Annotated in this window: 316 protein-coding genes, 3 tRNA genes and 2 pseudogenes (2 of these 321 running past the window's edge); 163 read left to right on the plus strand and 158 right to left on the minus strand. The window is 32.6% G+C overall.

The genetic code is table 11. The features are described from left to right. Positions 1-72, minus strand: partial view of a photosystem II biogenesis protein Psp29 gene (psb29, locus tag O5633_RS01545; RefSeq protein ID WP_269611290.1) — the 5' end (the start) only. Its footprint begins 528 nt before the window's first position; only the first 72 of its 600 coding nucleotides appear in the window; its start codon is at positions 70-72; its stop codon lies off the left edge, out of view. A gap of 58 nt (positions 73-130) precedes the next feature. On the opposite strand from psb29, the gene clpP reads away from it, so the two are divergent. After that, positions 131-748 carry an ATP-dependent Clp endopeptidase proteolytic subunit ClpP gene (gene clpP / locus O5633_RS01550; RefSeq protein ID WP_269610271.1) on the plus strand — a complete coding sequence of 206 codons (618 nt, stop codon included), beginning with the start codon at positions 131-133 and terminating at the stop codon, positions 746-748. Positions 749-757: 9 nt separating this feature from the next. On the opposite strand, the gene ftsH (O5633_RS01555) is transcribed toward clpP, so the two are convergent. The 3 genes and pseudogenes from ftsH (O5633_RS01555) to pyk all read right to left on the minus strand — a co-directional run. After that, entirely contained in the window at positions 758-2,680 is a 1,923-nt protein-coding gene (gene ftsH, locus O5633_RS01555; protein WP_269610273.1) for an ATP-dependent zinc metalloprotease FtsH, read from the minus strand. 140 nt (positions 2,681-2,820) lie between these two features. Further along, on the minus strand, positions 2,821-4,050 hold the full coding sequence (locus O5633_RS01560; RefSeq protein ID WP_269610274.1) for an ABC transporter permease: 1,230 nt from the start codon (positions 4,048-4,050) through the stop codon (positions 2,821-2,823). A gap of 36 nt (positions 4,051-4,086) precedes the next feature. Next, positions 4,087-5,514 (minus strand): annotated as a pseudogene (pyk, locus tag O5633_RS01565) (pyruvate kinase); the annotation flags it as partial. Between the two features lie 78 nt (positions 5,515-5,592). On the opposite strand from pyk, the gene O5633_RS01570 reads away from it, so the two are divergent. Then, the gene (locus tag O5633_RS01570; protein WP_269610278.1) at positions 5,593-5,922 is read left to right on the plus strand and encodes a nucleoside triphosphate pyrophosphohydrolase family protein; all 330 of its coding nucleotides are present in this window, start codon (positions 5,593-5,595) and stop codon (positions 5,920-5,922) included. 7 nt (positions 5,923-5,929) lie between these two features. Here O5633_RS01570 and O5633_RS01575 read toward each other — a convergent pair whose 3' ends face one another. From O5633_RS01575 to ilvA, 3 genes are read right to left on the minus strand one after another with little or no spacing between them, the layout of a single operon-like run. Further along, positions 5,930-6,232: a YggT family protein gene (locus O5633_RS01575; protein WP_269610280.1), complete on the minus strand. Its 303-nt coding sequence runs from the start codon at positions 6,230-6,232 to the stop codon at positions 5,930-5,932. Positions 6,233-6,257: 25 nt separating this feature from the next. Continuing rightward, positions 6,258-6,764 (minus strand): SMC-Scp complex subunit ScpB, encoded by a 507-nt coding sequence (gene scpB, locus O5633_RS01580; protein WP_269610281.1) that lies wholly within the window; start codon positions 6,762-6,764, stop codon positions 6,258-6,260. A gap of 57 nt (positions 6,765-6,821) precedes the next feature. Continuing rightward, a complete protein-coding gene (ilvA, locus tag O5633_RS01585; protein ID WP_269610282.1) occupies positions 6,822-8,357 on the minus strand; it encodes a threonine ammonia-lyase, biosynthetic in 1,536 nt (511 codons plus the stop codon). A 119-nt stretch (positions 8,358-8,476) separates the two neighbouring features. On the opposite strand from ilvA, the gene dxs reads away from it, so the two are divergent. Continuing rightward, positions 8,477-10,363, plus strand: coding sequence for a 1-deoxy-D-xylulose-5-phosphate synthase (dxs, locus tag O5633_RS01590; protein WP_269610284.1), 1,887 nt, complete (start codon positions 8,477-8,479; stop codon positions 10,361-10,363). 71 nt (positions 10,364-10,434) lie between these two features. Here the strand turns inward: dxs and psaK are convergent, their stop codons facing one another. From psaK to O5633_RS01630, 8 genes are all read right to left on the minus strand, one after another. Beyond that, complete coding sequence (psaK, locus tag O5633_RS01595) at positions 10,435-10,695, minus strand: photosystem I reaction center subunit PsaK (RefSeq protein WP_269605532.1); 261 nt, start codon at positions 10,693-10,695, stop codon at positions 10,435-10,437. Positions 10,696-10,765: 70 nt separating this feature from the next. Further along, entirely contained in the window at positions 10,766-11,104 is a 339-nt protein-coding gene (locus O5633_RS01600) for a DUF3593 domain-containing protein (RefSeq protein ID WP_420063619.1), read from the minus strand. A gap of 2 nt (positions 11,105-11,106) precedes the next feature. After that, on the minus strand, positions 11,107-11,415 hold the full coding sequence (locus O5633_RS01605) for a DUF2499 domain-containing protein (protein ID WP_269610287.1): 309 nt from the start codon (positions 11,413-11,415) through the stop codon (positions 11,107-11,109). Next, positions 11,408-11,962, minus strand: a complete 555-nt coding sequence (locus O5633_RS01610) for a peroxiredoxin (RefSeq protein ID WP_269610288.1) — start codon at positions 11,960-11,962, stop codon at positions 11,408-11,410. The genes O5633_RS01605 and O5633_RS01610 overlap by 8 nt, the downstream gene beginning before the upstream one ends. Before the next feature lie 18 nt (positions 11,963-11,980). Further along, positions 11,981-12,217, minus strand: a complete 237-nt coding sequence (gene rpmB, locus O5633_RS01615) for a 50S ribosomal protein L28 (RefSeq protein ID WP_011293839.1) — start codon at positions 12,215-12,217, stop codon at positions 11,981-11,983. 44 nt (positions 12,218-12,261) lie between these two features. Next, positions 12,262-14,166, minus strand: a complete 1,905-nt coding sequence (gene htpG / locus O5633_RS01620; protein ID WP_269610290.1) for a molecular chaperone HtpG — start codon at positions 14,164-14,166, stop codon at positions 12,262-12,264. Between the two features lie 130 nt (positions 14,167-14,296). Then, on the minus strand, positions 14,297-15,472 hold the full coding sequence (locus O5633_RS01625; RefSeq protein WP_269610291.1) for an ATP phosphoribosyltransferase regulatory subunit: 1,176 nt from the start codon (positions 15,470-15,472) through the stop codon (positions 14,297-14,299). Between the two features lie 42 nt (positions 15,473-15,514). Continuing rightward, entirely contained in the window at positions 15,515-16,381 is an 867-nt protein-coding gene (locus O5633_RS01630; protein ID WP_269610293.1) for an inositol monophosphatase family protein, read from the minus strand. A gap of 215 nt (positions 16,382-16,596) precedes the next feature. Between O5633_RS01630 and O5633_RS01635 the strand changes: the two genes are divergently transcribed. Beyond that, positions 16,597-16,683, plus strand: a tRNA-Ser gene (locus O5633_RS01635). Positions 16,684-16,720: 37 nt separating this feature from the next. On the opposite strand, the gene pstB is transcribed toward O5633_RS01635, so the two are convergent. From pstB to pstC, 3 genes are read right to left on the minus strand one after another with little or no spacing between them, the layout of a single operon-like run. Then, complete coding sequence (gene pstB / locus O5633_RS01640; protein ID WP_269610294.1) at positions 16,721-17,524, minus strand: phosphate ABC transporter ATP-binding protein PstB; 804 nt, start codon at positions 17,522-17,524, stop codon at positions 16,721-16,723. A 31-nt stretch (positions 17,525-17,555) separates the two neighbouring features. Next, positions 17,556-18,470, minus strand: coding sequence for a phosphate ABC transporter permease PstA (pstA, locus tag O5633_RS01645; protein ID WP_269610296.1), 915 nt, complete (start codon positions 18,468-18,470; stop codon positions 17,556-17,558). Continuing rightward, entirely contained in the window at positions 18,471-19,424 is a 954-nt protein-coding gene (pstC, locus tag O5633_RS01650; RefSeq protein WP_420063620.1) for a phosphate ABC transporter permease subunit PstC, read from the minus strand. It abuts the gene before it with no gap. Positions 19,425-19,574: 150 nt separating this feature from the next. Between pstC and dnaK the strand changes: the two genes are divergently transcribed. The 5 genes from dnaK (at position 19,575) to O5633_RS01675 (ending at position 24,392) form a co-directional block, all read left to right on the plus strand. Further along, the gene (dnaK, locus tag O5633_RS01655) at positions 19,575-21,575 is read left to right on the plus strand and encodes a molecular chaperone DnaK (protein ID WP_269610300.1); all 2,001 of its coding nucleotides are present in this window, start codon (positions 19,575-19,577) and stop codon (positions 21,573-21,575) included. Further along, positions 21,559-22,485 (plus strand): DnaJ domain-containing protein, encoded by a 927-nt coding sequence (locus O5633_RS01660; protein WP_269610301.1) that lies wholly within the window; start codon positions 21,559-21,561, stop codon positions 22,483-22,485. The genes dnaK and O5633_RS01660 overlap by 17 nt, the downstream gene beginning before the upstream one ends. Before the next feature lie 56 nt (positions 22,486-22,541). Continuing rightward, positions 22,542-22,934 carry a DUF3110 domain-containing protein gene (locus O5633_RS01665; protein ID WP_269610303.1) on the plus strand — a complete coding sequence of 131 codons (393 nt, stop codon included), beginning with the start codon at positions 22,542-22,544 and terminating at the stop codon, positions 22,932-22,934. Beyond that, complete coding sequence (gene murQ, locus O5633_RS01670; RefSeq protein ID WP_269610304.1) at positions 22,931-23,863, plus strand: N-acetylmuramic acid 6-phosphate etherase; 933 nt, start codon at positions 22,931-22,933, stop codon at positions 23,861-23,863. The genes O5633_RS01665 and murQ overlap by 4 nt, the downstream gene beginning before the upstream one ends. An 88-nt stretch (positions 23,864-23,951) precedes the next feature. Beyond that, a complete protein-coding gene (locus O5633_RS01675; protein ID WP_269610305.1) occupies positions 23,952-24,392 on the plus strand; it encodes a peptidylprolyl isomerase in 441 nt (146 codons plus the stop codon). Between the two features lie 16 nt (positions 24,393-24,408). On the opposite strand, the gene ribBA is transcribed toward O5633_RS01675, so the two are convergent. Beyond that, a complete protein-coding gene (gene ribBA, locus O5633_RS01680; protein ID WP_269610306.1) occupies positions 24,409-26,094 on the minus strand; it encodes a bifunctional 3,4-dihydroxy-2-butanone-4-phosphate synthase/GTP cyclohydrolase II in 1,686 nt (561 codons plus the stop codon). Between the two features lie 87 nt (positions 26,095-26,181). On the opposite strand from ribBA, the gene argC reads away from it, so the two are divergent. Continuing rightward, positions 26,182-27,261: an N-acetyl-gamma-glutamyl-phosphate reductase gene (argC, locus tag O5633_RS01685; RefSeq protein ID WP_269610307.1), complete on the plus strand. Its 1,080-nt coding sequence runs from the start codon at positions 26,182-26,184 to the stop codon at positions 27,259-27,261. On the opposite strand, the gene purN is transcribed toward argC, so the two are convergent. After that, positions 27,245-27,943, minus strand: a complete 699-nt coding sequence (gene purN, locus O5633_RS01690) for a phosphoribosylglycinamide formyltransferase (RefSeq protein ID WP_269610308.1) — start codon at positions 27,941-27,943, stop codon at positions 27,245-27,247. The genes argC and purN overlap by 17 nt on opposite strands. Before the next feature lie 284 nt (positions 27,944-28,227). Here purN and O5633_RS01695 point away from each other — a divergent pair, with 284 nt between their 5' ends. Beyond that, positions 28,228-29,826, plus strand: coding sequence for a glucose-6-phosphate isomerase (locus O5633_RS01695; protein WP_269610309.1), 1,599 nt, complete (start codon positions 28,228-28,230; stop codon positions 29,824-29,826). A gap of 3 nt (positions 29,827-29,829) precedes the next feature. Here the strand turns inward: O5633_RS01695 and leuS are convergent, their stop codons facing one another. Next, positions 29,830-32,418 (minus strand): leucine--tRNA ligase, encoded by a 2,589-nt coding sequence (gene leuS, locus O5633_RS01700; protein ID WP_269610310.1) that lies wholly within the window; start codon positions 32,416-32,418, stop codon positions 29,830-29,832. Positions 32,419-32,553: 135 nt separating this feature from the next. Here leuS and dapF point away from each other — a divergent pair, with 135 nt between their 5' ends. Genes dapF through O5633_RS01720 form a run of 4 tightly spaced genes read left to right on the plus strand, consistent with a single transcriptional unit; the run spans position 32,554 to position 36,473 of the window. Then, on the plus strand, positions 32,554-33,408 hold the full coding sequence (gene dapF / locus O5633_RS01705; RefSeq protein ID WP_269610311.1) for a diaminopimelate epimerase: 855 nt from the start codon (positions 32,554-32,556) through the stop codon (positions 33,406-33,408). A 12-nt stretch (positions 33,409-33,420) separates the two neighbouring features. Beyond that, positions 33,421-34,602, plus strand: a complete 1,182-nt coding sequence (locus tag O5633_RS01710) for a cysteine desulfurase family protein (RefSeq protein ID WP_269610312.1) — start codon at positions 33,421-33,423, stop codon at positions 34,600-34,602. A 7-nt stretch (positions 34,603-34,609) separates the two neighbouring features. Beyond that, complete coding sequence (locus O5633_RS01715; RefSeq protein WP_269610313.1) at positions 34,610-35,233, plus strand: DUF1995 family protein; 624 nt, start codon at positions 34,610-34,612, stop codon at positions 35,231-35,233. A 4-nt stretch (positions 35,234-35,237) separates the two neighbouring features. Then, positions 35,238-36,473 carry a D-alanyl-D-alanine carboxypeptidase gene (locus O5633_RS01720; protein WP_269610314.1) on the plus strand — a complete coding sequence of 412 codons (1,236 nt, stop codon included), beginning with the start codon at positions 35,238-35,240 and terminating at the stop codon, positions 36,471-36,473. On the opposite strand, the gene coaD is transcribed toward O5633_RS01720, so the two are convergent. Next, entirely contained in the window at positions 36,470-36,946 is a 477-nt protein-coding gene (gene coaD, locus O5633_RS01725) for a pantetheine-phosphate adenylyltransferase (RefSeq protein ID WP_269610315.1), read from the minus strand. The two genes, O5633_RS01720 and coaD, sit on opposite strands and share 4 nt — an antisense overlap. A 67-nt stretch (positions 36,947-37,013) precedes the next feature. On the opposite strand from coaD, the gene O5633_RS01730 reads away from it, so the two are divergent. From O5633_RS01730 to O5633_RS01745, 4 genes are all read left to right on the plus strand, one after another. After that, positions 37,014-37,496 (plus strand): flavin reductase family protein, encoded by a 483-nt coding sequence (locus O5633_RS01730; RefSeq protein WP_011293861.1) that lies wholly within the window; start codon positions 37,014-37,016, stop codon positions 37,494-37,496. 18 nt (positions 37,497-37,514) lie between these two features. Beyond that, positions 37,515-39,437 (plus strand): excinuclease ABC subunit UvrC, encoded by a 1,923-nt coding sequence (gene uvrC, locus O5633_RS01735; protein WP_269610316.1) that lies wholly within the window; start codon positions 37,515-37,517, stop codon positions 39,435-39,437. Between the two features lie 92 nt (positions 39,438-39,529). Beyond that, complete coding sequence (gene hemJ / locus O5633_RS01740; RefSeq protein ID WP_269610318.1) at positions 39,530-40,093, plus strand: protoporphyrinogen oxidase HemJ; 564 nt, start codon at positions 39,530-39,532, stop codon at positions 40,091-40,093. Positions 40,094-40,098: 5 nt separating this feature from the next. Further along, positions 40,099-40,758, plus strand: coding sequence for a PHP domain-containing protein (locus O5633_RS01745; protein WP_269610319.1), 660 nt, complete (start codon positions 40,099-40,101; stop codon positions 40,756-40,758). A gap of 5 nt (positions 40,759-40,763) precedes the next feature. Here the strand turns inward: O5633_RS01745 and cobN are convergent, their stop codons facing one another. After that, on the minus strand, positions 40,764-44,537 hold the full coding sequence (gene cobN, locus O5633_RS01750) for a cobaltochelatase subunit CobN (protein WP_269610320.1): 3,774 nt from the start codon (positions 44,535-44,537) through the stop codon (positions 40,764-40,766). 71 nt (positions 44,538-44,608) lie between these two features. Here cobN and O5633_RS01755 point away from each other — a divergent pair, with 71 nt between their 5' ends. Together O5633_RS01755 and metH are read left to right on the plus strand one after the other, a co-directional pair. Continuing rightward, the gene (locus O5633_RS01755; RefSeq protein WP_269610321.1) at positions 44,609-45,523 is read left to right on the plus strand and encodes a branched-chain amino acid transaminase; all 915 of its coding nucleotides are present in this window, start codon (positions 44,609-44,611) and stop codon (positions 45,521-45,523) included. Between the two features lie 63 nt (positions 45,524-45,586). Continuing rightward, positions 45,587-49,135 (plus strand): methionine synthase, encoded by a 3,549-nt coding sequence (gene metH, locus O5633_RS01760; RefSeq protein ID WP_269610322.1) that lies wholly within the window; start codon positions 45,587-45,589, stop codon positions 49,133-49,135. A 33-nt stretch (positions 49,136-49,168) separates the two neighbouring features. Here metH and O5633_RS01765 read toward each other — a convergent pair whose 3' ends face one another. Continuing rightward, positions 49,169-49,396 carry a hypothetical protein gene (locus O5633_RS01765; RefSeq protein ID WP_269611291.1) on the minus strand — a complete coding sequence of 76 codons (228 nt, stop codon included), beginning with the start codon at positions 49,394-49,396 and terminating at the stop codon, positions 49,169-49,171. Positions 49,397-49,911: 515 nt separating this feature from the next. On the opposite strand from O5633_RS01765, the gene O5633_RS01770 reads away from it, so the two are divergent. Next, the gene (locus tag O5633_RS01770; protein WP_269610323.1) at positions 49,912-50,748 is read left to right on the plus strand and encodes an ATP adenylyltransferase; all 837 of its coding nucleotides are present in this window, start codon (positions 49,912-49,914) and stop codon (positions 50,746-50,748) included. A gap of 19 nt (positions 50,749-50,767) precedes the next feature. Here the strand turns inward: O5633_RS01770 and O5633_RS01775 are convergent, their stop codons facing one another. Next, the gene (locus O5633_RS01775) at positions 50,768-50,947 is read right to left on the minus strand and encodes a hypothetical protein (RefSeq protein WP_269610324.1); all 180 of its coding nucleotides are present in this window, start codon (positions 50,945-50,947) and stop codon (positions 50,768-50,770) included. Between the two features lie 171 nt (positions 50,948-51,118). Here O5633_RS01775 and O5633_RS01780 point away from each other — a divergent pair, with 171 nt between their 5' ends. Next, on the plus strand, positions 51,119-52,177 hold the full coding sequence (locus O5633_RS01780) for a molecular chaperone DnaJ (protein ID WP_269610325.1): 1,059 nt from the start codon (positions 51,119-51,121) through the stop codon (positions 52,175-52,177). 712 nt (positions 52,178-52,889) lie between these two features. On the opposite strand, the gene pheT is transcribed toward O5633_RS01780, so the two are convergent. Then, positions 52,890-55,364 (minus strand): phenylalanine--tRNA ligase subunit beta, encoded by a 2,475-nt coding sequence (gene pheT, locus O5633_RS01785; RefSeq protein ID WP_269610326.1) that lies wholly within the window; start codon positions 55,362-55,364, stop codon positions 52,890-52,892. 116 nt (positions 55,365-55,480) lie between these two features. Between pheT and rpmG the strand changes: the two genes are divergently transcribed. Genes rpmG through lptC form a run of 5 tightly spaced genes read left to right on the plus strand, consistent with a single transcriptional unit; the run spans position 55,481 to position 59,499 of the window. Next, positions 55,481-55,678 carry a 50S ribosomal protein L33 gene (gene rpmG / locus O5633_RS01790; protein WP_269610327.1) on the plus strand — a complete coding sequence of 66 codons (198 nt, stop codon included), beginning with the start codon at positions 55,481-55,483 and terminating at the stop codon, positions 55,676-55,678. A 27-nt stretch (positions 55,679-55,705) separates the two neighbouring features. Beyond that, a complete protein-coding gene (rpsR, locus tag O5633_RS01795) occupies positions 55,706-55,927 on the plus strand; it encodes a 30S ribosomal protein S18 (protein WP_269610328.1) in 222 nt (73 codons plus the stop codon). Positions 55,928-55,950: 23 nt separating this feature from the next. Beyond that, the gene (locus O5633_RS01800; protein WP_269610329.1) at positions 55,951-57,231 is read left to right on the plus strand and encodes a ribonuclease catalytic domain-containing protein; all 1,281 of its coding nucleotides are present in this window, start codon (positions 55,951-55,953) and stop codon (positions 57,229-57,231) included. A gap of 58 nt (positions 57,232-57,289) precedes the next feature. Beyond that, positions 57,290-58,840 (plus strand): methionine--tRNA ligase, encoded by a 1,551-nt coding sequence (gene metG / locus O5633_RS01805; protein WP_269610330.1) that lies wholly within the window; start codon positions 57,290-57,292, stop codon positions 58,838-58,840. Then, positions 58,840-59,499, plus strand: coding sequence for an LPS export ABC transporter periplasmic protein LptC (lptC, locus tag O5633_RS01810; RefSeq protein ID WP_269610331.1), 660 nt, complete (start codon positions 58,840-58,842; stop codon positions 59,497-59,499). Before metG ends, lptC begins: the two co-directional genes overlap by 1 nt. On the opposite strand, the gene O5633_RS01815 is transcribed toward lptC, so the two are convergent. After that, positions 59,485-60,102: a cofactor assembly of complex C subunit B gene (locus O5633_RS01815; RefSeq protein WP_269610332.1), complete on the minus strand. Its 618-nt coding sequence runs from the start codon at positions 60,100-60,102 to the stop codon at positions 59,485-59,487. The two genes, lptC and O5633_RS01815, sit on opposite strands and share 15 nt — an antisense overlap. Positions 60,103-60,237: 135 nt before the next feature. Here O5633_RS01815 and cobU point away from each other — a divergent pair, with 135 nt between their 5' ends. Both cobU and O5633_RS01825 read left to right on the plus strand, forming a co-directional pair. Beyond that, positions 60,238-60,795: a bifunctional adenosylcobinamide kinase/adenosylcobinamide-phosphate guanylyltransferase gene (gene cobU, locus O5633_RS01820; protein ID WP_269610334.1), complete on the plus strand. Its 558-nt coding sequence runs from the start codon at positions 60,238-60,240 to the stop codon at positions 60,793-60,795. Continuing rightward, positions 60,792-61,292, plus strand: a complete 501-nt coding sequence (locus O5633_RS01825; protein WP_269610336.1) for a tRNA (cytidine(34)-2'-O)-methyltransferase — start codon at positions 60,792-60,794, stop codon at positions 61,290-61,292. The genes cobU and O5633_RS01825 overlap by 4 nt, the downstream gene beginning before the upstream one ends. An 11-nt stretch (positions 61,293-61,303) precedes the next feature. On the opposite strand, the gene O5633_RS01830 is transcribed toward O5633_RS01825, so the two are convergent. After that, positions 61,304-61,489, minus strand: a complete 186-nt coding sequence (locus tag O5633_RS01830) for a hypothetical protein (protein ID WP_269610337.1) — start codon at positions 61,487-61,489, stop codon at positions 61,304-61,306. Positions 61,490-61,731: 242 nt separating this feature from the next. Between O5633_RS01830 and O5633_RS01835 the strand changes: the two genes are divergently transcribed. Beyond that, complete coding sequence (locus tag O5633_RS01835) at positions 61,732-61,911, plus strand: hypothetical protein (RefSeq protein ID WP_269610338.1); 180 nt, start codon at positions 61,732-61,734, stop codon at positions 61,909-61,911. 8 nt (positions 61,912-61,919) lie between these two features. Here the strand turns inward: O5633_RS01835 and O5633_RS01840 are convergent, their stop codons facing one another. After that, positions 61,920-62,126: a hypothetical protein gene (locus O5633_RS01840; RefSeq protein ID WP_269610339.1), complete on the minus strand. Its 207-nt coding sequence runs from the start codon at positions 62,124-62,126 to the stop codon at positions 61,920-61,922. Positions 62,127-62,455: 329 nt separating this feature from the next. Between O5633_RS01840 and O5633_RS01845 the strand changes: the two genes are divergently transcribed. Both O5633_RS01845 and O5633_RS01850 read left to right on the plus strand, forming a co-directional pair. Beyond that, positions 62,456-62,671 (plus strand): hypothetical protein, encoded by a 216-nt coding sequence (locus O5633_RS01845; RefSeq protein WP_269610340.1) that lies wholly within the window; start codon positions 62,456-62,458, stop codon positions 62,669-62,671. A gap of 747 nt (positions 62,672-63,418) precedes the next feature. Further along, positions 63,419-63,610, plus strand: a complete 192-nt coding sequence (locus tag O5633_RS01850; RefSeq protein WP_269610341.1) for a hypothetical protein — start codon at positions 63,419-63,421, stop codon at positions 63,608-63,610. 77 nt (positions 63,611-63,687) lie between these two features. On the opposite strand, the gene O5633_RS01855 is transcribed toward O5633_RS01850, so the two are convergent. Together O5633_RS01855 and O5633_RS01860 are read right to left on the minus strand one after the other, a co-directional pair. Then, on the minus strand, positions 63,688-63,843 hold the full coding sequence (locus O5633_RS01855) for a hypothetical protein (RefSeq protein ID WP_269610342.1): 156 nt from the start codon (positions 63,841-63,843) through the stop codon (positions 63,688-63,690). Between the two features lie 441 nt (positions 63,844-64,284). After that, complete coding sequence (locus tag O5633_RS01860; RefSeq protein WP_269610343.1) at positions 64,285-64,440, minus strand: hypothetical protein; 156 nt, start codon at positions 64,438-64,440, stop codon at positions 64,285-64,287. A gap of 137 nt (positions 64,441-64,577) precedes the next feature. On the opposite strand from O5633_RS01860, the gene O5633_RS01865 reads away from it, so the two are divergent. The 4 genes from O5633_RS01865 to O5633_RS01880 all read left to right on the plus strand — a co-directional run bounded on the left by O5633_RS01865 (position 64,578) and on the right by O5633_RS01880 (position 66,529). After that, on the plus strand, positions 64,578-64,784 hold the full coding sequence (locus tag O5633_RS01865) for a hypothetical protein (RefSeq protein ID WP_269610344.1): 207 nt from the start codon (positions 64,578-64,580) through the stop codon (positions 64,782-64,784). Then, positions 64,785-64,940: a hypothetical protein gene (locus O5633_RS01870; RefSeq protein WP_269610345.1), complete on the plus strand. Its 156-nt coding sequence runs from the start codon at positions 64,785-64,787 to the stop codon at positions 64,938-64,940. A 153-nt stretch (positions 64,941-65,093) separates the two neighbouring features. Beyond that, positions 65,094-65,636, plus strand: coding sequence for a pyridoxamine 5'-phosphate oxidase family protein (locus tag O5633_RS01875; RefSeq protein ID WP_269610346.1), 543 nt, complete (start codon positions 65,094-65,096; stop codon positions 65,634-65,636). 819 nt (positions 65,637-66,455) lie between these two features. Next, positions 66,456-66,529 (plus strand) — tRNA-Met (locus O5633_RS01880). Between the two features lie 149 nt (positions 66,530-66,678). On the opposite strand, the gene O5633_RS01885 is transcribed toward O5633_RS01880, so the two are convergent. Beyond that, a complete protein-coding gene (locus O5633_RS01885; RefSeq protein WP_269610347.1) occupies positions 66,679-67,077 on the minus strand; it encodes a hypothetical protein in 399 nt (132 codons plus the stop codon). A 124-nt stretch (positions 67,078-67,201) separates the two neighbouring features. On the opposite strand from O5633_RS01885, the gene O5633_RS01890 reads away from it, so the two are divergent. Then, the gene (locus O5633_RS01890; protein ID WP_269610349.1) at positions 67,202-67,798 is read left to right on the plus strand and encodes a peroxiredoxin; all 597 of its coding nucleotides are present in this window, start codon (positions 67,202-67,204) and stop codon (positions 67,796-67,798) included. A 17-nt stretch (positions 67,799-67,815) separates the two neighbouring features. On the opposite strand, the gene ftsH (O5633_RS01895) is transcribed toward O5633_RS01890, so the two are convergent. After that, entirely contained in the window at positions 67,816-69,543 is a 1,728-nt protein-coding gene (gene ftsH, locus O5633_RS01895) for an ATP-dependent zinc metalloprotease FtsH (RefSeq protein WP_269610350.1), read from the minus strand. A 172-nt stretch (positions 69,544-69,715) separates the two neighbouring features. Here ftsH (O5633_RS01895) and rpmF point away from each other — a divergent pair, with 172 nt between their 5' ends. Beyond that, positions 69,716-69,895, plus strand: a complete 180-nt coding sequence (gene rpmF / locus O5633_RS01900; protein WP_269610351.1) for a 50S ribosomal protein L32 — start codon at positions 69,716-69,718, stop codon at positions 69,893-69,895. A gap of 6 nt (positions 69,896-69,901) precedes the next feature. Here the strand turns inward: rpmF and O5633_RS01905 are convergent, their stop codons facing one another. After that, positions 69,902-70,231, minus strand: a complete 330-nt coding sequence (locus O5633_RS01905) for a DUF565 domain-containing protein (protein ID WP_269610352.1) — start codon at positions 70,229-70,231, stop codon at positions 69,902-69,904. A gap of 3 nt (positions 70,232-70,234) precedes the next feature. Next, positions 70,235-70,981 (minus strand): HAD-IA family hydrolase, encoded by a 747-nt coding sequence (locus O5633_RS01910; RefSeq protein WP_269610353.1) that lies wholly within the window; start codon positions 70,979-70,981, stop codon positions 70,235-70,237. 61 nt (positions 70,982-71,042) lie between these two features. Between O5633_RS01910 and recJ the strand changes: the two genes are divergently transcribed. Continuing rightward, positions 71,043-72,929 carry a single-stranded-DNA-specific exonuclease RecJ gene (recJ, locus tag O5633_RS01915; RefSeq protein ID WP_269610355.1) on the plus strand — a complete coding sequence of 629 codons (1,887 nt, stop codon included), beginning with the start codon at positions 71,043-71,045 and terminating at the stop codon, positions 72,927-72,929. A 3-nt stretch (positions 72,930-72,932) separates the two neighbouring features. Here recJ and psb30 read toward each other — a convergent pair whose 3' ends face one another. Further along, a complete protein-coding gene (gene psb30, locus O5633_RS01920; RefSeq protein ID WP_269610356.1) occupies positions 72,933-73,037 on the minus strand; it encodes a photosystem II reaction center protein Ycf12/Psb30 in 105 nt (34 codons plus the stop codon). A 280-nt stretch (positions 73,038-73,317) separates the two neighbouring features. Here psb30 and O5633_RS01925 point away from each other — a divergent pair, with 280 nt between their 5' ends. From O5633_RS01925 to fmt, 9 genes are all read left to right on the plus strand, one after another. Next, a complete protein-coding gene (locus O5633_RS01925; RefSeq protein ID WP_269610357.1) occupies positions 73,318-73,665 on the plus strand; it encodes a TMEM165/GDT1 family protein in 348 nt (115 codons plus the stop codon). Between the two features lie 16 nt (positions 73,666-73,681). Beyond that, complete coding sequence (locus O5633_RS01930; protein ID WP_269610358.1) at positions 73,682-73,975, plus strand: TMEM165/GDT1 family protein; 294 nt, start codon at positions 73,682-73,684, stop codon at positions 73,973-73,975. A gap of 84 nt (positions 73,976-74,059) precedes the next feature. Continuing rightward, on the plus strand, positions 74,060-76,363 hold the full coding sequence (locus tag O5633_RS01935) for an RNB domain-containing ribonuclease (RefSeq protein WP_269610359.1): 2,304 nt from the start codon (positions 74,060-74,062) through the stop codon (positions 76,361-76,363). A gap of 6 nt (positions 76,364-76,369) precedes the next feature. Next, positions 76,370-76,978, plus strand: coding sequence for a flavin prenyltransferase UbiX (locus O5633_RS01940; protein ID WP_269610360.1), 609 nt, complete (start codon positions 76,370-76,372; stop codon positions 76,976-76,978). Further along, entirely contained in the window at positions 76,975-77,532 is a 558-nt protein-coding gene (locus O5633_RS01945) for a hypothetical protein (RefSeq protein ID WP_269610361.1), read from the plus strand. Before O5633_RS01940 ends, O5633_RS01945 begins: the two co-directional genes overlap by 4 nt. Positions 77,533-77,606: 74 nt before the next feature. Next, positions 77,607-78,086, plus strand: coding sequence for a DUF2996 domain-containing protein (locus O5633_RS01950; protein ID WP_269610362.1), 480 nt, complete (start codon positions 77,607-77,609; stop codon positions 78,084-78,086). A gap of 167 nt (positions 78,087-78,253) precedes the next feature. Beyond that, a complete protein-coding gene (locus O5633_RS01955; protein ID WP_269611293.1) occupies positions 78,254-79,663 on the plus strand; it encodes a TldD/PmbA family protein in 1,410 nt (469 codons plus the stop codon). 1 nt (position 79,664) lies between these two features. Then, positions 79,665-81,053, plus strand: a complete 1,389-nt coding sequence (locus O5633_RS01960; protein ID WP_269610363.1) for a TldD/PmbA family protein — start codon at positions 79,665-79,667, stop codon at positions 81,051-81,053. Beyond that, the gene (gene fmt / locus O5633_RS01965) at positions 81,050-82,060 is read left to right on the plus strand and encodes a methionyl-tRNA formyltransferase (RefSeq protein ID WP_269610364.1); all 1,011 of its coding nucleotides are present in this window, start codon (positions 81,050-81,052) and stop codon (positions 82,058-82,060) included. The genes O5633_RS01960 and fmt overlap by 4 nt, the downstream gene beginning before the upstream one ends. Here fmt and O5633_RS01970 read toward each other — a convergent pair. After that, on the minus strand, positions 82,057-82,779 hold the full coding sequence (locus O5633_RS01970; protein WP_269610365.1) for a TerC family protein: 723 nt from the start codon (positions 82,777-82,779) through the stop codon (positions 82,057-82,059). The two genes, fmt and O5633_RS01970, sit on opposite strands and share 4 nt — an antisense overlap. Before the next feature lie 85 nt (positions 82,780-82,864). Between O5633_RS01970 and O5633_RS01975 the strand changes: the two genes are divergently transcribed. The 3 genes from O5633_RS01975 to O5633_RS01985 all read left to right on the plus strand — a co-directional run bounded on the left by O5633_RS01975 (position 82,865) and on the right by O5633_RS01985 (position 87,370). Beyond that, positions 82,865-83,524 (plus strand): hypothetical protein, encoded by a 660-nt coding sequence (locus tag O5633_RS01975; RefSeq protein ID WP_269610366.1) that lies wholly within the window; start codon positions 82,865-82,867, stop codon positions 83,522-83,524. Between the two features lie 62 nt (positions 83,525-83,586). Next, positions 83,587-87,093: a transcription-repair coupling factor gene (gene mfd / locus O5633_RS01980; RefSeq protein ID WP_269610367.1), complete on the plus strand. Its 3,507-nt coding sequence runs from the start codon at positions 83,587-83,589 to the stop codon at positions 87,091-87,093. Between the two features lie 28 nt (positions 87,094-87,121). Continuing rightward, positions 87,122-87,370, plus strand: a complete 249-nt coding sequence (locus tag O5633_RS01985; RefSeq protein ID WP_269610368.1) for a hypothetical protein — start codon at positions 87,122-87,124, stop codon at positions 87,368-87,370. An 8-nt stretch (positions 87,371-87,378) separates the two neighbouring features. On the opposite strand, the gene O5633_RS01990 is transcribed toward O5633_RS01985, so the two are convergent. The 4 genes from O5633_RS01990 to O5633_RS02005 form a co-directional block, all read right to left on the minus strand. Then, positions 87,379-87,687, minus strand: coding sequence for a TlpA family protein disulfide reductase (locus O5633_RS01990; RefSeq protein WP_269610369.1), 309 nt, complete (start codon positions 87,685-87,687; stop codon positions 87,379-87,381). A gap of 52 nt (positions 87,688-87,739) precedes the next feature. After that, a complete protein-coding gene (locus tag O5633_RS01995; RefSeq protein ID WP_269610370.1) occupies positions 87,740-88,390 on the minus strand; it encodes an SAM-dependent methyltransferase in 651 nt (216 codons plus the stop codon). A 172-nt stretch (positions 88,391-88,562) separates the two neighbouring features. Beyond that, positions 88,563-89,171 (minus strand): DUF4335 domain-containing protein, encoded by a 609-nt coding sequence (locus O5633_RS02000; RefSeq protein ID WP_269610372.1) that lies wholly within the window; start codon positions 89,169-89,171, stop codon positions 88,563-88,565. Between the two features lie 8 nt (positions 89,172-89,179). Continuing rightward, positions 89,180-89,776: a DUF3038 domain-containing protein gene (locus O5633_RS02005; protein WP_269610374.1), complete on the minus strand. Its 597-nt coding sequence runs from the start codon at positions 89,774-89,776 to the stop codon at positions 89,180-89,182. An 81-nt stretch (positions 89,777-89,857) separates the two neighbouring features. On the opposite strand from O5633_RS02005, the gene O5633_RS02010 reads away from it, so the two are divergent. Further along, on the plus strand, positions 89,858-90,376 hold the full coding sequence (locus O5633_RS02010) for an adenine phosphoribosyltransferase (protein WP_269610375.1): 519 nt from the start codon (positions 89,858-89,860) through the stop codon (positions 90,374-90,376). On the opposite strand, the gene O5633_RS02015 is transcribed toward O5633_RS02010, so the two are convergent. The 4 genes from O5633_RS02015 to dapB are packed head-to-tail and all read right to left on the minus strand — an operon-like array spanning position 90,373 to position 93,253. Next, the gene (locus O5633_RS02015; RefSeq protein ID WP_269610376.1) at positions 90,373-90,582 is read right to left on the minus strand and encodes a DUF2949 domain-containing protein; all 210 of its coding nucleotides are present in this window, start codon (positions 90,580-90,582) and stop codon (positions 90,373-90,375) included. The two genes, O5633_RS02010 and O5633_RS02015, sit on opposite strands and share 4 nt — an antisense overlap. 16 nt (positions 90,583-90,598) lie before the next feature. Continuing rightward, complete coding sequence (locus O5633_RS02020; RefSeq protein WP_269610377.1) at positions 90,599-91,711, minus strand: FAD-dependent monooxygenase; 1,113 nt, start codon at positions 91,709-91,711, stop codon at positions 90,599-90,601. A gap of 33 nt (positions 91,712-91,744) precedes the next feature. After that, positions 91,745-92,392 carry a hypothetical protein gene (locus O5633_RS02025; RefSeq protein WP_269610379.1) on the minus strand — a complete coding sequence of 216 codons (648 nt, stop codon included), beginning with the start codon at positions 92,390-92,392 and terminating at the stop codon, positions 91,745-91,747. A 12-nt stretch (positions 92,393-92,404) separates the two neighbouring features. After that, on the minus strand, positions 92,405-93,253 hold the full coding sequence (gene dapB / locus O5633_RS02030) for a 4-hydroxy-tetrahydrodipicolinate reductase (RefSeq protein WP_269610380.1): 849 nt from the start codon (positions 93,251-93,253) through the stop codon (positions 92,405-92,407). Between the two features lie 113 nt (positions 93,254-93,366). Between dapB and O5633_RS02035 the strand changes: the two genes are divergently transcribed. Further along, positions 93,367-97,380: a magnesium chelatase subunit H gene (locus O5633_RS02035; protein WP_269610381.1), complete on the plus strand. Its 4,014-nt coding sequence runs from the start codon at positions 93,367-93,369 to the stop codon at positions 97,378-97,380. Positions 97,381-97,387: 7 nt separating this feature from the next. Here O5633_RS02035 and folP read toward each other — a convergent pair whose 3' ends face one another. Genes folP through O5633_RS02050 form a run of 3 tightly spaced genes read right to left on the minus strand, consistent with a single transcriptional unit; the run spans position 97,388 to position 99,176 of the window. Then, positions 97,388-98,167 carry a dihydropteroate synthase gene (gene folP, locus O5633_RS02040; protein ID WP_269610382.1) on the minus strand — a complete coding sequence of 260 codons (780 nt, stop codon included), beginning with the start codon at positions 98,165-98,167 and terminating at the stop codon, positions 97,388-97,390. Positions 98,168-98,207: 40 nt separating this feature from the next. Then, positions 98,208-98,948, minus strand: a complete 741-nt coding sequence (tpiA, locus tag O5633_RS02045) for a triose-phosphate isomerase (RefSeq protein ID WP_269610383.1) — start codon at positions 98,946-98,948, stop codon at positions 98,208-98,210. A 9-nt stretch (positions 98,949-98,957) separates the two neighbouring features. Continuing rightward, entirely contained in the window at positions 98,958-99,176 is a 219-nt protein-coding gene (locus tag O5633_RS02050; protein ID WP_269610385.1) for an RNA-binding S4 domain-containing protein, read from the minus strand. Between the two features lie 38 nt (positions 99,177-99,214). On the opposite strand from O5633_RS02050, the gene O5633_RS02055 reads away from it, so the two are divergent. From O5633_RS02055 to O5633_RS02080, 6 genes are all read left to right on the plus strand, one after another. Next, positions 99,215-100,951, plus strand: coding sequence for an ABC transporter ATP-binding protein (locus O5633_RS02055; protein WP_269610386.1), 1,737 nt, complete (start codon positions 99,215-99,217; stop codon positions 100,949-100,951). A gap of 44 nt (positions 100,952-100,995) precedes the next feature. Then, positions 100,996-101,223, plus strand: a complete 228-nt coding sequence (locus O5633_RS02060; protein ID WP_269610387.1) for a DUF6447 family protein — start codon at positions 100,996-100,998, stop codon at positions 101,221-101,223. Positions 101,224-101,425: 202 nt separating this feature from the next. Beyond that, positions 101,426-101,716, plus strand: a complete 291-nt coding sequence (locus O5633_RS02065; RefSeq protein ID WP_269605681.1) for a DUF1330 domain-containing protein — start codon at positions 101,426-101,428, stop codon at positions 101,714-101,716. Between the two features lie 40 nt (positions 101,717-101,756). Next, positions 101,757-101,984 (plus strand): DUF2862 domain-containing protein, encoded by a 228-nt coding sequence (locus tag O5633_RS02070; protein ID WP_269610388.1) that lies wholly within the window; start codon positions 101,757-101,759, stop codon positions 101,982-101,984. A gap of 99 nt (positions 101,985-102,083) precedes the next feature. Beyond that, entirely contained in the window at positions 102,084-102,224 is a 141-nt protein-coding gene (locus O5633_RS02075) for a hypothetical protein (RefSeq protein WP_269610389.1), read from the plus strand. Positions 102,225-102,285: 61 nt separating this feature from the next. Next, a complete protein-coding gene (locus tag O5633_RS02080; protein ID WP_269610391.1) occupies positions 102,286-102,894 on the plus strand; it encodes a uridine kinase family protein in 609 nt (202 codons plus the stop codon). 62 nt (positions 102,895-102,956) lie between these two features. Here O5633_RS02080 and O5633_RS02085 read toward each other — a convergent pair whose 3' ends face one another. Both O5633_RS02085 and O5633_RS02090 read right to left on the minus strand, forming a co-directional pair. After that, on the minus strand, positions 102,957-103,106 hold the full coding sequence (locus O5633_RS02085) for a hypothetical protein (RefSeq protein WP_011823748.1): 150 nt from the start codon (positions 103,104-103,106) through the stop codon (positions 102,957-102,959). A gap of 305 nt (positions 103,107-103,411) precedes the next feature. After that, positions 103,412-103,633 carry a hypothetical protein gene (locus tag O5633_RS02090; RefSeq protein ID WP_269610393.1) on the minus strand — a complete coding sequence of 74 codons (222 nt, stop codon included), beginning with the start codon at positions 103,631-103,633 and terminating at the stop codon, positions 103,412-103,414. 242 nt (positions 103,634-103,875) lie between these two features. Between O5633_RS02090 and O5633_RS02095 the strand changes: the two genes are divergently transcribed. Next, on the plus strand, positions 103,876-104,277 hold the full coding sequence (locus O5633_RS02095) for a hypothetical protein (protein WP_269610395.1): 402 nt from the start codon (positions 103,876-103,878) through the stop codon (positions 104,275-104,277). 19 nt (positions 104,278-104,296) lie between these two features. Here O5633_RS02095 and O5633_RS02100 read toward each other — a convergent pair whose 3' ends face one another. After that, positions 104,297-104,581, minus strand: coding sequence for a hypothetical protein (locus tag O5633_RS02100; protein WP_269610396.1), 285 nt, complete (start codon positions 104,579-104,581; stop codon positions 104,297-104,299). A 137-nt stretch (positions 104,582-104,718) separates the two neighbouring features. On the opposite strand from O5633_RS02100, the gene O5633_RS02105 reads away from it, so the two are divergent. Next, positions 104,719-105,756 (plus strand): NmrA/HSCARG family protein, encoded by a 1,038-nt coding sequence (locus O5633_RS02105; RefSeq protein WP_269610398.1) that lies wholly within the window; start codon positions 104,719-104,721, stop codon positions 105,754-105,756. A 27-nt stretch (positions 105,757-105,783) separates the two neighbouring features. Here O5633_RS02105 and O5633_RS02110 read toward each other — a convergent pair whose 3' ends face one another. Next, a complete protein-coding gene (locus O5633_RS02110) occupies positions 105,784-105,954 on the minus strand; it encodes a hypothetical protein (RefSeq protein WP_269610399.1) in 171 nt (56 codons plus the stop codon). Positions 105,955-106,508: 554 nt separating this feature from the next. Between O5633_RS02110 and O5633_RS02115 the strand changes: the two genes are divergently transcribed. Both O5633_RS02115 and O5633_RS02120 read left to right on the plus strand, forming a co-directional pair. Next, positions 106,509-106,676 carry a hypothetical protein gene (locus tag O5633_RS02115; RefSeq protein ID WP_269610400.1) on the plus strand — a complete coding sequence of 56 codons (168 nt, stop codon included), beginning with the start codon at positions 106,509-106,511 and terminating at the stop codon, positions 106,674-106,676. Between the two features lie 409 nt (positions 106,677-107,085). After that, positions 107,086-107,337 carry a hypothetical protein gene (locus tag O5633_RS02120; RefSeq protein ID WP_269610401.1) on the plus strand — a complete coding sequence of 84 codons (252 nt, stop codon included), beginning with the start codon at positions 107,086-107,088 and terminating at the stop codon, positions 107,335-107,337. A gap of 20 nt (positions 107,338-107,357) precedes the next feature. Here O5633_RS02120 and O5633_RS02125 read toward each other — a convergent pair whose 3' ends face one another. From O5633_RS02125 to O5633_RS02145, 5 genes are all read right to left on the minus strand, one after another. Beyond that, positions 107,358-107,540: a Nif11 family protein gene (locus tag O5633_RS02125; RefSeq protein WP_269610402.1), complete on the minus strand. Its 183-nt coding sequence runs from the start codon at positions 107,538-107,540 to the stop codon at positions 107,358-107,360. Positions 107,541-107,662: 122 nt separating this feature from the next. Beyond that, the gene (locus O5633_RS02130; RefSeq protein WP_269610403.1) at positions 107,663-108,868 is read right to left on the minus strand and encodes a fatty acid desaturase; all 1,206 of its coding nucleotides are present in this window, start codon (positions 108,866-108,868) and stop codon (positions 107,663-107,665) included. A 205-nt stretch (positions 108,869-109,073) separates the two neighbouring features. Further along, positions 109,074-109,250 carry a hypothetical protein gene (locus O5633_RS02135; protein ID WP_269610404.1) on the minus strand — a complete coding sequence of 59 codons (177 nt, stop codon included), beginning with the start codon at positions 109,248-109,250 and terminating at the stop codon, positions 109,074-109,076. Between the two features lie 116 nt (positions 109,251-109,366). After that, positions 109,367-110,059 (minus strand): peptidase E, encoded by a 693-nt coding sequence (locus O5633_RS02140; protein WP_269610405.1) that lies wholly within the window; start codon positions 110,057-110,059, stop codon positions 109,367-109,369. A 103-nt stretch (positions 110,060-110,162) separates the two neighbouring features. After that, positions 110,163-110,882 carry a short-chain dehydrogenase gene (locus O5633_RS02145; RefSeq protein WP_269610406.1) on the minus strand — a complete coding sequence of 240 codons (720 nt, stop codon included), beginning with the start codon at positions 110,880-110,882 and terminating at the stop codon, positions 110,163-110,165. Between the two features lie 307 nt (positions 110,883-111,189). Here O5633_RS02145 and O5633_RS02150 point away from each other — a divergent pair, with 307 nt between their 5' ends. Next, the gene (locus tag O5633_RS02150; RefSeq protein ID WP_269610407.1) at positions 111,190-111,942 is read left to right on the plus strand and encodes an MBL fold metallo-hydrolase; all 753 of its coding nucleotides are present in this window, start codon (positions 111,190-111,192) and stop codon (positions 111,940-111,942) included. Between the two features lie 4 nt (positions 111,943-111,946). On the opposite strand, the gene O5633_RS02155 is transcribed toward O5633_RS02150, so the two are convergent. From O5633_RS02155 to O5633_RS02165, 3 genes are all read right to left on the minus strand, one after another. Then, on the minus strand, positions 111,947-112,099 hold the full coding sequence (locus O5633_RS02155) for a hypothetical protein (RefSeq protein ID WP_269610408.1): 153 nt from the start codon (positions 112,097-112,099) through the stop codon (positions 111,947-111,949). Between the two features lie 90 nt (positions 112,100-112,189). Beyond that, on the minus strand, positions 112,190-112,522 hold the full coding sequence (locus O5633_RS02160) for a hypothetical protein (RefSeq protein ID WP_269610409.1): 333 nt from the start codon (positions 112,520-112,522) through the stop codon (positions 112,190-112,192). A gap of 323 nt (positions 112,523-112,845) precedes the next feature. After that, positions 112,846-113,061 (minus strand): Nif11-like leader peptide family natural product precursor, encoded by a 216-nt coding sequence (locus tag O5633_RS02165; RefSeq protein ID WP_269610410.1) that lies wholly within the window; start codon positions 113,059-113,061, stop codon positions 112,846-112,848. Positions 113,062-113,219: 158 nt separating this feature from the next. On the opposite strand from O5633_RS02165, the gene O5633_RS02170 reads away from it, so the two are divergent. After that, positions 113,220-113,456: a hypothetical protein gene (locus tag O5633_RS02170; protein WP_269610412.1), complete on the plus strand. Its 237-nt coding sequence runs from the start codon at positions 113,220-113,222 to the stop codon at positions 113,454-113,456. A 50-nt stretch (positions 113,457-113,506) separates the two neighbouring features. Here the strand turns inward: O5633_RS02170 and O5633_RS02175 are convergent, their stop codons facing one another. Continuing rightward, positions 113,507-113,704: a hypothetical protein gene (locus O5633_RS02175; protein WP_269610413.1), complete on the minus strand. Its 198-nt coding sequence runs from the start codon at positions 113,702-113,704 to the stop codon at positions 113,507-113,509. 86 nt (positions 113,705-113,790) lie between these two features. Here O5633_RS02175 and O5633_RS02180 point away from each other — a divergent pair, with 86 nt between their 5' ends. After that, on the plus strand, positions 113,791-113,991 hold the full coding sequence (locus tag O5633_RS02180) for a translation initiation factor IF-2 N-terminal domain-containing protein (protein WP_269610415.1): 201 nt from the start codon (positions 113,791-113,793) through the stop codon (positions 113,989-113,991). Between the two features lie 122 nt (positions 113,992-114,113). On the opposite strand, the gene O5633_RS02185 is transcribed toward O5633_RS02180, so the two are convergent. Then, entirely contained in the window at positions 114,114-114,335 is a 222-nt protein-coding gene (locus O5633_RS02185; protein ID WP_269611294.1) for a hypothetical protein, read from the minus strand. Between the two features lie 160 nt (positions 114,336-114,495). On the opposite strand from O5633_RS02185, the gene O5633_RS02190 reads away from it, so the two are divergent. From O5633_RS02190 to O5633_RS02205, 4 genes are all read left to right on the plus strand, one after another. Next, positions 114,496-115,536 (plus strand): potassium channel family protein, encoded by a 1,041-nt coding sequence (locus O5633_RS02190; protein ID WP_269610416.1) that lies wholly within the window; start codon positions 114,496-114,498, stop codon positions 115,534-115,536. A 100-nt stretch (positions 115,537-115,636) separates the two neighbouring features. Beyond that, positions 115,637-115,888, plus strand: a complete 252-nt coding sequence (locus tag O5633_RS02195) for a hypothetical protein (RefSeq protein WP_269610417.1) — start codon at positions 115,637-115,639, stop codon at positions 115,886-115,888. A 79-nt stretch (positions 115,889-115,967) separates the two neighbouring features. Then, the gene (locus O5633_RS02200) at positions 115,968-116,096 is read left to right on the plus strand and encodes a hypothetical protein (RefSeq protein ID WP_269610418.1); all 129 of its coding nucleotides are present in this window, start codon (positions 115,968-115,970) and stop codon (positions 116,094-116,096) included. Between the two features lie 560 nt (positions 116,097-116,656). Continuing rightward, a complete protein-coding gene (locus tag O5633_RS02205; protein WP_269610419.1) occupies positions 116,657-117,010 on the plus strand; it encodes a DUF7326 family protein in 354 nt (117 codons plus the stop codon). 61 nt (positions 117,011-117,071) lie between these two features. On the opposite strand, the gene O5633_RS02210 is transcribed toward O5633_RS02205, so the two are convergent. The 3 genes from O5633_RS02210 to O5633_RS02220 form a co-directional block, all read right to left on the minus strand. Continuing rightward, positions 117,072-117,611, minus strand: coding sequence for a GIY-YIG nuclease family protein (locus O5633_RS02210; RefSeq protein ID WP_269610420.1), 540 nt, complete (start codon positions 117,609-117,611; stop codon positions 117,072-117,074). A gap of 40 nt (positions 117,612-117,651) precedes the next feature. Next, positions 117,652-118,944: a DUF2130 domain-containing protein gene (locus O5633_RS02215; RefSeq protein ID WP_269610421.1), complete on the minus strand. Its 1,293-nt coding sequence runs from the start codon at positions 118,942-118,944 to the stop codon at positions 117,652-117,654. 147 nt (positions 118,945-119,091) lie between these two features. Next, positions 119,092-119,325 carry a hypothetical protein gene (locus O5633_RS02220; protein ID WP_269610423.1) on the minus strand — a complete coding sequence of 78 codons (234 nt, stop codon included), beginning with the start codon at positions 119,323-119,325 and terminating at the stop codon, positions 119,092-119,094. Between the two features lie 232 nt (positions 119,326-119,557). Here O5633_RS02220 and O5633_RS02225 point away from each other — a divergent pair, with 232 nt between their 5' ends. Next, positions 119,558-119,725, plus strand: coding sequence for a hypothetical protein (locus O5633_RS02225; RefSeq protein WP_269610424.1), 168 nt, complete (start codon positions 119,558-119,560; stop codon positions 119,723-119,725). A gap of 302 nt (positions 119,726-120,027) precedes the next feature. Beyond that, entirely contained in the window at positions 120,028-120,429 is a 402-nt protein-coding gene (locus O5633_RS02230; protein ID WP_269610425.1) for a DCC1-like thiol-disulfide oxidoreductase family protein, read from the plus strand. 529 nt (positions 120,430-120,958) lie between these two features. On the opposite strand, the gene O5633_RS02235 is transcribed toward O5633_RS02230, so the two are convergent. The 5 genes from O5633_RS02235 to O5633_RS02255 form a co-directional block, all read right to left on the minus strand. Beyond that, positions 120,959-121,174, minus strand: a complete 216-nt coding sequence (locus O5633_RS02235; RefSeq protein WP_269610426.1) for a hypothetical protein — start codon at positions 121,172-121,174, stop codon at positions 120,959-120,961. Positions 121,175-121,715: 541 nt separating this feature from the next. Next, positions 121,716-122,072: an AbrB family transcriptional regulator gene (locus tag O5633_RS02240; protein WP_011293945.1), complete on the minus strand. Its 357-nt coding sequence runs from the start codon at positions 122,070-122,072 to the stop codon at positions 121,716-121,718. 640 nt (positions 122,073-122,712) lie between these two features. Next, positions 122,713-122,958 carry a hypothetical protein gene (locus O5633_RS02245; RefSeq protein ID WP_269610427.1) on the minus strand — a complete coding sequence of 82 codons (246 nt, stop codon included), beginning with the start codon at positions 122,956-122,958 and terminating at the stop codon, positions 122,713-122,715. 177 nt (positions 122,959-123,135) lie between these two features. Then, positions 123,136-123,306, minus strand: a complete 171-nt coding sequence (locus O5633_RS02250) for a hypothetical protein (RefSeq protein WP_269610429.1) — start codon at positions 123,304-123,306, stop codon at positions 123,136-123,138. Between the two features lie 136 nt (positions 123,307-123,442). Then, entirely contained in the window at positions 123,443-124,045 is a 603-nt protein-coding gene (locus O5633_RS02255) for an NAD-dependent DNA ligase (protein WP_269610430.1), read from the minus strand. 359 nt (positions 124,046-124,404) lie between these two features. Here O5633_RS02255 and O5633_RS02260 point away from each other — a divergent pair, with 359 nt between their 5' ends. From O5633_RS02260 to O5633_RS02270, 3 genes are all read left to right on the plus strand, one after another. Further along, complete coding sequence (locus O5633_RS02260) at positions 124,405-124,656, plus strand: hypothetical protein (protein ID WP_269610431.1); 252 nt, start codon at positions 124,405-124,407, stop codon at positions 124,654-124,656. Positions 124,657-124,723: 67 nt separating this feature from the next. Beyond that, a complete protein-coding gene (locus O5633_RS02265) occupies positions 124,724-124,978 on the plus strand; it encodes a hypothetical protein (RefSeq protein ID WP_269610433.1) in 255 nt (84 codons plus the stop codon). A gap of 21 nt (positions 124,979-124,999) precedes the next feature. Beyond that, entirely contained in the window at positions 125,000-125,200 is a 201-nt protein-coding gene (locus O5633_RS02270) for a hypothetical protein (RefSeq protein WP_269610435.1), read from the plus strand. 719 nt (positions 125,201-125,919) lie between these two features. Here O5633_RS02270 and O5633_RS02275 read toward each other — a convergent pair. From O5633_RS02275 to O5633_RS02310, 8 genes are all read right to left on the minus strand, one after another. Beyond that, complete coding sequence (locus tag O5633_RS02275; RefSeq protein ID WP_269610436.1) at positions 125,920-126,045, minus strand: chlorophyll a/b-binding protein; 126 nt, start codon at positions 126,043-126,045, stop codon at positions 125,920-125,922. Continuing rightward, a complete protein-coding gene (locus O5633_RS02280) occupies positions 126,045-126,194 on the minus strand; it encodes a high light inducible protein (protein ID WP_011823187.1) in 150 nt (49 codons plus the stop codon). The genes O5633_RS02275 and O5633_RS02280 overlap by 1 nt, the downstream gene beginning before the upstream one ends. Further along, complete coding sequence (locus tag O5633_RS02285; protein WP_011294648.1) at positions 126,194-126,340, minus strand: high light inducible protein; 147 nt, start codon at positions 126,338-126,340, stop codon at positions 126,194-126,196. The genes O5633_RS02280 and O5633_RS02285 overlap by 1 nt, the downstream gene beginning before the upstream one ends. After that, on the minus strand, positions 126,340-126,459 hold the full coding sequence (locus O5633_RS02290; protein WP_011294968.1) for a high light inducible protein: 120 nt from the start codon (positions 126,457-126,459) through the stop codon (positions 126,340-126,342). The genes O5633_RS02285 and O5633_RS02290 overlap by 1 nt, the downstream gene beginning before the upstream one ends. 20 nt (positions 126,460-126,479) lie before the next feature. Beyond that, positions 126,480-126,587: a high light inducible protein gene (locus O5633_RS02295; RefSeq protein ID WP_011125327.1), complete on the minus strand. Its 108-nt coding sequence runs from the start codon at positions 126,585-126,587 to the stop codon at positions 126,480-126,482. A gap of 253 nt (positions 126,588-126,840) precedes the next feature. Continuing rightward, positions 126,841-127,113: a DUF4090 family protein gene (locus tag O5633_RS02300; RefSeq protein ID WP_011293955.1), complete on the minus strand. Its 273-nt coding sequence runs from the start codon at positions 127,111-127,113 to the stop codon at positions 126,841-126,843. Between the two features lie 87 nt (positions 127,114-127,200). Continuing rightward, entirely contained in the window at positions 127,201-127,833 is a 633-nt protein-coding gene (locus O5633_RS02305) for a DUF938 domain-containing protein (protein ID WP_269610437.1), read from the minus strand. Continuing rightward, on the minus strand, positions 127,821-128,096 hold the full coding sequence (locus tag O5633_RS02310; RefSeq protein ID WP_269610438.1) for a hypothetical protein: 276 nt from the start codon (positions 128,094-128,096) through the stop codon (positions 127,821-127,823). The genes O5633_RS02305 and O5633_RS02310 overlap by 13 nt, the downstream gene beginning before the upstream one ends. Positions 128,097-128,187: 91 nt before the next feature. Between O5633_RS02310 and O5633_RS02315 the strand changes: the two genes are divergently transcribed. The 3 genes from O5633_RS02315 to O5633_RS02325 all read left to right on the plus strand — a co-directional run bounded on the left by O5633_RS02315 (position 128,188) and on the right by O5633_RS02325 (position 129,572). Beyond that, positions 128,188-128,874 carry a hypothetical protein gene (locus tag O5633_RS02315; protein WP_269610440.1) on the plus strand — a complete coding sequence of 229 codons (687 nt, stop codon included), beginning with the start codon at positions 128,188-128,190 and terminating at the stop codon, positions 128,872-128,874. Further along, the gene (locus tag O5633_RS02320; RefSeq protein ID WP_269610441.1) at positions 128,874-129,020 is read left to right on the plus strand and encodes a hypothetical protein; all 147 of its coding nucleotides are present in this window, start codon (positions 128,874-128,876) and stop codon (positions 129,018-129,020) included. The genes O5633_RS02315 and O5633_RS02320 overlap by 1 nt, the downstream gene beginning before the upstream one ends. Before the next feature lie 114 nt (positions 129,021-129,134). After that, a complete protein-coding gene (locus tag O5633_RS02325; protein ID WP_269610442.1) occupies positions 129,135-129,572 on the plus strand; it encodes a hypothetical protein in 438 nt (145 codons plus the stop codon). A 50-nt stretch (positions 129,573-129,622) separates the two neighbouring features. Here the strand turns inward: O5633_RS02325 and O5633_RS02330 are convergent, their stop codons facing one another. Then, positions 129,623-129,763: a hypothetical protein gene (locus O5633_RS02330; RefSeq protein WP_269610444.1), complete on the minus strand. Its 141-nt coding sequence runs from the start codon at positions 129,761-129,763 to the stop codon at positions 129,623-129,625. 324 nt (positions 129,764-130,087) lie between these two features. Between O5633_RS02330 and O5633_RS02335 the strand changes: the two genes are divergently transcribed. From O5633_RS02335 to O5633_RS02340, 3 genes are all read left to right on the plus strand, one after another. Further along, on the plus strand, positions 130,088-130,381 hold the full coding sequence (locus O5633_RS02335; RefSeq protein WP_011823791.1) for an MTH1187 family thiamine-binding protein: 294 nt from the start codon (positions 130,088-130,090) through the stop codon (positions 130,379-130,381). Positions 130,382-130,502: 121 nt separating this feature from the next. Next, positions 130,503-130,604 carry a chlorophyll a/b-binding protein gene (locus O5633_RS11675; protein ID WP_110860922.1) on the plus strand — a complete coding sequence of 34 codons (102 nt, stop codon included), beginning with the start codon at positions 130,503-130,505 and terminating at the stop codon, positions 130,602-130,604. Between the two features lie 2 nt (positions 130,605-130,606). Further along, positions 130,607-130,738: a hypothetical protein gene (locus O5633_RS02340; RefSeq protein ID WP_269610446.1), complete on the plus strand. Its 132-nt coding sequence runs from the start codon at positions 130,607-130,609 to the stop codon at positions 130,736-130,738. Positions 130,739-130,774: 36 nt separating this feature from the next. Here the strand turns inward: O5633_RS02340 and O5633_RS02345 are convergent, their stop codons facing one another. Further along, positions 130,775-130,945 (minus strand): hypothetical protein, encoded by a 171-nt coding sequence (locus O5633_RS02345; protein ID WP_011294973.1) that lies wholly within the window; start codon positions 130,943-130,945, stop codon positions 130,775-130,777. A gap of 31 nt (positions 130,946-130,976) precedes the next feature. After that, positions 130,977-131,129 carry a hypothetical protein gene (locus O5633_RS02350; RefSeq protein ID WP_269610448.1) on the minus strand — a complete coding sequence of 51 codons (153 nt, stop codon included), beginning with the start codon at positions 131,127-131,129 and terminating at the stop codon, positions 130,977-130,979. Between the two features lie 1,097 nt (positions 131,130-132,226). Between O5633_RS02350 and O5633_RS02355 the strand changes: the two genes are divergently transcribed. From O5633_RS02355 to O5633_RS02365, 3 genes are all read left to right on the plus strand, one after another. Then, entirely contained in the window at positions 132,227-132,571 is a 345-nt protein-coding gene (locus tag O5633_RS02355; RefSeq protein ID WP_269610449.1) for a hypothetical protein, read from the plus strand. Positions 132,572-132,770: 199 nt separating this feature from the next. Then, entirely contained in the window at positions 132,771-133,037 is a 267-nt protein-coding gene (locus O5633_RS02360; protein WP_269610450.1) for a DUF3764 family protein, read from the plus strand. Positions 133,038-133,104: 67 nt separating this feature from the next. Further along, on the plus strand, positions 133,105-133,374 hold the full coding sequence (locus O5633_RS02365; RefSeq protein WP_011294527.1) for a hypothetical protein: 270 nt from the start codon (positions 133,105-133,107) through the stop codon (positions 133,372-133,374). A 54-nt stretch (positions 133,375-133,428) separates the two neighbouring features. On the opposite strand, the gene O5633_RS02370 is transcribed toward O5633_RS02365, so the two are convergent. Both O5633_RS02370 and O5633_RS02375 read right to left on the minus strand, forming a co-directional pair. After that, complete coding sequence (locus O5633_RS02370) at positions 133,429-133,932, minus strand: alternative oxidase (RefSeq protein WP_269610451.1); 504 nt, start codon at positions 133,930-133,932, stop codon at positions 133,429-133,431. A gap of 118 nt (positions 133,933-134,050) precedes the next feature. Further along, the gene (locus tag O5633_RS02375; RefSeq protein WP_269605792.1) at positions 134,051-134,227 is read right to left on the minus strand and encodes a hypothetical protein; all 177 of its coding nucleotides are present in this window, start codon (positions 134,225-134,227) and stop codon (positions 134,051-134,053) included. Between the two features lie 516 nt (positions 134,228-134,743). Between O5633_RS02375 and O5633_RS02380 the strand changes: the two genes are divergently transcribed. Both O5633_RS02380 and O5633_RS02385 read left to right on the plus strand, forming a co-directional pair. Next, complete coding sequence (locus O5633_RS02380) at positions 134,744-134,956, plus strand: hypothetical protein (protein ID WP_011294530.1); 213 nt, start codon at positions 134,744-134,746, stop codon at positions 134,954-134,956. Between the two features lie 290 nt (positions 134,957-135,246). After that, complete coding sequence (locus O5633_RS02385; RefSeq protein ID WP_269610452.1) at positions 135,247-135,507, plus strand: hypothetical protein; 261 nt, start codon at positions 135,247-135,249, stop codon at positions 135,505-135,507. A 397-nt stretch (positions 135,508-135,904) separates the two neighbouring features. Here the strand turns inward: O5633_RS02385 and O5633_RS02390 are convergent, their stop codons facing one another. Continuing rightward, positions 135,905-136,060, minus strand: coding sequence for a high light inducible protein (locus O5633_RS02390; protein ID WP_187152595.1), 156 nt, complete (start codon positions 136,058-136,060; stop codon positions 135,905-135,907). A 149-nt stretch (positions 136,061-136,209) separates the two neighbouring features. Next, complete coding sequence (locus O5633_RS02395) at positions 136,210-136,317, minus strand: high light inducible protein (RefSeq protein WP_011294533.1); 108 nt, start codon at positions 136,315-136,317, stop codon at positions 136,210-136,212. A 165-nt stretch (positions 136,318-136,482) separates the two neighbouring features. Between O5633_RS02395 and O5633_RS02400 the strand changes: the two genes are divergently transcribed. The 3 genes from O5633_RS02400 (at position 136,483) to O5633_RS02410 (ending at position 137,083) form a co-directional block, all read left to right on the plus strand. Next, positions 136,483-136,659, plus strand: a complete 177-nt coding sequence (locus O5633_RS02400) for a hypothetical protein (RefSeq protein WP_011295188.1) — start codon at positions 136,483-136,485, stop codon at positions 136,657-136,659. Positions 136,660-136,661: 2 nt separating this feature from the next. After that, on the plus strand, positions 136,662-136,838 hold the full coding sequence (locus tag O5633_RS02405) for a hypothetical protein (protein ID WP_269610453.1): 177 nt from the start codon (positions 136,662-136,664) through the stop codon (positions 136,836-136,838). A gap of 107 nt (positions 136,839-136,945) precedes the next feature. Further along, entirely contained in the window at positions 136,946-137,083 is a 138-nt protein-coding gene (locus O5633_RS02410; RefSeq protein WP_011294966.1) for a hypothetical protein, read from the plus strand. Positions 137,084-137,308: 225 nt separating this feature from the next. Here O5633_RS02410 and O5633_RS02415 read toward each other — a convergent pair whose 3' ends face one another. Both O5633_RS02415 and O5633_RS02420 read right to left on the minus strand, forming a co-directional pair. Next, positions 137,309-137,467 carry a hypothetical protein gene (locus O5633_RS02415; protein WP_269610455.1) on the minus strand — a complete coding sequence of 53 codons (159 nt, stop codon included), beginning with the start codon at positions 137,465-137,467 and terminating at the stop codon, positions 137,309-137,311. 149 nt (positions 137,468-137,616) lie between these two features. Further along, entirely contained in the window at positions 137,617-137,946 is a 330-nt protein-coding gene (locus tag O5633_RS02420) for an ArsR/SmtB family transcription factor (protein ID WP_269610456.1), read from the minus strand. A 138-nt stretch (positions 137,947-138,084) separates the two neighbouring features. Between O5633_RS02420 and O5633_RS02425 the strand changes: the two genes are divergently transcribed. Beyond that, positions 138,085-139,110: an ArsJ-associated glyceraldehyde-3-phosphate dehydrogenase gene (locus tag O5633_RS02425; RefSeq protein ID WP_269610457.1), complete on the plus strand. Its 1,026-nt coding sequence runs from the start codon at positions 138,085-138,087 to the stop codon at positions 139,108-139,110. Between the two features lie 10 nt (positions 139,111-139,120). Then, entirely contained in the window at positions 139,121-140,383 is a 1,263-nt protein-coding gene (gene arsJ, locus O5633_RS02430; RefSeq protein ID WP_269610459.1) for an organoarsenical effux MFS transporter ArsJ, read from the plus strand. Between the two features lie 41 nt (positions 140,384-140,424). Here arsJ and O5633_RS02435 read toward each other — a convergent pair whose 3' ends face one another. Together O5633_RS02435 and pstS are read right to left on the minus strand one after the other, a co-directional pair. Beyond that, positions 140,425-140,622 (minus strand): hypothetical protein, encoded by a 198-nt coding sequence (locus tag O5633_RS02435; protein WP_158466684.1) that lies wholly within the window; start codon positions 140,620-140,622, stop codon positions 140,425-140,427. A 105-nt stretch (positions 140,623-140,727) separates the two neighbouring features. Continuing rightward, positions 140,728-141,699, minus strand: a complete 972-nt coding sequence (pstS, locus tag O5633_RS02440) for a phosphate ABC transporter substrate-binding protein PstS (RefSeq protein WP_269610460.1) — start codon at positions 141,697-141,699, stop codon at positions 140,728-140,730. 360 nt (positions 141,700-142,059) lie between these two features. On the opposite strand from pstS, the gene O5633_RS02445 reads away from it, so the two are divergent. The 9 genes from O5633_RS02445 to O5633_RS02485 all read left to right on the plus strand — a co-directional run bounded on the left by O5633_RS02445 (position 142,060) and on the right by O5633_RS02485 (position 146,067). Beyond that, a complete protein-coding gene (locus tag O5633_RS02445) occupies positions 142,060-142,290 on the plus strand; it encodes a TIGR02450 family Trp-rich protein (RefSeq protein WP_011823827.1) in 231 nt (76 codons plus the stop codon). Between the two features lie 717 nt (positions 142,291-143,007). After that, on the plus strand, positions 143,008-143,202 hold the full coding sequence (locus O5633_RS02450; protein WP_011823828.1) for a hypothetical protein: 195 nt from the start codon (positions 143,008-143,010) through the stop codon (positions 143,200-143,202). Next, positions 143,203-143,379, plus strand: coding sequence for a hypothetical protein (locus tag O5633_RS02455; RefSeq protein WP_011294556.1), 177 nt, complete (start codon positions 143,203-143,205; stop codon positions 143,377-143,379). Positions 143,380-143,412: 33 nt separating this feature from the next. Then, the gene (locus O5633_RS02460; protein ID WP_011294994.1) at positions 143,413-143,547 is read left to right on the plus strand and encodes a hypothetical protein; all 135 of its coding nucleotides are present in this window, start codon (positions 143,413-143,415) and stop codon (positions 143,545-143,547) included. Positions 143,548-143,676: 129 nt separating this feature from the next. Beyond that, positions 143,677-143,922: a hypothetical protein gene (locus O5633_RS02465; RefSeq protein WP_269610462.1), complete on the plus strand. Its 246-nt coding sequence runs from the start codon at positions 143,677-143,679 to the stop codon at positions 143,920-143,922. Positions 143,923-143,991: 69 nt separating this feature from the next. Further along, the gene (locus O5633_RS02470; RefSeq protein WP_269610465.1) at positions 143,992-144,402 is read left to right on the plus strand and encodes a DUP family protein; all 411 of its coding nucleotides are present in this window, start codon (positions 143,992-143,994) and stop codon (positions 144,400-144,402) included. 87 nt (positions 144,403-144,489) lie between these two features. Next, positions 144,490-144,831 (plus strand): DUF1330 domain-containing protein, encoded by a 342-nt coding sequence (locus O5633_RS02475; RefSeq protein WP_269610466.1) that lies wholly within the window; start codon positions 144,490-144,492, stop codon positions 144,829-144,831. A gap of 90 nt (positions 144,832-144,921) precedes the next feature. Further along, complete coding sequence (locus tag O5633_RS02480) at positions 144,922-145,770, plus strand: LOG family protein (RefSeq protein WP_269610469.1); 849 nt, start codon at positions 144,922-144,924, stop codon at positions 145,768-145,770. Between the two features lie 15 nt (positions 145,771-145,785). Next, positions 145,786-146,067, plus strand: a complete 282-nt coding sequence (locus tag O5633_RS02485) for a hypothetical protein (protein WP_269610470.1) — start codon at positions 145,786-145,788, stop codon at positions 146,065-146,067. Here O5633_RS02485 and O5633_RS02490 read toward each other — a convergent pair. Further along, positions 146,044-146,454, minus strand: a complete 411-nt coding sequence (locus O5633_RS02490; RefSeq protein ID WP_269610471.1) for an MAPEG family protein — start codon at positions 146,452-146,454, stop codon at positions 146,044-146,046. The two genes, O5633_RS02485 and O5633_RS02490, sit on opposite strands and share 24 nt — an antisense overlap. Before the next feature lie 210 nt (positions 146,455-146,664). Here O5633_RS02490 and O5633_RS02495 point away from each other — a divergent pair, with 210 nt between their 5' ends. Both O5633_RS02495 and O5633_RS02500 read left to right on the plus strand, forming a co-directional pair. Beyond that, positions 146,665-146,829: a hypothetical protein gene (locus O5633_RS02495; protein WP_269605828.1), complete on the plus strand. Its 165-nt coding sequence runs from the start codon at positions 146,665-146,667 to the stop codon at positions 146,827-146,829. Further along, positions 146,829-147,035, plus strand: coding sequence for a hypothetical protein (locus tag O5633_RS02500; protein ID WP_269610473.1), 207 nt, complete (start codon positions 146,829-146,831; stop codon positions 147,033-147,035). Before O5633_RS02495 ends, O5633_RS02500 begins: the two co-directional genes overlap by 1 nt. Positions 147,036-147,047: 12 nt before the next feature. Here the strand turns inward: O5633_RS02500 and O5633_RS02505 are convergent, their stop codons facing one another. Together O5633_RS02505 and O5633_RS02510 are read right to left on the minus strand one after the other, a co-directional pair. Further along, positions 147,048-147,308: a hypothetical protein gene (locus O5633_RS02505; RefSeq protein ID WP_269610476.1), complete on the minus strand. Its 261-nt coding sequence runs from the start codon at positions 147,306-147,308 to the stop codon at positions 147,048-147,050. Between the two features lie 62 nt (positions 147,309-147,370). Next, positions 147,371-147,532, minus strand: coding sequence for a hypothetical protein (locus tag O5633_RS02510; RefSeq protein ID WP_269610477.1), 162 nt, complete (start codon positions 147,530-147,532; stop codon positions 147,371-147,373). 196 nt (positions 147,533-147,728) lie between these two features. On the opposite strand from O5633_RS02510, the gene O5633_RS02515 reads away from it, so the two are divergent. After that, a complete protein-coding gene (locus O5633_RS02515) occupies positions 147,729-147,863 on the plus strand; it encodes a hypothetical protein (protein WP_269610480.1) in 135 nt (44 codons plus the stop codon). 125 nt (positions 147,864-147,988) lie between these two features. On the opposite strand, the gene O5633_RS02520 is transcribed toward O5633_RS02515, so the two are convergent. After that, positions 147,989-148,255, minus strand: coding sequence for a hypothetical protein (locus O5633_RS02520; RefSeq protein WP_269610481.1), 267 nt, complete (start codon positions 148,253-148,255; stop codon positions 147,989-147,991). 177 nt (positions 148,256-148,432) lie between these two features. On the opposite strand from O5633_RS02520, the gene O5633_RS02525 reads away from it, so the two are divergent. After that, the gene (locus O5633_RS02525; RefSeq protein ID WP_269610482.1) at positions 148,433-148,591 is read left to right on the plus strand and encodes a hypothetical protein; all 159 of its coding nucleotides are present in this window, start codon (positions 148,433-148,435) and stop codon (positions 148,589-148,591) included. Between the two features lie 21 nt (positions 148,592-148,612). Here O5633_RS02525 and O5633_RS02530 read toward each other — a convergent pair whose 3' ends face one another. Beyond that, complete coding sequence (locus O5633_RS02530; RefSeq protein ID WP_269610483.1) at positions 148,613-148,768, minus strand: hypothetical protein; 156 nt, start codon at positions 148,766-148,768, stop codon at positions 148,613-148,615. Positions 148,769-148,895: 127 nt separating this feature from the next. Between O5633_RS02530 and O5633_RS02535 the strand changes: the two genes are divergently transcribed. Together O5633_RS02535 and O5633_RS02540 are read left to right on the plus strand one after the other, a co-directional pair. Continuing rightward, entirely contained in the window at positions 148,896-149,063 is a 168-nt protein-coding gene (locus tag O5633_RS02535; protein ID WP_257473357.1) for a hypothetical protein, read from the plus strand. A gap of 70 nt (positions 149,064-149,133) precedes the next feature. Beyond that, complete coding sequence (locus O5633_RS02540; protein ID WP_269610485.1) at positions 149,134-149,430, plus strand: hypothetical protein; 297 nt, start codon at positions 149,134-149,136, stop codon at positions 149,428-149,430. A gap of 113 nt (positions 149,431-149,543) precedes the next feature. Here O5633_RS02540 and O5633_RS02545 read toward each other — a convergent pair whose 3' ends face one another. Together O5633_RS02545 and O5633_RS02550 are read right to left on the minus strand one after the other, a co-directional pair. Then, positions 149,544-150,062 carry a hypothetical protein gene (locus O5633_RS02545; RefSeq protein WP_269610486.1) on the minus strand — a complete coding sequence of 173 codons (519 nt, stop codon included), beginning with the start codon at positions 150,060-150,062 and terminating at the stop codon, positions 149,544-149,546. Between the two features lie 441 nt (positions 150,063-150,503). Then, on the minus strand, positions 150,504-150,704 hold the full coding sequence (locus tag O5633_RS02550) for a hypothetical protein (protein ID WP_269610488.1): 201 nt from the start codon (positions 150,702-150,704) through the stop codon (positions 150,504-150,506). A 716-nt stretch (positions 150,705-151,420) separates the two neighbouring features. Here O5633_RS02550 and O5633_RS02555 point away from each other — a divergent pair. Both O5633_RS02555 and O5633_RS02560 read left to right on the plus strand, forming a co-directional pair. Further along, the gene (locus O5633_RS02555; RefSeq protein WP_269610489.1) at positions 151,421-152,281 is read left to right on the plus strand and encodes a PD-(D/E)XK nuclease family protein; all 861 of its coding nucleotides are present in this window, start codon (positions 151,421-151,423) and stop codon (positions 152,279-152,281) included. A 57-nt stretch (positions 152,282-152,338) separates the two neighbouring features. Then, positions 152,339-152,977 (plus strand): SOS response-associated peptidase, encoded by a 639-nt coding sequence (locus O5633_RS02560; RefSeq protein WP_269610491.1) that lies wholly within the window; start codon positions 152,339-152,341, stop codon positions 152,975-152,977. Between the two features lie 58 nt (positions 152,978-153,035). On the opposite strand, the gene O5633_RS02565 is transcribed toward O5633_RS02560, so the two are convergent. After that, positions 153,036-153,209, minus strand: a complete 174-nt coding sequence (locus O5633_RS02565) for a hypothetical protein (protein WP_187152579.1) — start codon at positions 153,207-153,209, stop codon at positions 153,036-153,038. Positions 153,210-153,591: 382 nt separating this feature from the next. Between O5633_RS02565 and O5633_RS02570 the strand changes: the two genes are divergently transcribed. Beyond that, complete coding sequence (locus O5633_RS02570; RefSeq protein ID WP_269610493.1) at positions 153,592-154,095, plus strand: hypothetical protein; 504 nt, start codon at positions 153,592-153,594, stop codon at positions 154,093-154,095. 119 nt (positions 154,096-154,214) lie between these two features. On the opposite strand, the gene O5633_RS02575 is transcribed toward O5633_RS02570, so the two are convergent. After that, the gene (locus tag O5633_RS02575; RefSeq protein WP_269610494.1) at positions 154,215-154,412 is read right to left on the minus strand and encodes a hypothetical protein; all 198 of its coding nucleotides are present in this window, start codon (positions 154,410-154,412) and stop codon (positions 154,215-154,217) included. Positions 154,413-155,151: 739 nt separating this feature from the next. Further along, positions 155,152-155,463 (minus strand): DUF3764 family protein, encoded by a 312-nt coding sequence (locus tag O5633_RS02580; protein WP_158466703.1) that lies wholly within the window; start codon positions 155,461-155,463, stop codon positions 155,152-155,154. Between the two features lie 104 nt (positions 155,464-155,567). On the opposite strand from O5633_RS02580, the gene O5633_RS02585 reads away from it, so the two are divergent. From O5633_RS02585 to O5633_RS02625, 9 genes are all read left to right on the plus strand, one after another. Continuing rightward, on the plus strand, positions 155,568-155,789 hold the full coding sequence (locus O5633_RS02585; protein WP_269610495.1) for a hypothetical protein: 222 nt from the start codon (positions 155,568-155,570) through the stop codon (positions 155,787-155,789). Between the two features lie 157 nt (positions 155,790-155,946). Beyond that, positions 155,947-156,864 (plus strand): AEC family transporter, encoded by a 918-nt coding sequence (locus tag O5633_RS02590; protein WP_269610496.1) that lies wholly within the window; start codon positions 155,947-155,949, stop codon positions 156,862-156,864. 63 nt (positions 156,865-156,927) lie between these two features. Beyond that, positions 156,928-157,128, plus strand: coding sequence for a hypothetical protein (locus O5633_RS02595; RefSeq protein WP_269610497.1), 201 nt, complete (start codon positions 156,928-156,930; stop codon positions 157,126-157,128). 267 nt (positions 157,129-157,395) lie between these two features. After that, entirely contained in the window at positions 157,396-157,587 is a 192-nt protein-coding gene (locus O5633_RS02600) for a hypothetical protein (protein WP_158466707.1), read from the plus strand. Positions 157,588-157,768: 181 nt separating this feature from the next. Then, positions 157,769-157,960, plus strand: a complete 192-nt coding sequence (locus tag O5633_RS02605) for a hypothetical protein (RefSeq protein ID WP_269610498.1) — start codon at positions 157,769-157,771, stop codon at positions 157,958-157,960. Between the two features lie 29 nt (positions 157,961-157,989). Beyond that, the gene (locus tag O5633_RS02610; RefSeq protein WP_269610499.1) at positions 157,990-158,292 is read left to right on the plus strand and encodes a hypothetical protein; all 303 of its coding nucleotides are present in this window, start codon (positions 157,990-157,992) and stop codon (positions 158,290-158,292) included. A gap of 59 nt (positions 158,293-158,351) precedes the next feature. Further along, on the plus strand, positions 158,352-158,564 hold the full coding sequence (locus O5633_RS02615) for a hypothetical protein (RefSeq protein WP_269610501.1): 213 nt from the start codon (positions 158,352-158,354) through the stop codon (positions 158,562-158,564). 51 nt (positions 158,565-158,615) lie between these two features. Further along, the gene (locus O5633_RS02620; RefSeq protein ID WP_269610503.1) at positions 158,616-158,819 is read left to right on the plus strand and encodes a hypothetical protein; all 204 of its coding nucleotides are present in this window, start codon (positions 158,616-158,618) and stop codon (positions 158,817-158,819) included. 137 nt (positions 158,820-158,956) lie between these two features. Then, the gene (locus O5633_RS02625) at positions 158,957-159,217 is read left to right on the plus strand and encodes a hypothetical protein (protein WP_269610504.1); all 261 of its coding nucleotides are present in this window, start codon (positions 158,957-158,959) and stop codon (positions 159,215-159,217) included. 91 nt (positions 159,218-159,308) lie between these two features. On the opposite strand, the gene O5633_RS02630 is transcribed toward O5633_RS02625, so the two are convergent. After that, entirely contained in the window at positions 159,309-159,896 is a 588-nt protein-coding gene (locus O5633_RS02630; protein WP_269610505.1) for a rhomboid family intramembrane serine protease, read from the minus strand. A gap of 173 nt (positions 159,897-160,069) precedes the next feature. On the opposite strand from O5633_RS02630, the gene O5633_RS02635 reads away from it, so the two are divergent. After that, the gene (locus O5633_RS02635; RefSeq protein WP_269610506.1) at positions 160,070-160,396 is read left to right on the plus strand and encodes a hypothetical protein; all 327 of its coding nucleotides are present in this window, start codon (positions 160,070-160,072) and stop codon (positions 160,394-160,396) included. A gap of 73 nt (positions 160,397-160,469) precedes the next feature. Here the strand turns inward: O5633_RS02635 and O5633_RS02640 are convergent, their stop codons facing one another. Continuing rightward, a complete protein-coding gene (locus O5633_RS02640) occupies positions 160,470-161,087 on the minus strand; it encodes a hypothetical protein (RefSeq protein ID WP_269610507.1) in 618 nt (205 codons plus the stop codon). A gap of 582 nt (positions 161,088-161,669) precedes the next feature. On the opposite strand from O5633_RS02640, the gene O5633_RS02645 reads away from it, so the two are divergent. After that, on the plus strand, positions 161,670-162,431 hold the full coding sequence (locus O5633_RS02645; RefSeq protein ID WP_269610510.1) for a PAP/fibrillin family protein: 762 nt from the start codon (positions 161,670-161,672) through the stop codon (positions 162,429-162,431). A 95-nt stretch (positions 162,432-162,526) separates the two neighbouring features. After that, complete coding sequence (locus O5633_RS02650) at positions 162,527-164,056, plus strand: phytoene desaturase family protein (protein ID WP_269610511.1); 1,530 nt, start codon at positions 162,527-162,529, stop codon at positions 164,054-164,056. A 23-nt stretch (positions 164,057-164,079) separates the two neighbouring features. On the opposite strand, the gene O5633_RS02655 is transcribed toward O5633_RS02650, so the two are convergent. Together O5633_RS02655 and O5633_RS02660 are read right to left on the minus strand one after the other, a co-directional pair. Continuing rightward, on the minus strand, positions 164,080-164,310 hold the full coding sequence (locus O5633_RS02655) for a hypothetical protein (RefSeq protein ID WP_269610512.1): 231 nt from the start codon (positions 164,308-164,310) through the stop codon (positions 164,080-164,082). Next, positions 164,294-164,518 carry a hypothetical protein gene (locus O5633_RS02660; RefSeq protein WP_269610513.1) on the minus strand — a complete coding sequence of 75 codons (225 nt, stop codon included), beginning with the start codon at positions 164,516-164,518 and terminating at the stop codon, positions 164,294-164,296. Before O5633_RS02660 ends, O5633_RS02655 begins: the two co-directional genes overlap by 17 nt. Before the next feature lie 225 nt (positions 164,519-164,743). Here O5633_RS02660 and O5633_RS02665 point away from each other — a divergent pair, with 225 nt between their 5' ends. The 8 genes from O5633_RS02665 to O5633_RS02700 all read left to right on the plus strand — a co-directional run bounded on the left by O5633_RS02665 (position 164,744) and on the right by O5633_RS02700 (position 168,992). Then, on the plus strand, positions 164,744-165,037 hold the full coding sequence (locus O5633_RS02665) for a hypothetical protein (protein ID WP_269610514.1): 294 nt from the start codon (positions 164,744-164,746) through the stop codon (positions 165,035-165,037). 142 nt (positions 165,038-165,179) lie between these two features. Beyond that, complete coding sequence (locus tag O5633_RS02670; RefSeq protein WP_269610515.1) at positions 165,180-165,320, plus strand: hypothetical protein; 141 nt, start codon at positions 165,180-165,182, stop codon at positions 165,318-165,320. Positions 165,321-165,504: 184 nt separating this feature from the next. Continuing rightward, complete coding sequence (locus tag O5633_RS02675) at positions 165,505-165,768, plus strand: hypothetical protein (RefSeq protein ID WP_269610516.1); 264 nt, start codon at positions 165,505-165,507, stop codon at positions 165,766-165,768. Positions 165,769-165,902: 134 nt separating this feature from the next. Continuing rightward, positions 165,903-166,076, plus strand: a complete 174-nt coding sequence (locus tag O5633_RS02680; protein ID WP_269610517.1) for a hypothetical protein — start codon at positions 165,903-165,905, stop codon at positions 166,074-166,076. A gap of 214 nt (positions 166,077-166,290) precedes the next feature. Then, positions 166,291-166,851 (plus strand): CIA30 family protein, encoded by a 561-nt coding sequence (locus O5633_RS02685; protein WP_269610519.1) that lies wholly within the window; start codon positions 166,291-166,293, stop codon positions 166,849-166,851. Positions 166,852-167,051: 200 nt separating this feature from the next. Then, positions 167,052-168,527, plus strand: coding sequence for a glycosyl hydrolase family 57 (locus O5633_RS02690; protein ID WP_269610521.1), 1,476 nt, complete (start codon positions 167,052-167,054; stop codon positions 168,525-168,527). A gap of 90 nt (positions 168,528-168,617) precedes the next feature. After that, positions 168,618-168,809, plus strand: coding sequence for a hypothetical protein (locus O5633_RS02695; RefSeq protein WP_269610522.1), 192 nt, complete (start codon positions 168,618-168,620; stop codon positions 168,807-168,809). A gap of 48 nt (positions 168,810-168,857) precedes the next feature. Beyond that, positions 168,858-168,992: a hypothetical protein gene (locus O5633_RS02700; RefSeq protein ID WP_269610523.1), complete on the plus strand. Its 135-nt coding sequence runs from the start codon at positions 168,858-168,860 to the stop codon at positions 168,990-168,992. A 598-nt stretch (positions 168,993-169,590) separates the two neighbouring features. Here the strand turns inward: O5633_RS02700 and O5633_RS02705 are convergent. The 13 genes from O5633_RS02705 to purT form a co-directional block, all read right to left on the minus strand. After that, entirely contained in the window at positions 169,591-169,749 is a 159-nt protein-coding gene (locus O5633_RS02705; protein WP_269610524.1) for a hypothetical protein, read from the minus strand. Positions 169,750-169,989: 240 nt separating this feature from the next. Then, on the minus strand, positions 169,990-170,169 hold the full coding sequence (locus O5633_RS02710; protein ID WP_269610525.1) for a hypothetical protein: 180 nt from the start codon (positions 170,167-170,169) through the stop codon (positions 169,990-169,992). Position 170,170: 1 nt separating this feature from the next. Further along, on the minus strand, positions 170,171-170,434 hold the full coding sequence (locus tag O5633_RS02715) for a hypothetical protein (protein ID WP_269610526.1): 264 nt from the start codon (positions 170,432-170,434) through the stop codon (positions 170,171-170,173). A gap of 5 nt (positions 170,435-170,439) precedes the next feature. Beyond that, complete coding sequence (locus O5633_RS02720; RefSeq protein WP_269610527.1) at positions 170,440-170,643, minus strand: hypothetical protein; 204 nt, start codon at positions 170,641-170,643, stop codon at positions 170,440-170,442. Between the two features lie 169 nt (positions 170,644-170,812). Beyond that, positions 170,813-170,965: a hypothetical protein gene (locus O5633_RS02725; RefSeq protein ID WP_269610529.1), complete on the minus strand. Its 153-nt coding sequence runs from the start codon at positions 170,963-170,965 to the stop codon at positions 170,813-170,815. A 521-nt stretch (positions 170,966-171,486) separates the two neighbouring features. Further along, positions 171,487-171,654: a hypothetical protein gene (locus tag O5633_RS02730; RefSeq protein ID WP_269610530.1), complete on the minus strand. Its 168-nt coding sequence runs from the start codon at positions 171,652-171,654 to the stop codon at positions 171,487-171,489. 80 nt (positions 171,655-171,734) lie between these two features. Beyond that, entirely contained in the window at positions 171,735-172,067 is a 333-nt protein-coding gene (locus tag O5633_RS02735; protein WP_269610531.1) for a DUF1499 domain-containing protein, read from the minus strand. A gap of 259 nt (positions 172,068-172,326) precedes the next feature. Next, positions 172,327-172,878, minus strand: a complete 552-nt coding sequence (locus tag O5633_RS02740) for a nitroreductase family protein (RefSeq protein WP_269610532.1) — start codon at positions 172,876-172,878, stop codon at positions 172,327-172,329. 150 nt (positions 172,879-173,028) lie between these two features. Continuing rightward, positions 173,029-173,298 carry a hypothetical protein gene (locus tag O5633_RS02745; RefSeq protein ID WP_269610533.1) on the minus strand — a complete coding sequence of 90 codons (270 nt, stop codon included), beginning with the start codon at positions 173,296-173,298 and terminating at the stop codon, positions 173,029-173,031. A gap of 169 nt (positions 173,299-173,467) precedes the next feature. Then, on the minus strand, positions 173,468-173,599 hold the full coding sequence (locus tag O5633_RS02750) for a hypothetical protein (protein WP_269610534.1): 132 nt from the start codon (positions 173,597-173,599) through the stop codon (positions 173,468-173,470). 421 nt (positions 173,600-174,020) lie between these two features. Continuing rightward, positions 174,021-174,191 (minus strand): DUF4278 domain-containing protein, encoded by a 171-nt coding sequence (locus tag O5633_RS02755; RefSeq protein ID WP_158466730.1) that lies wholly within the window; start codon positions 174,189-174,191, stop codon positions 174,021-174,023. A gap of 632 nt (positions 174,192-174,823) precedes the next feature. Beyond that, positions 174,824-175,006, minus strand: coding sequence for a hypothetical protein (locus O5633_RS02760; protein WP_269610535.1), 183 nt, complete (start codon positions 175,004-175,006; stop codon positions 174,824-174,826). Between the two features lie 58 nt (positions 175,007-175,064). Continuing rightward, complete coding sequence (purT, locus tag O5633_RS02765) at positions 175,065-176,228, minus strand: formate-dependent phosphoribosylglycinamide formyltransferase (RefSeq protein WP_269610536.1); 1,164 nt, start codon at positions 176,226-176,228, stop codon at positions 175,065-175,067. A gap of 437 nt (positions 176,229-176,665) precedes the next feature. Between purT and O5633_RS02770 the strand changes: the two genes are divergently transcribed. From O5633_RS02770 to O5633_RS02780, 3 genes are all read left to right on the plus strand, one after another. Continuing rightward, positions 176,666-176,881, plus strand: coding sequence for a hypothetical protein (locus tag O5633_RS02770; RefSeq protein ID WP_269610537.1), 216 nt, complete (start codon positions 176,666-176,668; stop codon positions 176,879-176,881). Between the two features lie 143 nt (positions 176,882-177,024). Continuing rightward, positions 177,025-177,417, plus strand: a complete 393-nt coding sequence (locus O5633_RS02775; protein ID WP_269610538.1) for a DUF3804 family protein — start codon at positions 177,025-177,027, stop codon at positions 177,415-177,417. Between the two features lie 114 nt (positions 177,418-177,531). After that, positions 177,532-177,708: a hypothetical protein gene (locus tag O5633_RS02780; RefSeq protein ID WP_269610539.1), complete on the plus strand. Its 177-nt coding sequence runs from the start codon at positions 177,532-177,534 to the stop codon at positions 177,706-177,708. Positions 177,709-177,843: 135 nt separating this feature from the next. Here the strand turns inward: O5633_RS02780 and O5633_RS02785 are convergent, their stop codons facing one another. The 8 genes from O5633_RS02785 to O5633_RS02820 all read right to left on the minus strand — a co-directional run bounded on the left by O5633_RS02785 (position 177,844) and on the right by O5633_RS02820 (position 180,779). Further along, positions 177,844-177,969, minus strand: coding sequence for a chlorophyll a/b-binding protein (locus tag O5633_RS02785; protein ID WP_011294351.1), 126 nt, complete (start codon positions 177,967-177,969; stop codon positions 177,844-177,846). Further along, a complete protein-coding gene (locus tag O5633_RS02790; protein ID WP_269610540.1) occupies positions 177,969-178,115 on the minus strand; it encodes a high light inducible protein in 147 nt (48 codons plus the stop codon). Before O5633_RS02790 ends, O5633_RS02785 begins: the two co-directional genes overlap by 1 nt. After that, a complete protein-coding gene (locus O5633_RS02795) occupies positions 178,115-178,234 on the minus strand; it encodes a high light inducible protein (RefSeq protein ID WP_011294968.1) in 120 nt (39 codons plus the stop codon). Before O5633_RS02795 ends, O5633_RS02790 begins: the two co-directional genes overlap by 1 nt. Positions 178,235-178,254: 20 nt before the next feature. Then, positions 178,255-178,461: a high light inducible protein gene (locus tag O5633_RS02800; RefSeq protein WP_269610541.1), complete on the minus strand. Its 207-nt coding sequence runs from the start codon at positions 178,459-178,461 to the stop codon at positions 178,255-178,257. A 133-nt stretch (positions 178,462-178,594) separates the two neighbouring features. Continuing rightward, positions 178,595-178,795, minus strand: a complete 201-nt coding sequence (locus O5633_RS02805; protein WP_269610542.1) for a hypothetical protein — start codon at positions 178,793-178,795, stop codon at positions 178,595-178,597. Positions 178,796-178,829: 34 nt separating this feature from the next. Then, positions 178,830-179,561: a type 1 glutamine amidotransferase gene (locus O5633_RS02810; protein ID WP_269610543.1), complete on the minus strand. Its 732-nt coding sequence runs from the start codon at positions 179,559-179,561 to the stop codon at positions 178,830-178,832. A 7-nt stretch (positions 179,562-179,568) separates the two neighbouring features. Next, positions 179,569-179,808 (minus strand): non-structural protein (NS2)-like protein, encoded by a 240-nt coding sequence (locus O5633_RS02815; RefSeq protein WP_269610544.1) that lies wholly within the window; start codon positions 179,806-179,808, stop codon positions 179,569-179,571. A 602-nt stretch (positions 179,809-180,410) separates the two neighbouring features. Then, entirely contained in the window at positions 180,411-180,779 is a 369-nt protein-coding gene (locus tag O5633_RS02820; RefSeq protein WP_269610546.1) for a hypothetical protein, read from the minus strand. Positions 180,780-180,971: 192 nt separating this feature from the next. On the opposite strand from O5633_RS02820, the gene O5633_RS02825 reads away from it, so the two are divergent. Next, the gene (locus O5633_RS02825; RefSeq protein ID WP_269610547.1) at positions 180,972-181,253 is read left to right on the plus strand and encodes an inward rectifier potassium channel; all 282 of its coding nucleotides are present in this window, start codon (positions 180,972-180,974) and stop codon (positions 181,251-181,253) included. Between the two features lie 63 nt (positions 181,254-181,316). On the opposite strand, the gene O5633_RS02830 is transcribed toward O5633_RS02825, so the two are convergent. The 3 genes from O5633_RS02830 to O5633_RS02840 form a co-directional block, all read right to left on the minus strand. Further along, positions 181,317-181,793 (minus strand): hypothetical protein, encoded by a 477-nt coding sequence (locus O5633_RS02830; RefSeq protein WP_269610548.1) that lies wholly within the window; start codon positions 181,791-181,793, stop codon positions 181,317-181,319. A 345-nt stretch (positions 181,794-182,138) separates the two neighbouring features. Beyond that, on the minus strand, positions 182,139-182,345 hold the full coding sequence (locus O5633_RS02835; protein ID WP_269610549.1) for a hypothetical protein: 207 nt from the start codon (positions 182,343-182,345) through the stop codon (positions 182,139-182,141). Between the two features lie 6 nt (positions 182,346-182,351). Next, the gene (locus tag O5633_RS02840; RefSeq protein WP_269610551.1) at positions 182,352-182,555 is read right to left on the minus strand and encodes a hypothetical protein; all 204 of its coding nucleotides are present in this window, start codon (positions 182,553-182,555) and stop codon (positions 182,352-182,354) included. Between the two features lie 285 nt (positions 182,556-182,840). Here O5633_RS02840 and O5633_RS02845 point away from each other — a divergent pair, with 285 nt between their 5' ends. From O5633_RS02845 to O5633_RS02870, 6 genes are all read left to right on the plus strand, one after another. Further along, positions 182,841-183,011, plus strand: coding sequence for a hypothetical protein (locus tag O5633_RS02845; RefSeq protein ID WP_269605936.1), 171 nt, complete (start codon positions 182,841-182,843; stop codon positions 183,009-183,011). A gap of 190 nt (positions 183,012-183,201) precedes the next feature. Further along, the gene (locus O5633_RS02850) at positions 183,202-183,600 is read left to right on the plus strand and encodes a DUF1499 domain-containing protein (protein ID WP_269610552.1); all 399 of its coding nucleotides are present in this window, start codon (positions 183,202-183,204) and stop codon (positions 183,598-183,600) included. A 154-nt stretch (positions 183,601-183,754) separates the two neighbouring features. After that, complete coding sequence (locus tag O5633_RS02855; RefSeq protein ID WP_269610553.1) at positions 183,755-184,135, plus strand: hypothetical protein; 381 nt, start codon at positions 183,755-183,757, stop codon at positions 184,133-184,135. Positions 184,136-184,715: 580 nt separating this feature from the next. Then, positions 184,716-185,045, plus strand: coding sequence for a hypothetical protein (locus O5633_RS02860; RefSeq protein ID WP_269610554.1), 330 nt, complete (start codon positions 184,716-184,718; stop codon positions 185,043-185,045). A gap of 21 nt (positions 185,046-185,066) precedes the next feature. Beyond that, on the plus strand, positions 185,067-185,315 hold the full coding sequence (locus O5633_RS02865; protein ID WP_269610556.1) for a hypothetical protein: 249 nt from the start codon (positions 185,067-185,069) through the stop codon (positions 185,313-185,315). After that, positions 185,315-185,455 (plus strand): hypothetical protein, encoded by a 141-nt coding sequence (locus O5633_RS02870; RefSeq protein WP_269610557.1) that lies wholly within the window; start codon positions 185,315-185,317, stop codon positions 185,453-185,455. Before O5633_RS02865 ends, O5633_RS02870 begins: the two co-directional genes overlap by 1 nt. 189 nt (positions 185,456-185,644) lie before the next feature. Here the strand turns inward: O5633_RS02870 and O5633_RS02875 are convergent, their stop codons facing one another. Together O5633_RS02875 and O5633_RS02880 are read right to left on the minus strand one after the other, a co-directional pair. Continuing rightward, the gene (locus tag O5633_RS02875; protein WP_269610558.1) at positions 185,645-185,932 is read right to left on the minus strand and encodes a hypothetical protein; all 288 of its coding nucleotides are present in this window, start codon (positions 185,930-185,932) and stop codon (positions 185,645-185,647) included. A gap of 187 nt (positions 185,933-186,119) precedes the next feature. Further along, positions 186,120-186,353, minus strand: a pseudogene (locus O5633_RS02880) (DUF1651 domain-containing protein). A gap of 271 nt (positions 186,354-186,624) precedes the next feature. Between O5633_RS02880 and O5633_RS02885 the strand changes: the two are divergent. Next, complete coding sequence (locus O5633_RS02885; RefSeq protein WP_269610559.1) at positions 186,625-186,747, plus strand: hypothetical protein; 123 nt, start codon at positions 186,625-186,627, stop codon at positions 186,745-186,747. 45 nt (positions 186,748-186,792) lie between these two features. Here O5633_RS02885 and O5633_RS02890 read toward each other — a convergent pair whose 3' ends face one another. After that, a complete protein-coding gene (locus tag O5633_RS02890) occupies positions 186,793-186,969 on the minus strand; it encodes a hypothetical protein (protein WP_269610560.1) in 177 nt (58 codons plus the stop codon). A 799-nt stretch (positions 186,970-187,768) separates the two neighbouring features. Here O5633_RS02890 and O5633_RS02895 point away from each other — a divergent pair. Then, positions 187,769-187,993 (plus strand): hypothetical protein, encoded by a 225-nt coding sequence (locus O5633_RS02895; protein WP_269610561.1) that lies wholly within the window; start codon positions 187,769-187,771, stop codon positions 187,991-187,993. 92 nt (positions 187,994-188,085) lie between these two features. Here the strand turns inward: O5633_RS02895 and pip are convergent, their stop codons facing one another. After that, positions 188,086-189,036: a prolyl aminopeptidase gene (pip, locus tag O5633_RS02900; RefSeq protein WP_269610563.1), complete on the minus strand. Its 951-nt coding sequence runs from the start codon at positions 189,034-189,036 to the stop codon at positions 188,086-188,088. Between the two features lie 101 nt (positions 189,037-189,137). On the opposite strand from pip, the gene O5633_RS02905 reads away from it, so the two are divergent. The 3 genes from O5633_RS02905 to O5633_RS02915 all read left to right on the plus strand — a co-directional run bounded on the left by O5633_RS02905 (position 189,138) and on the right by O5633_RS02915 (position 190,468). Beyond that, on the plus strand, positions 189,138-189,359 hold the full coding sequence (locus tag O5633_RS02905; RefSeq protein WP_269610564.1) for a hypothetical protein: 222 nt from the start codon (positions 189,138-189,140) through the stop codon (positions 189,357-189,359). A 118-nt stretch (positions 189,360-189,477) separates the two neighbouring features. After that, on the plus strand, positions 189,478-189,804 hold the full coding sequence (locus O5633_RS02910) for a hypothetical protein (protein ID WP_269610565.1): 327 nt from the start codon (positions 189,478-189,480) through the stop codon (positions 189,802-189,804). A gap of 499 nt (positions 189,805-190,303) precedes the next feature. After that, a complete protein-coding gene (locus tag O5633_RS02915; protein ID WP_269610566.1) occupies positions 190,304-190,468 on the plus strand; it encodes a hypothetical protein in 165 nt (54 codons plus the stop codon). Between the two features lie 106 nt (positions 190,469-190,574). Here the strand turns inward: O5633_RS02915 and O5633_RS02920 are convergent, their stop codons facing one another. The 3 genes from O5633_RS02920 to O5633_RS02930 form a co-directional block, all read right to left on the minus strand. Next, positions 190,575-190,751 carry a DUF4278 domain-containing protein gene (locus O5633_RS02920; RefSeq protein ID WP_420063621.1) on the minus strand — a complete coding sequence of 59 codons (177 nt, stop codon included), beginning with the start codon at positions 190,749-190,751 and terminating at the stop codon, positions 190,575-190,577. Between the two features lie 233 nt (positions 190,752-190,984). Further along, entirely contained in the window at positions 190,985-191,248 is a 264-nt protein-coding gene (locus O5633_RS02925; RefSeq protein ID WP_269610568.1) for a DUF1651 domain-containing protein, read from the minus strand. A gap of 2 nt (positions 191,249-191,250) precedes the next feature. Next, entirely contained in the window at positions 191,251-191,466 is a 216-nt protein-coding gene (locus O5633_RS02930; RefSeq protein ID WP_269610569.1) for a hypothetical protein, read from the minus strand. A gap of 287 nt (positions 191,467-191,753) precedes the next feature. On the opposite strand from O5633_RS02930, the gene O5633_RS02935 reads away from it, so the two are divergent. Next, positions 191,754-191,981, plus strand: coding sequence for a hypothetical protein (locus O5633_RS02935; RefSeq protein ID WP_269610570.1), 228 nt, complete (start codon positions 191,754-191,756; stop codon positions 191,979-191,981). An 83-nt stretch (positions 191,982-192,064) separates the two neighbouring features. Here the strand turns inward: O5633_RS02935 and O5633_RS02940 are convergent, their stop codons facing one another. Continuing rightward, positions 192,065-192,277 carry a hypothetical protein gene (locus O5633_RS02940; RefSeq protein WP_269610572.1) on the minus strand — a complete coding sequence of 71 codons (213 nt, stop codon included), beginning with the start codon at positions 192,275-192,277 and terminating at the stop codon, positions 192,065-192,067. Positions 192,278-192,955: 678 nt separating this feature from the next. Between O5633_RS02940 and O5633_RS02945 the strand changes: the two genes are divergently transcribed. Both O5633_RS02945 and O5633_RS02950 read left to right on the plus strand, forming a co-directional pair. Next, positions 192,956-193,108, plus strand: coding sequence for a hypothetical protein (locus O5633_RS02945; protein ID WP_269610573.1), 153 nt, complete (start codon positions 192,956-192,958; stop codon positions 193,106-193,108). Positions 193,109-193,137: 29 nt separating this feature from the next. After that, positions 193,138-193,935 (plus strand): TIGR01548 family HAD-type hydrolase, encoded by a 798-nt coding sequence (locus O5633_RS02950; protein ID WP_269610574.1) that lies wholly within the window; start codon positions 193,138-193,140, stop codon positions 193,933-193,935. Positions 193,936-194,083: 148 nt separating this feature from the next. Here the strand turns inward: O5633_RS02950 and O5633_RS02955 are convergent, their stop codons facing one another. The 3 genes from O5633_RS02955 to O5633_RS02965 all read right to left on the minus strand — a co-directional run bounded on the left by O5633_RS02955 (position 194,084) and on the right by O5633_RS02965 (position 195,016). After that, positions 194,084-194,368, minus strand: a complete 285-nt coding sequence (locus O5633_RS02955) for a hypothetical protein (RefSeq protein ID WP_269610575.1) — start codon at positions 194,366-194,368, stop codon at positions 194,084-194,086. A 55-nt stretch (positions 194,369-194,423) separates the two neighbouring features. After that, on the minus strand, positions 194,424-194,606 hold the full coding sequence (locus O5633_RS02960; RefSeq protein WP_269610576.1) for a hypothetical protein: 183 nt from the start codon (positions 194,604-194,606) through the stop codon (positions 194,424-194,426). 200 nt (positions 194,607-194,806) lie between these two features. Beyond that, positions 194,807-195,016 (minus strand): hypothetical protein, encoded by a 210-nt coding sequence (locus O5633_RS02965; RefSeq protein WP_269610578.1) that lies wholly within the window; start codon positions 195,014-195,016, stop codon positions 194,807-194,809. A gap of 391 nt (positions 195,017-195,407) precedes the next feature. Here O5633_RS02965 and O5633_RS02970 point away from each other — a divergent pair, with 391 nt between their 5' ends. The 7 genes from O5633_RS02970 (at position 195,408) to O5633_RS03000 (ending at position 199,307) form a co-directional block, all read left to right on the plus strand. Beyond that, positions 195,408-195,857 carry a hypothetical protein gene (locus O5633_RS02970; RefSeq protein WP_269610579.1) on the plus strand — a complete coding sequence of 150 codons (450 nt, stop codon included), beginning with the start codon at positions 195,408-195,410 and terminating at the stop codon, positions 195,855-195,857. 110 nt (positions 195,858-195,967) lie between these two features. Next, positions 195,968-196,132: a hypothetical protein gene (locus tag O5633_RS02975; RefSeq protein ID WP_269610580.1), complete on the plus strand. Its 165-nt coding sequence runs from the start codon at positions 195,968-195,970 to the stop codon at positions 196,130-196,132. Positions 196,133-196,195: 63 nt separating this feature from the next. Next, positions 196,196-196,267 (plus strand) — tRNA-Gly (locus tag O5633_RS02980). A 105-nt stretch (positions 196,268-196,372) separates the two neighbouring features. Next, the gene (locus tag O5633_RS02985) at positions 196,373-196,717 is read left to right on the plus strand and encodes a hypothetical protein (protein ID WP_269610581.1); all 345 of its coding nucleotides are present in this window, start codon (positions 196,373-196,375) and stop codon (positions 196,715-196,717) included. A 140-nt stretch (positions 196,718-196,857) separates the two neighbouring features. Next, positions 196,858-197,142 carry a DUF3764 family protein gene (locus O5633_RS02990; RefSeq protein ID WP_269610582.1) on the plus strand — a complete coding sequence of 95 codons (285 nt, stop codon included), beginning with the start codon at positions 196,858-196,860 and terminating at the stop codon, positions 197,140-197,142. A 7-nt stretch (positions 197,143-197,149) separates the two neighbouring features. Further along, a complete protein-coding gene (locus tag O5633_RS02995; protein WP_269610583.1) occupies positions 197,150-197,401 on the plus strand; it encodes a hypothetical protein in 252 nt (83 codons plus the stop codon). Positions 197,402-197,612: 211 nt separating this feature from the next. Then, a complete protein-coding gene (locus O5633_RS03000; protein WP_269610584.1) occupies positions 197,613-199,307 on the plus strand; it encodes a protein adenylyltransferase SelO in 1,695 nt (564 codons plus the stop codon). 171 nt (positions 199,308-199,478) lie between these two features. Here the strand turns inward: O5633_RS03000 and O5633_RS03005 are convergent, their stop codons facing one another. Further along, positions 199,479-199,613 (minus strand): hypothetical protein, encoded by a 135-nt coding sequence (locus O5633_RS03005; RefSeq protein WP_269610585.1) that lies wholly within the window; start codon positions 199,611-199,613, stop codon positions 199,479-199,481. Positions 199,614-199,627: 14 nt separating this feature from the next. On the opposite strand from O5633_RS03005, the gene O5633_RS03010 reads away from it, so the two are divergent. Beyond that, on the plus strand, positions 199,628-199,762 hold the full coding sequence (locus O5633_RS03010; protein WP_269610586.1) for a hypothetical protein: 135 nt from the start codon (positions 199,628-199,630) through the stop codon (positions 199,760-199,762). Next, on the plus strand, positions 199,762-199,929 hold the full coding sequence (locus O5633_RS03015) for a hypothetical protein (protein WP_269610588.1): 168 nt from the start codon (positions 199,762-199,764) through the stop codon (positions 199,927-199,929). Before O5633_RS03010 ends, O5633_RS03015 begins: the two co-directional genes overlap by 1 nt. 107 nt (positions 199,930-200,036) lie before the next feature. Here O5633_RS03015 and O5633_RS03020 read toward each other — a convergent pair whose 3' ends face one another. Then, on the minus strand, positions 200,037-200,282 hold the full coding sequence (locus tag O5633_RS03020; protein ID WP_269610590.1) for a hypothetical protein: 246 nt from the start codon (positions 200,280-200,282) through the stop codon (positions 200,037-200,039). Between the two features lie 55 nt (positions 200,283-200,337). Continuing rightward, complete coding sequence (locus O5633_RS03025; RefSeq protein ID WP_269610592.1) at positions 200,338-200,511, minus strand: hypothetical protein; 174 nt, start codon at positions 200,509-200,511, stop codon at positions 200,338-200,340. A 192-nt stretch (positions 200,512-200,703) separates the two neighbouring features. On the opposite strand from O5633_RS03025, the gene O5633_RS03030 reads away from it, so the two are divergent. After that, positions 200,704-200,916: a hypothetical protein gene (locus O5633_RS03030; protein ID WP_269610594.1), complete on the plus strand. Its 213-nt coding sequence runs from the start codon at positions 200,704-200,706 to the stop codon at positions 200,914-200,916. A gap of 396 nt (positions 200,917-201,312) precedes the next feature. Here the strand turns inward: O5633_RS03030 and O5633_RS03035 are convergent, their stop codons facing one another. Genes O5633_RS03035 through O5633_RS03045 form a run of 3 tightly spaced genes read right to left on the minus strand, consistent with a single transcriptional unit; the run spans position 201,313 to position 202,250 of the window. Then, complete coding sequence (locus tag O5633_RS03035; protein WP_269610595.1) at positions 201,313-201,564, minus strand: hypothetical protein; 252 nt, start codon at positions 201,562-201,564, stop codon at positions 201,313-201,315. A 10-nt stretch (positions 201,565-201,574) separates the two neighbouring features. Next, a complete protein-coding gene (locus O5633_RS03040; protein WP_269610596.1) occupies positions 201,575-201,727 on the minus strand; it encodes a hypothetical protein in 153 nt (50 codons plus the stop codon). Between the two features lie 58 nt (positions 201,728-201,785). Further along, positions 201,786-202,250: a hypothetical protein gene (locus O5633_RS03045; protein WP_269610597.1), complete on the minus strand. Its 465-nt coding sequence runs from the start codon at positions 202,248-202,250 to the stop codon at positions 201,786-201,788. 158 nt (positions 202,251-202,408) lie between these two features. On the opposite strand from O5633_RS03045, the gene O5633_RS03050 reads away from it, so the two are divergent. Beyond that, positions 202,409-202,576: a hypothetical protein gene (locus O5633_RS03050; protein ID WP_269610598.1), complete on the plus strand. Its 168-nt coding sequence runs from the start codon at positions 202,409-202,411 to the stop codon at positions 202,574-202,576. A 14-nt stretch (positions 202,577-202,590) separates the two neighbouring features. Here O5633_RS03050 and O5633_RS03055 read toward each other — a convergent pair whose 3' ends face one another. Next, entirely contained in the window at positions 202,591-202,731 is a 141-nt protein-coding gene (locus tag O5633_RS03055) for a hypothetical protein (protein ID WP_269610599.1), read from the minus strand. Between the two features lie 234 nt (positions 202,732-202,965). Here O5633_RS03055 and O5633_RS03060 point away from each other — a divergent pair, with 234 nt between their 5' ends. After that, positions 202,966-203,172, plus strand: a complete 207-nt coding sequence (locus O5633_RS03060) for a hypothetical protein (RefSeq protein WP_269610600.1) — start codon at positions 202,966-202,968, stop codon at positions 203,170-203,172. Between the two features lie 148 nt (positions 203,173-203,320). On the opposite strand, the gene O5633_RS03065 is transcribed toward O5633_RS03060, so the two are convergent. The 3 genes from O5633_RS03065 to O5633_RS03080 all read right to left on the minus strand — a co-directional run bounded on the left by O5633_RS03065 (position 203,321) and on the right by O5633_RS03080 (position 205,236). After that, positions 203,321-203,653, minus strand: coding sequence for a hypothetical protein (locus O5633_RS03065; protein WP_269610601.1), 333 nt, complete (start codon positions 203,651-203,653; stop codon positions 203,321-203,323). Between the two features lie 946 nt (positions 203,654-204,599). Beyond that, the gene (locus tag O5633_RS03075) at positions 204,600-204,773 is read right to left on the minus strand and encodes a hypothetical protein (RefSeq protein ID WP_269610602.1); all 174 of its coding nucleotides are present in this window, start codon (positions 204,771-204,773) and stop codon (positions 204,600-204,602) included. 154 nt (positions 204,774-204,927) lie between these two features. Then, entirely contained in the window at positions 204,928-205,236 is a 309-nt protein-coding gene (locus tag O5633_RS03080; protein WP_269610603.1) for a hypothetical protein, read from the minus strand. A 784-nt stretch (positions 205,237-206,020) separates the two neighbouring features. On the opposite strand from O5633_RS03080, the gene O5633_RS03085 reads away from it, so the two are divergent. After that, entirely contained in the window at positions 206,021-206,191 is a 171-nt protein-coding gene (locus tag O5633_RS03085; protein WP_269610604.1) for a hypothetical protein, read from the plus strand. Between the two features lie 45 nt (positions 206,192-206,236). On the opposite strand, the gene O5633_RS03090 is transcribed toward O5633_RS03085, so the two are convergent. After that, positions 206,237-206,398 carry a hypothetical protein gene (locus tag O5633_RS03090; protein ID WP_269610606.1) on the minus strand — a complete coding sequence of 54 codons (162 nt, stop codon included), beginning with the start codon at positions 206,396-206,398 and terminating at the stop codon, positions 206,237-206,239. 632 nt (positions 206,399-207,030) lie between these two features. Between O5633_RS03090 and O5633_RS03095 the strand changes: the two genes are divergently transcribed. Continuing rightward, on the plus strand, positions 207,031-207,195 hold the full coding sequence (locus tag O5633_RS03095) for a hypothetical protein (protein WP_269610607.1): 165 nt from the start codon (positions 207,031-207,033) through the stop codon (positions 207,193-207,195). A 22-nt stretch (positions 207,196-207,217) separates the two neighbouring features. Here the strand turns inward: O5633_RS03095 and O5633_RS03100 are convergent, their stop codons facing one another. From O5633_RS03100 to O5633_RS03140, 9 genes are all read right to left on the minus strand, one after another. Continuing rightward, positions 207,218-207,535 carry a hypothetical protein gene (locus O5633_RS03100; RefSeq protein ID WP_269610609.1) on the minus strand — a complete coding sequence of 106 codons (318 nt, stop codon included), beginning with the start codon at positions 207,533-207,535 and terminating at the stop codon, positions 207,218-207,220. Between the two features lie 319 nt (positions 207,536-207,854). Further along, positions 207,855-208,052 (minus strand): hypothetical protein, encoded by a 198-nt coding sequence (locus tag O5633_RS03105; protein WP_269610610.1) that lies wholly within the window; start codon positions 208,050-208,052, stop codon positions 207,855-207,857. A 174-nt stretch (positions 208,053-208,226) separates the two neighbouring features. Further along, positions 208,227-208,523: a DUF3303 domain-containing protein gene (locus O5633_RS03110; RefSeq protein ID WP_269610611.1), complete on the minus strand. Its 297-nt coding sequence runs from the start codon at positions 208,521-208,523 to the stop codon at positions 208,227-208,229. Between the two features lie 142 nt (positions 208,524-208,665). Next, a complete protein-coding gene (locus tag O5633_RS03115; protein ID WP_269610612.1) occupies positions 208,666-208,998 on the minus strand; it encodes a hypothetical protein in 333 nt (110 codons plus the stop codon). Positions 208,999-209,293: 295 nt separating this feature from the next. Next, positions 209,294-209,497, minus strand: a complete 204-nt coding sequence (locus O5633_RS03120; RefSeq protein ID WP_269610613.1) for a hypothetical protein — start codon at positions 209,495-209,497, stop codon at positions 209,294-209,296. A gap of 171 nt (positions 209,498-209,668) precedes the next feature. Next, complete coding sequence (locus O5633_RS03125; RefSeq protein ID WP_269610614.1) at positions 209,669-209,821, minus strand: hypothetical protein; 153 nt, start codon at positions 209,819-209,821, stop codon at positions 209,669-209,671. Between the two features lie 166 nt (positions 209,822-209,987). Further along, positions 209,988-210,161 (minus strand): hypothetical protein, encoded by a 174-nt coding sequence (locus O5633_RS03130; protein ID WP_269610615.1) that lies wholly within the window; start codon positions 210,159-210,161, stop codon positions 209,988-209,990. A gap of 162 nt (positions 210,162-210,323) precedes the next feature. Continuing rightward, positions 210,324-210,614, minus strand: a complete 291-nt coding sequence (locus O5633_RS03135; protein WP_269610616.1) for a cytochrome oxidase — start codon at positions 210,612-210,614, stop codon at positions 210,324-210,326. Positions 210,615-210,749: 135 nt separating this feature from the next. Beyond that, positions 210,750-210,917: a hypothetical protein gene (locus tag O5633_RS03140; protein ID WP_269610617.1), complete on the minus strand. Its 168-nt coding sequence runs from the start codon at positions 210,915-210,917 to the stop codon at positions 210,750-210,752. 744 nt (positions 210,918-211,661) lie between these two features. Here O5633_RS03140 and O5633_RS03150 point away from each other — a divergent pair. Next, positions 211,662-211,762 carry the beginning of a hypothetical protein gene (locus O5633_RS03150; protein WP_269610618.1) on the plus strand. The gene runs 109 nt beyond the window's last position, so only the first 101 of its 210 coding nucleotides appear in the window; its start codon is at positions 211,662-211,664; the stop codon falls past the right edge of the window.

The following is a 211,762-nucleotide window of genomic DNA, read 5'->3' on the forward strand; positions in this document are numbered from 1 at the left end:
TGGAGGAATCACATAAGGGAATTCCTTGTGAAAATCAGATTTGCTGTCTGAAATTGTTGCTCTAACGCTCAATGCCAAACCTAGATAATTCTTAAGAGACCCTAGCTTACCCCGTGACTTAGCTAGGATCATGAAAACCGACCATCACCATCATTTAATGATTCCAATAGTTATTGAAGAATCTGGAAGAGGAGAAAGAGCCTTTGATATTTATTCAAGGCTTTTAAGAGAGAGAATAGTTTTTTTGGGTGAACCAGTTACGAGTGATTCAGCAAACCGTATTGTTGCTCAACTTCTTTTTCTAGAGGCTGATGATCCAGATAAGGATATTTTTCTCTATATAAATTCACCAGGTGGGTCAGTTTATGACGGCCTTGGTATCTTTGACACTATGCAGCATGTAAAGCCGGATATTCATACCGTTTGCGTTGGCCTTGCAGCAAGTATGGGCGCTTTTTTACTTTGTGCTGGGGCAAAAGGTAAGAGGAGCAGCTTACTTCATTCAAGAATAATGATTCACCAACCCTTAGGAGGTGCAAGAGGTCAAGCAAGTGATATAAGAATTCAAGCAGATGAAATACTTTTTATTAAGGACAAATTAAATAAAGAATTATCTGATAGAACTGGTCAACCTATTGAAAGGATAAAAGAAGATACTGATAGAGATTTTTATATGTCCCCCTCTGAAGCCGTCGAGTATGGAATTATTGATAATGTATTTAATAAAAGACCAATAAATTCAGTTTGATAGAAATCCTTATTTTGGATCTTGAAGTACTGGTATAAATCTTTCCTTTTTAGGAATAACTGTGAATTCAGATAATATTTTGCAAAATTCTTCACCATCCATAGTCTCTTTTTCGATAAGTATTTCAACCAGCTTATCCATAGCAGATCTGTTTTTGGCTACTAGTTCAAGTGTTTCTTCGTAGCACTTTTTAACTATTTTTCTAACCTGCTCATCAATTTGTTTCGAAATTTCATCTGAAATATCAGATGTATTCATTAGGCTTCTTCCAACAAAAACTTCTTGACTATCGCCTTCTAAAGAAACTGGACCAAGGCTACTCATTCCAAAACGTGTGACCATTTGTCTAGCCATTGATGCCACTTGCTGTACATCACCTCCAGCTCCAGTGGTTACTTCTTCTCGTCCAAAAATAATATCTTCAGCTGCTCTTCCTCCTAATGCTCCCATTATTCTTGCTTTCAATTGTGCTCTACTAATTAAACTTTGGTCATCATCTGGTGAAAACCAAGTCAAGCCTTTTGCTTGGCCTCTCGGTATAACAGTAACCTTTTGGACTGGATCATGATCCTTTACTAAAGAACCTATGAGGGCATGACCAACTTCATGATAAGCAATTAGTCTTTTACTTCTCCCATCAACGAGAGGTTGACCTTCCATTCCTGCAATGATGCGATCGACTGCATCATCAATTTCAGAAAGGCCTATTTGATCTTTTCTTCTTCTCGCGGTAAGAATGGCTGCTTCATTTAGCAAATTAGCTAGATCTGCTCCAGTAAAACCAGGAGTTCTTCTTGCAATACTTTCTAAAGTCAGATCCTTTTCTAATTTTTTATTTCTAGAGTGAACTTTAAGTATTGATAGTCGGCCTGAAATGTCAGGTGCATCGACAGTTACCTGTCTGTCGAATCTTCCTGGTCTCATTAATGCGGAGTCAAGAACATCTGGCCTATTTGTTGCCGCAATAATAATAATTCCACTATTGCCCTCGAATCCATCCATCTCGGTTAGAAGTTGATTGAGTGTTTGCTCCCTCTCATCATTACCGCCTCCAATTCCAGCACCCCTCTGTCTACCGACTGCATCAATTTCATCAATAAATATGAGGCAAGGACTATTTTCTTTAGCTCTTTTGAACAAATCTCTTACTCGACTTGCACCTACACCTACAAACATTTCTACAAATTCAGATCCAGAAAGTGAAAAGAAAGGTACACCTGCTTCTCCAGCAATTGCTTTTGCTAAAAGAGTTTTTCCTGTTCCTGGAGGCCCTACTAGCAAAACACCTCTAGGTATTTGGGCCCCAACAGATGTAAATCTTTCGGGTTGTTTTAAGAAAGTAACCACTTCTTCTAGATCTTGTTTTGCTTCATTTACTCCAGCCACATCATCGAATTTGACACCTGTTTCTGCTTCCATAGCAAATCGAGCCTTTGTTTTACCAAATTGCATAGCCTGACCTGGTCCACCTGGCATAGAATTTGATCTTCTTGAAAGTAAAATCAAACCTCCAATTAAAATGATAGGGAATAATAGATTTCCAAGTATTCCAATTCCAGCTGGAGCTGTTTTAGGTGGATGAATGTCAAAGCTGATACCTTCTTCTTTTAATGAATTAACTAATTCAGGGGCTAATCCTGGAAGATCAACTTTTAGTCTTTGAACTCTATTATCAATTTCGGGATCAACTGATTCGACGATTGCATTTCTTCCCCCATCAAATATGTCAACAGAAGTCACTCTTCCTGCTTTTATATAATCGAGAAATCTTCCGTAGCTAATTTTGGCAACTGGTGCACTTCTTGATGTCGCAGAAGAGTTGGCTTGAGTAGCTGGAGTATTGGTTGCTGACCCAATGATTTGCCAACTAATTAAAACTACTATTGTTATTGGGAGAACCCAAAGAGCTATAACTTTCCATTTTTTATCCATAATCATTAAAACTTTTGAGTAATTCTAATAGGGTAATGCCCCTTTCTGTTGAATAATTTCAACTGTTGCTCAGAAATACTAAAGAAAAATATATTTTTAGATTTAAATCTATTTATAACATTGATATTAAAAAATAAAAATTACAAACTTCTTAGTGCAGTAATTGGATCAAGTTTTGCAGCTCTTTTTGCAGGTAAAACGCCAAAGGTTAAACCTATTGTACTAGAAATTATGACTGTTATTAATACAGTACCTATACCAATAGTTGCTGGTAGAGGTGTTAATAATGCTACTACTTTTACAGTCGTGATTCCTAATCCGGTACCAGCTAATCCACCCATGCTAGAAAGAATTAATGATTCAATTAGAAATTGGGTTGAAATATCTAGTCTTCTTGCACCTAAAGCTTTTCTAAGTCCTATTTCTTCTGTCCTTTCACTTACAGATACCAACATAATATTCATAATACCTATACCGCCAACTAGTAATGATATTCCACCGATTGCAGCTAGCATTAGTGTTAACCCTCCCGTAATGGTTGATACTATTTGCAATGCATCTTTTTGAGATCGTACAGCGAAGTCATCATCTCTGATTATTTTATGCCTTTGTCTCAATAAATTTGTTATCTGAAACTTTGCCGCTTTTGTTGATTTTTCATTTATTGCTTCAACACTTATGAAGCTTAGACTTACTCCATAGGTTGGATCTTTACCAGTTATTCTGCTGACCATTGTGGATAGAGGAATGTATGCGTTTTCGTCTTGATTATTTCCAAATACAGCACCTTTAGGCTTCATCACTCCCACAATTTCAAAAGATTGATCTTTTATTCTTATCTTCTCTCCCAAACCTTCTCTTCCGTTAAAGAGTTTCTCTTCGAGATCGGGTCCAATAACTACTACATTCTTAGCCCCTTTCGTATCTTGATCATTGATAAAACGTCCTTTGGCAATTTCAAAGCTTCTTACAATTAGGAAATCACTTGTAACACCAGAAATAGAACTACTCGTACTTTTAGAACCAGTTTGAATGACTTCACTTGATGAGATTTGTGGAGCTACTCTTTTTACAGTAGGAACTTGTTCTTCTATCGCTTTTGCATCTTTAAGAACAAGGTTCTTTGGAAATGCAACTCCTCTTCTTCTTGTGTCATTATTCCCAGGAACAACAAATAAAACATTTGCACCTAGATTACTCAATTGGTTTTCAGCAAGATTTTGTGCTCCTCTACCTACACCTACAAGTGTTATGACAGAAGCATTCCCAATAACTATTCCTAGCATTGTTAATAAGCTTCGAAATTTATTTGATTTAAGATTCTTTATTGCCATTCCCGAGGTTTCAGCAAGCGGGAGTTTTCTTTTCATATGTTTTTAGATAAATAGAGATTCATTTTCATCTTCTGAACTAACTATGCCAACTTTTACTAAGTCTGTTGAGCCACTTACGCCTGATAAGGTTCCTGCTGTTTCAACTACCAGATCACCTTGCTTGAGAATGTTCATTTTTTTTGCCATAGCCATAGCATCATCAAATGTCTTTGACGTGCTCGTTTGATTTTCTATCAGAAGAGGTGTAACTCCCCATACAAGCTGAAGTGTGCTTGCAACACTCTTTTCATTCGTTACTGCTAATACCGGAGTAGCAGGTCTAAATTTACTTACATTTTTCGCTGTAGCACCACTCTTTGTTAAAGGAATTATCGCTGCTGCGTTTATCTGTCTAGCAATACTACTTACTGCTGCGCTAATTGCATTTGGAATTGTACTTGGAAGATGACTTTCTAATGCTTTCTGTGGATAATCTCTTTCGATTCTTTTCGCAATAGTAGCCATAGTTGCCACTGCTTCAATTGGATAATCGCCTACGGCGGTTTCATTTGAAAGCATTACAGCATCAGTACCATCAAGTATTGCATTCGCTACATCACTTACCTCGGCTCTTGTAGGCCTTGGGCTTGAGGCCATTGAATCAAGCATTTGTGTGGCTGTAATAATCGGTATGCCAAGGCTGTTGGCTTTTTTTATTAGTTGTTTTTGTAGTAATGGAACTTCCTCTGCTGGCATCTCTACACCAAGATCACCCCTAGCCACCATGACTCCATCACAAAGTTTTAAAACAGCGTCAATTTGATCAATTGCTTCAAACTTTTCTATTTTGGCAACTACTGGAGTATCAAACCCATGATTTCTAATTAGATCTTTTATTTCTGTTAGATCTGATGGGTTTCTTACAAAACTAAGTGCTACCCAATCAACACCTTGTTTTAAGCCAAATGATAAATCTTCCTTATCTTTTTCTGTTAAGGCCCTTATGGATAATTGAACATCAGGAAAATTAACACCTTTATTGTTAGAAAGAACTCCACCTACAGTTATTGAACAGATTAATTTTTGTTCTTTTAGATCAACTTCTTCAACTCTCATTTCTACCCTTCCGTCGTCCAACAGAATCCGATTTCCAACAGTTACCTCTTCAGCAAGTTTGTCATAAGTGACATTTGCCTGATCCTTATTACAGTCAATATTTTTTGATGTAAGAATAAATTTATCTCCATTTTTAACATTGACAGGACCGTTTTTAAATCTACCAAGTCTTATTTTAGGTCCCTGAAGATCTTGAAGTATTCCTATGTGAATACCTAAATTATCTGAAACTTGTCTAATTGTTTTTATTCTTTGAGCATGTTCATCATGGTCTCCATGACTAAAATTTAGACGAAAGGTAGTTGCACCAGCTTCTACTAACTTAGTTATTTGACTCGCACTCTCAGTGGCGGGTCCTATTGTCGCAACGATTTTGGTTCTTCTAGCCAGGTCGAGTATTGTCATTTATTTGGCTTGTGATTACAAAAAACTAACATCTGATTGTGTTTTATTTGTCAACTTTGCTTTTTTTAGAAAATAAACATGGAATTAAATGATTATCAAAGAGAATCTCGTAAGACAGCACTTTATCCTGATGTTGGACGCAATGCTATTTATCCAACATTAGGTCTTGTAGGTGAAGCAGGGGAGGTGGCTGACAAAGTAAAGAAAATTCTTAGAGATAAAAGGGGTCTATTTGATAAAGAAAGTAAGGATGCAATTAAATTTGAACTAGGCGATGTTCTTTGGTACATATCACAACTTTCCAGTGAACTGGGATATGAATTGGAAGAGGTCGCTCATGCAAACTTACAAAAGCTCAACAGCCGAAAATCTCGAGGAAAAATTCAAGGCAGTGGCGATAATCGCTGAGCTTCAATTAGCCATACATTTGAAATCCTCCCATAGCTAATGCAGCCGCATTTCCAAGAATTCCTTGAACAACTCTTATTACTACAAAAGCTAAAATAGGAGATAAGTCTAAGCCTCCTAATGGAGGAATAATCCCTCTAAAAAAATTTAAGTAAGGGTCAGTGATGGCACATAAATTTACAAGAATTGGATTACTCATATCAAGATTTGGGAACCAGGTCAGCAGGACCCTAATGATCAATATTGTTGAATAAATTCCAAGGGTTTTTAAAAGTACAAGAAGAATTGTTGGAATAATTTCGTAACCCATTAGCATTTAATTTTTTGGTATTATATTACGCCGCTTTTTTGTCTTCTGCTTGATCTGGTTCAGGTAATACAGAAAATGTTTGATGAAATTTTTCTGAGAGAGTTAACCAGTAAGAGCGACCATCCTTTTGCCGCCTTCTTTCAACGAAGTTTTTATCTACAAGCTCTTTAATGTGATCGTATGCGCCAGAACCTCTGAGATCAACCAATTCTGATTGGAGTATTTTTTTCTTAAGTGCAACAGTTGCCAATGTTCTTAGTGTGGCAATTGATAAATCTGCTGGTAGGAGATCCTGAACCAATTCACCTAGTCCTTGCCTTAACTCTAAGCTGTAATAATTTTTGTTTTCGTTTATTTCTAAAGAAGTGTCACGCTGAGCATATCCAGCCTTAAGTTCCCAGAGTGCTTTTTCTATTTCAGCAATATCTTTTTCAAGTAATTCAGCCATCTCTTTTGATGATGTTGGTCTTCCTTTGAGATAAAGGATTGCCTCAATCTTCGCTGGTAATGAAATTTGTATGATCTCACTCATAACTTTGAAATTAAAAATTCTTTTTCTTGATACCCAAAATTACCGCGTCTAATTAAACTATGCACCTAAAAACAATTTATATGCTGGATTATCGGTCTCTTTCCAATTTTTATAACCTATTTTTTGGACAAATTCATTCCAATCTGGAATATCAGAATCGTTTACTAGCACACCTATTACAATTCTGCCAGTATCAGCGCCATGGTTTCGATAATGAAAAATGCTTATTGTCCACTCTGGTCTCATAGAGTTAACAAATCTCATTAAGGCTCCAGGCCTTTCAGGAAATTCAAATCTATATAGTAATTCTCTGTATTCTCCTTTAGATATTTTTTTTATTGATCTTGGGAGCCTGCCACCAACCATATGTCTGAGATGAACTTTTGATAATTCATCATTACTTAAATCATGACAATCAAAGCCCTTTCTCTTTATTTCTCCGATTAATAATTCTCTATCAGTAATATTTGATACCTCTACACCCATAAATATTTGAGCTGTTTTACCTTCTGACATTCTGTAACTAAATTCAGTTAAACTTCGTGATCCAAGTGTTTCACATAAAAGTTTTAAACTACCTGCTTTTTCTGGGATTCCTACTGCAATCATTGCTTCTTTTTCTTCTCCTAATTCAGCTCTTTCTGCTACAAATCTTAGGCGTTCAAAATTCATATTTGCACCACAAGCAATTGCTACTAGGTTGTTATTTTTTAAATGATTATTAACTACATGTTTCTTTAGACCAGCAATGGATAATGCACCTGCTGGTTCAAGAATTGATCGTGTATCTTCGAAAACATCTTTTATTGCGGCACAGATTTCGTCAGTATTTACCGTAATCATTTCATCAACATTTTTTTTACAAATCGAAAACGTCTTTTCTCCTACCTTTCTTACCGCGACACCGTCTGCAAAAAGGCCAACACTCTCAAGCTCAACTGGCTTGTTGGCCTTTATTGAATCTGTCATTGCGCAGGCATCTTCAGGTTCAACACCAATAATCTTTGTATCTGGCCATATTGCTTTTACGTATGCACTTACTCCAGCAATAAGTCCTCCTCCCCCTACAGCGATATAAATAGCGTCAGGTGGAGTATGACTCTGTCTAAGTATTTCTAGACCTATTGTTCCTTGTCCCGCTATGACTTCAGGATCATCAAATGGATGGATAAAAGTTAGATTGTCTGTTTTAGATATTTCTAGTGCTTTTTCGTAACATTCATCATATGTTTCACCGAAAAGAATAACTTCTGCTTTATGTGATTCAACTGCCTTTACTTTCATTAAGGGAGTTGTCAGAGGCATTACAATCACTGCTCTGCATTTAAGAAAGGATGCACTTAAAGCAACTCCCTGTGCATGGTTACCAGCGCTTGATGCAATTACTCCTTTATTAAGCTCTTCTTTGGTTAGCTGAGACATGCGATTAAATGCACCTCTTAACTTGAATGAAAAGACAGGTTGAAGGTCTTCTCTCTTAAGCCAGATGTCATTTTTGAATCTTTTGCTTAAGTTTTTTGCCCTTTCTAGTGGGGTTTCTTCAGCAACGTCATAAACACGAGCTCTTAGTATTTTTTGTAAATAGTCCTCCATATCTAGTTTTTCAGCGATTTTGGGTTTATGTATTCTCTACATTCCATTTGTTCTTGTGCAAGTTTTATCAAAATGTAGGGTAGACCTCGTAGATTGGAGAGATTAAATCTCAGAGTTACATGCGTCTGAGCCAGTTAAGTCATCCGAATGAGCTTCATGGCTTACCCATTAGTGAATTGGAAGATGTCGCTTGCCAAATTAGAGAAAGGCATCTTCAAGTAGTTTCTACTAGTGGTGGGCACTTAGGTCCAGGTCTTGGTGTTGTTGAGTTAACAATTGCTCTCTATCAGACTTTAGATTTAGATGTCGATAAAGTTATTTGGGATGTTGGACATCAAGCATATCCACATAAGTTACTAACGGGTAGATATGACCGATTTGATTCACTTAGACAGCAGAATGGCGTAGCTGGTTACCTAAAAAGAACAGAAAGTAAATTTGATCATTTTGGAGCTGGTCATGCGAGCACATCAATTTCAGCTGCACTTGGTATGGCTATTGCTAGGGACAGAAAAGGAGAAGATTATAAATGTGTTGCAGTAATTGGAGATGGTGCTCTGACAGGTGGAATGGCTTTAGAGGCTATTAATCATGCAGGACATCTTCCTAAAACTCCTCTTTTGGTTGTTTTAAATGATAATGATATGTCGATTTCTCCTCCTGTAGGAGCATTGTCGACTTATTTAAATCGAATGCGTCATAGCCCACCTGTTCAATTTATATCGGACAGTGTTCAAGAAAGTGTCAAAAATCTTCCTTTCATGGGAGATGCTATCCAAGAGGAATTTAAATCTCTTACTGGCAGCGTTAGACGTTTAGCAGTTCCTAGTGTTGGTGCTGTTTTTGAGGAATTGGGTTTTACTTATATGGGACCTGTAGATGGGCATGATATTTCTGGATTGACTAAGACATTTAATGCTGCACATAAAGTTGGTGGACCTGTCATGGTCCATGTCGCTACTACAAAGGGGAAAGGTTATCCATATGCTGAGGCTGACCAGGTTGGTTACCATGCTCAGTCTTCCTTTGATTTAACAACAGGAAAATCTATTCCTTCTAAAACACCTAAACCTCCAAGTTTTAGTAAGGTTTTTGGTCAAACTTTAGTAAAGCTTTGCGAGCAAGATAGCAAGATTGTTGGTATTACTGCTGCAATGGCTGAAGGTACTGCTTTAAATCTTTTACAGAAAGCTATCCCTGAACAATATGTAGATGTTGGTATAGCTGAACAACATGCTGTAACTCTTGCTGGTGGAATGGCTTGCGAAGGTATTAAACCAGTTGTGGCTATTTACAGTACTTTCTTACAACGAGCATATGATCAGTTGATTCATGATATTGGAATACAGAATTTACCTGTAACTTTTGTATTAGATAGAGCTGGAATTGTTGGGGCTGATGGCCCAACCCATCAAGGACAATATGACATTAGTTATTTAAGATGTGTTCCTAATTTTACTGTTATGGCTCCTAAAGATGAGTCTGAATTGCAACAAATGCTGGTCACATGTATTAATCACAATGGTCCCTCTGCACTAAGAATACCTAGAGGCTCTGGAGAAGGAGCAGCTTTAATGGAAGAAGGATGGGAGTCTCTTGAAATTGGTAAGGCAGAGATAATAGAAGAGGGAGATAATTTATTAATAATTGGCTATGGATCTATGGTTTCCCCGGCGATTAAAACAGCTGCAATACTTAAAGAATCTGGAGTTAATTGCACTGTTATAAACGCTCGCTTTATAAGACCATTAGATGAGGAAACTATTCATAACGCTGCAAAAAGGATTGGTAAAGTAGTAACAATGGAAGAAGGAACATTATTGGGCGGTTTTGGGTCAGCAGTTGTTGAATCTTTTAATGATAATGATATTTTTGTTCCTACATTAAGAATAGGAATACCAGATAAACTAGTAGATCATGCAACTCCCCAGCAAAGCAAAGAATCACTTGGCTTGACTCCAGAAATGATGGTTGATCAAATTAAAAATAAATTTAATTTTAATTAATTATCAAACAAAAAAAAAGGATTATTTTAATAATAATCCTTTTTTTATTCTATTGAATTTATAAACTTAATTTATAACACTCCTCTAGCAGCAAGACCCAATATTGAACCTATTCCCAAAACATGTCCTAAGCAGTTTGCAGCCACAAAAGAGCCATGACTTAGTCCTCCATAAAACTGAGCATTAGGCATAGGAAAACCTTCGTTTGGCTTTTCAATATTTGATCTTGCTATTGCATATGCAAGTAAATTGCAAATAATCATCACAACGGCACATTTTGGAGACCATTGAAATGTCACTGGATCAGCTGCCGCTAATAATGTTGTGAACATCTTTTATCCCTATTGATTAATTGTATTATCGACCATAAAGAATGCTTTTGCGTCAAATGTTACTCACCTCTTAAGAGTTTTTTACTTCCGTGTTGGTTTTGATTGACTGCAGCATCAAAACAAAACCGTAAACAACAAATGCATCGCTAATCGTTAAAAACGATTCTGCTAGTCCATGCAGTACATCCACGTTTGTTAGTTCATCCCCAAAATAAATTTGTGCGATTATTGCAAAAACTATCGTCATAAAGACAAACAAGAGAGTTAACTTAAAACCTAAAAATGATATTTTTGGTATCGCTTTTGTTTTGCCCGCGTAACGCAGGAATACTATATAAGGGATGAGTGAAACGATAAAAAATGGACTAGGATCAATTCTTGCAATTGAATCAAGACTAAGAATTGACATGTTCATTGGTTTGGTTGTGATGACTCAGTTCTAAACAAATTCCAAGCAGCAAATGCAAGGCATGTATTTCCTAAAGTTGTAAGAGCTGCCTGTAGAACAACTAATCCTTTCAATTCAATACTGTTGTCGAATATATGCCATGTGATTGCTGCCATAGCACTAGCTAAATTTGGCAACATTGCTAGAGCAAAATAACCCAAAGCTTTGTTCTTGGATATTGATGAAATATAGTCAATTATTATTATTGCAATCCCCCACTCAAATAGAGTTGCAATGTGGATAAACCAGGTGCCTAAGGAAAGTTCATGCATATATTTTCTTTTGTTTGATAAGCTCTTCTAAAACTTCTTGTGCATGTCCTATGGGTCTTACTCCTATCCATTTATATACAACTATACCCTTTGGATTGATCATAAAGGTATTTCTTTTTGAATAGGGATCCAACCATGAATCATATGATTTACTTATTTCTCCTTCTGTATCTGAAAGTAGGGTGTATCCGAGTTTTGCAGATGTACAAAATGATTCATGTTTTTCTTCATTATCAGCAGAGATTCCAACTATGGAGGAATTAAGTTTTTTAAACTTAGAAAGATTATCTTGAAATGCTTTGGCTTGTAATGTACAACCACTTGAGAAATCCTTAGGATAAAAATATAAAATCAACCATTCACCTGAAAAATCATCTAGAGACCATTCTTTTTGCTTAGGATTGTTTTTGTTGAAACCATTTAATAAGAAATCTGGTGCTTTTTGGCCAAGACTAATTGAATTGATACTTGCAAATAAGCTTGAAGGCTTAACAAATAAAATACTAAAAAATAATACAAAGGATTTTATTAATTGTCTTCTTTTCATTTGATTAGCAAATCAAATTTAAAGTTTGTTTAAATCTACCCCTAATGACTTGGCATACTTTCCTAATCCCTTCTTCTGAATAGTTTTTAGTGCTCTTGTCGTTACTCTTATATTGATCCATTTGTTTTCTTCTTCCCACCATAATCTTCGCTGCTGCAGATTTGCCTGCTGCAATTTTTTGGTTCTAATATGAGAATGGCTGACTGACATTCCGTTGTTAGCTCTTGTGCCTGTAAGTTGGCAAACCCTAGACATTTTTAATCTTAATCCTTTTTATATTCTATCAAATGAGGTTGAGATTAAACGAATTTTTGCATTAATTTCCCTAACACCTCAGCATTCCTAGTTTGAAAAGCTGCGATATCTTTATTTTCGAGACCTCCAATTGACAGTTTTGCCATCTCATAAACATGAATAGCGATGTCACTGGCTAATTGGCCATCTCCTGATTTGCTTGATCCTTCAATAACTATTGGGTTGGAATTTAACTTTAGTAATCCTTGAATAAGTGGATGGTTTGAATTGACGATTAAATTATGATATTCAGGTAGACCAGGAAGTTTCTGTTCCATTAATGCTGTTATATCATTAATTCTTCTCATTTGTTCTGGTAATAATATTAATGAAGGTGGAGAATTCTCACCTTTAAGGCTCTGCACTTGTACGGTCACTTTTTCATTGTTTAGAGCTGAACTAATCATCTTTTTAAGTGTTTCTGACTTTGTATTCCCATCTTTATCTGCGATTTCAGGCGAATCATCTTTAATACTTTCATCAAGCTCGGAGTCAACTCTGACAAAATTTATTTCTTTATTTTTTTCTTCTAACCATGGAATAAATTGGGTATCAATAACAGTATCAAGTTTTAAAACTTCTTTGCCTTGCGAAGTCCACATATTGAGTGCTGTTGATTGAGAGACTTCATCAGTGGAATATAAAACTTTTTTGTTCTCATCAGTTAGTCTGTTTTTATAACTATCAAGTGTTGTAAAAGTCTTTGAACCAGATTTAATTAATTCATTAGTATTTTCATCATCTTCTGAAGTGGTTTTTGTTGTTGAATATAAAATTATATCTTTTACTTGCTCGGCAAATTTCTCATCTTCCATAGCTCCTATTTTTATAAAAGGTGATATGGAGTCCCAAATATCAGCATAAAATTGGGTTTCATCTTTCTTTAATGTTTTAAGCTTATCGGCTAATTTCTTTGCAATAAAATTACCGATAGATTTAACTCTTCTGTCTGTTTGTAATGCGCTTCTGCTGACATTTAAGGGAATATCTGGTGAATCTATTACTCCCCTCAAAGGTAATAAGTATCTAGGAACAATTTCCTTAATTGAGTCGCTAACAAAGACCTGATTACAGAAAAGTTTGATTTCACCACTTTCCCAATCCGCTCTTCCGCTTATCTTTGGAAAATATAATATCCCTTGCAAATTATATGGATAGTCAGTATTTAGGTGAACCCATAAAAGAGGATCGCCTTGAAAGGGATAAAGATATTTATAGAGTTCAATATAATCTTCGTCTTTAAGATTTTGTTTGCTTTCTCGCCATGGTGGATTCATTTTATTGATAACTTCTTCTTCAAGCGAAATTTCAATAGGCATGAAATCACAATATTTCTTTATTAATGTTTTAATCCTGCTTGGTTCAATGTATTCAATTTCTTCTTCCATTAAATGTAAAATTATATCGGTACCAATTTCTTCTTTATCTGATTGATCAAGCGAATATTGAGGAGAACCATTACATTTCCATTTAATTGCTTGTGAATCATTCTTTGCTGATTTAGTTATTATTTCAACTTCATCTGCAACCATAAAACTTGAATAAAAACCAAGTCCAAAATGACCTATAAATCCATCATCAGGTTGTTTATATTTTTCAAGAAATTCTTCTGCGCTTGAGAAAGCTACTTGATTAATATATTTCTTAATTTCGTCAGTAGTCATTCCTATTCCGTTGTCACTAATGGTTAATGTCTTATGTTCTCTGTCAATTGAGATATTTATTTTTTCATCTTCAGCAGCGACACAATCTCCTGCAAAAGCGGCCATTTTCCTTTTCTTAATTGCATCTACGGAGTTACTTATAAGCTCTCTAATAAATATTTCATGATCAGAGTAGACTGCTTTTTTTATTATTGGAAATATATTTTCCGTGTGAATAAGAATAGTTCCTTCTTCTTTAACAGACATGACTTATCTAAATTTCTATTATCATAGCGATACAAATTTCTATTTAGGCCTTAAAAGCAAAAGTGTTATTGATTACAGCTTAATAGTTTTCGATCCCTGACAATCATTAAAAAGATATAGGTGATTTATATCAATCTATCCATTCAATTTTAGTACATCTGTTGGATTTTAAAAGTTGATTTGTTGCCTCATTGGTCTTTAAAGGTTCATGTGAAATCAAGGAAACAATCCCTTGAACATGAAATTCTTTTTGGCGTTTTAATGCTTTATACAAACTAGCACTTTGCTTATATGCTATTAATATTTTTTCATTATTACTTTTCATTTCCTCTTTTGAGGAGACTAATTCCCTGACTTTATCAATGCTAATACTAAATCCAATTCCAAAGCAATTATGATCAATTAAACTAAACTTCTTTACTAAATCATCATATCTACCACCTTTAGCAAGGATGACGGGAGAACTTGATGATGATGAAACAAGAGAAAATGTTAATCCACTATATAATTTATATTTGGTTCCTAATGTAGGGTCTAGTTGTACTTCTATCCCTTTCTCTTTAGCTAATGGTTCAATAATAGTAAATAATTCCTTTAGGTTATCAATGTAAGAATTCGAACCATATATTCTTTTTAGATTAGTTAATACTTTTTCTGGTGTGCCTCTCATATTCATTATATTTTTTATAAACATTCTTTGTTCATCTTTTACATCAAGTGTATTCAATGCTATGTAATCAAGATCGCAGAGAATATTTTTTATTTGGTCTATTCTGGTTGAATTAAATGAGCTTAAAATAAGTTCTAATAGATATGTATTCCCAATAAGCAATGTCATTTTATATTTCTGATCAATTTCAATTACTTCTAATGATTCAATCAGCAGAGATAGAAGTTCTATCTCTGCATTAATAGCTTTAGTTCCTATTAATTCAACTCCGCTTTGAAATGACTCTTCAATATCAATACCACCATCAATGCTTTGATTGCATTTGAATGAAGTTCCTGTTGACCAAAAACGAAGTGGCCTTTCATATTCATTAAATCTAGTTGAAGCAGCACGAACAATTGACGCTGTTATTTCTGGTCTTAATCCAAGAGGTTCATCAGAAACGATTTTTAGTATTTCATTGTTCGAAATACCACCAGCTGCCATAAGCGTGTCTAGACGTTCAATATGAGGGGGCGATATTCGCTCATATCCCCATAGTTGATATAAAGATGAAAGTTTTGATGCAATGAGATGGTTCTTTCTTACTTGCTGAGGATTTAAGTCGCGCGCACCCGAGGCAGGTTGCAATGTCATTATTTGAATCTTTTTATTTCTTAAGGATCACATAAATTAGGACTATTTTCCACCATAAGAGTTAGCAGTTAATGGTCTAATTTTTTCAAGTTCTTTTATTAGCTCATTTTGTATCTCTCTAGTACAAGCTAGAATTCTGCCGGTATTCAGATCAAAATCTCCGGAAGGATAATTGGAAACTATTCCACCGGCCATTTCAACGAGTGGTACTCCTGCTGCCATATCCCATTTTGCAAGTCCACGTTCCCAATAACCATCCACTTTGCCTGAGGCTACAAATGCTAGATCTACTGCGGCAGCTCCTCCTCTTCTGACTCCATGGGTACGATGTGTTAGCCAACAAAATTCTGAATAATTATTATCTAATACTTCTCGTCTGTCATATGCGAAACCAGTAACTAAGAGTGAATCAGATAAGGAATTTGTGTCCGTGACATTTATTTTTTCGCCATTACAAAATGATCCATGTTCTGGAGAAGCATAATAAATTTCATTCAAAGAAGGTACTGATATTGCTCCTAAAATTGGATTACTATTCCAAATTAAACCTATTGAAGTTGCAAAAAATGGATATCCATGAGCATAGTTTGTTGTTCCATCAAGAGGATCTATACACCATTTTAATTCTCCATCCTTTATCTTATATCCACTTTCTTCAGCAAGAATAGAAATGTTAGGAGTCTCTTTTTCTAAATAATCTATTATTATCTTCTCGCATTCTATATCTGCATTAGTAACTAGATCTCCAGCAATTCCCTTACATTTTATTGTTTTAATCCTTCCATAATTATGCATTAGAGATGCACCGCCTATTTCTGCGGCCTGCCTGGCGATATCTAATAATTTATTAATTTCATCTTTAGCAAGACCTGCATTCAAGGCTGCGGTTTTACATGAAGGTATTAACATAAGTTATTTTTTTTTAATTATAATAATCATCTACTATTGGAAGATTCTATTTATCTGTAAATCAATTTATTTTCGTTAATAATTAATGATTACTAGGTTCTTGTTGTACTAACAATATTTAATAAATAATTCCGACATTTAATTTTTTAACATGAGCTCTCTTGTGGTATATATTTAAATCTAGCAATTGAAAAAGATTTCATTGCTGAATTTAAGGAGAGGTGGCCGAGTGGTTGAAGGCGCAGCACTGGAAATGCTGTATAGGGGCAACCCTATCGAGGGTTCGAATCCCTCTCTCTCCGTCCCGCAAGGTAACTTTTAATAAAATAAGCTTTGTGGTTATCCAAATTTTCCAGAGATGTAGTCTTGAGTTGATTTTTGCTTTGGTGAATTGAACATGTTTTTTGTTTTATCAAACTCAACTAAAAATCCAATTTTTCCACCTAAATCCTTATCTTTTTTCTCTGTGTTGAAAAAAGCTGTGTAATCACTGACTCTATTTGCTTGTTGCATATTGTGCGTAACAATAATGATTGTAAAATTCTTCTTTAATTCATGAATTGTTTCTTCAATTTTTAATGTAGATAATGGATCAAGTGCTGAGCATGGCTCATCCATTAAGATCACATCAGGTTCAATAGCAATTGTCCTTGCTATGCATAATCTTTGTTGTTGACCACCAGATAAGGAATAACCACTTTCATTTAATTTATCCTTGCACTCATCCCAAACTGCTGCCTTTGTAAGAGATTCTTCTACTAATTGATCCATATTTCCTTTATATCCATTAACTCTTGCACCAAAGGCAATATTTTCGTAAATACTTTTAGGAAAAGGATTGGGTTGTTGAAAAACCATTCCAATTCTCCTTCTAACTTCAACTGGATCTATATCCTCCGCATATATATCTATCCCTTCAAAAATAACACTGCCTGATAATTTGCAACTTTCTATTAAATCGTTCATTCGGTTGATTGCTCTGATGACGGTTGATTTACCGCATCCTGATGGACCAATAAAAGATGTAACTTGATTCTTTTCAATATCACAAAACACATTTTTAACTGCAACTGAATTGCCATATTTAATTGATACATTATCTAGTGAGACTGAAGATTTAGATTTTATATTTTTTTTATTCATTAGCTTATTTTATTATTAGTTTTGCTCATAATTATACTTTATTTTTTGAAAAAGAACCAAGTGTGCCTATCCATCTTGAAAGGATATTAAGACTTAAAAGTACAACAACTAATATGAATGATGCTGCCCATGCTAGTTGGTTTTGAGCTTCATATGGTTCAAGAGCAAAATTGTAAATCAACACTGACAATGAACCCATTTCATAGAAAAGATCATCAAAACTTGTAATGTAGTAACGGGAGAAAAGAGCTGTAAATATTAATGGAGCTGTTTCTCCTGCTGCCCTAGCGAGTGCTAATAATACGCCTGTAGAAATTGAACTAAATGCAGCTGGTAATGTGATATTTGTTATCATTGTAAATTTTGAGGCACCAACTCCAAATGCAGCTCTTCTCATCTCATTTGGAACTAATTTAAGTGCTTCGTCAGTAGTTTTAATTATTGTTGGAAGCATTAAAATTGAAAGTGATATTCCGCCTGCAATACCGCTGAACATTGATCCAAATAATATTTTGGTGGAGACAATAATTGCATATATAAATACACCAGCAATTATAGAAGGAACCCCTGCAAGTACATTTGATCCAAACCTTATGAATTTTGCAAACTTTCCTGATTTTGAATATTCAGCAAGATATATTCCACCTCCTACTCCAATAGGTATTGATATTATTGAAGCAATAATTGTCATTATAAAAGTTCCAGTTATTGCTGGCCCTATTCCTCCAGCAGAGAGAAGATCATCTCCGGGTGGCTCGGGTTCAAGTATTAAGGTGTCTAAGTTTATATAACTTCCACCTTTAATTAATACATAGCTTATGACTAAGATTAAAGGAAGTACAGAAATGATGGCAAAAAGAGCAGAAATAATAGTTAAGACTTTGTTCCCAATATTTCTTGTTAGAGAGGGATTATAAGTTAGAGATTTTTGTGAAGTGTAATTCATTTATTGATATTTTAAGCTTAATTTTTTTACAATCCACTGGGCAAATACATTAACCAATAAGGTTAGTATCATTAGGATTAAAGCTGCATACATTAGAGAAGAGACTTGGCTTCCATCTGCTTCACCAAATTGATTGGCAAGCATGGATGAAATTGTATATGAAGGAGAAAATATTGACCAACTAAAGTTATTTGAATTGCCAATAATCATAGTAACTGCCATTGTCTCACCCATAGCTCTTCCAAGAGCAAGTAAAACTCCTCCTGTTATCCCAGAAATTGCGGCTGGAATAATGACTTTAAAAATAGTAGTCCATCTTGAAGCTCCAATTCCATAAGCGGCTTGCCTAAGTTTAGATGGAACTTGTTTTAGGGAATCTTTTGAAATCGATGTAATTATAGGTAATATCATTACCACAAGTATTAATATTGCTGGCATCATTCCAGCTCCCAAAGGTTGGGTGCTGAAAAATGGTATAAATCCAAATAGTTCGTAGAGTATGTTCAAAAATGGCCTAATAAAAGGTTCCATAATAAATACTGCCCATAGTCCTAAAACTACTGATGGAATAGCAGCTAAAAGCTCAACCATTATTCCAATTACATTTCTTATATATTCGGGAATTATATTTTCAGTTATAAATATTGCAGTGCCGACGCCCAATGGAATAGCAATTAATAATGAAGAAATCGATGTAAAAAGGGTTCCATAAATAGCGGTGAATGCACCGTACTCATCTGTAACTGGATTCCATGCAGAGCTAAAAAGAAACCTCAGCCCATATCTTGAAATCGATTCAGTAGATTCATAGTAAACGACTGCAAATATGGAAAAAAGCACCACGGCTACCATTGAAGCCGTGGCAGTAACAAAATTTTTAAAGCCTATATCCACCAACTTCTCTGAAGTTGATCTTCTTCTTAGTGAAAATTTCGATGTAGTTGCTTTGTCCACGTGCAAAAGCATTTACTTTATGAATCTATATCTAATCTCAAATTTTTCACTAAGGTAGGGTTAATGATTGGCTTTAAGTGTTGAAGGGTACATAATAAGTATTGAATACCCTTAAATGCTAGTTACTGTGGGGCTTAAATAAGTATTGCCATGGGTAGAATAGTTGGCATTGACTTGGGAACGACAAATTCCGTTGTAGCGGTGTTGGAGGCTGGTAGGCCTGTTGTTATTTCTAGTGCTGAAGGGGCAAGAACTACTCCATCAGTAGTTGGCTTTACTAAGGAATCTGAATTATTGGTGGGGCAATTAGCTAGAAGACAATTAGTTCTAAACCCAAAAAATACTTTTTCAAATTTAAAGAGATTTGTTGGTAGATCATGGGACGAGCTTGAAGAAACTAGTCTTTCAGTTCCTTATAACGTTCGCTCAAATGATGAAGGAAATGTTCGCATAACCTCTCCTCTCACAAAGAGGGAATATGCCCCAGAAGAATTGATTGGGAATATTATTAGGAAGTTAATAGATGATGCTGAAACCTATTTAGGGGAAAATGTTGATTCGGCTGTGATCACTGTTCCCGCTTACTTCAACGATTCTCAAAGGCAAGCAACTCGTGATGCTGCGATTTTGGCTGGTATATCTGTTGAAAGAATTTTAAATGAGCCAACTTCAGCAGCTCTTGCTTATGGATTTGATAAGAGTTCTTCTCGAAAGGTATTAGTCTTTGACTTAGGTGGAGGTACATTTGATGTTTCTTTGATGTCAATTTCCAATGGTGTCTTTGATGTAAAGGCAACTTCTGGAGATACCCAATTGGGTGGCAATGATTTTGATCAAAAAATTGTTGATTGGCTAGCTGTAGATTTTTTAAAAAAAAATAAAATAGACTTAAGAAGGGATAGGCAATCTTTACAAAGACTTTCTGAGGCTGCCGAGAAAGCTAAACAAGAACTTTCCGGCGTTCAAACTACTCCAATTTCACTTCCTTTTATTTCCACAGGTAATGATGGACCATTACACATTGAGACAAATCTTAGTAGGAAAATGTACGAGAGTCTTTGTAATGATCTTTTAGATAAATTATTTGATCCCGTTAATACTGTTATTGATGATTCAGGATGGAATCCTGAGGATATTGATGAGGTGGTCCTTGTGGGAGGCAGTACAAGAATGCCAATGGTAAAGCAATTAGTTAAAACATTAGTTCCAAATCCACCCTGTCAATCTGTTAACCCTGATGAAGTAGTTGCCATTGGTGCTGCAATTCAAGGCGGGATTCTTTCAGGGGAGCTGAGAGACCTTTTATTAAATGATGTCACTCCTCTTTCTCTAGGCCTTGAAACTGTTGGAGGTTTGATGAAAGTTCTAATTCCTCGTAATACCTCCATACCAGTTAGACAATCAGATGTTTTTAGTACATCGGCCTCGAATCAATCATCAGTAGAAATTCACATATGGCAAGGAGAGAGGCAAATGGCTTCTGACAATAAATCGTTGGGTAAATTCAGATTATCTGGTATTCCCCCAGCTCCAAGAGGTGTTCCTCAAGTTCAGGTAGCTTTTGATATCGATGCTAATGGTTTATTAGAGGTAAGTGCAACAGACAGAACCACTGGTAGGAAACAGTCTGTAAGTGTTACTGGTGGTTCAAACTTGAATCAAAATGAAGTAAATAAATTGATTGAAGAGTCCAAACTAAAAGCATCTGAGGATAGAAAAAAGCGTGCGTCTATCGATCAAAGAAATAATGCTTTAACCCTTGTTGCACAAGCTGAAAGACGACTAAGAGATGCTTCCCTGGAACTTGGTCCTTATGGGGCTGAAAGACAACAAAGGGCTGTCGAAATTGCGATGAGGGACGTTGAGGATTTGCTCCAAGATAATGATTTGCAAGAACTTGAATATGCAGTTGGCTCTCTTCAAGAAGCATTATTTGGCTTGAATCGCCGATTATCTGCGGAAAGAAAAACAGAATCTAATCCCATTCAGGGAATAAAAAATACTTTTGGATCTTTAAAGGATGAATTATTTTCTGATGATTACTGGGATGATGATCCTTGGGATTATTCACAACAAGGCAAAAATAGAAATGGTGAAAATAATTATAGAAAAAGGGACATAGATCCTTGGGATAATGACTACTACCGTTGAACATAATTATTGGTCACTACTTGGTGTCTCGCCAGAATGTGATCCTATTGAACTTAAATCAGCCTTTAGAAAAGAGGCTAGAAAATGGCATCCTGATTTAAATAAAAATGATATCAATGCCGAAGAAAGATTCAAATTAATTAATGAAGCCTATGCAATTTTAAGTGATCCAAAAAAGAGAAAAGAATGGGAGAAAAAAACTAATAAAGATCAGGATATATTTGAAAATAGATTCCCATCTTATGAGGAATATTTAGATGTTGTATTAGGAATTAAAATTAATTTTATAAACGATACGGATCAGGTTGATTATCAATATTCAGATTTTCCTGAAAGCGAAGATGAAAACTTTGATAGAAGTAATTTTAATGAATATATTCCTACAACAAGTGAGCCAACACCACCACCAACATTAATTTATGAAGACCAGGAGTCCATTGTTGAAATCTCTCCAGATCAAGCTCTTTATGGTACATCAGTTGATATTCAGTTACAAGATGGCACTCTCGTTGAACTTATAACTCCGCCCTTTGCTGGCGATGGATGGAGATTAAGAATAGAAGGTGCTGCAATTGGTTGTCGTGATCATTTTGTTCAATTAAAAGTACAAACAGACGATGGATTAAGAATTGATGGATTAAGAGTTCTGTATCGTCTAGAATTATTCCCACATGATGCTTTGCTAGGATGTGCAGTTGATATTCCAACTCTAAATGGATCTGTAACATTACAAGTACCTCCTAATTCATCAACTGGAAGGTTGTTAAGACTTAGAGGACGTGGATTGGAGTACGAAGAATATCGCGGTGATCAAATTGTTGAAATAATTATTGTCTTGCCTGAGAATTTAAGTGATTCTGAAATAGCATTATATCAACGTCTAAATGAAATATCTATGGAGAATTATTAGAAACATATTGTTTATTGATTTTATCGATTTATAATTAAATTGATTATTTAATTTCTATGTTAGTCCATGTCCTTTTGTATGAAGCGGGGACTGAAAGTGAGGGTATACATTCCCTTGAACTTAAGGGCACCACAGTCATCCTTATGTTTGAGGATAAGGATGACGCTGAAAGATATTGTGGCCTTTTAGAGGCTCAAGACTTCCCAACTCCATCCGTTGAGGAGTTGACGAGGATAGATATTGAAGCTTTTTGTGTTGAAGCTGGTTACGAGGCTCGTTATGTCGAAAAAGGGTTTATTCCAAGTACTGATGAAGAGCGGCTTATGATTTCTCCACCCCTTTCAAATTTAGAAGTAGGGAATTGGCATAATAAAGATAATTTAAATGAACAAACATCCTCTAATGAACAACTTGAAGATATAAAAAAACGTTTAGAAAATCTTTTATGATTAATTTCAATATTAACTCAAAAGATTATAATTACCAAATTCTAACTGAACAGATTAATATTATATCAAACGAATTAGATACTAAATCTACGAATGAAATAGTCAATATTTTTTCTGAAGCTGATAAAGAACCTCAAAAGGCTGTTGAAAAAGCTATTCCAGAAATAATTAATGCTATTGATCAAATCACAACAAGACTTAAATCAAATGGTAGATTATTTTATATTGGTACTGGTACTTCAGGAAGATTAGGGGTCCTTGATGCCTCAGAATGTCCTCCAACCTTTTGCACTGATCCAGATTTGGTTCAAGGAATAATTGCTGGTGGTGTACCATCTCTAACAAGAAGTTCTGAATCTCTAGAGGATGTAGCTGAGGCTTCTGTTGCTGATCTTAAAGATAGACATTTTTCAAATAGAGACGTTTTAATTGGTATAACAGCTAGTGGCAGAACTCCATATGTTGTTGGGGCATTAAACTATTCAAAAAGTATAAATGCACTAACTATTTCTATTTCATCAGTTCCAGAAAGTGATTCAACTTTAGATAATGATATCGATATTAGGCTTATTACTGGACCAGAGATTCTTGCAGGCTCAACAAGATTAAAAGCTGGAACTGCTACAAAGATGGCATTAAATATAATTTCTACATCTGTGATGATTAAATTAGATAAGGTTTATGGAAATAGAATGATTGATTTATCAGTAAGCAACGATAAATTAATGAATAGAGCAATTGGTATTATATCTGATATTGGCTCAGTTGATAATGAAACTGCTGTTCAACTTTTAAAGAAGACAAATGGATCAGTAAAATTATCTTTATTAATTGCTATGTCTGGGATGGATGTTATTGAGGCTAAGCAATTACTTAGTGATTCAAATGGAAATTTAAGAACAGCACTAATTAAGGTTAAAAGTGATTGACCTATATTTGATTTATAATTTTTATTAACAATATACTTTCTGCATTAAATTTTAAAACCAGTTATTATAAAACAAATTAATTTGAGCTATGTCTAAAGTATTGATGAACACAGATAAAGGCCAATTGTCTATTGACCTATTTGATAATGATGCACCCAAAACAGTAGAAAACTTTTTGAAACTTGTTAAAGAGGGGTTTTATGACGGCCTTTCTTTCCACAGAGTAATTAATGGCTTTATGGCTCAAGGTGGATGTCCGAATACAAGAGAGGGATCAAGAGGAACTCCTGGAACTGGGGGTCCTGGATATTCCATTAATTGTGAAATTAATTCAAACAAACATGTTGCTGGTTCTCTTTCAATGGCGCATGCAGGAAAGGATACTGGTGGCAGCCAATTCTTTTTAGTTCATGCTCCACAGCCACATTTGGATGGAGTACATACTGTTTTTGGTAAAACTGATGATATGAAAATCCTTCTATCTATTACTAATGGAACTAAAATTAATAGTGTAAGTCTTATAAAATAGAATTTTTTCTTTATTATTAACTCCATTCAATAGTAGTGGTTTTATCTTTTAAATCCCAACCAAATAAAGGCGAATTTTCAAATTTTGAAAGTTCGCTGATTTCTTTCTTTTCAATTAATATATTTTGTGATGGATGCAAAAGTCTTTCATAATTAACTGTCTTAATTATTCCGATTCTTTTTGTGTTTTTCCAATTACATAGTTCTTTAAGAAGTGACTCCAGTAACCTTTTATCTATCAAGTTTCCTTCTAAATGAGTCTTAATATCTCTATGTCTAACATTCCATATGAATAATGGGTTTTCACATAGAGCGATCAACCTTGGAGTGTTTTGAATAGAAATATTTAAAAAATGATTTTCTGACCATTTATTTGCTTTGTCTTCAAAATGTTTTAATTCATTATTGTCAACTTTACCATCCCAATAAACAACAATGTTTTGTCTTTCATTGTTTAAATTTGCCTGAATATTATTATCAAATAAATGTCCAAGCTTTTCTCTTTTTACTTCCAGATATGCTGCATTGTGATCTCCAGGACATATCACTAGAGGTACTCTTGATTCAACTTGAAGTCCGTATCCTCCAAGTCCAGCTATTTTTCTTGGATTATTTGTTAATAACTTAAGTCTGTTTATTCCTAAATCTGTCAATATTTGTGCACCTACTCCATAATTTCTTAAGTCTGCAGGAAAACCCAATTTCTCATTAGCTTCAACCGTATCTAATCCTCCATCTTGCAAATTATAGGCTTTTAATTTGTTAACTAAACCTATTCCTCTACCTTCCTGCCTTAGATATACAACAACTCCTTCTCCTTCTTCAGATATTCTTGATAAGGCCGCTTCTAATTGGGGTCTGCAATCGCACCTTAACGATCCAAATGCATCTCCAGTTAGACACTCCGAATGCATTCGAACTAATACTGGCTCTTTTAAATTCTCTGGATCCCCTTTTATTATTGCTACGTGTTCAGATCCATCCAATTCGTTCTTATAACCTATTGCCTTAAAATCTCCAAAGAGGCTTGGTAACTTTGCAATTGCTTGTCTGTATACAAAGCGCTCATTTTCAAGCCTATAATGAATTAAATCTGCAATACTTATCAACTTTAATTTTTTTTCCTTCGCATATTTTTTCAACTCTGGAAGTCTTGCCATTGAGCCATCCAGGTTTTGGATTTCACAGATAACGCCTGCAGGAGATAGACCCGCTAACAAAGATAAATCTACTGCTGCTTCCGTATGCCCAGCTCTTTTTAATACCCCACCAATTTTTGCTCTTAAGGGAAAAATATGGCCCGGTCTTCTTAAATCTATTGGTTTTGTTTGACTATTAAGAGCAACTTGAATTGTTTTAGCTCTATCTTCTGCTGATATACCAGTTGATACACCAAATTCAGGACCTGCGTCGATACTTACAGTGAATGCTGTTTGATTGGAATCGGTATTCCTGTCGACCATTAAAGGTAGATCTAACTGGTCTAATCTTTCCCCTTGCATTGCTAGACATATCAAACCTCTAGCTTCAGTTGCCATAAAATTTATTTGCTGAGGAGTCGCAAATTGAGCAGCACAGATCAAATCTCCTTCGTTTTCTCTCTTTTCATCATCAACTACTACAACACATTCACCGTTTCTTATAGCAGCAAGAGCATCCGCTATATCATCAAATTCAACTTCATAACAATCTTCTGATTTCAACTTATTCCTCGTGTTTGTGGTGAAAAGGTTCTTTGCTAATTATTCTCAAATGAATATCTCTTCATTCTACGAAATAACCTTGATGTTATGGCAATAAGTACATCGAAAGCTGGGAGGATCGCAATTATTGGAGCATCTGGATATGGAGGACTTCAACTGGTTAAGTTGATTAATGAACATCCAAGCTTTGAGATTTCAACTTTAAATGGAGAGCGATCAGCAGGTAAGAGCTGGAATGAAATAAATCCTTTTATGAAACTTGTGGGGGATAAAGATATAACTAAAAGCAATATTGATGAAATCGCTCAAGATTCTGATTATGCGATATTGAGTCTGCCAAACGGCTTATCATCGCAATTAACCCCTTTATTATTAGAAAAAGGTATTAAAGTAATAGATTTATCAGCTGATTATAGATTTAAATCATTGAAAAAATGGAAGGAAGTATATTCCAAAGAAGCTGCAAAATATCAAAGATATGACTATGAATTATGTCAAGAGGCTATTTATGGCTTTTCAGAGGAATTTAAAAATGAAATATCAAAATCTAGATTAATTGCTTGCCCAGGTTGTTACCCAACCTCATCTCTTAGTGTCCTTATTCCATTCTTAAAACAAGGATTAATAGAAAGTGAAGGAATTATTATTGATGCAAAATCTGGTACATCCGGCGGAGGTAGAAATCCAAGTGAACAACTCTTACTCTCTGAATGCTCTGAATCAATTAAGCCCTATGGAGTCATTGGGCATAGGCATAGGGCAGAGATAGAAAGAATCGCTAGTCACTTTGCTGGTCATGAAGTCAACTTGCAATTTACGCCTCATTTGGTGCCAATGGTTAGAGGTATTTTATCGACAGTTTATGCTCGTTTAAGAGATCCTGGATTAACAGCAGAAGACTGCAAAATTGTAATTGAAGCTTTTTATAAAAATCAACCATTTATTGATATTTTGCCTGTGGGTATTTATCCAGCTACTAAATGGGTTAAAAATACTAATAAAATTATGATTTCAGTTGAAGTTGATAAACGTAATGGAAGAATAGTACTGATGAGTGTTATTGATAATCTTCTAAAAGGTCAAGCAGGGCAGGCTATACAAAATTTAAATATTATGCACGGACTTGAATCAGATATTGGTCTTCCTAAGATTACTTATTACCCCTGAAGCCAGTTCTTATATTCATGGCTACTTTTGCTATCGCTAAAGGTAATATTATATGTTCCATTTGTTGAATTCTTTTTGTTAAAGTCTCTTTATTATCATGTTCTTGAATAGGGACTGCAGCTTGAATAATTATTGAGCCAGAATCAACTTCCTTTTTTACATAGTGAACCGTACAACCCGTAATAGTAACCCTCTCGTCTATTGCCTGCTGTATTGCATTAATGCCTTTAAAAGAAGGTAATAGTGATGGATGTATATTAATTAGTCGGTTTATATATCTATTAATTAATTCTTCTCCAGCAATTCTCATCCATCCAGCCATAACAATTAGTTCTACGGATAAATCCTCCAGTTTTTTTAATACCAGCATGTCATGTTCTAATCTTGTTTGACAATCTCTATGGTTAATAATTACATAGGGTATTTTGTATTTGATAGCCTTTTTTATTGCTAAGCAATCAGGATTATTGACAATTAATATAGAAATTTCTGCATTAAGTTGGTTATTTTGAATTGATTTAATAATGTACTCAAAATTAGAGCCATTACCGGAAGCAAGGACACCTAATCTTATTTTAGGCTCAAATAAAGGGCTTTCTGAATCTAGTGGGCTAATCAGGCAATGTTCATTTAAATCATAAGATATATTCTTCTCCATATATTTTTTATTATCTTTTTTCATTAAAAAATGATTATCTATAACTAAATATATGCCCTTTGGATGAAATTACAATATCTAAATATAAAGACATATTTAATAGTAATGAAAGTTAATTCAACATTTAGATTTCCCAAAGGTTAGATAAAAATAACTATCAAGCTTATTTACATTCCTATTTGTCAATTACTAAACATTCGCCAATTGAAAACCATTCTTGACTAATATAAATCAAATCAATTTGTTTAACGGTTCTCTTTTGAGAGTACCTGTAACAGAACTCATTAAGGAGTATTCTCATATCAATAATGGAAATAACTGACATCTTCCAGATGAATAACAACGATAAATGGTTAAGGTACTGCGATCTTTTATTTAGCGATGATTCATTAGGCTTTTGGCTAGATATAAGCAGAATGAATGTGGAGAAGAGTGATTTTGAAAAATTTAAGGACATTTATTCAAAAGCTTTTGATTCTTTAGAAAGTCTTGAGAATGGATCGATTGCCAATATTGATGAAAGCAGGCAAGTTGGTCATTACTGGCTTCGAAATCCGAAGATTGCTCCAAGTAAGGAAATTTCAGACTCCATCACCAAAGAAATTCAAGACATAACAAAGTTTGGAGCATCAATATTAAATGGTGAAATAACTAACAGCGATGGAAAAAAATATACAGATGTTTTTTGGATAGGTATAGGTGGTAGTGGTTTAGGTCCGTTACTTATTAACGAGTCATTTAAGAGAGAGTCAATTGGAATGAATCTACATTTTCTAGACAATGTAGACCCCGAGGGGATTTCTCATAAATTAAATTCCATTCTTCCTAATATTGAATCAACTTTGTTTGTAGTTGTTAGTAAATCAGGTGGCACTCCTGAACCTTTGATAGGAATGGAGCAAGCCATGAAGTTTGTTCACGATAACAACCAGAACTGGTCATCTCGAGCGATAGCAATTACTACAAAAGGTAGTAAGTTAGATGCCTTAGCTGCTAGCGAAAATTGGTTAAATATCTTTGATTTACCTGATTGGGTTGGTGGAAGGACAAGTATTACTGGTGCTGTTGGATTATTACCTGCCTCCCTAATTGGCGCTGACATTAACAAGTTTTTAGATGGAGCATCTCAAATGGATTCTCTAACAAGAGAAAAAGATATTAAAAATAATCCAGCGGCACTTTTATCCTTAGCTTGGTACAAATCTGGAAATGGAAAAGGGTTAAGAGATATGGTTGTACTTCCCTATAGAGACAGATTACAAGTTTTCAGTAGATATCTTCAACAACTTGTGATGGAATCCTTAGGTAAGAAGTTAGATAGAGATGGAAATCAAGTTAATCAAGGTATCGCAGTTTATGGAAATAAAGGTTCTACTGATCAGCATGCATATGTGCAGCAATTAAGAGATGGTATTGATAATTTCTTTGTTAATTTCATTGAGATTCTCCACGATCCAGCAGAGATAGTTGAAGTAAAAAATAAACGACCTGGGGATTACTTGTCTGGATTTCTTCAAGGAACAAGAGCAGCATTAACTGAAGGTGGGAGACAGAATTTGACAATCACATTTAAATCATTTGACGAGTCAAGTCTTGGAGCTTTAATTGCATTATTTGAACGAGCAGTAAGTTTATATGCTGAATTGATTAATGTTAATGCTTACAATCAACCAGGAGTTGAAGCTGGGAAAAAAGCCGCTACAAACATAATTAATCTACAAAAAGAAATTGAAGAACTTTTGGAAGATGGAAAAGAAAGAACTTTAAGACAAATTAATGATGCATTGTTTACTGACTCAACTGAGTCGATATATTTGATTCTGAGAAAACTTTCTGAAAATTCAGATCATTATTCAGTGAATGGTAATCAATCAAATCCAGATCAATTAATTATTTCGAAAAACTGATTTCTAAATAACTATATTCACTAATTTATTTGGAACCACAATTATCCGTTTTGGTTCTTTTCCATCTATCCATTTCTGAGCCGCATCACTTTTGATAGCTATATCCCCTAATTCATCTTTAGATAGATTTTTACTGGCATCGATTGATCCCCTAACTTTTCCGTTAATTTGGATCATAAGTTTAAAGCTATCTTGTTCAAGCGCACTTGCATCGAATTTTGGCCATGACTGAAGATGAATACTTTGAGTATTTCCGATTGTCTTCCAAAGCTCCTCTGCAATATGAGGAGAAAATGGAGAAGTTATTTTAACTAATATTGAAACAACATTAGTTAGACTTTCATTACTACAGTTATTAACTATTGAACTTAGGCCATTCACAGCTTTCATAAGTTCAGATATTGCTGTATTAAATTGAAGATTGTTCAAATCATCAGTAATTTCTTTAATAGCAATATTAATTAGACGTAAAGCTTCATCATCTTTAGACTGTTCTTTTTCTATATTTAATCTTGATTTACTCTTTGTTAGTTCTAAAGTATTAATAACAAATTTCCAGAGTCTCTGTATAAATCGATATTGTCCTTCAACATCTGAATCATCCCATTCTAAATCTTTTTCAGGAGGAGCTTTAAAAAGAATAAACATTCTGGCTGTGTCTGCACCATATTTATCTATGACTAATGATGGGTCTACACCATTATATTTAGACTTTGACATCTTTTCGTAGATAATATCAATATTTTCTCCAGTTATTGGATCTTTAGGATCATTAATATCTTTAATTTGATATTTTGAAAAATATTTATTATTATTTGGATTTTTAAAAGTAATAGCTTGAACCATTCCCTGAGTTAATAGCTTCTTAAAGGGTTCATCAATATTTAATAATCCACAGCTTTTCAGAGCTTTGGTTAAAAATCTTGAATAAAGTAAATGAAGGATTGCGTGCTCAATACCACCTACGTATTGTTTAACAGGAAGCCATTTATCTATTTCGCTTTTTATAAATGGATTTTGTTTATTTTCAGGGTTTATATATCTTAAAAAGTACCATGATGAACACATAAAAGTGTCCATTGTGTCAGTTTCTCTTTTTGCTTCATTTCCACATTTAGGACAACAAGTGTTTATCCATTCTGTTTTAGTGGTTAAAGGTGACTTTCCTTTACCAGTTAATTTAATATCAATAGGCAGAGAAACAGGTAGATCATCGTCTGGAACTCTTACTTGACCACACTTCTTACAATTAATTATCGGAATCGGACAACCCCAATATCTTTGTCTAGATATAAGCCAATCCCTTAACTTATACGTAGTTTTTGGTTTTGCCCAATTAGCATTTGAACCTAATTCAAGTATTTTTGTTTTTGCAATATGAGAATCAATTCCATTGAATGTATCTGAATTGATCATGATTCCCTTATCTACGTACTCAGCATTTAAATAACTATCATCTTCATCATTATTGGGTCTTATGACATAATTAATTGGTAAATCATATGATTTAGCAAACTTATAATCTCTACTATCATGAGCAGGAACACCCATAACAGCTCCTGTTCCATATTCCATAATCACATAATCGCCAATCCAAATAGGTATCTCTTTATTATCTGCTGGATTAATTGCATTTACTCCTAAATACATTCCAAGTTTTTTTCTACTATCTGAATTACGTTCTAGATCACTTAACTTTTCTTGTGTTTTCCTAAACTCTATTAATTGATTAATATCTTTATCATTTATTAATTGATCAATTAATGGATGATTTGAAGCTAAGACCAGATAACTTACTCCATAGATTGTATCTATTCTTGTAGTGAAAGCTGTTATTTTTTGGTTATGATTTTTGATATCAAATGTTATTTCTGCTCCGATTGACTTACCAATCCAATTTTTTTGCATAACCCTGACTCTCTCTGGCCAGTCATTAAGCTGAGCTAAGTCATTATTTAGATCTTCGGCAAAACTAGTAATTCGTAGAAACCACTGGTTTAATTCCTTTTTCTCAACTTTAGCTCCAGATCTCCACGATTTACCTTCAGCATCTACTTGTTCATTTGCAAGAACAGTTTGATCAATCGGATCCCAATTTACCGTTGCTTTTTTTTGATAGGCAAGATTATTTTTATGTAATTGATTAAATATATATTGAGTCCATTTATAATAATCTTCTTTGCAAGTAGTAACTTCTTTAGACCAATCTATTGATAATCCAAGTCGATCTAATTGATTTTTCATTTGTGAAATATTTTTATCTGTCCAGGTTGATGGACTCGTGTCTCTTTCTATTGCTGCATTTTCAGCCGGTAAACCGAAGGAATCCCATCCCATTGGATGAAGAACGTTATAACCTTGCATCCTTTTATATCTAGCCAGTACATCTGTAATGACATAATTCCTCACGTGCCCCATATGTAAGGAACCCGATGGGTATGGGAACATTGACAAGGCGTAAAAAGTATTGTCTTTGTTTACATCAGTATTTGTTCTATAGAGCCCTTGATTAGCCCACTCTTTTTGCCAATAAGCTTCTATCTCACGAGGCTCGTAACGCTGGTCACTAATCTCTGAAGTAGTATTATTCAAGGAAGATCTCCTTCAGTAGTTGATTTGCCAATCAGATAATGTTCTCATAAATTGATGCCCAATATGCGAATAGTTCTGAAATTACTACCAGGAACGCTTTATTTTCTTAGATCATAGTTAAACAAACTTTAAATCATGAAATATAATTTCTCAAAATATCAAGGACTTGGTAACGATTTTATTATCTTTGATGCACGTGGTAATAACTTAGATAATTTATTTACTGAAAATAAAGATAACTTTATTGAACATCTATGTCATAGAAATTTTGGCATAGGAGCTGATGGAATTATTCTTGTATTAGATTCCAAAAATAAATGTTTTGTGAAAATGAGGATATTTAATTCTGATGGTTCTGAACCAGAAATGTGTGGCAATGGTATAAGATGCTTGATTGCTTTTTTAAACGATAATAATGAAATTAATGATAAGTCTGAGATTCGAATAGAAACTAAAGCTGGTCTGATTCTCACCTCTATTGCTGGTAATGAAAATATTAAAGTAAATATGGGAGAACCTATTCTTTCTCCTGAAGATATACCTACTAAATTGTTAATGAATAATTTACCAGTTCCTAATGGAAAGATTACAATAAATGATGAAATTTTAAATGTTTATGCTGCTAGTATGGGCAATCCTCATATGATCGTATTTGTTGATAAAATTGACAATATACCATTCGAAGAATGGGGAAGATTCCTTGAAAAACACAATACATTTCCTAATGATACCAATGTTCACTTTGTTGAATTAATTGATAAATCAAATATTAAAGTTAAGGTATGGGAAAGGGGTTGCGGGCCAACACTAGCTTGTGGCACAGGGGCTTGCGCGTGTCTGGTCGTAACATCCAAGTTAGGTAAAACTTTAAACAACGCTAACATTTATTTACCAGGTGGCAAATTAGAAATTGAATGGCCCAACCAAGCAGGTCCAGTTTTAATGCAGGGGCCTGCCTTAAAAGTATTTCATGGCGAGATAGATATTTAATCATACTTGAAAATGAATAATATTTATCTCGATGCATCAGCGACTACTCCGCCACATATAGATGTTATTAATAAACTAAAGGATATTCAATCTGAATGCTGGGGGAATCCATCAAGTATCCATAAAGTTGGGGTTTTTGCAAGAGAGATTTTGGAAAGATCTAGATTATCAATAGCTAATAAATTAAAAGCTTCATCTGACGAAATTTTTTTCACATCTGGAGCAACTGAGTCAAATTATCTTTCTCTTAAAGTTGTATCTAATAATCTTGATAAAGGAAGACTTGTTATAAGTAGCGTTGAACACCCTTCTATTAACTTAATAGCCAATCAATTACATAATGATGGTTGGGATATTAAATACTGGCCTGTAGATCGTTATGGAATTATCAACCTTGATTTGTTGGAGGAGATGTTATCTCCTCCAACAAAAATGGTTTCGATAATCTGGGGCCAAAGTGAGATTGGGGCCATTCAGCCCATAAATCTCATAGGTAATGAATGTAAAAAACGAAATATACTTTTTCATACTGATGCTACACAGGTCCTCCCTAGCGGTCTTATTGATTGGAGTAAATTAAATGTTGATATGCTTAGTGCCTCTGCGCATAAACTTCAAGGCCCAAAAGGTATTGGATTATTAATGTTGCGTAGAGGCGTTCGAGAGTTATTACTTAATGATCCTTCATATGGATTTAAGAATGGCTCTATAAGATCTGGTACAGAGTCAGTTCCCCTTATTGCAGGTTTTTCAACAGCAATTGACCTTCTTAATGAATATATAGAGGTTACTGATAATCAAACATTATTCCCCAAGAATAATGTCTCCAAAATGACTTCTCTTTTAAAACAAAATCTAGCTAAGAATAAACAACTTACTTTTATTGGTCCTCATAGAGAACGTCTACCGAATAATCTTTCATATCTCTGTCATACAAAATCAATGTTTCCAATTAAAGGTAGAGAAATTGTTCGATTATTATCAAAATATGGCGTTTATATAAGTAGTGGTAGTGCATGCTCATCATCTAGTCAAGGACCAAATCCCATACTGGTAGCAATTAATGTTGATAAACCACTACAAGAATCTGGATTAAGAATAACTATTGGTCCATGGATTTCAAATGATGATATTAACTCAGTTTCAAATATAATAGATGAATCATTGCAATCTTTAGAACTCAAAAAACAATGATCATCAAATGAATAATAAGCTACCCTCAGATCTTAGAGAAGCAGAATCAAATGTTTATGAATCAATCCAAAGCTATTTTTCAAGTAATTCTCAACAATCTTTTCTTTCTATCAACCTAAGATTTGAAGGATTAAGAATTAATCCAATAATATTTCGTTTATCTAACAAACTAACTGAAATTAAATTCGATAATATTTTATTATGGGCCGATGCTGGAGGAGCTGCTCTTGCTAAAAGAGACAACCCTGAATTGGCTAATAAGATTTTTACATTTAAGGAGTTTATTAATTCAACAGATTTGTTGAATTCATTCTTATTAGTCTGTTCTCCTCAACCATATGATATTGAGATGTTTGAGCAAGTATGTTCACATACTAATTCAACCGTAATTATGATTAATGGTAAGTTGGAAGATCCAATAGTAGGTATTGGAAGTGTCGGTAGGGAAATGAGGAAAAGATTTGCTGAAAAATGGGAAGTACTTTATTATGTTCAACCATTATCTATGGGCGCATTATTAAAAAGATTTCCTAATGATTGGGAGCTTTTTAAATTAAACACTAATGGATATTCTTTTGCTAAATCATTTGATAAGCGACCTGATGATGAAACTATAATGCTAAACTTATAACTGTATGATTAAAAAATTATATTTATATATTGGTTTTATCTTATTATCAGTAAATATAGTTAATGGTAATTTATTTTCATTATTCTCATACATAAGACAAAGGGATAATATTAATAAGATAAGTCCTGAAAAATTTAATATTTGTAAACCTTTGCAAAAAAAATTAGAGGATTATACTTATAACTTCAATGCTAATATTAGCGTAAGTATTTTAGATAAATCAGGTGATTTCATTGTAGATATTAATGGCTATATACCTAGGATTCCTGCTTCTAACCAGAAGATTCTGTCTAGCGCTTTCTCTTTAGATACTTTAGGGCCTTATTATACTCTTAAGACATCTTTAAAAGAGATAAATGATGGAAGCTTATATATTGAAGCATCAGGTGATCCCGATTTCGATAAAAGTCATTTAGAAGAGTTAATTAATGATCTTAATAGTACCAATCATAATCCCACTTTAAAATTACCAATAATAATTAAAACTAGTAATACTAAAAATTGGTGGCCTGCTAGCTGGTCATATGCAGATAGAAAAGAAGAATATGGGGCACCTATTACTAAATATTCAATAGCAAGTAATTCAAGTATTAATGCTTTATATAATCCAATTGATAATTTTATTTATGAGTTAGAGAATACTCTTAGAAAAAATAATTTATCTAAAAAATATTTTGTAAAAGCCGTTAATAAAGAATATCCTATTGATTATATCTCAACAATTAAAGTTATTAATTCTGCCCCTTTATATATCTTGCTAAACCTTGTTAACTCTGAGAGTCACAATTTTACTTCTGAAGTGATTTTCAGAAATTCATTAAATGACTGGTCTCATGATTTTCCTAATCTAAAATATAGTAATTGGATAAATAAACAAAACTTTAATTCTGAAAATTTTATCTTTGCAGATGCCAGTGGGTTATCAAGAAAGAATAGAGTAACCACATATGGCTTATCCCAGTTCTTGAGAAGAATGAAACTTAATAGATTTTCTGACTACTATTTCTCATCTTTTTCAATTTTAGGTGTTAGAGGCTCGTTAGCAAATGTAAATGCTCCAGTAAACCTTAAGGGTAGAATTCTGGCTAAATCTGGAAGACTTAATGATGTTAGATCCCTCTCTGGTTTTATATTAGGAGAGGAAAAAATTTTTAGTATTATTGTGAACAATATGGAGAATTCGACAAGACATATTGTGAAAATATTATCAATAGTAGATAATACTGATAATTGTAATTAATTTGTATTTAGTGCCAAAAGATCTTTGGCTATAAACTCAGGAACCATATGACGAATTTCACCACCAAATCTTGCGACTTCTTTAACTACAGAACTACTTAAAAAACTATGATGCGTTTCTGTTGCGAGAAATATTGTTTCGTATTGATTATTTAAAGATCGATTAGTATGAGCAACCTGTAGTTCATATTCAAAATCACTCATAGCTCTTAAGCCTCTTAAAATAAGATCCGCATTATGTTCACGTGCACAATCCACCGTTAGACCTTTAAAAGCTATTGTTCTACAACCTGGTATATCTCTGGTAGCATTTTTAATCTGTTCTATTCTTCTCTCGCACGGAAAAGTTGCCTTTTTTGACGGATTTTCTAATACTGCAATGAGAACTTCTCCAAACAAATCACTTCCCCTTTGAATTAGATCAAGGTGACCAAACGTTAATGGGTCAAAACTACCGGGATAAAGCGCCTTCATGGTTTTTTAACTTTAAAAAAGTCCATTTCTTTCATAGAATCTAATATCTACAAACGTATCAAAGCGCATGACTCTTAATCAGGATGCCAAAAAAGTTCTTTTGCGCAAAATCCCTCACGGATTATTTATTTGTGCTGTTAGAGAAGGAGATGAAATAAATGGTTTTACTGCTAGCTGGGTAACACAAGGTTCATTTACACCTCCATTAGTTGTAATGGCTGTTCGTGCTGATGGATCTAGTCATGGAATTATTCAAAGAACTAAGATGTTTTCTCTAAATGTTCTGAGAGAAGATCAAAAGGATCTAGCTGCTGTTTTCTTTAAGCCACAAAAAGGATTAGGTGGAAGATTTGAAGCTTGTAAATTCACTTATGGAGAGCTTGGTATGCCCTTAATCGAAGATGTTATAGGTGGCGTTGAATGCGAAGTCATTTCAGGCGTAGAACATGGAGATCACACAGTCTTCGTTGCTGAAGTGAAGAGTGCCGTATTGAATAAAGATGGATCTGCCTTAAATTTAGCAAGCACAGGTTGGAACTATGGTGGTTAATTTAACGAGACAAGATCGGTGGAATTAACACCGTTAATAAAAGACAAGTCAAGACTATCGAAATTTTTGAAGGATATACCAAATGATCCTGGATGTTATTTGATGAAAGATAGTGATGATAGATTGTTATATGTTGGAAAGTCTAAAAAGTTAAGAAATAGAGTTAGAAGTTATTTTCGAGGAAGTGATGAATTAAGTCCAAGAATTTCCTTAATGGTAAGGCAAGTTGTAGATATCGAATTGATAGTTACTGATAACGAAAGTGAAGCATTAACCCTAGAATCTAATTTAATAAAATCTCGTCAACCCTATTTCAATGTTCTATTAAAAGATGATAAGAAATATCCTTATATTTGTATAACATGGGGTGATAAATACCCTAGAATCTTTTTAACTAGAAAAAGACGCCAAAGACAATTAAAGGACAAGTATTATGGTCCATATGTTGATGTTTATTTGCTTAGGCAGACGCTGTTTAGTATAAAAAAACTTTTTCCTCTTAGACAACGAAGAATACCGCTTTACAGGGATAGAACATGTCTTAACTATTCAATTGGTAGATGTCCAGGTGTTTGCCAAGAGGAGATTAGTTCTGAGGACTATAAAAATACACTAAAAAGAGTTGAAATGATTTTTCAAGGTAGAACGGATGAATTAAGAACATTATTAGAAAAACAAATGCTCTCTTTTTCAGAGTCATTAAAGTTTGAGGAAGCTGGATCAGTTAGGGACCAGCTTAAAGGTATAGATAGATTATATGAATCTCAAAAGATGATTATTCCTGATTCATCTGTATGCAGGGATATAATTGCATTGGCATCAGAAGAAAATATATCATCTATTCAAATTTTTCAAATGCGATCAGGTAAGTTAATTGGAAGATTAGGATATTTCTCTGATAATAATAATCTAAGTAATTCTCAAATACTTCAAAAAGTTGTTGAAAATCATTACTCCAATGTAGATCCTGTTGAAATACCAGCAGAAATATTAGTTCAACATAAATTAATTAATACAGAGTTAATATCTGATTGGCTTAGTGAAATAAAAAAGCAAAAAGTTCATATTAAAGTCCCAAAAAGATCAAAGAAAGCGGAAATTATTAAATTAGTAGAAAAGAATGCAAATTTAGAGTTGCAAAGGATAAAACAATCACATGATAAAAACTTACTGGAGCTAGACGATTTAACCAATATCCTTGAGCTGGCAAAAATTCCAAAAAGAATTGAATGTTACGATATTAGTCATATACAAGGTAGTGATGCTGTCGCTTCTCAAGTTGTTTTTATTGATGGTATCGCAGCTAGACAACACTATAGAAAATATAAAATCAAAAGTTCTAATATAAAACTTGGGCATAGCGATGATTTCGAATCTATGGCTGAAGTTCTTACTAGGAGATTTAGAAGATGGGCCCGTTTTAAAGAAGAGGGTGGTGATTTAAATGAATTATCAAATAATGAATCTAGTGTCTTAGACAAGGATAATTTGAATGACTGGCCCGATTTGGTTGTAATAGATGGTGGTAAAGGTCAATTAAGCTCAGTATTAGCCGCTTTACAGGAGTTAAATCTTGATCAAAATATAAATCTTATATCTTTAGCCAAAAAGAAAGAGGAGATTTTTATTCCAAATTATAAACAGCCATTAGACACTGAGCCAAATCAACCAGGAATGCTTTTATTGCGAAGGATTAGAGATGAAGCTCATAGGTTTGCAATTACCTTTCACAGGCAAAAGAGAAGTCAGCGTATGAAACGTTCTCAATTAAATGAGATTCCTGGTTTGGGACCACAAAGAATTAAATTATTATTGGAGCATTTTAGGTCTATAGAAGCTATCCAAATGGCATCTCTCTCTGAACTTTCAACAACACCTGGCTTGGGAACATCTACTGCTGTTGTTATTAGAAATTATTTTCATCCTGATGAAAATAAATAATCTATTTATAAAATATTAACGAATTAGGGACAGCTAATCTTTATTATAGTAATGTATAGAGTGATATGAATGCACGAAACATTTAATAGAATATGATTTTTTCGCCGGAGACATATTTATGGTTTAAATCCTTTCATATTATCGGTGTTGTAGTTTGGTTCGCAGGCTTATTTTATTTAGTCAGATTATTTATTTATCATGTAGAAGTACAAAGTGAGAAGGAAGAAATTAGGGATTTATTTAACAAGCAATATACATTAATGGAGAAAAGATTAGCTAATATTATAACAACGCCTGGAATGATTTTAGCTGTCATCATGGCATCTGGATTGTTATATATGCAGCCTTCATATCTTTCTCAGGCATGGATGCAGATTAAACTATTGTTTGTTGCTTTTTTACTTGTCTATCATTTTTATTGCTATAAAATCATGAATGAATTAACAAACAATCAGTATAATTATAGTGGCCAGCAACTACGAGCTTTGAATGAGTTGCCAACACTATTATTGGTAGTTGTTGTAATGCTTGTTGTATTTAAAAACCAGTTCCCTACAAGTGCAGCTAGCTGGTTAATATTTGGATTGATTCTCTTTATGGCAGCAAGTATACAATTTTATGCTAAATGGAGAAGGAATAGGAAACAACTTACTTAATTTATATGTCTAATATTGATTCTATTAAATTAAAAAAAATAATTAAATCAATTACAAAAGAAAGTTGTCCAAACTCTATTAATTTCCATATGCATTCAACATATAGTGATGGAAGTTTGACTGCTAAAGAAATTTATAACCAAGCAATTGATCTCAATATTGATCATTATGCAATCACAGATCATCATTCAGTTGATGCTTATATTGAATTAAGTAAATTGGAAGACGCTACACTCAACTTCAAATTAAGTTTTCCTAAACTTTGGACTGGAATAGAAATTACTTGTTTATTGAAAGGGTGCTTGGTTCATGTTTTAGGTCTTGGTTTTGATCATAAATCAAAATACTTATCACCTTATATTGAGAATAAGTCTGCTATTGGTAATGAATTATTAGCTTCGACTGTGGTTGATTCGATTCATAAAGCTAATGGTATTGCTGTGTTGGCTCATCCCGCAAGATATAAGCTTCCATTTGATATCTTGATTGACGAAGCATCTAAACTAAATTTTGATGCTGTTGAAACATGGTATAACTACGAACGAGCAAATAATTGGATCCCTTCAAAATTTGTCTGCGATAAAATATTTGATTGTGCAAACTCTTATTCTTTATTATCAACATGTGGTACAGATAGCCACGGATTATCTCTTCTTAGACGTTGAATGATTTATAAATTATTTTTAGAAGAATAGGTTTCAATTTTACTATCTACATCTGATAATAATGTTTTTATAGATGATATTTCTTCATTAGTTGGATTTGTCCAAAGTTTTCTATTAGATGCTTCTAGTAATCTTTCAGCGATATCTCTTAAAGCCCAAGGATTGTTATCACTAATAAAATTTTTCGTATCATTATTCTTTAACCAATTATTCAAAATAGATTGATAACACCAATTAGGAACTAAGTTTGTAGTCGCATCAAAAGAGAACAAATAGTCAAGGCTAGCTGACATTTCGAAAGCACCTTTATATCCATGTTTTTTCATCCCCTCTATCCATTTTGGGTTTAATAATCTGCTTCGAACTACTTTATCAATTTCTTTTGAGAGTTTATGAATTCTTGGACGTTGATACCTTGAATTATCGGCAAAATAGGCTTGAGGATCTGTCCCACTAGTTTTTTTAATCGCGGATATCAATCCACCTTGAAATTGATAGTAATCATCTGAATCAAGGATATCGTGTTCTCTATTGTCCTGACTATGAAGTACTACTTTTACCTTTGACAAATTATTTTCTAATCCATTTTTGTCTTTTATGATTTTATTTGAACCTTCATATCTCCATTTACTCCATTCGATAAAAGCATCAGCGAGTTCTGATTGATTCTCCCAAGAGCCACTATTAATTATTTCTTGTAATCCTGCTCCGTATGATCCAGGTGCTGAGCCATATATTCTTGATTTTGTATTTCCATTTCTATATGACTCAGCAAGTGGATTAATAGAACAGGATTCTTTTAAATTACCAATAAGGTTTTGACCTCTTCGAATCAATTCAATTATCTGAGGAAATGCATCCCTGAATAAACCAGAAATTCTTAAAGTTACGTCTACTCTTGGCCTGTTCAATACACTGATGGGAATGACTTCTACGTCAACTACTCTTCTTAAAGTCCCGTCCCATATTGGCCTTAAACCCATGAGAGCAAAAAGCTGACAAATATCTTCTCCACCATTTCTCATTGTTGATGTTCCCCAAATTGAAATAGCAAGATGTGAAAGGTGTTCTCCATTTTCTTGTAGGTAAAGTTCCATTATTTGTTCAGCGCTTCTTTTTCCTAAGTCCCAAGCTGTTTCAGTTGGTATTGCTCTTATATCAACGGAAAAGAAATTCTTACCTGTTGGTAAAACCTCTAATTTCCCTCTTGTAGGCGCCCCAGAAGGACCGCTAGAAATTCTTTTTCCTTCTAAAGCACTGAGGAAATTAGTTTTTTCGTTGACTGAACTGTTTAATAGTTTGGGTAAGATATTATTTAATAAATGATTTATAAAAATATTTGGTTTTTCATGATCTATGTAATTTAAGATTTTACTATCAAGTCTTATTTCCTTTTTTGATTTTATTTTGTAATTAAGAAATTTAAAACAATGAAACTCTATTATATATTTTCCAATGTCATTCAACCAGTCAACTACTTTACCGACTTTCCTTGCCTTGATTGCTGTATAAGCGTTAAATAAATCAATGTCTACTTGCTTTAAGTTTTCACTCTCTTCGTCACTCCAAGGGTCAAACGTAAAACCTAAATCTTCTGCTAAGCATTGAGTAAGACCGAGATTATTTCCTGTCGGGACATTAGAAATTGTGAGTGTTAACTCTATTAATTTATCCATACTCTGATTGACTCCAAAAACATGAAGACCAGTTCTTATCTGGGAATTCTTAATTTCACATAAATAACTCTCTGCGTTATCTATTAGATCTTGTATAATTAAATTTTCTTTTTCTGCTTTTAATTTATTTGATTCAATACCTGGCCATGAATTTTTAATTAAAATATCTACTATCTTTTTTTCTAATAATTGACTTCTATTATCATTAATTAGTTTAGATTCATAATATTCATCTATAAGGTTCTCAATAATTAGTAGGTCATTAAAACTACCCGAATGAGACAATGGAGGAGTCAAATGATCTATAATAATTGCATGTGTTCTTCTTTTTGCTTGAGAGCCTTCACCAGGATCATTTACAATAAATGGATATATATTTGGAATCGGAGGACAAAGAATAAATGGGAAACAATTATGACTTAATCCAATTCCTTTTCCTGGTAACCATTCCAAGCTTCCATGTTTACCTAGATGTACAATTGCATTAGCTTTAAATGAATTATTTAACCAAAAATATTGTGCAATATATTTATGTGTAGGAGGTAAGTCGGGAGAATGTAAATCAGATAAATTATCGCTCTCATAACCTCTATTTGACTGAATTAAAATTGTTATATTTCCAAAGGAAATGCCATTAATTGGAAATCCATTCTTTTCTAATTGAATAGAATTAATTGGATCTCCCCATCGATTTGAAATTGTATCTTTAACCTTAGATCCAAGTTTTTCCCAATAAAGTAAATAATCTTGAATATTTAAATATGATTGAGGTTTATTTGATATTGTCTCTTCAGAATTTGTTCTATGACTTACTAATAAGTTGATTAAATCTTTACTATTACTTGGAATATCTTTATTTCCTAGATAGTATCCCTCCTCTTTAAGCCATATCAAGATATTTAATAGGCTTTCGGGTGTATCTAATCCTACTCCATTCGCAATTCTTGAGTCTTTTACTGGATAGTTTGCTATCACGAGAGCTATCTTTTTATTTGAATTCTTCGATTGTTGTAGATAAATTAGATTTTTTATATATTTTATGCACCATTCAATATGTATTTCATATGGCTCCGTTTTATGAACAGCAATTGATAATTCATTATCTGTATAAGTAAGGTTTTTAAATGCAACTGGAATTGTACAGATTCGACCATCCACTTCTGGTAAAACAACTTGAATTGATAAGTCAATTGGGTTAAGACCTATTGTAGATTCATTCCACTCAGTTACAGATGAGCTAGATATTAGTAGTTGATATACAGGTATATCTAATCTATCCCACAAGTTATTCTTCACATCATCATGTTTAAATTCAACTGATGAGAATGATGTTGTTGTTATTATTGCTTTTATGTTCTCTTTTTCTAATAAACTTATAATTTGATTCTCTATATTTTTAGATTTAAAACTTGTAATCCATATTATTTTGGCATTTAAGTTGTATTTATTAGATATATCTTTTATTTTATCAGCTAACTCTGAATTACCCGATTGTAAAAGTGATTTATAGAGAAATACGGCTATAGATGGCCTATCATTATTATTCCATTTCCATTTTATTAAGTCATCATGATATTCAATTAAATCTGAATTTAAATAAATTTCTTCAACATCAATTATTTTCTCTAAGGTTTGAAGCATATAATTATAGTTTTTTATACCTCCTTGATTTAAAAGTGTTTGAATTAAATCAACTTTCTCTTGATTTAAGCTACTAATTTCTTGAACATCATTTGCTGTACTTTCAATTCCAGAGACTACTATAAGATGTCTATTTGGTTTCTCTAATTGCCATAAACCTAATTGTTCAAATCCATAAGACCAGTAAGATCTTGACCCTAAAAACCTAACAAGAATAATTTCAGCTGTATTACATGTATTAGATATATAATGATCAATTGATGCATTTGAAGATAAATAAGCTATAGGTAATGCTCTTATTTTATTTTTCCAATTATTATTGTCAGGGAGCTTTAATACTGTAGATAGACAGGTTATATCAGATGTAGCGCTAGTTAGGAAGATAACTGGAGCTGATGGCTGTTCGACAAATGTATTTTCTTCTTGAGGTTCATTCCCCGGAAGGGTGGAAATTCTATGCATTCATTTATTATGTGTAATAAGAGCAGTAAAAACTGAAATGCTGATTGTTTTCATCTTAGCTGGAACTAATAATGCATAATTTTCTTCCATTCGCTTGGTTTGAAGGGCAATGTATCCCATTTAATGAAGCGAAGCTATCTATAGCTACTCATGCACTTCATTATGGAACTGCAGCTTTTGGAGGAATGCGGGCTATTCCTGATCCAAATAATAGTAAATCATTTTTATTATTTAGAGCAGACAAACACGCAAAAAGATTATGTCAAAGTGCTAGATTTTTGATGTCTGAATTAGATGAGGATTTTGTCTTAAAGTCTCTTGAAACATTTCTTGTTAAAAACAAACCGACTCAACCTGTATACATCAGACCATTTGTATATACTAGTGACTTAGGAATTGCACCAAGGTTACATAATATAGAAACTAATTTCTTTATTTATGGAATAGAACTAGGTGACTATCTATCACCTGATGGGGTTACTTGTCGCGTTAGTAGCTGGACTCGTCAGCAAGACAACTCACTTCCATTAAGAGGTAAAATTAGTGGAGCTTATATCACTAGCTCGTTAGCCAAAACTGAAGCAGTAAAAAGTGGATTTGATGAAGCACTATTATTAAATAGTCAAGGAAAAATCAGTGAAGCTAGTGGTATGAATATTTTTATAGTCCGTAATGGTGAATTAATTACACCTGGTGTTGATCAAGATATTCTTGAAGGTATAACTCGTTCAAGTGTTATAGAACTGGCAAAAAGAGATGGAATAAATGTTATTGAAAGAGCAGTAGATAAAACAGAATTGTTTATATCTGATGAAGTATTCCTTACAGGAACGGCGGCAAAAATTACCCCTATAAAAATGATTGAAACTACATCAATGAGCAAAGATATGCCAATAATGAATTCATTAAGAAAGAAGTTGACTAAAATTACAGAAGGTTTAGTTCCTGAATATGAAAATTGGGTTAAACGTGTACACATAGATTAAAATAAGACTATATAACTTATTTAAATTAATGATTTTCATTTTTATAAGTTAAATATATAATTTATGACTGATTTTTTAGCCTATCTCAACTCTGATAAGAGACCGATATTAGTATTTGATGGCGCTACAGGAACGTCTCTGCAAGATCAACAACTTAATGCAGATGATTATGGCGGAGCTTCATTAGAAGGTTGTAATGAAAACCTTGTATTGACATCAGTTTCCAGTGTCGAAAAAGTACATGAATCATTTTTAAATGCAGGTTGTGATGTAATCGAAACAAATACATTTGGTGCAACTTCAATTGTTCTAGATGAATATGGAATTGGTAATAAAGCTTATGAGATCAATTTAAAAGCAGCACAAATAGCAAGGAATGTTGCAAATAAATATCAATCAGCGGAAAAACCACGATTTGTAGCTGGATCTATTGGACCAACAACCAAGCTACCAACCCTAGGTCATATCAGTTTTGATGAGCTAAAAAATTCATATCTTGAGCAAGCTAAAGCACTTATTGAAGGTGGAATTGATCTTTTTATTATTGAAACTTGCCAAGATGTCCTTCAAATCAAGGCTGCTCTGCAAAGCGTAAATGAAGCTATTGGTTCTGGAAAGAGAATTCCATTAATGGTGTCGGTAACCATGGAGACTACCGGCCAGATGCTTATTGGTAGTGATATTTCTTCTATTACAACAATACTGGAGCCATTTAATATTGATATTTTGGGCCTTAATTGTGCAACTGGCCCGGAAGAAATGAAAGATCATATTAAATATTTATCTGAGCATTCACCATTTCATATAAGTTGTATACCAAATGCAGGACTTCCTGAGAATGTAGGTGGCAAGGCTCATTATCGATTAACTCCAATGGAACTTAAGTTCCAACTTAGTCATTTTATTAATGATTTAGGAGTTCAACTAATTGGAGGTTGTTGTGGAACTAGACCGGAACATATTAAGCAACTTTCAGATTTATCTAAAGAGCTGTTATCTTCTGAGCAAAGATTGGATACTCTTTCAAAAGAAAGATCTATAATTCCTGCTGCATCATCAATATATGAGTCTATTCCGTATGTGCAAGATAACTCTTTCTTGATCGTAGGCGAGAGATTAAATGCTAGTGGATCTAAAAAAGTAAGAGAACTCCTAAACGATGAGGATTGGGACGGACTTGTTGGAATTGCAAAATCTCAACTGAAGGAAAATGCTCATGTTTTAGATGTAAATGTAGATTTTGTTGGAAGAAATGGGATCGAAGATATGTCTATGTTAGTCAAAAGACTTGTTAATAATATTAATTTGCCTTTGATGCTTGATTCAACTGATTATGAAAAAATGGAAAGTGGGCTAAAACATGCTGGCGGAAAATGTATTTTAAATTCTACTAATTATGAGGATGGTCCAGGCAGATTCTATAAAGTAATTGATCTTGCTAAACGATACGGGTCAGCGGTCGTAATTGGAACAATTGACGAAGATGGAATGGCTAGATCTGCTGATAAAAAAGCAGAAATAGCAACAAGAGCATATAAGGATGCGACTGATTATGGATTAAAAGCTTATGAACTTTTTTATGATCCTCTAGCATTACCTATCTCAACAGGATTAGAAGAAGATAGAAAGAATGGTTTAGAAACTATAAAAGCAATTAAGTTAATAAAAGATCAACATCCAGAAGTTCATTTAATCCTTGGAATTTCAAATGTAAGTTTTGGTTTATCTTCTAGTGCAAGAATTGTTCTTAATTCTATCTTTCTTAATGAAGCAATTAATGCCGGTCTTGATTCTGCAATTGTTTCTCCCTCCAAGATATTACCTTTAAACAAAATAAGTGAAGAAGAGATAAAAATTTGCATGGATCTTATTTATGATAGAAGAATATTTGAAAATAATGTGTGCACATATGATCCTTTAACTACCTTAACTAGTTATTTCGATGATTCAAAGACACTTTTAAACAAAAGTACAAATAATGATGATATTAAATTACCGATAGAAGAAAAACTAAAGAATCATATTATTGATGGTGAAAAAACTAATTTACATTCAAATCTTGATATCGCTTTAAATAAATATAAACCTTTAGTAATAATTAATGAATTTTTATTAGATGGAATGAAAGTTGTTGGTGAATTATTTGGGTCGGGCCAAATGCAATTACCCTTTGTTCTTCAATCTGCAGAAACAATGAAATTTGCTGTTTCATATTTAGAGGATTTTATGGATAAATCTGAGGTTAAACAATCAAAAGGAAAATTTATTATCGCTACAGTTAAGGGTGATGTCCACGATATTGGTAAAAATCTAGTAGATATAATCTTATCAAATAATGGTTATGAAGTTATTAATTTAGGAATTAAGCAAGAAGTCAATTCAATAATTAATGCACAGAAAGAGCATAACGCTGATTGTATTGCCATGAGTGGACTACTAGTTAAATCAACTGCATTTATGAAAGATAATCTTAAAGCATTAAATGAAGAAGATATATCTGTGCCTATTATTCTTGGAGGAGCAGCTCTGACTCCAAAATTTGTTAATCAAGATTGTGCAAGTGTTTATAAAGGGAAAGTTATTTATGGTAAAGATGCTTTTACAGATTTAAAATTTATGGATTCATATATGAAAGCAAAGGAATTAAATAACTGGGATAATTTCTCAGGCTTTAAAGAAGGTGCTCCCGAGGGAATTACTATTGGTAATTATAATAATACAAATACTCATCAAAAAATTAATATCAACAAAATCAAAGAAAAGCCTATTGAAGATAACTCAAGATCAAAAGATATATCTGAAATAGATCCTATTAAACCACCATTCATAGGGCCAAAGTTTTTATTAGATAAAGATATAGATATAACTAAAGTTTATAAATTCTTAGATCGTAATGCTTTATTTGCAGGCCAATGGCAAATGAAACGTTCCAAGCAGATGTCTGCTTCTGATTATAAGGACTTTTTACTTAAGAAAGCAGAACCGAAGTTAGATTACTGGATGAACAAAATAATAAATGAAAAGCTTATTAATCCTTCATTAGTTTATGGATATTTTCCTTGTGGTAGAGTTGGTAATAATTTAAAAGTATATGATAAAGATCACCAAAGCCTTTTAGGTGATTTTTTATTACCTAGGCAAAGATCTGGGAAAAGGTTTTGTATAGCAGATTTTTATAATGACTTAAATAACAATCAGCCTACAGATTATTTGCCAATGCAGGCTGTAACTATGGGAGAATCAGCTAGTGAATATTCTCATAAATTATTTAGTCAAGATTCATATTCTGATTATCTATTTTTTCATGGGTTAACTGTCCAACTGGCAGAAGCACTTGCTGAATATATACATTCTGTTATTAGAATCGAATGTGGTTTTGAAGATTATGAACCTGACAATATTAAAGATATATTAGATGTTAAATACCGAGGTTGCCGTTATTCTTTTGGGTATCCAGCTTGTCCAGAAGTTTCAGATTCTAGAAAACAACTACTTTGGCTTAATGCAAAAAAAATCAATATCTCAATGGACGAAAGTGAGCAACTTCATCCAGAACAAAGCACCACAGCTATTGTTGCATTACATCCAGTCGCTAAATACTTTGGAATATAAATATCATGCCTTATTTGATATTTATATAGAAAATTAGTTACTAATTTCATCGATTGTTTCTAATACTTCCATCTGAAACTCTGCCATTGATTCTGAGTCACTTAAATCAATTCCCTCTCCGGCAGCATTTTGAGTTAATTCCTGAAAGTGAAAAGCACCTTCACCCGTCGCCAAAAATTCCATACCAGAAGTTTCCCCGCTCTCGCGAAACGCATCGCATAGAGCTATAAAAGCTTGGTCTTCAGAAAAGTCCCAATCCATCGAGGACACATTACTAAATGAGGTTTTACCTCTTTCCCCCCTGCTTTCGTCAACCTTATTTGCCAATAATCTTAAACTATTTTGCAAATTGATAAATTTGCTTTTTCCTTCGTTAACCATAAACCATTCCAGTGCAATGGTTTTTGAGAACTTGGCGATTTAATTGCTAGCTCATGACTTTCGAGTTCGTTCTCCTTTTCATTTTTGCAAATATGATTTAATAAAAGGATTTTTAATCGAATAAACGAGAAGATCTTGCACGTTATCAAGCAGTCTGTAGAAGCCTATAAATCGCCTCTAGTGCGTCAAACCAATTGTATACGTGCAATCCACCCATTCATGCCCTAGACGGCTTATTAGGCATAAATCTCATGACTTCGCGTAACTTGATTAGCTTCTTCATTAATTTTGAAGTTAATGATTATTGATTAGTTAATAAGCTTTTAAATAATTTTTTATTTTTTAGATTATTAATTATATAATCAAATAAAATTAATTATCTAGGTCTATTTGAGGTGAAGAGCGAAATTATATGGTCTAAAGCTCTCGAGATTAGTAGAAAAGCTGTAGATTGCGGTGCTGTAATTCCACTAGAGACTAAAAAATATCAATCAAATGATGCATATTGTGATTATGAACTACGTTTTCTCAAAACTCCTATACCTAAGTATTTAATTGAATATGGACCTATACGAAATCCATTTATTCCTTGGGATACTAGACTACAAATACTGCCAATAAATGATAAACATACACTAATATTAAATAAATATCCAGTACAAATAGGGCACATGTTATTAATAACCAATTGCTGGAAACCACAAAATGGTTGGCTTAGTGAAGATGATTTTGAAGCTATTCAAAATGTTGATAATGATACTACCGGTTTATGGTTTTTTAATAGTAGTAAAGAATCTGGTGCTAGTCAGCCTCACCGACATTTTCAATTATTACCAAGACATTATAATGAGAGTATTTGTCCTAGATATGAATGGTTTTGCTCTTTATTAAATAACATGCACGATACCAATTCTAAAATTTCTCATTGTATATCAATTAGACCTAGGAATAAAAAAGAAGTCTTAAACTCGAATGATTTATTTAACTCATATAAGTCTATGGCTAAAGAGATGAATATAGGTGATATTGACTTAATTAATAAACCTATAAAACCATATAATTTGCTTATAACATCTAAATGGATTGCACTTATAACACGTAAAACTGATAGATCTAATGGATTCAGTATAAATGCTCTTGGTTTCGCTGGTTATTTTCTTGGAACAAAAAGATCTGATGTAGATACTCTTATTAAATTTGGTCCAGAAAGAATATTAATGGATGTGATTTAAGCAGTAGATTAAAGTTAATTTAGCCTTCGACACTAGGAGTTGTTGAATTCATTTGTTCTTCAAGTTTTGATATTGATGCTGTGATTGCAGCAAGTTTTCTTTCATAAGATTCTTTAATAGAAATTAAAAAATTTAATTTCTTTTCTTGAAAAAATTTTTTTCTTTCATTCCAGTTTCTAGATGAGTCGCAGAAGTTCATTTCTGATTACATTTTTATTAACTGTAAAAATAATACATAATAATATTGATCAATGTGGACATAATTTAATTTTAAGATAATATACTGAAATTTTAATATATTTTGCAATTAGAGATTAATTATATAAATTCAAAGCTAAAAGTGTTTTGAAGATAAAAATGCTATTAATATGTGACTAGATATAAGGATCTTGTGGCAGAAGGGGAAGGCAAGGAAGTAAAGAGAATATCAATTGATTTACCAATTGATCTAGTTGCTGGCGTCGATCGACTTCGTAAAGAGTGGGGATTTAGAGCTAGAGGACTAGTTTTTGAGAGATTATTAGAGGTTATTTTATCTAATGATTTGGATGATAATATAATTGAAAATAAACAACTAGATTTTAATCATAATAGTAATCAGGATTCTTCATCTTCTCAAAATGGAATAGATATTAGTAACCAGGAAGAAAAAGCACTTGTGATAGTTGGTAATAAGAATATTGAAATAAAAAACGTTGCTGTCAATGATGTCAAACCTAAGGATGTTCAAAGTAATAAACAAGATATTGTCTCTACAGGCATTGAATTACCAGGTTTTATTAGAAAACAAACTACAAATCTAAAGAGAAGTTTGAGTAAAGATAAAACTTTTAAAAATATGGAAGATACCTCAATTACCACTATTAATATTGATGATTTGTTAAAAGCGAAAGATGCTGCAGAAAAACATTGGATCTATCTTTATGGGCAAAAACCGACTGAAAGTGTCATTGAGGCTTCAATGATATGGCTTGCTAGAGATATCTGGCCAAATGTCGATGGCACAGAAAATATTCCTTTTACTTGGAATGCTGCCTGTAAAATGCTTAATTCCTATTGCAGTGATTGGAAAATTGATGCGGTAACTTTTGATGATGTGGTTATATTGGCAGGAGCGCTCGAAGATCCCTTTTCAGCTAAAAACCTAAGAAGTAGAATCCCCACGCTCATTCGCAGATTCGTTAATAAATTCAAACGTAGTCAAAATGTAACTTCATTCCAAACGCTTGAGTCTACGATGACTGTTCATGGTGCTCTGAAGTTATTGGGGTTGCCAACAAAGGCTGGATCATCGTTAACCCTTTCTTTTATTAGAGATGCCTATAAAGAAAAAGCTCTTTCCAATCATCCTGACGCTGGAGGATCTAACGAAACCATGAGAAAGTTAAACGAGGCTTATCAGTTACTCAAAGATTTATACAAAAATTAGGATCTTACAAGTCTTATCATGGTCTAACTATGGGTCTATATATAAGACTTGCATTAGACGAGTTAGATTAGAAATGAATTTAATTAATTAAGGATTGGAGTAAATAAAGATCCGTTAATTCAAATTATTATTTTCTTTTAGTTGAAAAATTAATTCATCAAAGGTACAAGAAGTCATCTATTGCAATTTAAAATGCATTAAAATTGGAATTTATATTTATGCGTTTTGTCGAGTTTCTTTGGATTTAGCTTTGCCTAAGATTAGATTTGTCCATTTTTTGTCCAGTCGTCATTGCATAGCTTTAATTCATTGCTATAACATGTTTTTATCCCCTGCATAACTGCTTTATAGACAGTTATGCATTTCAAGAAAAAACATAATTCATTTTTGCTTTAAATAGCAAGAGATTATTTCTGAATTTAGAGTATATTCTCGTCTCTCACTTCTATTATTAGACTCTTTATGAGTCCTAAATCGATTCTCGTATGAGAGTCTAAAGATATCTTTTCTGCGTTGTTGTTGTTGAATTTATATATGGCGATGTATTTAATATTATTAATCTCTAATCAAATTTTAAAACAAAGAAACTAAGAAGACAGCCATGAAAACATGCAGACTTTGTCAATTATTTCGAGGATCTGGCTTGATCTACTATGTCTTGCCCTGGTCTATAGCTAAGACTAAGTTTTAGACTTAGACTGGACGCGTTAGACTAGCTTCTGAGGTCAGCTTTTATCCTTTCTTTAAGAGCATTCCTTATTTTTTCGTGTATTGGATTTATATCTTCTTCTACTAGAGTTTTTTTAGGATCCCTATACTTTATTCTAAAAGCCTGGCTAACAGAATCCTCGGGAATAGAAGATCCCTCGTATCGGTCTATCAATTCCACTTTTTCTAAAAGTGGTCTTCCGGTTTTCTTGATTAGATTAATTATTTCTAATGAGCTATATTTTTTTGAATGAATAAGCGCAATATCTCTTTCCATGTAAGGAACAGTGGGATAATCCTTGTAAATTCTTGTCCAATTTGATTTCCTTGTCGTGGCTTTAATCAAGGCATCATATTCAAGGTTAAATAAATAAGTTTCTTTAATTAGATCATATTTCTCAGAAAGAGAAGGGTGAGTTTGACCAAAGTATCCGATACTTTTTCCTTCAACAAATAATTCAGATGTTCGACCCGGATGCATGAAATCTTTGTCGCTAAGTTGCTTATCAATAATTTCAATTCCTAGAACTTCAAGAGATTGCTTAAGTTTTCCTCTTGCTGCAAAATAATCTAATGATATTTGTTTTGATGCTGTTCCCCACTTGCTAAATCGTTTATTACCAGTCAGCGAACCTGCTAATAAATTAGTTTCTACAAAGCTTTCTTTATCTTTTTTGTATGTCTTTGCTATTTCAAAGATCCAACAACCTTCAGCTCCAAAAGATACATTTCTCTGCAGAATTTTAAGATGTTCATCCCATACATTTGTTCTTAATCTACTTGTCTCTGATAATAATGGATTTTTGATTAATACAATATTTTCATCATTATTATCAGGACCAACAAGTGAAGAAGTAACTACTTCTTGAAAACCATTATAGATAAAAGAATTTCGTAAACGTCTTTCAACCAATTTAGAAGGTGTTAGTACTCCTGGCTCAAGAGGATCTGGCATATTTGAATCGAAATTATCATAGCCAATTAGTCTTGCTATCTCTTCTATTAAATCAATTTCTCTTGTTAAATCAGATGATCTGTAAGGAGGAATTTGTACATTCCAACCACTAGAATTAGAAGTAAGTAGACAACCAAGCTTTGTTAGAAGATGCTCAATCTCATCCTTATTAAGATGACGAAGTGTATTTGAACTTTTATCTAATACATTATTAATTGAGCAACTGAATTTACCTAGGACGCTATTTATTTTTTCCATTCTAAGATTGACACTAATACTACTGTTCTTAAATCCATTATTAACATGAGTCGATTTAATATTCGCTCCTAATTCTAACGAAATAAGTTTACTCGCTCTATTTGAGACTGCTAATGTAATATTAGGAGATATGCCCTTTTCGTATCTACTACTTGCATCTGTCCTGAGCCCTATTTCTCTACTACTATTTCTAATAGATGTAGGAGTAAACACAGCCGCTTCTAACCAAATCCTTGTTGTTTTAGCACTTACAGAACTATTATTTCCACCAATAATTCCAGCTATTGCAATTGGAAAATCGTCGCATGTAATTACCTTTATATTTGGATTTAATTTATATTCTTTTTTATCAAGAGAAATAAATGATTCGCCTTCTTTACCATTTCTAATACCAAAATCATTTGGTATTACTTTTCTACCTACTATATTATCTAATAGATCTGCATCAAAGGCATGTAGAGGCTGTCCTTGTTCAAGCATTAAATAATTTGTTATGTCTACAACTGGATTTATACAATTTTGTCTTAATGAACATAATTTATAATTAATATTTTTGTTTATCTTTCCAGTATTATCTATGTTATCTATATATGTAAGTGAGTAGATACAGTCTGAACCAAGCGTTTCTTTATCTCTTATCTTTGGTTCAAACCTTTCAAATTCTTCATCATAATTTAAGTTTGGTAATGTTAATTTTGAATTTGTTATTGTTGATATTTCTCGTGCTATACCCACCATAGACATACCATCAGGTCTGTTAGCAGTAATAGCTAATTCAATTATGGTGTCATTTAAACCAAGATAATCCACAGCATTTGATCCAATGGGAGGGATATTTGTTTCACTTTCTTCAAGAATTTCTATACCTTTATTATTACTTTCAATGCCTAATTCATCCAATGAACAAATCATTCCTTCGCTTTCTACTCCACGTAAATTAGATAATTTTATTTTTAATGACTTAGAAGATAAATAGGCTCCAACCTTCGCTACAAGGACGTGATATCCAGCTTTTACGTTTTGTGCACCACAAACAATACTAAGCTTTTTGGGTAAACCAACATCTACAGAACAAACTTTGAGCTTTTCGGCATTTGGATGTGGTTTGATTTCGTCAACAAAACCAATAACAACATTCTTTGCTTGCTCTGATAAGTCTTCTAATGATTCAACTTCAAAACCTGTCATTGAAAGCTTTTCAGCTAATAAATCAATATCATCGTTAAATTCAACAAGATTTTTTAGCCAGGAAACTGATACCTTCATGATTTGCTCTGACAGGAGTTAAACATAGTTGCTCAAATGAATTTATAAAAAAGGGTGCTTAGCCTAGTAAGATTGTACTTTGTTCCCTAGACTCACAAAAGTTGAGCTAAGTTCATATGGCTAAAAAAGGTACCAGAATAGTGGTTACTTTAGAATGTACTGAGTCTAGATCTGTGCCTAGCTCAGAGAAACGCTCTGCAGGAGTATCTAGATACACCACAGAAAAAAATCGTAGGAACACTTCTGAGAGACTTGAACTTAAAAAATTCTGTCCTGAATTAAACAAGATGACTATTCATAGAGAAATCAAATAATCATTTCCTTTTATACACTTTTTTAAAATGACTAATTCACTATTTAAACAAAAGCTCTCTCCTGTAAAGCCAGGAGATCCTATTGACTATAAAGACGTAGAATTATTAAAAAAATTTATTACGGATAGAGGTAAAATCTTACCTAGAAGACTTACAGGACTAACAGCCAAGCAACAAAGAGATTTAACCACAGCAGTTAAAAGAGCAAGAATTATTGCCTTACTTCCCTTTGTTAATCCTGAAGGATAAGTTATTATTCTATTAATAATAGAATGTGCAATGAAATAATAGATAACGAAATAATAAATATAATATCTAGATTCAAACAGACAAATAACACAAGCTCTGTATTAAAAGATCTGACACATCTGAAAACTTACTCAATAGATGACTCTCAAACCTTAGAAATAGATGATGCTATTTCATTAGAAAAAATATCGCGTCATTACAAGTTATGGATCCACATTGCATCACCTTCTTCATATATTGAATATCAATCAGCTATTGATAAGAAGGCAAGGAAGCTTATTTCAACTATTTATTTATCAACTAATACTTATTACATGCTTCCCGAAATTTTAATTAATAATTTTTTTAGTCTAAGTGAAAAAGAAAAGAGAGAATCATTGAGCATAGGTGTTATTTTTAATGAAGACGGCAGTGTTTCTTCTTCAGAAATAGTACCGACTTTAATCAAAGTAGACTACAGATTAAACTATTCAGAAGCTGATGAACTTATTGATTATGCTCCAAAAGAAGAAGATTTAAACTATATCTCACAAATTTTACAAAGTAGAAAATGCTGGAGAAAGAATTCAGGTGCTGTGGAAATACTAGAATCATATGGAAAGATTATTGTAGAAGATAAGATTCCCATCCTTAAGATAATAGATCCAACGTTATCTAGACAATTAATAAGTGAAGCAATGATCTTGTACGGAAATATAATTTCTGATTTTACTAAGGTCAATAAAATTCCTGTACCATATAGGGTTCAAGAAAGCATTGATATAGTTAGTAAAGACAATATTCAAACTTCGAATAATAATGTTTTATATAATTTTTTACTTAAGAAAAACATGAGTAAATCATATTATTCTTTAACCCCTATGCCTCACTATAGTTTAGGTTTAACATCTTATTTACATTCTACATCGCCTATTAGAAGATATGCTGATTTGTTAGTCAGTTATCAATTAAATAGATATCTTAAAAATAAAGATCTTATATCTAAAGAAGAAGTTGAACAAATTATTCATGATATTAATAATCAAGGAAGACAAAATATTATGAGATATAGAGAAGATCAAAAATATTGGTTAAGTAAATGGTTCGAAAATAACTCGTTTAGAGAATATCAAGTAATATTACTCAATTGGATAAACAGATTTAAAAATATATGTATTTTATACTTTATAGAATATAAGTTTTCTACTATATGTAATTTAAATTCAAAAATAAATTTAAATATTGGAGATAATTTATACGTTAAAAATACAATCCATAATAATAATGATATAATTCATTTTGAATTAATTTCATCATCTAAATAAAAGAAAATTTTTAATGTGCAAAAGCTTTAAAAATATAATATAATAATTAGAGTATTTGATGAATATGAAATACACAATTACAACACCACTATATTATGTTAATGACAAGCCTCATCTAGGTAGTTCTTATACAACAATTGCTTGTGATGCAATGGCTCGATTTCAAAGACTAAATGGAAATACAGTACTTTTTATCACTGGAGTTGATGAACATGGTCAAAAAATCGAACGAACCGCACAAAGTAAAAACCTTCAACCTCAACTACATTGTGATGAAATCACAGAAAAGTATAAGCATTTATGGGATAAATTAAATATTAGTTATGATCGTTTTGTAAGGACAACCTCTGAAGATCATATATCGTTAGTTCATCAATTTTATTCCAAAGTTTTAAATTCTGATGATGTTTATATGGGTAGGCAAAGTGGTTGGTATTGCGTTGGTTGTGAGGAATATAAGGAAGTAGATGAGAATCATAAAAGTCCATTCTGTTCAATTCATAAAAAGGAATTAGAATGGAGAGATGAAGAGAATTTATTTTTTAAATTATCAAAATATCAAAATCAAATTGAACAATTAATTCAATTAGATGGTTTCATTTCTCCTAAAAGTAGAAAAAATGAAATTATCAATTTTGTCTCAAAAGGGCTAAGAGATTTCTCAATTTCTAGAGTAAACTTAAAATGGGGGATAAATGTTCCTGGACATAAGGATCACACATTTTATGTATGGTTCGACGCCTTATTAGGATATGTTAGTGGATCTCTTCTTGATCAAAACTCTCCTGAACTTACTGAAGAATCTTTATGTAATTGGCCTGCAAATATACATGTAATTGGTAAGGATATACTCAGATTCCATGCTATTTATTGGCCTGCAATGCTACTTTCTGCTGGCATTAAAATACCTAAAAGTGTCTTTGGACACGGTTTTTTAACTCGAGAAGGTCAAAAAATGGGTAAATCACTAGGTAACGTACTTGACCCCATTGAACTCTTGGAATATGGAGGTATAGATGCAATGAGATGGTATCTTTTGAGAGATATCGAATTTGGAGAAGATGGTGATTTTCAAATGAGAAGATTTGTGGATATTGTTAATAGTGATTTAAGCAATACGATTGGTAATTTGTTAAATCGAACTATTACAATGTCTAAAAAATGGTTTAAAGAAAAAATCCCAATAGATAAAACATTATTACTAGAATCCCCACTTAAAGTTCAATCACAGATAAAAATAAATGAATATATTAAATCATTTGAGGACAGTAATTTTAAAAATTCGGCAAACGCCATTATAGATTTAGCTAATACCGCAAATCTTTATTTAAATGACCGTGCCCCATGGAAGCTAATTAAAGATATAGCAAATAAAGATATTGTTGCTCTTGATATATATTCCGTACTCGAATCATGTCGTATTATTGGAATATTGCTAAATCCGTTTGTTCCAGATTTAAGTAACAGAATATTAAATCAGTTAAAAATTGATTCGTCATCTATAAACTTTCAAAAATCATTACATTGGGGTTTGTTAGATCCTGATAATGGACTACAAGATCCATGTCCTGTAATGGACAAGATTGAATTTAATGAGAATTCTATCTAGTGAAATATTTCCAAATTTATTTTCTACTAATTTTTTCTTTATTACCTTTATTTGGCTGTGAAAAATTTAAAAAATCTACTACAAAGATAGATAATAAAAGCTATATTAATGATTTTGTATTACTTCAAGAAAATCCTAATAATCAAACTAGTGTCAAAATCACTAGTCCTAATGCCATCATTGATCCAACAAATAATGATATTGAAATATTTGAAAGCTCAATTGAAATACATAATAAAAATGGTCAAGACTTTAAAGTTAAATCTGGCAATTCTACTCTAAATAATTTAACAAATACTATTAGAGTTTTTAATAATGTAAACATATCATTTCTTAATAACCAGGATTACTATATTACTACTGATTCATTTGATTGGGATTTAAATACATCTTTTATTTACATAAATAATTCACTTAATATTAATTTTGATACTTCTAATATTATTGCCTCGAAAGGTTTATATAACATTGATTCAAGTCTACTTAAAATTGATAATACTGAATTTAATAGAAATATTTATAATTCTAATGATAAAGAGGAATATCAAATAGAAATTAAATCTGACTTTGCAAAATGGTTTAAGAAAGATAATACATTAGTTTTTACATCTAATGATAAACAGGTAGAAACAACTATTAACTTTCTACTTACTGAGTAGAATATATAACTTATCAGACCATCCTGATATCCATTTTTCATCTGAATTAGTAAAAGATCTCTTTGACCAACCTCCAACTATTGTGAGACCTCTTTTAGAAAGAGGATAAACAATAACAGCAGGCAAATTATTTAACACGCTATCAAACTCATCTCTACCTGGAAATAATTCTGTATTAACTAATGAGATCAATCTTTGTTGATCAATAGACCTATTACATATCTCTCCAGGTTCAAAGATTTCTTTAGAAATCAAGCCTCTTCTAAGTATTACTCTATTATCCCAATATATTAATATTGTACTAGCAGCAGTTGCAGTGAGTATTTGCTTACTCCCCCATGCTAATTCAATTCTTTGATCTTCAGATAATTCATCACAAAGTTCAAATCCTTCCTTTCCATTCAACTTCACTTTAGTAATCGGTTTTGGTTTAATTTCAGTCCAGAGATAGCCTATAGTTATTAATGTTATTGAAGCAATTCCAGATATTGTCTCTGCTCTTACTAAAGTTGGATTAACTTGATTAGCATTAGCAATATTTATAATTGATAAAATTAATAAAAAAGCTCCAAATACTATAACTAAGCTAGAAATTTTATACATCTATTTGTTCCATCAAGTTGAAAAATCTTTATATTGATTCTGTATTATACATATAAGTGTGTACCTTTAATTTTTAGCTATATAGATATAATATATAAAGCACACTATTAATAGATTTATCCACTAGCTCAGAAGATGATCACACCAATAGCCAAAAATTATAAAGGACTCATATCAATTACTGGACCGACAAGAAGTGGAAAAAGTCAATTAGCTGAATTTTTGATAAAGGAGCAAGATCCCGTAACTTATATTGCAACATCAAAACCAAGACCAAATGATCCAGATTGGCAACAAAGGATAAATCATCACAGGAAGAGAAGACCTAACAACTGGAAGCTCATTGAGCATCCAAAAGACATCTGCAAAGCAATTGAATCGGTAAGAGGAAATGAATCAATATTAATAGACTCATTAGGTGGTTTAGTTGAGCATCACCTAATAGAAGAAGATTATCAATGGAATAATTTCCAAAATAAATTAATTAATTGCCTTACTGAAAATAATTTATGCGTTGTTGTTGTTTCTGAGGAAGTTGGGTGGGGAATTGTTCCTGCCACACCAATAGGTCATTTATTTCGAGAACGTCATAGCACCCTAACCTCATTGATTAGTTGCCATTCAAAAAAAAGGTGGCTAGCTGTCAATGGGACTGCAATTGACTTAGATAAAATTGGTGATCTAATACCATGAATTCATTAAATAGTTCTAGACCTCGAGTCGCATTATTTGAACCAAGAATTCCTCAGAATACTGGAACAATTGGTAGATCATGCTTAGCTTTCGATATGTCGTTAGATATTATTAAGCCAACTGGTTTTAGCTTTGAAGATAAATATTTAAAAAGAGCTGGCTTAGACTACTGGAAAGATGTTGATGTGCGTTTATATGAATCTTTTGAACATTATAAAAAGAATTTTAGCAACTCTAGATTTGTTGCTCTTACCAAAAAAAGTAGTAATTCAATTTCAAATATTATTTATAAAGATACAGATATACTTTTATTTGGAAGAGAGGATACTGGTTTACCCGATAGCATAATGAACAAGTGTGAAATAGTTGCGGGTATACCAATGCCAGGGGGAGAGAATCAATTAAAGAGTGGTGGTGTTAGAAGTTTGAATTTATCAGTTGCATGTGGGATAGTTTGTTATTCAGCGTGTTTACAATTAAATTTATTAAGCAAGTAACCTTATACTTATTATCCAAGATAGGTACAATATAAAACTCCATCATTAATTACATTGTTATCATCGACCTCTAACCATTCTTTATATTCAGCATAAAGAGCTTCCCTGTTATCACCTTTCAAGTTATTGAGACGTTTTAGTGATCTGTTAAGCATTACCTCAACTGCTTGTAAAGCTCCAGATTGCCTTGAAAACATAGAGGTATACAATAATTAAATATACCTTAAAAGATGAACGAGTATATTTCAGTTTCATTTATTACAAAATTTAAAAATAATCATTACTGATTAGGATAAAACAAATTCATAGAATATAACGCAATGTTCTTTATTTCGATAAACATTGGAAATAATCTAGATATAAAATTAAAGAGTTACGGGATTTACTAATTAACAGATGTTAATACAAGAAGTAAGGTTATCGCATCCTAGGAACACATATGCCAAAAACAGGATTAGTAGGAAGTTGTGAGGTCGCAATTAATTCTGCACTTATGATGCTATCAAAACTAGAAGGTAAAAACAAAAATGCTCTAGAAAGTGAATTTAGAGAATGGATAAATGCTATTGAAAGTAATGATAAAAACTACGATATATTTTATATAAATAAAATAAATTAATATATATCCTAGGCCCGAGGATGAAGATCAGGATATATTGTATTTTGATCTTTTATTCTACCTGGGTTTTCGCGATCTGAACTTTTCGCTGCATTAAAAATAATAATAAAAGGGATAAATATTGCAAAAAAATAAAAGTGTAAAAGAACTAAATCCCATGGTAATCCTGCATTTCCATAATCTGGAAAAAACAAAGCAGTAGTAAATAGTAACATTACGATTAAGAATCTATTGACAATTTAGCTAGTATTATTCTTGATCGTGACTTATTTTTTAGACTAGCACTTTATTAAAAGATTTAATTTTCACAAGATTCTTAATGCTTCGATCTATTTCTTACTTTGTTCTTGGAAAATTTCACAACTTAGATTATATGATTATATAATAATTGCGTAGTTTTAAAAGCCGAAATATAATGCCTAGAAAATATTCTAAAAAAGTACTATTTTATATATAATACGTTATGAATGAAACAAACTAGTGATTTCCATAGAAATAAACTAAGAACTATAGTAAAATATAAAAATTAGTTAATTAAATAAAAATGAAGTCTATATTGATAATTCTAAAGAAAATCAGAAATCTTTCAGCCTACTTTTTCTTGATAGCGATTTATTTCTTTTTTGTTAATCTTGAAGCAAGAAAAGACAAAAATAATAACTTAAATTCTGAAAAGGAAAATATATTACCTAATGATACGGCTGGCTTTTATAAGGAAAACATAAGAATAAAAATACCAGTTATTCCATACAAAGAATAAAATCCTACCTGATAACTAATTTAGATTTCCTTGCCTTAAACAACTCTGCTTGCCTTTGTTCTGCTCGGTTAAGCTGTTTTTTAATTTCAATGCAGTGCTCGCAGTTGCAAGTCATTTTAGAAAGAAGATTAAAGTAGGGACTTTTTTGATGGCGATGAAATAAAGTTATTAATCCAATTAGAGGGATTTAGACAAAGAGATTAGTTAGGTAGCTTTCTAAATTTAACAATTCTATTTTTAAGATCAAGTGTTTTTTTTTGATCTAACAATAATGTGTGATATGTACTTTATATGGTGATTTGATTTAGTCCAAATCATTTTGGATAGTGTTTCACTGTTCAGTATAACTAGCCTCTTTTTCGTTATGGGAATCCTAGTATAGATCTAGTTTGAATGTAATTATTCTACTAAATGACAATCCTGTCATCTCGTTCTTTAATTTATCTTGATTAATGAATCTCATTATTTGTATGTTTTTTTTAAAGAGAATTAAAAGAGTTGATTTCAATCAACATATATAATATTTGATTAGGGTTAATTAAGGCACATAAATGTACCGCATTAAATTAACCATCAAAGATTTTGTTTTGCTCAATCATATAATCTTGTCTTAAACAAGTTGTCTTACTTCTATTCTTTTTTGATTTAAATGGCTTATTTCAACTAACCTTTGTTTATATATTTTTATTTATAATATCTTAAATACCATAATGATTTAGTGTACTATGTAAATATTGAGAGATAAATATGAATAGAAAACTATTTAGTTCAGAGAACCATAGATCCCAATCCATTCTTGGCTTTGATAAAAGAGCCGCACTTGCCATACAAAATCATTTTCGTTTAAGCAATTATCAAATGTTAGTCCTTAGTTGGTTAAAGGGTCTATGGACTGGAATTTTAATTTCTCTTGTTCTTCACTATTTTATAAGTCACTAAAACATATATAATCATCATAGCTTTCAGAATAAAATAACATTATTTATATGGAATTTAATAATACGAATTGAATTATTTTAGTTTTTGTTTGTTTTTTCAATAACTTTTTGGGATTCAGCTCTTGAAAGAGTTGCTTCAATTTGAGCCAATACTTGATGCAGTTCAGCAGTCTTATTCAATGAGTTCTCAGCCATTGATCTAAGCTTTTGAAGTTCTTTAGATGCCGTTTTCATAAAGAAAATGAAACGATTAAATTTTTCTTAGATAAAAAAAGTCAATTACCTAAGAAATTATTTTTATAACACATTTACAAACATGCCAAAAATATTCTTGATGTCAAGAGTCGAAAGCTTTATCTGTAGATAAATCCATGATTTTCGGGACATAATTATTGATCCGAGTTAATTAATAAGTAATTATCTAAATAAAAAAAAACACAAAGATCTATTTGATCCTGTGTTCTTTAAATAATTAAAAAAAACTTAATTAATCTGAAAATAAATTTTATTATAAACTTAAAACTAATCTCCCTTTCCTTTCTTTTCAGAATCTACAGGTCTAACTGGCTTAGGCAAAAGCATGATAAAAAATTCTAGTCTCTATATTATTTATAGTTGTTTTTCAAATTTCGTAAATAAGAATTATAAGTTTGAAACTTCTTGATACAAGAAACACTATTTTTTTAGTGACTTTTCAATAACCTTCTGATTTTCCTTTCGTGAGAGGGTTGCCTCAAGTTGCGCTGAAGTTTTTTGCAGTTGAGTAGTCTTATGCATAGATGCCTCAGCTTTTGCACGAAGCTTCTGAATTTGTTCTAAAGAGTTTGTCATAACTTGAAGAAACTAGCAGTTTAGATAGTACGTTTCATATAAATGAAGAAATCAAGACAGTCTTTAGCTAAGTAAAAGCTAAAATTTGATTCTTCATCAAATATTCCATTATCTATCTTTAATGGGGGAGACTATCTATGACAGAAGATTGGAAACCGGTAGACTCTCAAGTCTTGGTAGATGCATGGGAAGAAATTAAAGACTGTGCTGAAAGTATCCAAAAAGATCTTGCTTGTCCCGATGAGACTATTTCAAAAATGTTGAGGTCAGTAGCTGAAACCTTTGATAATACTGTTGAAGATTTACTTGATAAAGCAGAAGAAGATTGGGAAGAAGAAAAATAGATGTATCATATAAATATGATCCCAGATTTCTTTCAATCCAGCGAACCAGTAAATCATATTGGTTTATGGAAAACGATAATTGGCTTATTCATAGTTTTATTTGCAACTTTTGTAGGTGTCGAAATTAGGCTTGGAAATGAAGATGAAGAACCATAATAATTTTTAAATTGTTAACTACCAATTAATGAATTATGACTTGGTAATTATTATTTTTTATATTGGATTTATTCATAAATTTTCAATATATAGCATTTATTAAAATTGTATTAATGTTGCACTGATTTTTATAAATTGGAAGAATTATTCATTATGCCTCCATGGTTTTCTCAAATTAACTCTGCTGAGAGAAATGAATCAAGATTTGATTCTTTAAAATGGGTTCAACTAGCCACAATTGGACTTGATAATACTCCAAGAGTAAGAACAGTGGTTTTTAGAGGATGGAGTGAATCTTACGAAATGGAAATCTATACCGATATAAGAAGTCAAAAATATTATGAATTATATTTGAATAATAACGTGGAGATATGCTGGCTTTTTCCAAATACTAAATGTCAATTCAGATTTCGAGGGACATCAAGAATTGATCTAGGTAAGGACAAGCTTCGTCATTGGGAGACACTAAGTGAGAGATCTAAATCTATGTGGAAATGGCCCACTCCTGGCGATCAGTTTCTCATTGATCCAAAAATAGATTTATCAGTTCAAAATAATGGGAAAATTTCAAATAACTTTGTTCTATTAAAGATTGACATCAATCATGTCGATCAACTGCTTCTAGATAAACCAACTCATATAAGAAGAAGATGGATACTAAAAAAAGAATGGGTTGAGGAACGTATAAACCCTTAAATAATTGAGGATGACGAAGCTTACTGTTGGGGAAGCCTCAAAATGTTTCTATCACCCTCTTTATATTGATAGCAATACTTTTTATTTTTGACAAGAATCCAATGAAAAACTAAAAAAATAAATAGTATTTAATAAAAAAATAATGAATATTTTTTTTTACTTATGGATTTTAAATTTACAGTTTTCTTTAAATAATTTCTTCTGACCCCAAGCTTTGTGCTTCTTATCTAGATCAGATATTGAATTACTCTGAGCTTTTAATTTCAAAAGATATGAAACTTTTGAAATTTTGGTCGATGATATTTTATCAGGGTAATCGTCAACTGCTTGGTATGCCTGTAAATAGTCAGAACTCATTACTATAGACAAATATCTATATTTATTATTAACTATGGTTTTATAACAATTTTAAATTCTTTAATATTCTCTTTCTCTTTGCTTTACATATATATGTTGAATCATTTTAATATTTTTTTATGTAAAGATAAAAGCAATTTGTTTTTCTAACAGAAATCAACTGCTTATTGTGACAGGGAAGTGAAATTTCAAAATCTATAATCAATAATGCATTGTTTTTAATACCTAAGCTTACCTAAGATTAATTGGCTTTTAGTACAGTATCAATAAAAAAACGAAGCTAAATTTTGTATTTGGACTATTCAGACATAAAAAAGAAATTTAGATCTAAAGATTTCTTCCTTAGATGACCATCCTGAATTATTATATGTACTAACCCTTTGACTTCTGATTAAACAACTTTTTTAAAGGAGTCTTTTCTTTATAAAAGCAAGGTAAGATCTATATTTGAAAGGGTTTTCTGTCAGTGTAGCTCAGCCGGTTAGAGCACAGCATTCATAACGCTGAGGTCGAGAGTTCAAGTCTCTCCACTGACATTAGTATTCCATTATCGTCAGCATATCTCAAAAGATATAGATCTAAATTATAATTTCCAATTGGTTAGAAAGATAGAAAATCAAAATCTATAAAAAGATTTATATTATTTTCTATAATATATAAATATGGCTTTGATCTATTAATTATGTTATTTGAAATCTATTTGATTAAGTCGTTCATTGAAAGATGGGGATGATGAATTATCGCTTGATCTTTTTTGATCAATTAAGACTTTTTCATTTTTTATGATATTAGAATCATTGTTAATATTATTATATATTGAAAAATTTTTTGAATTATTAAAGCTCACAGTTGAATTATTGCTTTGATTATCATTTGTAGGATTTGAGTTTTTAGATACTATATTTTGTGAGTTATAGTTTGTTATCTTGGTTGTACTATCATTATTATCAGTAGAAGTTGAGTTCTTCTTGTTATTTAATGGATACTTTTTAACTTCATTTCTCAATTGATTTAGTAACTTAAAGTGATTTGAAGAACTGAACTTTTTAACAAGGGTAGAATCCCAGCTTATTAGATCATTCATTTTTGTAGATTTTGGTCGTTTAGATAAAAAGCGTAAGTGACTAAGATGATTACATGATAAATTATAACAAGGAAAAGGGTACGTTCTCTACCCTCCAAACCAATCAAAATACGCATCTAATTTCATGACGACAAATGAGTCCCTAAGGGTCGGAATGCAAGCACCAGACTTTGCTGCTACTGCAGTCGTTGATCAAGAATTTAAGGACATCACACTTTCTCAGTACAGAGGGAAGTACGTTGTTTTATTTTTCTACCCATTAGATTTTACATTTGTTTGCCCTACAGAAATTACAGCGTTTAGCGATAGATATACCGATTTCAGTACAAAAAACACAGAGGTTTTAGGTGTATCTGTTGACAGCAAATTTACACATTTAGCTTGGATTCAAACACCCAGAAATGAAGGAGGTATAGGTGATATTAATTATCCACTAGTATCTGACCTTAAGCGTGAAATTTGTCAAGCTTATAATGTTCTAAACGATGATGGAGAAGCTGATAGAGGTTTATTTATAATTAACCCTAGTGGAGTTATAATGCACTCAACAATCAATAAAGCACCAGTTGGACGCAATATTGACGAAACTCTAAGGGTTTTACAGGCATATCAATATGTAGAATCTCATCCAGATGAGGTATGTCCCGCTGGATGGACACCTGGTGACAAAACCATGAAGGAAGATCCTGAAGGAAGTAAAGAATACTTTTCAGCACTTTAAATACAATCTGTCATTACTTAGTTCGTAGAAGTATAATTTTTAAGTGATTTTATAATATATTTTCCATCAAGAGTTTCATTATCTATTAATTCGTCAACTAACTTATCCATTAGATAGACTTTGTTTGAAAGTAGTTTAATTGCATGATTAATAGCTTTATTTGCAATTGCTATTATTTGCTTATCAATCTCCTTACTAGTTTTCTGTGAAAATTCTTTTCTATTTTGCATAATATCTCTACCAAGAAAAATTGAATCATTTTCTGATTCATATGAGATAGGTCCGAGTTCTGAGAACCCAAACTTTGTAACCATTTGATTTGCCCAAAAATAAACATCTTGAAACTCCTTTTGTGATCCTTGAGTAACTTCTTTAGATCCAAAAACGATTATTTCAGCAGCTCTAGATCCAAGTGAAATTAATATCTTGTTATAGATATAATTACGTGTAATAAGACCGCTATCTATTGACTCTTCGTCAGGTGTGAAATAAGTCATACCAGATATGTCTCCAATAGACTTAAATAATGAAATCTTTTCTAATTTATCTGTATTTGTAATTAATAAAGATACTAATGTTTTACCAATTATCTGATATGCAATTTGTCTTTTCTTTGTGATATCAGAAAGTGGTTTAGAAAGTAATCCAAAGCGTGCTTTTTCTAGTGCTTTATCAAGTTCATTGCTACTTATGATGGATAGGTTATTCCTTGCTGCATGAATTGCTGCCTCGTTTAGTAGATTTTGTAGATCGGCACCTGAAAAGCCAGGAGTCTTAGATGCCCATTCCATAAGATTTACAGAATCGGATAAAGGTTTTGTTCTGGCATGTACAGATAGAATTTTGTGTCTAGCTTTTCTATCGGGAAGAGATATGTAAATACGACGATCAAATCTTCCAGGTCTAGTTAAAGCTCTGTCTAAAACATCTGGCCTATTTGTCGCTGCAATAACAATAACTCCATTGTTAGAAGCAAAACCATCCATTTCAGTTAGAAGTTGGTTTAAAGTTTGCTCTCTCTCATCATTTCCACCTCCTATTCCAGCCCCCCTTTGACGGCCAATTGAATCAATTTCATCTATAAAAACAATGCAAGGTGATTTTGATTTTGCGCTTTTAAAAAGATCTCTAACTCGGCTTGCCCCAACCCCAACAAACATTTCAACAAATTCTGATGCTGATATAGAAAAGAAAGGAACATTTGCTTCTCCAGCAATTGCGCGAGCTAATAATGTCTTTCCAGTTCCAGGCGGTCCCACTAATAAGACACCTTTAGGGGTTTTTGCACCAAGGTCAATAAGAATCTGTGGATTCTTTAAAAAGGCGACTATTTCTTTTAACTCATCGGATTCTTCATTTAACCCTGCTACATCATCAAAAGTAATTTTATTAATTTCATCTTCTTTTACCTGTGAGGAACGCCCATAAAAACTTTGCATATTATTTAACAACTTGGATGATCTCCTGATTAAAAAAGAAAAAGATATAATAAATATTATTAAAAGTCCGATTCCAGTAATAAAATTAGCTAATCGTTGTTCTGAAAGGGTATCTCTTACTGTAAGAGGTACTTTATATTCTTCAGATAATCTAAGTATTTTCTGATCATTATAAAATATTGGAATTGTTTTTTTCTCACCATTGATAAATTCTATAAGGACCTCTCTTCTATTTGGAATTAAAATAATAGAAATAATTTCTCCATTTTCTATATCCTTTAATAATTGACTATAACTTTTACTCATTTGATAATCAATTCAACTAATTCAAAAGAATTTACAAATAACTATAGTCAAAATGATTACTAACTTGACTTTATATAGAAAAAGAGACAAGAAGTTAGCTTTACAATGGAAGATTTTTGATTAATTGGACGTTGACGTTATAAAATATAAAATCTGTGAATGTTAAGAAAAAATGGCGGTACCAAAGAAAAAGACCTCTAAAGGGAAAAGAAATCAAAGACATGCGATTTGGAAAGGCAAAGCTGCTATTGCAGCTGAGAAGGCGCTATCAATAGGGAAATCCGTTCTAACAGGAAGAGCTCAGGGATTTGTATATCCTATGAATGAGACTTCAGAAGAGGAGTCTGATTAAGGTTAATCAAGATCCAAGCTTAAAAGCTTCAAGAATTAATGCATAGGTAGAACCTATTCTGAAATTATTAATAGAAATTATAATTATTGATAATTTAGAATAATTAGATAATAGGTATGATCTTATGGCTAACTCCATGATTATCAACAAAATTATTGCCAGAAATATCGTATTAACAGTTTTATCTAATAAAAAGGAAATTAGACTATTGGTAAAATAAAAGCCAAATAATAAAGACAGTAATAGAAAACTTCTTTTGGTCCAAGAATCACCAATAATCGGATTGATAAAAGAAAACAAAGAATCTAAAAATTTTTGAAATTTGGTTTTCTGCATTTATTAATTAATAATTTTAGTCAAATATGATAGGTCAACATTATTGCTAATTAATTCCTTGCCATAAATTACTTTAGCGGGATTGTAAGCGTTGCCAAGGCTGTTAACACATGCGTTGGCCTTTGTAGAAATGTTTTTAATAGAAGATGACCATGGAGGTAATGTCAAAAGACAATTTAGTTTTGCTGCCTTAGCTGCCTCAACACCAATATTAGAGTCCTCAATAGCTATGCAATTAAAATGAGACTTTTTGCTTAATTGAATTGCTAAGTTATAAGCATCAGGAAAGGGCTTGTGCTTTTCCACATCTTCATATGTAATTATTCCTGAAAAAAAATCTAAATGTGAACTCAATGAGGTATTTAAAAATGGTTCTAATGAACCTCTACCACTAGTCGTAACAATAAATTGATCAATACTAAAACAAGAAAGTTCTTCGATAAGCTTTAAAACTCCATCTCGAACCTTAATCTGTCCAGATTCAATTAATTTCTTATAATGTATACGCTTTCTTGATTGAATTTTAGAACATTGATCGTCAGTAACTTGATTATTTGATTCGTTACGATGATGAATGATACGGTTTAATCCACCCGAGATTTTTAGTAGTTCTAAATATTTGATCTCATTCCAATACCAATCCAAGTCAAAGTCCTTAAAAGCTAAATTAAAAGCTATTCTGTGCCCACACAATTCTGTGTCGGCTATGGTTCCATCAACATCCCAAAAAACAGCTTCTAACTTATTCATGTAATTTAAGTATAAAACAAATATAATTCTGTTTACTAAGGAATCAATCAAGGATAAGCTTTTGACAACAGATAATAATCAAATCAAAAGATGGATATTACCAAGTCCAATAAATGAAGTAGAAATAGATAATTGCTCAATAAACTACACCTTACAGAAAGTCCTATCTAGAAGAGGTCTTGATTTAAAAAATGATCTAGACGGATACTTAACCCCATTAGATCTACCTAATCCAGAAGATCATTTCAATGAATTAAGCAAAGCTACCGGAAGAATAATTGAAGCTTGTAGAAGAAACGAAAAAATTGCTATATGTGGTGATTATGATGCAGATGGTATAACTAGCACAGTACTTTTAGTTGAATTATTATCTAAGCTAGGTGCGAAGCCAATTCCATATATTCCTTCAAGACAGGATGATGGATACGGATTAAACATAAAAATGATAAATGAAATAAATAAAATAGAAATAAATTTAGTAATTACTGTTGATAATGGTATTTCAGCATTGAAAGCAATTAACAGATCAAATGAATTAGGTATAGATTTAATTATAACAGATCATCATAAAATACCTGACTTTAAAATTGATGTCTTTGCGATAATTCATCCAGAGAGATCACCAAGTAATTCTCCTTATAAATACTTAGCAGGTGTTGGTATTGCTTATATACTAGCTAAAAATTTATGTAATAAATTAAACTATGATATATATAAATCGTCTGCAAACGTATTATTTTGTATAGGAACAATAGCAGATATGGCTCCCCTTATAGGCGCTAACAGGAAACTCCTTAAAGAGTTTTTACCACAAATTAGAACTACAAATAATATTGGTGTGAAATCAATAATTAAAAAGCTATCAATTGATCAAATTGATATTACTCCAGAAGTCATAGCTTTTAAAATTGCACCATTAATAAATGCTGTAGGACGAATTGGAGACCCAAAAGTAATACTTTCTCTACTGTCTAATAAATCAGAAGATCATATTGATAAACATATTAAAGAATGCTTTTCATTAAATAAAGAAAGAAAACGATTAACTCAATTAATAGAAAAAGAAGCTTTGGAAATAGGTCAAACTCAATTTAGTAATGGCCAAAAGTTTCTAGTACTCACTAATAGTGAATGGCATCTTGGAGTTATTGGTATCGTTGCAGCAAGAATGGTTGAAAAGTTTAATTTACCTACCGCTATTATTTCACTTGGAAATGATGGATTATTTAGAGGTTCAATAAGATCAAATAATCTTCTTAAGGTCAATCATGCACTCGATGAATGTAGTGATCTTCTTATAGCTCATGGAGGACATGCAGCCGCTGCAGGATTCACAATTAAAGAAGAAAATATACCTAAACTTATGAAAAGAATAAATAAAATAGCTATTAGAGAATTTAAAGATTATAATTTAGATAAAACTATAACCCCCGATGCTTACATAAATCTTGTCGATATAAACCTTGATTTATATCGACAACTAATGTTAATTGGACCTTTTGGCATTATGAACAATGCTCCAATTTTTTGGACAAGAAAATGCAGAGTTTTAGACATTTACAGGCTTAAGGGAGGTCATATAAAAATGACCTTAAATGATGGAAGTGGTTCAATAGATGCAATCAAATGGAATAATACTAAGAAAATAAAAACTAATGATTTAATAGATATTGCTTTTTATATTGAAATTAATAAATGGAAAGCAAAAACAAATGTGCAATTAAATTTAATTGATATTAAAAACTATTCAAATACTATAGAATTAAAAATACATAATCATCTGTATAAATGTAAATTTATATCAAACAAGGATATATTAATCACAAATAATAAAGGTCAATCTATTTGCTCTAGATTATCTACACACTCAAAATTTAATAAAAGCCAAGAGGTCTTTGCTAAAAAAATTCTTACTTTTGCTGAGATTGCTCTTGGTAAAGCTGCTTAAATTTTAAACACCTCTTCTGTAGAAGATCAATGCAATAATTGCTGGCCCAGCAAGGAAGACAGCTACTAGAGGCAAAAGGTTTCCCATGTTTTTTTTAATGTTTGTCATATTCTACTAAATAAACTGGCTTTACTTCACAATAATTAAAAAATTTTGATCTTCCCGCAATTATTTTAGATTTTATTGTTTTGGTGAATAAGATTTGACTTTCTTTCATAGTAGAAAATTTATGAGATTAGATATTTTATTAATAGACAAGTAAAATATTTAGGTATTATGTAAGTAATCTTATAAAAAAATTGGAATAAATTTAAAACTTGATTATATAGAGGCTTTTTATATAATATATAATTATTAAAAAAAAAGATAACATCACTAAAGGTATGTAATGGGTCAACCTAATTCAAATTCTAAATTAGATATCAGTGACTCAAATGATTCTACACCTTTTATAAGTGTGTTAATTACAACCTTCAGTACAATATTTTTAGCAGAGTTAGGTGATAAAACTCAGCTTGCAACCTTAATGCTTTCTGCTCAGTCGGGTAGACCACTTATTATTTTCATTGGAGCCGCACTAGCTCTTATTTCTACAAGTCTTCTTGGAGTAATGATTGGTAGGTGGATAGCAAATAATTTCCCAAGACAAAATTTTACAGTTGTTTCTGGAATAATTATGTTAAGTTTAGGGATATACCTAGTAACAATAGGTGTTATTGACGTTTTTCAAAATTAAAATTTGAATTGGTTAAATGTTGCTTACACTTCTTTTCACAACATTTGTCACTGTATTTCTTGCTGAAATGGGTGACAAAACTCAATTAACAACAATAACTTTAAGTAGTACAACCAATAAACCCTTGGCAGTATTTATTGGATCGTCAATAGCTTTAATATTAGCAACGCTTTTGGGAGCTTTAGCAGGTGGTTCTATTGCTAATCTTATTCCTGCTTACTTACTCAAACTGCTTTCTGGAATAGTATTCTTAACTATTGGAATTAATCTTCTAGCACAATGTAAAAAACAATATACTAGTAATAGCTAGTAAACAAAATTTATTCATATAAATATAGTCTTGATATCTCAAGTCTTACATCCATTGAAATTAATTTAATTAACCACCTTTATCATGACAACAGTTTTAAAAATACTTGAAAATATTGAGAGAGAGAATGGTTTAGATCTTTCTAAACTGGAGAAATCCTTGAAGCTTACAAAGAAACTAGATAGAGATAAGTTACGCATAGCTATTAATGCTCTTACAAAGCTAGGCATAGTTCAAAATATTAACAATGACACACTGAATATTAACACCGAAATCGATTTTATTAGGGGTAGGGTTCGTTGTAGCAGTAAAGGATATTGCTTTGTTGTTAGAGAAGATCAAGGTGAAGATATATATATTAGAGAAGCTAATTTAAATAATGCTTGGCATGGTGATTCAGTAATTGTTTTAATTACTAAACAAGGCTTGAAAAGACGAGCTCCTGAAGGATCTATACAATGTGTATTAGAAAGATATAATGATATTTTACTTGCTAAAGTTGATACTGATATATTAACAGGAGAGCTAAAGGGCTACCCATTGGATGACAGAATACCAGTAATTATTGAGTTAGATAAAGAGATAGATAATCTAAATAAGCATCCGAGCACAGATCTAATTTATGAGATAAAAATAAATAAATATCCAATTGCTCAATTCAATGCAAAAGGTTCAATAATTAGAGAATTGCCAATAAATTCTGGTTTAGATGGAGATATTGAAATATTACTCTCTAAAAATAAAATTATAAGGAATTTTGATACCCCTAAAGTTTCTCCTAAGAAAGTTTCATTAAAAGGAAGAGACGACTTAACATCTCAACCTTCACTTTTATTTGAAAGTTGGGAATGTAATAATTCTCCATCATTACCCGCTATATATGCACAACCTTTTGAAGGTGGAAATAGGATATGGCTACATTCACCAACTGTATCTGAAAGAATCAATTTAGGCGGTAAACTAGATGATTATCTCAAAAAGAAAGGAGAAGTCATTTGTTTAGGAAACAACTGGCTTGAATTTTTAAATGAATCACTTAGCAAAGCTTCTAAATTTAAACTTAATGAAGAGACCGAAGCTATAACTTTAATAATAGACATTGATAGAGAAGGGAAGATATCTGATTGGCAATTTTTACTTACTATTATTAAACCAGTAAAAATTATAACACCAAAACACCTTAAAGCTATACACAACAGGAAAGCTACTTCTAAGTCTATTCCTATTGTTCTTAAGCCTATAAAGGATTATCTAGATGTCATCTACACGATTATTCACTCTTCAAAACTAATCAATATTACTACTAATTTATCTATTAAATTAGATCAAAATATACCTAATTTGGAAAGATTAAGTGAATTACATAAAGCTTTCCCAAGCAGAGACTTCAACGGATGGTCTAAATCATATGATTCTTTTGATCCTCAGTCAATAATTGACGTATTTATTAGATTGTCTAATAACATACTTGCTAAACATTTAATTGGATACAATTTACCATTTATTTATAAGGAGCATGAGACCGTTGACCCATCAGCTATAAATGAATTAACAAAATCAGCATTAGCATTGGATAATAATCTTACTGTTAATATTGATGGTTCTGCAACAACAACTCAATTAATAAATTCATTTGAGACAAGTTCTGAAAAGAAAATACTTCATAAACTTATAAAACATATTATTCCTGGTATACATCTTAAACTTTATAAATCTAATTCTCTAGAAAACAATGATAATTTAAATCTAGACCTACTCGTCAATAATATAGAATCTCCTTGGTGTTGTCCTTCTTTAAATTATTGGAATATTTTTAATCAGTATATATTAACATCACTGTTAATAGATGGTAAAAATAAATCTAACAGTCGAAGTAAGTTATATATTCAATTAGGAAAAAAAGACAGTTGGAATGATGTCAATTGGGATATATTCACATCTAAAATTAAACAGACTATTAATAATCAGGCTAATTTAAAATTAATCCAAAATTTAAATAATATTCGAAAGAAATCAAAATCATTTAGAAATAACATTATTTCAATTGCTCAGGGTAGAGAAGCTCAACAAATTATAGGCAAAGAAGTCACTGCAATTATTACGGGTGTTCAAAGTTATGGTTTCTTCGCTGAGATAAATGATCTGAGTGCTGAAGGATTAGTTCATGTAAGTACCCTTGGTGATGATTGGTATGAATACAGATCAAGGCAGAACCTCTTGGTTGGTCGAAAAAACAAAAAGACTTATCAACTTGCACAAAAGATAAATGTTAAAGTATTAAAAGTAGACATACTAAAAAATCAAATTGACCTAGAGCTAGTAAAAAGAAATGAATCCGAATCAAAAAGCAATAATGAAGCTTTTAAAGATATTAAATCAAATAATTAAGAGTTAATGAAAAGTACCGTTATTGCAATTACTGGGGCCTCAGCAATGCAAATAGGCGAGAGATCAGTACAACTTATGTTGGAAAATAATAAATCTGTAGATTTAATACTTAGCAAAGGTGCCTATGAAGTAGCAAAAAGTGAACGCTCTATAAATATCCCTGTAGAGCCAAAAGCCCAGACAGTATTTTGGAGAAATAAACTAAATGTAAAATCAGGAGATTTAAAATGCTATAGATGGAATGATCATTCAGCCTCAATTGCTAGTGGTAGTCATAAAACAAAGGGTATGTTAATAGTTCCATGTTCTATGGGTACATTGGGAAGAATAGCATCTGGTTTTTCATTAGATTTAATAGAAAGATGTGCCGATGTTCACTTGAAAGAGAATAGACCACTAATAATTTCACCAAGAGAATCACCATTAAATTTAATACATATAGAAAACATAAAACGTCTAGCTATTGCTGGAGCATTAATTGTTCCCCCTATTCCTGCGTGGTATACAAATCCAAACACAATTGAAGATATAATTGATTTTATAGTTGTTAGAATGTTTGATTCACTTGGTGAGGATTTAAAAATTATAAAGAGATGGAAAGGTCCAAACAAATGAAATTAAATTATCTACTTAAATTTATTCCATTATTATCCTCGTTAATATTCTTAACTTTTTTTTTCCTTACTAATCAAAAGGAATATACAAAATTAAAAATAGTTATTTGGAATACTCCAAGACTATCTTTAGGTACATATGTTGCACTATCAACAGGAAGTGGTTTTCTCTTCTCTTATGTTCTCACAACAAAACTTGCAAATATTAATAAACAAAGTATTAAAAAATCAATAAAATACAAAACTGACTATGAGGATCAACTAACCAACGTAAATAAAGATTCCTATAGTAGTATTAACCATGAGAAAACGTTAATAGAAAGGGATATAAAAGATCCTTCTCCGACATTAAATGCAAATTTTAGAGTTATAGGAAAAATCAATAAAATGAAGTCTGATTTTATTAATAGGGATAATATTCAATCCGATTATTCTGATATTTCAAATGTATCTGGTGAAGATTCTTACAATGACCAACAAATGATATATGATAATTATGATAGTGAAATCCAAAAATCAAATGACTGGGATGATCAATCCTTTTTAAGGTGGTAAACCAGAAATTATTAAAATATTTTTAAACAAAAATAAGTTAACTAACTATTTAAATGATTTGCTAAAATAAATTCATGAAAAATTCAGAGCCAACAAACGAAATAAAATCCAATAACGAAGTTTCAAAAGTAGTTTCAGAAACTCCTCCAATAGCAGCAGCTACCTCCATCCCTAAGAAACCAGAAAAGCCTCCAAAATTAGAAGATAAGCCATTCAAAGAGTTTATAAATAATCATTTAATTCCTGAGTTAAAGATGTCAATCCAAAAGAAAGGAACAATAGTTATAGACATTAAATTGCTAGAAGGTGATCGACCAGTTGTTGGAGGACATTGCTGGATGTTGTTTTGCGAAATATCTGAACAAAGAAGATTTTGGCTTTGCTTTAATAAAGAAATCATAACTTCTGACAAGACAATATTATTAGCTGAGTCGAATTCAAATCCAAGCATAGTAGAATCCTTTTTAATTGATGAAAAAAAGACTACTTTACCCTTGTTAATTTCTAGAGTACTTCAAAGATTAAATGGTCAAAAATGGATTGGTGTAAATTGAATATTTCTAACTTAAAATTTAACTAATTTATAATAAATTTTTTATTTTTAAATAATAACAATAAACATTTCTACTTTTTGATTAATACGCAATTATGTCGTTCAAGTGCCATAATATAAAAAAACAAAAAATTGACTAATTCTTTACTTACTAAACAAAGTGAAAATCTGTTATTTCATACTTTTGATGACACATTAAAACCACAAATTGAAGAATTATTATCGCTTGGCAAAAAAGCAGGAGCAGATCTTATTGAAATTTTTCTTGAGAAATCAGATAATATTTCGCTTCTAGCGGAGCAAGACGAAATCTCAAATGTTAGTCCATCTTTTGGTATAGGTGCTGGCATAAGAGTATTTCTTGGGAAAAAAGACGGATTTGTAAGTACCAATGATTTGTCAAAAGCAGGTTTGCTGTACGCTCTAAATCAAGCTTTAAGAATGTTAGGTCTAGAAGTTGGCTCAAGCAATAAAGACAAATTCGAAGGCTTATCAACCCTGAAGGACTTTGGAACTAATAAGAATAATTGGTTAGATAAATCACCAGATCTAAGTGAATCAACTTTAAAATTGCTAGAAGCTACAAATTCTCTTGCCGTTAAAAATAAAAATTTACAGGTACGTAGAGCAAGCTATTCGAGAAATTGGCAGGAAGTTCTTGTCGCTGCAACTGATGGAGTGTTTGCAAGAGACATTCGACTTCACCAAACAGTTGGTATTAATGTAATTGCACAAAAAGATAAGAACAGATCTACATCTGCTAGAAGATATGGCAGTTCTGGAAACCCAGATGATCTTAGGAACTGGAAAATCGATAAAAGTGCTATTGAGTTAAATGAAAGTGCTCAAAAAATGTTATTCGCAGAATATGTTGACGCAGGTCAAATGCCTGTTGTTCTAGCCAATAAATTTGGAGGAGTTATATTTCATGAAGCTTGTGGTCATTTGCTTGAAACTACGCAATTAGAAAGAGGCACATCCCCTTTTCATGACTGTATTAATAAGAAAATTGCCCATAAGGCTGTAAGTGCAGTGGATGAAGGACTCTCAGATTATGCCTTTGGCTCAATATCTATGGATGATGAAGGAATGGAACCTCAAAATACATTACTTATCGAAGATGGGATACTAAAGAAATTTATTTCAGATAGAGCAGGCTCTTTAAGAACTGGTCACCCAAGGACTGGAAGTGGAAGAAGACAAAATTTCTCATTTGCTGCTGCTAGTCGCATGAGAAATACATACATTAAACAAGGCAATTATTCTCCTGATAAATTAATTGAAAGTATTGATAACGGTCTTTACTGCAAATCAATGGGTGGCGGTAGTGTCGGTCCAACAGGTCAATTTAACTTCTCAGTTGAAGAAGGCTATTTAATTAAAAATGGAAAACTCGATAAACCAGTCAAAGGAGCAACCTTAATTGGAGAAGCAAAAGAAATTTTGCCTAGAATCTCTATGTGCGCAAATGATTTGGATCTTGCCGCGGGATTTTGTGGCTCTGTAAGTGGCAGTGTAAACGTTACTGTTGGTCAGCCACATATTAAAGTAGATTCAATCACAGTTGGTGGAAGATAATATGAATGAATTAAATACTTCTAAAAAAAATTGTGAATTAGACCCACAACTATTGACTAATCTTTTAATCAAATATAGTAAAGAATCTGAAATCGATAAATGGGATGTGGGGGCATCTACCAGTAAAGATATATCTGTTCAGGTTCAACAAGGTAATGCTAAACAGTTAAAAGGTTCTCAACGAAATTCAATGACATTAAGAGTATGGAATAAGAATAACAAGGTTGGAATAACAAGCACCTCTGACTTAACAAGTGAGGGAATTAAGAAAGCAATGAGAGGAGCTATTGAAGCTTGTCGTTTTGGTAATAACAAAGAAACACCGGAGTTTTCATCATTAGCAAAGTCAGCATTAAATGAATTAAATTCTACAGTTTCAGATACGCATACAATTGATGAATTACTCACTATTCTAAAAAAAGCTGAAAAAGAATTAATAAATACGCATGAGTCAATAGATTCTGTTCCATATAATGGATTAAGTGAAAGTTATATGGAAAGGATATATATAAATAGCGAAGGTGCTAATAGATATATGAAATTATCACAATCATCTATTTATTTGTATGCTAAGGGTGAAGAAAAGAATAAAAAGCCTAGAAGCGCAGGCGGAATTAGAATAAACTCTAATTTAGAGGATCTTCAAATTGATTCTTGTATTAAAGAAACATCAGATAAGTTAATCAGCCATTTAAATTATAAATCTATAGAAACCGATAAATATCTTGTATGTTTTTCACCTGAAGCCTTTCTTCAATTAATTAGTGCTTTTAGTTCAATGTTTAATGCACGTTCGATTATTGATGGTCTAAGTATAATGAAAAAAGATTCGATAGGTTCCCAAATTTCAGTTGCTAATTTAAATATAAGCGACGAAGGGCTTCATCCAGATAACGTAGGAGCCTTTAGTTTTGATGGTGAAGGAACTCCAACTCAAAATATTAATTTAGTAACTGATGGTGTATTAAAAAATTTACTACATTCAGAGGCAACTGCAAGAAAATTTGGAGTTAAACCAACTGGCCATGCTGGCTTAGGAGCAAAGGTATCTGTATCACCAGATTGGTTGGTTGTAAGCAAAAGTAGATGTGGAATGGATACGGACCCCAATCTAAGTATTAATGAAACACGTAAAGAATTTATCTTAATAGATGAACTTTCCGCTATTCATTCTGGTGTCAAGGCTAGTCAAGGTTCATTTTCCTTGCCATTTGATGGTTGGATAGTTAATGATGGTAAACATACGTCAATTGAGGCAGCAACAGTCGCTGGAGATATATTGAAAGTGCTAAAAGGTATTGTTAAAATAGAAAAAGAACAGATTGTTACGCATCAAGGTATTAGTCCATATGTTTGGGTTAATAACATATCAATAACTGGTGAAGCGTGAAGATAGTTTTTTGGGGAACACCTAAATATGCTGCTGAGAATTTAATAAAAATAGTGAAGGCTGGAAACGAAGTTATTGCTGTAGTTACACAACCCGATAGAAAGCGAGGTCGTGGTAAAAACTTGTCACCATCACCTGTAAAACAAACAGCAATAGATTTAGGTATACCTTTCTTTTCAACACAATCAATAAGGAAGGATCAAAATACAAAGGATATGCTCAAAAGTTTGAAAGCTGATGTTTATATAGTTGTAGCTTTTGGTCAAATTCTTCCAAAAGAAATATTAGATCAGCCAAAACTTGGATGCTGGAATAGTCACGCGTCATTGTTACCTGTATGGAGAGGAGCAGCTCCAATTCAGTGGAGCATTATCAATGATGATCCAAAGACGGGGATTTGTATTATGTCCATGGAAGTAGGTTTAGATACAGGTCCTGTTATTGAACAAGAGGCAACGGTTATTAATGATTCAGACAACCTTGAAATACTTACCAATAGACTATCGAAAATATCCTCTAAACTTTTGGTTCAATCACTTGAAAGAATAAGTAAGATCAAAAGCTCAAACAAATCATTAATTCTTGAAGAATTAAAAGCTATTGATCAATCAAAATTAAATGGTCAGCCGAGTTATGCAAGACAAATAAAAAAAGAAGATTATTTAATTGATTGGAATCAAAATGCGAGGAAAATTATAAAAAAAATACAGGGACTTTATCCAAACGCTTATACACTTCATAATGGTAAGAGAATAAAAATAATAGAAGCCACTTCAATAGCAAATAAAAAAGAACTACTTGCAATTCAGTATATTGTAAAGGAATCAATAAACAATAGATTACCTGGTGAAATAATTATGATAAACAAGAAAAGTGGGATAGTTATAATGACTAAAGATTATCCAATTGAACTAAAATATGCTCAACTAGAAGGTAAAAAAGTAACTGATAGTTATACCTTATCAGTTCAATGTAATCTAAGAATTAAAAATAAATTTGGAATCTAAACATTGTTAATTGTATTTATTTTAGATGAAAAGCCCCAAAGAAAAAGACATAGCATTGCTAAGAAGAATAAATATTCAGGTATAACTAATTGGAAGAATATTAATTGAATAATTAACTTTAATCCAATAATACCAACTGCGATATAACCAGCTTTTTCTAAATTAATATATATCTCCAGCCATTTAATGAATAATCCAGAGGTAAACCTTAATGCGATTACTCCTATAATTGCGCCTGTAATAACCAAAAGAAATTGGTCACTTATTGCTACCGCTGCTGTAATACTATCGATAGAAAATGCTAAATCAGTTATAGCCAATAAAATTATAACCTTAAATAATGAATATTTAGATTTGCTGCTATTAGCTTTATCGGTATCAATTAAGTGAGTATTGTTAATAGAAATAAACTTTGATATTGATAGTGATATTAAGTAAATACCACCAATTAGTTTAACTGGCCAAAAATTCAAGAAGAATTGAGCAGTAAGAATCACAAGTATTCTCAATATTAAAGCTATAAATATGCCTATATTCAGTGCTTTTGTTTGAAGATCGATATTATTTAGATTCTTAGTTATTGTAGCCAGGGCTACAGCATTATCTGCTGACAATACAAGCTCTAAGGAAATAATGATTGGCAAGAGAGGTGCTAATTCAACCCATTGGTCGATACCATCAAGTAACGGAGTTAAGGATCTAAGAGATGCTGAATCCATTAAATTAAGAAAAAAGAGCTATTTACACTACCTGTTTGGTATATTTTAACGCTAATAATTCTAATTAGGCTAATTCAAAAGAGTTATGAGGATTGAATCGAAACTTTGCCACCTAACTACAGATAAAGCTGTTGTGCAAGTTAATGGGTGGCTCGATGATAAAAATCTGGGAAGTGCACTGGCAGAAGGGCCAACAGTAGAAGTTGCTGAAGATAAAGCGATAGCAAGACTTAATAAAAGGCTAAAAATATTAGCAAATGATGAGAAAACTATAAGGTCTATCAATGAGGATATAATCAAAACCCCAGTGAATGTTGATTTACCAAAAAATGAAAAAATTAATACTAATCATGAACCAAGTGATTGGAGTAACGAACTAGCAGCAATTGATTTAGAAATTGATAGATTAAAATGGTCTAGAGATGATGAAATCAATTTTCTAGTAAAAAGTCTAGGTTATAAAAATAGGAACAAAATAACTAAGTATAATGATATTGTAAAGTATCTAAGTCTTTTGAAGGAGATAGATATACCAACACAAAATAAAGAAGATAAAGGAACTATTAATACATTAATTGAAGAGTCCGATAAAATACTTAGGGATTTGTCATGGGATCATACACATGGAAGAGAATATTTACAAAAGGAATTTAATGTTTCAACAAGGAAGGAACTTAATCAAGAACAATTAATGTCTTTTGTTGAAAAGCTTAAATCAATTCGAAATCAATATCAAGCTAGTTAACCCTTCTCAAAAAGATAAATAAAATGTTATGGTAACGTGATTAAATTAAGTAAATTGGAATAGTGTCTTTAGAGTCAATAGCAAACTATTTAGAAAATCATCAGTTAACAAATGAGTTGATTGGACGATCAAATAGAGATGAAAGATTAATATTAACAGGAGCTTCTCGAACAGCAAAAGCATTAATTACTACTTCTCTTGCTAAAAAAGTATCAAAAACATTATTAGTAATCGTTCCAACATTAGAAGAAGCTACAAGGTGGTTTCCACTAGTAAAAGATTGTGGATGGACAAAGACATGTTTATATCCTACAAGTGAGGTTTCTCCATATGATTCAATACAGGTAACTTCAGAAATTGTATGGGGTCAATTACAAGTACTTAGTGATATTATGGAGACAAAAGAGCATGAGAATATAGCAATAATAGCAACAGAAAGATCATTACAACCACATTTACCTCCAATAGATTTTGTTAAAACAAAGTCTATTAAATTAAATGTAGGAGATGAAATAAATCTTGGAGAATTATCATTAAAATTGAGCGAAGGTGGATATATAAAATCTAATAATATTGATCAAGAAGGAACCTGGACAAGACGTGGTGATATTATTGATATTTATCCTGTTAGTAGCGAACTACCAATTAGATTGGAGTTATATGGCGATCAATTAGATAAGATTAAAGAATTCGATCCAATATCACAAAGATCATTGGATAAAATTGATAATGTTTGTATTACTCCAACAGGCTTTGATCCCCTAATAATAAATAAGCTTATATCAATCAATGATAAGGATATATCAATTTTATTTACAGATGAAGAGTCCTCTGACTTAATTAATTCTAATAAACTATCTACTGCTAAAAAATATTTAGGAGTTGCATTCGAAAAGCCTTCATCTTTATTAAATTATTTAGATGATAATACATTTATTGTAGTAGATGAACGATTGCAGGGCTTATCACATGGAAATTCATGGTATAATATAGTTAATGAAAGTTATACAGAAGTAATAAAAAATAGAGAAGGCAGTCAATCAATACAAAATATATTTAAACCTAATCTACATAAAAATATTGATGAAATTTATAACTCCCTGAATAACTATAAAGGGATTGATATTACAGATTTAGAAGACACTACAAACAAAGATAATGTTTTTAATATTTCCAGTAAAGTTCATCAATGGTTACCTAATCAATATGGAAAAATTAGTTTATCTTTAAAAGATTATATAAAGAATAATTTTTCAATCTGGATAATTTCTGCTCAACCAACTCGTGCAGTTTCTCTATTAGAAGAACATGAATGTATTACAAAGTTTATACCTAATAACAACGATCTTAATGGTATTAGCAGTATTATTGAAGACAATATACCTGTAGCTATTAAAAATAGTAATGAGGGAGAAATTGAGGGGTTTTACCTTCCAGCATGGAAAATCGCATTAGTAACTGATAAGGAATTTTTCGGACAACATAATATTTCAAGTACAGGATATGTGAGAAGAAGAAAGCAATCCCAAAGTAAAAAAATTGATCCTAATAAAATGAAGCCAGGAGACTATGTTGTTCATAGAAATCATGGTATAGGTTTATTTCAGAATATTCAAAAAATAAATATTAATGGTGAATCGAGAGATTACTTAGTAATAAAATATATGGATGGAAAATTAAGTATTGCTGCGGATCAACTTGGTAGTTTAGGCAGATATAGGAGTTCTAATACAAAGTCACCTACAATTAGTAAGTTAGGAGGTGGAAATTGGAATAAAATAAAAGAAAAGGCTAAGAAATCTGTTAAAAGAATTGCTATTGATTTAATTAAATTATATGCAGAAAGAAGTAAAGAAAAGGGCTTCAAGTTTCCAAAAGATGGACCTTGGCAAAGCGAATTAGAAGACTCATTTCCATACGCACTAACACCAGATCAGGCAAAAGCAACAATTCAGGTTAAATCTGATATGGAATGTGAAAAACCTATGGATAGATTAGTTTGTGGTGATGTTGGATTTGGGAAGACAGAGGTTGCAATAAGAGCAATATTTAAAGCAATCACTTCAGGAAAACAAATTGCATTGCTTGCGCCAACAACAGTATTATCACAACAACACTGGAGAACTATTTCTGATCGATTTGCACCTTACCCTATAAAAGTATCTTTGCTAAATAGATTTAAAACTAGTAGTGAAAGAAAGCAAATATTTACTGGATTAAAAGATGGACATATTGATGCTGTTGTAGGTACACATCAACTTTTAAATAAAAAAATATTTTATAAGGATTTGGGACTTCTTGTTATTGATGAAGAACAACGTTTTGGTGTTAATCAAAAAGAAAAAATAAAAGAGTTAAAAAAAAGTGTAGATGTATTAACTCTTTCTGCTACTCCAATCCCACGGACCCTCTATATGAGTCTTTCTGGTGTTCGTGAAATGAGTTTAATTACAACACCACCACCATTACGAAGGCCAATTAAAACTCATTTAGCACCACTTGATAATGAGATAATAAGAAGTGCAATTTCGCAAGAGATAGATAGAGGAGGACAAGTATTTTATATTGTTCCACGAATAAAAGGTATAGAAAATGTAGCTGATAAGATAAAAATTATGATTCCAAATGTGAAGTTATTAATCGCTCACGGTCAAATGGAAGAAGGAGCTTTAGAAAATGCAATGTTGGCATTTAATGCCGGGGAAGCTGATGTTTTACTTTGTACGACTATTGTCGAAAGTGGCTTAGATATTCCTAGAGTAAATACTATTTTAATAGAAGATTCTCATAAATTTGGGTTATCTCAGCTTTACCAATTGAGAGGCAGAGTAGGCCGTAGTGGAGTACAAGCACACGCTTGGTTGTTTTACCCAAACGATGAGAAATTAAATGAGACATCAAGACAAAGGTTAAAGGCAATAAAGGAATTTAGTGATCTAGGTAGTGGTTATCAGTTAGCAATGAGGGATATGGAAATTAGAGGCGTTGGCAATATTTTAGGTATTGAACAAAGCGGACAAATGGAAACAATCGGATTTGATTTGTATATGGAACTATTGCAGGAAACTATCGCAGAAATACAAGGACAAGACATTCCATCTGTTGAGGATACTCAAATTGATTTACCTGTTACAGCTTTTATACCTGGAGATTGGATAACTGATCCAGATGAAAAAATAAATGCTTATAGATTAGCTTCAGAATGCGAAAACAATGATGCGTTAGTTAAATTTGCTAGCAACTTGGTTGATAGATATGGAACATTACCAAAGGCCGTTGAATCATTGATAGAAGTAATGAAATTAAAAATAATTGCCAAAAAGTGTGGCTTCTCGAGAATTAAGTTGTCAAAACCTAATGTTGAGCTTGAAACAATGATGGATGAGCCAGCTTTTAAGTTAATGATAAAAGGATTGGCAAACCATCTTCACGGAAGATTTATCTATAAAAAAGGACTTCGATACTCGTCAGTGACCATTCGAGGTGTAGGCATATTAGATAGCGACAAACTTCTAGATCAACTTACTGAATGGCTAAATTTAATGTGTTCTGAAATAAATACTCGATAGATAAATTTAAAAATCATAAAAGAATGGCATGTCAATTTTTCAATTGGTTGATGCTGACGTTTTTAAACTAAAAAATTGCTATAGTCACCAAAATTTGAGTATTATTACCTTGGGTGAAGTATTAGAAATCAGTAATAACCAATATGGATTAAGTCTGTTTAGCGGAATGATAAGTATTTTAGCTATAGGAATATATACACTTTTGACTGTAGATGCAGGAAACGATGATGATGATTCTGACTCTGGAAGTGGTGGATTGATGCAACCAGTCAATTAATTAGGAGATCAACTAGATAATAGTTTAGAAAGTCTCTCTCTAAAATCACCTTTAGCAATTCCTCCTTTTAGTTCACCTATAATTTCAAATTCTCCATCAGGTTCATTAACCAATAGATAAGTCGGCCAGCCCATACCTTCTTTTGTTGGATATTGTTTTAATAGTATTGGTCTATATTTTCTATAAACCAATGTATCTTGTAGCTTTACGCTAATAAATTCAATACCTAATTCATTTGCAACTTTAGAATCAAAGAAGCTCATCCTGTGACAAGTTCCACAATCTTCAGAACTAAATTTAATTAGAGAACAGGACATAAAAAATTTTATTGTGCACTAATACTAAATATAACTATTAATAAATACTAGTTCAGTAATTAGACTTATTGTTTCTTGCAATAACGGAAAAAAAAGGATCACTCTCTACGGAGTAAAATCCAAAAAGCTTTTTATCATGAGTTTTTTCATTGTAAATTCTTTCAATCCTCCATCCATTAGCACTAAGTACATTATTCACATATTCAATTCTATTTTTCTCTGACGAATAAGTCCAGATGTTCGGAGCTTTAGTCCAGAATGCTCGATTAGTAAAAGAAATAATCAATAATGAATCAGATTTGATAATCCTTGATAGTTCTAATGAAACTTTTTCTGGATATTGAAGATATTGCCATCCAGCAACAATTAATCCAACATCAACAGAAGAATCCTCTATTGGCATATTCTGCTTGATATTTAAATTTTGGACCCAGAAACTATCAAGCCTTTTATTTGAACTTAATTCAGATTCATTCATTCCATGACCAATAACTTTTTTATATCTAATATTCGAAGGTAAATGGCTTACCCAACTACTCATTAAATCTAGAATTACGTAATGATTAAGTAAATACTCTGCATATAACTTAGTAAGGCGGGTTCTGAATGAATAGCTTAGGTGGTGAACATATCTAGGCTGTTGATAGAAGATATGATCGTCAGCAATATCTATTTTTTCTCTATCGTAAATTGAAAGTTTCATTTTAATTAAATTTTTATAAATTCTAGTTGATTTTTTCAGTTATTGGAGAATATTTTCAGCTATATAAATCCTTGGTATTTGCTATATCGATTGTTATCAATTATGTAATAATTTTATATAGCTAACTATATAAAAAAGTAAAGTTAAAAAGTAAGTTACTATGGTTTAATTATTATTCGATTTCATCCGATAAAGATTGAGAATTAATACTAGAATCTCTTAACTCATATTTATTATTTGTTGGAATGAATACTAACAAACTGCTAGTTAATAGAAATAGAATAAGAGCATAAATGAAATTAAAATTTTTCTTAGAATTAGAAATATTAGTAAGAATATATCTCTTGCTAAAGGGTTTTTCTTGCTTGATATCCCATTTAATATTAAATCTAGGATCAAATCTTAAAAGATCTAGACATCTTGTTAGATCGGACAATTCAGAGTCGTCTAAAATAATTTCTAAAGGCTTAACTCCTTCCTTTGTACTATTTAGTAATAATTTATGACTAATACCGAAAGGCGATAGCTTAACAATTTTTTTATTAGATATAAATGTTTTACGTATTCCGGAGATATACGATCTTGAATATTGAAGAATTACTTGCATCAAATTATCAAGATGATCTTTCTCTCCCTCCAATACAGGTGAGCCAATAATTTTCAATGTCCATGAAGATAAAATACCGATAGTATCTTCAGAGTCTCCATTTGATACATCTGGCATTCCCGATATCTCTAGGGAAGATGAGTTTTGATCAAATCTATAAGATAAATTAATCATTTTTTATTCTATAATTGATGATACAAAGAAGCTTTTAATCTATTAGCTCCTCCTTTTCCACAGGAGAGAGAGAGAATAACTAATAAATTTCTAAAAAAGTCATTATTTTCATTGCTTAATAAGGATGCAATATAACTACGTTGAATATTCATCCGTTCGCGAATAAGTGACTTAAGACGATTAGTAAATAATGACCATCGCTCTTCATTAAGAGACTTAGATTCTTTTGAGGAAAGTAATTGCCTAATAAGGGGGTAGAGATTTTCTGCCATAGTAGAAATAAGTTTAACAAGAGAATTAATCTGATCAGATGACATAGATGAAAATGAATATGTATTCCTTAAAGGGTTAGAACATCTCAATTTCCAAAATTTAACTCTATTAGAAAAATCATCAGACAAGCCAATATCCTTGGCTTTCAATAATAGGGAATCGTTAGCATTGATTTGTAGGGTTTCAATAACTAGAATCAAAAAATCAAGTTTTCTTGGAGTATCATTTGCGATGGCGGAATTAACAAAAGTCTTGTCAACAGTAGTGTCATGATATTTTGAGCCATTATTGACGTATGCATTATGCGTAGTAACTAAATTTGATTTATTCATACTTTAAATAATGACAGGAGTTGGTAGATTAGCTAGGTTTATTGTTAGTTTTATAAAACCGCACACCAATATTGGTAAAGAATGGAAAACTTAAAAAAATATATAAATGAAATAAATGATTTTCCAAAAGAAGGAATAGTCTTCAAAGACATTAACCCCATATATAAAAAGCCGAAGATATGGAATGAATTAATGTTACCTCTACAAAAGCTAATTTCTACTACGAATCCAGATTATATAGCTGGCATAGAATCCAGAGGATTTATTTCTGCATCAGCGTTAGCATTTAAATATGAGGTTGGTTTTATTCCTATTAGAAAACCTAATAAATTACCAGGAAAAGTAATCGGTCTTAATTATAAGCTTGAGTATGGTGAAGACAGATTAGAAATCCAGCAGAATTCATTTGAAAAAGATAGCAAAATCATTGTTATAGATGATTTGCTAGCGACAGGAGGAACCGCTGCTTGTGCAGGCAAGTTAATCAGAGAAGCAGGAGGTAATTTAATAGGATACGCTTTTCTTGTAGAGCTTACCGAACTCAAAGGGAGAAAGAATTTAGATACTAATTTGTTTGTAGAAAGTTTAATCCAGTATTAATTATCTTTTAGCCACATAAGTATTATCTTTAGTTGAGTTAAAGTTATCAACCCATAACTCCACATGACTATAGGTAATGGAGTATTTTCCAAAGAAGATCTTTTTATACCTAATTCTAATGCACTCTGACTTATGCCAAGTTTATCAATAATAAAATTACACAAATCCTCGGAGGGTTTATCAATAGAGCTATTAGTAGTTATCATTTATATATAAGATTAGCTATAATCCATTAGTCATTATATTAATAATATGTTTTCTAAGAAAAGCAGATTTTTTTAAAATATAGAAAATAAATTTCCTTGGCAGTAAGAAGATATTAATGTTACTTCTAGAATATCTAACCAAACTATCAGTTAAGATAGATATTGATAAAACATCAACTATTCTTGAAATTGAATATATAAATGGAATAAAAGAATGATTATTTTTTAAAAATGAAATAGAAATTAATTTTGAAAGGCAATCGACATCTCTCCAACATAGATTTAATCCTTGCCCACCTACAGGATGTAATTTGTGAGCAGTTTCTCCTAAATAAATAAATTTACCTGAAAAAAAAGAATAGTTAAACACAAAATTTATTGGAAATGAACTAGGTTTGTCGACAATAGTATCTAGTTCGATACCGTATGGTAGAAGTGTTGATAAATAGTCTAAAAATAATGATTTAGATAAACTAATATTATAAGAACCTTTTAACATAGATTGACTACATATTAATTGAAATAAATCGCCACCCAGAGGTAAAACAGCAAATGGACCTTCTGAATTTAAAATTTCAAATGCTTCATTAGACTTTACACCTCTTAATAAAACCTTTGCGGTAATACACATTTGATCATAATTAAAATTAAATGAGGGGGTTTTAAGTTTCTTTTTTGTAGTAGAATTTGATCCATCTGCGGCAACAATAAGGTCATAATTATTTGTATTAGGTATTACAGATGTAGGGATTTTATTAATATTTTCAATTCGTGATATTACTTCTAAAATTGATAGCATTATATTTTTATGTTCTGCAATCCAACCAACTGCTAAATAATTTCGGTTTTCAATACTTAAATCTTCAATAAGAAATTGAAACTTTTTATTTATTTCATAATCAATTACATTTAGATACTGAAATGGAATCAAATGGGAAACTAATCGAGACCATATCCCAACTTTTTCTAATAATTTTCTAGAGGAATGTGTGATAGCGTATGTTCGATCTCTATTTATAAGTTCTTCATCCGATAATCTCTCATATAGATCAACTCTACAACCAGCATGTGCTAATGATATTGCTGCCAAAGATCCTGTTAATCCAGAACCAATAATTGCTATATTCATAAATTATATTATATCATTTTTTACATTTTAACTTTAATTTAAAATTCTCATATTTACAAATTCTTCAAATGCTGGACGAAGAAGGAATGGATAAGATCCTACCCATAAATTTATTTCTGGACACCATGCATCGCTTATCGCTTGAATACTATCAAAATCTCTTCTATTACTAAAAACAACACAGTTAATCCTCATTCCCTTAGTGAGTATATTGAACTTATTTTGCAAAGGAAAACTAATATTACCTACAAAACCGTCCTCATCTTCTATATCTAAAACGACCCAAGTTCTTTTTTTCTCCAATACCTCTAACCTTCCATCTTTATTAGCTTGTTCCTGTTGTTTTTCTATCCTATCTTCTACATAAACATCAGAAATATATCCATCAACTAGTGCTGAAAAAGAGAAACTTTTAAACTTTGAATTTTTTCTGCTAGCTTCAAGTATTGGCCCCCATAATATATATAAAAGGAAAACTACTCCTAAAACCAACCATAATGAGTAAAATTGACTTGTTACTTGACTTTGACTAATTAATAGCGTAATTACACCTCCAATTGCTGAGATCATAATCCGTTGAAAAATTTTCTGAGGATTTCCCAAGGCTGAATTAAATTGCTTCCCTGTTGCTACTGAAGGGATCAACTTATTTATCTCATTTTGCTTAATAGGAAATAACATATGTATTAATAATTATAGGATTTTTTCTAGTCCATAAATCAATTTATTGAATGATCTGATTTTTTTAACAACTAATAGCACTCCAGGCATATAAGCAGAACGATCAATAGTGTTGTGAGCTAACTCATAAGTCTCTCCATTAGAACCAAACATGACTTGTTGATGAGCAACAAGACCGGGTAATCTTACAGAATGAAGTCTCAAGCCGCTAGGACGAGATCCACCTCGAGAACCATCGATAGATTCTTCTTCTTTTACTAAGGGTTTGTTAAAAGATGTACGTTGCTCCTCAATCAATTCAGCTGTTTTAATGCATGTTCCACTTGGAGCATCAGCTTTTTTGTTGTGATGCATTTCTGTCAATTCAGCGAACTCATAAAAACGAGCCGCCGCTGCGGCAGCTTGCTGCAGCAAAACCATACCTACTGAAAAGTTAGGAATAATAGCCGAACCAAGAGAAGCCTTTTCTGCAAATATTGAAAGATCATCTAATTGATCTGTTGTTATTCCTGTAGTACCAATTACTGGATGAACACCATACGCAATTGATGTACGGGTGTGTTTATAAGCAACTTTAGGATGCGTGAAATCAACTAGAACAGCTCCTTTATTTGAACCATCTTTAGGAACATTCTGACTTGCAGCACACAAAGAACCTTCAAAATCGCTTGAAAGGAATACATCAAGTGGGTCTAAACCTATTAATGGTCCTACGTCTTGACCTTCTTTATCTTTTTGGTTATCAATTGCGCCAACAAGTTGAAAATCTTTGGATGAAATAATTGCTTTAATAACCTCAGATCCCATTCGACCTAAAGCTCCTGCAACTAAAACTGGTATTGATTGATTAGCAGAACTCATTGAATTTCTTTTTTTATAATCATATTTGATATCCCTTGTAACAGGCATTAACTAAATAACACACTAAAGGACCACTGAACACTAGGCTTGGTCGAATTCCGATAGAAGAAAAGATGTTTACACAGGTTCGCTCAGCCAATCGCAGAGTTTCACCTGTTGAGAATCACAGCCATAAAGCAGTGATGAAAGCTGTTTATGTGGTTCTTGAGCCTCAATATCAAAATGCTCTTACTCAAGCTGCAAACTCTTTAAATTCACAAAATGGTCCTATTGGAATTGAACTTAATGGATATTTAATTGAGGAACTTAGAGATACAACTAATTATGAAAGCTTTAAAAAAGATATAGAAAAAGCTGATTTATTTGTAGCTTCACTGATTTTTATTGAAGATTTGGCGCAAAAAGTTGTTGAAGCAGTCGAACCTCATAAGGAAAAGCTTAAAGCGGCGGTGGTTTTTCCATCAATGCCTGAAGTGATGCGATTGAACAAATTGGGAACTTTTTCTATGGCCCAGTTAGGTCAAAGCAAAAGCATAATTGGCGATTTTATGAAGAAGAGGAAAGAAGCTGGCGGAGCTGGCTTTCAAGATTCAATGTTGAAACTTCTAAATACTCTTCCTTCAATTCTTAAATATCTTCCAGTAGACAAGGCACAAGACGCTCGAAGTTTTATGCTTAGTTTTCAGTATTGGTTAGGCGGTACTCCTGATAATCTAAGAAACTTCCTACTAATGCTTGGAGATAAATATGTATTTCCAGAACTTAATCTAGAAAAAGAAAAAGTTGAAATTGCAGAGCCTGAAGTTTTCCCTGATTTAGGAATTTGGCACCCTTTAGCGCCAAATATGTTTGAAGATAAAAAAGAATATCTCAATTGGACATCTTCTAGAGATGACCTATCAAATAAGGCTAAAGAAGGTCCAGTAATTGGTCTTGTACTCCAAAGAAGTCATATTGTTACTGGAGATGATGCACACTACGTTGCAGTAATTCAAGAACTGGAATATAGGGGAGCAACAGTCATACCCATTTTTTGTGGTGGATTAGATTTTTCTAAGCCAGTTAATGAGTTTTATTACGATCCAATCAACACTGACACACCAATTGTGGACGGAGTTGTATCTCTTACAGGTTTTGCACTTGTAGGAGGCCCTGCAAGGCAAGATCATCCAAAAGCAGTCGAGGCTTTAAAAAAGCTTAATCGACCTTACATGGTTGCTCTGCCACTTGTTTTCCAAACTACACAAGAATGGGAAGGCAGTGATCTAGGTCTTCATCCAGTTCAAGTTGCACTTCAGATTGCAATTCCTGAATTAGATGGTGCTATTGAGCCAATAGTTTTATCTGGTCGAGACGATGCCACTGGCAAAGCTCATACACTTCAAGACAGAGTAGATGCAATAGCTGAGAGGGCTATTAGATGGTCATCACTAAGAATTAAAAAACGTGACCAGAAGAAATTAGCTATCACTGTATTTAGTTTTCCGCCTGACAAAGGAAATGTTGGAACAGCTGCTTACTTAGACGTTTTTGGCTCTATTTATAGAGTTTTAGAAGAAATGAAGCAAAAAGGTTATGACATAAAAGATTTACCTAAGAATCCAAAAGCATTGATGGAAACATTAATAAATGATCCTGAGGCTTTACAAGGTTCTCCTGAACTATCCATAGCTCATCGAATGACTGTCAATGAATATGAAAAATTAACTCCATATTCTGAGAGGCTTGAAGAGAATTGGGGAAAACCACCGGGAAACTTAAATAGTGATGGACAAAATCTTCTTATATATGGAAAAGAATTTGGGAATGTATTTGTTGGAGTACAACCAACTTTTGGATATGAAGGTGATCCAATGAGATTGCTTTACTCCAGAAGTGCTAGTCCTCATCATGGTTTTGCCGCTTATTACACTTATTTAGAAAAAGTTTGGAAGGCAGATGCTGTTCTTCATTTTGGAACCCACGGATCTCTTGAATTCATGCCTGGAAAACAAATGGGTATGAGTGAGACTTGTTATCCCGATTCTTTAATTGGAGGTTTACCTAATCTTTATTACTACGCAGCAAATAATCCTTCGGAAGCGACAATCGCCAAAAGAAGAGGTTATGCCTCAACAATTAGCTATTTAACTCCCCCAGCTGAAAATGCAGGACTATATAAAGGTCTCAAAGAACTTGGAGAATTAGTTGGTTCTTATCAACAATTACGTGAAAGTGGAAGAGGAATTCAAATTGTTAACGCAATAGTTGAAACATCAAAGAAATGTAATCTTGATGAAGATGTAAAACTTCCTGAAAAAGATGCCTCCGAATTAGAAATAGAAGAAAGAGATTTGGTCGTCGGAAATGTTTATAAACAATTAATGGAAATTGAAAGTCGATTATTACCTTGCGGATTGCACACTATTGGAAAACCAGCTACTGCTGAAGAAGCTATTGCAACTTTGGTAAGTATCGCATCCATAGAAAGAGAGAATGATGGAATCAGATCATTACCAGGTTTATTAGCTGAATCAAAAGGAAAAACAATCGAAGAAGTTTATGAAGGTAATAACAAGGGTAAATTAGAAGATGTTGAACTTAATAAGTTAATTACAGAGACATCAAGAGACGCTGTTGGCTCAATGGTTAAGTCTCTAACAGGAAGGGATGGGAGAGTAAATATGAAGAAGAATATTTGGACACTAATTGTTGAGTTCTTAAGAGGTATCGGCTTCTCAATCCCATCACCATGGCAAGCATCGGCTAAGAAAGCAGGTTTTGAGAATGTAAATACAAGTTCACTAGATAAATTGTTTGATTATTTGAGATTTTGCTTAGAGCAGATATGTGCAGATAAAGAAATGGAAAGCCTTTTAAAAGCTCTAGACGGTGATTATGTTATTCCTGGCCCAGGAGGAGATCCTATAAGGAACCCTGGAGTATTACCAAGTGGCAAAAACATTCATGCCTTAGATCCACAATCGATACCAACAATAGCGGCTGTGGCATCAGCTAAAGGTGTAGTTGACAAACTTATTGAAAGACAAAAAGAGGAGCAAGGAACATGGCCTGAAACTATTGCTTGCGTACTTTGGGGTACAGACAATATAAAAACGTATGGAGAATCACTTGCTCAAATCCTTTGGTTTGTAGGTGTAAAACCAAAGCCAGACTCTGTTGGAAGAGTAAATAAATTAGAGCTCCTATCACTTGAAGAATTAGGAAGACCAAGAATTGATGTGGTAGTGAACTGTTCTGGTGTATTTAGAGATTTGTTTATTAATCAAATGGCATTGATTGATCAAGCGGTAAAGATGGCTGCGGAAGCAGATGAACCACTTGATCAAAATTTCGTAAGAAAACATGCTCTCGAACAGGCAGAAAAGGAAGGGAAAAGTATTAGGGAATCTGCAAGCAGAGTTTTCTCAAATGCAAGCGGAAGTTATAGCTCGAATGTCAATTTGGCAGTCGAAAATTCAACATGGGAAGAAGAAAATGAGTTACAAGAAATGTACCTTTCAAGGAAAACTTATGCTTTCAACGCTGATAATCCAGGAGAAATGAATCAAAACAGAGATGTATTTGAATCAGTCATGAAAACAGCTGACGTTACATTTCAAAACCTTGATTCATCAGAAATATCCTTAACAGATGTAAGTCATTATTTTGATTCTGATCCGACAAATTTAATTAAAAACCTTAGAGATGATGGTAAAGCTCCAAGTAGTTATATAGCAGACACAACTACAGCCAATGCTCAGGTCAGATCATTAAGTGAAACTATTAGATTGGATTCTAGAACAAAATTACTTAACCCAAAATGGTACGAAGGAATGCTCAAGTCTGGTTATGAGGGCGTAAGAGAGGTATCTAATAGACTTAACTACACGTTAGGATGGAGTGCAACTAGTGGACAAGTTGATAATTTTGTATATGAAGAATCTAATGAAACTTTTATAAATGATCCAGAGATGAGAAAAAGATTAATGGAATTGAATCCTCATAGTTTTAGAAGAATAGTTGGTACATTATTGGAAGTTAATGGGAGAGGATATTGGGAAACATCCGATGAAAACATTGAGCAATTAAAAGAACTTTATCAAGAAGTAGAAGATAGAATTGAAGGAGTTAATACAGAAGATTAGTTAAATATTAAATAATTGATTTTGTCATTATTATAACCTGTGAAATTTGTTTAACATCATGAACTCGTAAAATATCAACTCCAGCAATCACACATCTAGAAACCACCGCTGATGTTCCAAATATTCTTTTTGAAGGGTCAGGTTCATTTATAACTGACCCAATAAATCTTTTTCTAGAAGCTCCTATTAAAACTGGATAATTCATAGAAACAAATTGCTCTATATTTTTCAGCAAAATTAAGTTTTGATCGACATTCTTTGCAAAACCTATTCCAGGATCAATTATAATTTGTTCATTTTTAACACCTTTAGATAATGCTAAATCTATTTGATTTGATAATTCATTTTTTACATCTTTGACAACGTTTGTATATTTAGCTAATGAGTCCATTGTCATACTATTTCCACGACTATGCGTCAAAATATATGGACAACCTTTATCAGCAATAACACTTAAGATTTCAGGATCATGACGACCACCACTAATATCATTAATCCAGTCTGCACCAACATTTAATACTTTCTCAGCAACAGAATGATGAAATGTGTCTACAGAAATTGGAATCTCGGGGTGTAATAATTTTAATTCTCTTATTAAAGGAACCAATCTATTAATTTCAATTTCTGTTCCAACCTCAGATGCGCCAGGTCGGGTGCTCTGTGCACCAATATCTAAAATATGTGCTCCATGTTTAATGCATAATGATGAATGATTAATTGCAGATGGTAAGTCAATATAAATTCCTCCATCACTAAATGAATCTTCCGTGATGTTTACTATTGCCATTAAATGGGTTTCTCTTTCCCAATGTTCTGGTAGATAATTACTATATTGTTTCGTAGTTAGCAATTCTCGCAAAATTTATAGGATCTAAAGAGGCTCCACCAACTAATACACCATCAATATCTGACATAGACATAATCTCATCAATATTATTTGATTTAACTGATCCACCGTATTGAATAATGACGTCTTCGTAACCAGTCCATTTTCGAATTAGTCCACAAATTCTATTAGCCTCATTAGCTTCACATGTTTTACCAGTTCCTATGGCCCAAATTGGTTCATAAGCGACTATGAGCCTTTTTACATCTATGCCTTCAAGACCCTGATCAATTTGCCTTCTAATAACCCTTTCTGCTTCACCCATCTCTCTTTGTTCAATAGTTTCCCCAACACACACAATTGGAATTAATTGATGATCTTGAGCCGATTGGGCTCTCTTATTTATTTGCTCATCACTTTCACTAAAATATTTTCGTGGTTCGCTGTGTCCAACAATTGCACATTTAACTGACAGCTCGTTAAGCATGAGAGGAGACACCTCGGCTGTATAGGCTCCACTATCCTCCCAATGAACATTTTGGCTAGACAAAGAAAGATATTCGTTTGTGTCCTTAATGAACTCAGAGAGTGGGTATAGAGCTGTAAATGGGGGAGCTATAACAACTTCCCTATTTTTTTTTGCTATGTCTTTCAATAAGGGGATCAATACCCGCATGTACTCAATCGCATCAGTACAAGTCATGTTCATCTTCCAATTCCCTGCGATGACCGGTTTACGCACGCTAGCTCCTCATTTGTCTCTTCTTGCCAACTTACGGCCTAGAGGATCAGAATTAGGAACAATGTATGTTTCATTTGCAAAAATAATTTGATCACCATCAATTAATTTTCTACCTCTTCTTTGTTCCACTATGCCATTAACTGATATTTTTCCTGCTTTAATAATCAATTTTGCTTCTCCTCCAGTCTGAACGATTCCAATAAATTTCATGAATTGATCCAATTTCATTTACGTGCTTTTAAATTAAACATTGATAGTTTGATGGAATGAAACAAAAAAACAAAATAAATTTCATTTACCTGATAGTCAGACTCAAGGGACATTTGCCACTCTTGCTGCTGGGTGGAATAAGCATGATTGTATACGTAATTTGTTGGCCAATACTCGCATGGTTATCAGGAAAGTTAATACCTGCAATTGGTCAAGGTAATACAAAACAAGTTTTAACCGTAATTTTACAAGCCCTTATTATTTTTATAATTCAAAAAACTGCACAATATCTACAAGATAGTCTCCTGGCAAAGCCAGCATTAGCATTAAGCCAAGATCTTCGAACAACATTATTTAGAAAACTTCAAAAAAGTAATATTCTTTTCATAGAAAAACTCTCATCTGGTGATATTGCATACAGACTTACAGAGGATGTTGATCGAGTTGGCGAAGTTATTTATAAATCTATTCAAGATACGACTCCATCTTTATTTCAATTATTAGCGGTATTTGGTTATATGATATTTATTGACTGGAATTTGTCACTTGCGACAATAATATTAGCTCCCTTAATTGCATTATTAGTTAGTGATTTTGGAGGAAGAGTATTAAAAGCATCTGAAAAAAGTCAGAACAAAATCAGCTCTTTAGCAGGTTTGCTTTCAGAGGCAATTCAAGGATTACCAATGGTTAAAGCATTTGCAGTAGAAGAATGGTTGCAAAACGATTTTGATAGACAAGTTAAATTACATAAAGAAGCTAAATTTAATATGCTTAGGCTTGTAGCCCTTCAACATCCCATAGTTGGATTATTAGAAGTAATAGGTATTTTGAGTATTCTCGCGATTGGAACTTATAGAATCCAAACAGGAGGTATGTCAAATGAAGAATTTGGAAGTTATTTCACAGCTTTAATAATATTAATTGATCCAATAAGCCATATAACCACAAACTATAACGAATTAAAGCAAGGTCAGGCGTCACTAAGAAGATTAAACGAAATAACATATAATCCACAAGAAACAACGACATCGGACAGAGGTATTATACCTAATAAAATAGAAGGAAAAATATCTTTTAAGAATGTATTCTTTTCGTATAGTCATAATAATGACGTGATACAAGATATAAGTTTAGATATAGATAATGGTAAAATAGTTGCTTTAATTGGCCCATCGGGAGCAGGCAAAAGTACAATCTTTTCATTAATATTAAAATTCATAGAACCTAATAAAGGTTCAATATTTATTGATGAATACAATTTAAAGAATGTAAATACCAACTATTTAAGAAGATTAATAGGTATAGTTCCTCAAAAAACATTTATCTTTTCAGGGACAGTTGCTGAAGCGATAAGATTTGGAAGGCAGACAACTAGAGAAAATATTGTAAATGCTGCAAAAATTGCAAATGCTCATGATTTTATTGAGCAATTAACCGACGGTTATGAAACATATATAGAAGAAAGAGGGACAAATCTTTCTGGAGGTCAACTACAGAGAATATCTATTGCAAGAGCTTTACTAGGTGATCCTACAATTTTATTACTAGATGAAGCTACTAGTGCTTTGGATGCAGAAGCGGAGGAATCTGTTCAAAAAGGTCTTAAACAAGCTATGAATAGTCGAACAGTCTTGATAATCGCTCACAGATTGTCAACTATACAAAAGGCAGATAAAATAGCTGTTATTGAGAAAGGTAAAATATGCGAAGTAGGTAGCCATAATGAATTAATTAACAAGCAAGGAAGATATAAAGAGTTTTGCGATAAACAATTTATTAAGAGCTTTTAAGAATTTAAAAATGCTATATTATATATAAATTATACATTAAATAAATGTCAAATACCTCATCAAATGAACGGGAAGCAATTCTTACATTTGAGGATAAAAAATATGATCTTAAAAACTTGCCCAAAGAAGTACAGGAGCTCGTTAAAGGGATGCAAGTTGCCGATGCCCAATTGAGGATGCATGAAGACACCCTAAAAGTACTAGCCGTCGGTCGACAACATCTTGCCATGCAGTTAAAGGCACATCTTGATAAAATAAACCCTGTAAATTAATTAAAATATTAACAAACAATAATTAAATTTAAACTAAAAAGTATATCTAAATTGACAAATAAATAAAATCAATTAATTAAATGAGCTTAAGTAACATACAATAGTAAATATACTTATACGTTATAAACATTAAATAATTTCTTTTAGCCATCAAAATGCGCCTAAGCCATGAGAGAATCTAAAGAAAAGATAAAGGGATGAGATGGGAACTAAAGGCTATTGGCTAAAACAGGCCAAAATTGAAAGCACCGCACAATTCATCGAATACGTAAAAACCGTGGTTCCATGGCTTAGATCAGTGGGGGGAACAATAATTGCTAAAGATGTAAATCAAAATTCAGATTTGAACGAATGGGATGGGGGTCAATTAGGGGTAATAGTTGAATTTGAATCTAAAGCAGCTGCACAAAAGGCATTTAACTCATCAGAATTTCAAGAATATATTAAATATAGTGGAATTGAAAATCAATTATCCCTATCAATAATTGGATAACTGAATTATTCATATGCATGATTGAATTGGAAGCATAATTATGATCAGAGATTCTTCAACTCTTCAAAAGGGACAAAATTTAAGAGTAGAAGTAAATGAAGTTAAAGATCGACTTCCAAAAGATATTCTTGAAATTATAAGAAAAGAACCTACAGTCAAACTAGTTGGATATAAAATGGTAGATGGAAATCAATTTGGCCTAGTTGTTCAACTTGCTAATGGTGAAATAAATTGGTTTTTCGAGCAAGAATTATCTGAATTATTGTAATTTATACCTAAATAGTATATTAATTATATAACTAAAAGATACATATTAAGATAACAAATGATTAATAACGTATATTGATATTATCTAATTGAAAAGATTATGCCTTACAACCAAATCACCGTGGTACTTGGTGGACTTATGCATATTCCTGTAATAATACTAGTTCTAAGATTTATTGAAAACAGATTTAACAATAGAAACTGGACGGTTGAAGAACTTAATTACAATAAAATTGTCTAATACATAATTACAAAGACACTATTATATTTTAAGTATGTAAACATAAGCAATAAAGCAATTAATGAAAACCATTGTAATTACAGGACCATCTGGTTCTGGCAAGTCATATTTAAGTAATAAATTATCCAAATTATTTTATAATTCAATAGTTATAAAAACAGATTCATACTATAGAAATAATATATTAATCAAATTTTTTTCAAAATTTCTTTATGATATTTATGATAGGCCAATGAGTATCAAAAAAAGCGCAATAAAAAATAACCTTAGATCAATACATAAGAAAGAAAGATTAATTCCCTTTTATAAATATGACTTTAAGAGTAAAGATTCATCTGTTTCAGAAATTCGCATTAACTATACAGGAGAAAATCAATTTCTTATATTAGAGGGAATATTTGCTCACAGGTTAGATTTAAACTACCAAGAATCTATAAATATTGTATGTGAAGATAAAAAATCTATCTGTTTTAAAAGAAGAATAAAAAGAGATCAATTAGAAAGAGGTAGAAGTATGATAGAAATAAATAACAAATTTGATAAGTCTTGGTATTTATTTTATAAAAATATTAACCACTTTAGGAATAATAATAAGGTTTTTTCATTAAATGGAATAGATAAAATGTCTTACGATAAACTATTATTTAATTTAAAAAATCTAAAAAAATAACTAAGAACACTAATTAATTTATTATTCTTAGTTATTTTATTAAATATAAAAATTTATAGTATCTATTTTTTCACCTCTGGAGCATTCATCCCATCGTAGTCAGGACCAACCATTAATCCTACAATTGCAAATAATGCAATAGATGCAACTCCAACTAGAACTGCTGTTGGGGCTGGAGTACTAGTTAGACCAGCAAATAATAAATTGCCCATAAAAGATAGATAAAGCTAGTTATAAATAGCAGAAAAAAGAGTAAATTAATTAATTAGTAACTGGTTATAAACGGTTATAAACCAAAAAAAAGTGAAAAAGACATTTTTGATACACACACAAGAAACCATTGTTTAAATACAAGAAAATATTCTATACATATTTATTTATTAATCTTACTCATGAGATTTAAAGAATAAAGATTTCAGCGATAATTTCACCAAAATATAAATCTTATAAAACACAAAAAAAGTGGGTGAACATGAAAAAAACATATCTACCCACTTGATTTAGCTAAATAATCGAATTATTTAGATGTATTTGGATCATTAAAACCATCGTAATTAGGACCAACTACGACAGCCATAATTCCAAATAGGGCCATAAAAGCGATACCTACGATTGGTGCAGTAGGAGCTGGTGTACTTAGTAGTCCAGCGAAAGTTAAAGGAAGCATGTTCTTTAGTAAGACCCAATATAAATACCAGTCATCAGGGAATATGACCATTGATATTTTAATTTGTAACATTTAGCTCAAGCTTAAGTTAGCTATGACTGGGTTTACAAGGACAATCATGAAGTAGTCACAGCGAACCTCAAATTCAATGAACGTTGACCAATCTACTGTTCTCGAACAATTGATTCATTACAATAAAAAATGATAAAAGTAGAAAAATATAAATTAATTTCCTATCACCTTATAAATAATATAAAAGAATAAGAAAATATTTTGGTATTATAAGATAATAAAAGTTAGTTTAATGTGTAGAAGTGATTTTTAAATTACGTCCAATAACGCCCGTCGATGAATTTGAAGAAGCCTGTATAAAAGCTAAGTTAAATTATAAAGAACAAAAGATTATTGATCATATTAGATATGTTGGTGTATTTACTCAACCCTCACTTACTAAAGATCTTCAATTAGATTCGAAGCCACCAATTTTATCTGTGCTATGTGAAATCTGCAGAAAGATAGGTAACTATATGCCCGAGCACTTTAGTAGTGTCAGAGACTGGTCCAAGGAAATTAATGAGCATAAAGTAAAATGGGATGGAGATTTAGTTTGTTCGTTGGCTTGGAATAAAGACGGGGAACGATTATCACCAGAAAATGGTACCTGCCTGTACCATACATTTGCAGTACACAAGGAATTATTCCAAGGCCTAGATTAAATTTCTAATTTATAAACGACTATCCCTGACTAAGGTACTCAAATAACACATTATTAAAACCTAACTCTTCGGCTGAATATTCGAGCATTAAATTATCAGCTTCTATTTGGGAACGGAAGGATATAATTTCATCCGATTCATCTCCTGAAGGAGGAATGCCGTCGACAACATCAAAGATGATGTTTTGTCGATCAATTTCTGCAAGAACTTCATTTGCCATAATGATCAAACTTAGTACTAATAAATACATAGCCAAAATTTGGTGACTATTAAAGCAAATAAAACATTCCTTTACGAAAGCCATACAGGCAAGATGAATACTAACTGGTAAAGAAAATATTGTGTTTTCTCTAGTCAAAGAGTACTTTGAAGCAGAAAACAACCACAACTTTACATAAATACACCTATGCTTTACATTCCTTAGTTAATAGTCATTGAATCGTGTTAGAACAAGGAGGAAACGTCAGTTCAAATGTAAAGAGCAATACTGTTATCGCAGTTACAATGGCCACAAGCCGACAAGGTACCGGTGTAGTTAAAGAACTAAGCAAAACAAATAAATATCAAATACGTGCAATCACAAGAAATATAAAAAGCTCAAAAGCTTTAGAGCTTGGAAGTTTAAATAACGTTGAAATAGTTCAAGGGGATTTAATGGATCCTGAAAGCCTTAATAAAGCTTTTGAAGGAGCAGACATTATCTTTGGAAATACCACTCCTACAAAAGGTTGGAAATTATTTAGAGGTAGTATTGTCAGGTCTTATGAAATGGAACAAGGTTTTAATCTGATAAATCAAGTTAAAATCGCATACGAAAAAGGTAAACTCAATCATTTTATATTCAGCTCAATTAGTAAATCAAAAGACCCACTAAAAAATTATCCGGCACCAGGACATTTTACTAGTAAATGGGATATTGAAGAATATATCGAAAAACAAAATCTTAAAAGTATCACCACAGTATTAAGACCAGTTAGCTACTTTGAAAACTTTGAAAACAAACTACCGGGCTACAGTATTTCAAAGAAAGTTTTTCCAGGAATAGTAGGGAAGAATTTTAAGTGGCAAACAATCGCGGTACAGGATATAGGTAAATGGGTAAGAGGTGTTTTATCGAAACCAGAGAAATATAAAAATCAATCAATTAATATTGCCGGAGAGGAGCTAACTGGGGATGAAATGGCTATGACGCTCCAAAAAATCGTTTCTTCAGAAGGACTACAAACTAATTATTTAATGATACCGAGATTAGCTATTAAATTGTTGGAATATGATATTGGTGTGATGGCAGATTGGATTGAAAGGTCAGGGTATGGTGCTGATATGAATAAACTAAAAATTATACAGAACGAGTTAAATATTGCTCCCACCTCTCTAAAAGACTGGCTTAAGTCAAAACTGGAAAATCAGAATAAGACACAAAATTCTTGGACAAGACAGTGGAAATCATCTCAATGGAAACTACAATGGAATAAATAATAAATTTCTAATACTCTAAAAATAAATTTATAAACCATTAACTTCTATAGATTTTGCAATAGATCTTAGAAGTTCTACTATCTCACTATCCTCACACGTTGTATCTTCCTTAAGCTCTAAACATATATCTCTAATAGAAACATTAGTTGACCACCAAATTCCTGAAGTTTCTGTATCATCAAAGTTAAACTTGGACATTACAATACATCAGAGTACAAACTATGATAATTTATGAGGATCAGTAGAAGAATTCTCTAACGTTTTCAATTCGTCAGGTAATTCCATATCTAAACTTTCTAATAAATTCTTTAAAAGGACTTTATTGTTTATTTCATGTTTACCAGATCTAAAATTTAGAAATAAATAATAAATAGTACAAATTGCACAAATTAAAATAAAGGAATATAAATAGATACTGTTGAGCATTCAAAAAATTAATAACATTTTTATATTCATACCAAACCGGATAAAAATCAATAGAAGTTAAAAAAAATAATAATAAAATGGTAGAACAAACACAATCAGGGATTAAAAAAGACTAGGTAATAAGTATTTATAGCTATCTTGGATGGTCTTAATGCCTATGGCCTCATGCTTAAGAGTATCTAAGGGAGTGAAAAAAACAAATACATTAGCAAGCGAAAAGGTAGCGCAAATTATCTAAAATTAAGAAAATAATCTACTGTTAATATTTACAATAGAAAAAACTATCAAATAAGATCTTAATATGATTACTAATTATTCTAAAATTTATGCTTACCAATATTAGTTATATATTTTTAATCTCGTTGCTATTAATTCTTGGTGGATGGGCTTTTAAAGCTTTGATAGCTTTAGCTCAAGGGAAACCTGTAGAATTAAATTTCAAAAACCCTCTTAATTTGAAAGCGAGATGGCCTAGAGAAACAAAAGAAAAGTAAATAATTATCTACGAACTAAAACATAAAGTTGCCATTGCGTTATAAATTCTTTTATTCAATTATCCTTAATATAATTCTAAAAAAGTTTACACTAAATAGAAATGCTTGAATCCTTAGATCCATTCCAACAACTTTTATTAGGTGTATCGAGTGTTGGTGTACTAATGATAGTGTTAGTAATATTCCTTACAGCAAGTCCTAACTTTGAAAACACAGATAGATTAAATAAGATCTTAGACTTTTTTGAAAAAAAGAATTAAATTCTTTATTAAAGAAGAACTTGTCCTTTGACCTTCTTAAAATTAAAAAAAAATGAATTTGTTGAATTCTCTAATATTTTCAAAGGATAACTTAATAAGATCAATCTCTAAATCATAAGTATTGTTGATATGAAATATAATTTCTAGAGATGCTAAAGGATTTATTTAACAATAACAAATACCTGATATGTGCAGGTTTAAGTACTTTTTCTCTCATATTCACTTCAATATCAGTTATTTCCTTATCGAAGTCATTTAATGAGATATCAACTGATTTGGAACCAATTTCAGCATGGGCTGAATCGCAAAATGAATGCATAACAAAGACATTTCGAATCGACGGGCAGAATACGCAAGGAATACCCTCAAAGGTATGGAGCTGTAACGGAGGAGGCCAATAGATTAAATGCGCATTTAAAGCCTAGGACTCTCCCCATCTCTTTCCAATTTCATAACCCCATTGCTTTGCAAGTTCCACAACATCTTCATGTGTTTTACAACTAATTATTAGTTGATACTTTTCAGGTGAATTATTTATTAATTCAACCAACTGATTTAATTGATCAATCTTATTTAGAAAATTTTCATAATCTTTTTTAGCCATTTTTATTTAACTTTATAATATGTATAATAAACAAATAACTTATATATATGGTAATAAACAAAAATCAAGTAATTTTTCAGTAGGAATTATTTTTTATTAATAGTTAAAAATATGATATTTAATCAAGATTTAGAGTGACTGGGTTGTTTCCAAACATACCTATCAATATCATAATCCTTCTTTACAGCAACACAATTTGTAGCTATATGCCAAAGAGATTTGTGTATTGGAGTTGGATTATATAAATAAACTTTTGGAAATTTATTTTTCAAAATTCTCGTAGCTAATCTTGCATGATAATGAGGAACTGTTGGTTCAATATGATGAATCGCGTGAGTCGAGCCTATTGAGTGATGTAGAAAATCTAATATTCTTCCATACGGTCTATCGATAGATAAGAAGGCACCTCTCATATATGAAAATTGACTAGCGCCAAGATGCGGAACATCTGTATCAGTATGGTGAAGCCATGTATAAATAACTAGCCAAATATTAACTACAATAAGAGGTCCTAAATATAGACTTATCATTGAATTTATTCCAAAATATAAAGTCCAAAAAGTCAATATAAGCAACATAAAAACTATTCCCCAGTCTGAGATCCAGACCTTTTTGGCCCAAATGGAAGGCCAAAGTTTTTTCGAAAAGGGAGCTGTTGGCCAGAAATGATTACTGGTCCCATAGCGGGGTCCACCTGTTTTGCCAAGAAGTAAGTAAGCTGGCCAGCCAAGAATCAAATGGAGGAAAAGTTGATTAAAGCCATAAAGAATTTTCCCAAAAAACAATGATGACTCCATTTCATTTTCACCACCCTTTTTTTCAGATTTGCCATCTCCAGAGATCACAACCGGAACATGCGTCTCACCATCGGTTATGTGATTGGTAAATGCATGGTGAACAGCATGTGATCTTTGCCATGAAAAGTAGGGAACTAGTAAAAACGAATGGAGACAATATCCAACAAATGTTTCTAATTTACGATTATCTGAAAATGCACCATGTCCACATTCATGTGCTAAAACCCAAAGCCCCATTGACGTTGTTCCTGAGAGAATTGAATATAAAATCCAAATTGGAATCATCTCTTTAGTAAGAGGAATAGAGATTCCAAGCAAAACAACAAAAATCTGAATAACAACCGTCCTAGCAAGATAAAAAAGAGATCTATTCGTCTGGCGAGTAAAACAGTGCTTGGGTATCGATTCTCTAACTTCTTTTCTAGAGGGGATATCATCCAATGAAATTTCTAATGCTTTCCCATTTAGACCAGAAGGTAGAAAAGTCCTATTAATATTTTGGTTATTGACTCTCTCCAATTTTGTAAGCAAACTTTTTTCCAATTTTTAGAATATGATTAAGGTTCACATACGACGTTACTCTTAAAGAGTGCTATGAGGCTAGAGTAAACTCTAACTTTCACAAAATATAGTTACTGGATACATATGTAATTTAATAAAAGTCAATTAATATTCTTTGATAATAAAGGTCTAATTAATTAAGAAATTCATAACAGATACTAAAATATTCAAAATCTTAGTTATTTCTACTTTCTGGATACTCAACCGATCCATCGGCATTCCTAACGGGTTTAGAATATAGAACTCTTAATAAACCTCTTGTATCCATATTAGGACTTGTTATAAAAAAGCTAACAAGAAAAAAACCACCAAACACAAGTAACGTAATTACAAGAGGTAAATTTAGACCCATTTCTGAAAATGATAATAAGAAAAAATACATTTTGATACTTCTAAATAAAAGATATAATTTTAATATTAAATGATTTCATTAATAGAAAAACAAATGTAAACGTTTGCAAAAATCATTTATAATTGAATTTTCTCGTACGGACTCTCAACGATATCATTGTTATTAAGAAATACATTATATGTATTTTTATTATTTTTAAAACTAACATTTTTAAAAGGTTCTCCATCAATAAAGTGAATAGCTGAACCTCCTTCTATTGAAATACAGCTCGTGATTTTTTTTTCCATTATTATTTTTTTTACATAAGGAATACGAGAAGGTTCCTCATCATAATGAGGACAACATGTACCTTTTATAAAATCTAAACAAGGTAAGATCCTTAATTGATTATCCCAAGAGTCTGTAATTCCACTTGTAAACCAACAAATTGCACCTGCACTTACTCCGCTCATAATTACTCCTTCATTATAGGCTTCATTAAGCATAGAACTCATACCCCAGTCATTCCATATCGCTAACATAGACTTTGTATTTCCACCACCAACAAAAACAATATCTTGATTCATAATATGATTATGTATATCAGTGGTTCTTTTAAAAAATTCAATATGAGATGGAATACAATTTAAAAGTGTAAAGATAGAATAAAAACGAACTATATAGGTATCACTATCTCCTGTTGCAGTTGGTAAAAAACATATTTTAGGGTATTTTTTTTCTGAAAGATTAAGTATATATTTTTCTATTGAATATGATGAATTACTTTTACCAAATCCACCACCACCAATTGCTACAATATGCTTTTTCAATGGGTTAACATAAGACTTTTGATATAGTACATCTTAACAATACATAAAAGACAAATTAAATAATCAAAATAAAAAAAAACACTAATTTATAAAAATAAAACAATTACCAAGGAATTATACTCGTATCCCATGCTAAAAACTTTCCTGAATCTGATGGTTTTTGCTCAGAAATAATATTAATCAAATATTCAGAAGATTGTGAGGGACTAAAAAGTTTATCTTTATGGACCCCCGACTGAAAGGGTTTAGATAATTTAGTATTACAAGTACCTGGATGTAATATTGATACAATCGAGAATGGAAATTTTCGACTCCATTCAATACTCAATGTTTTTAAAAATTGATTCTGAGCTGCTTTGGAAGCCCTATAGGAATACCAACCTCCAAGCCTATTATCTCCAATACTACCAACTCTGGCACTTAAACTCGCAAATGAAAAGGGGAGTTCTGGTCTAATGAATTTTTCAATACTTTTAGCAATCAAAATTGGAGCAATGGCATTAATTGAAAAATTTTTTAAGATATTAGAGCGATTCAAATGTGAAAGTCTTTTTTCAGGTCTTACAAGATTTGAGTGAAGAAAGCCACTTGTATTTATAACGAGTCTAATAGGCTTTTTAAATAGTGAAATTTGTTTTTCAAAATTAATAAATGAATCATCATTCTCTAGATCTAAATAAATATCACTTTGTTTAACTAGTTTTCGAGCACATATAATAACATCCAACTTTGGCGATATTGTCTTCAAATAATCAGACATTGTATTACCAATATCACCAGCACCAATAATTAGAACCACTCCCTCCCAATCTCTAATTTTCATGATATTTATAGATATGTACCATACTATATAAATATTTTCCTATTCGAGAGATTCATTAAAACTACAGTTATTAATAGTATTTTTTAATATAATATACTAAAGTATATAATGTTAAAAATACTTGTTATCATGGAAAATGATTGGTTGTATGAATTTCAAAATTATATTAAAAGCTTTGCTCTACTAATTATCCTCTTTTTGATTATATTATTATTAATATTAGTGATCTATTAATATGATTAAAGTGCTCGATACATTAGAGTAAACCACAATATTAAATAACAATAGTTATATTAAAAGAAAAACCATGGTGATAAAAGCAACATACTACGGAGCTAATGGTTGGCTTATTGAATTAGATAAAACTAGAATTTTGATTGATCCATGGTTGAATGGTGATTTAACATTCCCACCTGGAGACTGGCTAATAAAAGGGAAATTAGTTAATGAAAAAGAAATTCCTAGTGACATTGATTATTTATTACTAACCCAAGGCCAACCAGATCATGCCCACGCTCCAACATTAATGAAAATAGATAAAGGTATTACAGTAATTGCTTCACTAACAGCTAGCAAAGTAGTTAGCAAAATTGGTTTTACCAAGATAAACACGCTCAAGCCTGGAGAAATCTTTACTAATAACAACTTAAAAATTCAAGCCACATCAGGTGCTTCAGTACCAAATATTGAAAATGGCTACATTATTGATTCAGGCTCTGATTCAATTTATATTGAGCCACATGGTTTTCTAGATAAAAAAATAAAACCTAGAAATATAGATTTATTAATAACACCAGTATTAGATTTTTCATTACCAATTGTAGGTAATTTTATTAATGGGAAAACCGTACTACCTCAATTATTAAATTTATTTAATCCATCAACAATCCTAGCAAGTACTACAGGGGGTGATATCTCTTTTACAGGTATAATAAATAATTTAATTAAAGTAGATGGATCTGTTGAAGACATTGATTTGTTTAAAGATACTAGTACTAACTTGATAAACCCAGAACCATTAAAAAAATACGAATTCAAAAGACAATTAAAATTAGGTTAGTCCACTATATTTTATTTTTCTCATCTTGAGTAATATAAAATTGAGATACTTCGTTTAACATTTTAATGACAACGTGATTTTCACACCTTGTTCTTTCTTGAAGTCTCATGCATGCTTCTTTGATATTTACAAAAGCATCTTCTCTCATTTCAGACATTTGTTCTTCAGTATATTCTCTTTGACTCATTGGAGCTTATAAAATTATTTTGATACTAGTATACCAATACGTTAAATAATCAAAATCACTTTAAGTATTAATTAAATCTGATAGATACTTAATTTGCTTACGATATTTGATAAGGGTTTGCAAGTCAGGAAAACCTTCTGCAGTTACTCTAGATAAAAAAGTTTTCTCAAAACCTAGTATTTGCTGAGCATTACCTTTATCATTATCAATACAAAATATTGGTTTTGTCTTGTCATAAAGGTTCTGATATAAATCTAAATCAGATTGGTTATCAAAAACAGAACCGTCTTCAGCTGTAAATGATTTTTTATTAATACTTTTAAACAAAAATAATGCTAAAAATGCTATTGCAACCACAACAAAAATAGCTATAGCTATTAATGTAATATCCATAAATTTAACAATGATTACTACATATATTAGTTGATAATGAATAAGAATGGGAATATATCATTCTTAAATGAGTATGTTCACTTAATTCAAAAAATAAGTTATGTTGGTTTGCTGTATGTTTAAAATATTATATAGAAATCTATATAATATTTTAAACTAGAAAATAGTAAAATGAAATTTATTTTTGTAGTACCAATTTTATTTATATTAACTATTTCCATTTTTTATTATATAAGTTATAGACGAGAGAAAGCTACTTATCATAAAGCTGGCAAAAAGTGGGATAGTATAGTTAAAGAGCTAAGTAGAAGAAAATAGTCTTTTTAATTGTATTCTCCTGGTACATCATTCTTTTGTACTGTAACTCTTCCAACTTTTTTTCCTGAAAACCTTAGCAATTCATCTCCAGAAAATTCATAACCTCTCCTTAACGCAATCAGGGCAACATCATCCGCCGTTGAAGAAGAAAGTACTTCATCTTTTAAAGAGGCATCACTCTGCATTTTCTTTAAAAATCTTCTTAATTGATCTAATGACATTAAAAAAAAACAAGTTCACATATTTTTTTATTTACTTTAGATTATAAAAGAGCTCATATTTTAAATATTACTAAAATAAATACAAAGCATAAATATTTAAATCCTAATTTTATCAGTGATCATAAGAAATGTATAATTAGAATAATATTGAAAAAAACATGAAGGCAATCTTAATTATAACTATTCTAATTTTTTCTTATGCTGGTACAGCTTATTCATATCCTGAGAGTCAAATGGACGACTGTGTTTCTAGTGCTTTAAGTAATCCAGCAACTCAATCGATATCAAAAAGTGCTATAACCAATTATTGCGATTGTGCTCTCAAGGCTATTATTGATGAAAATAAAGATATTAGAGAATCAGGTTACGAGTGTGCTCAAAAAAACTTTAATTAATCCACTTAAAATATAGACAAACATAGATAACAACTTATACATTAATAAATCTAATAAAAATTCGCATCAGACTTACCCCAATCACTAGGCAATGCCAAAACCCAATCATCAATAGAAGTTCCCAACCATTCCTTATATTCTTGAAATATACATCTTCTTATATTTGCATCTGATGCAGATTCCATTCGTAGCACCGCATTGGAGACAACATTGTGTAGGGTCAACTTCAATTCTTTATCATCATTCATTTAGTCAATTTAATTTCTAATACTTCTACACATAGCAATAAAATAAAAAAGTAAACACGAAGATCTTTATAAGATCATCAATAACAATGATTTTTAATGCCGCTAAATTGAGAGTAAAGGAATTAGCAGAGGTCCTAAGCGTTGATTCTCCTGAGATTATTGCTACATGCACTCTTCTAAAAATACCGGCATCATCCCCTCTATCATCATTATCAGTAGAACAAAGTAAAGAAATAATTGATTATATTCAAAAAACAAACGCTAATAAAAATATTGATGATAAATAATAATTGAAAGTATTAGGTCTTATAGAGTAAAATTATTAAGCCATTATCCTAAAATTTCAAAGAATAAATATGAGCTAGGTCAGTCTATAAGATGCTAGAAGAAATAAAAAATAAGAATAAAGCTACAAATCATTAGCTTCTCTGAATAAAGCATCTTGATAATCTGATTCTTTTTTTAAATTTTCCATTTTAATTGGATCAAAATGATCTATAAGTGACTTGCCAAACTCAAAAATTTCTAAATCAGATAAACCTTGATCGCGTAAACCTGCAAGTATTGCTGATATGTCTTGGTAAGCTTCCTTACATAATTCCTTTTTGTCATCAGCTGTAAGAGCTTGCATATTAGACAATTACTAACACATTTAATTAAACCATATTATAAGTAATAACTGAAGACAGGAGATTATATATAAGGAAAGATTTATACCTATAGAAATAAAAACCTATAAATACTTAATTCAATTAACATTATACTGTAAAAATTATGTTTAAAGAATTAAATTGAATCTAATAACAACAAATAAATTTAAAGGCTATTTCAAAGTTTGGGCGGCACCAATATCATTACTCATATTCTTATTTTTATTCGGGGCCTTAGGATATCGGATTACTGAAGGGTGGGATTGGGGTGATTGTTTATGGATGGTACTTATAACGATTACAACAATAGGATTTGGTGAAGTTGAAGTTTTGAGTTCTGCAGGTCGGATAATAACTTTTTTGATCATCGGCGGGGGGTTATTTGTAGTTCAATTAACTCTTCAAAGGTTTATACAATTGTCTGAACTAGGATATTTCCTAAAATTAGAGGAGCTTAGATTAAGGAGATTAATTAGAAAAATGAAAAATCATGTAATTATATGTGGCTATGGTCGTACAGGAAAAGAAATTGCTGAACAATTAAAGTCTGAAAAAATATCTACCCTAATAATAGAAATAGACTCCTCAAGAAAAACCGAAGCTGAGGAGAAAGGTTACAATGTCCTATTGGCAGATGCCACTATGGATGAAACATTATTATTAGCAGGAATAAAAAAATGTCGGAGCTTAGTGGTTACGCTTCCAAGTGACGCAGCAAATTTATATGTTGTTCTTAGTGCAAAAGCGCTAAATGAGACTTGTAGATTGATCGCCAGGGCAGCGAACGAAGAAGCGGCTAATAAATTAAAACTAGCAGGAGCCGATGCAGTAGTTAGTCCATATGTTGCTGCGGGAAGGACTATGGCAGCATCTGCATTAAGACCTATAGCAGTAGATTTTATAGATTTACTTGCAGGCTCAGATTGCGAAATAGAAGAATTCAAAGTAACCCAAAATAGAGATAAAATTGAAAATTTCAATAGTAATACAGAAAATGTTTTTAACTTCTCAAAAAGAAATGAGGCACTACTTTTAGCTACTAAAGTCTCAGGTCAATTAATGGGTAATCCTAAAGATAAGTTATCTGTCTCTCCAGGCATGATTTTGATATTCCTTGGAAGTCAAGAGCAATTAAACAGAATTAGAGTGTACTTGAAAGAAATATTAGTAAAAAATACATAGTTAATCTTTGAAATATCTCCATCGAGGGTTAACACTACAAGTAATACATAACGTATCAAAAAAAAAATGATTAGAAATATCTAAGTTGATTTTTCAGTAGATGCCACTACAAGAAAAAAAAGAGTTATCAGCCAAAGCAGGGACTACACTAGTGCATCCAAAAATTAATGAGACCATATTTTCAAAAGACTACGTAGATTTCTTAAGCGATGCTGGATGGAGATTAGAAAAAAAGCTTCCTTCAAACAGTAATAATTATTCGGACCTGCTAGAAGATACTGATTGGAAATCAAATGAAATAGATTTCAGATGTTCAAAACATTACAGAAGAGATCTTGATGCTTTGAGTTGATACTTTTAGAATACAGTTAAAGCTAATGTATATTTGTAGATCTCTTTATGAAATCTATAAATAGGTAATTTTAAAAGATATGGATTCACAAAATCAATCGTGGAAATTATGGGCATTTGTTTTTTGCCTTAATATTATTGCTTTTGGAGGAGCTTTATATCTTAAATCAATTGGAATCGATCTTTATGCATTCAGAGGTTCATCTTAATTTATAAGTAAACAATTTAATTTAATAATACAAAATTTAATTTATAATAAAATAAATGAAAAACACAAGTGAAAGCAATTGGAAAAAAGTTCTAGATAATATATTAATTTACAATCTTTATGTCTTAATAATAGGCTCTATATTCCTCGGTGTTAGCTTTACCTTAAGTGTTAATGGAAACTCCGGTTTGTATAATTTATTCCAGAAGCTCTGGTATCCTGTATTTATACCCTCATTAAGTCTTTTCTTTACTGCAATTCTAATCGAAGGCATATTTAATAACCTCATAGATCGAAATAATAAATAAAACCGTCATAGCTAATCTTTCAACATTTTTAAACAATCAATTGTTTTTAAAATAAATTTCCATAAAATAAAGAATATACGTATTAATGATGAGATTTAAAGTTTCAATGATTAACGAACTAGGTAATTTTCACGAAGAAACTATTATTGCCAATAATGAGAAGGAAGCACAACGGAATGTGCAGACATTCAACCCTAAATCAAAGGTCCTAGAAACAAAATGGGTCTATAAATAGTTTCGAAACATAATTAAAATGGAAGAACTTACTTATAGGGATCTAAGCGAAACCGAATTAGACACTCTTAAAGATATGTATATATCAAGTCGTGTTAACACTATGACTGAAAGTGATCTAAGAGAATTTGTAAAGGAAATTATCATCGATCAAATCAAAGGAACGGTAGGTAATGCTGAAGAAAAGGAAGCTTGGGAAGAAATAAAAGAACATTTCTCACAGGACTTAGGTCAAAAGATTCTTGAAGTGAAAGAGAAATGCAACAAAAACAATAAAGTAGAGAAAAAAAGTCCAGATGAGATTGAATTTGATAGAAGACTTGATCTTCTAAAGCAACAAGAAGAAGACCAGTCAAGTAAGGACATGTGGTAGAAAAAAAATCAGATATCACCCTCTAAGGATTAAGCAAGAAAATAAGCTCTAATATGTTTTATTATAAAAAGTTAAGTGATATCCTAAATATAAATGCAAATATAAAAATGCATATTGACCTTAAAAATCTATATTTTAATTCACTCACAAAGCTAAGATATTTACCTGAACTAGCGCATAAAGAAACAAAGGAGTAACCAAATGAAATCCTCTCCATCCAAAAAAGTGACTTTGAAATTATAATAGTTAAATCATTAACATTTAAAGATATAATTATTATTAAAAGAAAAGATATTATTAAAATAAATAAAAATGATTTAAAAAAAATCCCTAAAATGATGCTGATAGAGAAATTAATTTTAGATATTCTTTCCTTTATCTCTTTAAGATGATAATCTTCTAATCGAAAATACTCCGTTTGAGGGATTCTAAACTTTTTATAACGAATATGGAACTCCCTTTCTAATTTTATAAAATCTCTAGAATACAATTTAGCAACAACATCATCTGGCTTTAGTTGTTTCATCCTATTCTTAAAGTTTTTCGTTATACCAATCTTATATAAATCTCTATTTCTTATTAAATAAAGCCAGCCAATCATATTAATTAAAATTCAAACATATTAAATGTTTACGAATGGATTATGCAGCCTCATTTTTTCTTATCGAGTTAAATTTTTCTCTCATAGTAGGATTATTTCTAGTCAATCTTTTAACAGACACCTCTTGTGCTTTATCATTAGCTATCCTAAGATTTCTATCAGCTCCAAGTAAAGCGTCTTTTGTTTTTTGCAAGTGATTAATAGATTTATCAATCTCTATAATTGCTGTTTCAAAACGTTTTGAAGCTAGAGCATAATTTTTACCAAAAGAATCCTTAAAAAGTTCAAGGCTATTCTCAAAATTAGTTATATCAATATTTTGCTCTTTGATTGCGGCAAGTTCTGACTTATATTCAAGCGCCTTAAGTGAAGCATTCCTTAGTAAGGAAATAATTGGTAGAAAGCATTGCGGACGAACAACGTACATTTTTGGATACCGATATGAAAAGTCAACAATGCCAGAATTAAACAAGTCATTATCAGCTTCTAATAAAGAAACTAAAACAGCATATTCACAATTTTTTTCGATGCGATCTTTATTTAATTCTTTAAGAAAATCTTCATTCTTCTTCTTGTTAGAGGTACTATCACATTCGTTTTTCATTTCAAACATAATTGATATTATTTCGTTTCCTTCACTATCACTATCACGGAAAATATAATCACCTTTACTTCCAAAACTAGCGTCATTATCCTTATCAAAATAAGCATTGGGAAAAGCTGATGCCCTTAAACGATTAAACTCATTTTCGCAATGTTGCTCAAGTGATTCACCGACCATTTTTGTTGACAATTTTATTTTCATATCTCGAAGTCTCTCAATTAATTCATCACGTTCTTTTAACTGAATCTCATATTTCATCTTTATAGATCTTTCAGATAATTCCTTTTGCAGTTCAACTTTATCTAAGTTGTTCTTAATTTTTTCATACCCCTCTTTTAATTCATTAACTGCGTTAGAAACTGCAAGTTTTTTATCATATTCATTCTTTTCTCTTGTTTTCTCCAATAAATATGAAAGTGAGTCTCTCTCCTTTTCGAAGGTATGCTTAATCTTATTAACAGCAATATCTTTTTCAGTCTGAGCAGCAATCAATTGAGACTGAAGGACTTGCATTTTTTTTTCATTTACCAATGCGGCCTCATGCATCTGTAATCGAATATTTTGAATAGCAAGTTCTACGGACTTCTGTTTATCCTTTTGCAAATGTTCAAGTTCTTTACTCATTTCATCCTCAAAGGCCTTATCTCTTACCTGCTTAATGATATTTGAGTAATTTTCTTCATCGATGCTTATTGCACTACCACATTCAGGGCATTTGATTTCATTCATGTCTGAATTAAAGGGACAAATTTATCTATTCTTTCTTTTTATCTGTTTTGGCTTCGATAAGCAAGAATTATGTTAAACCCAAATCCACTAAGATTTAAAGTTTCACGTCAATACAAAAAATTTAGAAAAATTGAAATTGAAATTTTTTTATTTTTTTGAAATTGGGTATATTCCAGACAAATCACCTTTATTGGCTTTAATAGCAGAAGCTTTCCATTTATGCCATTTTTTGTTTCTTGAATAGTCTTCCTCCTCCCAAATTTGATTTTGAAATATCAAGATCCCACATAATATAAAAAATATGAGCGCGCCCAAAAAGATATGCCAATCAAGCATTATTGACGCATTTGAATAACGAACATAGGCAAAGGTTTGCAACATAATTTCCTTTCTGAACGAATACGTTCAAAAATGTGTACACACAAATTCTAAAGAATTTTCAAGACAAGTGAGTTTTAGCACTACACACCTTTTTAAAGGTTAAATATGAATGACTAAATATTTAGTTATAAATTATTTGTAAAATCTTTATTTGATTGAGCAATAATTTTTACTACATAATATATATTTATATACAATATAAAATAAAATTATAAAGTATTGATTACAAAAAATGCAATTACTAAACTTTGCTCTTGCCCATTCAGAGCTAGGTATAAGTCACTTCACAACAGATTTGATTATTGTTCTTTCATTCGCAATAGTAACAGCACTTCCTATGTCTTTATTACGACCTCAGATTCAAGAAGATAACGTAAAGAGCAATGTTTTCAAAAGCTGAGAATATAATTTTCTTAGTCAATTAATATAAGTAAGTTATAAACTAAAAGTATAAGTAATATAAAATAATGTATTTATATATTGTGTTAATCGCCCATAATGCAATAGGTTTACGATATTTAGAATTCTGTAATGTCTATTAAAGAATATTACCCATTAAATCGAAATATGATATAGACCAAAAATATCTGATTAAAATCATCATTAGTGTTGTGTGTTTTTTAAGTTGTCTTTCATTTTTTTGCTTAGTTAGACACGTTTTCAGACAAAGTCTATGTACAATATTTATACATAAAAATCATTATGTCAGACAAAATTTTATTTATATATGACGGTGAATGTCCATTCTGCAATCACTTTGCACAATTACTTGAATTAAAAAGCGCTCTTCCTGAATTCGAAATATTAGATGGAAGAAAAAATCTTGCCTTATTATCTGAACTCTTTAACCAAGGCTATGATTTGAATAAAGGTGCAATCCTCATCAGTAATGAAAATATTCGTCATGGTGCAGATGCAATTAATTGGATTTGCTCCCAGATCAAAGAGCCAAGCGACTCACTTATAGAAGTACTCAGGATTATTTTCACCTCTAACAAAAGGACCAATTTTTTATTCCCATTCCTGTTATGGGGTAGAAGATTTTTACTTACATTAAAAGGGAAGGTGTGGCAACCAGTTAGCGAAAACAATCAATTTTTTTGAAATTACAATCAAAATATATTAATAATTTTAAGTTTGGATGATTTTGAAGACTTTATTCATTAGATATTAAACCAAAATCCATGAAGCGAATTGTTATTCAAGCAATAAGTAAAAATACTAATTAGATGAAAAAATTGTTTTGATGAATAGTAAGCTATCTGTTGCCTCATAAATCACTAATAATCCAATCATAGATTTACTTCAACATTTGGTATTAGTATTGAACAAATTTTTCTTATAGTTGGTTTTTTATAATTCATTTGTAACATCAGTTGATGAGAGGAGAGACACAGTACATAGAGAGTGTTCAAATATGTAAAATAAGATTTTAAATATCTAAGCTAAATATGCTTATAGAAATTCTTGGTAATAGTAGTTCATTACTAATTATTCTTTTGATTGGTTTATCCATATATTTTGGTATTCAGGCTAAAATGAAAAATATAAAATGATCCTTAGTTATTTGAATAATTACGAAGAAATCTAATCTACAAGTAAGTTAGTCATAAAAAAGTGATTAAAAGTTAACTTATTCTAATATATGCTTTTTAACTTCCTCGAGATTATGACCTCTCACTCTCTCAATACTTGAGATAGGTATCCAATTCCAATCCACAAACAGAATAAGCATTACAGCAATAAAGATAGACAAAGGCAAAATAAGCTCAATAAAAACATGTCGAACCATATAAACCATTAAGTCTGAAGTATTAGTAACAATTTCTTCATAAAGCGGATCAAACAAGACAATTAGATACGTATAAGGTAATAAGGATAACAAAATTAGATATCAGAATGTGAGTATAAATAATTAGAGACATGACAAAAAAGATATAAGACTGATCAAATAAAAGCGGTTTTGCCAATGAAAGAGAATGCTCGACAAGGGTTTATCTCAAATGGAAACGGTCATAAACAATAAATACATAAGATTTTATCAAGGCGAAAATCAACAAAAGCAAAAACGATCATACTTAAAATTCACATGACCAAGAATCATGAAAATAGATAAAAAGGATAATTAAAAAAGGTATGTATCATAGGTTTTTAAGCATGAAAAACCAAATTTCATGATAAATCAAAAAAATGGTCGAGTAAAAAAATAGAATCTATTAAAGAAAAAACCAAAAAAGCAGACTAAAAGATAAGAAAGATCTAACTAGGTAAATAAAATATAGATGAATAATCATATAAATATATATAGAAAAATTTATCCAATAAAAAAAGCCGAGAGGCAGATATGCTTCTCGGCTAAATCTAAATGTTTTAATTCAGTTTTAATGAGATTAACCTTCTCCTTCTGGAACCAAACGGAATCCTTTACGTCCCATCTTAATCTCAAAATTATCGCCAGGCTTGAGATCTAAAAGAGCTGTATAGGCCTTTCCTATCAAGAGGTTTCCATTTCCTTGAACGGTAGCCACATAACTAAGCTTTCTTCCACCTTTACCAATACCTCCAGCACTTTCAGCAGCCAGGTTTACACCTTTAGCCTCAAGAAGTGCTTCGTAAAAAGCAGTGTAGTTAAGACGCTCTCCGCCTCCTTTTTTGGTGGAAACATATCCACAAGCTTTAACAAGATCAGATTTTGAGACATCTCCCAAGTCTTTGACCTTGGCTAATAAATCCTTACCAGTGAGCATGATAAATAAATGGTTGTACTTATAATACTAACTTATAATTAACAAACTTACAATATTTACATTAGTCCGAGACATTAAAGGTAAAAGTTATGGGAACAAAAGCATCTAGATTAAACTCAGTAATTCAAGGTTATGAGGAAAATTATTCATGCATGAAGCCCTTGATTTATAGGAAAAATGCTTTTTGGCATGCTTTAAAATAAATGATTCATAAGATCATTTATCTATTAGAAAACGCTCAGTCTCCAGCAATAGCAAGATAATTTTATAAAATAAGAAAAAATCTGTACCTGCTTATAGACACCTATAAGCAAATTAAAAGTTCATTCAATCAAATCGTTCAGTATATAAAGCGTTACTTTTGAATATTTGATAAGTGATGAATCAGAATTAAATTACTTATTACAACAAAAAATGAATCTGTCCAAAATTTCACTGATTTATATTGTATCTATATCCAGCCATTAGAATTTTCTGGGTTATTTGAAGGTCTATTAAATTCCTAGTATCAACAAGAAATAATTACTTTGAAACTTTCAGTGAGTTTTATTCTCCTTCTTAAATCAAACTAAGAACTATAGAACATAATTTCTCAAAAACTGTCAGGAAATCAAATCTTCTAGATATAAATGAAAATACTTTATTGGATATTCGCCTTGATTTTGGGTTCAAATACAGCACCATTACATATCATCACTGATAAAACATCTTTACTCTCATCATTCATTTTCTTAACAGCTTTGACTTGACTCAATGTCTCCGATGTTCTTCTTAAGCATCGATTCCAGCTTGAGGCTTGCTTGGAGATAGGGAATAATTGAATAGATAGTGTAGTAAAACCTAGAGTTAGAAGTCCTAAATAAATTTTTGAGTAAAAGTCATTCATTTTTTCACTGAAATAAACATCTCAATAAGATCTATTCAAACAGATCAAGTAAACCTCCACTCACTATTTCCTAATCAAAATATTATGTCAAGTTAAGAGATGAAAGTTAAAATTTATAGATTAACCGTATTGAGAATGAAAGATAATGCTGTAAAAATATCAAAAAGGAATTGAATATCAATCAGACCACTTACCAATAACAAATTCAAGAAGACGATCAACATCATTATCAGGACAGTCCGTCTTGATTTTTAAGTCCTTACAAGCATCACTAATTTTTTCAAAGCAATCTTTGACATCCACATTTGCCTCTATAGCTTCAAACATTTGCTTATCAGTAAAGGTCATATTAAAAAAGGAACGTTTTATAAAGAATATTTTAATTAGACATTTTGGGCAAACTTGATAAGGATAACTGAATAAACAGCTAGAGACAAACAACTATTACAAGTTCAAGTCGGTGATAATAATGATTAATCAAGATTTATCTAGTTAAAGCCAAGGCCCAATTAGGAGAGGAGGAGCTAACACCCAAAATATTCTTGGTCAATGAAGAATTGCACTTGGCGACGATTCCATTGGTAGGAAGATTTGAAAACAACTCATTCTTGATCCATTGCGAATGCCATATTTTTACCTGCATAGGATCATGAGTTCTTAGAGTTATTGGGACCTCGAATCCCCAGTTTTGAAGTTGAGTCAAATCTGACAATTCATCACTTTTTGAGGAAAAAATTTGGAATGCTTTAAATAAAATAGAGGAATTATTATCAATTTTCGAGCATGAGTTCGATAGCAATTGATCTATAGACATACTGGAATTAGAAGAATGTGAATATAAAACGCCCTCCAACTCAACTTCAACTTTTAGAGAATCATCAATATTCAAAGGAATAGAATCGATATTCCTAATGTTTTCAATAATCTCACTATCCTCACGAGAATATGCTTCTACTAACTGGCCATATTTATATCTAAGTCCTATTGCGCAACCATCAATCTTGGGCTGCACAACCATAGTTGATCCCTCTGGTAATTTTTCCCACCAGCTAAAGAAGCAATCCTTATCAAGTCCAAGTAATCTCATATATATATCAATAGGAAAATGTCGAGCGAAGTCCCTTCAATAACTTCTTTTCTTAAGAAATCAAGAAAATAGAAAGGGAAGTAATGTTATAACAACATAAGAAATGCAAAAATGGAAAAGAAAAAGTAACCAATACAAATTACCGATTCAATGGATATTTCTCTACGAAAAGATTAAAGTCACAGCCAAATAAATTTAATAATAGGGTAAAAATGGATATGAGAAAGATTTTATACCTTAAAAAATAATTTGTATAAATTTAATAAATCAGCATATAGATATTATTTCAATAAAAACAGTATTTATTCTCATGTCGTCAAGATTTTTATACCATAACTTTAAAAAACACATCTTTTATAATGACCATACCAGAGAAATATCCTGAGAATATGCCATGGGATTTAACTATCGATCAAGGTAAATACAATTCAATTCAATGGATCCTATCTAAAGCAGACATCGCTTATACATTCACAAGAAGTCGGATAGACGATAATTATGTATACATACAAAAGAATGATGGTAAAAGAAAAGCATATAAAGAATATGAAGCTAGATTCACCTACCAAAGATTGTTTGACGAGGGATATTCATTAGCTGCCTTTTCCTGATTAATAAACTAATTCTTGACGATGAAGAGCATAAGTGTAGGCTAAAAGATATAGTCACTTTTAATACATGCCAAGGGTAAAAAGAGAGAAGTATCCAGAAAAGGCTCCCTGGGATTTAGGACCATTATCTGAGCATAAATCTCAAGAAAATTGGAGGCTTGTAAGAGGATCTGAAATTGTCATTTTCGCTAGAAAAGGAGAAGGCAACCACTATTTCATCATGCAAAGAGACGATAAAGAGCCTATTGAGATCCTCGCATTTCAAGCAAGACTTACATATCAACAACTTTTAGATAAAGGTTTCAAGCTTGAAGTCTCGTGATTTTGTTGTATGAAAAATATTATGACCGAATTAGAAGAGCTTGAAGAAATAGTTGGATGTCTAGAAAGCATAGAACCATTCGGAATAGAACCGGACTTCAGTTCACTAGGTCTAGAACCAGCTGAAGTCTTAGGATTTGAATCAGAAACAGAATTGGAAAATGCTATTAAACTTTTAACAAGTGAAATCAAACATAATCACATGTTCCTTATTGATCTTTAAAGGATATATAAACAATATATATAATAAATTAAGTTCAATTTAGATAATTAAGATTAGAAATATATTAGAGTTGAATTTCTACAATAAGCTCTGTCACAGAATCTTCAGCTCGACCAGACCAATAAGATCACAAAAATATAATCTGACAGGACAAAACAATATACTAATAAATGGGGAAAGTTATTTAACCGAATAACTCCTATTATTCATTCAAAAAAATATGAAATTAATTATCTACATATAATAAAATAGCTTAAACTAGGATATCAAAGTTTAAAGAAATTGATTTTATAAAGGGAATGAATTTAAGATAAAAGTTTATTACAAATAATACTTTTACCATTATTTAATTTCTTATGAATAAATTTTTGAAGAAGAAAATTATTAAATACTAGATAAAATAATTCTTTACAAAAATCTACCAATATAAATGGTAGGAGTATATTTTAACGCAGCATTATCAGGGGATTCTAGTAACATTGCATGTACATAGTAAAGCCTAACCTGTTCAAAAAAGTTCCAGATAATTGATTTTTTGCATAATTGACAATGAACTGACATTATCTCCATTGTCAGATCTTATTGGTTGTTATGCCCAATCGGTATCTTCTAGGAGACATGAATATTCTGAAATATCAAAGAAAGTATCTTCGTTAAGAAGATCGTCGACTTCTGCTCGAAGCCAATAACTTAAAGCCATTTTAATAAAAAAGTAGAGGTTAAACAAAACCTGGAATAATCCAGCCAGTTAGTCCGTAGTTAATGACTGCAGCAAAGAAGCCCATCATCGCGAGACGACCATTCATTATTTCAGCTGTTTTCCAGTAGTTAGTTTCTTTGTTCATTACACGAAACCTGGAATGATTTGACCTGTTGTTGCATATGCACCAACTAGAGCAATGCATCCAAATAATGCAGCATAGCCGTTAAGTCTTTCTGCAGTTACCTTTTCAGGATCAATGTTTCTGCTGTTGTTGTTGTTTTGAGTAGTCATTACACAACACCTGGAATGATTTGACCTGTTGTTAGATATGCACCAATGAGTGCCCAGCATCCAACAAATGCTGCGTAGCCATTGAGTCTTTCAGCAATTACTTTGCCTTCTTCAACTCTTGGAGTTTCAGTGGTTTGATTTTTCATTAAACGACACCTGGAATAAGTTGACCGGTTGTTAGATAGATACCTGTTAGTAGAACGAATGCCATCATGGCTGGTCTGCCGATGCTTCTTTCTAGGATTGTTTTGTTAGATGGTTGCATTGTTATTGGTAGTTATTGGTTTAGAAAATTCCAGGAATGATTTGACCTGTGGTTGCGTATGCACCGAAGGCTGCAACGAAGCCAAGCATTGCTGCCCAACCGTTAAACTTTTCTGCTTCTGGAGTCATGATGAAATCCGAGATGTGTATGTGAATAAATGTAAACCAATTATTAATCTACGTAAAGCCCCAAAAGTACGGCTTGCCTCATGAATGTGGAATTCAGACGCAACGGATACAAAAAACATAGTTAATGCAGTTAATTCGACTACATAAGACAAGAGTCAAACCAAGGCGTTTTTCTCTCACAAGAACAAATGCCTAACAAAAGTGTGACACTAGTGACACATAGCGTATTAGATATATTTTCTCTTATCAGGTATCAGTTATAAAAAAAGTCAATTTCTTTAGCTTTTAATCCATCCCAACCAGCTTTGATTAATCGTGTATTTAGAGTGTCTTGGTCAAAATGTTTGGACCCAGTTTTAACAATACGGTTTCGCATTGATTTCTTAACTCCACTTCTTTTACGCGCATTCTCCTTATCCATGACATCCCTGTAGAGGGTCAGCATTTCTGATGGAATAGGACTTCCATCTAGATCTAAGCCAGCTTGGATAGCGTTATCAATTGCATCTGGGCCAGAGAACTCCACAAGAAAAAAGCGTAATGGATTTATTCTCCTATCGCATCTACCGAATTTCTGGAATTCTTAGTAGAAAGAAAAAAAGTAGTGTAAATTTTACTTTATGCGATAAATAACTGAAAGATTATTGGCTGGCATATCGATGACGTTATCAAGATTAAATCCATTTTCAGAAGCAATAACATTAACGTCTTCTAAGTTGCGAAGCCCCCAGAGCGGGTTTTGTATTTTTAAGGATTGATCAAAATTCAAATTACTTTCTGATGTTTGTTTTTCTTTTCTTAAGAAAGGTCCATAGAGCATCAAAAAATTACTTTGATCTAGATATTTCTTTGATTCTTCAAACAAAGATCTTGTACAACTCCATGGTGAGATATGAATCATATTTATGCACACAATTCCCTTAATTAAAGCCCCAAGTCGATTGGTAATTGACCAAGGACGAATATCTACATCAAGATTAAGAGGTTCAGGCATTTTTGAAAAAAGCCCCTCATGCCTAATCCATGAATTAATACTTTGTCTATGTTCAAATTCGGGATCACTAGTTTGCCAAGTAATTGATGGGAATTTTTTTTGAAAGAAGACTCCGTGTTGTCCACTACCACTAGCTATTTCTAAAAGCCAGCAATTAGGAGAAATATAATTGCTTAAAACTGCGGCGATGGAATCACGATTCCTTGTCGTAGCCGGAAAATCTAGTCGATAGTCGGGATTTATATTAACCATGATTTATCAAAAGTTAATAGGACTAAGGAATCAGAATTGTTTGGAAGTTTTTCCTTAGAAAAATCTTTAATAATAAAAATAATCATTATTAGTAAAGGAGCTAGAAATGCGGATGCGGCAACTGCTCCAATAATCCGTCTTGAATTTAATAAGGGCTTTTTAACTAATGGGTCACCGCAGAGACCACAAATCAAAACACCATCACTACTAGTTTTATGAAATTGATAACGAGAAGAGCAGAAAGGGCAATAATATCGGCTCATTCCTGATCTTACAAAAAACAAAATTTATCTATATTAAATATGCCTACCATTATAAAAAGCAAACTAATTTGATTAAATGTAGGACTTAAAGATGAGAGAAGAGATTGAGGTATCAAATCACCTTGTAAGGAATCTTGAGAGAATATCTCCAGACAATTCTATCTTTAATTACAAATCTGGAAGAAATGCCTTCTTATCATTAGGACAAGGAAATATTCGTGAATGGTTGGAGATATTTCTTCCGAATACACGAATAATTTTAGAACCAAAAATCATTGGATCAATCATTGGCATTCAATATATCAATGGAGAATTAAACAAGGTCATAAATAAAAATAGTCAAGACATTACAGAAATTGTAAGGTCTCTTAAAACTATTCCTAAAAGCCTAGCGATTAAAAACAGACTAGAAATACAAGGAGTTCTTTACGACAATAAAAATTTATCAACTAGAAAAAATGAAACTGAATTTATAGATATTCAAAATTTTATATCAAAGTCTAAAAGACTTAAATTCTGCGCTTTTCAAATATGTCAATGCAATATTAATCATTTTCAATCACTTCAGGAATTAAAATATCTAAATTTTGAAATTCCTCAAACTCAATTTACAAACTTCATTTCTGATATCGAAATCTATCTTCAATGTTGGAGAGAGGGTAAGTTATTTACAAGCTATCCAACAAATGGACTAGTATTGAAAATCAATTCAAGAAAATTGCAAAAGTATCTTGGAGAAAATAACCTATCAATACCTTGGGCATACGCCATAAATTAATGATTATTGCTACAACTCAAAAAGCATCAGAAGTAATTGGAGGAGTAGAGATCTTTTCCCCAATGGGATTAACCATCCTAACCATAGGAATACTATTTACAGTAGGTGTACCACTAACAATGATTTTAAGAGGAAAGAAAGATTAAGTTATTTTCACTGACGATTTTATGGAGAATAAAATTGTGAGTAACTAAACAAACAACTACAAAAAAAGGATATAGATTAAACTCGTTAAAAGCAAGATTTAATGCAAGAAAGATATGAATAAAAATATTAAAATTCTAATTCTTTATATCAACACCTTATTTAAGTATATTCATCCAAAGAAATTTCATTTCAATTTGGTATTGCTATCAGGATTACTCTTGGTACCATTGCAACAAACCAGATCGGAAGAACTTTTTCTAAAATGTGTTGGTAAATATGAAATAAATAGAGGTGCTCTAATCAAACCAGATTGGGAAACGAGCTACCTAACAATTAATCTAGATGGATTAATATCTACTATTTACGATAAAGGAATAAAAAAAGAAGGAAGGACTTTGATTAGACGTAATTCATACACAATAACTCAAAGAGATAATAGAAACAGCGTTAGGAATATCTACAAAATCAATGGAAAGTATGGTACCTACTCAGTTGAATCCCCACAGAGGTATAGAACTTTGATAGGTACTTGTCAAAAAGGAAGAGGTTAAGAAGATTGATTTAAAAAATAAAATACTACTTCAATTATTTTCTAAATCAATTAATTGTCACTTCCTTTACTTTGATCAAGACCTTGAGCTCTGCGGTTTTTGGCAATACCTCCAACCCCAAGCACCAAGAAAATCATATAGAAAAATAAAGTAGAAATAATCGTAATGATTGCAATCGTGGCAATATTCATTAAAAAAATATTGAATTAATTTGTTCTCTAAATCTAACAGGAAGTGTCAATACAACCACTTAAGTAAAGACAACAGTAACGCCACTGATAAGTATCGCAAACGTAATAATGAAAAAAGGCAGAACTTGAATTTTATTGTTATTCATAGAACTCAATTTTTTAATACAGTAATAAAATCACAAAGAGGACGAGACGAATAACTACGCAAAAACATTAGTAATAACCGGCCTATAATAATTTTTTTGTAAAAAGCAATTATTTAAGAAGACTTTAAGTATAAAATTATTAGCTAGAATTTAATTATGCTTTCAATTTTAAGTTGATATGTGGGTAAGCATAGATCTTTGCTTAGTACCAATAGGGGTAGGTGTCTCATTATCTCCATACATAAAGACGTGCTTATCAATTATTGAGGAACATAAGCTTGAGTATGAACTGGGTCCAAATGGAACTGCAATTGAAGGGGAGTGGGATCAAGTTTTTGAATGCGTAAAGAAATGCCATGAGGCAGTTCATAGCAAAGGTGCTCCACGTGTTTATACAACATTAAAAGTAAATACACGTACAGATAAGAAGCAATTATTTAAAGAAAAAGTGGGAAGTGTAAGAGGCTCATAGCAAAAGAATTTAAAAGCATTAAGAAAAAGTTTAAAACCCTAAAACAAAAGAAAGATCCCAACATTTACCCATGCATACTCATAGAAGTACTGATATAAAAGAAATACCAGCACGGTAATTAATGACTATCTTTGCTCGTCTAAGCAGATCAGAAGTTATTCACGGAAGAGTGGCTATGTTTATCGTTGCTATCTGGTTATTCACAAACTATCTAATTCGTTAAGAATGGCTAACCCTATTAAAACTTGGTTTTTTGAATTAATCGAAGATGCGATAGGCAGTAAAGCCATGAAGCAATTTAAGGAAGAAGAAAAAAAAAAGAATTCCGAATCAAATGATGAGCCCAAACAAAATTAGGTGTTAAAGACTCCTAGTTATATATCTAACCAAGAATCAATCCCATTCAGCTGCAACGGCTCTTAAACCACTAGCAATGATTTCGTTGGGGCAATTAGTATCTTCCTTTAAGGCCTTAGCTGCAAGATGAACGTTCTCCCAAAAAACTGACACTGCTCCAGTCTTTTGATCATCAGAGAATTTAAAATCCTCAAAAGCTTTTGGCATTTTCCTATTTTTTTAAGTTCTAGCAAAAAATTCATTCATCAACTTTAATCTTCACTGCTTCAATGTAATTATCTTTTTTATTATCTAAAAATAGTTTCCTTGTGATTAAAACTGCCATGGCCGTTAAAAATATAAAGCCAACACTTTGAACAAAATCTATATAGGTTGCCAAAAAATGAGTCATTGGGAACTTGATTATTTCAAATGTAGAGGAAAAAAATCAAATGACAAATTCAACAACACAAAAGCAATAAACAGTAACTTAATGATCTGTTGAAGCCAACTAACTATCACCTAACAAGGCACCAGTACCTATATCAAAAACATTATCAAGGTTAGATAGCAACTCTTTTAATTCTTCTCCGCTGATTCTTTTAATCTCTTGGTAAGTTTCTTTAGACATCAAAAAAATTAAATCAGATGCAAATTTAACCACTCCTAATCAGCCTCAGAGACCGTAAAGACCGATAGGGGTAATTGCCTTTCGGTATACTTCAATAAAAAGAAATAATGATAATAATAAGTCTGCCTGTATAAAAATTTCTAATCAATACCGCATAGAAAATAACGATACCAATGAGTAATAGATGCTAGGTAATTATTCCTACACGGCTGACAGTGGTTTGTTCTTATATTTTTTGAACTTCTCAGGACAACCTTCTTTTTATACTGAGCTTTAGAAGGTTGTTTCTTTGAATAATAAACGTCAGTACTCCTCCCCAGAAGCCAATCAATTGATGACCAGTGCAATTGATTGCCTGACGTACATTTATCCTAAAATCACTTTTTCATCAATAGTTCTGTAGGACCGTACGTCTTAGGTAGGGAAACCGTAGAAAGAATAAAACTCTTTTAATTAGACATTTAAAAAGGGCCCGAGGGGGCCCTTTTTCTTTACCGATTCTTTGGAAGCTTCTGGATATTGGTGGCCTGGGGCCAAGTGTCTAGTAGAAAGGCTTTTTTACTCCGTTAGGGCACCTAAACGATGCAGAGGAGGTTCGACTGAATTGACGCACCTAAATCATTGATCCTTGTCGCATCAGACGAATAACCTACTTATTCATTGAGAATGTTGGAGCAGGAACCAGAATTCAGTTCGCTTCTCTTAAATACTCAGGTGGAGTGTCGACCATCAATGGTGCCTCTTAACTCAACAAACGTATCTTTGCTCTATTCGCACCTCAACGCAATCAGCCTTAATGCCCATTGCATTTCCACTACACCTGATCAAAAATAGTAAGTTTGGGGTCTAAAACTTTCATCTCAAATCAAACCATCAATATGTCGAGAGAACAAAAAATTAAACAAGCTCAAATAAGCATTTTCGGTGAAATAGCTAAAGAATGTAAAACTGATCATCAAAAAATTGAATTTTTCGATTCATCTAAGGAAGCATTTTTCACTGAATCAAATGAATCAACAAGCTCGGTTACTGAAGATATCCCTAAAGACTTAGACGACGGGTTTTACGTATACGCAAATATGAAAAAACTTAGCGAAAAGGAGCTTGAAGAGTTAAAAAGTCTGCCATGGAAAGAATACCCAGAAAACTTTAAGATATTTTTATTCGATTTTTGCATCTTAAATGGTGATGCCTATTCAAAATACTTCCCCAATTCAAAGTAGTTTTAGCAATTTTCTAATACGATCTACTTAACGAATGAACGCGATAATTTGCTTGTGTGGCATACGGAAAATCCCTCTAGCAAAGAATATTTAAAGACATCCGATAATATATTTATTGCAGTCAGGCCACAAATATGATGCGTTATTGCAAGCAAGGTAGGAGCTTTTAAATTGAAGAAATATCCTTATTTCTCACCTAATGCTTGAAACAACTGTATGTACATTTGATGTGAATGTACCTTACGATGAATGGGTGAAAAAGTTTGACATCGACGAGGCTCCAGCCAGATCAGCAAAAGGAATAAAGGTGATTTTCAGAGGTGTCAGCAAAGATAATCCTGAAAAAGCGATCGTTGTAGTTCAAGCTTTAGAAGGTGTCTTAGGAAAACATATACAAGAGAACATTGAAATATTTGAAAAAAATGGTGCAGTCATGAGTACGGCAGAACCTAGTCTCTGGTCTTGAGGATCCAAATTGCTTAGGTATAAATAAAGAATCAAATCAAAAGATTAGTCTCAATTAAATCTGAACAATGATTAGAAATCTGTTTTTCTTAATTCTCGGAGCATTTAGCGGTCTTTGGTTTATATGGCCTCAAATCATTACGACCAAAGGTTGGGAATGCACAAAAGATGTTATTGCATCTTCTAATGAAGATTTAACAGATATTGAATCATTAGTTGAATCCTTGCCAAACAGAATCAAATTAGGCTTGGCTGTTTCCCCCAAAACATTGCTAAAGAGAGAGAACCTTACTCGTATCGAGAAGCTCAGAATTGTTGGAGATGCTTGCTTTAGATAAATTAAAAGGCACAAGGAAAATTATCATTATTCACATCAACAAAAAGTTGGCGTCTTAACTTATCAAAGCAATTGCTTCTTTTAATTCGTTCGCATGATTGATCTCATCTTGAGCAATTTCACGTATCCTCTGATCGTTTGGATTAACGGTTAGATACTTTGCATAAGTTTCATACGCATGCTCTTCAATTTTTATATTTATATCATATGCATTTGATGGCGATAGTAAGTAATAAAAAACCATTACCCAGTAATAGAAGAGCACCAAATGCCTGGCAAGAAATCGATCAACCCAATATCTATTGCCGCTTCGTGATTCCATCTCTTCTAAATGCTCCGTCTCATTGATTGCTTGGTAAAAATGAGCCTTCATGAGCTTGTTGCTTAAAGGAGTCTTTAGGCCAAGCGACTCTTGTAAATGCAAAACTGATAAGAATGCAAAATAAGGTGCTCTAGCAATTACCTCAAGAACCCAAAAACGTTGAATCGGTCTACCTTCGTAGATCCGATCAAGAATACTTACACTAAAATCTAAAACAAATGAATTAAAATCTTTCATAACTCCTTTGCTAAATATTTAAGTATAAATACTCAGCAAAGGAATATGAGTTATAACTTATTTATTTAACTATCGATAGCTACTGAAGCTGAATATGGAAGTAGGCCGAAGATTAAAACTATCTTGCTCGGACAGGTTGGTAAGCAGGAATCATCTTTCCTCCACCGAAATCGTCATCATCGTCTGGAAGCGCTCTTGAGATTAGTTCTACGAGAACTAGAGCAGCCATAGGATAGAAACACCATAAAACAGCTTTCCAGATGGGAAATGAATCAACTAGCTGAAGCTCAGACATGTATCAGAAAATTGTTTGAACAAACCTAACTGATCTAAAAATATTTAGTGTTACGGTTAGCACGAAGTGAATGTTTATCTAATCGATCCTTCTGTAAAAAAATTACTTCAAGCCGTCTAAGTTTTCCACAGCTTCAGAGTCACTAAATAGCTCCAAGATCTAAATAAAAAGCAATTCCAATAAAAAAGACCCTAGGTATGGTGTCCTACGGGCCTGGGTGATGGGGATCTTATTTTTAACTGTTTTTCAAGCAAATTGCAACCCCTACCATATCTGGTGTTAGAAAGATTAAAAAAACAGAAAAAAAGACCCATATCTGGAATTATTAGCTTGCGTAATATGTACACAGCGAGTAGTATTTTCGAATTACTGGGTGATGGGGATCTCTCAGTATCTACTCCCTCAAATTTGAGGGTTTTTTTATGCCATGAATTTCTGCAGATAATTTCTAAGATGGATTAAGGCAAAATTAGTGAAAAACAGCTCTGAACCTTATTTTTTTCCCAAATCGAGAAGATGGAACAAGTAACTGATGCAATTGGTAATCCCACAGCACTCTTAGTAGAGAGAATTTTTTGGTTGGGTTTAGGTGCATTTTTAGGACTGGCAATAATTACTTCTTTACTAAGAGGATTAAAAGAAAGTAAAAACAAAACGACACCAATTTCACCTGATCAATTAGAAAATCTTGCAAAAAAAGCGATCCAACAAAACAGTGATAGCAATTGATATTGGTTATCAGATATTTTTATAGCCACAAACAAATTTACTTATGGTCGTTGGGGCGAGAACCGTACAATCAGCTACCACTGATTAGATGATGAGCATATATGCTTAATACATATTCACAAAAACAATGAAATTAGTTCCTTACATATTCATGGCTGTTGCTATCTTCTCAGAAGTTTCAACAATTGCTACGACTCCTATTATCTAATTGAATATCATTAATTGAGTATTCAGACCTAACGCGTTCGGGTGAATACCGACGTTAGATTGTATATAACTGATTTGTATTCATGCTCAAAAAGATATTTAGGGCCGCTAGTTTTTTAGCTTTGTCTGTTTTTTTAACTTCGACAACTATTTTTTCAGGATTTAATCCTGCAGCCGCCGCTCAAATGGGTTCTGATATGAACGAAGACAACTCTATTGGTATTGTGATCGAAGAGTCTAGTGATGCCTTGGATGGTTCGAAAACTAGTGCTGCCCCAGACCTCGGAGATGATCAAGCGTTTCCTTTTATCCCAGGTTTTGGTAAAAATTCCGGTAAAGACTGATTATCTTTTTATTGAAAAGTATTGATTGATAATAAATTATTAATTTTTTCGAAAGCTAGAAAAAATCCACAGTTATAAGAGCTAATTAGCTAAAGCATTTTCATGGAAAAATGGGAATCAAAAATAATCATATTTGTTATGTTTGCAGTGCTTGCAATTGGGTCAATCGCGCCATTGATCAGGATGATCAGTGATCGTATTTCTTAAGATTGAATTTGATTGGACAGGCTGAGATCATTGGAGTAATTATTTCTAACATGATTACTTTTGGCATTTTTGGCTGATTAATTTTTAATTTGCAAAAAATGGAAAAAATGGATTAAATGCTCAAATGGAACAAAAAAAAATCTAGAGAAAAATCTCTAGATTTATATGAAGATTGATTTGTCAAAGCTATTTAAAATATGCCAGGAATAATTTGTCCAGTAGTGATATAAGCGCCTAGTAAAGCAATCATTCCTATCATTGCCCAACGGCCATTGGTCTTTTCCGCTTCTTCGGGATAGCTGGAATAGTTTTCAACTAATTGAGTTTGTACTTGGGTAGCAAACATGTTTTGCTTGCCATATTCAGTAATGATCTGGTTAGAAGCAGAACTGTAAGCAGGGATTCCTGTTGGATCAACAGATTGTCCTTCTGATTGATTATCAGTTGGATCTATTGATTGATCAGAAACTGGGTTACTAGAAGTCATATAAGAACCTAAAAAATACCTGGAATGATTTGACCTGTTGTTGCGTAAGCACCGAAAGCAGCAATAAAGCCGATCATTGCCATCCAACCATTAAACTTTTCTGCTTCTGGAGTCACGAGATTAAACTCAAATAATGGCCATGAATGTAAAGGAAAAGTAAAGGAATGTAAAGGGGTCACCCGTACACAGCAAAAGTTATCAAAGGTATTAGCTGAAGCAATATTTTTTATCCACGGTCTAAATAACAATTCCACTAACTTTGTTGAACTTAATTCAACTAGATGGATTTAATACCAGGTGTAGTTCTTTTCTTTGGAGCCATTGGAACTGTGGCTTTACTTGGTTGGGATACTTTCCAAAATCGTAAGCCAATTACTAAAGCTGAAATGCAGCAGTCTCGTGGAACTAGAGCAGCTAAGCCACAACAAAAGAGAAGAGGGTTATTTAACAGAGGATAATTATGGGTGAAATTCAAACATACGCTTCAAACACAGGAGATTTTAATTTCCTTTTCGTTCTAATCATTGTTGGGACTTATCTTCTTTATGAGGTTGGAAAGGCAATAATGGACAACAACGATGATGATGACATGGATGGAGGAATGACGATGCGTGTAGCAGATGGAGCACAGGCCTGAATTGACTACCAAAGTAATACGTACTAATTGACAACAAAAATTTGTCGTCTTTAAACAGGTTTAGGGTAAATTGAATCTATAATTAGTTATCTATTTAATTAAAAATTTTGAGCGAAGAAAATATCAAAAGAAAAATAGATGCTTTATTAAAAGAACTTCAGGAGAAAACAGGAGTTTCGGATGAGGAGATGGACGAATTTAAAAAAATAATGGAACTAGCAGATTTTTCACAAGACCAAGAATAATTTAGGTATAAGTCGGGATGAATGAAGGTTTAGCGAGATGCGAGTTTTGACCAAATAAGCAGTACCAACAAGTTAAGCAATGCATATCCAACAGCAATTTGAAGTTGGTAAAAATAACCAACAATCGAGGAGGATCCCAAAATGATCAAACTAGTAATAAAAATATCTCTTGAAAAATTCACCTAAAAATATCAAGCACTATAAATATTCAGATTGAAAATAAAATCATGAAAGTCTTATTTGATTTTCAATCGAATAAGCATTGCTTGTGCAGGCCTCATTGCCTGTAACTTGAGAAACAGCAATAACGAGAAGGCTTAGAGAACCAACTGCTAAAGAAATTGTTCTAATAGCACTTGGTTTTTTAGAGATTTTCTTGCTCATATCAAAAAATTTTGATGTAATAAGAATATGATTACTATCCAAGCATAAAGAGTATCCATTGATACCTACTAGAAATAATTACCTAAAAATTATTAGAACAATTCTGAATAGAGCTAAATCAATTGAAAACCAGATTTAAATTGATTGCTTTATTTACAAGCTTGCGATGCTTGTTGCGAACTTTCTTTTAACAGTTCAATCCAATCTTGCAAAGAATTTAATGAGTCAATATTCAATTGGTAATAAACCCATCTACCAGTTTGCCTATCGGTAATCAAACCTGCGTCTTTTAAAACTTTTAAATGAAAAGATATTTTCGATTGCGCCAATCCAATTTCATTAATCAAATCACAAACACATCGTTCTCCTCCTGAAAGAGACTCAATGATTTGCAATCGCAATGGATCAGACAAAGCTTTTAGCAATTTCCTGGCCATTGCATTTTCAAGAACTACTTCGCTCTTTGTCGCTGTGGCCATCACAGAAGAAAAAATATAATCACATGATAAAACAAACCGCAGAAAAGGCTTGCATCGACAAACCTCTATATATCAATATAAATTGATATGAGGAATCCAGTCCTTCATTGATTCACTCAATCAACTCAATTAAACGTTATGCGAATCGGTATTAATGGTTTCGGTCGAATAGGACGACTTGTTCTGAGAGCCCTCTGGGGCAGAGAAAATATCGAGATTACACATATCAACGATCCATTGGGTGATGCAAAGGGAGCTGCGCATTTACTTGAATTTGATTCAGTACATGGTCGTTGGAACAAAGCAATAAGCAACGACCAAAACAACCTGAGTATTGAAGATCAACCAATATCTTTTTCAAATGAAAGCGATTTTATAAAAGTCCCATGGCAGGAAAAAGGAATAGAACTAATTCTCGAATGTTCAGGAAAATTCAAAACCCCTCAAACATTAAATCCATATTTCGATACTCTTGGAATGAAAAGAGTTGTCGTTGCATGCCCTGTTAAAGGTGAAATACAGGGAGAGGATGCTCTAAATATCGTCTACGGTATTAATCATGATTTATATGAGCCCAATAAACATCGCTTAGTAACAGCAGCATCCTGCACAACTAATTGCTTAGCTCCAGTCGTGAAGGTCGTTAATCAAACCTTTGGTATTAAGCATGGAAGCATCACTACACTCCATGACCTAACCAATACACAGGTAATCGTTGATTCATTTAAGCCAGATTTAAGAAGAGCCAGAAGCGGATCACAAAGCTTAATTCCAACAACGACAGGATCAGCAAAAGCGATAGGGATGATATTCCCTGAATTACAAGGAAAATTAAATGGTCATGCAGTTCGAGTTCCTCTTCTCAATGGATCTTTAACTGATGCTGTATTTGAATTAGAGAAAGAGGTCACGAAAGAAGAAGTCAATCATGTGTTCAAAGAAGCCTCTGAAGGAGAGCTAAAAGGAATACTTGGTTACGAAGAAAAACCACTTGTATCAATCGATTATGTCAATGACTCGAGAAGTTCAATCATTGATGCTCTCTCAACCATGGTGGTCAATAAAACTCAACTGAAAGTCTATATTTGGTATGACAATGAATGGGGTTATAGCTGTCGAATGGCAGATCTCGTTTGCCATGTCATAAATCTCGAAAAAGGCTAAAAATAAAAACATGCGATTAACTGCATTGCAACAATATGGAATAGTAACTACCAACTATTGGGCATTCACACTGACAGATGGTGCTCTAAGAATGCTAGTGATTTTTCACTTTCATAGCCTTGGATATACAACATTAGAAATTGCATTCCTATTCCTTTTCTATGAGTTCTTTGGCGTCATCACTAATCTCTATGGAGGTTGGATAGGAGCAAGATATGGATTACGTCTAACACTTTGGGTAGGAACTCTTTTACAAATCGGCGCCTTATTGATGTTGATACCCGTTTCAAGTGGTTGGTCGAAACTTTTGAGTGTCATTTATGTCATGGTTGCTCAAGCGATTAGTGGTATAGCAAAAGATCTCAATAAGATGAGTGCTAAAAGTGCCATCAAAACTGTCGTTCCAGACTCCTCAGAAGAAGATGGTGGAAATAATCAATTATTTAAATGGGTAGCTATCTTAACTGGTTCAAAAAATGCACTCAAAGGAGTTGGATTCTTTCTTGGTGGACTTTTGCTTACAAGTTTTGGATTTAATAAAGCAGTTGAATTAATGGCTATCGGTTTAGGTCTGTCATTTCTAATGACATTAATTTTGCCTGGAGATATTGGAAAGATGAAAAACAAACCAATCTTTAAAGACTTATTTTCTAAATCTCAAGGGATCAATGTCCTCTCTTTTGCACGCTTTTTTCTCTTTGGGGCAAGAGACGTATGGTTCGTCGTTGCACTACCTGTTTTTCTTGAAACGTATCTAAATTGGAATTTTTCTGAGATTGGAGCTTTTCTAGGATTGTGGGTTATTGGTTATGGTTTTATTCAAGCGTTTGCGCCCTCTTTAAGAAATTTATGGGGAAATAAAACAAGCCCAGGAGTTTCTTCTGTTCAATTCTGGAGCGCTGCCTTAACTGCAATACCAGCGCTAATAGCAATAGCACTATGGAGACAAAGCAATCCAGAAATAGCAATTACAGCTGGATTGATATTATTTGGGTTCATATTTGCAATGAACTCATCAATACATTCATATATGGTTCTTGCTTATACGGACAAGGAAAACGTGAGTCTAAACGTAGGCTTCTATTACATGGCAAATGCGGCAGGGAGACTGATTGGTACTCTCCTATCAGGAGTTTTATTCATGCTTGGAGCTAATGCCTCTATAGGAATGCAACTATGTTTATGGTGTTCAAGCCTATTTGTATTTATCTCATTGTTGACTAGTTTACGACTACCTCCAGTATCAAATACAAAAGCTATAAAAAATTCCTAAGACCTTCAATTAAAAAAATTAAATATCAAGGGAAAGAAGGACTACTGAACCTCTGATTCTCTGTCATATTCAAGTCCAACTTCATTCATCCAAGCTGATTTCGTTTTACAGTTTTTACCATGCTCGGCAAGATGTAATCCCTCAATCGAAATAAATAGAACTAGTAGTGAAACTGGAATCCACCAGATGGGTGATCCAACTATTTCCTTCCAATTATTCATTGATTCTTTTTTTTTCATATTAAAGAGCTTTTTTTAAGCTTAAGTTAAGAAGTTACTAGCAAGCAAAAACAGACAATAAAAAAAGGAGGCTAATGCCTCCTTTATAAGAGCATGAGGTTTAATTTATTTACCAATACGCTTAACCGCAGCACGAGACTTGGCAAGAATATCACCTTTAAGAGGTACAAATCCAAGAGAGGGAGCCTTAGCCTGGGCTTTATCACTTAGCAGGTAGTTAAGTGATTCTTGGACGGCTTTAGTATTTCTACCATTACCAGTCTCGTAAGCAAGAATCCATGTAAGCGTAGCGATTGGATATGCACCCTTAGCTTTTGGGTTAGGATTTTTACCAGCTAAATTTTTATCTAGTTTTATACCATTAAGAGCTTTTGCTCCTGCTTCTGTTGTTGGCTTTAAAAACTCACCAGATAAATTTTGAAGAGCGGCAGGTTTAATTACACCTCTAATATATGACTGGTTTACATAACCAATTGCACCAGGAGTATTACGAATTACGCCTGCAACACCTGCGTTACCTTTTCCACCAACACCAGCAGGCCAAGCAATAGATTTACCTGTTCCTAAATTCCATGTCTTAGAGAAAGCTTGCATAGAGTTTGAAAAAGCCTTGGTTGTACCGGAGCCATCAGAGCGATGTGCCCATGTCATTTTCCCTGCAGGACAACCAACTTCTTTCCAATTTGAGATTTTACCCATAGCAACGCGAACAGCTTGCTCTTGAGTAAGTTTAAGATCGCAGTCATAGTTGTATCCAAAGGCGATTGTTCCACCAACCATTGGGATTTGGACTAATCCACGAGTAACTTTTGCAATATCTGTTGCTTTCATTGGATCATCAGAAGCACCGAAGTTAACGGTTTCATCAATGAAAGCTTTACGGCCAGAACCTGAACCAACAGCTTGATAGTTGACTCGAGGTCCACCTTCTTTAGCTAAATCAGAAAACCAACGAGTGTAGATTTTAGCGGGAAAGGATGCACCTGCTCCACTAAGACGACTAGCCGCATTTGCGGACATGCCTGCGCCCACTGCAAGCAAAGAAGTAAAGATGAGGGCCTTCTTAGCGAAGGTCATGAGGCCTAATAAAAAAACTTGCTCTTATTTCATAGCATCTAATTGATCAAAATATTTGTCATTGGAAATCAAATTAGCAATTCATCAATTTTTCTTGATCTATTCTTAACCTTTCGATAACCCAAGATTAATTTTCGTAAGAAATTAATTAGAACAGTGGTTTTTACTTGCTCAATTATTTTTTGCATGGGTTATTATTTCGATCAATATCCAAACCATGAAATCCGGAAACAGATATCTACAGATGGATTATTAATAGATTAAATATAGGTATGGAGAAATAAAACGACTTAAAGATATTAGAGAAAGTATCAACTAAAATTATGAAAGTGCTAATTAATACCTCTACAAAGAAAGAAGATGAGATGGCCACCGAATGCAGCTTGGACCTCAGCCGTAAAAAGAGAAGGTTATCGACATTTTGAAGTTAAAAGCTATGGAGGCAAAAAAGATGAACGGTGGGTAGAACTATTTCCAGTTAACAACAACGAAATTCTTATAAGAGTTCCATGGTCGGAATTAAAAACATATTCAAAGTGGACGAGTGGATGGCTTCAGTTGCCAAAAGATGAAGATTGCGATGGCAACTAATCTTTAGAGAAAGTAAAAAACAGATATTTAAGTAATTATTCCTACACGGCTGACAGTGGTTTGTTCTTATATTTTTTGAACTTCTCAGGACAACCTTCTTTTTATACTGAGCTTTAGAAGGTTGTTTCTTTGAATAATAAACGTCAGTACTCCTCCCCAGAAGCCAATCAATTGATGACCAGTGCAATTGATTGCCTGACGTACATTTATCCTAAAATCACTTTTTCATCAATAGTTCTGTAGGACCGTACGTCTTAGGTAGGGAAACCGTAGAAAGAATAAAACTCTTTTAATTAGACATTTAAAAAGGGCCCGAGGGGGCCCTTTTTCTTTACCGATTCTTTGGAAGCTTCTGGATATTGGTGGCCTGGGGCCAAGTGTCTAGTAGAAAGGCTTTTTTACTCCGTTAGGGCACCTAAACGATGCAGAGGAGGTTCGACTGAATTGACGCACCTAAATCATTGATCCTTGTCGCATCAGACGAATAACCTACTTATTCATTGAGAATGTTGGAGCAGGAACCAGAATTCAGTTCGCTTCTCTTAAATACTCAGGTGGAGTGTCGACCATCAATGGTGCCTCTTAACTCAACAAACGTATCTTTGCTCTATTCGCACCTCAACGCAATCAGCCTTAATGCCCATTGCATTTCCACTACACCTGATCAAAAATAGTAAGTTTGGGGTCTAGCTAAGATCTAATCAATAAATCAAAAACATGAATCAGACTCCAGAGAAAGAGAAGGGAATGAGCTTTATTAAAAAAGCTGGTAAATGGGCTCCATTAGTTGGAGGAGCATGGATTGTTCTAAATATTGTTGTTCCATTAGCTCTTCTTCGTATTCCTGCAGTCCAAAAATACTTAGTAGTACTTGAAGACAAACTCCCTTTTGATATTCCAGGTATTGGTTAGATGGCAACAGAGATTATTTGTTTTTTCTTGCTTGGTATTGCAGCACTGCTTCTAAATGCTGGACTCGACGCTCAAGTTCTTCCACTCTTTTGGCTAATTCTTCCATTAGTAATCAAATTAAGTTTCGACAATATAACCAGAAAGAAAGCTCTCCTCATCAACAAAAAAACAAAATAAGGGCTAAGGTCGTTAAAAATTAGCCGAAAAGCTTTGAACGAGTTACAAGCATTGACGCTATCAGGAGCATTAGCTGTATTTGCTATCACCTGGCTATTTTTTGGTTTTGGGGATGATGATGATGATGGAGGCGGGATGATGAGACCTGTCAGACAAAATGCCGATTAAACATCAGTAGGGAATAAGGAAGAGAAAAGCCTCAATTTAGAGAAGACAATCCAAAAGGTATTTTTACAAGTCCTAAAGCTAATCAACCTTCTGATCAAGCATTAGCCTAAGTAATGAGAGCATGGGTATATGAAAAATTTTCTAATCAAATTAGCTTTATTCGTATTCATTGTTTTCTCTGGATTGAATACTGCTGATGCTGTATTACAAGGTTGGGTACCACCAGAAGATTATGGAGAGGGTGACTCATATGAAATGGGAATGGAGCCTGAGGATGACGCTGAGGGGATGGACTCACAAAGTGAAGAGTTGAGTATGGAAGATATTTTTGGGGATGAACAAGTTTTTCCTTTTCCACCAGGTCTAGGCAATTAATCAAACGCAAACATTCTCTTTAGTAATGTAGATGCAGATAACCATCTAACTTTTAAGTTTGTTGAACTAATGGCAGCAATAAAAAAAGACTCAGAGCCTCTAGATAACTTATCCAGTCAAGAGATAGAGGATATTGTCAGATCAAATGAAATCTTAGATCAAGAAAATGAAAAAATAATCAAAGAAGAAGAAATAGAGGCTAAAAGATTCTCAAAGACAAAATCTACAAAAAGATTGCTTAGACGATTAAGAAGATCTCCACTTGAAGTGATAAATCGATCACTCTTTTTTGTATTCATTGGTAGTTTTATCTTCTCCTTTGTCTCTGTGTACTCAATCAACAAGTTGTGGTTTGTTTTTTATGTCATCAGTGCCTTCTCATGTGTTTTATACACTCCAAATAGACAAGCCCTAAAGGAACTAATTGCAGCATGGCCAAATATCGAAGATCTTTTAAAAAAAAGAAGTCTATGGAAATAAATTATTGAGACTTATAGGCAATTGATTTGAAAATTATTTACTGAGGTAAGACTCAACTATTCTAAATTCATAATTGATTAAAAAGTAATGGATAAGAAAGGAGCCAAAGGGTACTGGATCTCAACAGCAAAAGTTATTAATCAAGAATTATTTGATGAATATGTCGAAAAAGTTGGGCCATGGCTCAAAGAGAATGGTGGGGAGGTATTTGCGAAAGATACAGACCCAAGAGGAAAAGAAAAAACTGAAGATTCAAACTTAGCCGTCATTACTGAATTCCCATCAATGCGAATAGCTGTAGATGCTTATGAATCTAGTGAATATCAAGAGCTATCTAAGCTACGTAAAGCAGCCACCGTGAATGCAACTTTCACAATTATGGAAGGAATGGACGAGGCGACAAAACTTAGAAGAGCAATGGGGATGTAGATAATGACATCAGCCACTTAACTATTGATTTCATATAGATGTATGAATTGATCTAATTAATAGCATTAAAACTTTAGGAGGTACCTTCTGATGAATAAACAAAATAGAAGTGACGATCTAGAGCTAGTCAGCAAAAATCTAGAATTAATTATTAGTTCCGGCAACTACCAATTAGCCCATGAAGATAGAGAGTTACTCAATAGTGATGAAATGAGAGGAGTGCGAATGCTTCTAGAAATTAATAAACCAGAAAAAATCCTAGAAGAGCAAAACATATTATCAACAATCATCGTCTTTGGAGGTGCGAACCTTTCCGATAAAAGCTCTATAGAGAACAGACTTGAACTAGCTAAGAACTCTCTCACCAAAGATCCAAACTCATTAGATTTAGAGAGAGAAATAACACGTCTAAAGAATTTACAATCGATATCTCATTACTATGATTCTGCTAGAGAATTCGCGAAGATTGTCTCCAGACAAAACCAAAAAGAGCATTGTAATTCACATGTAATTGTCACTGGTGGTGGCCCGGGGATTATGGAGGCTGCTAATCGAGGTGCTTTTGATGCGGACTGTAAATCCATAGGATTAAACATAAGTCTCCCAAACGAGCAACATCCCAATGCATATATCACGCCTGGGCTTTGCTTTAAATTTAATTATTTCGCCTTACGAAAATTTCATTTTGTGATGCGATCAGTTGCAGCTGTCTTTTTCCCTGGGGGATTTGGAACATTTGATGAACTCTTCGAATTACTCACTCTTCGTCAAACTGGAATGAAAACACAAATTCCAATTATTTTATTTGGTCGAGATTATTGGTCGAAAGTCATCAACTTTCAATTTCTTTCAGATCACGGACTTATCTCAGATGAGCACATGAATCTCTTTCAATACGCCGATAGTGCTTCAGAAGCGTGGGACGTAATCAAACAATAGTCCTATCATCAGGTAATGGATTGGAAGACATCACTAGATTGGTATTGCTCAGGTAACATTCTTGAAAAAGAAGATGTCGACCTTTTAGAGAAACACTATCAAGAAATAATCAATGAAAGCGATTCAAATTTCTCCCCAGAAATAGCTCCAAAACATATTTGTAATCAAACCAATATTCCAGAGGGAAGTTCTTGGATCAAAGCAGTTGCAGTAATACTTGATCGATTAGATCCAGTAAAAACAGGTAAACCAAGAAGTTTATTAGTCGATAAATTAAGAAGAAAGCAAAGCAGTTAAACCCTCTTTATACAAAAGAGTTGAACAGAAAAGACCCGAAGCCCAACAAAGTCCTCTAGCAGGAGGAATATCGCCAACATAAGCACCGATATAGATAAACCTCACGAATGGGTGGGACCACGCAGCTATCACTGCCACAGGAGAGACAACACCAGCAACCAGACATAGTAAACACGCAGGAGCGTGAAGAGTTATGCTCTCCCAGCAATTTTGATGACACCAAACAGCTCTTTTACCAAAATCGGGGAGCTCGTCAAACAAAGCCCTTGGAGCACTCATGTTCTCAGCCGAATATCCAGCTTTGACTCGGCCATAAGTTAGTGGCCCAATTGAAAGCAAAACAACAACGGCAGACAGGCAAAGGCTCCAAGCAAAAGCTGTTTCCATGGAATAAATAATTATATCTCGAGCCTAAGTGAGGCAGAGTCAAAATGAGGCTTAAAGGTTGGGTTTCACCTGATAAGCCTAAAAGTTCATTCAAATAAAATTTTCAAAAAGAAGATAAAAACACAATAATTAGTTAATAAGCTTGTTATTCTCTAGGAGACATAAAGAGTTCTGCTCGACTAAATCATCCATTATCAAAGTAATACAACCATGGACTGGGATTCTGCAAAACAACATTGCAATGAGCGAAACTGGCAATGGTCATTGGAATTAATCAATCAAGCACAAAAGGAGATGGAAGAATTAGAGACGAAACTAAAAAAATGTGAGGATCAGCAGAAAGCTAATCGTTTATATAACGCCTGTAATTACTAATGGAAGAAATGAGCGCAACAATAGTTCCATTGGGTTCACTTGCACTTATATTTGCTGTGATATCAATCCTTGTGTTCCTTAGGAAGGCAAGTATCGCAAGACAAGCTGATGAATCTATAAAAAATAGAATGGAGGCAAAAAGAAATGAAAAAACCGAATCTCTTGAAGAACAAAAAAAACGTTTAGAACTTTTGCTTAAAAAATAAAAAAGTACGTATTTACAAATTATCGTCGCTTATTTTGCCAATCCTTTTAATCGGATTAGATCCATCTCTATGATTTGCTGGATCAAATGGGAAATTTGTATCTGGCCCTAAAAGATCATCAATACTTTTTGTATCCATTGACCCTTGATCATTTTCAATATCAACATCCGTTGTCATTAACACAGGTTGTGCTTCAACTGACTGAAAGCAAAAACTAATTACTAAAAACAGGGACAGAAATAATCCAAACCAAGTTTTTATAACAATTTTCATTGAGAAGTAAAAGATTAACTATTTGCACAAGGAAAGTATATTTCCTTATTTCCTTTCAACTACTAGTCCTCAAAAATCAGACATGCAGGTGAAGAAGGATTTAAAGCACACTCTCTTTCCCAGTATGTAGCGATCGCTGTCATTCCTCTTTTGACTGCCTCGTGTTTTCTACCTATGTCACCCATATTTTCACTGGGGACACTAAATGAAGTTTGAAGTTTCATAGTTTTCCTCTTCAATTAATTTCGGTATAAACCATCAAGAAGGCCTATGGCAAGTGAATTTATCCTCATCTTTCTCTTAAATTATTTTAGAGTCATCATATAAAATATTTTTAATCTGTAAAAAAATAAATTTTTGACATCTGATGAGCTGCTTAAAAAAAGCAAAATCAACTCAAGTAATTAAGGGTTATGACAAGTGACTTCAACAATAATTTCTATAATGACATTAGGCGTCGCTATTACAGGAATATCAGTTTGGTGGGTCAGAACGACCCTCAAAGAAGGAAATAAGGCACTTGAAGAAAGCCAAAAAGAGAATCTAGACAATTAACACTTTCATAGATTTAGCTACAAAGCAATGCTTTGAGAAAAACCATTTGAACATTTAGTAAAAAAAAGCACCTTCACTTAAATAGTGGAGGTGCTAAGAAACACATTCTTCAGACCAACTAATAGTTACTTCTTATTAAGTGCAGCCTTAACCTTTATGGGAGACAAAGCCTTAAGTTCCTCTTTTATCTCATTTTGACGTTCATCAAGAACTTTAATACGAGCTTGATAGCTCTCTTCTAGTCTTTTTCTGGAGTCCTCGATGTTGTCGAGTTCCTCTTGACGTTGATTACGCTTAAGCTCTTCAAGCTGGCTATCAGAAACCACATAAACAGTTCTGGTAGGCGCAATTAAAGAATCAGAGAAAAAAGTGTCGAAGAGTGAAGTGTACATAACTTTTCTTTCGGAGTACGCAACTACTCTGTCCTAAATTAATTTAGTTAGGGATGAGGCATACCGTAGAAATTGATTCGGTAAATACAACTCACATCGGTTGCTACTACACAAAAGTTAGGTATACCGACCTCTAATCTTTTTCACAAAGCGTCTCTTGAAAGAGATAAAAAAATAATGGCTACATATTCACTCTTATTTGGAATCCTCGTGATAATCATTTCTTGGAAATTCTTCAATGACTGGGCTTCTGGCCTGGCAGGATTTATTTATGGTGGCATCTTATTTTGGAGTATCAAATTATTTGTTGAACTCATTAAAACTTTATTTGGATAAAAAATGATGTCTCCATTGAAATCAAATGAAACTACTGAAACCATGTTTTAAGCCCCAAAAGATAGTCACCAAAATTGCCGACAAAGGTAGTGCTATGGCAAGTGTGACATTGATTGTTCTAAAAATCTTACCAACTCCATTACTCGTATCTTTAGAAGGATCTACGATAAGTGGCATAGCGAATACGTATTTTTTTTATTTATAGGCGCAATTTCCCTTTAATTGGTTAGATTGTCGTAATTATCGAGACAGTCTCATGTATTTGTTAGGTCTTGGACTATTAGTTTTAAGCACTTGGTATCTGATGAAGCTATACACAAATTTCAATAACGATCCGATAGCAAAGAAAGAAATCGACAATGCATGGCAAGAAGCAAAGAAAGAGGCAAAAGGTAAAAATCCTTTTGCACCAGGAAGAATTAAAGAAGCTCTCAATGCATATAAAGCCGATATGAATAAAAAAGACAACTAAAAGATAGAAAATCCAAAGAGATCAAAATATTTCTAAAAAGAAGTTAAATTAGTTTTTTGTAGATTTAGTAGTGACGCCCTCATTAGTTCTAATGGATTATGTAGACAGAAAGACATTGAATAACGAACAACTAGAATATCTCGAGCAAGTTTTAAAAGCATCAATTCAGAAATTGAAATTCACTGGTATCGAACCTGTAATTGCTAATAGTGAAATATGTGATGCAGCACTCATTTCCCAGGGTTCTTATGAAATAAGTTGTATTGCGTCCATACTTGATATGCTTAAGCCAACAGAAAAAAGAATGGAGCGCAAAAAAAAGGTATTCAACGCTCTATGCAATGCAGGTTTAATAGTTACTGATTAAAGAAAGAGGCCTACCTGAGCAAACAGATCCAAAAAAATATAAACAAGATATCTACCAAAAATACCAGTGAGAGGCATTGAACCTCTCATGCCGCCTGACGGTCTGGGCAAGCTTTATTTAGCAGCTTCAGGTGCTTTTCTAGCTTTGCGTGCACGTCTAGCAGGTCTACCAGCACTTGGCTTAACAACTGCAGAAACCTCAGCTTTAGCTTTGGCTGCAGTCTTTTTAGCTACTGGCTTTTTAGCTACTGCTTTCTTTGCTGTTGCCTTTTTAGCTACAGGCTTTTTAGCTACTGCTTTTTTAGCTGTGGTTTTTTTTGCTGCAGCAGCTTTGGGAGCAGAGCCTTTACGTGTGCGATGAGAAAGAATTAAAGCCCATTCATCAGCGCTAATATTTGCTGGCTTATTTCCATGAACCTCAGAAACTTTAGCTGCTTTTTCGATATCTTTAATTAGGTTTTTCCAAGAAGCTGCATAACGTTTATCAGACTGAGATTTAGCACCGCTTTCAACAAGGGTTTCAACGACTTGAGAAGCAGTAACCTTCTTACGACGTCTGTTAAAGATCTCCTTTTGCAAGGTAGCAATCAAGGCATCACCTTTAGCACTAACTTTGATGGATAACTGAGACATAACTCAATAATTACTTTCTTAATACATCTATCACATATAGGGTATTAAATTCAATAGTCAATGGTTAATCGACTACTAAATTTTCATATATCTATCAATATCAATTAAAGTGACACCTTCAAATAAATGGATCTTGACTATAAAGCAATATCAAGTGGGCGAGACAAAAGCAAAAAACGAATATAAAAACAATGCAAGTCAATAAAGCTAATAGACCTCATACGCTGATCAAAGATCGCATTGGAACACTAATAAGCGAATTGATCTATTCAAAGTGTTAGGCCACCTCTAGACACCAACCAATCTCTTTCACTCGTTGCCGCATACAAAGAAGACAACGTGAAATCAAATGGTCTCCATGAGGAACAAGACGACGATGAACATGACACGAAATAATTGGTCTGCAATGCTTGTCGCTGGAATAATTGAAATGTTGACATGTCACGCAAACGCAAGCTGAACATGTTTTTTTGAGAATCGCTTTCTCAAGGAATTACCACTCTTCTTCTTCACCGAAGATCTGATCGGAGCAAGTTTCTTTGGGGTGAGTCGTAGACATTGACCAATTCCAATAGGTTGGGCTACGGCAGATATCCATTCTTCAGCCTTAAAGACAGCATACGGGGAAGCAGATGGAGTCATTTACCTCTAGCAGTACACTTGTACTATAATAAGCCGCTAGGTAATGTCAAGTCATGTATTTCAAAACATCTAAAATATGTCGCCTGCAATACCAAACATCGAACAAACAAGATGCTCAAACACGATGAACGTTTCAAGGATATAAAGGCTAATTAAAAATAATTAAACGGATAGGTCCACTACAAAACAAAAAAGCAATAAAAAAGCCCTCATCTCATGAGGGCAAAATAAACTGCTGAAGGATCCCCATCACCCAGCTTTTCAAAAATAATAATCAAATCAATCAGATTAGGCAACATTAAAGCACCATATGTTTTATCTCAGGCTTAAATGAACACCATCTGTAGGGGGGGGGGTTGATTTATATGGGAAATAGGGTTAGAAATAGTATCCCCATCACCCAGACCCGTAGGACACCATACCTAGGGTCTTTTTTATTGGAAAAACTTTTATAGAGGGATTTCGACAATATTAAGCATATAGGAGCTGTGGAAAACTTTTTGTTTATTTGAATGAATTTGCGAGCTACAAAAAAATTTCCATACCTAATTCTTCGGAAAAGTAGCTTATAAAGGTTTAATAACGATTAATTGAAAAATCCTTCTCAATTAAGTAAAAAGGTTCTAAATCTTTTAATTAATAGGAAAAAGACAATTGCGCTAAAGAAAATAAATCTATCGAATAAACCAGTTGAAATCTTTATATGATTACACAAAATGATTGATCTCAAAAGAAATAGCAAAAAAGAACCAATTGAAGCCACAGGCCTTCGAAGTCGTAAGTCTTCTCTATATAAGCCAAATCAACAAGAAGATTTCAAAATTAGTAGAGGTCGTTTCTCAAATTTTCTGACGTGTCAAAGGTGCTTTTATCTCGATAGGGTAAGAGGTCTTGATCCTCCTGGGACACCAGGTTGGACTCTTAATGAAACCACTGACCTATTACTAAAAAAAGAATTTGACGATTGCAGACAAAAGCAGGTTCCACACAGAATATTTGCATCTAATGGACTATCTCATGTTGTTCCATTTGATCATCCTGAAATGGATAACTGGAGAAACTCACTTCATCGGGGACTAATGCATCGTTACATGGATACCGGAATAATTTTGACTGGAGGTGTAGACGATATTTGGCAAGACACTATTACAAGACAACTAATAATTGTGGATTACAAATCACAAGCAAAAAACGGACGAATTGATAAGAAAGATTATTTAGAGGATCCTTTTCACGAGGCCTATAAAATTCAAATGGACTTTTATGCTTACTTACTCTCGGGGATGGGTTTTAGTGTTCATCCAATATCTTATTTTTTAGTTTGCAATGCAAAAAGGGATGAAGATGAATTTAATAAGACCATGCGTTTTGATGAGTATCTTGTTCCCTACAAATGGAGCAATGATTGGATAGAGAGTCGACTAGATGAAATGGTCACACTAATGAATCAAACAGAGATTCCAGAGTCAAATCCTTCATGCAAGAACTGCGCCTATGCAGATCAATATTCGAAAATACTATTTTCAGGAAATTCAAGTAAAAAAGAAATTACACAAGGAACTTTGCCATTATTTTAAGAACACTAATAGTTTTAAAAATGATTCTGATCAAAAAGCGTCTAAAGGATTAATGGGATGTGCGGAAGATATCAGCTATTAACAAAATTTATAAATTTACCAGATCTTTTAAAAAAAGATGTGCCAAGGGGATTGAGTCAAAATTATGAACCACAAATATTAATCAAACCAGGTTCTCCAATTCTTGTTCTTAAGAATGAAGGCAAGACACAAGCATCCATAATGCTATGGGGGTTTATATCTGAGTGGAGTAAAGACCCTTTTGACAACACAAGGCCAAAGCCATTTAACGCGAGATCAGAAAGTGTTGAAGAGAAGAAACTTTTTCGTGCAAGCTGGAGGCATAAGAGATGTTTGATACCAGCCAGTGGTTTTCTAGAAAAAGGTCACCTAATAAGTAGAAAAGATTCTCAAACTTTCTGGTTAGGAGGACTTTGGAATAGATGGATGTCTAAAGAAGGATGTGAACTAGAGAGCTGTTGTGTGCTAACGACCGAACCAAATGATTTAGTCAAACAATTTCATAACCGTATGCCCGTTATTATTCCAAATGGGCTAGAAGAAGAATGGATCTCTTCAGTGAAAGATGCTCAAGACCTTAAAGCTTTAAAACCGCTAATGACTAAATGGGACCCAAAAGAATGGACAGCCGAGCCAATAAACAAACCTAATGCCGACCAATTATCCTTCCTATAAAATCATAAAAAAAAAGGGCTTATGCAAGCCCTTTTCTACATTTTATAAGATCAGGACTTCAATGATCATGATGCACTTCTGCCGAGCTAGGCATTTCATGGGCAGAAGACAATTTCTTCAATGATTGAGATCCACAAATAGCAGACAGAGCGATCACAACCAAGGATGCAGTGCTTAACAACTGAAGCACTATCGGGAGATGTGAATTAATTCTTTCTCTAAAGGTAGTCATTTGGGAAGTTAATTAACACTCCATTCAAACAAAAAGAATAAGCACCGTCCATAGCTTGAATATTATGAACTAAATAGCTAAAAGCAAAAAAATAAGCATAAATAAATTTAGTCCTACTGTTAAGAGTGATGTACTTGGTTTAAATTCATTAGTCAAAACTAGGGACTCACTCTCTTATTGATTTCTAATTATGACCTAAATATTTAAAAGTCTCATAAGATACATAATGAAAATTAGATATTGAAAGAAATCACATGAATAAATAAATGTACAATTAAACCAATAATTAACCCAAAACTACTCATGGCTGAAAAATTAATAAAGCCTAAAACCACTAGACGTCAGATATCTGATTAAAATTATCCAAACAAACTTATTTGTAATGGACGGAAATAAAATGGATCTTCCTTCTCTAGACAAACTTAAAGAATTGGAAAAAAGCGCAAGAGTAGATGGGAGTGGCATTGAATTTGACTCTCTATTAGGACTATGGAAATTTAATTCAGTTTGGAAGCAGGGATCAGATACTGAAGACACGATTTCAAGCACTTTGCTACAGGTTCTTTCAGCCAGTCTAGAATTGAAGAAATATACACAGAATCCAGAAGAAGATAAATTTACTATCGCCAACGCAATTAAATTTGGACTACTAACCCTGCGATTTAGTGGCTACGCAAATTTAGAAAGGAAGCAGCCATTATTACCCTTTTCTTTTGATTGCATTCAAATAAAACTAGCTTCATTGACTATTTTGAAAAGATCCTTACCGGCACCGGATCAAAAGAAGAGGCCATTCTTTGCATTAATAGCTATCGACCCAAATGGTAAATGGTTGTCAGCAAGGGGAAAGGGTGGAGGACTTGCCCTATGGGTAAAAGATAAATAACCTACCAGCTTTGAAATACCCTTAGATATTTTGTTCAGGAAATTCTTCTAAGAATATCTTTAATCAACAATATCTCCGTACATAAATTAATAAGCAAATGTTACACAGACGTAGTTACATCAAGTGATAACTTTATTTCTTAGAGAAATCCTATCAATAGAATTTGGATGCTCTCGAACAAATTTATTGAACTCAATAGCTAACTGTCTAGCTTCAAAAGCATCAATGGCATAAAACCCTAACTCGTGTCTGTTGTTAGCTAAATCTCGGTAGCTAACAGCGTATCTTTTGCAGGATGTAATCGGTCTTGAAGACAATTTTTTAAATATCAACTATCGCAATTCTAAAAATAACATAATAGTTCTGAAAGAAATCTACCGAACAATTTGGGATAGGAAACCGAATATAAACAGACATAATGCTTTTGACCAATTAGATGTCAAATAATATCTGAATAAAATTCTTAAGACAATCGTCGTAACCAAATTTTAGCTAAATTGGATTTTTAAAATTGTATAAATTTTAAAAGACTTGAAAATTACAAAGCACCTAAATATTCAATTATTAGAAAATCTAATTACACTAATAATTTATACTTTATAGATTTGGTATTTCTCCCTACATACAGACATTAAGTAAAAAGGTAACTTTAAAAAAATTATTCAATTATTTAAATGACTTTAGATATTTACAAAGCGATTGTTAAAGCCTCCGAGCAAGGGAATTTATGGGGACTCAAACGAACTGATTACTAACTATGTTTAAATTCACCAAATTTAAGTTTATTCAACTCATTGTATTATGGAATCTACCAATCCTAATTTTATTTATAGGAATAATCTCAATACCCATGGAATTATCTGATTCAATTTCAATTTTTTAACAACTCAGATCTCTACACAAAAAAATTTCTTTTTGGTAGAGAAATAATTAATCAATAAGTTTAACTATTAAAATCTAGATATGCACTACTTTTAAACAACTTAAATGGCTAGAAGTAGCAAAAATCTGGTATTTGATCTATGGCCATTTCATAAGTACACGGCCAGTGTTTGATTAAGCAGCTTTAAACTGAACACTACTGTTGTCGGTCCATGTCCAAGCAGACTTCTCCATTGTAGATAGATCGACTCTGTGGCTCGCCATCCAGTCTCCATTGGCTTCTATAAATTTCTCAATATTCCCCTCTGGGTGCTGATGTATAACAATTATTTTTTGAGGGTCATCATCACTACACCCTCTGTACAAAGGCTGAATATTAAACTCTCTATGCCTTCTGGTAGCTTCTTTGCTGTCGAAGATTGCAGCCCACTCATCAAAGGTGCTTTCAACCTTAAAAGTAAAAACTGAGGTAACAGTAGAAGACATCTAAAATCTTTAATATGGGCAAACCATACCCAAACAAAACAAAACTGACTAACAGTTGTTGTAAAAACTAGATAAATTAGAAAACTTTCTGCTAGAAATAGCTGATGCAGATACCAAGAAAAGCCCTCAAACGAATAATCAACTTAATTGTTGTTCTAATCGTTGCCATTGTTGGATTCATCAAAGTAAAGCACCCATTTAGTTATTTAATTGGAGTCCCTGTTACCAGTTGGGTCGTTTATCTTTTATGTAATGCCATGTGCACAGATATTCTCTTTGGAGAAACATTAGGTTGTTCAGAAAAAAGTATTTACAAGGAGAAATAAACTAACTACGAATTAAAACTTTCTCAATCAGTGAACACAACCAGATATCCATAACATGAAAAGTAATTGCAAAGATAAACTCAAGTTAATATAACGAATTAATCATAAAATTACTCTTGACCACTCAACATAAAAAAATGATATTCGCTTTACTCAATTGGAAATAATCTTTCTTTTAGCGGAATTAATACCATGTCTTTTAATAGGCTATTTACTAGGACGATTTAAAAAAGATTTATCCCTAACGATATCTCGTCCTTTAATTAGCTATGGAATTCCTATCAGCTTGATGGGGATATTACTTAAGTCTGGACTTGAATTCCCTTTGATACAATCTGCGGCTTTAGCACTGGTAGCTATTGGCTTTTTAATGACTCTATTAAATTGCCTTAATGGTGTAAAAAACTTAATACCAAACAGATCTCTTCAATTAGGTAGTGCATTCGGAAATACTGGGTATTTCGGAATACCAGTTTCACTAGCACTGCTTCCAAATCATGCTTTGATTTACAGCATAGGTTTTGACCTTGGTGCGACATTAGTAATTTGGAGTATCGGTCCAATACTGCTAACAGATCCTTCAAAAGTTTTAAGTTCTAATAGATATTGGCAGAATTTCATAAAAGCAATCTTCAGAAGCCCTGCTGTAAAAGGACTGATTGGCGCTTTAATTGTTCATTCATCACCATGGAATGAACAATTAACAGCCTTACTTTGGATACCTTCAAGGGTTGTAATCGTTTTAGCACTTGTAATCGTTGGAATGCGTCTAAGTTGGTTGAGGAAAACAAATCTCTCAAGAATAAAAACCCAAATAACATCCATAAAAAATGCTTTAATCATGAAACTGGTTGGATTACCAGTCATTATGTTGATCATTTCCTCAGCGATCAGATTACCCAACGTCATGCGAGAGGCTTTAGTACTTCAATCAGCTGCGCCAACAGCAATATCTGTCTTACTAATATCCCAAGCAGCTTCAAGAGATGAAGATGAAGCCACATCGCTTGTTGTCTTAAGTACGATCATCGCGCTCATATCAATCCCTGCTTGGCTGATGATTTTAAGATTGTAAAAAGTTAACAACTATCGCCTTTTAACTCAGTTTGTCTAAGTTGTAAGAAATACAATTTTTTTAATGACCTCAGCTACAGCAACAAAAGCGACAGCAAAGAAAACAGCGGTAGTAAAATCCTCAGCAGTAAAATCTCAATCAATTTATTCATCAACCCAATCAAGATTTGCCAGTTCAAAGCTAATTCAAAACCTAGGTTCATCTAATGATGGGGTTCAATTCGATTTTTCAAGTTCGTTAAGAACTGCATTTGGAAGGGACTAAAAGGATATGGATCTTTTAAAAACACTTTTTACAGTTGCTATATGTCTAGGTGTTGGATGGGCAATCTCAAAAGGGATTATGTTTGGTTTGACTCATATTTAATATTCCTAAAGAATGGCATCCTACAAATGAAGAACTTGAAGTGATAGAAAGTGCATGGATGCAAATCAAGATGGAATGCGAAAAAATAAAAGCGCAAACAAGTGCAAATAAAAAATATATTTCAAATATTCTTAACGAAATATCAGATCATTATCAAGAAAATTAATGGCTAAAGAATGGGAACCAAAAGAAGAACATCAAGCAGTTATTGCAAGGAGTATAGAGTTTATTTCTGATGAATTAGCTGAGTTACAAGAGGCTTTACGGTGTCCAAATTCATTTATTGTTGAGATAGCTAATAGGGTAGTATCTGAATATAAAACAAACCAAATCATCATTAGAAGAGATGAAGAATAAATGGAATTTCTGCAATCACATGATTTAAACCAATTGGGGCTTTGGACCCCTCTTATTGGAGGTATTCTTCTTTTCGTTGGCTTAAATCTAAAAATCACTGAAGTTGATCCTAATGAGTAATCAAGACATAAAAAATGAGTACAACGATAAGAAAAGGTTCAATTTATTAGAATAGTTAGGGATGAAACAAGGAACTCCTGAACTAATTTTTTTTGCTCTGATTTTCTTGAGTCTTCAATTTTGGTGGATAAGGATGACAATTAAAAATGGTCGAACTGGAGAAGTAGATAAATGGGGACAAAAAACAAACCCAAAAAAACTAAATGAATTGGAGAAAGTGAAGCAAGATTTAGAAAACCTTTTTCGATCTTAGTTCTCAATACTACTAAGACTCTTTAAATAATGAACTATCAAATTTTGCTTGAAAGCTACGCTGCTGGTGAATGGATTAATAAAGACGAAATATCATTACTAGAATTAGAACTTGATTCTCAACTAAAATCTATTAAATTTTCTCGCACTCAAGGTTGCACAGAAAAAGCACCAAAGCACATTTGCGAGGCAGCTCAAGTTTGCGAAGGTAGTAGTTGGCTCACTTGCTTTGCTTCAATACTAGATAAGGCCAATCCCCTTTCTCTTGGGAATAAATCAAGAGGAGCAAAAGTCATTGATGCACTTCTAGATAACAATTATTTAATGAATTAAAATAGTAAAAACAATTATCAATTCATTATTAATAGACAAATTATTATTAAACAAATCCAATGAGCAATAGTGAAAGTCGTGAAGAAAGGAGAAAACGTTTTAAAAATCTCTCAAGTGCAGAAAGAAAAATGTTGATTAGAAAGAAACTAGAATTGCAAGGTTTAACAGAGGGAAGCGGTGTGAGGGGAAAGGATCAATCTTCTTACGACAAAGGAGAAATGATAGATTTAATTCTATTAACAAGATGTTTTCAAAAGAATAAATTTCAATAACTCATCCAACCAAAATTTGTTTTACAAAGTTAGTCCCTGCAAAATGAGCATATGAATAAACCTATTAAAAAAAAGAAAATTACCTTTGCAAGGTTTGCTGTTCGTACTCTTGCTATTTCTGCAAGCACCCTCGCTCTATTTGATTTTCTAAAAGGAGACTATCAAGCTGGAGGGCTTCTAGCACTTGGATGGTTAACCATCGTGATCGGGGAAAAAAGGATGTTTAATGGGGAAAAGCCAAATGAAGAAACCTAAGAAAATTTCCAACTGTTAACTATCAATAAATAGATCTATAAAATTGATTCAGCTTTTATTCTCTATGCCACCATAAAAGAGGTAACAGTATATAAGACTTTAAATATTGAGGCATTTTATTCCACCCCATTAGTTCTATGAGTGAGACAAAGAAAAATAAGAGCTTCAATCTGACAGAAATGAAGTTCAAGTTTAATGATCTATTTACTGGAATTGCGTTGCTGTTGTGTGCATTTTTATGTGCGTTTAGCCTTGCACTAATTGCAATAAGGCTAGGGCCAATAGCTAAATGGGCTAATTATCAGACTATTTGTGTTGAACAAGAAAGTTTAAAATCTCCAATCGAATGGGCGGTGCGTAAGTGCAATGGAAGGTCAAAAGTTTATCAAGTGAAGTGAAGGCAACTCAATTAAAGTTGCGTTGAGGCTTTTTACTATTCAGAAGATAACGTTTTTCGTAAGAACCAATAACACCAAATCAATAGTTTGTTCAGAGCCAAAACAATAGAAATCCTGCCAAAAGTCCAGACATATGACCTAACAAACTAATTCCAGGTAAGAATGACCAAATAATTCCAATACCTGTAAGCACAGAAATAGATTTAAGTAATCTTGGATCTTTCTTTAGGTGACATCCAATGAACAAAAATCTTTTCTTTCCATAAATTGTAGTCATTAGAATAAATGCGTCGATACCAAATAAAACACCACTAAAGCCAATGGCTAGAGACATAGGATTTCTATAAATTAAAATATCTACGCACCAACAAATGAACGCTTGGAGAGGCATTATCAATACAATAAAAGCCAGAAAGAAATAGTCACTTTGAAGGTTTAAAGATTTAAGAAAATATCTAGCTACGATGATTCCAGAGATATTTGCCAATAAATGATTAACATCACCATGAAAAAAATGGGATGTAATAATCCTGTATGGCTCATAAAACAAACGTCCAGACCAATAAGCAATGGAAGCCTTATCAATTATTCCAAAGAAATCTGTTGCAAAGAAGAAAATAGTGCAAGCCAAAAAGGGGACAAAATATTGCCAATCATCTTTTGAAATCTTCTCAAGCATTCGTAAATAGATTTACCAATAATCCAATCGTACTTCGTGAATATGATCTATTGAAAAACGAATAGGGCTAATTCTTTAACTATGTGAATAAGCTAAAATATTTACCTATCAAGAACATCCCCCATAAAGAAAAGGACCAAGGCCTAAGGTGAACAAATCTATTATTGATATAAATGAAAATTGATGTAAAAAAGAGACTAAATCTCAATAGTTATGAATGGTGGAGAAACCACCGAAGGTTTGTAACCCTTGGATTATTTCTTGCGATTTTTGCAGGGTATGTCAGAGGTCCTTCAGCGAAAGACTTCAAAGTGAATGATATTTGCGGACGTCTAAGCGCTGATTTAATTACAGGGGAAAGGGCTGCAAGAGAATTGAAATTAGGAAAGAAAAGAATCGATGGACTAGAAGGAGAGAAAGCTGATATTACTAATCACTACTACCATGCCAAGTACTACTGCCAAGGCTACACAAAAGGCAATGTAGGATTGGGATACTAATGACATCTTTACTAAAATAGCCAGAGAAAAGCATTGCACTTTTCAGGCCGCTTTAACGGATCTGGCTTTTTGACTAAGCTTTTACAGCTTTAAGACTAACTTTTCTTGCACGCTTCGCAGGTCTTCCTGCTACAGCCTTAGATGCTCTCTTTGAAACTGAGTTTGCGCTTGAAGTTGCTTTTTTAGCTTGAGCAGAAGCTACTTTCTTAACTGCTGTTTTAACTTTAGAAGTCTTAACTTTAGCTTTTGCAGCGCTCATGGCTGGAGCAGCTTTAGTTACTGCTTTCTTTGCAATTACTTTTTTAGCAGCAGTTTTTTTGATAGCGGCCTTTTTAGAGACAGTTTTCTTGACAGCAGCCTTTTTAGCTGAGGGTTTTGCTGAAACTTTTTTAGAACTCGTAGTCTTACGAGTACGGTGAGAGAGAATCAAAGCCCACTCATCAGCACTAACATTTGCAGGCTTATTACCATGGATCTCAGAAACTTTTGCAGCTTTCTCAATATCCTTTATTAAGTTTTTCCAAGAAGCAGCATAACGCTTATCAGATTGTGACTTAGCACCGCTCTCTACAAGAGTTTCAACAACTTGTGATGCTGTTACTTTTTTTCTTCTTCGGTTAAAAATTTCCTTTTGAAGGGTAGCGATCATGGCTTCGCCTTTAGCGCTAACTTTGATACTTAATTGAGACATTGAATTGAGAATTACCTATATACAACATCTAGCACATTGTGGGTATCCAAAACGAACAATCTATTTACATGTAGATGTAAATAGCATTTTCATCTTATAAATTTACATAAAATAGAATTCATTTAAAGACATAAGGAGCGCAAAAATAAAGTTATAGGCTTGTTTAGAAAATAGATCGGTTAAGTCTCACTTAAGGAGAAAATGACTATCAAGAAGGAATTAAAGTTTTATTGATTTTCTAAAAAGTAAGCAAAAATCGCTATAAAACACAAAAAACATAAATTCGAGCAACAACCTAGCTATCTATAGAAAATGTTCTTTCTAATTTTGCTTTTATTTGCTTTAAGGACGGTTCTGAGACCTTGAGAATTTTTTTATAGAAGCCAAAAAGTTTAAGACACGCCAAGGGAACAAATATTGTCAGTAGTAAGGTTTTAGTTGTAATCATATAAATGTTATAAGCCAAATCGATTAGAAACGCTCAAATATTACTTGGTAAACCTATATGTATATAAAGTCAAGGTCTTTAGAAAATTTTAGTTAAGGTCAAGGTGTTAAGTACGAATTAACCAATTCAATAACATGCAGGACAGGAAGGATCTCAAAGCCCTTATTTACCAGGTAGCAGCAGCAACAGATAGAGGTCAAAGGATGAACGCGATGATTGCTCCTATGTACCAAAATAAATTAGTTGAGATGAATAAACTAGTTGAAGATCTACTACCCCTATCAGATGAAATATCTCAGGATTCTATTGAAGGTGAATGGGAGCTTATTTACTCATCAGTTGAATTATTTAGGAGCTCTCCATTTTTTTTAGCCATAGAAAAGGCTCTAAACGACAAATCAAAAAGCGATTTATTTTTCAAGCTTCATCTTTTACAAGTTGGATCATTTGGTTTATCAACAGTAGGAAGAATCGGTCAATATCTCAATTTTAATAAAGGAGAAATGATCTCCTCCTTTGATACCACTATCTTTGGACTTACAACCATCCCAATCCTTGGTTGGTTCAAGCTTTTACCTACCTTTGGTGGTCGAGTCATAACGCTGGCCAAAAGGCTTCAACTAAAAGACAACATTCTTTCAATGGAGTTAGAGAAGACTAAAGTATCAGAGGTGGAAGGACTGGGAAAAATTCCTTTTTTAGACAGTATTCTCATGGAAAGGTGGTATCCAGTTAAAACCGTATGGAAACTTCTTCCATGGAACAAAGAAAATCCAAATTGTGAGATTAGAGTGATCTATGTTGACGAAGATTTAAGAATCATTAGAGATATGCACGGAGCATTATTTGTTTACATACGTCCATCAATTCCTCTTCTTGACCAAACAAAAAATTAAGTAAATTCCCTTCTTAAAACTTACTTCATTGAAGCAGTTCTGAAGAATTTGTAGTAGAAATTCTAAAGAAGAAAAATTCCTTTAAAAAAAAATAAATGAAAAATCCAGAAGTAATAGTAATTGGAAGTGGTATAGGAGGATTATGTTGCGGAGGCTTGCTAGCAAAAGCTGGCAAAAAAGTCTTAATTCTTGAGGCTCACTCAAAACCTGGAGGAGCCGCTCATGGCTTTCAGAAAAATGGATATACATTTGAATCTGGACCATCTCTTTGGAGTGGAATAGGTACTTGGCCTACGACAAATCCTTTAGGTCAAGTCCTAAAGGCTCTTAACCAAAAAGTTGAATTAATTAAATATCAGGATTGGAATGTTCAAATTCCTGAAGGCGACTACACGATTGGAGTTGGAGATAGAAGATTCCTTGATCAGATCAATTCAATTAGCGGAAATGATGCCATTAAAGAATGGGAACATTTTATTCAAGTGATTAAACCGATTGGTGCAGCAGCTAATGCAATTCCCCTAATAGCGCTAAATCAAAGCAATGAAACTATTTTTCAGCTCTTAAGACGTAGTAAAACACTCCTCTCTCACTTGAAATCTTTTAAATACCTAAGAGGTGCTTTTGGAAATTTAGTTGATGAACATCTTAAAGATCCATTTTTACGAAATTGGGTTGATTTACTTTCCTTTCTAATAAGCGGTTTATCGAAAGACGAAACGAATGCAGCTGCGATGGCAACCCTTTTTGATGATTGGTTTAAACCAGATGCCTACCTGGAATATCCAAAGGGAGGAAGTGAATCTATCGTTAAAGCTCTATTAAATGGAATTTACTCATTTGGAGGAAAGCTCCAACTTAATTCAAAAGTTAGTCAGATAATTATAAAAAGGAATAAAGCAATTGGAATTGAGTTAAAAAATGGTGAGAAAATCTTTGCAGATCATATTGTTAGCAATGTAGATATTTGGAACACCCTTGATTTAATACCAAAAGATATATCTCAAAAATGGAGAGAAGAAATGTCGATGACTCCAAAATGCAAGTCATTTCTTCATCTACATCTTGGGTTTAATGCAGAAGGACTAGAAAATATTCCACTCCATTCAATATGGGTTGATGATTGGGCTAAAGGTATTACTGCCGAAAGAAATGTAGTAGTTCTCTCTATTCCATCTGCCTTGGATCCAACAATGTCTCCCCACAACAAACATATCCTTCACGGATATACACCTGCTAATGAGCCATGGGAAATATGGGAAAATCTTAAAATAGGTACTAACGAATATGAAAAAACAAAAGAGGAGCGATGCTCAGTATTCTGGAAACCTATAAAAAAACTAATCCCTGATATTCACGAAAGAATCGAAATAAAAATGCTAGGAACACCACTTACTCATCAAAGATTTTTAAATACAAAGAATGGAACATATGGTCCAGCCTTGTCGGCAGCAGAAGGGCTTTTCCCAGGGAATAAAACTCCAATTAAAAATTTTTTAATGTGCGGTTCAAGTACATTCCCAGGGATCGGCATTCCACCTGTGGCAGCCAGTGGTGCTCAGGCCGCTAATACAATTCTGGGCTCCAAATTCCAAAAGAATTTAATTGAAGAACTAGGAATATAAGAGCGCTTATTTTTGATTGACAATTATTTAATATCAATAGTCCAACGTCTTTGCCCCATTCGATCTGATTCTGAATAACAATGTGCAATCAAATCTCCATTTCTTCTCCTAACTGAACATTCTAGGCCGTCCTCCGTTTTGAAGAAAGCAGAAGTAGCTGGTGAGACGTCACTTGAGAGCGAAGAACCCAGATTATTTAAAATCAAAGACCAAATTAAATCTTCATTAGCATCTTTGCTAGCTGTGAATTGCATTTTCTGACGACTCCTTTGTATTGGAGGCTGAATCTGAATTCAAGATATCAGTGCCAGGAATACCCTTTGCAACGGAACCTATTAGAGTTGTATGAGAGGCAGGATCTTTCTTTAAAGTAGTAACTCCAAGATCATTTTTAGATATCAATATAAAAATAATGATCCCTACAAATGTCAAGATAATTCCTAAAGCTAATGATGAGTCCATACTAAAAATTTATGTAATGATAAATTAATATAAAAATAAAAAGCTATATCCTTAAAGGAACGAATGTATGTCGGTATTAATGCAACTATCATTTATGAATTGACTATTTCAAAGTAAAAATAATCACAAAAAAAGATTATGTATAAAATGAACTTAAATTTAGTAAAAGTTAAAAGCCGCATATTTATACATTGTTAGATAATCCATCAGGTTTGCATTTGATAAATGTCAGAAGATAGTATGAATTCTAGTAATCCTGAAACAGCAGAGCATCATTGGTTCCCATTCTTGAGATATAAAAAAGAATGTGAATCTACAGGGAAAGAAGTCAGTGTTAATGAATGGATGAGGGCGACTGGACAGCTTGATGAAAAGATTGCACATGAACAATCAGTAGCATCAGCAGCAAAAATCGCGGCGGAAAAAGATGCTGATGCAAAGAGAGCAATCGAGAAAGAAGCTTTAGAAAAAAAGGCTCTACTGAAAATAGATAAAATCAAGACAAACAAAAATATCTAAAGTAAAGTTGAATCAAATAAGATGAAAAGTAAATAGTTTAGATAAACATAACCATTAAAAAGGCACGAATCTTACAACCTTTTAATAATTTGAGCTTTAAGAAAGATCTAACCGATAATAGTAATAATCGAACTTAAATTCAATGACCTTTGCATTATTAGCTACCGAACTTGGTGTGAGTTCATTGACTATCAATCTAGTCCTCGTTACGTCTATAGTCGTTTTATTAGGATTACCAACTTTTTTTCTTCTTAAATCTGGTCAAGGCAAATCAGCATTTTAAAATCTACAAAACTAGTTGATTTGTAATACATATAGACATTTTTTTTTCTAACAAAGATGACTATAGAATTTCATTCTCTGTAGTAAATGAAAAAAGAGGACGAGCTTTATAGATTTCGTATTTACATATCCAAGATTTGCCACCTTAGGAGGCATGCTAGATAATATATAAAAAAACATATCTAATGAATAACTCGCTCAACAAAGCTTTTACAGGAGTAATAGCTCTAGCTCTGATAGTTATAGCTGTAGGCCGTATCCCCTTTTCTAGAGAAAAAGAGCTCTCAAATTTATGCAGAGAATACTACACAATGTACCTTAATCAGAATGACTACTCACTAAAAGAAAAAAACACAAAAATCAAAGTGATTGCAAAAAAAACAGGTCTTAAAGCTGAGACAAATAATGTTGGTAATTTTTGTAATTCGTTCTATTTCAACCAAAGATAGATTTAAATAAAAAAATAGAAAAGTTTTCTGAAAACATTTATTCAATTTCTAATAGGAACAAATACGTCCGTAATTATATCGATAGATTTAATATCAATTTAGTAGTTAAATAAGGTTATTAACGAGGAAAAATCATGAAGAAAGAAACTTCATCAAATCTCCTTGAAAAAATTGATGTCGCTAAAGAAAGAATCAAGGAATTAGAAACAATGATTAATCATTGGGAAGATATCCAAGTTGAAGGCTTTTGGGATGCTGAATGCTCTATGAATCCATCATCTCCAGCTTGCCTTCTCTTTAATAATTGACCTTCAATAGGTAAAACAGTAAGCCAACTCAAGCAAATCATCTCAGATTAAAAGCTACTCTAATATCCTTATTTGTGATTAAAAATTAACTCATAGACCAAAAGAATTACTTAATAAGACGCAAATATATTTTTCATTAACTGGTGAAATCTACATTCTTAAACTCGTGATTCACAAAAAAATTTTATAGAGTTAAAAAAATTGTAGATAAAAAATGACGGAGCTATCAAAAGTCGTGTCATCCAGTGACTTTGATGATTGGTTTCCTTTGAACGACACTGTTATGGGAGGCTCAAGTAAGGCAGTTTGTAGATCTTCCTCAAAAGGCCTCTCCCTGGAAGGTGTTGTAGTTGAGGAAAAGGGAGGTTTTGTTAGTTGCAAATCTCAAATATTTTCACCTGTTCTAAATTTATCAAATTATCAAGGTTTTGAATTAAAAATTGAAGGTAAAGGTCGAACTTTAAAATTTGGAGTGTCATGTAAATATGGAATTTTTGGATTAAGAGAATTTTTCTTAGACAAATCACCTGGTGGACTCAGATGGGTAGCAGAAATAGAAACAAAAAGATTTGGGACAACAACTATTAAAGTACCTTTTAAAAGCCTTGAACCAACTGTTCTAGCAAAAAAAATCTCTTTGCCAATTACATTTAAATCAGAATCAATAACTCAATTTCAATTACTACATTCCAAATTTGGTAAACCAGGAGAATTGAATCCTGGCTTTAAGCCTGGCAAAATAAATTTTATATTACAATCGATTAGTGTCTATTAGCACAATAAGAAAAATAAATGTATTTATATTTTTCTGATTTCATAGTTAATAAAAATACAATGAATAGTAAAAGTATTTCTCAAAGGAATGAGCCGAATAACAAATTAAATCTATGAAAAACATTTTTTATTGTATATACTCTAATTAATTCAGAAAATGTCCTTTCAATGCGACAGCTTTAAATATATAACCCCAAAAAAATGATGAACAAAGACTTACCACCGATTTGTGGTTTTGAATTTGAAATTAATAAGTTAGTAAATAAGGAAAGAGATGATAGACAATTCGAAGAAAAGTCAAGGTTAGAAAATGTTAATTCAGGATTTGCATGTGCCCTCCATATGCATCAACCAACAATTCCAGCAGGTAAGAATGGAGAGCTCATTTCACATTTGCAATATATGTTTGAACACACTTCAGAAGGAGATAATCACAATGCCGAACCATTTGCTCAATGCTATAAACGTCTAGCTGAAATCATTCCAAGCCTGATAGATGAAGGATATGATCCCAAAATAATGCTTGATTACTCCGGTAATCTTCTTTGGGGAATCGAACAAATGGGTCGCGAGGATATTCTCGCATCGTTAAAGCTCCTAACGTGTGATTGCACAGTTCAACCACATGTTGAATGGCTAGGAACCTTTTGGAGCCATGCTGTAGCCTCTTCAACTCCACCTTCTGACTTTAAATTACAGATAACAGCCTGGCAGCATCACTTCTCGTCATTATTTGGTGAAGATGCATTGCATAGAGTGAAAGGATTCTCTCTCCCCGAGATGCATCTTCCAAACCAACCTGATGTTCTTTTTCAATTAGTCAAAGCTCTAAAAGAATGTGGATATTGTTGGGTAATGGTTCAAGAGCATAGCGTTCAAAATCTTGATGGCTCATGTCTTAGAGACGATCAGAAATATGTTCCAAATATGCTCAAAGCACAAGGAAGTAATGGAGAGACCATCTCTATTCTTTCACTAATTAAAACTCAAGGGTCAGATACCAAGCTTGTTGGACAAATGCAGCCTTATTACGAGGCCATAGGGCTAAAAAAACAATATTTAGGCCAACATATTATCCCCTCGTTGGTTTCCCAAATTGCTGATGGAGAAAATGGCGGTGTAATGATGAACGAATTTCCTCAAGCTTTTATTCAGGCTTATAAAAGAATTGGTCCGAAAACCGACATAAGTCCCACAATTGCTATGAACGGATCTGAATACCTCGACTTCCTAGAGACTTTAAATATTGATGAAAATAGTTATCCATTGATACAAGCAGTAGGTCAAGACAGAATATGGGAAAAAATATCAGGCCCAATAACTCCTACTTTGGTTAAAAAAGCAATTAATGAATTAAAAGAGGAAGATCAATCTTTTTCTTTGAGTGGAGCCAGTTGGACTAACGATTTGAGTTGGGAAGATGGATATATAAATGTTTTAGAACCAATTTCAAAACTTAGTTCCTATTTTCACGAAACTTTTGACCATTTATTAGTTCAAAATCCATCGTTAACAAAAACCCATGACTATCAAGAAGCGCTCCTATACCTTTTGCTATTAGAAACTAGCTGCTTCCGTTATTGGGGACAGGGGAAATGGACTGAATATGCTAAAACAATCTTCAGAAAGGGTGAAGAGGTGATTCGAAACTTTGAAATTTCAGCACAGAGAAGTTAATCAATTTTGTAAAGGCATCAATCAAGAAAAAGAAAAAACTAGCAAAAATTAATTTTTTGCGTTAAGGTCACCGACCAAAGCTTTAATGAAATGACTAGTACAAGTTTTGATAAAAATGGACTTGATAAAGCAGGTATTCATTGGATGCAATATCTTTCAATGACATCAATGTCATTACTTATCTTTCTCATAGCATTAGACAAAGCCGTTCCTAGCTTTCATCATTTTGTCTTAATTTCAATGGCCAAAGCAGGAATTATTTGTAATGGGATAAATGGATAACATACTTTGACAGATCCACTGATCTCGTCAAAGAAAAAATATTAAACTATGAAAGGCAAAATCAATCCAGACAACGATGGTTACGATCCATCAGAGGAATACTTCAAAAAGAAAGGTGACACATATGAAAATGAAACTGAAGAATATTTCCCTGAAGAAACGTCTAAGCCACCACATTATTAAGGCAACCACGACAGGGCTGATGATAATTAAAATCAACTAATGATTATTATCTATGTGAAATGTACGTACCTTCCGGATAGAGCCTTGAGATTGCATTAAATCGCTTTAATATTTGTCGTTCTTTGTCAATGTTAACTTTACGATTAAGAACCATAACGTTGTGAACCATCCATAGAAAAAAGCCAACAAGCCAATACCAAGATATGGGATGAGCCAAAATTTTTATTTACCATCTAATTTTAGGATGGCAATTATGTGCGTTTTTTTCATAAGTATTTAAACCTTTTGTTATTACCCCAACATCAAAATTTGATTTATGAAAATGATTAATCAAGACTAATGCTCTTTTTACTACAACAACACCTATATAGGATTAGGCAGAACTGCTCAAGTCATTTATTAAACATGAAAATATTTGGTATAAATCAAGCGAATGTATACTTATTCCTACTGGATTATTCATAGATTTTTCGACCATTATTGCTCCCTAGACAAGAGAGTGTATTTAGTTCTCTAACTTGAGATTGAGATTCCAAAAGTTAACTGAATTATTTAAGAGCCGTAATTTTCTCTAGTTTTAATTTTTTGGTGAATAAGTCTAAAAATATGAGCTTTTCAAATGTCTTTCCATACATATAGTTTGGCAATCGTTCTCTTCCGCACTGCTAGATATTGAACAATATGTTACACACTCAAGATAATCTTCAATTGGATCAACTTGGCCTTGAGACATTTTCTTAAAATCAATCGTATTCATAAAAGTCTCCTACAATTAGAGTTAATCTAGCTTTTCTTTTTATTTTTTCCATCGGTATTACTTACTAACTTACTACGCATAAGAAAAACTGATATATGAATCATATTTTAACTATAACCTAATGGCGTAATAGGGATTAATCTTCATTTTAATAGCTCATATTGATAGTTATATAAAAAGAATCGCATAAAAAAAAGTAAAGCTGTAAACAACTAACTCAAAATTAAAATAATTTTTATGCTATTTTCTCAATTTTATTCTTATTCCTATTCTTTCTCTAACAGCTTTTATCGGAATCATATCTTTCATTTGATCATCTATTTGCTTTCTAATTAAATTTCTAAATAATTGAGAAAGCATCACCAAAATAAAAAGAGATAATACAATGGTAACCAATGCAATTAATGAATAAGCATCCATTTCAAAGTTCTCTATATATTGCCCATTCATCACCATCAGCAGTGACTTCAGAAAGTAACGCAACAGCTATGTCGGACTGATCAGAGCGTTTAACAATAATCTCTTTACCACCCATATATGGATCATTGAACTCTGATTTTGAACGGCTAGCATCTAGCTGTTCAGATGGTGTCAAAACTTCAAGAATTTTTATCCATATCTCATCATCTGAAGCGAAAGGAGGAACAGAAAATTTACTCGGGCTACTACCTTTTTTTTTATACATATTATTTAATTTTTAGCTTTAATCTCTTTAACTTCATTAATTAATCGCTCTTGTCGTTCAGGGGTAATAAATCCAAGAGATCCACACTCATTAATATCTTGAATTGGATCTGATAGTCCATCGTGTTTCTCTAGCCATCCCTCCGTGCATCCTTTACATGCTAATTCATTTAATTCATTAGCTAAAGACTTGGCTTTCAATCTATCCATCAATAAAAATTAAATTACTTCTTTCTCTCTACTCTACAGTCATTCGATAACTCAAGGGAAAAAAATTAATAGCCTTATTCAACAAAATTGTAAAGTTAGAAAATTTAAGCCCTATTAATAGATAAGTGGAATCAAAGAAAATAAGAAGCAAAACAATCTAGTTAGAAACTCATGCAGCTTCTTTTTTAAATTCCCGATAAATAGAAATGTCTATAGGTCTATTCACATCGGATTGAAAATCAACAATGTCTTGATAAATCTCATTAGGTAAAGGTTGCATTTCGCATCTTGAATAACATTTGCTGTTATCAAGCTTTTTCATTGAAAACCTCTTGCCTAGGCGCTTAAAGATAGACAATGTCACAATTCAACTTGAGTTAGTTATATCATTAGAAGCTGTAGATGCAATACGCAAAACTACTAACCTTCTCTATTAATTGAGTGAGGAGTTATTACTAATATTATTTTTTTGTTGCAGTTGCCACTTCATATCATTTTGTATAAAAAGCAAACTTTAAAAAGAGTATTAAAAAAAGATGTCTTTATCTCCAAATGAGATGACTCCGTACATAAAAAATTCAACAGAAATTTGATGAAGCTCAAACGTTTTTTATGAAAAATGGTTTTCACCAAGCCACAAAAGGCTTTTACAAGACATCGAAAACGCTAACGGCATAAATAAAAAAACAAACTAATATCATTCCTATGAGATGAAATCGAAAACAACAAAGTCTTTAGGGAGACAATTAAAATGGTAGGCATGTATATCATCTAAAATTAATTTAACTGTTCCATCGCAACTGAAATCACAAGATGGATAAACAATTGTCCTAACTGCTAATTTTAACGTGTTGGAGTTCTTAAAGTAATTTTATCTGTAATCATCGGTATTGAATGTTTTTTGCCGTCTGGGCTTACATATATATTCTCTTTCCCATATTCTGTATCAATGATTTTTTCAAAATGAGTCCCCTTTGGAAGATGTAAAAAATATTTTTGTGCTCTGTTCATTTTATTTATACAGTTATTTAAAAATAACTAGCATTTTTCCCAACGACAACAAATTGATTGTTTTATGAAGGTTTTGGTGGCTAACTATTTGATTTTTCTAAAGCAGTTAATAATCTTCCCACTCTAGTTCCATTAACTCCAAGATCGCCAGCACCATATCTTGATGCCGATTTGATTTGAATCTTCTTATCGATTTTTAAAATCTCCAAGTCGTCTGGAAATCTGAAAATCAAACTACGACAAACCCCTTTCCAATATTTATCATTAGCCTCTAAAACTTTGGTTCTTGGAATTTTCTGGGCAATCCTAATAAGTTGCTCAAAGGTCTTGTCAACATCTTCAAATTCCTTTTGAAAAAAAACGCAATTAAGCGGATTTAAACAGGGACTAAGACCTGATTTAAGATCTGGCATATTTTCTAGGAGTTCACATATTGATCATGAGAAAAGTTTATCCCCCATTTAGTCTTGTTTTTCAGAAATTTATTACTAAGTGATGTCTAGTTCTCCCTACCTAAAATGCCCGTGCAAAGACTTTCCTTCGATTAAATTTATAAAAACAATTTTAAGCATGAAACGATTAGATAAAACAGGAATGATGATGATTGTTTTCAGTGTGGCCTCAACACTTCCTTATCAGTTTCATTATCTCTCTTCTATGAATTAAAACAGGTTAATCCCTCTCTCTATAGATAGTACTAATTAAAGGTCTATTGATTAAAGGCGGCTCATTTCCATATCCAATCCAAATAAAACCAATAATTTCCTCCTCACTTAAATTTATTTGTGCGATTTGATAGGTATTAGGGTCTTTAGTGATTTTTCCTGTTGACCACTTGGAACCAACATCATCAGCGACAAGTGAAAGCGACAGGTTTTGAATCGCGCAAGCACAAGCGGCATAATCTTCGAGTTTTTGAGCTTGATTATCAGTACGCACTTGAGTGGCAATAAGCAAATGGGAAGGATTTAGCATTTTTTCCCTTATTTTTTTTAAACTAGATTCATCTATTGACTTATCACCAAACTTCAGAGTCAGCTGTAATTGATATAGAAGTTCCCTTTTTTTTATCCCAATATTGGTAAAACGCCATGGGAAAGTCCTTCTGTGGCAGGGTGCCTGATTAGCTGCAACTATTGATTTTTGAATTACTTCGCTAGGAACACTTTTTTTGGAAAAGATATGAATGGTCCTTCGTTTTTTAATTGCTTCAGCTATTTCCATGATTTTTTTTTGACGTTATTAACTACACTATTAGCCATAGTGAAATTTTTACAAAAAGTTAGTTTAGAGACCTGTATAAATAGAAGACTTTTAAATCATCTCCAGCTTGAATCTCACATCTAAAAAACATGATTAGTTGAAAATTACTTATTAAGCAACTTTGTCAAGAATTACATTTGATGGATTTGAAAATAACGAGACGACTTGGCCCATGGGTGTCTTGAATACGCGTTCGACAATTTCTCCATTATTGATAATTACCTTCGTATTCGAGGACCCAGAAGGTAGATTTACAGATCTTTTTTTTAGAAGAATCTCTAGCTCTGGATAGTGATCATTAGGTTTAAGAACCTTTTTTAAGTCAGGATGCAGATCTAAGATTGCGTCATCAAAGGCCTTAAATTTTTTTGGTAAAACCATACTTTGAAAAAGCGGTTACTTATGACTTGTAACCTACTGATCTCATGACGTAAAGAGTATTTAAACTAAGATAGGGATAAAATTAATAAGACTTTAAATAAAGCTTTAATGAGCAATGAATAAATTCATATAATAAGTTTTACTGGTAATTCAAAGTGAAAAATAGTCATTAATATCTAGTAGCATCAATCACTCGCTGTTCATGATGAGAAATAGATGTTAGCTCAGTACTTCTGTCAATTAAAACTGATTGTGTAAAAACAGTAATAGCTGCAATACTTGGTGTAATAGGTAAAAACATGAGCATTGCCAACACATTACTGTTAGGTTTAAATAATCTTTTCATTAATTAATAAAGGATTCAATTATTATTTTCAACAACTTTTAGTTAATTTGTGTGTTCGGTTTCCCTTGAATAAAGCTATTAGTTTGACCTGTAATACCATCTAAACACCTTTGGTCTTTTCCAGAGCATTGAATAAATAGCTTCAAGTGCCTTTTGAGTTTTAGGCAACTTGCAACTAGGCCATGACTGTTGAGTAATCATTGTGATTATTTCGGAGTCATTATTATTTCTACATCGGATACCACCCATAAAACTAGAGTAATAGAACTCAGGCAAAAATACATAGAACCAAAAATATTACTCAGCTAGATATTTGTGGGACAAATAAGCATAAAAAAAAAGAGGCAATTTATGCCTCTTTTAGATCACCTTTAAATTACTTTTGGTATGTATTACCTCTGTAAGTTAAGGATGCTTGCATCTGCTTTTTAGCTTCTGCCTGCCTAGATGTGTAGACGTTACTTCTGTAACTAAGTTCTACCACTTTTTTTGGAGTAGCTTCTTTATGTTGAAGGTACTCTTTGCCTCTGTAAGTAAGAACAGTCATTGCTCTTTCTCGTAGTGCTCAAGACCCCGTTCCATGTCTCGAGTCTTACTGCAGCTTGAATTTAGCTGAACGTGTATCAAAAATAACAGAATTTATCTTTAAACGATGTTCCTCATGATACATAAAACAGTGAATTAAGTAGTGTTAACCGAAATAGTTGCATTTCTTACTAAAAAGCACCCTTAAATCACTAAGAAAGTTAATTATTTATCCTCATCTTTTTCTTTCTTAAACTAAACCAAACTTCCCCTTTCCCCTCTTCTTACAAAACTCATTAAAGAAAAAAAAGGTTCCTAATATGTCAAAGATTGTCAAAGTAATTAACGACTTAAACCCGGATGAAGCAATATTTTGAAAAATTGATTCAAATGCTTCCATAACACTTCAAGAAGGTAAACCATTCAGTAACCACACAAAAGCCTCGTTATTTAATACCCAGCTTCTAAAAAAAACTATCACTATTAAATTGATCAAAAGAAGCATGAACAAACGAAGTTTTGGATCCTCTATCCCCATAAATCTTTATATAAATAAGTTTTTGTTAGGCAAGGCCAGTTACAAAGATATTAACAATTATGGGCTACAGGAAGTTGGTAAGCAGTTAATAGAATATGTTTGATTTTCAGTCGGCTTTAAAAAGGCCTACCACCTTTACTTAAATAATCCATATATTTATCAGATTCTTTGAGGTAATAATTCCTGCTTTGACCAATATATCTAGCTTCAATCAAGAGATCCGTAACTTCAGGCCAAAAAGATTCAGGGACCAACTCAAGAGGGTTAATTGCGCGTGGATTCCAATTTAACTCAGTCAAAAATAGAAACCAAATCGACTTGCACTTAATAAAATCAGATAAACAATCTGAATTAAGATTATTCATTTATAAATTGGACTGACTGAGCTGCTTTATCAGCTTTGAATTTTGCCTCATCGAGGGTTTCAGCTTTTGCTACAGCTACTCCCATTCGACGACCTTCAGTAGAGCTCGGTTTGCCAAATATGAATACACCTGTATTCGATTGACTTAAGGCATCTTCAAGTCCCGTAAAAGCTATGTTTGAAGTTGTCTTGGAAGCCAAAATCACTCTACTCGCAGAAGCTTCATGACAAACAATTTCTGGAATGGGGATACCTAAAACAGCTCTAAGGTGTAATTCAAACTCATTTAAATTTTGGCTAATCAAGGTTACTAAACCTGTGTCATGTGGTCTTGGTGACAGCTCAGAAAAAATCACCTCCTCACCCTTAATAAAAAATTCAACGCCAAACAAACCAACTCCACCAAGATTATCAGTGACACATTTGGCTATCTTTTGAGCCTTATCTAAAACACTTTCAGTTAATGTAGCTGGTTGCCAACTACATTGATAATCTCCATTCTTTTGCTCGTGTCCTATCGGTGCACAAAATAATGTTTTACCATTAAATTGTCTAATAGTTAATAAAGTAATTTCTAAATCAAAATCAATAAATTCCTCTAATATAATTTTATTTGATTTACCTCTTGATTTTTCAATAGCCAAATCCCAAGCCCGGACTAAATCATTTTTATTATTAACTAAACTTTGTCCTTTACCTGAAGAACTCATAACTGGCTTAATTAATATAGGATAACCAATCCTCTCTGCATGCAAATTAAGCTCGGATTGATTCATCGCATAACTAAATTTTGCAGTTCTTATATTTAATTCGTTAGCAGCTAAATCTCTGATTTTATCTCTATTCATAGTTATTTCAGTGGCTCTAGCATTTGGTATTACTGTTATTTTTTGTTCGATTTCCTTTAATATATCTACTGCAAGAGCCTCAATTTCAGGAATAATTATATCAGGTTTACATTTATATATCACTTCTTTTAATTCTCTACCATTATTCATATTTAATACTTCGAATTGATCAGCTATCTGCATGGCTGGTGCATCATTATATCTGTCACATGCAATAACATAACAACCTAATCTTTTTGCAGCTATTGCCACCTCTTTCCCTAATTCTCCGCTACCTAAAAGCATTATTTTCTTTGGAAAAACGTTCATAATCATATCTATAGGTAAAAATATAAATTAATATAATATCTCTTAAACAGAATTGAAAATAAAAAAAAGAAGTAGAAATTAACAGAGGTACTGAATGGAAAATATAATTCTTATCTTAACAGAGCTCTTATTGTTGATGGATATAATCAATTAATCATTCGCGATTGTTTTTCGACTCAATAGGAAAGAATGATATTTCCACAACAACAAGTAATTTTGTATGACTACTTTTTAGTACTGCAATGGTATTGATTTTGGAAATTAGGTACAACCCTTTTGAAAACAATGAAAACAAGCTTATAAAAGAAATTCCTAATACAAAACCTATATCTAATTTTTGACGTTAGTCCTATAAAGAGCTGATTAGCTAAACAAGCTCTTTACGAGTGGAGAAAAGTTAGTTAAAAGGAAGGAATAACTTCGACTTTTTTATTGGAATGGTTGCTAAGAAGAAAATTAAAGACTTCAAGGATTTGGATCAGTTCCCAGATTTAAAAGAAGCTCTTGTACCAGCTATTAAGACATTACCCTCAGGTGCAATAAATACTAAAGTAATCATTACCGAAGGCGAAATTGTAGAGAGAGTTTATAAAACGCCAAAAGGTGAACTTATATCTCTTTTTGCAAATGATTTATCGAAAGAAGCTGCCTAAATTCTCTACTTAAAATCAGTTATTTTTGTATTTCTCTATAGAAAGGGTTGATTCATATTGTCAGCATAAGAAGAAAAGATGAAAAAGAAAACATCCAATAATTAGTAGATCTGTAATCCTAGTTTATAGTTTTTAATTGATCAATGTCTTCTAAAGAAGAAATCCTATCCATCCTAGAAGCCTTTGCCTCAAAAGAGAGAATGGGATCATTCTTTTTAGACAATGCAACCCCTGACTTTTTATTTATAAGACCAAGTGGGAATCCGATTGACGCAAAAGGTTTTCAAGAGATGTGGTCCTCAGGAGATCTTGTATTAGAAAGCGCAGAAGTCACAAAGGTGCACAAATTAGAACTTTTAGGTTCAAATGCCGCAATGTGCGTTTTCACCCTAGGCTCAAAATTTACTTATAAAGGGACTCAAAATGATGACCTCCCTACAGTAACTTCGATTTTTAAAAAGATTGATGAGAAATGGAAAGTAGCGTGGATGCAAAGATCTTCAGGCCAGTCAGATATGACTTTGTGGAACGACTAATTTATATTTCCTTCTTAATGGTTAAGTATTTGTAAATTCTATTTATATCCTTACGTCTGAAGTATTCAGTCAACAAGATAGATAATTTAAAAGAGAAACAGTTAATAGTCGTAAATGCAAGAAAAGCCAAATATTGAAGAGTTGATTGCAGATTCAATGACATTACTCTTAATTAGAGCCCAAAAGCTACCTAAAAGGGAAAGACTAGCAATTGCTCAAGAGTTTAGAGAATGGCTTAATGGTAGTTGCAAGGTAGAAGATATATTGATCCTAGATACAAGAATTAAATAGAAATAACTACATCAAGTTAATAATCATCAATATTACTGAATTAATTTGCATAGCGTTAATCAAACAAAAAACCATTAAAAAAGCCTCTTCCGTAATGACAGAGAAGAGGCTTTTTGATTAGATTTGAATTTAGGACTATACAATTCCTGGGATGATCCAGCCAGTTAGTCCGTAGTTAATGACTGCAGCAAAGAATCCCATCATCGCGAGACGACCATTCATTTGCTCGGCTGTTTTCCAGTAGTTAGTTTCTTTGTTCATTACACGAAACCTGGAATGATTTGACCGGTTGTTAAATATGCACCGACAAGAGCCAAGCAGCCAACAGATGCAGTGTAGCCATTGAGTCTTTCAGCAATTACTTTGCCTTCTTCAACTCTTGGAGTTTCAGTGGTTTGATTTTTCATTAAACGACACCTGGAATAAGTTGACCGGTTGTTAGATAGATACCTGTTAGTAGAACGAATGCCATCATGGCTGGTCTGCCGATGCTTCTTTCTAGGATTGTTTTGTTAGATGGTTGCATTGTTATTGGTAGTTATTGGTTTAGAAAATTCCAGGAATGATTTGACCTGTGGTGAAATATGAAATCAAAAGACTGATCATTCCGATCATTGCCCAACGGCCATTTGTCTTTTCAGCTTCTTCTGGATAGCTGGTGTAGTCCTCTACAAGCTGAGGCTGTGTTTCACGGCCAAAGATGTTTTGCTTGCCGTACTCAGTGATTACTTGAGAAGAAGATGAACTTGTCATTACTTAAAATGTATTGATGTAAACAAATGTAAAGTATGAATTTTATAAATGAAAGATACGGTCATGTACGGCTTACTCACTTCATGAAGATCTAAAAGTCGATTTTCAACAAAACAATTCCAATGAAGATTGCTTAATGGATTAAATATAGAATTGCTAAATCCTGGTTAGATTCTGCGACTTTTCTTCTTAAAAAGGTTAATGCCTCATCATTCATACTTGACTCCGCAATCATTTTTTCTGCTTCAATGATACCATGCTCAAGATTTTTAATTTTTAATTGAAGAACTTGCCTATCTTTTCTGCACTGCGCCAGTGTGAAGTCATCAATCATTTTAATAAATATTTTAAGCAGCTAAAAATTTTACTTAGCTTAATAGGTCAAATAAAATGTTTAAAAACTCTAATCTAGAATCTAATGTTTTATGACCAAATTCTTTTTGTTGTTGTTTTAAAATGGATTGACCGTCTGCCCCTAATGCTGAAGAAATAAATTTATGATCTTCTGAAATCCACGTATTAACCATCTCATCGTCAATCTCAACGTGAAATTGCATCCCATAAGCTAATGGACCAATACTAAATAATTGCTCCTTACATCTACAACTACTAGCGATAAGCTCTGCAGAGTTAGGCAATAAAATTCTATCTCCATGCCAATGTAAAACAGGGAAAGGATGTCTTAAAAGTCTTGTAAATTTAAAGTTATCCTCCAGTGATTGAGGAAAGATATTGTCCCACCCTATTTCAGCTAATGGTTGATGAGATACCTCCTCCTGAATCATTTCAACATCACCACCAGCTGCATAGGCTAAAAGTTGAGCACCCAAGCATACTCCTATCAAGCCAACGCCTTGATTTAAGGCTTCTTTTATTAGACCAATTTCTTCAACAAGCCATGGACAAGTTGAAGTGCCAATGTCTCTTATACCCATAGGTCCACCCAACAACAAAAGTAAATCTCCATTCTTGAGTTCTGGAAGAGAGTCTCCTAGATCCAAACGAAAAGTACAAACACTAAATCCTCTTTCCTCAGCAAGATTGACAAACAATCCGGGTCGCTCGCGTTCTAAATGCTGAAGAACAAGTAAACGACTCATAAATAAATTAAAAGTCTACATTTTCATTTGGGGTGAAAACCGAGCAATACAACTTGATAAATAGCTCTGCCTCACTTTCATCTTTACCCTCATATTTGAGTTTAAGGTCTTTTATTGCGACTAAAGCAGTTTTCTCTTTCAACCTATATCTTGCACAAGTATCTAGAACTTTAAACATTCGGGTTGTAACTGCTCCCGAAGGAGTGCTTAGGCCCAAAAAGACAATTAATAATAGTAGATATTTCATATAGATAATTCAATCATCTTTTTGAGATAAAGCTCTAGAACGTTGGAACCATTTATTGCTTTTATACAAAAGGAGAAACATTGTAGACAAAAGAAAAAAAATAAGCGCTTCTAAATAAATAAAAAAATGATCATTAAAATTCATATTTTTTTTAATTTACATTTGTTTAAAGTTGCTTGAGTTCTTCATCTGTTAATGAGCAAAAACCACCTGAGCATCTTTCAGATTTATTTAAATCTGCAACGGACTCAGATCCACCGATAATTAAATTATGATTTGACATTTTATAAAATTTCTCGTGAACAGAATCACTAAATTTTTTTTCCTTCTCATACTCTAATTCGCACGGATCAATGTTGTAGTCAAACCACTCATCGTATTGAATATAATTTGGCTTTGCATAATATGTCATATACCTAGACTAATACGACATAGGAATAAATACCAGCCATTCAAGTCGAAGCTAGTTTGGTTGTTTTTCAACAAGTTCCTTAAGATATTTCTTTTTGAGTAGCTTATTTCTTTCTTTCAAGAACTTTTTTAATTGTTGTAACTTCATATCGATCGGTGAAGATATTCAGCAGATTCAATGTACATCAAAGTTATTTTGATGGAGTGCATATTGGAGAACTATCATTTGCATCAAGCTTTTGAATTTTGGATATATCCAAATCAGATATCTCCAGCCCATAAAGTTCAGCGATCTTAGTCATCGCCAAACCTTCTGCACCTGTCCATGCTTCTGCTAATAACGACCAGGTTTTTTGACTAAATTCAACACCCAGATTTTCGTTGTTAGCTCTTTTTTTATCTATCTCCACCACTTTCTTTAGCCCCTCCGTAGACAGGTGACTTTTAATCCTTAAGAAAACAACCTCCAACATTGAGTAATAAAACTTTTCCATTGCTTTGTTATATGCCCATTCAGCTTCCTTTTGCGCCTTTTTTGCAGATTCAGTTGTAATCTCCATACTCATTTTTTCTTTAAGGAAGTGGGTGCTTTCTCATATTGTAGTTATCTGAGTTAAGTCTTTAAGAATAAAATTTGAAAATCAGCTCGTAAAAAAATAATTTAGATAAGTGCTATCCTCAAAATCAAGTATGTTTTTACAAACTGCTCTTTCCATTAAACCTATGGATTTGTCGATTTGGTTAAATTAAAAATGTCTTTAGAACTTACAGATTTAATCAAGGATTTTATAGCAACAAACCTCCTATCAAAAGTTGAACTAGATTTTTTGGAGAGTGAACTGTGGGAGACCCTCGAGCATATAGATGAAATAACTTCCTTAACCTCTGCTCCACTCAATATTTCTAAAGAATTGAAATTAAAAGATGGTTCATCATGGCAATTATGTTGTGCAGCAGTACTTGATGATGCCAGACCACAAAAAAACTCTCGAACAGAACAACTTAGAAAATTAATAGAAAAACTTTCTCTTTAATAGTTATCCTTCTCTAAGATTAAAATTTTATAGATTTGAAATTTTTCACCAGAGATTTAAGTCTCACTTATTTGATAAAATTATCTTTCTTAATTTATAAAAAAACATTCCTGTTGTCTCATAAAGATGTTTTGGTTCTTTTTTAAGTTCTAAATCATATGGATTGATAAAAATAGTCAACAATATTCTAAAGGCAGTATAAAAATTTTTACTAGATTTTATATCCTGATATTTTTCATTTCTCAATTTATTAATTATACGCTTATCTAACAAAGCCTCTAGAGAATTAAGGGCTATATCTTTCTCCCTTTTACTGATTGTAGATAACAAAACCATCAATCCTTTTATTGAAGAATCATCTCCACTAATAACGTTTTTAAGAACACTTCGATAAAGATTCTCCCATTTGTAAGGTTCGTTCCTAAAAAGGTTAGAAGCAGGTTCCTTTGAATTAAGCTTTGATAGTCTCTTGTTTTCATCATTCTCGTCTTGAGCAGAATTCCAATATTCATACAAAGGCGATGATTGAGCGATATTCATGTCTGTTTAGTGAGAATGAGAATTAAGGAAAATTAGAAATTACATTTACTTGGGCATGCATTTTTACATCAGTGCATTGCATTTAGAACAATTCTTTAACAAGTGTATAAGTCTGTTTCATTAAGTGCTATCCATTTAGAATCAGATGAAAAAACTGTTCCTAAATCAATATTTGATCCACTTTTTTTAAGTAGTATTACTAAATGAAGAATAAATAATATAGCCAGAAGTACTGAAGTCCATATTATATGGACAAACATAAACTTTATCTCATCCACAATTCTTAGTCAAAGCTAAAGCATTATCTAAATGTAGTAGCTATAAATAACAAAAAGAACTCAACAACTACGCACAAAATATTTTTGCAGTATTATTCACGCCTATTGAAAAATCATCAATATTTAGATCTAAAGCCTCTAAGGTTTTTGCGGCATCAATTTTACCGGACGCAAAACTTTCACAAACGGATCTAACTTGATAAGTTCTTGATGCTTGCGTTTTTGTGGGAAATAAAAACCAAAAGGATATTGGTAAAACAAGAAGTAATTTCATTTGATTTTAGCTATTTTGAAAAGTTTTCTCCAATAAACTCACTTGAGCTCGATATGCATCACCTTTAGAACCGCATAATTTCTCATAATCCGTTAAAGGAATCCAAGACCAATCAAGTCTTACAGTTAAAGACCAGAACATAATGATGTGACCAATAAAGAGGATGGGCCAATCAAGACCTATAAATTCAGAATGAAAAACAGGATGCATTACTAAATCAAACAGAAACTGAAGAATTAACTTGTTAGGAACTCGCCAGGAGGGAAAGAAGAACTGGAGAATTACAAATTATCAGTATTTACAAGGCTAAAAACTTGTTGAGGGAAGGAGATCCAAGGAAAAATGAATCATAACCACCTCTACTCTTGCTAAATGGATGGTAAAGGTAGGGACAACCAGAAAGAGTGATGTAACGCAAAAAGAAAAAAAACCTTAAGAACCAATCCTTATAGTTGATTTCGTCCTAAAAAGCCAATGATTTAAAATTTTTATTTAATGAGCGGCGACAATTTGCTTGGAGAACAACCTCTAAAGTTTTACTCAGAAGAGGTAACTGAAACCAAAATCGAGCTAGTTCATCGCTTACTAATACTTAATGCTCAAAAAAATTCAATAGTAGATTTAGATAGAAAACACAAAGAATGGGGAAATGAATTAGCAAGTTAAAAAAATGCTCAGATGGGTTTAGAAAAGTCTTTTTATGAATAATTATCCATAATTCTTTTTCCAGCTTTGATAGATCTAAATTTCAAGCCATAAATCCCTAAAAACTTAGAGTAAAATCACATTTAATTTTTACCTAGGATATATTCATTTGTATTGCTTTTAAATTTATTTTACTAGATCTTTTGGATCAATGATTAATCGATTTTTAACTTTCCTCTTTTCAATTCTTGTTGTTCTTACGATTACCCCCCATAAAGCAAATGCAATAACAACTGATCTGCCAGAGTGTGTTGTCATAACTCACTGCGTGAGAGAAGACTTTAAAGTAAATGATTTAGAAAATGCTTTTAAAAAAGCAACCAAAATAGTTTCTGAAACAGCCAGAACACAAATAGTAGAAAAAACTGATTCATTTATTCATGCTGAAGCGAAGACAAAATGGAGAAGATATACCGATGATCTACTGCTCAAAGCAATTACAGAAAAAGGTATTATTCAAGTCAGATCAGAATCAAGAGTAGGAGTTGGAGATAATGGAGTGAATCAGAAGAGGGTTGATGATTTTGCTTATCGTCTAATGACAGAATGAGACATCACTAAATGACACACACAAAATCAATTTTAAATACCCCTTTAAAGTCATTGATTTTGAACATAATAAATTTTTCGATTAAGTTTGTTTGCGAAGGTATGGCTTAAGGGTAAAAAGTAAGTGAATTTTTATACAAATTGCTTTTCTTTTTATGCTTCTAGCAGCATTTGAACCTGGTAGAGAAATGGCCATCGCCAACTTTTTCCTAGCCATTTTTTGTCTGTTTACCGTTGCCCTTCCTTTCTTACTCATCACCCGTGGAGGCAAAACAGAAGCAAATCGGGACTTCATTGCAGCAACAGTTAACCCGTGGTCTCAAGTTGTTAAAGAAGCTGAGTTAGCACAAGTGGTTCTGTCTGAGATTACCTCATCAGTAAAAATTGAACCTAATCTGGAAATAGCTTCTGAGCAGAATGTCGAGCCTAGTCTAGAATCAGGAGAGGTTATTTCTCTAGAAATAAAGGGAAGTGATGAATTGGATGAGTCAATAACTCAAACATTACCAGCGGAGGAAGAACTATTAGCTGCTTGAAGGATCTACACAGTACTAGTAAATTCTGATTACCAGACAATTCTTAAGGGGCAACTTAAGCCCCTTTTTAATGTTCTATTTAACTTTTGGGTTCCAACTGATTCATATATAGAACATGAGGGTGTTTATTCCCGCCTTCACTAGCGTCTATCCATTCTTTTTATTCCTCTCTTAATGCTTGACTGTCTTTTTCACCTAATTCTTTTATCCTTCGGAAAGTGTCCTTCATGGTCACATCAAGTGTTCTTTTTAAACTTATCGAAGGTATCTTCATACTAAATTGCTCACCAAAGAATCATTAATGGAAAAACAAACCACAAATGCAAATGTCAATGCCAAGGGTTTTTGAAATAGTTCATTTGGTGAGTTCATTTATATCAATCAACTAGAGAAGCATGCTAATGAAGCACAGTAAATAAAAAGCAAACACATTTCCAGTGGTTTACGCGTAAAAACGGAGAGGTAAAATTGATTTAATTTCATCATCTAAACATTTGATACGTGCTGCGTGTTCGGGTTCCCCATATAACATTGCATATAAATAGGTTGTGAAGATTAGCAAGATCGCCATCATGAAAATATGAAGCGCTTATTTCCTCTATTATTAATATCCTTGGTTCTCTTATTTTCTTCAGTCATATCAGCTAATGCTGAGTCGGAATTTGAGATGTATTTAAGTGATTTTTATCAAAAACAAGAGAAAGCAAGCAAAATACTGAAAGAAATTGAGACAGATTTAAAAGATGGATCCAGAGACAGAGTTTGTGCAAGGCAAAGAGAAGCTGCTAGCTATGGAATCGAAGCTACAGAGTCGTTGATTAAAGCATTTAAAACAAATGGTTCTAAAACTGAAATGGAGAATCTTCAAGCGGGGCTAGATAAATGGAGAGAGTTGAGGGACTATTGCTAACAACTTTTCTCTTGAAAATAAATGAATTTATTAGTTATTGTTTTTTTTATTGCCGCAATTTGGCTCATAAGAAAATTGGCATGGAATGTAGAAGAGGGAACCAATGAACAAAGAGAACGAAATCCAGAGTTAAATACAAAAAACTTCGATATGCATGAAAGAAGACTTGAACAATTTTCAAAGTCAAAATACAAAAACCGTATGTTTTATATCGGCACTGATGGTACTTGCTACTATTACTCAGCCACTGGAAGGAAAATTTTTTGCTAATGTATGAAATATCTCAATGGGTTATTGCTGCTTTAATTGGAACATCTATTGCCGCCTTCTTGGCTTGGTTTAACAAATCCGGTTCGGACTTTAAAGACGGATTTGAGCCAAAAAGCAAAAGGACGAAAAAGAAAAAATAGATTGCATCTGCTAGAAAATTAAAAAGCTTTGTGCGTACACCAATAACTCAATGAACCTAGAGGCAACATCCATCTGACTTATTACTAGAGCAATTACAATAAAAATAATTAATCTACTTAAAACGAAAATAGGTAAATTAATCAAATAAATAAGCATCTAAATATTTTTCAATCCCAGATTAATCAGTTTTATTTACTTCCCACTCCAGTAAAAACAAATCCATTAAGAATACAGAAATCATATGCAAAAAGCTTTAAATTATCTGGCATCTCAGTCCATTTCATTTCCTCAATTTTATTTAATTGCTCTGAACTTAGGTTCTCTGCTTTAGCATATTCCAGCATCATCTCTGACCAACAATCAGAATAAATATCTACGTAAAATGCCTTTTGATTTTGATCAAAGAAATTAATTTTATCTTGCTTTGTACTAACCTTTTTAGACAGTTGCTTATAGTATTCAATGTCCGATGTCATGATTATTTGCTTATTTGAAAAACTAACTTAATAAATTTACTTTTAAATAGTGATGAGATGTTCGAAATCTATACATTAAGTAGTCTGCGAAATCAAACGTTGGACAGATTTTTCTACTGAAGTGGACAAGATAAAGTATAAAAACTAATTTAACTTGGAAACCATGAGAACTACATCATTTTAATTATTAATCCCACTGTGGGGGAATACGTCTCCATCCAGTTGACAATAAATCCCTCAATAGTTTTATTGCCAACCCTCTTCTCATCCTCTTGCGATTTTTTTAAAGTGGGGGTCCCTTTGATTCAAGCCTTTCCCTCTCAATCCAAACATTAGGGTTTTGATCCCAGCTCTCCCAATCATTTCGAAACCTAAGTATCCACATTAAATTTACTTCCCTAATCCAACCATCTCGCTTCATACGAGAAAACAAGTCAATACTACAAATATACCACAAGAAATTGTTTGTGACTTTAATGTGACTTTTTGGATGTAGCTTTATTTTTTTGTTTCGGCAGAGCTGTCATATCAGACTTAGGAATGCTGAATGGAGTAAACAATTTCATAGTGTTGATGTATTTATTAGACGAGTTCAATTTAAGATCACGAAAAATTTAATGCCTGGGTGAAACTACCCTAAAAATATTCGCATTGCACTACAACATCCGATTTGTAGTTGTAGCTAAATTCAAATGTTTACTCCCTACCATGTAATCATGTTTGGAATTTTATTAATAACAGGTTTTGCATTAATTCTTCAGATGTCAGAAGGAGAAGACGGATTAAGAAAAAATCAATCAAAGATTTCAAAATAAATTCGATTTGAACAGTTATTAAATTATTTGTGACTAGAAAACTATTTAAGCAAAGCAAGTCCAATCTAGGTTTCGATGATTTGTTAAAAACGGAGCTGGTGTGCAAACCTTCTCACCATCAGGTGTTACGTAGCACCTTTCAATGCCCCAACTTCGTTCAATGATTTTTACCTCAGTAGAACATTTTGGTAAAGGAGGTACCGCATTTAGAGGTCTGGTCATATTAATCAGTAGCTATACATTTTTAGCTCCTGAAAAAGTTTTATCAATCAGCAAATAAATCCATTGACATTGAATCAAGTGCAAAACACACAAACTTAATGAAAATAAATCTTAAAGCTAAAGTAACTTTTGTTTTTGTAATTTTAGATAGCCAATTAAAATTGGTATATAGATATCGATCTTTCAACTCCGACTCAAAGAGTCCGGATCATCTAAATGCTTATCATGCAGCTTTTCACCAAACAAGTGATCCTCAGTTCAAATACAAATACTCCCAATACTATTAAAATATATGAAATAGCTATGAGCTGGTTTTAACTTAAAGTGCAAAGAATCTAAGCCGTGTCAAAAGAAAGATTCATGTTATTAAGCAAAAGGGAAATGACACCTCTAATCCTATAGCTATTGTCAGAGAGTGAATCAGAAGTTTTTTTACAAAGAAGCGAAATGATAAGAATAAAGCTCAATCAAGAATATGAGGAAGTTGGAAACACTTATAAAGTGATCGCAATATCCTTAACAGTTGGACTAAATATAATTATCTTTACTTGATCTTTATTTGGTTCTCTCTCTTTTCAGGGTTGAGCAAATAAAATATCTAAAATAAAAGACGTGCAAATATGAATTTAATCAGAGTATCAGCAAGTAAAAGGAAGCGGGTTAAGAAAACTTAAATCACCTAAAGGATTAGCTTTATTTACTTATTCAGGTATATTTTTTACATACAAATCACAAACAAGCGAGTCAAAAGAAAATACGCAGTTTTTTTTAATAAGGTTCAGAAATAATCCCAAAAAAAATGCAAGTAGATCTAAATGAACTAGCAAATTCATACGAGGTCGTTCCCGTATCTCTTAGTGATCCTTTTAAGTCTTTAGTTGCGGAACCTTCCACGATGGAAGTACTTAGATTCATACCCATTATTGCCTTCATTGCTTTAATAATTACAGCTGTATGGAGACAGGGTATGAAGTTCCCAGTAAAAGCTATTGGCGATTTAAAAAAAGACAGCAAGCAAGATTAAATCAATGAGTGGATTTAAACGATTTTCTTTTAATTTCTAATGGCTGTAGGATTAATTAAATATCATTAAGATCTAGTAACAGCTACTGAAAATTAGAGGTTAGAGGAGGAATTAGCTAACTCATTCGTCAACTCAATTAATTTTTTAGAAATTCCAATCTCTTTCATTGAGTGTCCTGCACTATCGATTACATAAAGTTTTGAAGAGGGCAATGATTTATTAAGATCCCATGCACTTCTCATGGGACAAACCACGTCATATCTTCCCTGAACAATCGAAACAGGAATATCTTTTAGCTTAGTAATGTTTTTTAAAATATAATTTTCCTCTAAAAAAATGTTATTAACAAAATAATGACATTCTATACGCGCAAAAGAATCTGAGAAATTATCATTTGCAGCTTTTTTAATGGATAATTCTTTTGGCATGAGAAAGCTTGTTGACAGTTCCCATCTAGTCCAAGCATGTGCTGCTTTGGCTCTTTCAGACCTATCTTGACTGGTTAATCTCTTATGGAAAGCATTAATCAAATCGCCTCTTTCATTTTGCGGAATAACAGACTGATAAAGATCAAATTCTTCAGGAAAAATCTCACTTGCACCTTTTTGATAGAACCAGCTTAATTCGGTTTTTCTGCACAAAAATATACCTCTAAGAGTAAGACTTAAAACTTTTTCCGTGTGTTGAATGGCATAAATCAAGCTTAATGTTGAGCCCCATGAGCCCCCAAAGACATGCCATGATTCGATTTTTAAGAGTTGTCTTAATTTTTCAATGTCTTCAATTAAATGATGTGTCGTATTTTCTTTTAACTCAGAATGAGGAGAAGATCTACCGCATCCTCTTTGATCAAATTGAACAATATTGAATTCCTTTGGATCAAAATATCTTCTATAAGAAGGACTACTCCCACCCCCGGGGCCTCCATGAACAATCAAGACAGAGGATCCATTTGGATTGCCACTTCTTTCCCAGTAGATAAAGTGTAGAGGACTCACTTTCAATATCCCTTGTTCCTTAGGTTCTATTTCTGGAAATAACATTTTTAATTAAATTTTCGTCTTTTGCTTTTGAGACATTTCATTCAAATCAAGCATACATAACAAAATTAGCTATAAAGGATTATTAAAAAAGGAATTGATCAATGCGTAAGAAAAATTGGCTCAAAAGCTTTCGATTAAATATTCATGCCCCTGGAACAGGTTTTGCCCTAATGATCTTGGCTTTAACTCAAGTACCAGTAGGAATAAAGAATGCAGCTGAAGTTGCTTGTATTGGTCAAACTTCAAATAAGATTTGGAAATCAGAAAAGAATCATGCGGATGCAAACATGCTTGCAGTTCAAAGATGCAATGGAAGAAATTAACTGGAATCATGTGTTCGTCTTCAAGAAAATTAGATAAAAAACTAAAAAATGTAACGTTGGCCTAGAACTTGATTTTTAACACGATAGAAAGATGAATATTTGAAAATTCTTCTTTTTTATGACTTCAGCGCTAAAAATAATCGATCAAGAACTAGCTCAGTTTGGCTGGTTTGAGTCAATAGCTACTAATTCAATAAGTGACTTTAAGTCACCCAAGATAGATGTTGAAGAACAAACAACTAATGAAAAAGAATCTGATCTCATAGACACATTCATATGTCATCTTATTTTCTATGTGGTTTTTTGCTATTCCCTATTTCTATATATTTTTATTGATTTGGGTTTTGGTTCCTTTTTAAAAAATAAAGTAAATACATTATTTAAACTCCAAAAAAATTTGAACCGCCTTCCTTTATCAGTGCTCATTCCAATTAATACAGACTAGGTCTGCCCTTAAACAAATTATTTGGGTATTCCTTACTATCGCACTAACTAAAATAATGTATTTAGATAGTAAAGAAGTAATTCACTAACGGTCTGAGTCTGCACAGACCGTTTTTTTATTTAAATGCAAAATTTTTTCGCCAAACTATCAAAATATTTTTATGGAATTAAAGTTGGTCAATTCTATGAAGAGCCCATAGGGGACGATTACTTATATCCAGATTGGTAAATAGACGTCAAATGCGTTTACCATCGTTCAATCAAAGATTTTTCATTACTACACAACCATTTAGAAAATGAGACAATCAATTGATTTTTAACTGATAATAACCACAGACTATATTTTTTTAACTTGGTAAAGCTTTAAGCATAGCCTCTACTCCTATAATTCTTATCCTTGATTCGTTAATCGACTACTAGTTAATTTTACTTGAGTAAAAGCCGAGGTGTATAAATTCAACAAGATCGATTAGAACATCTATATACCGATATGGAGGGTTATGAAACTAAAAACTCCTTTGAACATAATCAAAAATGCATTAAGTGATATTCGAACAATGCATGACTTCTCTTACACGGTTCCCAATGAAACTAGAGATGAGTTTTGGGAAAAAGAATGTAGTAATCATCCAACAGCATCTACATGCAAAGTTTATGAGGGCTAACAAAAATAAAATTCTGCGAATTAATAGCTGTTCAACCAAGCAAGAATCATCATCTAAACAATAAAAAGGCCCTGCCTAGCAGGGCCTTATAAAAAGAGTTAACAAACTAATGCTGATAGCGATGACCTCGATATGCCAATTGGGAATTTAGATCAAACTTAGCATCGCTTCTGCATGTGTTGTAGTGATTACGCCTGTAAGTCAGCTCAACACAATCCTTTTGCGGTTTTTGTTCTTTGTGCTGGACATAGTTTTGTCCACGATATAGAAGAGTTGTCATCATCCATTGTCCGAATGTTGATTTAAGTCCCCGTTCCTTGGCTTAAATCGAGATGCGGCTCGCTATGTAACGAGTTGAACGTTTTTGTAGCGGTTGCTACAAAAAGTATTATGTTATGGATGGATAGCACGTGTAGTTCATCTCGATACAAAACTATCTAGTGATATATACTCAAATTTCAAAATATTTTTTTTAGTATCAACTTAAAAGAGAATTCTGCTAATTTTTTTTAAGCTTTAAGAGGTCTCCCATAAAGGTTTCTTAGAGACTTCCCATTCTGTTTCCACTGACGACCTCCATAGGTCTCTTGCTTTTTCATAAGTTAACTTCTGACTTTCATGTAACTGAACATGAGGAGTAATACCGTGTAGGAATCTGAGCCTGCAGCTAGCATAGTGAACCCTTATGTATGTAGTTCCGTCTTCATCAGGGTGTTTATCTTTTAAAAGCCTCATTGCCCAGACCCGATCTTTTTTCACAAGCCAACTTTCATTTTGCATTTTCAGTAGGAGCTTGGATTATCTCTTTTATGATGCCTGGCCTTTGAATGACAACTATCTGGTAACCAACGATTTTTAACAACTTCAAGGAAATCACATATGAATTCATCTGGGCAATCAAGCTCATCCTGCAATTCAGCTAACTCATCAATAAAAAATTCGAATGTTCTACTTATTAAACCTGACTTTTGCTTTTGGGACGGAATCCATTTGGCCATAACTAGAAACAATAATTAGCTAAAATAATAATTAAACTATTACTGCAGAACCTATTTGGTAAACACCTGCTATTAAAAGCAAAACAGGTAGGTTTATTAAAACTAAAAGCTTAGCGGCAGTGATTTTATTAATTGCTGTCATTTCTAAAATGTTTTTTAAAATTTGAATCAATTATTGGGAACATAACCGGATTAATCTATCCCTAAAGGTCGGTTCAGGTAGGGCTAACCAGTTCGGGTACAATAGAGGAAATCCCTCCAAAAACGTGAATTAATTCTGGATAGAGTTGGATATTGGGAAAAAATCTATGAAACGCAATTTATTATTTTTGTCATCGGCTTTGTTTTTGACAGCTATGAATGCACAAGCCGAAAGTTTTTGGTTGATCCTTCAAAACAGTACTTACGGAATAGAAAAAGTAGAAATGAAAAACATGTCGCAATGCGAGGAACAAGGCAAGCAGTACACAAAAAGTTCGGGTATTCCTCGTTACTTGTGCTTAATTGGCAAATAAAAAAGTATCAAACAAAATACCTTATTGGTACAACTTGATAGTTAAATTGCTGACTTTTGATTAGTAGACGAATTGAAGGTTGGTTAACAACAATCACAACCTTTGTCTCCTATTGTTGCATTTTCTTCAAAAGTATCAGCAATATCTCGAAGCATTAGTGCGATAAATGCAGGAGGACATTGGAGCTCACTAGCATACTTAGCGTATTGCTGAGCAGTTCCCTGCATTGCTGGAATAATAATGTTATCGATTTGATCTTCAGTGGGTGACCACTTCGTTTCACATTTTTCAGTCATAGTTAACAGTCACCTAACAACAAAAATATAAATGTGTTTTGCATGGAGTCAATATTGTAAATACATTTACCAATTGCTTAAGCATTTGATCAAACGACACCCAATTTCATTCCACTTTTCACCTTCGCAAGAATCTTATCGTCTAAATCATTGTCTGTTTGAAGAACTAGCCACTCAATTGCACTGATAATAAAAGCTTTCATTTGCTTTTTGAAAAATTTTTTTAACATCAAAAAGAGTACTGGCTTTAGTATTAAGAAAAGGAAACCAACCATTACATTGCAATTTATACAATATGGTTTTACCTCATATTTTCAAATATTGGTGTAACCACCCCAAAAAACTTCGCATTGCACTACAACATCGACTTGGTTCGTTGGTTAGATTTATCCAGTGTATACTTTTCTATCATGCTTACTCCATATCACATAATTTTATTTGGGATACTTTTAGTAGTTAGTTCTGCTTCAATTTTTCAAATGTCCACTGCAGAACAAATCTGATGACATCATTTTTTATAATTTCAATGGCTGGTTATTTCTATTTGATGGCCTGCTTATGGAGAGATTTAAGAAGAACCAAAACAAGTTGAAATTCACTTAATATTTTAATTTTTAAAATTGCTTGTTAACTTCAAAGAAGACTCAAAAAAATCTTCTTTATTATCTAGCAAAAAGAATGCAAAGCCTTACAAGATTTTCAGTAATTGGTATACCCGCAACCATTGGAATAGGGATTGCCTGGGTCGGTACTCGAATTATTAGAAATGAAAAAGGCCTTAAAGATCGTGAATTAGAACTTAAGCTGCAACTAAACAATAAATTTCATTGAACATCTTTAATCAGAAGAAAAACTCAATAATGAATAATATTGGCCTAATTTTATTTGATATAGATGGGGTTATTCGTGACGTAACAAACAGCTATCGATTGGCTATCCAAGAAACTGTAAATTTTTTTAGTGGGTGGAGACCCTCTATAGAAGATATTGATTCTATAAAAAGTGAAGGCTGTTGGAACAATGATTGGGATTTGAGCCTAGAAATGATTAATAGACATTTACAAACAAACAATCTTTCTTTTTCAGCTCCGTCTAGAAAAATATTAATTGAATGCTTTGAAAACTTTTATTTTGGTGGAGATCCAAACCATGACTCTAGTGAATGGTCAGGTTTTATTAAAGATGAAACGTTATTAGTCAAACAAACACTTTTTAAGGAATTAACTCAGCGAAGAATTGGTTGGGGTTTCGTAAGTGGAGCTGAATTACCATCAGCGAAATTCGTCTTAGAGCAGAGGCTTGGCTTAGCCTCTGCTCCCCTGATTGCAATGGGTGAAGCGCCTGAAAAACCTGATCCAACAGGTTTTATTTCACTATCTTCTAGACTTTCAAAAAATCCTTTAGGCCTTTCCAACCCTCCAATAGCATATATTGGAGATACTGTTGCAGATGTTAAAACAGTAATAAATGCTCGAATTAAGATCCCTGATCAGAAATTTATCAGTATCGCTATTGCTCCCCCTCATTTACATGAAGAGTCAAGTCGAGAGAAACGTCTAAGTTATGAGGCAGAGTTGAGAAAAGCAGGTGCAGACCTGATTATTAAATCGATGGACAATTTAAAAAATGAAATTCTAAATTTATTTATAAACCAATAGATAATTAGATAGTCTAATTTTTTAATTCGCCTAATTATTCAGTTGAACAATAAAAAATATACATAAGATACTTTGTTAGAGAGGTGCTTAAGTCAATTAGTAAATTATGAGCAATTAACAATCTTTAGCACGTAAATGCAAAACGAAATCAAGCTGAAACTGCCTCAGCATTAATTACATCATCGTCAGACATATTTACATCATCATCATTTGGTTTCTTATTTTGAAAAATGTAATAAGCAGCTCCGCCAGCAACTGTTGATGAGACAATTAATCCAGAAACAAGTGTAAGTGCAACGAGTCCACCTATCAGTCCACCTTTCAAACGAAGAAGGTTTGATTTAATTAAAAGAAGTAAAAGTAATGTTGAAGTTGCTTTTAATGAAGCGATTCTTAAAGCTGTTAAAGGCCAAAATGGATTAAAGAAAAACATTTTAAAATTTCTTTCCTCAAATGTAGAGGCTTTTTTGACTTATTGAGGAAAAAAACTAGAGAATTGTGAAATTGCTTGTAGTTCCTTTAGGTGTAACAAAGTCTTGTACAACTTCTTCGCTCATACATTCAGTTGGATAAGAGATCACATTCTTTGCTGTGAATCCTGCACCAATGGCAACCACACCAATCACAAAAATCCATTTGGATCTTTCACTTGAAATAAGTCTGTTAATCATTTACGAAAAATCATTGATTTTTATTCTGTCAAATAGTCTGAGAATTGGGTCAAAAAGATATTGATCGAGAGTTTTATCAGCATTTAGAGAAGTCATTACCCAATAAATAAAAGCCCCAATACAGAGAAGAGTTAATATTTACGGCCAAAAGTATTCTGGATAATTCGAATCGGAGTTGAATTGATTTTCTTTTCTCATTACTACCAACGTATACTTTCTGGATGATCTTTTTCAATTTTCCTAAGTAGCAAAACCAAAACCACAAGACTCAATGGACCAATTACAAGTGCAACTTGCATAAAGGTTTTTATTAAAGGATCTAAAACCGCAAAAAAATTCATTTTCTCAAAAACTGTCGCCACCATTACAACCAATAATCTTGAAAGTGAGTCTGGAGGAATCAAGAACATATCTTCTTACTGATTTACTTGTTGCTTTTATCTTAGTATTAGCTTAAATCAAGGATTAATTTTTGATTATTTTTGGAATGTACGGTCAACCTCCAAATATTCGCCTAGTCCGTCCTCGGGTTTCCTCATTTAAACAACTAACCCGGTTTCAATCATTGGTAAGTTTCTTTAAAAAATATTAGTTGTTGTATTAGGAAGATTTCAATAAAGTTGCTAATTTCGTATTAGCTCCAAATTAATTGAATTGACCTTCAAATCATTATTGTTATTAGCACATCTACAAGCATTTCTCATCCCTATCCTTATTGGAATTAAGTCCATAAACAAATTCAAGCAAATTAGATTTCCTCTGCTACCCCCTTTTGCCTTTATCTCACTAGGCCTTGCTTCAATGTTTGAAATGTTCGATCATACGACTACGGATTGGATATATATTGATCACTCATCAATATATAATTGGCTGTTTTATTCATTTCTTTCTATTGGATTATCGTTCTTTACTATTTCAGTCGCTAAAAACAAGTCGATCATAACTAGCAATATTTTGTTAATAATTGCCACGGTTTTTTCTTATTGGTTACTAGACAAGTCAACAACTCTTTTAATTCAAGTATTAATAAGTATTCTACTTATATCGCAATGGTGGAAGCGATTTGAAGATTGGGTTTTCTTTATTTATCCAATCACGGGAGTAATCTTTACTACATTTTTTGGGATTCTACTTTCAAGTTCAGGCGAACAAATATGGCATGTATTTATAGGTCCATCTGGAACGATAAGTGTCTTAGCTTTTTACGCAGTTTTAAAGAGATCAAGAAACAAAGAAATCATTTCTGCTTAATAAGATATTCATTATCTTCAAGTTCGCTATGATTTATTAAAATTACATTTGCCGTTATCTTCTTAGATAAGATGATTCATCCCATTACGTTGATTAATATTTAAAAACTAATGAATCTGAGTTCTCATAGACAACACAAAATATATATTGCTGCAACGATGGGGTATGGACTTGGTTCTGAAGATCCAGAAGAATTAGCACTTTATGAGATGATCAAAAAAGAAATAGAAAAAGACTGCAAAAACAGAAATATAGGCATTAAAAGAACTGATTAGACTCTCATTTCATAAAGTGTCTAAAGATAGGGTAGGCATTTAACTTCGCTAACTTAAAGATCTGCGGGTGTAGTTCAGTGGTAGAACGTCAGCTTCCCAAGCTGAATGTCGCCAGTTCGAGTCTGGTCATCCGCTTGAAAAAATCGAAAGTAAATTCTAATTGTGTGGTGTAACTCACAACAGCAATATAAGTCCACAGAAAACAATTGATATCGACATAATTTGATTTTAGAGATTAACATGGATAACCCCTCTAAGGAACAAATTCTTGCTGCATCCAGTGGATGGGTAGCGACAACATTAAATTTCCTTCCTGGCTTAGGTGCTGGATACCTTTACCAACGTCGCTGGATTCCTTACTTTGCAACTGTAGGAGCAGCTACAGCTTGGTTCGTTTTAGGAGCCATATTAAATGGTGATACAGAACCAACAAAAGCCGAACAATTAATTGGAATAGGAGGCTTATTTTTGATATCAATCACAACAATGGTTGAATCTAAAATTGCTCATAAGAAAGCAAGATTAGTCATAGAAGAACAGCTTCAGGCAAAGACTCCAAAGAAAAAAGGAGGTCTTTTTAGATAATCAGTCATTTAGAAAATTAATAGTGATGACAGTAAAAAATCATAATTTTGAAAGGAGAGGTTGAAGATATGATTAATGAGACAGAATTTTATATAAAAATATGCAATGATTTTTTAGCTCATAATCATCTAATCAAATAAGTGGCTCTTGAAACAACCATATTCAGCTTTAAGATTTCTGTTCCGTTTGAACAATGGGCAGCGGTATATGACAGTGAAGAAAACATACAACTTATGAGAGAAGAAAAAATTGTTTGTCTTTATAGAGGGATAAATAAAGAGGATCCAAGTAGTGCCGTTGTTATAGAGCAAGCTGAAAAAGGTAAATCAATCGCAATGTTTTCCAATCCTGAAGTAAGACCTTTAATTGAGGAAGCTGGACACATTTATGATTCAACCGTCATCACTAGTTACTTACAAAGTTAATTAAAAGATGAAACACTTTCTTTCTCTTGTTGTATTTGCTGTATTTATAAGTGGCTGTACCAAGAACACTTCTCGAGTCAGTTCCTTAAAACCAAATGTAATCTCTGAGACTCAGAGACAAAGAGATCTTTGCCTAGATTGGTATGCTTACAGAATAGAAACTGCTAAAGCAATTTCGGACCTAAATCTCAAAACAGAAAAAGAGTCGGATTTAATGGTTTATTGTGAGTTCTTTAAAAATGTAGCTGATACGAATTAACTTCTACATGGAATTGAATTAGCCCTTAAGTTTTACGTCTTGAAACTTTCTCTAGGATACAGCTGAATCAAAAATATTTTACTCTCCATTTTTTAGACTTATCGGCTAGTTCAATACAAAATTTAAGAACATTAAAGCTTCGAATCTATGCTAGAAATATAGATGAAAGAATCATCAAATTAAAGACTTGACCAACTACAAAAAGATCTAAATGAGCAGTACTAAAGCTATGCAGACAACTAGAACTTTTTCTGAGTTTGCAAAACAAGTTGACTACTCATTCATGGATTCTCTCGAACCTGATCCTCAGGCAACAGATGATGGTGACGACCACCTAACAAGAGAGGTCTTTTCTGGTCACTATGTACCTGTCACTCCAACAGCAATTCCAAAACCAGAATATGTCGCACACAGTAAAATATTATTTAACGAGTTAGGTTTGAGTCAGGAACTTGCTCTAGATGAGCTTTTTCGTCGTCTATTCTCCGGTGACATAAGTGTTGCAACAACACCGATGCGACCATTTGGTTGGGCTACGGGTTACGCATTATCTATCTATGGAACTGAATATACTCAGCAGTGTCCATTTGGAACCGGTAACGGCTATGGAGATGGGAGAGCTATTTCAGTATTTGAAGGTCTCTTTAATGGCAAAAGATGGGAGATGCAACTTAAAGGAGGAGGGCCAACACCATACTGTAGAGGAGCTGATGGACGAGCAGTGCTTCGTTCAAGTGTTCGTGAGTTTTTAGCTCAGGAATATATGCAGTCACTCGGAGTACCAACATCACGATCTCTCACACTATATGTCTCTAAATCTGAAACAGTTCGCAGGCCTTGGTATATAAAAGACTCCAATTCAATCGATCCAGACATATTAGTAGAAACACCAGCTGCAATCTCAACACGAGTCGCACCATCATTTTTACGGGTAGGTCAGATAGAACTCTTTGCACGTCGAGTACGAAACAATGAGCATCAAGATGCAATGAAAGAGCTCGAAATGATTGTGAAGCACTTAATCGTAAGAAATTACAAGGAGGAAATTGATCCGACCATTAGCTTTAGCGATCAAGTCGTAGAGCTCGCAAATTCATTCCGAGAACGACTCACATCATTAGTAGCTAATTGGATACGTATTGGCTACTGCCAAGGTAATTTCAACAGTGACAACTGCGCTGCAGGAGGTTTCACTCTCGATTACGGTCCATTTGGTTTTTGCGAACTCTTCGATCCCAGATTCCAACCTTGGACAGGAGGGGGTGAACATTTTGCATTCTTTAACCAACAAGTTGCTGCCGAAGCAAATTATCAAATGTTTTGGGGGGCGATTCGACCTCTGCTTACCGGCAACGCAAAGGCACTGGACAGGCTAGATAGCATCCGCGATGGATTTACTACAGTAATGAATCAGAAAATGGAGAACATGTGGACAAAGAAACTAGGATTAGTCACCTATGACGCACCTCTAGTAAATGAGATGTTACAGCTCATGGTTCACACAAAGGTCGACTACACAATCTTTTTCAGAAAACTTTCAAGTATCCCAAAAAAACTTAAGGACTTAAAAGATAGTTTCTATCTACCAATTTCAGAAGAGATTGAGACCAAATGGATTAGTTGGCTACAAAGATGGCGGGAGCACGTAATTAACAAAGGTGATCAAAATGAAATATCAGCAAAAATGAAACGCATTAATCCAAAATACACATGGCGGGAATGGCTCATCACACCAGCATACGAAATAGCAGAGAAAGGCGACTATGGACTCATAATGGAACTACAAGCTGTTTTAGACAAACCTTACGAGGAACAATCATTAGAGGTACAGAAAAAATACGACAGACTCAAGCCCAAGAAATTCTTTGGAGCCGGTGGGATTTCCCATTACAGCTGTTCCTCATGAATCAACACCAGAATTTAAAACCTACGAAATTAGGGCTATAGAATTTAAAAACAAAGTTTAATTATCTTGAATAGGAGCAACAAACATAAAAAGATTCTTTGGATGACGTTTTTATATAGGTAACCGAACCAATAATTCTCTCGATAAAGAAATATTTAACGCATGATTAAATTATCGAAATTGAACCATGTCCGAAGATACAAAATCTAAAATCAGAATTTTTCTTCCATTTAGTTGGTTTATTCCCGCTCTCATTTCTTTTGGAGTGATTAATTTCCACCAACTTTCTGCGGGCATCTCACCCATATCCATTTAGAACCATGTCATCACATATTCCTGAATTCTACGAATCAATAGTTGAAGCTTCCGATAGAGGAGAGTTGTGGGGGCTTTATCAATTTTCTAATAACAATAATCAACTTGAAATCAACTTTGATCCTTCTGTTTACAAATAATGCATAAATTCAATAAAATAAATCCTCTAAACCAAGAAGATAGAAAACTACTTTCTGATTTAAAATCCACCTTTGACCTTGGGACAAAAACTATCATCGGACAAGATGAAGATGAGATAGTTGATGACCTAATAGATTTAATGACTGAATATAATGAAGTTCTATAACTAGAATTATCACTTCAAATATTAACTTTTGGGATTTAAGATTTCATTTTTAATATGATATAATTGTAAAAATTTATTAAACTCCCGAAAGTTAGAAAGGGGAAATCTTAACTTTTAATTTTTTGCCAAATAATTTCAGCATCTCTAAGAAGGTAAATAGCTTCTTTCCTACCAACTGCTCTTTCAGCATCATTCATCAACTCAATATACCTCTCTCTCAAAGCCTGCTTTTCCATGACAACTTTAGTGAACATGTGAAGCTTTTCAGATCGATCGTCTATTTTTCTTTTAGCTACATTCTTCATGAAACCATACGTGAATCTAGCTCTTACCCGAACGTTGTGCCTACTCATTTAACAAAATCTTAGTTACTGATTTATCACTAAAACATTCTGAGAAGGGAAATCATCAACCGCGTGTAGGGTTAACCTCCAATTTTTTATTTAATGAGGAAGCTTTAACCACTTCGATTCCATAGTGTTTCGCGAGTTCAATTAACTCTTGCAGTGACAAGTCAACTAGATAACATCGGATATATTGATAAGCATTAAAACTCTCAATACTTTTTCTCTCATTGAACATTGCACGAAAGATTCTTATAGCTAAGGCTTCTTATGCAGAGTGCAATAAAAAACTACTTAAATACTATTCAACTTCTGGATATGTCTGTGTAAAAATCATCTTAAAAAATGCAAAAAATCAGATCAATCTATTTGCCCTCAAAGTCACACTCAGCAAATTGACCTTTTAATATTTTATTTAAATCAAAGAACTATGACAGAAGAAAAGAAAAACAAAAAACTTGGATTTATCCCAAAGACGTCAAATACTTCAGAGAAAAAAGAGGCAAGTAAAGAGCCCAAAGGAAGACTTATCTCCTGGTCTCCATGGCCTCCTGCTAATTTCAAAACTCGTTACCCAGCATTCCCTTTAGTCACGACTGTTTTGATTTTAATAATTTTACGCTCGCTAACCTTGGCTAATTAGGTTAATTAAGTACTGGTAAATAGTGAAAAGTTATATAAGAAAAGTTGTTTTTCAAAAGTGAAAATAGGGTATTTCTCTTGGGGGGGCTGGACGCGTAGAACAGATACCAAATTGCAAGCACTCCATTACATCATCATCATATTTTGGCTTGTAATTAGAAAACAACTCAGACATTTCATTTCCTTGAATGGAAACCCCGGAAAAATTTCGAAATAATTGCTTTGAGAATGGCATGGTTAGACATCTAAACAACCTGCTTAATTTCTACTCATATTGGTTTAAGAAATCTATGGGGAGGAACACTCAAGTATTTATACAGTCACGGAAAACCAATACAATACTTAGATACAAGTGTCGAAGGATCAACTAGTACTTTTCTTGATAATAAAAGTACCATTATTTTGATTTTTCTCTTTGACTAAAGCTATCCGGAGACTGAAGATAAGAAGTTTGGCCTAAATAGGGATCTTCGCCAAAAATATCGTTCATTTGCTTTTCTGTCATTTGCATAGGAGCTTGAAAGGTTTCAGTAGGATCTGACTCTACAAGCGATGAATCTATTTCATCTGCATTTACATCCGCAGGACAAAGAATCAGAAGAAGACCAAGAGAGAAAGAAACAATTCGAATTAGAAAGGAGTCATTCATTTTCTTGGAATTAGCTCTCGGCAGAATAGGCACTATCAACTTGCTCAAACGTCTCATCTTGACTTGCTTTGTTATTAGATAAAGAGCATCCACCTTCACTCAATGCCAAAACAGGCCCTGTCGTAAAAGAATGGGCAAAAACTATAGGTAGAATTTTATTCATAAGAAAAACTGGAAGCAAAACAATATTAAAGCCTTTTAAAAAAGTTCGTTAAACTGACTTAATTCATATCCATTCCTATTTCCATTTCATTCATAGAAACCTCACTCTGATCATTTTCTAATGGCCCTAAACTAATTTCAGGCAAATTTTCTTCGCTTACTTCAGGCAAGGATTGTTCAATAACAATCCCGAGAGGATTATCACCATTGTCTTCTAGAATTGAAGACTCATCTAAAAGAGACTTGTCTTCTTCATTTGTCAGCAATTCTGATTCTGTTAAAAGATTATTATCTTCACTAGATATTCTTTTACTTTTATCCTTTATTAGTAATTTCGAAAGATCAACGACGTCTATAATTACTGACTTCTGACTTTTATACATATCTTTTATAATATTAATTATTTCACCTGATTTTGTGGGTTGGGAAATAAAAGCAAAACAAGTCCAGCCAGCAAGAATAATTGAGATTAAGACAATAGAAATAAAAGCAGAATACGTTGCTCTTATTATTGTTTTGATCATTCGGCTACTTTAGATATTATTAAATCTAGGCACATCTTTTGATACTTAAAACGACCTCTTCACACCCTGTAAAGACGTATAAATACTTTGGGGTTTCTTCCTAAGTTTTTGCACCCGATTAGAGTAGAAATGTTAAAGGATATTTAGGGAGCCTAATTATGTCTTTAAATCCATTCAAACTTTTAATTCACAATATCCAAGCATTATTCCTCAGTAATTCTCAAACGAAAAAACAACGAAAAGATGAGGAACAGGAATGCTTACAGTTTGGGATTTGTGGTGTACAAGCCCAATCACCTAGACCAGAAGAGTTGTATTTTGGATGAATATAAATCCAGCACTATGCCACTTCAGGAAGATTTTCAATAAAATCATCTAGTTCTTGAGATTTTCTTTCCAAATAAATAATCTTTTTGGTCTCCGTCATTTCATCGCAATAAAATCTTACTGGCAAATGACAAAGCAAATTATCGCCGCTCATCAAGAAAATTCCAATTGATTTTCAATTCATTTAACCTAATAATCTAAAAAAAACAATCTCTAAAACTATATAAATTTTATATGCCACACTTTAAATCTTGAAAGAATTTACAAAGAAATAAGTTTATCTAAATCTTCAATTACAAAGAGACTACCTAGTGATTATTAAAACCGTATAAATACTCAAGTGTTAATTCTCTAGGTATCAATCACCCAATAGGAGTAGAAATAAATTGTGGATCTTGGACTTCCTATGTCATACGGAAAGCGCTTTGCTCAATTAACTACAGAAGCTGCTGAAAATGCTGCACGACTTGTCCTCAGTCAGCTATCTGAAAGACTAAGCTTTACTAAACCTCCTTCAAATAACGATGAAGAAATGGAGTGTTTGCAATTTGGTATCTGTTCCTATCAGGTTCAACCACAAAGGGTAACTTTCTAGAGGATCAAAATGAAATTCACTGAATTAATTCTAATATTTTCGTCATTATCATTGACCTTTTTAGGTTTCTCTTTCCTCGTTATTTAAGGAAAAGTAAACCGTATGAAAAGATCAGAATAACTCTTAAATAGCTTAAAAAATTAAAAAGTCATTGATTATCAGAGTCCTCCAAAAGGTCTGAATATTCTGATGACTTTACTATCGGCAACTCAGACGCGCTATTGGTTGATCTAACTAACAAAGCAGTTAGTTCTGCTGTCCTTTTATTATTAATAACATTACTACCATGAGCTGAAACTGCTGCTCCAGCGACAAGAGCAGAGATTGGCCTCCACCAAAATAAAGATTTTAACTCATTCTTTTGTACTTCAGCCAAGAAAAATCCTAACCCAAACAAAATACCAAATATAGCTCCTGACCATTGGCATATTTCAGCTGAAATAGATGTGCTTTTTTCGGCAGCATTAATTTGGTCTTCCATTAGGTAAAAAATTCGAAAACTAAGATTTTGATTTCTTTATCATTATAAAAGCACTTTTTAAATATTATGAACATAAGTAATTAATCCAGTGTTTGTAAGCTGACTTATAAAAAGTGGAAAAACACTAATAAAAAACAAGCAAAGATATTCCTAAAAAAGAAAACGATAATGAGAAAAATATCAAAAGTAATTCAGTAGTTTTCATTACGACTCAGAATTTTCTAAAAAGATATGAGTATTCTTTATAATTTAAGAAAATATCCTCTTCTAAAATTTCTTCCAAAGAAACCCTTTTAAAATAATTCATTTAGCGTAATCGTTTATATAATTATCTAGTGGTAGAAACAAAAACGTGAGTGAGTGATATTCGGTTTATATGGTACGGCTTGACTTAATCATTTTCCTAGCACTTTCGCCTTAAGCCTAGACTAAGATATAACTTTTATTATCCTAATTAACTCATTAAAATCATTGTGATTGATCAACATTTTTATTATTAAAGATGTGATGTAATAATAGTTACTTATTAATTGATGCAAATTTATTTAATACATTTGAAGTTTCCTTTTCAAGAAGAACATATTTAAAGGGCTGAAGTTTATGCTCAATATGATGAAAGTTGTTGAGAATCAGACAAGTTTGAAGATTTCGAGGCCATCAAAAGAATTGTAAATCCAGAAGGGAATAGTGGATGGGCGATTGTCAAAGCATTCGATCACAAAGTAGTTTAGAAAACGTATCACCCTTGAGGTATCGAATTTGGAATTGATGTTGAGGTCATTCCAATTCTTACCGATAGTGAATATCTAGCTGTCCATAAAAAAGTTGAATAGCAATCAAAGCATTAAGTTATAGGGTCTAAAACACCTCCTTAAAAATTTTAAGAGGATGAAAAAAATAAAAAGATATTTCTCGTAGAAGTAATTTTTAATGCAAAAAATAAGTCTTAATTCAGATGAAAGACCTTATCGCTAAGTACAAAAATCAAAAGTCCTATAGAACTCATTGCAAGTAAAATCCCACCAAAAACGAGTGTATTGTTTTTTTCGGATTGTTGTTGTTCAAGAATTTTTTGAACATTATTAGTATTTGTTTTTTTTATTTTCTTTTTTTTACTCATCAGCTTAAGAGTTATTTATTTGATGGATTGAAACTATATAAACACAACTTTTCATGGCTCCCACCATTTCTTTTAATACCAATATTATTTACCAATACAATGTTTTAGAAAAAAAATAAACCTCATTTTCTAATAATTTTGACTTGACCCATTTTTAAACCAGTAATAAAGACAATTGATTTTTAAGTTTTTTGGAGGTTTTCCTTTTAAGCGTTCTAAAATTTTGAGCAACGGTGCTTCCTTCAGAATTCTGACCAATGACTGAAAATAAGAAATTTTTACCTTTCCCTACTTGAGATTCCAAACGACCTCCTCCATACACGCCTCCAAGTAACGCTGGTATACAGAGAATTCCTGCACTTGCACCACATACTGCAAAGCCTAGTACTGCTCCTGTATAAGTGCCACCAGCCGCCCCTGCAACACCTAGAAGAAGATTATATTCTTGTCGAACTGAATACAACTGCGAAATATTATCTTTAGAGTTGAAATCTATTGGTCCTGAGAACCCCTCCTATGAAAGAGTTATTTGACAATTAGCAACCTCAATAGTCTAGTCGTCTTTAGTAGAAGTGGATATCATATAGAGCATTATAGACTTCTGCCTTAGCAGAGACTGGATACAATAAACCTACGATTAGCAGAGGAGAAATTAACAGTTTTGCCATTTATTAGGTGAGTCGAAGTCACGATATTTTTTAGTAACCTTTTAATATTACCCAATGTATTTAATTCGATTACCTAAAGCTAATAAAGCTACAAAAGTAGTGTTTTCCTCCTCCACTATTAAATTTGAAGTTTATTGCTACATAAATCGATTACACGCAGTAAAGTTTTTACTTCATTCATCATCCCTAGACTAGTGAGTAAACCTTTTTTGCTTTCGAAAAATTGGTTAAGATCAGCTCCTGCTTTTGTCCTCATTGGAGTCAAAAGCTATTTTACTAACAATTTATTTATGCCAATGAGTTAAAAGAGTTGACGTATGGTTTGATTCTAAAATAAATGATTGAATCATCTCAAATACTTGTAACTCAAAATTTATGAAATCAAAATTTGCGGGAAACTATTGAAGAATCATTAGAAGTTTAACAAATGCCTGCTGCATTCATAGGTAAATCCAACAGCGAGAGTATAGAAATTATTATTTAATCCAACAACTTCAAACTCTCTCAATAACTTTTGCTAAGCCAATATTACAGAATAAGGAATTTCGTATAAATTTTGGCTGATCATTAAAAAACAAGATGCAAATCACAACCTTAGCTCTAGCATTTTCAGAATGGGGAATCGGTAGGTTCCCATTGGATTTAATTGTGTTCCTATCTTTAGTGCTAATTTTTGCTTTACCAGCAGGTATTAACCGAAAAAAAATTTTTGTAGAAGGTGATGCTTTTACAACTAGGTTGAAAAACTAGCTTAAATTTATAATTGTCATAATATCTCAGTAGATATATTAAGTTTTAAATGGTGGTCATGTAAGCAAGAAAGCCTACAGGAACAAAAAGCAAGGCAGCAATCGTGAAGCGAACAAGTTTTCCTGTACTTGAATCTCTTGAATAGTCAGTGAAATGTTTTGTGTTGTTCCACTCTGACCAATTTTTAGGGCTTTTTGATGATGTCATTTTTAACAATTTAAATTGCGTGAGAAATTACGGTTAAAAATTTACATAACCGATAAATACAAGTTAAGAAAAAATCCCTTCTAGCGTAGTTCGGTCGAGGTAGTGCTAACCCAAAGGATAATTTACTCTCTTAAATTTTTGACTTACCTCAAAATGTGTATCTACCAACCAGTCCGATTATTTGTGATTGTTTTTATTGACCATGACAAATACATTTACCACCCTTCCAAGCAGAGCATTTTTTCTTTTTGCACTTCTTTTTTTTCTTCTTATCTCCCATAAGAATTAAAATTTATTAATGATTTTAGTAGACGCTAATTTGTCTTGTTGGAGTATCAACTTTAAAGTTTTCATCAATAAATTCATTGTCAACTCTATCAGTAATACATAAAACCAATTAATAAATAAGTTGAATTCAGTTTTTATTGGTTGTAATACTCAAGCAATAAACAAGTAAAAAATAATTCTCCTTTTATTGCACATGTCATATAAAATGATTATCTGATAACAGTTAATAGCTAGTTAAATATATGCAATGACTAGATTTACGACAAAAAAAGTTCATTATGTTACATTAAATACAAAACGTTTTGATTCTTTGATACATCCTTCTATCTATTGACTTGATGATTATGACCAAAAAACTAACCTATCGGTACGCATTCACTTTATTGAAAATGAAGAATGCTGAAGGAAGAAATGAATATATGGATTTAGCAAAGGAAGCAAATCTAATTTGGTATCAAATAGTTAGCAAAAAAGCTAAAAACACTCCTAGGATTAACTGTAGAGCATAGTTATTTTAAAAATAATCTTTAATCAAGCGAAAGCAGGATTTTTCTCAACAAGAGTATTGTTTGCAATTTCAATCAACTTAAAAAATTGATTTTTAACAAACGATCCAAGACCAAGATCAATAAGGATGTGCAAGGCAAGGGAAATGCAAAAAATCGAATAAAAAATTAGATGACAAATAACAATATTTATAAAGTCATTTTTTTCCTTTTCTTCATTTGCTTCCGTTTCATTCACCTTCGATGGAATCAAATCTGCAAATGAATTAACTTTTGCTGATTCAACCAATCCCAATGGCATTAATTCTTGATCTTTTACTGTTGGAGCAGCAGTAGCAGTCATAAAGTAAGGCTTAACTAGATCAACCCTACTTTCTTAGTTATAAGTTTGGCTTATGTTTTTGTTATTTCGATTTAAATCTTGTTCAAATAAGCCATTGTTTTCAGATCTTTCTGCATCATTAATGGAACTTTTTGCACATCAAACCTGTTTTTTATCTTAGAAATCTTTTTTTTCAAGAAAGCTATAATGGACATAAAAAATTTTAATTTGTTTCTATTAAATCCATAACCCAAAAAGATTCAATCCGTAAGAATTACCAAAAAAGATGGGGGGGGGGGCTATTGCCCCCCTAAATAAATCTGCTGTCAACTTTTAAAGTTTACTTGGTAAAAATAGAGCTCTTCACTCCAGCTTGTTCCCACTTTTTAATTGTTGGCCTAAGGAATGACATTGGTAGGGCTGTCAAAATTGCGAACGACACAACAAGAACTAAGTCAGTAGTAAAATGATTAATTCCAAGATCTGTTCCCGCAAGCCAGAGCCAAGGAAATGCAGAAGCAAATAAAATAGTCAGCATAAATTCACATCAATTCAGCCAGAGCATATAAGACCGTTGTGTTCATTTAATTCATTGCTTAGTAAAAATTATCACTACTTTTCCTAATTCTACCGAATGTATTTACAGCCATTCAAAAGAGAAGAGATCAACTGGCTTTTTAAATCGATTTTTATTTTCAATCTAGGATTTGTTCTATGGTCTAGTTATTTTGATCAATGAGATTGTTTCTTCAAGGTCTAAACAAGGTTGAATAGATATATCCATCAATTTTCTCCAAGGATGCCAGAGCTTCCATATCGTTTCTAAAGAATCTGAGCTAACAACGCAGTGACCCGTGCCATTCTGAATCATGAAAACCCATGAATGAACATCGTAGGTTTCTGGTCTATTCTCTACTCCTCCTGTTTCATACCATTTAACCAACATATCACCACCTATTTCTTGATCTTCTCCATCATTAAATTCATAAGAGATCAGATAACGCTGCATAACTCAAGAGTAAAAAAACCAACACAACTACTTTGCATAGTTTTATCAAAAATTCAATTAAATATGATCATTCTTCAACTTTTTAATTATTCTTTTGAACTACAACTATAGAAAAGTATTTATGTCTTTTCATCCAAATCAATTAGTAAGAACAACTATTAATAATAGTTTTTTTAATCAACTTATTATTAATGGGGTTTTCCCAATTTTTTACTTGCTTAAGATCTGCATTTGCTGGGAATTTACTAAATAATCTGTTCTCACAATCAATAGCCATTAAGAAGGGATCATCGTTTATAACGGTTTGATCATCTGAGTCAATCACAGAGTGTTTAGCAATAACTGAAAGAAAACCTTTGTTATTGTATTTGATTGAATTAGGGTTTATAGATAATAATTCATTATTTGTCTTAGATACTTCTAACCATTCGATCTCCTCAGCAAATGTCTTAAAAGAAGATGAGAATAATATCATAAAAAAGATGCAAAGAAAGAGGAATCCCTGGTGTATATAATTTCTTAAAGTAATCATTATTTGTAGCTATATTTTTTAATTATGCCTACTGGAGTAAACTAATAAAAAAAAACAATCTATAGCTTATAGTAAATATACATAAATTATCTTTTCTTAAACAGTTAAAGTCTTAAGCCATAAACCAATCTCAAAATAATTTTAATTGAATTTAATATCAAGTAAAAATTCTATTCTCTTCAATACTAAACACTGAATTAGCGCTTTTGCTTATGTGGCGTAACTCGAGACTTTACGCTTACTTATAAAGATGATCATATGAAAAGTATTGCTCCATTTCTCTACCCAAAGCAAAAAGAACTTCATTAACAATTTTTAACTGCTTCTCCAATTCACTTCTCTTAAATTGCAAATCCACGAATCTTCTTTGCATCTCTGCTTGAGACCTTTTTACATAATCATCATTTTGATTAGATGTTTTTGTTGAAGGTTGGTTTTTCATTGTTTCTACATTAGTTATTTACAGAAGAGAGCCTTTATATCCTCTCCAAAGTTTTAGTTGTTCTTAGCTTTAGTCGCTTTTCTATATCTGATTTAATAGAAATAAATACCAATAGTAAATCCGTCTTAATGCGGGAGTATTAAGACCTCCGTTTTCTTACCTCAGTATTTACTAGGAGTTGAAAATCCCAGGAATAATTTTTCCACTAATTACATATGCACCTATGCCAAAAATAATTCCAAGCATGACAGGCAAACTATTATATTTTTTAGCATTATTTGGATCAAGATCCGAAGGAAACCATACATCAATGGTTTCTATCATTAGTTATTAAGCAGTTAATTCCAGATCAACAAAAAGTTAATAAAGTTAGTTTAATTAGCTACATTAATTAGTCAGCTGAACTTATTACAACTATAAATAAATAAAATAACTACTTTATGAAGGTATTCTTGGACACATATATAAAGCAGATGAATTGGACTCTGACTTAGATTAAATATGTAGATTTGGAGTAGTCATTCATTAATGATTTACTCTTCTTAGTGATTTTATTAATAGAAATCAAGGCTAAGTCATAAGAAGATAAACCAATCTCATATTCAAAAGAAAATTGATTAGCTATCGTTTTTTGTTTAGTTATAATTACTTTTGGAGTATCCATTCAAATCAGCTATATATATTATCAATAAAATCTAGATATAAATATTTGCAATAGAAGTAAAGACAGTTTAATAAGTGTTCATAAAAGCAGGTACATATAAAAAATACTAATCAAAATTATAGAAGATTAAGAATCTCGTCCATAAGTAAATAGTAATTGCTATCAAATTAAATCATCAGATATCGTTTGTGACTTTGTTTTTTTTCTCTTTGGTTTTTGAAGCTTATAACCAAACTCAAGGAGTTGATGATATGTCAATTTAGCTTGTAAAGCACTTAAAGATAAACGTTTTTCATCATCTTTTTGAAGATAGAAATTTCCTCTATTATTGACATCTGTCTCAATAGTGACAAACTCTTTTCCCTTCTTAAGAATCCAAGGCTCTTTTAGGTAGTTGCCATCCCCCTCCTTTAAATCCCATGGAACTGGTACTGGCTTTTTCTTTAATGGCATTTTGAAAAATACATACCATAATTTTAATTTTACATGCAAATCATGTGATTATCCAGTTAAAGCTATCAATACTCAAAGCTATTGTTATATTAATGAGGATCTAGTTATATATAGGTAAGATATTTTAACAGTGTTTTATGTGGTCATTTTTTGACCAATCTCTTGATTGGAAGCTATTAATTTAGATGCAATAGGGTTGACTCTGTTCTCATATTTTCTTGATCTATAGATTTGAAATTTGCAAATTTCATCACCACTTAGAAAACAATCATCAATAAAGTCATCAAGAACTTGTGATGCCATATTAAAAAATATAATTAACCAATTAATGCGTCATTAACGACTGCAAACAAGTGCGTCTTAACACCTAATTAACTATTTGTGGTTCAATCACTTCACTTCGTTTATATCAATAGGAAAGAGACACTAACTTGAAAAATCATCAATTCCTTCATTCAATACATAAAAAAAAATACCTTTAAAGATTACAAAATAATTCATGCTCTACATTCAGCATTGGAAATTCAAGCCTGGTTACCACCAAAAAGGTGCAGAAAAATTTTAACTACGGGAGCTCCATTGGTAGGATAAGTAATGTTGGGTAGATATAACGCTCCTTGGTCACTTCAAGATTGGATTCTTGTTAAAGCAGGAAATCCAAAAGCACTTTATGAGCATGCCGCTGAATGGGCTGAATATATAGATTAGAAAACTACTCCAGTATTTGCAGATGAAAAAGTGGGTCCCATTTGCGCAAAAATCTAAAGTTAAATCAAACCTAAATAATTAACCTTGATTTGATTGAGATAAATCTTTCTCTTACCATCTGTAGAAGCTAAGAGAAAAACGCAAACAAAGAAAATCTCGTGTAGATCCCTAGGAGGTGAGCTATTAAGGTTTATTGACCACAGTCTTAATACATGAAGATTTTGTATTTGCTTTATATGAAACTTAAAAAAAACTACAATATAACGGTATGAACCAATTAAATGATTTAAAATTTTTAATTATTAGCTTTTTAATAGGCGAAAATATAAAGAAAGAGAAATGAAAAGAGTTTTCCAATTGAGAAGGTATCTTGAATGGAGAGATTTAACACCTGAAGAAAAGCTCTCAGCCAAAAGATTCTTATTAATACCATTATTTGG

Source organism: Prochlorococcus marinus str. MIT 1013, assembly GCF_027359395.1.
GTDB lineage: Bacteria > Cyanobacteriota > Cyanobacteriia > PCC-6307 > Cyanobiaceae > Prochlorococcus_B > Prochlorococcus_B marinus_E.

Bases quoted from the DNA above. Each gene is read 5' to 3' on its own strand.
- clpP (WP_269610271.1), top strand. From the start codon at position 131: ATGAAAACCGACCATCACCATCATTTAATGATTCCAATAGTTATTGAA.
- ftsH (WP_269610273.1), bottom strand. From the start codon at position 2,680: ATGGATAAAAAATGGAAAGTTATAGCTCTTTGGGTTCTCCCAATAACA.
- O5633_RS01560 (WP_269610274.1), bottom strand. From the start codon at position 4,050: ATGAAAAGAAAACTCCCGCTTGCTGAAACCTCGGGAATGGCAATAAAG.
- O5633_RS01570 (WP_269610278.1), top strand. From the start codon at position 5,593: ATGGAATTAAATGATTATCAAAGAGAATCTCGTAAGACAGCACTTTAT.
- O5633_RS01575 (WP_269610280.1), bottom strand. From the start codon at position 6,232: ATGGGTTACGAAATTATTCCAACAATTCTTCTTGTACTTTTAAAAACC.
- scpB (WP_269610281.1), bottom strand. From the start codon at position 6,764: ATGAGTGAGATCATACAAATTTCATTACCAGCGAAGATTGAGGCAATC.
- ilvA (WP_269610282.1), bottom strand. From the start codon at position 8,357: ATGGAGGACTATTTACAAAAAATACTAAGAGCTCGTGTTTATGACGTT.
- dxs (WP_269610284.1), top strand. From the start codon at position 8,477: ATGCGTCTGAGCCAGTTAAGTCATCCGAATGAGCTTCATGGCTTACCC.
- psaK (WP_269605532.1), bottom strand. From the start codon at position 10,695: ATGTTCACAACATTATTAGCGGCAGCTGATCCAGTGACATTTCAATGG.
- O5633_RS01600 (WP_420063619.1), bottom strand. From the start codon at position 11,104: ATGTCAATTCTTAGTCTTGATTCAATTGCAAGAATTGATCCTAGTCCA.
- O5633_RS01605 (WP_269610287.1), bottom strand. From the start codon at position 11,415: ATGCATGAACTTTCCTTAGGCACCTGGTTTATCCACATTGCAACTCTA.
- O5633_RS01610 (WP_269610288.1), bottom strand. From the start codon at position 11,962: ATGAAAAGAAGACAATTAATAAAATCCTTTGTATTATTTTTTAGTATT.
- rpmB (WP_011293839.1), bottom strand. From the start codon at position 12,217: ATGTCTAGGGTTTGCCAACTTACAGGCACAAGAGCTAACAACGGAATG.
- htpG (WP_269610290.1), bottom strand. From the start codon at position 14,166: ATGTCTGTTAAAGAAGAAGGAACTATTCTTATTCACACGGAAAATATA.
- O5633_RS01625 (WP_269610291.1), bottom strand. From the start codon at position 15,472: ATGACATTGCAACCTGCCTCGGGTGCGCGCGACTTAAATCCTCAGCAA.
- O5633_RS01630 (WP_269610293.1), bottom strand. From the start codon at position 16,381: ATGTTAATACCTTCATGTAAAACCGCAGCCTTGAATGCAGGTCTTGCT.
- pstB (WP_269610294.1), bottom strand. From the start codon at position 17,524: ATGAATAAAAAAAATATAAAATCTAAATCTTCAGTCTCACTAGATAAT.
- pstA (WP_269610296.1), bottom strand. From the start codon at position 18,470: ATGAATTACACTTCACAAAAATCTCTAACTTATAATCCCTCTCTAACA.
- dnaK (WP_269610300.1), top strand. From the start codon at position 19,575: ATGGGTAGAATAGTTGGCATTGACTTGGGAACGACAAATTCCGTTGTA.
- O5633_RS01660 (WP_269610301.1), top strand. From the start codon at position 21,559: ATGACTACTACCGTTGAACATAATTATTGGTCACTACTTGGTGTCTCG.
- O5633_RS01665 (WP_269610303.1), top strand. From the start codon at position 22,542: ATGTTAGTCCATGTCCTTTTGTATGAAGCGGGGACTGAAAGTGAGGGT.
- murQ (WP_269610304.1), top strand. From the start codon at position 22,931: ATGATTAATTTCAATATTAACTCAAAAGATTATAATTACCAAATTCTA.
- O5633_RS01675 (WP_269610305.1), top strand. From the start codon at position 23,952: ATGTCTAAAGTATTGATGAACACAGATAAAGGCCAATTGTCTATTGAC.
- argC (WP_269610307.1), top strand. From the start codon at position 26,182: ATGGCAATAAGTACATCGAAAGCTGGGAGGATCGCAATTATTGGAGCA.
- purN (WP_269610308.1), bottom strand. From the start codon at position 27,943: ATGAAAAAAGATAATAAAAAATATATGGAGAAGAATATATCTTATGAT.
- O5633_RS01695 (WP_269610309.1), top strand. From the start codon at position 28,228: ATGGAAATAACTGACATCTTCCAGATGAATAACAACGATAAATGGTTA.
- dapF (WP_269610311.1), top strand. From the start codon at position 32,554: ATGAAATATAATTTCTCAAAATATCAAGGACTTGGTAACGATTTTATT.
- O5633_RS01710 (WP_269610312.1), top strand. From the start codon at position 33,421: ATGAATAATATTTATCTCGATGCATCAGCGACTACTCCGCCACATATA.
- O5633_RS01715 (WP_269610313.1), top strand. From the start codon at position 34,610: ATGAATAATAAGCTACCCTCAGATCTTAGAGAAGCAGAATCAAATGTT.
- O5633_RS01720 (WP_269610314.1), top strand. From the start codon at position 35,238: ATGATTAAAAAATTATATTTATATATTGGTTTTATCTTATTATCAGTA.
- coaD (WP_269610315.1), bottom strand. From the start codon at position 36,946: ATGAAGGCGCTTTATCCCGGTAGTTTTGACCCATTAACGTTTGGTCAC.
- O5633_RS01730 (WP_011293861.1), top strand. From the start codon at position 37,014: ATGACTCTTAATCAGGATGCCAAAAAAGTTCTTTTGCGCAAAATCCCT.
- hemJ (WP_269610318.1), top strand. From the start codon at position 39,530: ATGATTTTTTCGCCGGAGACATATTTATGGTTTAAATCCTTTCATATT.
- O5633_RS01745 (WP_269610319.1), top strand. From the start codon at position 40,099: ATGTCTAATATTGATTCTATTAAATTAAAAAAAATAATTAAATCAATT.
- cobN (WP_269610320.1), bottom strand. From the start codon at position 44,537: ATGCATAGAATTTCCACCCTTCCGGGGAATGAACCTCAAGAAGAAAAT.
- O5633_RS01755 (WP_269610321.1), top strand. From the start codon at position 44,609: ATGCATAATTTTCTTCCATTCGCTTGGTTTGAAGGGCAATGTATCCCA.
- metH (WP_269610322.1), top strand. From the start codon at position 45,587: ATGACTGATTTTTTAGCCTATCTCAACTCTGATAAGAGACCGATATTA.
- O5633_RS01765 (WP_269611291.1), bottom strand. From the start codon at position 49,396: ATGGATTGGGACTTTTCTGAAGACCAAGCTTTTATAGCTCTATGCGAT.
- O5633_RS01775 (WP_269610324.1), bottom strand. From the start codon at position 50,947: ATGAACTTCTGCGACTCATCTAGAAACTGGAATGAAAGAAAAAAATTT.
- pheT (WP_269610326.1), bottom strand. From the start codon at position 55,364: ATGAAGGTATCAGTTTCCTGGCTAAAAAATCTTGTTGAATTTAACGAT.
- rpmG (WP_269610327.1), top strand. From the start codon at position 55,481: ATGGCTAAAAAAGGTACCAGAATAGTGGTTACTTTAGAATGTACTGAG.
- rpsR (WP_269610328.1), top strand. From the start codon at position 55,706: ATGACTAATTCACTATTTAAACAAAAGCTCTCTCCTGTAAAGCCAGGA.
- O5633_RS01800 (WP_269610329.1), top strand. From the start codon at position 55,951: ATGTGCAATGAAATAATAGATAACGAAATAATAAATATAATATCTAGA.
- metG (WP_269610330.1), top strand. From the start codon at position 57,290: ATGAATATGAAATACACAATTACAACACCACTATATTATGTTAATGAC.
- O5633_RS01815 (WP_269610332.1), bottom strand. From the start codon at position 60,102: ATGTATAAAATTTCTAGCTTAGTTATAGTATTTGGAGCTTTTTTATTA.
- cobU (WP_269610334.1), top strand. From the start codon at position 60,238: ATGATCACACCAATAGCCAAAAATTATAAAGGACTCATATCAATTACT.
- O5633_RS01825 (WP_269610336.1), top strand. From the start codon at position 60,792: ATGAATTCATTAAATAGTTCTAGACCTCGAGTCGCATTATTTGAACCA.
- O5633_RS01830 (WP_269610337.1), bottom strand. From the start codon at position 61,489: ATGTTTTCAAGGCAATCTGGAGCTTTACAAGCAGTTGAGGTAATGCTT.
- O5633_RS01835 (WP_269610338.1), top strand. From the start codon at position 61,732: ATGCCAAAAACAGGATTAGTAGGAAGTTGTGAGGTCGCAATTAATTCT.
- O5633_RS01840 (WP_269610339.1), bottom strand. From the start codon at position 62,126: ATGTTACTATTTACTACTGCTTTGTTTTTTCCAGATTATGGAAATGCA.
- O5633_RS01845 (WP_269610340.1), top strand. From the start codon at position 62,456: ATGAAGTCTATATTGATAATTCTAAAGAAAATCAGAAATCTTTCAGCC.
- O5633_RS01850 (WP_269610341.1), top strand. From the start codon at position 63,419: ATGAATAGAAAACTATTTAGTTCAGAGAACCATAGATCCCAATCCATT.
- O5633_RS01855 (WP_269610342.1), bottom strand. From the start codon at position 63,843: ATGAAAACGGCATCTAAAGAACTTCAAAAGCTTAGATCAATGGCTGAG.
- O5633_RS01860 (WP_269610343.1), bottom strand. From the start codon at position 64,440: ATGACAAACTCTTTAGAACAAATTCAGAAGCTTCGTGCAAAAGCTGAG.
- O5633_RS01865 (WP_269610344.1), top strand. From the start codon at position 64,578: ATGACAGAAGATTGGAAACCGGTAGACTCTCAAGTCTTGGTAGATGCA.
- O5633_RS01870 (WP_269610345.1), top strand. From the start codon at position 64,785: ATGTATCATATAAATATGATCCCAGATTTCTTTCAATCCAGCGAACCA.
- O5633_RS01875 (WP_269610346.1), top strand. From the start codon at position 65,094: ATGCCTCCATGGTTTTCTCAAATTAACTCTGCTGAGAGAAATGAATCA.
- O5633_RS01885 (WP_269610347.1), bottom strand. From the start codon at position 67,077: ATGAATGATCTAATAAGCTGGGATTCTACCCTTGTTAAAAAGTTCAGT.
- O5633_RS01890 (WP_269610349.1), top strand. From the start codon at position 67,202: ATGACGACAAATGAGTCCCTAAGGGTCGGAATGCAAGCACCAGACTTT.
- ftsH (WP_269610350.1), bottom strand. From the start codon at position 69,543: ATGAGTAAAAGTTATAGTCAATTATTAAAGGATATAGAAAATGGAGAA.
- rpmF (WP_269610351.1), top strand. From the start codon at position 69,716: ATGGCGGTACCAAAGAAAAAGACCTCTAAAGGGAAAAGAAATCAAAGA.
- O5633_RS01905 (WP_269610352.1), bottom strand. From the start codon at position 70,231: ATGCAGAAAACCAAATTTCAAAAATTTTTAGATTCTTTGTTTTCTTTT.
- O5633_RS01910 (WP_269610353.1), bottom strand. From the start codon at position 70,981: ATGAATAAGTTAGAAGCTGTTTTTTGGGATGTTGATGGAACCATAGCC.
- psb30 (WP_269610356.1), bottom strand. From the start codon at position 73,037: ATGACAAACATTAAAAAAAACATGGGAAACCTTTTGCCTCTAGTAGCT.
- O5633_RS01925 (WP_269610357.1), top strand. From the start codon at position 73,318: ATGGGTCAACCTAATTCAAATTCTAAATTAGATATCAGTGACTCAAAT.
- O5633_RS01930 (WP_269610358.1), top strand. From the start codon at position 73,682: ATGTTGCTTACACTTCTTTTCACAACATTTGTCACTGTATTTCTTGCT.
- O5633_RS01935 (WP_269610359.1), top strand. From the start codon at position 74,060: ATGACAACAGTTTTAAAAATACTTGAAAATATTGAGAGAGAGAATGGT.
- O5633_RS01940 (WP_269610360.1), top strand. From the start codon at position 76,370: ATGAAAAGTACCGTTATTGCAATTACTGGGGCCTCAGCAATGCAAATA.
- O5633_RS01945 (WP_269610361.1), top strand. From the start codon at position 76,975: ATGAAATTAAATTATCTACTTAAATTTATTCCATTATTATCCTCGTTA.
- O5633_RS01950 (WP_269610362.1), top strand. From the start codon at position 77,607: ATGAAAAATTCAGAGCCAACAAACGAAATAAAATCCAATAACGAAGTT.
- O5633_RS01960 (WP_269610363.1), top strand. From the start codon at position 79,665: ATGAATGAATTAAATACTTCTAAAAAAAATTGTGAATTAGACCCACAA.
- O5633_RS01970 (WP_269610365.1), bottom strand. From the start codon at position 82,779: ATGGATTCAGCATCTCTTAGATCCTTAACTCCGTTACTTGATGGTATC.
- O5633_RS01975 (WP_269610366.1), top strand. From the start codon at position 82,865: ATGAGGATTGAATCGAAACTTTGCCACCTAACTACAGATAAAGCTGTT.
- O5633_RS01985 (WP_269610368.1), top strand. From the start codon at position 87,122: ATGTCAATTTTTCAATTGGTTGATGCTGACGTTTTTAAACTAAAAAAT.
- O5633_RS01990 (WP_269610369.1), bottom strand. From the start codon at position 87,687: ATGTCCTGTTCTCTAATTAAATTTAGTTCTGAAGATTGTGGAACTTGT.
- O5633_RS01995 (WP_269610370.1), bottom strand. From the start codon at position 88,390: ATGAAACTTTCAATTTACGATAGAGAAAAAATAGATATTGCTGACGAT.
- O5633_RS02000 (WP_269610372.1), bottom strand. From the start codon at position 89,171: ATGATTAATTTATCTTATAGATTTGATCAAAACTCATCTTCCCTAGAG.
- O5633_RS02005 (WP_269610374.1), bottom strand. From the start codon at position 89,776: ATGAATAAATCAAATTTAGTTACTACGCATAATGCATACGTCAATAAT.
- O5633_RS02010 (WP_269610375.1), top strand. From the start codon at position 89,858: ATGGAAAACTTAAAAAAATATATAAATGAAATAAATGATTTTCCAAAA.
- O5633_RS02015 (WP_269610376.1), bottom strand. From the start codon at position 90,582: ATGATAACTACTAATAGCTCTATTGATAAACCCTCCGAGGATTTGTGT.
- O5633_RS02020 (WP_269610377.1), bottom strand. From the start codon at position 91,711: ATGAATATAGCAATTATTGGTTCTGGATTAACAGGATCTTTGGCAGCA.
- O5633_RS02025 (WP_269610379.1), bottom strand. From the start codon at position 92,392: ATGTTATTTCCTATTAAGCAAAATGAGATAAATAAGTTGATCCCTTCA.
- dapB (WP_269610380.1), bottom strand. From the start codon at position 93,253: ATGAGTTCTGCTAATCAATCAATACCAGTTTTAGTTGCAGGAGCTTTA.
- O5633_RS02035 (WP_269610381.1), top strand. From the start codon at position 93,367: ATGTTTACACAGGTTCGCTCAGCCAATCGCAGAGTTTCACCTGTTGAG.
- folP (WP_269610382.1), bottom strand. From the start codon at position 98,167: ATGGCAATAGTAAACATCACGGAAGATTCATTTAGTGATGGAGGAATT.
- O5633_RS02050 (WP_269610385.1), bottom strand. From the start codon at position 99,176: ATGAAATTGGATCAATTCATGAAATTTATTGGAATCGTTCAGACTGGA.
- O5633_RS02055 (WP_269610386.1), top strand. From the start codon at position 99,215: ATGAAACAAAAAAACAAAATAAATTTCATTTACCTGATAGTCAGACTC.
- O5633_RS02060 (WP_269610387.1), top strand. From the start codon at position 100,996: ATGTCAAATACCTCATCAAATGAACGGGAAGCAATTCTTACATTTGAG.
- O5633_RS02065 (WP_269605681.1), top strand. From the start codon at position 101,426: ATGGGAACTAAAGGCTATTGGCTAAAACAGGCCAAAATTGAAAGCACC.
- O5633_RS02070 (WP_269610388.1), top strand. From the start codon at position 101,757: ATGATCAGAGATTCTTCAACTCTTCAAAAGGGACAAAATTTAAGAGTA.
- O5633_RS02075 (WP_269610389.1), top strand. From the start codon at position 102,084: ATGCCTTACAACCAAATCACCGTGGTACTTGGTGGACTTATGCATATT.
- O5633_RS02080 (WP_269610391.1), top strand. From the start codon at position 102,286: ATGAAAACCATTGTAATTACAGGACCATCTGGTTCTGGCAAGTCATAT.
- O5633_RS02085 (WP_011823748.1), bottom strand. From the start codon at position 103,106: ATGGGCAATTTATTATTTGCTGGTCTAACTAGTACTCCAGCCCCAACA.
- O5633_RS02090 (WP_269610393.1), bottom strand. From the start codon at position 103,633: ATGTTACAAATTAAAATATCAATGGTCATATTCCCTGATGACTGGTAT.
- O5633_RS02100 (WP_269610396.1), bottom strand. From the start codon at position 104,581: ATGGCTTTCGTAAAGGAATGTTTTATTTGCTTTAATAGTCACCAAATT.
- O5633_RS02110 (WP_269610399.1), bottom strand. From the start codon at position 105,954: ATGTCCAAGTTTAACTTTGATGATACAGAAACTTCAGGAATTTGGTGG.
- O5633_RS02115 (WP_269610400.1), top strand. From the start codon at position 106,509: ATGCTTACCAATATTAGTTATATATTTTTAATCTCGTTGCTATTAATT.
- O5633_RS02120 (WP_269610401.1), top strand. From the start codon at position 107,086: ATGCTAAAGGATTTATTTAACAATAACAAATACCTGATATGTGCAGGT.
- O5633_RS02125 (WP_269610402.1), bottom strand. From the start codon at position 107,540: ATGGCTAAAAAAGATTATGAAAATTTTCTAAATAAGATTGATCAATTA.
- O5633_RS02135 (WP_269610404.1), bottom strand. From the start codon at position 109,250: ATGGGTCTAAATTTACCTCTTGTAATTACGTTACTTGTGTTTGGTGGT.
- O5633_RS02145 (WP_269610406.1), bottom strand. From the start codon at position 110,882: ATGAAAATTAGAGATTGGGAGGGAGTGGTTCTAATTATTGGTGCTGGT.
- O5633_RS02150 (WP_269610407.1), top strand. From the start codon at position 111,190: ATGGTGATAAAAGCAACATACTACGGAGCTAATGGTTGGCTTATTGAA.
- O5633_RS02155 (WP_269610408.1), bottom strand. From the start codon at position 112,099: ATGTCTGAAATGAGAGAAGATGCTTTTGTAAATATCAAAGAAGCATGC.
- O5633_RS02160 (WP_269610409.1), bottom strand. From the start codon at position 112,522: ATGGATATTACATTAATAGCTATAGCTATTTTTGTTGTGGTTGCAATA.
- O5633_RS02165 (WP_269610410.1), bottom strand. From the start codon at position 113,061: ATGTCATTAGATCAATTAAGAAGATTTTTAAAGAAAATGCAGAGTGAT.
- O5633_RS02170 (WP_269610412.1), top strand. From the start codon at position 113,220: ATGAAGGCAATCTTAATTATAACTATTCTAATTTTTTCTTATGCTGGT.
- O5633_RS02175 (WP_269610413.1), bottom strand. From the start codon at position 113,704: ATGAATGATGATAAAGAATTGAAGTTGACCCTACACAATGTTGTCTCC.
- O5633_RS02180 (WP_269610415.1), top strand. From the start codon at position 113,791: ATGATTTTTAATGCCGCTAAATTGAGAGTAAAGGAATTAGCAGAGGTC.
- O5633_RS02185 (WP_269611294.1), bottom strand. From the start codon at position 114,335: ATGCAAGCTCTTACAGCTGATGACAAAAAGGAATTATGTAAGGAAGCT.
- O5633_RS02195 (WP_269610417.1), top strand. From the start codon at position 115,637: ATGCCACTACAAGAAAAAAAAGAGTTATCAGCCAAAGCAGGGACTACA.
- O5633_RS02200 (WP_269610418.1), top strand. From the start codon at position 115,968: ATGGATTCACAAAATCAATCGTGGAAATTATGGGCATTTGTTTTTTGC.
- O5633_RS02205 (WP_269610419.1), top strand. From the start codon at position 116,657: ATGGAAGAACTTACTTATAGGGATCTAAGCGAAACCGAATTAGACACT.
- O5633_RS02210 (WP_269610420.1), bottom strand. From the start codon at position 117,611: ATGATTGGCTGGCTTTATTTAATAAGAAATAGAGATTTATATAAGATT.
- O5633_RS02215 (WP_269610421.1), bottom strand. From the start codon at position 118,944: ATGAATGAAATCAAATGCCCTGAATGTGGTAGTGCAATAAGCATCGAT.
- O5633_RS02220 (WP_269610423.1), bottom strand. From the start codon at position 119,325: ATGTTGCAAACCTTTGCCTATGTTCGTTATTCAAATGCGTCAATAATG.
- O5633_RS02225 (WP_269610424.1), top strand. From the start codon at position 119,558: ATGCAATTACTAAACTTTGCTCTTGCCCATTCAGAGCTAGGTATAAGT.
- O5633_RS02230 (WP_269610425.1), top strand. From the start codon at position 120,028: ATGTCAGACAAAATTTTATTTATATATGACGGTGAATGTCCATTCTGC.
- O5633_RS02240 (WP_011293945.1), bottom strand. From the start codon at position 122,072: ATGCTCACTGGTAAGGATTTATTAGCCAAGGTCAAAGACTTGGGAGAT.
- O5633_RS02245 (WP_269610427.1), bottom strand. From the start codon at position 122,958: ATGAATGACTTTTACTCAAAAATTTATTTAGGACTTCTAACTCTAGGT.
- O5633_RS02250 (WP_269610429.1), bottom strand. From the start codon at position 123,306: ATGACCTTTACTGATAAGCAAATGTTTGAAGCTATAGAGGCAAATGTG.
- O5633_RS02255 (WP_269610430.1), bottom strand. From the start codon at position 124,045: ATGAGATTACTTGGACTTGATAAGGATTGCTTCTTTAGCTGGTGGGAA.
- O5633_RS02260 (WP_269610431.1), top strand. From the start codon at position 124,405: ATGACCATACCAGAGAAATATCCTGAGAATATGCCATGGGATTTAACT.
- O5633_RS02265 (WP_269610433.1), top strand. From the start codon at position 124,724: ATGCCAAGGGTAAAAAGAGAGAAGTATCCAGAAAAGGCTCCCTGGGAT.
- O5633_RS02270 (WP_269610435.1), top strand. From the start codon at position 125,000: ATGACCGAATTAGAAGAGCTTGAAGAAATAGTTGGATGTCTAGAAAGC.
- O5633_RS02275 (WP_269610436.1), bottom strand. From the start codon at position 126,045: ATGAACAAAGAAACTAACTACTGGAAAACAGCTGAAATAATGAATGGT.
- O5633_RS02280 (WP_011823187.1), bottom strand. From the start codon at position 126,194: ATGACTACTCAAAACAACAACAACAGCAGAAACATTGATCCTGAAAAG.
- O5633_RS02285 (WP_011294648.1), bottom strand. From the start codon at position 126,340: ATGAAAAATCAAACCACTGAAACTCCAAGAGTTGAAGAAGGCAAAGTA.
- O5633_RS02290 (WP_011294968.1), bottom strand. From the start codon at position 126,459: ATGCAACCATCTAACAAAACAATCCTAGAAAGAAGCATCGGCAGACCA.
- O5633_RS02295 (WP_011125327.1), bottom strand. From the start codon at position 126,587: ATGACTCCAGAAGCAGAAAAGTTTAACGGTTGGGCAGCAATGCTTGGC.
- O5633_RS02305 (WP_269610437.1), bottom strand. From the start codon at position 127,833: ATGGTTAATATAAATCCCGACTATCGACTAGATTTTCCGGCTACGACA.
- O5633_RS02310 (WP_269610438.1), bottom strand. From the start codon at position 128,096: ATGAGCCGATATTATTGCCCTTTCTGCTCTTCTCGTTATCAATTTCAT.
- O5633_RS02315 (WP_269610440.1), top strand. From the start codon at position 128,188: ATGAGAGAAGAGATTGAGGTATCAAATCACCTTGTAAGGAATCTTGAG.
- O5633_RS02320 (WP_269610441.1), top strand. From the start codon at position 128,874: ATGATTATTGCTACAACTCAAAAAGCATCAGAAGTAATTGGAGGAGTA.
- O5633_RS02325 (WP_269610442.1), top strand. From the start codon at position 129,135: ATGAATAAAAATATTAAAATTCTAATTCTTTATATCAACACCTTATTT.
- O5633_RS02330 (WP_269610444.1), bottom strand. From the start codon at position 129,763: ATGAATATTGCCACGATTGCAATCATTACGATTATTTCTACTTTATTT.
- O5633_RS02335 (WP_011823791.1), top strand. From the start codon at position 130,088: ATGTGGGTAAGCATAGATCTTTGCTTAGTACCAATAGGGGTAGGTGTC.
- O5633_RS11675 (WP_110860922.1), top strand. From the start codon at position 130,503: ATGACTATCTTTGCTCGTCTAAGCAGATCAGAAGTTATTCACGGAAGA.
- O5633_RS02340 (WP_269610446.1), top strand. From the start codon at position 130,607: ATGGCTAACCCTATTAAAACTTGGTTTTTTGAATTAATCGAAGATGCG.
- O5633_RS02345 (WP_011294973.1), bottom strand. From the start codon at position 130,945: ATGCCAAAAGCTTTTGAGGATTTTAAATTCTCTGATGATCAAAAGACT.
- O5633_RS02350 (WP_269610448.1), bottom strand. From the start codon at position 131,129: ATGACTCATTTTTTGGCAACCTATATAGATTTTGTTCAAAGTGTTGGC.
- O5633_RS02355 (WP_269610449.1), top strand. From the start codon at position 132,227: ATGTCGAGAGAACAAAAAATTAAACAAGCTCAAATAAGCATTTTCGGT.
- O5633_RS02360 (WP_269610450.1), top strand. From the start codon at position 132,771: ATGCTTGAAACAACTGTATGTACATTTGATGTGAATGTACCTTACGAT.
- O5633_RS02365 (WP_011294527.1), top strand. From the start codon at position 133,105: ATGATTAGAAATCTGTTTTTCTTAATTCTCGGAGCATTTAGCGGTCTT.
- O5633_RS02370 (WP_269610451.1), bottom strand. From the start codon at position 133,932: ATGAAAGATTTTAATTCATTTGTTTTAGATTTTAGTGTAAGTATTCTT.
- O5633_RS02375 (WP_269605792.1), bottom strand. From the start codon at position 134,227: ATGTCTGAGCTTCAGCTAGTTGATTCATTTCCCATCTGGAAAGCTGTT.
- O5633_RS02380 (WP_011294530.1), top strand. From the start codon at position 134,744: ATGGAACAAGTAACTGATGCAATTGGTAATCCCACAGCACTCTTAGTA.
- O5633_RS02385 (WP_269610452.1), top strand. From the start codon at position 135,247: ATGCTCAAAAAGATATTTAGGGCCGCTAGTTTTTTAGCTTTGTCTGTT.
- O5633_RS02390 (WP_187152595.1), bottom strand. From the start codon at position 136,060: ATGTTTGCTACCCAAGTACAAACTCAATTAGTTGAAAACTATTCCAGC.
- O5633_RS02400 (WP_011295188.1), top strand. From the start codon at position 136,483: ATGGATTTAATACCAGGTGTAGTTCTTTTCTTTGGAGCCATTGGAACT.
- O5633_RS02405 (WP_269610453.1), top strand. From the start codon at position 136,662: ATGGGTGAAATTCAAACATACGCTTCAAACACAGGAGATTTTAATTTC.
- O5633_RS02415 (WP_269610455.1), bottom strand. From the start codon at position 137,467: ATGAGCAAGAAAATCTCTAAAAAACCAAGTGCTATTAGAACAATTTCT.
- O5633_RS02420 (WP_269610456.1), bottom strand. From the start codon at position 137,946: ATGGCCACAGCGACAAAGAGCGAAGTAGTTCTTGAAAATGCAATGGCC.
- O5633_RS02425 (WP_269610457.1), top strand. From the start codon at position 138,085: ATGCGAATCGGTATTAATGGTTTCGGTCGAATAGGACGACTTGTTCTG.
- arsJ (WP_269610459.1), top strand. From the start codon at position 139,121: ATGCGATTAACTGCATTGCAACAATATGGAATAGTAACTACCAACTAT.
- O5633_RS02435 (WP_158466684.1), bottom strand. From the start codon at position 140,622: ATGAAAAAAAAAGAATCAATGAATAATTGGAAGGAAATAGTTGGATCA.
- pstS (WP_269610460.1), bottom strand. From the start codon at position 141,699: ATGACCTTCGCTAAGAAGGCCCTCATCTTTACTTCTTTGCTTGCAGTG.
- O5633_RS02445 (WP_011823827.1), top strand. From the start codon at position 142,060: ATGAGATGGCCACCGAATGCAGCTTGGACCTCAGCCGTAAAAAGAGAA.
- O5633_RS02450 (WP_011823828.1), top strand. From the start codon at position 143,008: ATGAATCAGACTCCAGAGAAAGAGAAGGGAATGAGCTTTATTAAAAAA.
- O5633_RS02455 (WP_011294556.1), top strand. From the start codon at position 143,203: ATGGCAACAGAGATTATTTGTTTTTTCTTGCTTGGTATTGCAGCACTG.
- O5633_RS02465 (WP_269610462.1), top strand. From the start codon at position 143,677: ATGAAAAATTTTCTAATCAAATTAGCTTTATTCGTATTCATTGTTTTC.
- O5633_RS02470 (WP_269610465.1), top strand. From the start codon at position 143,992: ATGGCAGCAATAAAAAAAGACTCAGAGCCTCTAGATAACTTATCCAGT.
- O5633_RS02475 (WP_269610466.1), top strand. From the start codon at position 144,490: ATGGATAAGAAAGGAGCCAAAGGGTACTGGATCTCAACAGCAAAAGTT.
- O5633_RS02480 (WP_269610469.1), top strand. From the start codon at position 144,922: ATGAATAAACAAAATAGAAGTGACGATCTAGAGCTAGTCAGCAAAAAT.
- O5633_RS02485 (WP_269610470.1), top strand. From the start codon at position 145,786: ATGGATTGGAAGACATCACTAGATTGGTATTGCTCAGGTAACATTCTT.
- O5633_RS02490 (WP_269610471.1), bottom strand. From the start codon at position 146,454: ATGGAAACAGCTTTTGCTTGGAGCCTTTGCCTGTCTGCCGTTGTTGTT.
- O5633_RS02495 (WP_269605828.1), top strand. From the start codon at position 146,665: ATGGACTGGGATTCTGCAAAACAACATTGCAATGAGCGAAACTGGCAA.
- O5633_RS02500 (WP_269610473.1), top strand. From the start codon at position 146,829: ATGGAAGAAATGAGCGCAACAATAGTTCCATTGGGTTCACTTGCACTT.
- O5633_RS02505 (WP_269610476.1), bottom strand. From the start codon at position 147,308: ATGAAAATTGTTATAAAAACTTGGTTTGGATTATTTCTGTCCCTGTTT.
- O5633_RS02510 (WP_269610477.1), bottom strand. From the start codon at position 147,532: ATGAAACTTCAAACTTCATTTAGTGTCCCCAGTGAAAATATGGGTGAC.
- O5633_RS02520 (WP_269610481.1), bottom strand. From the start codon at position 148,255: ATGTACACTTCACTCTTCGACACTTTTTTCTCTGATTCTTTAATTGCG.
- O5633_RS02525 (WP_269610482.1), top strand. From the start codon at position 148,433: ATGGCTACATATTCACTCTTATTTGGAATCCTCGTGATAATCATTTCT.
- O5633_RS02530 (WP_269610483.1), bottom strand. From the start codon at position 148,768: ATGCCACTTATCGTAGATCCTTCTAAAGATACGAGTAATGGAGTTGGT.
- O5633_RS02535 (WP_257473357.1), top strand. From the start codon at position 148,896: ATGAAGCTATACACAAATTTCAATAACGATCCGATAGCAAAGAAAGAA.
- O5633_RS02545 (WP_269610486.1), bottom strand. From the start codon at position 150,062: ATGTCTCAGTTATCCATCAAAGTTAGTGCTAAAGGTGATGCCTTGATT.
- O5633_RS02550 (WP_269610488.1), bottom strand. From the start codon at position 150,704: ATGACTCCATCTGCTTCCCCGTATGCTGTCTTTAAGGCTGAAGAATGG.
- O5633_RS02555 (WP_269610489.1), top strand. From the start codon at position 151,421: ATGATTGATCTCAAAAGAAATAGCAAAAAAGAACCAATTGAAGCCACA.
- O5633_RS02560 (WP_269610491.1), top strand. From the start codon at position 152,339: ATGTGCGGAAGATATCAGCTATTAACAAAATTTATAAATTTACCAGAT.
- O5633_RS02565 (WP_187152579.1), bottom strand. From the start codon at position 153,209: ATGACTACCTTTAGAGAAAGAATTAATTCACATCTCCCGATAGTGCTT.
- O5633_RS02570 (WP_269610493.1), top strand. From the start codon at position 153,592: ATGGACGGAAATAAAATGGATCTTCCTTCTCTAGACAAACTTAAAGAA.
- O5633_RS02580 (WP_158466703.1), bottom strand. From the start codon at position 155,463: ATGTCTTCTACTGTTACCTCAGTTTTTACTTTTAAGGTTGAAAGCACC.
- O5633_RS02585 (WP_269610495.1), top strand. From the start codon at position 155,568: ATGCAGATACCAAGAAAAGCCCTCAAACGAATAATCAACTTAATTGTT.
- O5633_RS02595 (WP_269610497.1), top strand. From the start codon at position 156,928: ATGACCTCAGCTACAGCAACAAAAGCGACAGCAAAGAAAACAGCGGTA.
- O5633_RS02600 (WP_158466707.1), top strand. From the start codon at position 157,396: ATGGCTAAAGAATGGGAACCAAAAGAAGAACATCAAGCAGTTATTGCA.
- O5633_RS02605 (WP_269610498.1), top strand. From the start codon at position 157,769: ATGAAACAAGGAACTCCTGAACTAATTTTTTTTGCTCTGATTTTCTTG.
- O5633_RS02610 (WP_269610499.1), top strand. From the start codon at position 157,990: ATGAACTATCAAATTTTGCTTGAAAGCTACGCTGCTGGTGAATGGATT.
- O5633_RS02615 (WP_269610501.1), top strand. From the start codon at position 158,352: ATGAGCAATAGTGAAAGTCGTGAAGAAAGGAGAAAACGTTTTAAAAAT.
- O5633_RS02620 (WP_269610503.1), top strand. From the start codon at position 158,616: ATGAATAAACCTATTAAAAAAAAGAAAATTACCTTTGCAAGGTTTGCT.
- O5633_RS02625 (WP_269610504.1), top strand. From the start codon at position 158,957: ATGAGTGAGACAAAGAAAAATAAGAGCTTCAATCTGACAGAAATGAAG.
- O5633_RS02630 (WP_269610505.1), bottom strand. From the start codon at position 159,896: ATGCTTGAGAAGATTTCAAAAGATGATTGGCAATATTTTGTCCCCTTT.
- O5633_RS02635 (WP_269610506.1), top strand. From the start codon at position 160,070: ATGAAAATTGATGTAAAAAAGAGACTAAATCTCAATAGTTATGAATGG.
- O5633_RS02640 (WP_269610507.1), bottom strand. From the start codon at position 161,087: ATGTCTCAATTAAGTATCAAAGTTAGCGCTAAAGGCGAAGCCATGATC.
- O5633_RS02645 (WP_269610510.1), top strand. From the start codon at position 161,670: ATGCAGGACAGGAAGGATCTCAAAGCCCTTATTTACCAGGTAGCAGCA.
- O5633_RS02650 (WP_269610511.1), top strand. From the start codon at position 162,527: ATGAAAAATCCAGAAGTAATAGTAATTGGAAGTGGTATAGGAGGATTA.
- O5633_RS02655 (WP_269610512.1), bottom strand. From the start codon at position 164,310: ATGCAATTCACAGCTAGCAAAGATGCTAATGAAGATTTAATTTGGTCT.
- O5633_RS02660 (WP_269610513.1), bottom strand. From the start codon at position 164,518: ATGGACTCATCATTAGCTTTAGGAATTATCTTGACATTTGTAGGGATC.
- O5633_RS02665 (WP_269610514.1), top strand. From the start codon at position 164,744: ATGTCAGAAGATAGTATGAATTCTAGTAATCCTGAAACAGCAGAGCAT.
- O5633_RS02670 (WP_269610515.1), top strand. From the start codon at position 165,180: ATGACCTTTGCATTATTAGCTACCGAACTTGGTGTGAGTTCATTGACT.
- O5633_RS02675 (WP_269610516.1), top strand. From the start codon at position 165,505: ATGAATAACTCGCTCAACAAAGCTTTTACAGGAGTAATAGCTCTAGCT.
- O5633_RS02680 (WP_269610517.1), top strand. From the start codon at position 165,903: ATGAAGAAAGAAACTTCATCAAATCTCCTTGAAAAAATTGATGTCGCT.
- O5633_RS02685 (WP_269610519.1), top strand. From the start codon at position 166,291: ATGACGGAGCTATCAAAAGTCGTGTCATCCAGTGACTTTGATGATTGG.
- O5633_RS02690 (WP_269610521.1), top strand. From the start codon at position 167,052: ATGATGAACAAAGACTTACCACCGATTTGTGGTTTTGAATTTGAAATT.
- O5633_RS02695 (WP_269610522.1), top strand. From the start codon at position 168,618: ATGACTAGTACAAGTTTTGATAAAAATGGACTTGATAAAGCAGGTATT.
- O5633_RS02700 (WP_269610523.1), top strand. From the start codon at position 168,858: ATGAAAGGCAAAATCAATCCAGACAACGATGGTTACGATCCATCAGAG.
- O5633_RS02705 (WP_269610524.1), bottom strand. From the start codon at position 169,749: ATGAATACGATTGATTTTAAGAAAATGTCTCAAGGCCAAGTTGATCCA.
- O5633_RS02710 (WP_269610525.1), bottom strand. From the start codon at position 170,169: ATGGATGCTTATTCATTAATTGCATTGGTTACCATTGTATTATCTCTT.
- O5633_RS02715 (WP_269610526.1), bottom strand. From the start codon at position 170,434: ATGTATAAAAAAAAAGGTAGTAGCCCGAGTAAATTTTCTGTTCCTCCT.
- O5633_RS02720 (WP_269610527.1), bottom strand. From the start codon at position 170,643: ATGGATAGATTGAAAGCCAAGTCTTTAGCTAATGAATTAAATGAATTA.
- O5633_RS02725 (WP_269610529.1), bottom strand. From the start codon at position 170,965: ATGAAAAAGCTTGATAACAGCAAATGTTATTCAAGATGCGAAATGCAA.
- O5633_RS02730 (WP_269610530.1), bottom strand. From the start codon at position 171,654: ATGAACAGAGCACAAAAATATTTTTTACATCTTCCAAAGGGGACTCAT.
- O5633_RS02735 (WP_269610531.1), bottom strand. From the start codon at position 172,067: ATGCCAGATCTTAAATCAGGTCTTAGTCCCTGTTTAAATCCGCTTAAT.
- O5633_RS02740 (WP_269610532.1), bottom strand. From the start codon at position 172,878: ATGGAAATAGCTGAAGCAATTAAAAAACGAAGGACCATTCATATCTTT.
- O5633_RS02745 (WP_269610533.1), bottom strand. From the start codon at position 173,298: ATGGTTTTACCAAAAAAATTTAAGGCCTTTGATGACGCAATCTTAGAT.
- O5633_RS02750 (WP_269610534.1), bottom strand. From the start codon at position 173,599: ATGTTTTTACCTATTACACCAAGTATTGCAGCTATTACTGTTTTTACA.
- O5633_RS02755 (WP_158466730.1), bottom strand. From the start codon at position 174,191: ATGACTGTTCTTACTTACAGAGGCAAAGAGTACCTTCAACATAAAGAA.
- purT (WP_269610536.1), bottom strand. From the start codon at position 176,228: ATGAACGTTTTTCCAAAGAAAATAATGCTTTTAGGTAGCGGAGAATTA.
- O5633_RS02770 (WP_269610537.1), top strand. From the start codon at position 176,666: ATGGTTGCTAAGAAGAAAATTAAAGACTTCAAGGATTTGGATCAGTTC.
- O5633_RS02775 (WP_269610538.1), top strand. From the start codon at position 177,025: ATGTCTTCTAAAGAAGAAATCCTATCCATCCTAGAAGCCTTTGCCTCA.
- O5633_RS02780 (WP_269610539.1), top strand. From the start codon at position 177,532: ATGCAAGAAAAGCCAAATATTGAAGAGTTGATTGCAGATTCAATGACA.
- O5633_RS02785 (WP_011294351.1), bottom strand. From the start codon at position 177,969: ATGAACAAAGAAACTAACTACTGGAAAACAGCCGAGCAAATGAATGGT.
- O5633_RS02790 (WP_269610540.1), bottom strand. From the start codon at position 178,115: ATGAAAAATCAAACCACTGAAACTCCAAGAGTTGAAGAAGGCAAAGTA.
- O5633_RS02795 (WP_011294968.1), bottom strand. From the start codon at position 178,234: ATGCAACCATCTAACAAAACAATCCTAGAAAGAAGCATCGGCAGACCA.
- O5633_RS02800 (WP_269610541.1), bottom strand. From the start codon at position 178,461: ATGACAAGTTCATCTTCTTCTCAAGTAATCACTGAGTACGGCAAGCAA.
- O5633_RS02805 (WP_269610542.1), bottom strand. From the start codon at position 178,795: ATGATTGATGACTTCACACTGGCGCAGTGCAGAAAAGATAGGCAAGTT.
- O5633_RS02810 (WP_269610543.1), bottom strand. From the start codon at position 179,561: ATGAGTCGTTTACTTGTTCTTCAGCATTTAGAACGCGAGCGACCCGGA.
- O5633_RS02815 (WP_269610544.1), bottom strand. From the start codon at position 179,808: ATGAAATATCTACTATTATTAATTGTCTTTTTGGGCCTAAGCACTCCT.
- O5633_RS02820 (WP_269610546.1), bottom strand. From the start codon at position 180,779: ATGGAGATTACAACTGAATCTGCAAAAAAGGCGCAAAAGGAAGCTGAA.
- O5633_RS02825 (WP_269610547.1), top strand. From the start codon at position 180,972: ATGTCTTTAGAACTTACAGATTTAATCAAGGATTTTATAGCAACAAAC.
- O5633_RS02830 (WP_269610548.1), bottom strand. From the start codon at position 181,793: ATGAATATCGCTCAATCATCGCCTTTGTATGAATATTGGAATTCTGCT.
- O5633_RS02835 (WP_269610549.1), bottom strand. From the start codon at position 182,345: ATGAAATTACTTCTTGTTTTACCAATATCCTTTTGGTTTTTATTTCCC.
- O5633_RS02840 (WP_269610551.1), bottom strand. From the start codon at position 182,555: ATGCATCCTGTTTTTCATTCTGAATTTATAGGTCTTGATTGGCCCATC.
- O5633_RS02845 (WP_269605936.1), top strand. From the start codon at position 182,841: ATGAGCGGCGACAATTTGCTTGGAGAACAACCTCTAAAGTTTTACTCA.
- O5633_RS02850 (WP_269610552.1), top strand. From the start codon at position 183,202: ATGATTAATCGATTTTTAACTTTCCTCTTTTCAATTCTTGTTGTTCTT.
- O5633_RS02855 (WP_269610553.1), top strand. From the start codon at position 183,755: ATGCTTCTAGCAGCATTTGAACCTGGTAGAGAAATGGCCATCGCCAAC.
- O5633_RS02860 (WP_269610554.1), top strand. From the start codon at position 184,716: ATGAAGCGCTTATTTCCTCTATTATTAATATCCTTGGTTCTCTTATTT.
- O5633_RS02865 (WP_269610556.1), top strand. From the start codon at position 185,067: ATGAATTTATTAGTTATTGTTTTTTTTATTGCCGCAATTTGGCTCATA.
- O5633_RS02870 (WP_269610557.1), top strand. From the start codon at position 185,315: ATGTATGAAATATCTCAATGGGTTATTGCTGCTTTAATTGGAACATCT.
- O5633_RS02875 (WP_269610558.1), bottom strand. From the start codon at position 185,932: ATGACATCGGACATTGAATACTATAAGCAACTGTCTAAAAAGGTTAGT.
- O5633_RS02885 (WP_269610559.1), top strand. From the start codon at position 186,625: ATGTTTACTCCCTACCATGTAATCATGTTTGGAATTTTATTAATAACA.
- O5633_RS02890 (WP_269610560.1), bottom strand. From the start codon at position 186,969: ATGACCAGACCTCTAAATGCGGTACCTCCTTTACCAAAATGTTCTACT.
- O5633_RS02895 (WP_269610561.1), top strand. From the start codon at position 187,769: ATGCAAGTAGATCTAAATGAACTAGCAAATTCATACGAGGTCGTTCCC.
- pip (WP_269610563.1), bottom strand. From the start codon at position 189,036: ATGTTATTTCCAGAAATAGAACCTAAGGAACAAGGGATATTGAAAGTG.
- O5633_RS02905 (WP_269610564.1), top strand. From the start codon at position 189,138: ATGCGTAAGAAAAATTGGCTCAAAAGCTTTCGATTAAATATTCATGCC.
- O5633_RS02910 (WP_269610565.1), top strand. From the start codon at position 189,478: ATGACTTCAGCGCTAAAAATAATCGATCAAGAACTAGCTCAGTTTGGC.
- O5633_RS02915 (WP_269610566.1), top strand. From the start codon at position 190,304: ATGAAACTAAAAACTCCTTTGAACATAATCAAAAATGCATTAAGTGAT.
- O5633_RS02920 (WP_420063621.1), bottom strand. From the start codon at position 190,751: ATGATGACAACTCTTCTATATCGTGGACAAAACTATGTCCAGCACAAA.
- O5633_RS02925 (WP_269610568.1), bottom strand. From the start codon at position 191,248: ATGCAAAATGAAAGTTGGCTTGTGAAAAAAGATCGGGTCTGGGCAATG.
- O5633_RS02930 (WP_269610569.1), bottom strand. From the start codon at position 191,466: ATGGCCAAATGGATTCCGTCCCAAAAGCAAAAGTCAGGTTTAATAAGT.
- O5633_RS02940 (WP_269610572.1), bottom strand. From the start codon at position 192,277: ATGACTGAAAAATGTGAAACGAAGTGGTCACCCACTGAAGATCAAATC.
- O5633_RS02945 (WP_269610573.1), top strand. From the start codon at position 192,956: ATGCAAAGCCTTACAAGATTTTCAGTAATTGGTATACCCGCAACCATT.
- O5633_RS02950 (WP_269610574.1), top strand. From the start codon at position 193,138: ATGAATAATATTGGCCTAATTTTATTTGATATAGATGGGGTTATTCGT.
- O5633_RS02955 (WP_269610575.1), bottom strand. From the start codon at position 194,368: ATGTTTTTCTTTAATCCATTTTGGCCTTTAACAGCTTTAAGAATCGCT.
- O5633_RS02960 (WP_269610576.1), bottom strand. From the start codon at position 194,606: ATGATTAACAGACTTATTTCAAGTGAAAGATCCAAATGGATTTTTGTG.
- O5633_RS02965 (WP_269610578.1), bottom strand. From the start codon at position 195,016: ATGTTCTTGATTCCTCCAGACTCACTTTCAAGATTATTGGTTGTAATG.
- O5633_RS02970 (WP_269610579.1), top strand. From the start codon at position 195,408: ATGTTTGAAATGTTCGATCATACGACTACGGATTGGATATATATTGAT.
- O5633_RS02975 (WP_269610580.1), top strand. From the start codon at position 195,968: ATGAATCTGAGTTCTCATAGACAACACAAAATATATATTGCTGCAACG.
- O5633_RS02985 (WP_269610581.1), top strand. From the start codon at position 196,373: ATGGATAACCCCTCTAAGGAACAAATTCTTGCTGCATCCAGTGGATGG.
- O5633_RS02995 (WP_269610583.1), top strand. From the start codon at position 197,150: ATGAAACACTTTCTTTCTCTTGTTGTATTTGCTGTATTTATAAGTGGC.
- O5633_RS03000 (WP_269610584.1), top strand. From the start codon at position 197,613: ATGAGCAGTACTAAAGCTATGCAGACAACTAGAACTTTTTCTGAGTTT.
- O5633_RS03005 (WP_269610585.1), bottom strand. From the start codon at position 199,613: ATGGGTGAGATGCCCGCAGAAAGTTGGTGGAAATTAATCACTCCAAAA.
- O5633_RS03010 (WP_269610586.1), top strand. From the start codon at position 199,628: ATGTCATCACATATTCCTGAATTCTACGAATCAATAGTTGAAGCTTCC.
- O5633_RS03015 (WP_269610588.1), top strand. From the start codon at position 199,762: ATGCATAAATTCAATAAAATAAATCCTCTAAACCAAGAAGATAGAAAA.
- O5633_RS03020 (WP_269610590.1), bottom strand. From the start codon at position 200,282: ATGAGTAGGCACAACGTTCGGGTAAGAGCTAGATTCACGTATGGTTTC.
- O5633_RS03025 (WP_269610592.1), bottom strand. From the start codon at position 200,511: ATGTTCAATGAGAGAAAAAGTATTGAGAGTTTTAATGCTTATCAATAT.
- O5633_RS03030 (WP_269610594.1), top strand. From the start codon at position 200,704: ATGACAGAAGAAAAGAAAAACAAAAAACTTGGATTTATCCCAAAGACG.
- O5633_RS03035 (WP_269610595.1), bottom strand. From the start codon at position 201,564: ATGAATGACTCCTTTCTAATTCGAATTGTTTCTTTCTCTCTTGGTCTT.
- O5633_RS03040 (WP_269610596.1), bottom strand. From the start codon at position 201,727: ATGAATAAAATTCTACCTATAGTTTTTGCCCATTCTTTTACGACAGGG.
- O5633_RS03045 (WP_269610597.1), bottom strand. From the start codon at position 202,250: ATGATCAAAACAATAATAAGAGCAACGTATTCTGCTTTTATTTCTATT.
- O5633_RS03050 (WP_269610598.1), top strand. From the start codon at position 202,409: ATGTCTTTAAATCCATTCAAACTTTTAATTCACAATATCCAAGCATTA.
- O5633_RS03055 (WP_269610599.1), bottom strand. From the start codon at position 202,731: ATGAGCGGCGATAATTTGCTTTGTCATTTGCCAGTAAGATTTTATTGC.
- O5633_RS03065 (WP_269610601.1), bottom strand. From the start codon at position 203,653: ATGGAAGACCAAATTAATGCTGCCGAAAAAAGCACATCTATTTCAGCT.
- O5633_RS03075 (WP_269610602.1), bottom strand. From the start codon at position 204,773: ATGAGTAAAAAAAAGAAAATAAAAAAAACAAATACTAATAATGTTCAA.
- O5633_RS03085 (WP_269610604.1), top strand. From the start codon at position 206,021: ATGCAAATCACAACCTTAGCTCTAGCATTTTCAGAATGGGGAATCGGT.
- O5633_RS03090 (WP_269610606.1), bottom strand. From the start codon at position 206,398: ATGACATCATCAAAAAGCCCTAAAAATTGGTCAGAGTGGAACAACACA.
- O5633_RS03095 (WP_269610607.1), top strand. From the start codon at position 207,031: ATGACCAAAAAACTAACCTATCGGTACGCATTCACTTTATTGAAAATG.
- O5633_RS03100 (WP_269610609.1), bottom strand. From the start codon at position 207,535: ATGACTGCTACTGCTGCTCCAACAGTAAAAGATCAAGAATTAATGCCA.
- O5633_RS03105 (WP_269610610.1), bottom strand. From the start codon at position 208,052: ATGCTGACTATTTTATTTGCTTCTGCATTTCCTTGGCTCTGGCTTGCG.
- O5633_RS03110 (WP_269610611.1), bottom strand. From the start codon at position 208,523: ATGCAGCGTTATCTGATCTCTTATGAATTTAATGATGGAGAAGATCAA.
- O5633_RS03115 (WP_269610612.1), bottom strand. From the start codon at position 208,998: ATGATATTATTCTCATCTTCTTTTAAGACATTTGCTGAGGAGATCGAA.
- O5633_RS03120 (WP_269610613.1), bottom strand. From the start codon at position 209,497: ATGAAAAACCAACCTTCAACAAAAACATCTAATCAAAATGATGATTAT.
- O5633_RS03125 (WP_269610614.1), bottom strand. From the start codon at position 209,821: ATGATAGAAACCATTGATGTATGGTTTCCTTCGGATCTTGATCCAAAT.
- O5633_RS03130 (WP_269610615.1), bottom strand. From the start codon at position 210,161: ATGGATACTCCAAAAGTAATTATAACTAAACAAAAAACGATAGCTAAT.
- O5633_RS03135 (WP_269610616.1), bottom strand. From the start codon at position 210,614: ATGCCATTAAAGAAAAAGCCAGTACCAGTTCCATGGGATTTAAAGGAG.
- O5633_RS03140 (WP_269610617.1), bottom strand. From the start codon at position 210,917: ATGGCATCACAAGTTCTTGATGACTTTATTGATGATTGTTTTCTAAGT.